Origin of the sequence: Haloterrigena turkmenica DSM 5511 (assembly GCF_000025325.1) — an archaeon.
GTDB classification, from domain to species: domain Archaea; phylum Halobacteriota; class Halobacteria; order Halobacteriales; family Natrialbaceae; genus Haloterrigena; species Haloterrigena turkmenica.
The window spans coordinates 1-230686 of record NC_013744.1; the positions used below are offsets into that span (position 1 = coordinate 1).

Below are 230686 nucleotides of genomic sequence, written 5' to 3' on the forward strand. Positions count from 1 at the left end.
ACCGGTTCGTCGGTCCCCCTCGTCCGTCGGTTTTCTCGTTGCCGCTCCTCTACGAGCGCGGTTGCCGTCTCACGGGAGCCCGCTCGTTCGATTACTCCTCGTGGTGGCGCGTGCGAGCGATCCGCGGCACGCCTTCGACCGTCACGGTCTCGCCGAGGATGTACTTCGACGCGGGACTCGCGAGGAACTGCGCGACGGAGGCGATCTCGTCCGGAACGCCGATCTGTCGATCGACCTCCTCGAGGTCGATCTCGTCGGCGCTGATACCCATCTGACTCTCGAGGCCCTCGGTGACGATCAGTCCGGGCATGATCCCGTTGACACGGACCCCGTACTCCGCCCACTCGTAGGCGAGCGTCCGCGTCAGGTTGTTCATCCCGGCTTTCGACGCGGCGTAGTGGGACATCTGCGGCGCGCCGTCGCGGCCGGCCACGGAGGAGATGTTGATGACCGTCCCGCTGCCGGACTCGCGCATGTACTCGCCGACGACCTGTGTGCAGTTGAAGGTGCCGTTGAGGTTGATGTCGACGATCGTTCGCCAGGCGTTCTGGCTGAACTCCTCGAACGGAGCCTGGAAACTCGCGCCCGCGTTGTTGACCAGAATGTCGATTCCGCCGAACTCGTCGACGGTCGCCTCGGCGAGCGCTTCCACCGCGTCCCAGTCGGTGATATCGCACTCGACGGCGAGCGCGGTCCCCGGCCGGTCGCTGTCGTTGATCGCTCCCGCGACCTCCTCGAGGTCCTCGAGCGAGCGGGAGCAGACGACGACGTCGACACCGTCGGCCGCGAACCGTTCCGCGATCGCTCGACCGATGCCGGTCGACGCCCCGGTGACGATCGCCGTCTCTCCCGATACCTCGTAGTCAGTAGTCGTCATGGTGTGACAACACATACGAAGAAAACACTTGTAAATCCGATTGTTTCTCCACTGATAGGTCGGGCGCGGTGCTACGGTTCGGTGGACAAGATCGAGTATGGAGAATTCGGGTGGATATCCGCTGTCGGAGGAGGCGCTACTGCGGCGTGAAGACGACGAATCGATGGTCGTCCGTTTCGCGGACGTCGACCGCTACCGGAAGGCCGACTTCGACGTCTCCGCCGTCGGGATCGACGTTCTCGAGGCGACCGGTCAACCGAACCGGCCCGAACGAGGCGATCGCGAGCGGGTACGGCGCGTCGGCCTCGAACTGCGGCGCCGGAACGCGGATGATCGTGTGCGATTCGACTTCGCCGCGCTCGGGAAGCGACCGTCGCTCGAGGCTCGCGTCGCCGCAGTCCGGACACACGTGTCGCGGCGGCAGCGACGCGTGTCCGTTCGAGCACTCGAGGAAGTACCCTTCTCCGGCGGCCAGCGCGTCGACAAAGGAATCGAAGGCAGTACGAGGTTCGCTCATGCAACCACCTCCGGACGGTCGTCCGGCGTAGCTGCACTCACGTCGTTCATGCAACCACCTCCAGTACGTGCACGGTCACACTGGCGACGGTTCCGCCGGCGTTGTGCGTGATCGCCGTCTCGGCATCACTAACGGCGTCGCTGTTGACGTGGTCGCCGCGGAGCAACTTCGTTAACTCCACGATCTGTGCCGTCCCCGTCGCGCCGACCGGGTGTCCCTTCGCCTTCAACCCGCCCGATAGGTTGACGGGCAGGTCGCCGTCGCGGGTCGTCTCGCCGTCGCGCGCCGCTTGATACCCCGTCCCCCGGTCGTAGAAGCCGAGCGACTCGAGCGCCAACACCTCAGCGATGGTGAAGCAGTCGTGGACCTCCGCGAGGTCGACGTCGTCAGGTCCGATCGACGCGTCGGCGTACGCCTCTTCGGCCGCTCGCTCGGCGGCCGGAGTCCGCGTGAGCGAGGCCCGGTCCTGCAGCGCGAGCTGATCCGTCCCCTGTCCGGTCCCCGTGATCGAGACCGGCGCGTCGAGGTCGCGCTCGCGAGCGTACTCGTCGCTGACCAGCACCGCCGCGCTCGCACCGTCCGTAATCGGACTCGCGTCGTAGACCCCGATCGGGTCGGCGACCAGCGGCGCCTCGAGGACGTCGTCGACGCTGATCTCCCGCTGGTACTGCGCGAGTTCGTTCTCGAGCGCGTGGGCGTGGTTCTTCACCGCGATTTCGGCGAGGTCGGCTCTGGTCGCGCCGTGCTCGGCGAAGTACGCGTTCGCCATGAGCGCGTAGGCGCCGGGGAAGGTCATCCCGGCTCGCCCCTCGTACAGCTCGTCGCCGGCCGTCGCGAGCGCCTCGGTGACGAACGACGTCGGCTCGTTCGTCATTCGCTCCATGCCGCCGACGAGCAGGACGTCGGCTTCGCCGCCGCGGATCTTCGACACCGCCTCGCGGACGGCGACGCCGCTCGACGTGCACGCGCTTTCGAATCTCGTTGCCGGTACCGATAGCCCGGCGGCGTCGGCCATTAACGGCCCCTGGTGGTTCTGCCCCTCGGCGAACGCGCCCATGAAGTTCCCGTAGAACAGCGCGTCGATGTCGCCTCGAGGAACGTTCGAATCATCGATCGCCTCGTTGCTCGCCGAACCGAACAGTTCGCGTCCGGTCCGTTCGGGATGGCTGTCGAACGGAGTCATCCCTACGCCCGCAATTCTTACGCTTGTCATAGCCACACACGGTTAGTGACCGCGGGACGTCTTGAGCGTTCCGACTACGGGACCGATCGAGGACGTCGAATGTCGCCCTCAACGGCCGGAGACGGCTCCGAACGGGTACGTGCCGCCGCCCGGCGGACGAGTCACGAAGATGATCGGTACCCCACGAATTTTTGTCGCTTGAGCGCGCTAGCAAGCATATGTCTGATCGAAACGAGCAGCGCGTCGTCCACGAGTCCGGCTGGGATCCGGACTCGGAGACGGATCCGACCGTCGCGGTCGTCTCGACGGTCGCGGCCGCCGAAGAATGCGACCCCCTGGAGTTACCGCCGCTGTACGAAACGATCGATACGAACGCACTGAATCGGCTTGTATCACCGACCGCCAATGGCGGTGCGGATCGGATCATGTTCCGCTACTGCGGATACGAGGTACTCGTTCGCAGATCGGGAGTGCAGCTTCGGACGTTAGCGGCCCAGTCGTAATCGAAACCGTGAGGCGCTGCCACGAGCACCGGCCGGTTCTCGGAGCGTCGTCCCGCCGGCGGAGCGGCGTCGTCCGCACAGCGCCGTCTTTCGTCGCTCGCGATCGAGTCCGCGACCGTCGCAACGCCGTACTGTAACCGACAGCACAGGAAAGTTTAACTTCGGACGGGAAAACAGTAGACTCATGCTTGCGCTATCGGACGAACAGCAGATGGTAGTCTCTTCACTCGAGCAACTCGCCGAACAGGAGTTCGCGGACAAGGCGTTTACCTGGGAGGGCGAACCACCGATGGAGAACGTCGAATTACTCGCCGAACAGGGATTTCTCGGAATCAACATCGCCGAAGAGTACGGCGGCGGCGGCATGAGTGAGTTCGAAGCCATGCTGACGATCGAGGCCGTCGGACGAGTCTGTCCCGACACGGCCGAGTACCTCTACAACCAGCAGATGGTGGCCCCCCGCGCCATCGAGATGTTCGGCAGCGAAGCGGTGAAGGAACGGTACCTCCCCGGCGTGACGGCCGGCGAAACGAGCGTCGCGGTGGCGATTTCGGAACCGGAAGCCGGCTCCGACGTCGGATCGATGTCGACGACGGTCGAAGAACGCGACGGCGAACTCGTCCTCAACGGGGAGAAAATCTGGGTCAGTCACGTCGAACAGGCCGACGCGGCGGTCGTTTGGGCGAAGTTCCCCGAGGGACTGGGCTCGCTCGTCCTCGATCTCGACGACGACGGCGTCGAGATCGCCCAACACTACACCAACATGGCGGATCACGTCCAGACGCAGTTCTACATGGAGGACATCGTCGTCCCCGAGGAGAACGTCCTCACGCGCGGCAAGGAGGGATTCAAGGACCAGCTCAAGGCGCTCAACTGGGAGCGACTCGGCAGCGCGACCCTCTCGAACGCGATCGCCGGCTGCGCGATCGACCACGCGCTCGAGTACGCCCAGCAGCGCGAGCAGTTCGGGCAGCCGATCGGCGACTTCCAGGGCATCGAGTGGAAGCTCGCGGACATGGTCAAGCAACTCGAGGGGTCGCGCGCGCTGACCTACCGCGCGGCGGTCAACGCCCACGAGCAGGGACGGATCCCGGATCGCCTCGACGCCTCGATCGCGAAGCTCACCTCCGGAGAGATGGTCGAAGACGTCGTCAGCGAGGCGCTGCAGATCCACGGCGCGAACGGCTACCAGCGCGAGCACCCGCTCGAGTACCTGTACAGGGTGGCTCGCGGTCGCCGTCTCGCCGCCGGAACCGACGAAATCCAGAAGAACACGATCGCCAGCGTGCTGAAAAGCGACGGGCTGCCGTCGCTGACGTAGGCGAACCGATACCGACCGACGCCTCACCGGCGTCGTGCGTCGAACCCGCCTTTTCCGGTCGCATCGCGGACTACGGAGACGGCACCGCCGCACACGTGCGTCGTGGAGACGGAATCAGACTCGAGAGAATGACGTCCGAAAAATCAGGAGTCGTCGCTGGTCGTCCTCGGGCGCTCGGCGTTCGCTGAACGCCGCGACGGCTTTCTCGTGTCCGTCGTTGACGCACTGCCACTGATACTCGATCGCCCGCTCGCAGTACTCCTCGACCGTCGAGTTGTGGTAACCACGCCGACCGAAAGCGGTCGGCTACCGGCGCTCGATATCCCGGCGATAGTCGGTCGTTCACGCCTCTCGGCTCCGTCGCCGTGACTGTAGGCACGCTGTCCAGAATGTCGTTTGAGGGAAGATTTTTATATGTCGACTCCGAGGTACCATCCGTAGCATGCCCGACGAATTAGACCCATCAGTTCAGACAGACGAGGTAAACGCGGAGTTCAAGTATCCGTTCCACTGGGATCTCGACTTCTCCCTCAACATCGGCGAGGACAACCGGAAGTTCTTCGAAGCGATCGAGGACAAGAAGATTCTCGGGAAGAAGTGCCCCGAGTGCGGTGCGACATTCGTCCCGCCGCAGGAGGTCTGCGTCGAGTGCTACGTCGAGACCGAGGAATGGGTCGAGGTCGAACAGCACGGCGTCGTCGAGAGTTACACGGCGTGTTTCTTCGAGTTCGGTGACCTGCCCGAGCCGCCGTACATCACCGCGGCCATTCGGGTGGCCGACTCGGACATCTGCATGCTGCACTTCATCGACGACATCGAGTACGAGGGCCACGACGAGCTAGTCGAGAAACTCCACAAGGGCACCGAAGTGGAGCCGGTCTGGGCCGATGAGCGCGAGGGCCACATCAAGGACATCACGCACTGGCGACCGGTGGAGTGAGATGTTCGAGGACACGCGAGTGAATACGGTCAACCCACCGGGATACATGAACGAGAATTACCAAGCGGAGGAACGAACGGATGTCTAGAGTAGCGATCGCCGGGCACGGCACGGTCGGCTTCGCGGAAGACACGAAGGGACGGTCCGACTCCGAGATGGTGCTCGAAGCGTCCATGGCCGCCCTCGAGTCGGCGGACGTGAGCCACGAGGAGGTCGACGCCATCATCTACACCGGTCAGGACGCCTACGACGGGTCCGCGATCAGTGACGGGCAGCGGGTGTCCGCCGCGGGCGGGTACCGGAAACCGTTCATGCGGATCCAGAACGGTGGCGGCACCGCGATCCACCAGGCGGCGGCGAAGATCCGCTCCGGGAAGGCGGACGTCGTCTCGATCGTCGCAGCCGATTCGGTACGGGCCGATCCGAGCGCGCTCAGTTGGACGTCTCACGAGGCGCTGTACCACCGCCCGTTCGGGCAAAACCACAACCAATCGCTCGGCCTGCTCGCGACCGCCCACCAGGAGGAACGCGGTGTCACCGCCGAACAGTTCGCCCAGGTCGCGGCGAAGAACTACGAGGCCGCGGCGGACAACGACGTCGCCCACAGGCAAGAGGCCTACTCGGTCGACGACGTGCTCGATGCCGAGCCGGCGGCCAGCCCGCTCACTGAATTGATGCTCCGGCCGAACTCCTTCGGGGCCGCCGTCTGCGTCCTCGTCAGCGAGGAAGTCGCCGAGGAGAAGGGGAACGCCCGCTCTTGGATCACCGGGACGGGCCTCGCCACGGGTAAGTACTGGTACCGAGACATGAGCGACCGGCTCGGCCAGCCAACGCTCGCCCAGGCGGCCGACGCCGCGTTCGACGAATCGGGCGTCACCATCGACGACGTCGACGCGGCGGAGCTCGCCGCGTACTCGCCGACGCTCGAGCTTACGGCGTACGAGGCGATGGGCCTCTGTGATGAAGGCGAAGGCATCGAACTCGTCGAAGACGGCGTCACCGCGCCGGACGGCTCGTTCCCGGTGAACCTCTCCGGCGGACCGCTAGCGACGAGTCCACCGAATTCAGGTGGCATCTACCGGGCGATTGCCGCCTCGCAGGTCGTCGAAGGCGACCTGGGTGACGACTCTGCCGAACGCGTCCTCCTCGCAGACAACGACATGCATCTGGGCGAACCGGGTCGCACCGACGCCGTCGTGATCCTGGAAGGTGGTGCCGCATGAGCCGGGACGTCGCCGTGGTCGGCGTCGGCTACTCCGAGCCCGAGAGCTTCACGGACTACCGGCTCTCGACCCAGACGAAAGAGGAACAGGCGTTCACGGCAGTGAGCAACGCCCTGGAGCACGCCTCGGTCGAGGCCGACGACGTCGACGCGACGATGTTCTGCACCGTCGACGGCTTCGAGGGCACGTTCCGCGTCGAGCGGACCCTCGAGGTACTCGGCCTGGGCAACGACGTCCCGGTCCTGAGCGTCAACACCGGCGGCACCGCCGGCGGGAGCGGCGTCAAGGTCGCCCACGAGTACATCGCATCGGGCAAGTACGACGTCGCCGTCGTCTACGGCTCGCCGTCGTTCGACTCGGTCGTCGAGGCCCAGCCCGTGATGAACACGAACGCTGATCCGCAGTTCGAGCGCAACTTCGTCACGGCGATCCAGATGGGCGCCCTGCCCAGTTCGGGCTACATGGAGATCTCGGGTGCGACCGAGGAGGACCTCGCGGAGGTCGCCGCGAAGAACTACCGGGCGGCTGCCCGCAACCCCTACGCGCACCGCAACGAGGAGCGGTCGGTCGAGGAGATCCTCGACTCGCCGATGGTCTGCTGGCCGCTCCGCCGGGCGATGACCTGCCCGGTCTCCTCGGGCTCGGCGGCGATGGTCGTCGCGAGCGAGGACGTCGCCACCGAGGTTCGGGACAACCCCGTCTGGATCGATGAGATCGACAGCACGAGCAACACGTTCTGGACCGGCTACCGGACCTACGACTGGTTCCCGAAGCTGAAGGAACTGTCCGACCAGGTCTACGAGAACGCCGACATCGACGATCCGCTCGAGGAGTTCGACGTCGCCGAGACGTTCAACCCGTACATCCCGTTCGAGATGATGGAGTACGAGGCGCTGGGCCTCTGCGAGAAGGGCGAGGCCAAACACCTCGTGCGCGACGGCGTCACCGACGCCGACGGCGACCTCCCGGTCAATATGTCCGGGGGCACCCTCTGTACGAACTCCGGGATCTGCGCGTCGCTCTCGCGACACTCCGAAGTCGTCTTACAGCTGATGGGCGAGGCCGGCGACCGCCAGGTGGAGGGCGCCGAGAAGGGGCTCTCTCACTCCTGGGGAGCCAATCTCGGCCAGTTCCACCAGATGGCGATCTTCTCGACCGAGCGGTAGTCGACGAGCGATCGTCGACCGGTCGGGTTCGTTCTCGACGTGTTCGTTCTATCGCTCTTCCGTAGGAGATCATTGATACTGGAGAGCTATCGCTGGAGAGTCGAAGAGGACGAGGACACCACGTCAGCGGTATCCGATACGAACGATTCCGCTCGATGTGTTTGGGCCGGAATCGGTCACAGCGGACCTGCTCTACCGAGTTTGCTGGCGTGAAGCCGAGCGGCGTCGAAACTCCCCGGACACCGGGCAGAACCCGAAGGCCGATAGCACGATCCGCCCGCCGGTTTCGGTCACGAGACCGCCACCGAACCGGGTTCGTCAGGAGTAGTCGCGGTCGTACTCGGGTTCGCGCCGCTCGCCGAACGCGGCGACGGCCTCCTCGTGTTCCTCGTCGTTCACGCACTCCCACTGGTACTCGATCGCCCGCTCGCAGTACTCTTCGAACGAGAGCGAGGGGTCGATCAGCGCCTTCGTCCTCCGGACGGCGTGGGCGGGGTTGTCGAGCAGTTCGTCGACCAGTTCGTACGCGCCGTCGAGCGGCTCCTCGTCGACGTCGACGGCGAGGCCGAGGTCTACGGCATCGTCGGCCGTAATGTCTCGGCCGGTGAGCAGGTACTCGCGGGCCTTCGACTCGCCGATGAGTTTGGGCAGGAGCCAGGCCCCGCCATCGCCGGGAACCAGGCCGACCTTCACGAACCCCTGTCGCAGTTTCACGTCGGGGTCGACCACCCGAAGGTCACAGCCCAGCGCGAAGTCACAGCCGGCGCCGATCGCGGGGCCGGCGACGGCCGCAACCGCGGGTATCTCGATCGAGCGGAGCTGGCGAACCACGTTCTGGGCTTTCCAGAGAAACCCGGCGTAGGCTTCCTTCGAGCCGTCGCTCCAGTCGGGCATCGATCGCACGTCGGCGCCGGCACAGAACGCGTCGCCGGCGCCGGTCAGGACGAGCGCGTAGACGCCCTCGTCCTCGTCGGCCCGACGGACGGCGTCGTTCAGTTCGTCGAGCGTCGCCTCCCGGAACGCGTTCTTGACGTCCGGGCGGTCGATCGTCAGCGTCGCGACGCCATCCTCGACGTCGTAGCCGATGTCCTCGTACATCCTCAGGCCTCCCGCCGACTGTCATCGGTGTTCCGGCCCGAGCGACTCGACGGATCCTCGCTGGAAACGTTCCTCACGGGGCACGTGCGTTTGATCATACCGTTCGCGTATGTGGATGACACGCAGCAAAAGTGTTATGATCAGTAGTGTCGAGCCACGTTTCAGAAGTCCTCGAAGGAGCATTCAAGAAGACGTCTGCGGCTCCTAGAGCCGCCGAGGCCCGGACGCTCAGTCGATGTCGAAGAGCCGGGCTGCGTTCTCGCCGAGGAGTGCATCGATTTCGTCGCGGGTGAACCGCTGCCCGCTCGTCCGTTCGCCGAGCGCACGGACGTTCTCGATCCACTCTTCTTTGGGGTGAACCGGATCGAACGCCGGGTCGTCGGTTCCCCACAGCATCCGATCCGAGCCGACGGCGTCCGTGAGTCGGCGGACGGCGGTGGCGAACTCCTTGGGGCGTTCTTTCGCGCGCTCTTGCCACGCGCTAATGTCGACGTGCAGCCCGCAGTTCGGTTTGCTGTCGGCGATGGCGTAGAGGTCGCGCCACCACCCGAAGGACATGTGGGCGGCGATGATGTCGAGGTCCGGGAAGTCCGCGAGCGCTCGGTCGAGGTGGTTGGGGTGGGAACACTCGCTGTACAGCGGCGCGAAGATCGGTCCGGTGTCGGTGAGGACGCGCTTGTCGTGATCCTGGACGACCTCGAGGAGTTCGTAGGTCTCCTCGTCGTGGATGTAAAAGCCCGCCGTCGGGTGGAGTTTCAGCCCGTCCATGTCCCACTCGCCGAGGGCGGTGTCGATGTGCTCGACCGCGTTCTCGCGCCGGGGGTCGATCGTCGCGAGGACGGAGATCCGGTCCGGATTATCGTCCCGGAAGTCGGCGATCGCCCGGTTGACCTCCTCGATCGGCGTCTCCGGTTCGCCGAGCGCCAAGCCGAAGTCCACGCCGAACACGACCTGGTGGTCGATGTTCGCCTCGTCCATTCGCTCGAGGAGTTTCTCTCCGGTCGGATCCCAGTACGTCGGGATGTACTTCGATCGGATCGTCTCGGGATCGACCGTCTTCCCCCGTTTCTCGTTTTGTCGAACGGCGATGTCTACGAACGCGTCCCAGAAGGCCGGCGGCAGCCAGTCCTCCGCCCAGAGGTGGGAGTGTACGTCGATGATCGGTGCCATGCGTATGCAACCCATTCGATAGCGGGGGCCGAATAACTTCCGATGCGACCCGAAACTCCCGCTCGATCGGAACGGTCGCTCGAGTGTGGTGTCGCTTCTCGGTCGGTGTCGTCGGTCCCGTACTCTCGGCTGCATATTGGTCCGTCGGCTGCGCAAACGCGAGCGGCGTAGTTATTTACCCCGGCGCGAACAACCTTCTCGTGTCATGCCATCAAATGCTACTCTCGCGCGGCTCGCCGATCGAATCGCTATCCAGGACCTCCGATCGAACTACTGTTACGCGATCGACGATCGGGACTTCGAATCGCTCCCGCACCTGTTCACCGAGGACGTTTCCCTCGACTACGGCGCGCTGGGAACGTATCAGGGTCGCGACGGCGTCCGGGAGTTCGCGGACTTCGTCGCCGAGTCCCTCGAGCGGACGACGCACCTCCTCGCGAATCCGACGGTTTCGGTCGGCGTCGACGGCGACCGCGACCGCGCGACGGGTCGTCTGTACGTCATCGCGTCGATCACGTATGCGGACGGAACCGGCGGGTGGCGAATCGGCGAGTACCGCGACGAGTACCGGCGCGTCGACGACGAGTGGCGCATCGCCGACGCAACGATGCGCTTTACCCACTCGATGGATTACGACGCTGAAAACGGTTGGCCCGACTTCACCGCTCACGAATAACCGTGCGAGGACGAGTAGCCGTGCACGGAAGATGAGTCTCGGAAACGACGATACGCGATCAGACGGACGGATTCAGGCGAGTCGCGGCGCTCAGTCGTCGTCCCACTCGTAGAACCCTTGACCCGTCTTCACGCCGTAGTCGCCCGCGCGGACCATTTTCTTGACGTTCTGGGGCGGACGGTACACCTCGCGGCCGAACTCCTCGGCGAGGTACTCGCCGACTTCGACCCGGACGTCCCAGCCGTTGTGATCCCCGAGTTTCAGCGGTCCGATCGGGAAGTTGTACCCCATCTCCATCGCCGTATCGATGTCCTCGGCGGACGCGACCCCCTCCTGGACCATTCGCGCGGCCTCCATGCCGAGCACGAGACCGAGACGCGACGTCGCGAATCCCGGGTAGTCGTCGACGAGGATCGACTCGCGATCGACTGCGTCGGCGAACGCTTCGATGCGGTCGATCGTCTCCTCGCTCGTGTGGTGGCCAGTGACTACCTCGAGCAGCTTCATCTTCACTGGCGGATTGAAGAAGTGCGTTCCGATGACCCGCTCGGGGTTGTCGGTGACGCTGGCGATCTCGGTGACCGAGAGCGACGAGGTGTTCGTTCCGAGTACGACGTCCGGATCGGCGTGTTCGTCGAGTTCCTCGAACACCGCCTTCTTGATCTCCATTTCTTCGGGCGCCGCCTCGACGATGAACGTCGCCTCGTCGGTCACGTCCGCGATCTCGGTCGTCCCCTCGACCCGCTCGAACGCGGCGTCGGCGTCGTCGATGATGTCCCGTTCTTCGGCCTCCTCGAGACCGGTCCGGACGTCGTCGAGCCCCTGCTCGACGAGATCGCTCTCGATGTCGCGGATGACGACGTCGAACCCGTACTGGACGGCCAACTGTGCGATACCGCTTCCCATGGTGCCGGCGCCGATCACACCGATGGCTTGCTCTGCCATACGCTACCAGTGTCCGAGCATCCTAATAAGAGTACGGTCCCCGAACGCCGCTCGCGGCCGCGGCGGCGGTCGCGCCTCGATCAAACCTCTCGAACGCGCTCCTCGCTCGAGACGTCCCAGTCCTCGATCTCCTCGCGAACGATCTTCCCGGTCGTGCTCCGCGGGAAGTCCTCGGGACGGACGATATCCACGTAGTGGGGGAGCTTGTAGCTCGCGATCTCGTCCCGAAGCAGCGTCATGAGTTCGTCCTCGGAGACGGCCGAGGGGTCCTCCGTTCCGACGACCGCTCGCGGCACCTCTCCCCACTTCTCGTCCGGAACGCGTACGACTACCGCGTCGTCGATCTTCTCGTGAGTGAGCAGCGTGGTCTCGATCTCCGCCGGATAGATGTTCTCGCCACCGCTCTTGATGAGGTATTTGCGCCGGTTGACGAAGCTGTAGGTCCCGTCCTCGTTTTTGATGAAAATATCACCCGTCCTGAACCAGCCGTCGTCGAACTCGTCCTCGTTCGCCTCGGGGTTCTCGATGTAGCCGCTACAGAGCGACGGGCCTCGCGTCGCGAGTTCGCCCTTCTCGCCGACCCCCACCTCGTTCCAGTCCTCGTCGATCAGCTTGCAGTCGGTGTACGCCGACTCCTCCTTGGCCAGTTCGTCGTCGGTCGGGCGGACACCGATGGGGATGTCGTTGCCGCCGCTGAGCACGTTCCCGTTCTCGGTCGCGCCGTAGGAGTTCTTGTACGGCTGGTCGAACCGCTCGGTCACCCGCTCTACTTTCTTCGGATCGATCAGGTCGACGAGCGCGCCGACGTTGCGACACTCCCGGAACTCGTCGACGCTGACGTCGTTCTCGTCCATGTACTCGAGGAACCGCTGGATGACGCCCGGCAGCAGGACGAGCCAGCCGATTGGCGAGCCGTTTTCGCGGAGCACGTCGACGACGGCCTCGTTGTCGAAGCCGTCGACCGGGTAATACGTCCCCCCGAGGATCGTCACCGTCGGGATCCAGTCTGCCGAGACGATATGGAACATGGGCGGCCACGCCAGCTGCGAGTCCCCCTTCTCGAGCCCGAAGTCCGTGATCGTCTTGAACGCGCGAGCGATCCACGTGCGGTGGCTGATGACGACGCCCTTCGGGAGGCCGGTCGTGCCCGACGTGTAGAGGACGACCAGCCCCTGTTCGGGATCGATGCGCTGGTCCGGAAGCGGTTCCGACGCGTCCCGTTCCTCGAGGACCGACTCGTAGCCCGCGTCGTCGGTCCCGTCGAAGAAGACGAACTCCGGATCCGACTCGGCGCCGTCCTCGACCCACGAACGGCGATCGGCGAACCGCTCCGAGACGAACAGCACGTCCGGCTCCACGAGGTCGATACAGTGCAGCAGTTCCTCCCGCTCGAGACGCCAGTTGAGCGCCGGGACGAGACAGCCGAGCTTCGCCCCCGCGTACATCACCTCGACGACCTCCGACCGGTTCTCCGAGATGATTCCGATCGTCGTCTCGTTCGGTCGGTAGCCTCGCTCGAGGAGCGCGTTCGAGAGTCGATTCACCCTGTCGTCGAGTTCGGCGTACGTCCGCGTCACGCTGGGTTCGCTGACCGCGACGCGGTCGCTGTTCGTCCGAGCCGCCTTGCGGAGGAGGTCGCCGACGTTGAACGCTCGCGACCGATCGACAAACGAGCCCTGATCCTCGATACCGAGATCGAAGTTGTACTCCATCGACGTGAGGGTTGTTGGCATATCACCTTAAACGTTGCCGGCACCGGCCGCTGATTCGATCCCGTCTCGAGACTACCGTTTAACTAGGAGGACCTCGTACGCGGAGACGACGGCTCATGGAAGTACAACAGCTGAACGGTCAGGAACTACCGACCGGAGAGATTTCGGTCGAACGGTGGAAGGCGTTCCTCTGGGCGGACGCGACGAGGAACGACGAGGACGCGTACCGATACGAGGAACGAGCGGCCGAACTCGGGGAAGACGGACAGCTCGTCCCGCCGACGCTCTGCCAACACGTCGCCTTCGAGGCGACGGGCGGGATCGAAGCGACGCTCGGACAGGTCAGCGACGACTGGAAGTCCGGCGCCGCGCTCGGCCAACTGCGCGTCGAGTTCCACGCGCCGATGCATGTCGACGAACCCTACAGGGTGACCGGCGAGATCGCGAACATCGAGCAGAAGGACGGCTCACAGGGAAAGTTGACGATCATCACGTACGCCTACGAGGTGACGACGACCGACGACGAACCGGTGTACGACCTCGAAGCGGACCTCATCCTCATGGACACATGAACTACGACGACCTCTCGGAGGGGGACTCCCTCCCGACGCGGACGATCGAGAACATCCGACGGGAAGACACGAAACTGATGGCCGCGATCCTGCAGGATCCGTACCCACCGCACTTCGATCACGAGCGCTGCGACGAACTCGACTTCCCCGGCCTGCTCCATCAGGGGCCGGCAAACCTCTCGTACGTGCTTCAGGCGGTCTCCGAGACCCTCGAGTCGCCGGCCGACGTCCGGTCAATCGACGTCCGCTACCAGGAGATGGTGTTCGCGGATCAGACAGTGCACGCGGAGGCGGTCGTCGAGGAGAAGCGGATCGACGGCGACGACGGGGTCGTCACCTTCTCGGTCGAACTGAAAACTGCGGCCGACGATATCGTGATGGCCGGTACCGTCGACGCGACCGTCCCGCGAACCGACGAGGCGTCGATCGAATGACCGGCGAGCGGTTCGGATCGATTGAGTAGGCACGCACTCCCAGTCGAACGGATGATGCTTATTCCGCTTCCGCGGGAATAAATACGACTTCTGTGGAGTAAAATAATACGTCTGTGGCGCTGTCCTCGAGCGTTGACTATATGTGCGCCAGCCGTATTGTGTGAGTTGATGGCAACCTACGAGGATTACGATAGCTTCGAGCTCACGTGGGAGGACCAGGAAGACTGGCTCCTCCCGAAAGTGCTGGAGCACCAGGCCGAGCAGCGGGGCGACGAAACGTTCCTTCAGTGGGAGACGACGGACCGAACGGTGAGCTTCGCCGAGACGAACCGCATCGTCAACCGACTCGCACACGGGCTCAGAGACCACGGGATCGAGAAGGGGGATCACGTCCTCCTCATGTTGCCGAACTCGCCGGAGTACCTCTTCCTCTGGTTCGCCCTCAGCAAGATCGGCGCGGTGGAGGTTCCGGTGAACACGAGTTACAAGCGCGACACGCTCACGCACGTCGCGAACCTGACCGAGGCCGAGTTCGGCGTCTTCCACGAGGACTTCGTCTCCCGAATCGACGAGGTGGAATCGGAGCTGACCCACCTCGAGTCCGTCGCCGTCCTGGGCGACGATTCCGCGAGCGCGCCGTCCGATTCCGGCCTCGAGTTCATGCCCTACGAGGAACTCGAATCCGAAGATGAGGCGAACCCCGACACGGACCTCGCGTACCACGACGTCGCGTCGATCATCATGACGTCGGGGACCACGGGGCCGTCGAAGGCGATCCAGAAGACCTACGCCCACCAGTATTTCTTCTCGGAGCAGTGCGTGAACCTCGTCCAGCTCACCGAGGACGACGTCTACATGACAGGGAACCCGCTGTTTCACAGTAACGCGCAGGTGTTGGTGGTGTTCCCGGCGCTGATCGCGGGGGCGAAGGTGTGCCTGTTCGAGAAGTTCAGCGCGTCGAACTGGGTCGATCGCCTGCACGAAACCGGAGCGACGGTCTGTAACTTCCTCGGGTCGATGATGGACTTCGTCTACCAGCAGCCCGAGCGGGAGATCGACGATCGGAACGAGTTGCGGTGTCTGTTCGCCGCGCCCACCGCGTACGGCATTCAGGAGGAGTTCGAAGAGCGCTACGGGATCGAGTACACCGCGGAGGTGATCGGGACGACGGAGACCTGCATGCCCGTGATGTCGCCGTACGGCGTCGACCGCCCCGAAGGCGCCGCCGGGTTGTTGCTGTCTGAGTACTTCGACGTCCAGTTGGTCGATCCCGAGACGGATCAGCCGGTCGAAGACGGACAGATGGGCGAGTACGCCATCCGGCCGAAAATTCCGTGGATCATGACGCCCGGCTACTACGGCATGCCGGAGAAGACCGAGGAGGCGATGCGGAACTGCTGGTTCCACACGGGCGACGGGCTGCGCCGGGACGAGGACGGGTGGTTCTCCTTCGTCGATCGCATCGGCGACACCCTCCGCCGGCGCGGCGAGAACATCTCCACGTACGAAGTCGAGCAACCGATCCTCGAGCACCCGGCCGTCGAGGAGTGCGCCGTCGTCGGCGAATCCGCGGCCGAAGAGGGCGGCGAGGACGAGGTCAAAGCGTTCGTCGTCTTCAAGGAGGGACGCTCCGCGACGCCGAAGGAACTCACCGAGTGGTGCAACGATCGGATGCCGTACTTCATGATCCCGCGATTCCTCGAGTTCGTCGACGAACTCCCGAAGACGTCCAACGAGAAGATCCAGAAGGAGAAGCTCCGCGACCGCGGCAACTCCGAGGCGACGTGGGACCGGACCGAGTCCGAGGTCATGATCTCCAAGGACTGAGCCGCTCGCCGAGCCACTCGTCGGTCGGAACGAGAGCGCCCACCGCCGTTCGAGGCGGACGGAACGACGGTGGCTTTATGTACCACCTCGACGAACGAATCCTATACGTCCCGTGTCAACAACTGACAGAGGCGGGGCGCGACGGATCCCACTACCCGAACAGCCATGACGCTATACGATCACTACCCCGACGGAACCCTCGAGCGGGTCCGGTCGCAGCTCGCCCACCTCGAGGAGACCGATCTGTACGGACCGATCTTCGAGGAGGCCGGGCTCGATCCGGACGAGATCGACTCCTGGAAAGAGTTCCGACGGCTTCCGTACACGACGACCGAAGAACTGCTCGCCGACGTCGACGAGAACCCGCCGCTCGGCTCGTTACACGAGCCGGGATCGATGATCTCGTTCACGCCCGCGAAGGATCGCCAACTGCCGGTGTTCGAATCCGCCGACGATCACGTCCGGTCCGCCGAAATCCACGAGACGATCTTCGAGCGGTTGGGAATCGAACCCGGAGACAGAGCGGTCATCACGCTCGCGTACCACGGGTTCGGAACCGGCTACCTGCTCCACCGCGCGCTCGAGCACTACGGCTGCGAAGTGATTCCGGCCGGACCGGGCGACTCCGAGGAGACCGCTCGAATCATCGACAAGTACGACGCCGACGTCCTCTGGGGGAATCCGAGCTTCGCGCTCGAGATCGCCGAACACGGCGGCGACGCGCTCGACGTCTTCATCGGCGGCGGGGAGCCGTTCACCAGCATCCCCGGTCGCCGCGAGTCGGTCCACGACGCGTTCGGCGGGCTCGACTGCGCGATCGACTACTTCGGCCTCCGACAGGCGTGGCCGGTCTCGGTCGAGTGCGCCGGCGAATCGGGCCTCCACGTCGTCGACGACTACATGCTCGCGGAAATCATCGACCCGGAAACCGGCGAGGTGCTCCCGCCTGGCGAGCGCGGCGAGGTCGTGCTGACGCATCTCGACCGCGAGGCCGGCGCGCTCCTCCGGTACCGAACCGGCGATCTCAGCGTGATCGAAGTCGAGGAGTGCGACCACTGTGACGCGACGATCACGATGCCCCGCGGCGTCTTCGGCCGGACCGACGAGCGCCACAAGGTGAAAGGGGTGAAGATGTACCCCGAAGGCGTCGCGCTCGTTCTCGCCGGATTCCCCGACCTGACGATGAACCACCGAATCCGGGTGAGTCGATCGGGCAACACCGACGAACTGACCGTCATTTGCGAGGGAGACGCCGACAGAGACGCCCTGGAAGAGGAGCTGACGAAACAACTGCAGATCCGGCCGGACGCCGTCGAACTCGTCGACGAACTCGAGGACGGACCGACCGTCGTCGACGATCGATACTAAGCCGGATCGCTACACACCACCCGCGACTACGATAATGCCACTCAAACCCGAACCGACCGCGAACCGAATCGATCCGCAAACGATCCCGCCGGAGACGACCGTTTGTCACTTCGACGAACTCGACGACGGAGCGAAAGACTGCCTGTTAACGTTGCTCGACGAACGGGACTCGGACACGCCCGAATTCATCGATATCGAGGGGCTCACCGCGTGCGACGTCGTCAAGTACGTCGACTACTACGACCTCGACCTGCCGGAGATTCGCGTCGCCGACTGATCGAGTCGAGACGTTACTTCCCCGTGAATTCGGGATCGCGATCGTTTCTGAACGCCGCAATTCCCTCCGTGAGATCGTCGGTCGTCATGAGGTGTCCGAACGCCTGCGCTTCGATCTCGAGCCCGGCGTCGATGTCGCGACGGCCGGCGGCCATTGCCCGCTTGGTGAACCGCTGGGCGATCGACGGCCCCCCCGCCAGCGATTCCGCGCGCTCGATCGCCCGGTCATCGAGCTCGTCGCTGCCGACGAGTTCGTTGACGAAGCCGTACCGCTCCATGGTTTCGGCGTCGTAGTTGTCGGCGGTGAAGATGATCTCCTTCGCTCGGCTCTCCCCGAGCAGGTGGGAGAGCCGCTGGGTTCCGCCCCAGCCGGGGAGTAGCCCGAGGTCGTGCTCCGGTTGGCCGAACGTCGAGCGCTCGCTCGCGATCCGGAGATCGGCGCATGTCGCCAGCTCCATGCCGCCGCCAAGGCAGAAGCCGTCGATCGCGGCGACGACCGGTACGTCGCAGGACTCGAGTTTACCGAAGACGCGTTGCCCTCGCTTCGAGACCTCGATCGACGCGACCGGATCGCTCTCATCGACGACGGACTGGACCTCCGCCCCAGCCGAGAACGCGCGGTCGCCCTCGCCGTCGATCAGCAGCGATCTCGCGCCCTCCTCGACGAGCGAGTCGACGGCGGTCTCGAGTTCCGCGAGGACGGTCGGCGTGATCGTGTTCATCCGATTCGGTCGATCGATGCTGATCCGACCGACGTCTTCGGCGGGGTGGTCGACGCGAATCGTCTCGAATCCGTCGTCGTCATCGAGAAAACCGCCTTCGACGGCCCGCTCGCGGAGGTACGACGTCGGCTCGTACCGCGGGTGACCGGCGCCCTCGCGCGCGGACTCAAGGGTCGACTCGAGTTCGGCGAGGTCGTACTCGTCCGCGAGCCGACACGGGCCAGTCGGGAAGCCGCCGCCCAGCGTGACCGCTTCGTCGATCGTTTCCGCGTCGGCGACGTCGTTTTCGATCAGTTTCGCCGCCTCGTTCGCCATCACGGCGACCAGCCGCCGTTCGACCGCCTCGTCGCCGCTGTCCGGCGGGATCTCTGCCCCGCCGTCCTCGTACTCGTAGAATCCCTCGCCGGTTTTCTTCCCGAACGCGCCGGAGTCGACCTGCTCGACGAGCAGCGGACTCGGTTCGTACGGGTCGCCGAGCGTCGCGTGGAGGTGCTCGACGACGTCGAGGATGACGTCGACCCCGATCTGGTCGGCGAGTTCGAACGCGCCCATCGGGAGCCCGAGATCGAACTTCGCGCTCGAGTCGACCGTTTCGATCGTCGCGGTCCCGTCGTCGACGAGCCAGGCGGCCTCGTTCAGCAGCGGGACGAGGATCCGGTTAACGATGAACCCCGGCGAGTCCTTCGAGACTAAGATCGGCGTCTTCTCAATCGAGCGAACGAACTCGACCGCCGCGTCGAGGGTCTCCTCGTCCGTCTCCGCCCCCGAGACGACCTCCACGAGTTCCATCCTGACCGGCGGGTTGAAGAAGTGTAACCCGCAAAATTTCGCGGGCCGGGTCGTGTTCGACGCCAGGTCCGTAATCGAGAGGCTGGACGTGTTCGACGCGAAGATCGCGTCGTCCGGCGCGTGTTCCTCGAGTTCGCCGTACACCGCCTCCTTAATCTCCATTCGTTCCGGGACGGCCTCGATGACCAGGTCGGTGTCCTCGACCGCGCGATCCATCTCGACGACCGGGACGACCCGCTCGAGAACCCTCTCGACGGTCTGGTCCCCGAGGTGACCGCCCTCGGCCAACTTCTCGAGGCTCCACTCGATCTGGTCGTAGCCGTCCCGAACGAGGTCCTCCTCGATGTCGCGAAGCCGGACGTCGTACCCTGCGATCGCCGCGACCTCCGCGATACCGTGACCCATGCTACCTGCGCCTAACACGGTCACCGTATCGATGGTTCTAGGTGCCATATGACATCCTCGTTCCAGAACACCGTTAATCTTCATCTTTCGGTGATCGGCGAGACCATCGTCCCGGGCGGAGTTCGCACTCGGTTCAGATTTATGTCGATCGACGACGACGTTCCGGTATGAACGAAACCGCGTTCGAACGGATCGAGATCCCGACGCCGTTTCACATCGGGTCGATGAACTGCTACGCCTTCCTCGGAGCGGACATCACGCTCGTCGATCCCGGACCCGCGACCGACGAGGCGTACGACACGCTCCGTTCCCGCCTCGAGGCGGAGGGGTACGGACTCGACGACATCGACCGCATACTCGTCACGCATCCGCACATGGATCACTTCGGTCTCGCGAGCCGACTCAAGGCCGTTTCGGACGCGGAACTCCTCGCACACGAGGACGCGGTCGACCAGCTCGCGGATCCGGACGGCTACCTCGCTCGGGAGCAGGCGTTCTTCGAGCCGTTCCTCGCGTCAATGGGAATGCCGGAGCAGGTCGCCGGGACGACGGTCGAGCTCCCCGAACCGTACGCCACGTTTCGCGAGCCGGTGACGGTCGACGAGACCTTCACCGAAGGCGAGCGCGTCGACGTCGGCGACGAGCTGGAGATCGTTCACACGCCCGGCCACTCGCCCGGATCGGCGTGTTTCGTCGACCCGGTCGACGGAACCGCGTTCACGGGCGATCACGTCCTCGCCGAAATATCGCCGAACCCGCTGCTCACTCTCGAGCCCGGAACATCGGAGCAACGGACGCGGAGCCTGCCCACGTACCTCGAATCGCTGCGGAGACTCCGCAAGCTCGATATCGACGTCGGCGTCGGGTACGCCGGCCACCGCGGGACGATTCCGGACGTCGTCGAACGCGCCGTCGAGATCGTCGACCACCACCACGACCGAAAGGAGGCGTTCGCCGACGTGCTCGAGGCCGACGGCCCGATGACGGCCTACCAGTTGATGCGAGATCGGTTCCCCGATCTCCCAGCGACGGAGATGTTCCCGGGCATGTGCGAAGTGATCGGTCACCTCGACCTGCTGGAGGACGAAGGGAGAGTCGAAATCACCGAGACCGACGGCGTCCGCCGCTACGAACTGGCCTGAGTTGCGTATTACTTATTGCACTTGTTCTACAATGTCACGCATGGTCAGTCAGCCAGGGCGGAGACCCGTGTCCGATCCGACGGACGGCCGGTCGAGCGAGTCAACCGTTCGCGGCAACGAGGTGACGACGCCGTGATGGACGAAGACTCGAGCGGCGGCGAAGAGACGTCCGTCGGCTTCACGCCGCGCGGCTCGGAGTCCGAGATCGTCGACCAGTTGAACGCGCACGTGCGGGAGCACGAGTTCCTCGCCGAACTGGGGTTCGCGGTCGAAACCATCGAAGACGGCCGCTTGCGGGCGTCGGTACCGCACGACGAGAAGTACGCCAACCCCGGTATGGGAGGGCGACTCCACGGCGGAATCGTCGTGTCCGCGCTCGACAGCGTGATGGGGTTTACGCTGATGGCGGCGCTCGGCCGCACCGAAACGCGGAAGGTCGGTCCGACGGTCAACCTGACCACTAACTTCGTCTCCTCGGCCGACGAGGCGCTCGACGCCACCGGTGAAATCGTTCGAATCGGCTCCTCGACGGCGGTCGTCGACGGGGAACTGCGCGGTCGGGACTCCGACCGAGTCATCGCGACCGGACAGGGCGTGTGGCGAGTCTACGACGACTCGGAGCGCTAGTGCGCCGGCCGCTCTCTTCTCGGTCGATTGCGCCCGGACGGTCGGCGGTGTCGCACGCTTAACGTCGAACGGACTGACTCGAGTCCGACCCGTAGCCAATGATGTGTGGTAGCGATACACCTATGGGAGAGGACGCGGATGGATACAATGTCGACTATGGAGTACGAGCTATCCGAAGAGCACGAACTGATGAAGAACGCGGTGACGGACATCGCCTCGCAGTACGGGAACGACTACTGGCAGGACGTCCACGCGAAACACCGCGTTCCCGAGGAGATCTTCGAAGACCTCGCCGATGGCGGCTGGTTCGGCATTCCGCTTCCCGAAGAGTACGGCGGCCACGACCTCGGACTCCTCGATACGGTCATCGTCATGGAAGCGCTCTGTGAAGAACACTGCTGGGAGACGACCTTCCGGTTCACGATGAGCACCGTGTTCGGCGGCATTTCGCTGGTCGAGCACGGGAACGAGGAACAGAAGGAGCGGTATCTCCCCTCGATCGCCGACGGCGGGGACGTCTGGGCGCTCGGCATGACCGAACCCGACGCGGGGCTGAACTCCGCGCGCATCTCGACTGCCGCCGAGAAGGACGGCGACGAGTACGTTATCAACGGCCGGAAGCAGTGGATCTCGGGCATGGAGTTCGCCGACCACCTCCTGTTGATGACCCGGACGACGCCCTACGAGGAGGCCGAGTCCCGATTCGAAGGACTGACGATGTTCATCGTCGATCCGGAGGCCGACGGAATCGAGTACAGCGAGATCCCGCTCGACATGTACTACACGGAGCCGACGTACGACCTCTTCATCGACGATCTGCGCGTCCACGAGGATCAAGTCCTCGGCGAGGTCGGCGCCGGAATGTACCAGGTGTTCAGCATGCTGAACGTCGAGCGGATCACCGCGGCGCTCTCCGCGTGGGGAGCGGGCAAAGAAGCGCTGGATAAGGGCGTGCAGTACGCGAAGGACCGCGCCGTCTGGTCGGAGCCGATCGGCGCCCATCAGGCGATACAGCACCCGCTGGCGGAAGCGCACATGAAAATGGAGTCGGCGCGAACGCAGCTTCGGAAAGCCGCCTGGCAGTATGACAATCAGGTCGGTGACGTCGGCGAGGTGTCGAACATCGCTAACTACCTCGCGTGTCAGGCCGCGTGGGAGGCCTGCGAGGCGTCGATGACGACCCACGGCGGGATGTCGGCCAGCCAGGAGATGGGGATCGCCGCCTGCTGGGGCGTCGCCCGCCACCAGCGGACCGGTCCGGTCTCGGAGGAGATGATCCTGAACCACATCGGGCAGAACGTGCTCGGCCTCCCCCGATCGTACAGTTCCTGAATCAAGTCGATCGGTCTTCGGTCGCTCGAGGAGGTTTCGAATCGCGGTCGCCCCGTTACCGTGAACCGTCGCCGCTGAGCACCCGTTGATGGTCCCACTAGCTCGGCGGTAGTACCGCGGTAGAAAAACGACAACGCCGCAGAGCGACGGTCGAACCGCCTGCAGAAGGCTCGTCCGTTCTCGCCGAGGAACCCGTTCGTACGACTAGCGACTGAGATAGCCACCCTCGACGCCGAACGCCTCTCCGGTGACGAACGACGCTTCGTCGCTACACAGCCACACTACGGCGTTCGCGACCTCTTCGGGCGTCCCGAGTCGATTCATCGCGTGCATACCCGCGATCTGGTCGCGCTCCTCCTCGGTCATGTTCTCCTCGAGCAGTGGCGTCTCGATGAAGCCGGGGCAGACGCTGTTGATCCGAACGCCGGTTTCGCCGTTCTCGAGGGCGGCGCTTTTCGTGAGCCCCAATACGCCGTGCTTGGCCGCGGCGTACGCCGAGGAGGTTTCGAACCCGACCTTTCCGAGGACCGAGGAGTTGTTCACGATCGCACCGCCCGACTCCTGTTCCCGCATGCGGCTGATTTCGGCTTTCATGCAGTTGAAGACGCCCGCTAGATTTACGTCAATGACGCGTTGCCAGCTCTCCGCCGGGTACTCGTCTACCGGAACCTGTTCGCCGCCGATACCGGCGTTGTTGAACGCGCAGTCGAGACGTCCGTACTCCTCGACGGCGGTGTCGACCATCGCTTGCGCCGATTCCAGATCGGTCACATCCGCCTCGACGAAGATCGCGTCGCCGCCGTCGTCCTCGATCGTCGCGACCGTTTCCTCGCCGCCCTCGACGTCCAGATCCGCGATGACGACGCTCGTTCCGCGGTCAGCGAACTCGATCGCGGTCGTTCGGCCGATTCCCGAACCGGCGCCCGTTATCAGTGCGACTGATTGGTCGGTTGAGACCATAGTCGTGTATAACTACACAACCGGATAAAATACTGTGGGACGGTACCACACCGTTTACCGGTTTCGCTCTTCGGTCGTCTCCGGCGGGAACTGATCGCCGTCTGGAAGCCGATCGTGTCGCACCGCGATCGCAGCGACCGCGCCCCGGACGCGACGGCGCAGTCGGTGGCCCTCGTCTCGCGTCCGGTTCAGGGGCTCGTCGACGAGAGCCGCGTCACTCCCGCCGGAACTCGTCGGCGGGAACGAGATTCGACCTGGCGCGGCGGAGGGGCTGTACGAAGTCCTCGGGGGGAAGCCACGGAATTTCGATATCGTCGTCATCGTATACGGTTTCGACCGCGTTCAAGAGGGCGTCGTCGTCGCCGATGTCGCGGCCGGCCACCGCCTCGTTGAGCCGCTCGACGGCGTCGAACCCGGGCCGGTGGAACATGTCGCCGGTGTACTGCACGGCGACGATCTCGTCGGACGGGTCGACGCGAACGCTGGCTTTGATCAGTTTCCGGCCTTTGTACGCGACCTCGGCGACCCGATCGTCGGGGTCGGCCTCGTCGATGAGGCGCTGCGTCGAGTACCGTTCGAACCACTCCTCGGAACCGTAGAACTCGCGGTGGTCCTCGATTGTCTGCCGCTCTTCGTCGGTGAGCGATCCCGGTTCGGGGTCGCCGCCCGCCAGCAACGCGAGATTCTCCGTCGCCGCGTCGATCACCGCCTCGAGGTCGAGGTCGGGAGCGACCTCCTCGATCGACGTCATCCGCCCCTCCGCGCTGTCGGTGTCCTTGTCCTCGAACTTCTCCTTCGGAAGCCGGAGGACGTCGTCGATGATCTCGAACTCGTCGGGGCCGTAACTCCGGTAGATGACGTTGGCGAAGACGCCCCAGACGCCGTCCTGGTAGCCCGCTCCGGAAACACCGATCTTGAGCAGCTGTCCGTCGTCTTCCGGGACTAGCTCGACGTCGCCCCCGTCCCGATACGTGGCGTTCTCGATGCCGGCGTCGCGAAGCGCGCCGGCCATCGCCTCGCCGGCGAGGTCGATGTATTCGGACATCGTCCGTTCGCCTCGGTCCGGGAAGAACGCGTACAACACGGGCGTGTGATCGTCGCGGAAGAATCCCGTCCCGCCGCTGACGTTAAATCTGCGGCCGTAATCGACGCCGTACTCCGCGGCGCGCTCGCGGTCGATGAGCGCCGCGTCTTCGACGGGACCGATCTCGAGGAACAGATCGGAGTCGAACGTCCACTGCATGATCGTCGGCGGCGATTCGCCGTCGGCGACGGCGTCGAGGACCGTTCGTTCGATCGCGGGATACGTGTCGGGTCCGATCTGAACGTCGAGTGTGCGTACTGTGGTCATGACTCGTGAGAATCAATCGCACATTCCCGGGACAGCGCCATATAGCTCACGGTTCACCTAGCCGACACTCGATGGCGCAGGCGACCTCAGCGGCCGTTCCACTCCGGCTCTCGGTCCTCGAGGAACGCGCTGATCCCTTCGCTGCTGTCCTCTGAGGCGAGCACCTGCGCGAACAGTTCGGCCTCGTAGTCGATCCCGTCCTCGAGGCCGAGCTGCGAGCTGGCTTTCACCGCGCGCTTCGCGAACTCGAGGGCGACCGGGCTGCGATCGGCGATCGACGAGGCGAGATCGGCGACTTCGTCGTCGAGTTCGTCCGGTTCGCAGACGATATCGACGAGTCCGAGCTCCCGCGCTTCGGTCGCGTCGATCGGGTCGCCCGAGAGGATCATTCGCATCGCTTGCCCCTCGCCGATCAGACGGGGGAGTCGCTGCGTGCCGCCGCCGCCGGGAATGAGCCCGAGCGAGACCTCCGGCAGGCCGAACTTCACGTCCGCGCGGGCGATGCGGACGTCACACGCCATCGCGAGCTCGCAGCCACCGCCGAACGCGTACCCGTTGACGCGAGCGATGACCGGCTGCCTGAGGTTCTTGACCCGTTCGTAGATCCGAGGGCGCTTGCTCCGTTCGCGCTGTTCGAGCGCCGTCCGCTCTTGCAGATCGCCGACGTCGGCGCCGGAGACGAACGAGTGAGACTCGTCCGAGCCGGTGAGCACGACGACGCGAGCGTCCGACTCCTCGATCCGATCGACGAGGAGGGCGAACTCGTCGCGGAGTCGCTGGTTCATCGCGTTCCGAGCGTCCGGCCGGTCGAACGTCACGGTGACGCAGTTTTCGACGTCGTCGCCGACGGAGACGTCGATCGTCTCGAGTTCCGCGCCGACCGCTTCCAGATCGGCCATCAGCGATCCCTCCGCGGCGGCGCGCTCGAGAACCGAACGCCGCTCGCGGCGATCGGTAACGGTTGTCCGCTGTGGCTACGCGACCGACTGTACAACGTCTCTTCGTGCGCCAATTGGTACCGAGACTGCATAGTCATCGATGTCGCTCGTCAGGGGATTAAACGTTACGCTCGGACGCAGAATCTCGAGGAATCCGGCAGAACGAGGAAACACGCCCGTACGGGGCGTCGGTCGGACCGACTGCGCTCGATCGTTACCCGCCGAGGTACGTCTCGCGGATGTAGTCGTCGCCTTTCATCTCGTCGGCCGCCCCTGATTTGACGACCCGGCCGTTTTCGAGGAGGTGGATCGTGTCCGCGTGGTTGAGCGCGAAGGTCGCGTTCTGTTCGGTCAGGAGGACGGTGACGCCGCGGTCCAGAATCGGTTCGAAGGCGTCGCTGATGTCGTCGATGATGACGGGCGCGAGCCCGATCGTCGGTTCGTCGAGGATCAGCAGTTCCGGATCGCCCATCAAGCCCCGGCCGAGGGCGAGCATCTGCTGTTCGCCGCCGGACATCGTCCGCGCTTCCTGGTCCCTGCGCTCCTCAAGTTTCGGGAAGACGTCGTAGACGAACTCGAGGTTCTCCTCCAGGGAATCTCGACTCCGGTACGCTCCTAACCGGAGGTTCTCTTCGACGTCCATGAAGGGGAACAGATCCCGCTTCTCGGTGCAGTAGATCATTCCCCGTTCGACCAGCGTCGATCGTTTCACGTCGGCCACTTCCCGCCCGTCGTACGTGATCGACCCGTCGTACGGGAGGTGGCCCGCGACGGTGTCCGCGAAGGTGGTCTTCCCGGCGCCGTTCGGGCCGATGATCGAGGCGATCTCTCCCTCGCGGACCGTCAGATTGACGTCGCGAAGCGCCGACACCTGTCCGTAGGAAACCGACAGCGAACTCGCCTCGAGAATCCGACCGTCTGTCTCGCGGTCACGGTCGGGGAGCGCCTGTTCGCTCATATCTCTTCACCCCCCAGGTAGGCCTCCTGGACGGTCTCGTCGGCGATGATCTCCTCCGGACTCCCCTCGGCGATCTTCGAGCCGAAGTTGATGACGACAGCCCGGTCGATGAGTTCCAACAGCCCTCGCATGTTGTGATCCACGATGATCAGCGTCGTTCCGTCGTCGCGAAGTTCCCTGAACAGCCTCGAGAGGCTCTCGATCTCGCCGCTGGAGAGGCCGGCGAACGGCTCGTCGATGAGGAGGAAGCTCGGTTCGGTCGCGAGCGCTCTGGCGACCTCCAGCCGAATCATTCCTTCGTGGGGCAACTCGCTCGGCATCTTGTGCAGGTCGTCCTCGAGACCGACGCGTCGACACACCGCTTCGGCGTTCGAGGAGGACTGGCCGAACAGCCCGGAGAGCGTGAACAGGCTGTCCGACACGCCGGCGAGTTCCACATTCGCGAGCACGTCGCGGTCGGGGAGCGGCCGAAACGTCTGGAACGTTCTCGCCATTCCCCGTTTCACCATTTTGTACGGCGGCAGCCCAGTGACGTCGTCGCCGTTGAACGTGACCGTTCCGCTAGTCGGCGAATACGTCCCGAAAATGCAGTTGAACGTCGTCGATTTGCCGGCCCCGTTCGGGCCGATAAATCCGAGTATCTCCTCGTTCCGGACGGCGAACGAGAGGTCGTCGACGGCGACCAGACCGCCGAACTTCTTGGTCAGGTGCTCTACCTGCAGTACCGTCTCCTCTGACTGTGCGGATCGTTCGTCCATCTGCTGTGTGGTCTCTGTAGTCATCGGTCGTCGTTTGTGAACTGATCGAGTAGTTCGACGCAACTCTCGTAGCACCGGTGTAGCGTCCGATTCTCCGACGTTCGACCGCCGTCCGCCACGGCATTCGGTTCATCGTCCCGGTTGCGCGTGCGTAACTGCGTCCCCTTCTCCGTCAGCCACGGGACCAGCCCCTCCGAGAGGTACAGGAGCATCAGCAACAACAGGGTGAAGAATAGCAGGTTGTGTATCGAACCGACGGTCACGTCGATCACGGGAATCGTCCAATCGAGTCTGCTGAACCACTCGAGCCCCCAGTAGATGAGGAAGCCGCCGACGACGGCACCGGTGATCGTCCCGAATCCGCCGATGATACCGGCCAGCAGGATCTCGATCATAACGCTCAGTTCCAGCAGCTGGGACGGAGACGCGCTTCCGGCGGGCGTGTGGACGAAGAGGGCCCCGGCGAACCCGCCGATCGCGGCGCTCACGACGAACGCGTAGACCTTGAACTTGTTCGGATTGATCCCGACGCTAGTGACGGCGTCTTCGCTCTCTTTGACCGCCGTGAAGATCGCCCCGGTATCGGACCGCGTAATGACCCACGTGACGCCGAAGACGAGGACGAACGCGGCGAGCGTGAGGTAATAGCTCGCGTTCGCCGTCGCGACGAAGTCACCCGCGTCGATCAGCGGCTCGGCGTTTCGAAGCCCCTGCGAACCGCCGAACGTGTCGCGATACATCTGGAAGACCTGCAACAGGATCAGCGGCGGCAGAAGGGTGAACAGAGCGAGGTAGTGCCCCTCGATCCGGAGCGCCGGGAGCGATAGCAGGAGTCCCGCGATCGCCGCCAGAGCGACGCCGACGACGACGCCGACGGCCGGAGCGACGCCGTACTCGAGGTTGAGGAGCGTCGTCGCGTACCCCCCGATGGCGAAGAACAGCGTGTGACCGAAACTGACCTGCCCCGTGTATCCGGAGACGAAGTCCCAACTGATCACGAACATCACAAAGTAGAGCGCGGCGACCATTTGCAGAACGGTCAACACCGGGAACACGGACGGGAACAGTGCAAGGGAGATGAACGCCAGTACCGCGATGTAGTATCGGATCGGCAGCCCGGTGAGGGTAGCTATCGACAATCGCTCCGTCACTCGTTCCGCGAGACTGGATTCGTTGGACATGATCACTCCTCCCCCGGCCGACCCATGAGGCCGTGCGGGCGGACGATGAGGATCAGGAACAGTACTACCAGCGCCGTCATACCCGTCATGCGTGGACTGATCATCGTTATCGTAACTGTCTCGAGCGTTCCGACGATGTACGCGCCGATAACGCTTCCCTTGATCGACCCCATCCCGCCGAGAATGACGATGGCGAACGCGGTCAAGAGAGGCTCGAGGCCCATATTGTACTGAACCCCTTGCGTGATCCCGAAAAACAGCCCGCCCAATCCGGCGAGCGCTCCCGCGATCGCGTATGTGTAGATCGTCGTGCGCTCGTGGTCGACACCGACCAGCGACGCGCCGCGCTCGGACATGCTGAGCCCCTCGATTCCCCTGCCGATCCACGTCCGGTTTATCAGCAGGAACAGCGCGATGATCGCGATCCACGAGATCACGAAGAGGAGGATCGAATTGTTCTGAGCAGTGATCGGCCCGACCGTAGTCCGCCCCGAGAGGAGCAGCGGGAGGGATCGAGACGTCGTGCCTTCTACGAAACGGAAGAAGTACTCGACGATCAGGAGCACGACCAGCGTGACGATCACGACGAAGATTTCGTCGTCCTCGACCGGCTTGACGAGGAGTTTGTACACGGCGACGCTGAAGAGCGCCGGAAGCACCAACGCTGCGAGGACCCCGACCCAGATACTGAGGCCGAGCGAGTTGTAGACGTAGTACGCCGAGAATCCGCCGATGATTATCGCCGCTCCGTGCGCGATATTCAGTATGTCCGCGACACCGAATATCATCGTGAACCCGATCGCTATCAGCGCATATAGCGCACTTAGCGTAAGCGCGTTTATGGCTAACAGTCCTACATCGACCATGTGTTACAATGCCAACGCAGAATACATAGTAGTATCGGTCAGGATAACGCCTCCCGTCGCCTGCGGCGAGTATTCGGTTAAATCGAATGATAGTACAGACGTGGATCACTGACCACTCCTGTGCCACGGCTAGATGAATACGATCAGGACGGAAATCGAGAACCACTTGACAGAAACGACGATACCTCACCGAGTGAGTCCGAGCCTGGGAAACGCTGACGGTCACGGACCGATTCGAAGTCCTCTCGAGCGGCCCGAAGCGCTTCCGAAAGCGATAGCGATGACTCGCCGCGGAACGTCGCTCCGTGGCTATCCGATGTCAGTGGTCGCTACCAGCGAGCGACCCATGATTTATATATGCCCTCGCCTATGTTACAGACCGTCATGGTAGATAGTGGCAAAAGAGGCTCGAGAACCGCTGGGAGACGGCCCGATATCGACCGACGATCGTTCCTCACGGCGTCCGGCGCGAGTGCATTGGCAGCAACGGCGGGTTGCCTCGGTGGCGGCGGCGGAAGTAGCGACGGTATCACGATCGGCGGCCTCTTCGGACTGCCCGGCGATCACCCGGCCGGGACCGGGATGAAGCAGACGACCGAAGTGCTAGTCGAGAATCTCAACGCAGACGGTGGACTCCTCGGTGAAGAAGTCGAACTGGTCACTCGGGACACCGAGTTCGATCCGGCGACCGCTCGCGACGGCTACCGGGAACTGATTCTCGACGAGAGCGTCGACGTAACGACGGGAATCTACTCGACCGAGGTCGGAACGGCGATCTTCGACGAGGTACCCGAGTTCGAAACCATCCACCTAACCGGTGGCTCCGCGCCGGATCGTCCGATGGAGAACTACGACGACTACAAGTACTGGTTCCGCGGCATTCACGGGGGGTACCTGGGTCGGGCGACGGCGAACTACGCCGCGTCACATTTCGAGGATCTGGGTATTACGGAGGTCGGCATCGCGGCCGAGGACGTCGACGGATTCGATCCGGTCCTCGAGGAATTCGCTGCCGGCCTTCCGAGTTCCGTCAACGTCCACTTCGAAGAGCGGTTCTCGTCGGACACGAGCGATTTCAGTCCGATCCTCGACCAGGGCGAACAGAACGACATCCAGATGATGGTCGGGTTCGTCTCCCAGGGCGGCTCCGCCCTCATGAGTCAGTGGGCCCAGCGCCAGCCGAACTACATGTTCGGCGGCGGGGACGTCTTCTCCTCGAATCCGGACCGGTGGGAGAACACGAGCGGCGAGGTCGAATACGTCTGGTCGTACATCGGCGGTGCCGCTCCGGGGCTCGAGGTCACTGAGACGACCAGCCAGCTCATCGAAGACCACAGATCGATGTTCGACGGGGCGGCCCCGCCTCACGCCCAGTCGTACACGCAGTACGACGCGATTCTGACGTGGGCCGAAGCGGTGAAGGAGGCGGAGACGACGGACATTGACGAGGTCGTTTCGACCATCGAAGAGATGACGCTCGAGGGATCGACCGGCACGCTCGACTGGTACGGCGAGGACGGTGAACTCCCGCACACGCCTCAGTTCGGCGAGGAATACGTCCATCCGCCAGTCATGCAGTGGCAGGAAGTCGATGGCGAGGGTCGGCAGATCGGGCTCTACCCCGATACCGTTCGGAGCGGCGAGTTGCAGATCCCGCCGTGGGTAAGTCTGTAGACCGTCACTGGCCGAAACGAACCGACGTCGGCCAGTATCCTCAGTGGCGTCGTACCTTCGTTGACTCGATATGCACCTCGAATTCGGTCGGCCGTTAACGATTGGGGTCAGATCGCCATCGGTTCCTCGGCCCAACCGTCGTCGTAGGGGCTGAAATACTTCGCATCGTACGTGAGTTCGGTTATGAGCCAATCGTCTCCCTCGCGGCCGAACTCTACCGTATAAAATCCGACGAGCCAGACGGCACCCATATCCTCGAGCGTGTCCAGGCCGAGATAGTGCCATCGCCCCGTCGCTGTATCGCCATCGACCTCGATGTGCGGATTAGCAGTCAGATGAATAGAGTCAACGATTCCCGTTTCGCCTTCGATGTATCCCTCGAGGAACTCGGTTACCTCCTCCTTCCCGTCGTAGTAGCCGAAGTCTCCGTAGTCGATTGCACAGTCCTCATGGAGTAACTCGAGGAGTCCATCGAGGTCGTGTTTATCCATTCGGCGCGCGTACGCGGACATGACGTTCGATACCGACAATACGGCGGTGGGGTTGTCGATTTCCTTCATAATGCAAGTACGGTAACGTATGCCACGGATAAATAGCTTTACGATATTATAAATATTCTTTATTTTTAGAGAAGGAATGAACAGAGCGGACGGTTCAGTACGTGGTTCCGGCCACGTGGCTTCGACCGTGCACCCGCAAAGCGAGTTCCGATGTTACCGCTGCTCTACTCCCATTCGTGCCGCCACGACCGCCCCGAGTTGATTTCTGCCCACATTTATCACAATTAACGGAGACATTTAATATGTCTTCGGGTTAAAGATCGGGCTGCGACATGAAACTAGCTGAAGACAAATCGACGGTTATCACTGGCGCAGCATCCGGAATCGGGCGAGCAACTGCCAAGGTATTCGCCGAGCACGGAGCGAACGTCGTGGTTGCCGACGTGGACGTCGACGGTGGCAACGAGACGGTCGAAGCGATCGAAGACGACGGTGGCACGGCGACGTTCGTCGAGACCAACGTCGCCGACCAAGACGACGTACAGAACATGATCGATACTGCCGTCGAGGAATACGGTGGCCTCGACGTGCTTTACAATAACGCCGGCATCGACGGCCCGCACACGGAAATCGCCGAATACGACGTAGACGGCTTCGACCAGGTCGTCGACGTCAATCTCAAAGGGGTCTTTCTCGGCATGAAATACGGTATCAGCGCGATGCTCGAGGACGGCGGTGGATCAATCGTCAGTACGTCGTCGATCGGCGGTGTGAACGCTGTCGAAGGGTACAGCGGCTACGGGGCTACGAAGGCTGGCGTAAGTCTCATGACCAAAACGGCAGCCGTCGAATACGCTGACCAAGGGATCCGGGCAAATGCCGTCGCACCGGGCCTCGTCAACACGCAGATGGTTCAGAACATTATCGAAGAGGAGCCAGAGATGGAAGAGGAGTTCCTCGCGTACGAACCGATGGACGGCTTTTCCGACCCTCGAGAGATCGCGAACGCGGTCCTCTTTCTCACGTCAGATCTCGCGTCCCGCGTTACTGGCGTAACGTTGCCGGTAGAGGGCGGGTTTTTGGCTAGCAATTCGTAGCGGGACTGATCTCATCTTTTCCGCTCTCGAGTGCGTTCAGCCGTCCGTAATCGACCACTCGTCGGGGTGAGTATAGAGAGACGCTCAGCGGACCAGATCTCGAAGGCGTCCGCTTCGGAACGAGGGCTGACACCGAATGGTACAGCGTTCATCGTACAGACGACAGCATCGCCGGACAGAGGCGTCGAGTGAGGAAGACAGCGGAGGAGCGGTGAGCGCAGCGAGTAGCAATGAGAACGGTGAGGTGATCGGTTACACTTCCCGAACTCGATTCTCCTCGTCGGGCTCCCAGTCTTCGACCTCTTCGCGAACGATTTTCCCGGTCGCTGAACGAGGGAGGTCGTCGGGATGGACGATTTCGACGTAGTGCGGTAGCTTGTAATTCGCGATTTCGTTCCGAAGCATTTCCATCAGTTCGTCAGTAGTGACTTGCTCCGGATTATACGTGCTGACGACTGCTCGCGGCACCTCACCCCATTTCTCGTCAGAGACCCGGACGACAGTTGCGTTTTCGATTTCCTGGTGTTGCAGGAGGACTTTTTCGATTTCAGCGGGATAGATATTCTCCCCGCCGCTCTTGATCAGATACTTTCGTCGGTTGACGAAGCTGTAAGTGCCGTCCTCTTCGTTGTAGACGAATATATCGCCCGTTCGGAACCACCCGTCGTTGAAATCCTCTCGGTTCGCTTCGGGATTGTTGATGTAACCGCTGGACAGCGTCGGGCCGCGCGCTGCGAGCTCACCGCGACCTTCGACCTCGTTCCACTCCTCATCGATCAGCTTCAGATCGACGAAGGACGATTCGGCTTTCGCGAGGTCGTCGTCATCGGGAAGGACGCCGACCGGGATATCATTTCCAGCACTGAGGACGTTCGCGTCTTCAGTCGCTCCGTAGGAGTTCTTGAAGGGCATATCGAACATTTCAGTGACGCGCTTTACTTTCTTCGGGTCGACTAAATCGACGAGAGCACCGATCGCTCGGATATCGCGCATCTCGTCCACGTCGACATCGTTTTCCTCGATGTAGTCGAGGAAGTCGTTGATCACGCCAGGAAGCAGATAGAGCCAGCCGATACCGCCACCGTCTTCGAGCAGAATGTCGACGATACGTTCGGTATCGAAGCCGTCCGTCGGATAGTAGGTTCCGCCCAGCGTCAGCACCCCGGGCATCGCGTCGACCGCGATGATGTGGAACATCGGCCCCCATCCGAGCCACCCGTCACCCTCCTGCATCTCCCAGTCGATAACGTACGTGTAGCCGCGAGCGAGCCACGCCCGATGACTGATAACCACACCTTTCGGGAGACCGGTCGTCCCGGACGTGTAGAGCACTACCAGCCCCTGTTCGGGGTCGACGTCATAGTCGGGTGCGGGTTCGTCCGTCGATCCGTCGTCGATGAGCGTCTCGTACTCCAAATCACCGTCACCACCGTCGAGGTGAATGATCTCCGGCGGCTCGTCCATCTCCTCTTCGATCCAACCGGCCTTCTCCCGATATCTGTCAGAGACGATGAGCGCGTCGGGGTCAACGAGTTCGGCGCAGTGAATGAGTTCCTCTCGCTCGAGACGCCAATTGAGTGCAGGGACGAGGTAGCCGAGCTTTGCACCTGCGAAGATGGGTTCGAGGAACTCGCCGCGGTTTTCAGAGAGGACGGCCACTTTTGCCTCTCCCTTTTCGTATCCCCGCTCGAGAAGGGCATTTGCGAGCGAGTTTACCCGCTCGTTGAACTCTTCGTAGGTCACATCTCGCCCGGGCTCGCTAACGAGAACTCGATCGGAATACATCCGAGTGGCCTTCCGGAGGAGATCTCCGACATTCAACTGCTTCGTTTGTTGTATGAACGACTCCTGGTCAGGCACCCCAAGGTCAAAGTTGAACTCCATGCATCGTTCGCTATAACCCCCATGGTAATAAATATCACATCCTCACTTAAATATGCCGGGCGGTAGCATTCATCAGTTGGGCCAGTCGGTCCTTGATATACTCCTGTGGCCGTTCTCGCAGCGAGTCGGACGCGAGGAGAACGAACGCCTTCGGAACCTTCCCGCGAGTCTCGTCGGGGACGCCGATGAGGTCGGCGTCGGCAACCGCCTCGTGAGTCGATAATTTCTCTTTCAGCTCCTCCGGACTGACCCGATAGCCCGAACAGATAATGACGTCGTACTTGCAGCTGTGGAACGCGAAGGAGTCGTCCCCGTCTTCAATCCCGAGGTCCTCGGTCAGCGACCAGCCGTTCGCGAACTTCGAGTCGATCCGCTCCGGCATGTTCTAGTAGCCATTGGAAATCGCCGGATAGTTCACGTCGTACCGGTCCGCGTCCTCGACCTGCATCATCATCCGAATGACCGTCGGCGGTGCGGACATCGTCGAGTGATCGAGATCCGTCGACAGTTCCCGTCTGTGACGAACCCTACGGTTCGTCGTCTCGGATTCCCGGGCTGATTCTGACCGCGTCAAGCGGTAGAGTCACATCGCGTTTTCCGCCCCTTTCGTCCCGTACGAACCGGAACACCGATTCGTCTCGACGGTGTAGACGGTGACCGATGCCGAAGTACTACGAAGACCTCGAGCCCGGCGCGACGCGGACGTGCGGCAGCCGAACGCTGACCAGAGACGAGATCGTCGAGTTCGCCGAACGATTCGATCCGCAGCCGTTTCACGTGGACGAAGCCGCGGCGCAGCGGTCGATATTCGGCGGGATCGTCGCGAGCGGGTTGCACACGATGTGCGCTTCGATGCGACTGTACACCGACGACTTTCTGGACGACATCGCCCTTGTCGCCGGACGCGGACTGGACGAGGTCCGCTTTCCGAACGCGGTCTACCCCGGCGATACGCTGTCGGTTCGAATCGAGGGACTCGAGAAATCGCCGTCGCCGTCCGATCCGTCGTGGGGCGAGGCCGACGTGTCCCTGACGACGGTCACCCGGGACGGCGAGACAGTCCTCTCCCTGTCCAACGTCTTCGTCGTAGAACGACGCCCCGCTGACGACTCCGAGTAGCGGCAGGGACGCCCGGCCGTTTCTCGAGAACGGACTCGAGCGATGGGAGTCCGTCAGTCAACAACGTCGATCACGGCGCCAATACGGCTGACCGTTGGACGACATGTGATCGTCGAGCGGGTTCACCTCGTCGACGTACGAGACGTCGTGATTCGTCTCCGCTAAAATACCGGATTCGAACCCTCGCTCGCTATCTCGAACCGCCTGCTCGAGATCGATCCTCCCGACGGCACGATCCTTGGAAGCGTTCAAGGACAAGTGGTTCAGACGAGGTATGAACACTCTAGGTTACCTGTGCCGCTCGTGAGGAGACAGCCCGGATCCCTTGCTAACGGGGCGCGTTCCTCTTCATAGTCGCCGTACTCACCCTGAAGTTAGAACGACAGCACGGTCTGCGCATCGAGTACGGATCACGGGAATCCTGCCGTCCAGTGCATTTATGCCGCACTCAGTAGATGTCCACCTATGTGCTCAGCCGAGCAGGCGGTTCGAGACAGACTCGAGATTCACGAGCTCCGTGGTGCGTACGCTCGAGCGATCGATTACGGGAACTACGAAGAGGCGACCGAGATCTTCACCGACGATGCGGTCGTGAACTACCGCGGCGGGACGTGTCACGGCGGCGAGGAGGTGGCGGCATATTGGTGCGAGAACGTCGCCTACGAGTTCAGCATGCACACAGTGCAGATGCCCGAACTATCGATCAACGGAGACGAGGCGACCGGACGATGGTACATGATCGTGTTTTACGTGACGCCGGACGGCGACGACGGCCACGTTCTGGGCTGGTACGAAGACAAGTATCGACGCGTCAACGGAAAGTGGATGATCGAGAAACTGGACATGGACGTGACGTACGATACGACCAACTATCACGTCTAGTTCGATCCGAAGATTCGGGTACGTGGAGATTGGATGCGTACAGTGGGTGCGACGCGTCGTGAAGTACAGCATCGAGTCCGGCGACGATGGCAGAATCGGTTTCACCTCCACTCTTCGGGAAGACCCGTACTGAGGACCCGGACGAGATGCACCCGAAGGCGCTGGCTCGAACGCGCTAACGAAGCGATACGCTGAAATCGATACTGTGCCATGTGATATCGAGACGTGGTTTTATGCGAGGGCAACACGTCATATAGAGCGCATGTCGTACAACATCGACGGGAAGACAGCGATAGTGACCGGAGCGGCGTCCGGTATCGGCCGAGCGACGGCCGAGCGACTGGCGGCGGAGGGCGCGAACGTTGCCGTCGTCGACATCGATATCGAGGGCGGTGAGGAAACAGTCGCACGCATCGAAGACGACGAAGGCGTCGCACGCTTCATCGAAACGGACGTCTCGGACGAAGCGGACGTTGAGCGAATGGTCAAGGCGACCGTCGACGAGTTCGGCTCGCTCGAGTTGGCGCACAACAACGCCGGCATCGAGGGCGAGAGCGCGACGACCGCCGAGCACACCAAAGCGAACTGGGATCGGGTCGTCGACACGAACATGAAGGGCGTCTGGCTCTGTATGAAACACGAGATTCCGGCAATGCTGGAGGGCGACGGCGAAGGCGCGATCGTCAACACCTCGTCGATCTCCGGCCAAACGGGAGCCGGAGATGCCCCGTACGTCGCGACCAAACACGGAATTCTCGGACTCACCCGCACCGCTGCCGTGGAGTACGCTCAGGAAGGAATCCGAGTCAATGCTGTCGCACCCGGTGTCATCGACACGCCAGTGTCCAATCGATTCCGCGAGGAGAACCCCGAGGAGTTCGAGCAGTTCGTCCAGATGGCACCCGTGGGTCGCATGGGAGAACCGATGGAGATCGGGAACGCGGTCGCGTGGCTCCTGTCTGAGGAAGCGTCGTTTGCGACGGGAGGACTGTTCCAGATCGACGGCGGGTTCATGGCTCTGTAGTGGGCGATACTGCGATCGGGACCCGGAATCTCAGCGACCAGATAGCAGTCGAGCGACGGTGCAAACGAGTACTACGGCCCGGCGAGGAACCCACCGTCGACGGGTAACTCGACGCCGGTCACTCGAGCTGACAGGTCGGAGCCGAGGAAGAGCACCGCGTCGGCGAGGTGTCGCGGTTGACCTCGTCCCTCCATCGCATCGCTCGTGTTCAGTTGGAGTCGGTCGGTGTCGCGTTCCTGGTCGGACCGACGGATCATCGGCGTGTCGGTCGTCCCGGGAAGGACCGAGTTCACCCTGATGTCGTCTTCGGCGTACTCGACGGCGGCGGTCCGCGTCAGTCCGTTCACTCCCGCTTTCGTCGCACAGTACATCGACCGACCGTTGATTCCGGTCGCGGCCCCGACCGAAGAGGTGTTGATGATCGACCCGCCGCCGGTGGCTAGCATCGCCTCGATACCGTACTTCAACCCGTAAAAGACGCCTTTGAGGTTGACGTCGATGACCGGCTCGATCGCCTCGTCGTCCCACTCGGCCAGTTCGTTCAGGGATCCCTCGATACCGGCGTTGTTGAAGAGGACGTCGAGATCACCGTACTCGTCGACGGCGGTTTCGATCGCGGTACGGACCTCGGTGGGGTCCGTGACGTCCGTCTCGACGAACGTCGCTTCGCCACCGTCGTCCGAGATGCGCTCGACTGTCTCCGCTCCCCCCTCGGCGTCGACGTCCGCGACGACGACCGACGCGCCGTGCTCTGCGTAGCGACACGCTGTCTTGCGGCCGATTCCAGACGCTGCGCCGGTAATGACTGCCACTTTGTCTTGGACTACCATTGTTCGACAGACGTCCCCGACTGCGTGTCGTGCAGTGATAAAGTTAATTTAGAGTACGTGAGAATTTGTCCGAGCAGGGTCGAACGAGAGATCGCAGTGGGCGCGTACAATCGACGTGTTTCGGCCTGATCCGGCAGCGAGACGGTTCGGAGGACAAATTTATGCCAGTGGTACACATTATCGAACATCATGGTAGCGAATAGCCCAGAGGAGTGGGATCGAGAAGCCGACGTCGTGATCGTCGGTTCCGGCGGTGCGGGTCTCGTCGCCGCACTCGCAGCCGAGTCGGAAGACATACTGGTTCTGGAAAAAGCGGCATCCATCGGCGGCACGACCGCCGTCTCCGGTGGGGGCCTCTGGTTGCCGAACAGCAGACCGGTCCTCGAAGAAGCCGGCGAACAACCGGCCGAGCAGATTCACGCCTACATCCGACGGTGCGCCGGCGAGCGAGTCGACGACGAACTGATCGAGACGTTCGTGGAACTCGCCCCCGACGTCGTCGACTTCGTCGAGTCCGAGACGGCCCTCGAGTTCCAGTTCGCCGGCTATCCCGATTACCACACGGACTGGGAGGAAGCGAGCGACGAGGGGAACATGATCGAGCCGACGCTGTACGACGGGACGCGCCTCGGTGAGAACCTCGACGACATCCGGGACGATCCCCACCACACGTTCCCCGTCCCCGCCAGCGAGATCTACGAGGCCGGAGGCCACGCGAAGTTCGCCACCGTCGCCGACTTCGACGAACTCGAGCGGCGAAACGAGGCGGACCTGCTCGCCACCGGCGAGGCGCTGGTCGCCGGCCTCTACGAGGCCTGTCTGGACGCGGGCGTGGCGTTCGAAACGGAGGCCCCGGCCCGCGAACTCGTCGTCGACGACGGCGAGGTCGTCGGCGTGGTCGCGGCGGTCGACGAGGAGGAGACGTTCGTCCGCGCCGGAGCCGTCGTCATCGCCGCCGGCGGGATGGACTGGGACGAGGACATGCGCGAGAACTTCCTCCGTGGGCCGGTCACCGGACCGGCCACGCCGCCGCAGGTCGAAGGCGACGGCATCAAACTGGGGATGGACGTCGGCGCCGACCTCGGCAACACCAACGAGGCGTGGTGGTTCCCGACGGCGCACGTGCCCGGCCAGCGCTGGGAGGACGGCTCGCCGCTGTACAGCATGGTCTGGGGTCGAACACTTCCCGGGTCGATCATGGTCAACGAGGACGGCGAGCGCTTCTGTAACGAGGCCGGCAACTACCACGATCTCGGAAAGCGATTCCACACGTTCGATCCGGAGACGTACGAGTACGAGAATCTGCCCGCCTATCTCGTGGTCGACAGCGGCTATCGGGAACAGTACAGCCTCCTCACGGTAGCGCCGGGCGAAGAAGCTCCTGACTGGGTCGCCGAGGGCGAGACGCTGCGGGACCTAGCCGTGGAACTCGATGTCGATCCCGACGGCCTCGAGGCGACCGTCGAGGCGTTCAACGAGCACGCCCGCGAGGGCGTCGATCCGGCATTCGGTCGCGGCGAGACCGCGTACGACAATTTCGTCGGCGACCCCGACACCGACCATCCGAACCTGGCGCCCCTGAACGAACCGCCCTTCTACGCCGTCGAGGTCCACAGCGGCATCATCGGGACGAAAGGCGGACTGATCACGCGGTCGGACGGAACGGTTCTCGACGTCGACGCCGATCCGATCGACGGATTGTACGCCGCGTCGAACAGCACGGCCCACGTGATGGGAATGGGATACGCCGGTGCGGGCGCCACGCTCGGGCCGAACGTTGTTTTCGGCTATCAGGCCGGGAAACACGCGAGCGAGTTCGCGGACTGAAGATAACCCCGCGGTTCTCGGCGTCCGACCCTGCGGGAATTGCCATCTGGACGGTTCGGTGAGAGGAAATAAATAGCCGGCCGTGGAGTGAGTTATCATGGTACGGAGAATCGACGTTCGCGGGGAGACCGTCGGGTACTGGGATGCCATTGACGAACTGATGGCGAAACAGATGCACGAAGGGACGTTCGAGCCCACGCTCGTGGTCATGCACTGGGATGTGGAGACGCCGTGTCTCGATCTCGGTACGTACGAGGACGCCGATCGGGTCGACGTCGACCTGGCGCGCGAGCGCGGCTTCACCGTCGGCAGGCGGTACGCGTTCGCGGGAGGAACCGCAGTCCACACGCCGGACTTCCCCAATTACATGCTGTACTACCGGAAGGAGGACACGAGTATCCTCGAGGAGGCCGATGCCAGCGGTCTCGCGGACGTCGCCGGCCTCGAGTCGATCGGGTTCGAAGCCGAGTACGACTCCATCGGCGACGTCGAGATCGTCAAGGACGACGCGAAGGTGAAGGTGATGGCCGGAGCGGCCGCGACGATTCACGTCCCCGACTACTGGGTCGCGACGCTGTCGGTCATCTGGGACTTCCCGGAGGAGGGAGCGATACTCGACGACGCGGTGAGCATTCCGCGGGAGAAGTTCGAGGACAAGGACACCGACTCGCTCACCGGTCGCATGCAGCCACTCTCCGAGGTTCTCGAGGAGGTAGAGATCGACGCGACGAAAGAGGAGGTGATCGACGCGATCGCCCGGGCGAACGTCGATCGGCTGATCGGTCCGGACGCCGAACTCGTCGACGACGAGTGGACCGACGAGGAGCGGGCGTTCCTCGATCGGATGGCCCCCTTCTTCGAGAGCGACCCGTGGATCAATCGAGTATCGACGGCGCGGATGTGCCGGCGAGCGCCCGCGGACTACGCGCTCGGCCAGGCCGCCTACAAGTCGCGGAAACTGATCAACGTCAGTGCGATTATCGACGACGACGAGAAAATCCACGATATCATCATCGGCGGTGACCTCTACATCCGACCCCAGCCGACGATCACCTCGGGCGGCGTCCTCGAGGAGCTGGCGTCGGAGTTAGAGGGGGTTCCGATAACCGACGAGGACGCGCTTCTCGAAACCGTAGAACGCGTGTTCGATCGGCCGGAAACCGAAGCGCCGGGAATCGAACCGAGAGATATCGTCGAACCGATCCACCGAGCGAACAGCAATACGATGCAGGTCTCCGAGTACCTGGCCGACCGCTGATCGCCCATGGCCACAAAAGATACTCCCTCGAACGCGAGCGAGACGGTCCACGTCGACGTCGTCGTCGTGGGTTCGGGCGTCGGCGGCCTCGCCGCGGCGGTGACCGCCGCGGACGCCGATCTCTCAGTCGTCGTCCTCGAGAAGGGATCGGTCTTCGGCGGCTCGAGCGGACTCTCGGGTGCGCAGCTGTGGATGCCGACGAACCGTCATATGGACGACGTCGGCGTCGACGACTCCGTCGAGGAAGGCATCGACTACATGGCCGCACTCGCCGGCGATTTCTACGCGAACCGCGGCGCAGCGCGGCGCTACATCGAGTCCGCCACAGAGGCCGTCGCGTACTTCGAGGACGAGATCGGTCTCGAACTGCAGGTGATCGGCGGGATGCCTGACTATCACACGTCGTATCCCGGAGCGAAAGCAGAGGGACGGTACCTCGAGCCGCGACCGCTTCCGCGAGACGAGATCCCGGCGACACTGCCGAACTCGCCGCACCTGCCGGGCGGCGCGACCAACGACGAACTCCTGACGTGGGGCGGCGCGTTCACGGTCGGAGCGTGGGACTGGGACGTGATCGACCGTCGTCGCGAGGAGAACGTCGCGACGATGGGGACCGCCCTCATTGGGTACTTCCTCCGCGCGGCGGACGAACGGGGCGTCGACTACCATACGAACGCGACCGTGACCGACCTCGTAGACGACGGCGACGACGTCGTCGGCGTCGAAGTAGCGCACCGATCGCTCCCGTCGGAAATCCGGGCGCGCGAGGGCGTCGTCCTCGCGACCGGCGCCTACGACTGGAACCCGGATATGGTCGAGTCGTTCGAGGACACGCCGTCCGAACACGTGGTCTCCGCGGCCGTGCCGACCGCGACCGGCGACGGCCACCGACTGGCCGCGAACCGCGGCGCGAAGCTCGGGACCTATCCGCCGATCGGCGGGGCGAAGGGGTTCTTCATCGCCGTTCCCGACCGGGAGTTCCTCGGCGAGCCGCTGTACCGCTACTGTTACAACGTCGGCCTCCCGCACGCCATCGCGATCAATGCCGACGGGGAGCGGTTCTGCGACGAGTCGTTCTACCCCGATCAGGCCGCCGAACTGTACGATCCGACCGGAGAGTACCCGCAGTTTCCCTCGTACATGGTGTTCGACGAATCGTATCGCCGGCGGTATCCGCTCGGGAACACGAAGCCGGGCGACTCGTATCCGGACGAGTTTCTCGCGGCGAAAGCGACCGATCTCGAGGGACTCGCCGAACAGCTGAACATCGACGGCGCGACGCTGCAGTCGACGGTCGAGCGATTCAACGAGGGCGCTCGCCGCGGCGAGGACCCCGAGTTCGGATGCGGCGAAAACGAGTGGGCTAACCTGTGGTGTGGTGATCCAACCCACGACCCGAACCCGAACCTCGGTCCGATCGACGAGCCGCCGTTCTACGCCGTTCGCCTCTACGTCGGACTCTCGAGCATGAGCAACACCGGTCTGGTGACCGACGATCACGGGCGAGTCGTCGACTGGAACGAGCGACCGATCGACGGCCTCTACGCCACCGGTTCAGTTTGCGCGCCGGTCGAATGGGGAATCGGATACCAGAGCGGCCTTCAAAACGGACGGTCGCTCACGTACGGGTTCCTCGCCGGTACCCATCTCAGTTCACGGGCTGACGGCTAACCGGGTCGCGCTCTCCGGTGATCCGAACGAACCTGCCCATCGTCGCGGCAACTTCCTCGCCGCTGCGTTCGAAACTTCTTCAATTCTGTCTAAATACAAACGGAATATTTTCTACTTGGATTTATCATTAAAGTTTTCCCCTTCGCGCGATAATCACCGATTGAGAAGTCGTTTTACCAACACCCGTGATGAGACGTAGCACAGTATCATATGAAAGGCCGTAGATTAGCGACGATAGACGAAATTATCGCCATCGAAAGTCCGAACAGTGACGAAACGCTCGCCCGACTGGAGACTTGGGCCACGGATCGAGGTATCGGGCTCTCGACGGTCGACGTCGGAGACGATATCAGCGACGTTTACGACGAGACCAGCGCCACGCTCGGCGTTACGCTCGGCGGTGACGGAACCTTCCTCGAAGGTATCAAAACGTTCGCGCCACGGAATATCCCCCTAATAGGGGTTAACACGGGAACGCTCGCGTTCCTCGCTCGCGTCGAACCCGACGATCTCGAAGCGGCCCTAGACGAGACGATCCGCGGACGAGCGTCGGTTGACAGTCGCCAACAGGTGCGCGTTGATGCACCAGACGTCGAGGCGACGGGGATCAACGACGTGATGCTCCAACAGGTTCCCCCGGAGAATCCGATCGACCGCAAGATCACCCGACTGGACGTCTACGCCGACGACGAGTACGTCGGCGAGTTCGACGGGACCGGCCTGGCCGTTTCGACGCCGACGGGATCGACGGGCGTCTCGCTGTCGGCCAACGGTCCGGTTCACTACCCCGTCAACAACCACACGCTACAGATCGTCCCGCTGCACACCCACAAACTCGGCGTCCGTCCGATCGTCGTCTCACCGTCGACGGAGATTCGGATCGAGACTCAGGGTCAGGCGAGTATGCTCGTCGACGGCGGACGCGCCCACACCGTTCTGAGCCAGGGAGACGAGATCGTCGTTACCGGTGCGGAGCAACTCGCTCACGTCGTCCGGACCAGCTACGACGATCATTTCTTCACAGCGATCTCGAAAAAACTCGGCTGGGGTATTCGCGACGCAGGTGTTCCGGAGGCGAAAGCCCGCGACGGAACTGACGGCGCGGCGAGCGCGACCGATCCAACGGCCGAAGAGGGCGTAGATACCATCGAGCGCGCGCTGACGATCGCCACCGAGGCGGCCGAGGCCGCCGGCGAACCGTTACGCGAACTCCACGGGCAGGTCGAGTCGATCGACGTCAAGAGCGACAAGTCCGACATCGTCACCGAAGCCGACCATCAGGCCGACCGCGTCATCACTACCGTCATTCGGAACGAGTTCCCCGATCACGCGATTTTCTCGGAGGAAAGCGTTCGACAGACGAACGCGGACGGCGACTACACCTGGGTCGTCGACCCGCTCGACGGAACCGGCAACTTCGCTCACGGCAACCCGAACTACTCGATCTCGATCGGGCTCCTCGAGGACGGCGTTCCGGTGATGGGAGTCGTCTACATCCCCGAAACCGACGAGCTGTTCTCCGCGATCGCAGGCGGGGACGTTCGGAAAGACAGCGAACCGATCGTGACGACCGACCGGGACTCCTTAGACGAGAGCATGCTCATCTCCGGGTACGATCCGGACGGAACATTCCTCACACATTTCTACCAGGAGTCTCGCGGCGTCCGCCGGCTCGGTTCGGCCGCGCTCAATCTGTGTTACCTCGCGAGCGGCAGCGCCGATGCCGTCTGGGAGCGCGACACCTACCCCTGGGACATCGCTGCCGGACTCGTTATCGCGCGCGCTGCCGGCGCCGAGTTCACCGACGAAACGGGCGAACCGTTCGAGTTTAGCCTCGACACCGATGAACAGCGGACGTTACTGGGATCCAACGGGTCGCTGCACCCCGAAATTCTCGACCACCTCGAGTCGGGACTCGCCGTTCCAAATCGTTCCAAATCAGTAGACTTCGCTCAAGACGGTCCGACGGAAGCGGTAGCAGACGATCAGTAGGATCGGTTCTCCGACGACCTTCCGTCACGGCTCGATCGGTCCCTCGCTTGATTAGCGGAAAGTCTGTCGGTCCGGTTCAATTACTCGATAGTGAGTGCGGAAGCGTAAATGAGAAACGAGGACCAATCCCGACAGGCTCGCTCACATGCGCGGCCAAGTATCGGAGAGGTTGATGTTGACCGTCTTCGTCTGGCGGTACTCGTGGTATGCCTGTCGGTTCATCTCGCGGCCGGCGCCGCTCTGTTTGTAGCCGCCGTGGGGAACGCCCGTCTGGAACGCGTTGTAGCAGTTGACCCAGACGACGCCGGCTTCCAGTTCGTCGCTCACGGTGTGGGCGGTCTGTAGGTCCTGGGTCCAGATTCCGGAGGCGAGCCCGTACTCGGTGTCGTTAGCCAACTCGAGCATCTCCTCGCGGTCGCTCCACTTCAGAACGGTCAGGACGGGGCCGAACACCTCTTCGCAGGCCACCGTATCGTCGTTGTCGACGTCCGTGAGGATGGTCGGCTCGAAGAACGGCGCGCCGCCGAGCCCCTCGATATCCTGACTCTCGCCGCCCATGTACAACGTCGCTCCGTCCTCGACGGCCTCGTCGACGTACGACTGCACCCGGTCGAGGTGCTTGTGATCGATCAGGGGACCGAGCATCGTCCCGTCGTCGAGCGGATCGCCCATCTGGAACATCTGTTCGGCCGTCGCCGACAGGGTCTCGAGGAACTCGTCGTAGATGTCCTCGTGGAGGAACAGTCTCGACCCGGCCGTACAGACCTGCCCGTTGAAGCCGTAGATACCCATGGCGACGCCCTGCGCGGTCGTCTCGAGGTCCGCGTCGGGGAAGACGATGCTCGGGGATTTCCCGCCGAGTTCCAGCGAGATGGCCTTGATGTTCGACGCCGCGCTCTTCATCACCGACTGGCCGGCGGCCGTCGACCCGGTGAGCGATACCTTCCGAATCCGCGAGTGGGAAGAGATCGCTTCCCCGACCTCGGGCCCGGTGCCCGGAACCATGTTCACCGTGCCGTCGGGCAGGACGTCGTCGATGATGTCCATCGCCTCGAACGACGAGACCACCCCGCGCGGCGAGGGCTTGTAGACGACGGTGTTCCCGGCCGCGAGCGCGGGCGCCAGCTTCACGCCGAGGTTCCCTAGCGGGCCGTTCCACGGCGTGATGAGGCCGACGACGCCGTAGGGTTCCTCCTGCGTGTAGATGTGGTGGTGTTTCTCCATCTCGCCGGTCGACGGGACGGCGCCCTTGTCCGTCGACCGCGCTACCGACGCGAAGTACCGCAACTGGCCGGCGGTCTGCTGAGCGAGCGCCGGCGTCGTCAGTATCGGAAATCCGGTCTCCAGCGTATCGATAGTCGACAGCAGTTCGGCTTTCTCTTCGATCGCGTCCGCGAGCTCCTCGAGGTACTCCGCGCGCTCCGAACTCGAGAGTTCGCCCCACTCGCTCCGATACGCTTCTTCGGCCGCGTCGACGGCCCTGTCGACGTCCGCCGCGGTGCCCTGCTGGTACTCCGCGAGCGTCTCACCGGTGATGGCGTCTAACGACTCCACGACGTCTCCACCGTCGCTCTCACTCCACTCGCCGCCGATGTAGAGGTCGTAGCGCTCTTGAATCGGCGCCGCCGCCTCGCGGTGGCGCTCGAGTACGTCTTCGCTCACGGCGTCCGGTTCTCCTCGGTAGTTCTCGGATTGCATCGATGACATAGTGCGACCCGTGCGAACGATCATCACGATTAGAAATAAATACCCACTATAAGATATCTTATACGAGGCGACGAGCGCAGGCGGTCACGCCTCGAACGGGAGGTCGCCGAGGAAGTCGTCGCTCTGGTAGTCGAGGTGATCCAGCCGCGAACCCAGTAGCTCGCGGGTCAGGACCACCAGGGGATTCGCTTCTCCCTCACCGATCATCGCCACCTCCGTTTTCGTTCCGTCGTCCGACTCCTCCCAAAGGCCCACGACGACCGTCTCGCGGTCCGCGAAAATCAGTCGACTGACCTTCGGATACCTGCCCCCGTCGTTCATCCAGTCCACCTGCGGCTCCCAGACCGTCGCCTCGGGGAGCGCGTCCCGAAAAAACGTTCGGGCGCCCCGGCTTTTCGCTCCGGCGTAGAGTTCGACGCCGCGCTCGAGCGCGTTTCTCGCGTGTGGGAGACACGCCTCGTCGAGCAGGTCGTCGGACGCGTAGATGAGAAAGAGTTCGTTCTCAGCCGCATCGGCTAGCTCTCGGCCGTATTCGTACACGGCCTCGCATCCCTCGAGTACGCCGATGGCGCTCCCGTCGGCCCGCTCCCTCGATCCGAACCGCGTGAGCAGTTTGTCGATCGCCCCGACGTCCTTCCACTCGGCGTCGCACGAGGGAATATACGCGGACGTGACGACGCTTTGCTCGGAGTCGTAATCGACTAAACCCGCCTCGTCGAGTCGCGGAAGCGTTGCGTGGTGAAGCGAGAGTACAGTCCGCGTGACGTCGTCCTCGCCGGTCGACGAGACCGGAGCGACGTCCTGCGAAACGAGGTGGTCGGCTATCTCGGTAGTGGTGACCTCGCCGTCGGTTTCGAGAAGGTGGGTAACGACAGCTCGATTGGTCTCGTCCGCCAGCAGTCGAAGTAGATCATCATCGGATGGTACCATACGGAGGTTATTGTCAGAGTAGTTATTAAAAGTGATCCATACTAGCACCCTGAAGAACAGGTGAAAAGCCAGCGCGACGGATACCTGGTACCGTCCACTGAGATCGATTCGAAACGCGCCACCGCAATGTGGCCGAGATTCCCGTCGGGGATCGGCTAGTCAGCGGCGGCTTCGACCCTCGCTTCGTCTTCTTTCCCGATCGCTTCGACGATGAGTTCGGCGACGTCGACGATCTCGATCTCGTCCTCGTAGCCACCGGTCTTGCGCCCGTCCTCGTACATCGTCATGCACATCGGACAGGCGACGACGAACTTCTCGACCCCGCTCCCGGCGTCCGTGTCCTCGAGGGCTTCGCGGATGCGTTCCTCGCTGGGTTTGGGCTCTTCCTCGAAATCCATCCAGAGGCCGCCGCCACCCCCGCCACAGCAGAAGGAATTGCTGCGGTTGCGGGGCATCTCGTCGAGTTCGCAGCCCGTCGCCTCGATGAGTGCGCGCGGGGCTTCGTACTCGTCGTTGTACCGGCCGAGATGACACGGGTCGTGGTAGGTGACCGTGTAGTCGAGTTCGGAGCCGTTCAGCTCGAGTTTGCCCTCGTTGACCAGTTCTTCGACGGCTTGGGTCCAGTGGTAGACCTCGATTTCGCTGTCTTCGTTCCACCGTTCGTCGTACTCGAAGGGCATCATCGGGTCGTCGGCGAACTCGTCGAAGTCGACCTCCGGATACTCGTTCTTGAACGTGTTGTAGGAGTGCGGATCTGTACAGACGATCGTGTCGAACTCACAATCCTCCCAGGTCTCGACGTGGTGGCCGGCGAGTTCGATGTAGAGGAACTCCTCGCCGACCCGGCGGATGTCGTTGCCGTCGTACTTCTCGTCGTCGAAGAGGATGCCGAAGCTGACGTCCGCCTCTTCGAGGATCGTCGCTAGCGAGCGCGCGACCTGCTTGTTGCGCTCGTCGTAGCTCGGGAAGTCCCCGACGTACCAGAGGTAGTCGACTTCCTCCTCGCGAGCGTCGGGCACGTCGAACGCGAGATCCTCGCTCCAGTCGCCCCGATTGCGCGGCGAGTCGCCGAACGTGTTACCGTTCTGCATGACGTTCTGGAAGACGTCCTGCATGCTCGAGTCGATGTCACCCTGATCGGTCAGCTGGCGGTTGAGTCGGGTGAAGCTCTTGAGATGTTCGATCTCGACGGGACAGGCGTCCATACAGGCCATACAGGCCATGCAAGACTCCATCGTCTCGGCATCGATCACCGAGGTGCCGCCATCGGCGATAATCGGTTGTTCTTCACTACCGGACTCGAGGCCCTCCCGATAGGACTTCAGATCGAGGATGACGTCTCGCGGATCGAGCGGACGGTCGGAGGCCTTCGCGGGGCAGACCGACGAGCAGCGACCGCACTTGGTGCAGGCGTCCTGATCGAGCAGTTCCTTCCAGGTGAAGTCGTCGATGGACTCGGCGTTGGTCGCGTCCAGATCCGAGGGGACGTTCGGAAGCCGCCGACCGGCCTTCTCGTCGCGCGTGACGACGTTCGCGAACGACGAGAGCATGTGAAACGGCTTCGCGTAAGGGATCCACGCGATGAAGAAGAACGCGAGCAGCGAGTGCGACCACCACGCGAGCCAGTGGAGGTTCTCGACGTTCAGCCCAGACGCGTTGAGGCCGGCCTGCTCGGGCCCGAGCGTCGGGAGTCCGACGGCTTCGAAGCCGAGCGCCATCCCGTAGGCGACAAAGCTGACGACCTCGTGGTCCGGGATCCCGGCGCTGTAGACGCGCAACCCCTCGAGGAGGAAGCCGCCGACGCCGAGGCCGAACAGCGTCCAGACGAAGAGGTCGTCCTCGCTTGAGGTGTGACGACCCCAGAGGCGGTGATTCCGGACCCAGTAGCGCCGGTAGATCGCCATTCCGAGGCCGACGACGAAGAGTAGCCCCATTGCGTCGACCGCGAACTGGTAGGCGAGGTAGAAGTCGCCCTCCCAGAACGTCGTGTGCAACACCGCCTGAGCGGCGTACTCGTCGATCATCAGGATCGTCGTCGCGATGAACAGCGTCAGGAATCCCCAGAGGATAAACGCGTGCATCAGACCGCCGTAGAGGTCCCGGTTGAACTGCTTCTCGTTCGAGAGGGCGATCTTGGACGCGCTGACGATGCGCTTCGACAGATCGTCGACCCGCGGGGACGACTCATCGTCCCCGCGGGAGTAGCGCGCGAACCGCCGGTAGACACCGTACGCGAAGACGGCGACCGCCGTGAACGCGAGGAAGTAGAACACGGCGTACTCGACGCTCGTGATTCCCCAGTACGTCTCCCTCGCCACGGTAGATTGGGCTACAGCATCCATATCAAACGGGCACCTGTCTCATTGGAACTCCTCGGTGAGTGCGGGAACGACGTCGAACAGGTCGTCGACGATCGCGTAGTCGGCGATGTCCATGATCGGCGCGTTGGGGTCGGTGTTGATCGCGACGATCGTATCGGAGCCCTTCATGCCGGCGACGTGCTGGACCGCTCCGGAGATGCCGATCGCGATGTAGACGTCCGGCGTCACCACTTTGCCGGACTGACCAACCTGTCGGTTCTTGGGCAGCCAGCCGTTGTCGACGATCGGTCGCGAGGACGAGACCGTCGCGCCGAGGGCGTCCGCGAGCTCCTCGATGAGCGGGAGGTTGTCCTCCTCTTCGATCCCGCGGCCGACGCTCACGAGGACGTCCGCTTCGCTGATGTCGACGTCGCCGCCGCCGATCTCCTCGAAGCCGTTGACGGTCGAACCGATCGCGTCCTCGTCGATCGCCGCGTCGAAGGCCTCGATCGCGGCGTCGCCGGTCCCCTCGGCCTGGGGCCACTCGGCGCTGCGGATCGTCGCGACCGCGCTCCCCTCGAGTTCGGTGGTGGTTTCGACCTTCCCGCCGTACATCTCGCGGGTGGCGATCAGGGTCTCGCCGTCGGTCGCTAAGTCGATCGTGTCGGTGACGATCGGTAGCTCGAGTCGGGTGGCGACGGCGGGGGCGTAGTCGAGGCCGTTGACGCTGTTGGGCGCGAGGACGTACTGCGGAGCGAGCTCGTCGTAGAGCTGGGTGATCGCCTGTGCGTAGACGTCGTGGTTAAACTCCTCGCCGTGGTCGACGGTGTGGATGGCATCAACGCCCTCGCGGTTCAGTTTCTCTGCGAACTCGTCGACGGTGCCGCTGATGACCGCCAGATGCAGGTCGCCGCCGGTCTCATTGGCTAGCTGACGGCCCGCGGTGATGATCTCGTAGCTGACGTCGCGCAGTTCGCCACGGCGGTGGTCGGTGATTGCGAGGATATCCGTCATTGTGCCACCCCCTTATCGCGGAGCATCTCGGCTAACTGCCCGGCCGTTTCGTCGGAACTACCCTCCCAGGTCGTCACGTCGCTCTCGCTTTCGGGCTCGTACATGTCTGTCAGCTCGAGTTCGGACTCGATCGCACCTTCGTCGATGCCGAGTTCGGCAAGGTTCTGGACGTCGAGCGGTTTCTGCTGGGCCTGTCGGATTCCACGCAGGCTGGCGTACCGGGGCTCGTTTATGCCGGTCTGGATCGTCAACACGGCCGGCAGTTCGATGTCGGTCAGCTCCTCGACCCCGCCCTCGAGTTCGCGGTGCACCGAAGCGATACCGCCCTCGAAGTCGTGCTCGAGGTGGTTGACGACGGCGCCCCACTGGTAGCTGAGGTTCTCGGCGACGGAGACGCCCGTCGCGCCGAAGCTGTCATCACCGGCCTGGACGCCGGTCAACACAAGGTCGGGATCCTCCTCCTCGACGACGGCGCTCAGAATCTCCGTTTTGGCGCCGACGTCCAGTAGGTCAACGCCCTCGAGGGCGTCGTCCCAGATCCGGACGGCGCGGTCGGCACCCTTCGCGAGCGCCTGCCGGATGGTCTGTTCGCACTCTTCCGGCCCGATCGTGACCGTCACGACTTCGTCGGCAACGCCATCCTCCCGGAGCTGGACGGCCTCCTCGATGGCGTAATCGTCCCACTCGTTGAGGTCGGCACCGAGGTACTGTTCAGCGATCTCGGTGCCGTCGATTTCGAACTCGTCTTCGACGGTCGCCACTTCTTTGACCGGTACTAGGATTCGCATCGTCTAACTACGTGTGCTGTTACCACATAAAATTTCTACATTGAGGAAGGGGTATCCGGCAGTTTCGCGGCGATGGCGTCCGCTCGCCAGTCTCGGCGTCTCGTGTCGGCTACCGTGGCGGCGCTCCCCGAACGGGTTTCTACCGTCGTTCGCCGTTGAGACCGAGAGCGACGCTTACACGTTTCGGACGCGGTCCTCGTCCGAGAGCGGCCACTCTTCGACCGTCTCGCGGACGATCTTCCCGGTCGTACTCCGCGGGAACTCCGACGGCTCGACGACCTGAATGTAGTGAGGGAGTTTGTAGTTCGCCAGTTCCTCGCGAACCAACTCGAGGAGTTCCGTTTTCGAAACGGCGTCCGGATCGTCGGCGCCGACGACCGCTCGAGGGACCTCCCCCCACTTTTCGTCCGGCGTTCGAACGACGATCGCATCGTCGACCAGTTCGTGCTCGAGCAGCGCCGTTTCGATCTCGGCGGGATAGATGTTCTCTCCGCCGCTCTTGATCAGATACTTTCGCCGGTTGACGTAACTGTAGGTTCCGTCCTGGTTCCACGTCACGAGATCCCCGGTGTGGAACCAGCCGTCCTCGAACTCGTCTCGGTTCGCGTCTCGGTTATCGAGATAGCCGCTGCATAGCGTCGGTCCGCGTACTACCAGCTCTCCCGATTCACCCCGTTCGACGCGGCTCCCGTCCTCGTCGACGAGTTTTACCTGAATGAACGGTGATTCGGCCTTGTCCAGTCGAGAGCCGGTCGGCTCTACGCCCGGCGGGACCTTGTTCCCCGACGTGGCGTGCCCGACCTCGGTCGATCCGTATGTGTTCTGGGCGGGCGCGTCGAGGATCTCGGTGATGTGCGCAAGCCGCTCGGCGTTCATCAGATCCAAGAGCGCGCCGACGGACCGAATGTCCTGATAGTCCGCTGGATCGGTCGAGGCTGACTCCAGCCGATCGAGCAGCCGTTCTAACATTCCGGGGAAGAGAATCAGCCAGCTGAGCGGAGACTCCGCCGTCTGGAGGACCTCGACGATCCGCTCCCCGTCGAAGCCATCGATCGGATAGTACGTGCCGCCGAGGACGGCGGTCGTGACGATCCAGTCGATTCCGCCCATGTGGAACATCGGCGCCCAGCTCGGGTACGAATCGCCCTTCTCGAGGTCGTAGTCGAGGATGACTTGGTGTGCTCGGGCGAACTCGGCCCGATGGCTGAGCACGGCGCCTTTCGGGAGCCCGGTCGTCCCGGAAGTGTACATGACGACGTACCCCTGCTCCGGGTCGATCCGTCGCGACGGAAGCGGCGTCGACGAGGCGCCCGACTCGAGAAGTCGCTCGTAGGCGACCGTCGATTCCGGTTCGTCGGGCGCGTCGTCGAAGACGACGTACTCCGGATCGGTTTCGTCGCCGTCTTCCATCCACTCGATCTTGTCGGCGTGCTGGCTCGAGACGAACACGACGTCGGGATCGATCGTCTCGACGCAGTGGACGAGTTCCGTCCGTTCGAGGCGCCAGTTCTGGGCGCCGATGAGGCAGCCGAGCTTCGCGCTCGCATACATCACTTCGACGAACTCGGAGCGGTTCTCCGAGAGGATCGCGAACGTCGACTCTTCGGGTTCGTAGCCCCGGTTCAGCAGCGCGTTGGCGAGTCGATTGACTCGAGCGTCGAGTTCGGCGTACGTGAGCTCGCGGTCCGATTCGCGGACCGCGACCGCATCGGAATCGGTTCGAGCCCGTTTCTCGAGTAGATCGCCGACCGTAAACCGGCTGGTCGAATCGACGAACGTCGCCTGGTCGCTGATCCCGAGATCGAAATTATACTGCATTATGCTAGCGATCAGCACCTCTTTCCTTATAAATTATCGTTCCACTGAGCGTCGTCGCGATATCGTACCTAAACTCGACGCTCCGCTATCCGAGGTGCTCGATAACAGTCTGCCCTTCCAAGTACGCGAAGTCGTGCTCGTCGGCATACGCGCGGGCGTCGGCCGGGGTGAGGGCTTCGCCGGTCTCGGCGTCTAACATCTCGCAGACGACGACGGCGGGAGGGAGGTCGGCGGCCTCGGCCAGTACGAGGCCGAGTTCGGTGTGGCCCTCCCGCTGTGCGAGCAGATCGGGAGCCCCCTTCAGGAGATGAACGTGACCCGGAACGCGGAACTCCTCTGAGAACGCCGTCTCTTCGGGCGTCTCGGCCGCCTCGCCGAGCGCACGGATCGTCGTCGACCGATCGGTATCGGTGATCCCGGTGTACGTATCGCGGTGGTTGACCGTCAGCGAGAACGACGAGCGCTCGTCGTAACCGAGATCGTGGTCGGCCGTCGCGGGATGATCGACCGCTTCCGAGTAAAACGGCAGATCGAACGCCTCGGCGACTTCGTGACCGAGCGCAACGCAGATCAATCCGCCCGCATCGCGACGCAATCGAACGACGGCGTCGGCCGTGACGGAGCGAGCGGGATAGATCAGATCGGTTTCCCCCTCGCGATCCGCCGCGTCGTGAACGAGGACCGGGTCGCCGCGGCCGAACGCCTCCAGTGCGCGATCGAGCGTGCTGTTCGCCACCGATTGACCGAGGTGTTCAGTTCTCTTCGACATGGATTATGAGTGGATCGTCGTCGGCGATCTCGAGGTCGGTGCGTAGTTTCGTCGGTGCGATGATCTCGAGTTGATCCTCTTCGTGATGCGTTCGTTTCGGGACAATCGCGTAGGCGGCATCACAGGTCGCACCGTCGTCGGTTTCGATCGTTACGGGATAACAGAACGCGGAACCGTACGTTCGATCGTCGCCCTCCCAGCCGTCGATCGGAATCGGATCGAGCCCGGAGAGGGCGCTGCGGCGACGGATACTATCGTCGTCAAGAGCCACGTTCAGCGTCCCGGGATGGGGCTCGTAGTCGAGCCGGTCCCGGAACTGCCGTGCGTATCCCGTTAACGAAACGTAGTGCTGTCCTTCGCCTATCCCGCTCGTGAGCGTTCCTCGTAGTTCGACGTCGGCCTCACTGTCGAAGATGCGTTGGTAATCACCGTACTCCGACCGGAGGGATTGCTCGCCCGCCTCGGTGATCGCGACCCACTGGCCGTCGCTGACTGTCTCGCGTTCAACGAGACCCGCAGCGTCGAGGTCCGCGCCGAGGTCGGGACACGTCGTTTTCACGTCGCGATCGAGCCCGCCCTCGAGCGCGAGCAGTTTGAGAACGGTGAGTTCACCTCGGTGAGCAATTTCTACGCGTGTCATTCCCACACTCGAAGTTCCAGATGGCAGTATAAAACTGTAACGCACACGTGATGCGTAACGTTATTCAGAGAGTGAGCGGGAGCCGTTCGGGCAATCGAAACGCGTACAGCGGGGACAGTCGATCGAGAACGAGGGCCGGCGCGTGAACCGCACCGGAACTCTCACTCGGCCGAGAGGTCAGCAGCGACGTCGTCAATCATCTCCTCGCCACGCGTCACTCGCATCGGATCGACGATGAGTTGAATGGCGCCGTGGATGCAGTCGTCGTACTGAAGGTGATTCACGTCGACACCGTCGTTTCGGAGTTCCTCGGCGTAGGCGGCGCCCTCGTCCCGCAGCGGGTCGAATCCGCACGTCACGACGGTTGCGGGTGGTAAGTCGCTGAAATCGTTCGCTTGCAGCGGGGCCGCGTAGGGGTTCTTCCCGTCAATTTCGTCGCGAAGGTACTGGTCCCAGAACCACTCCATGTCCGACTTCGAGAGGAGGTATCCCTCTGCGTTCTCCTCGTAGGAGTCGGTGTCGAACGAGTAGTCGGTGACGGGATAGATCAAGACCTGTCGCGCGATCGAAGGACCGTCCCGATCGCGGGCCAACTGCGCGACCGCCGCCGCCAGATTGCCGCCGGAACTGTCGCCGCCGACGGCGATGTCGTCGGCGTTGATCTGCATCGCCTCGGCGTTTGCCGCGGCCCACTCGACCGCGGCGTAGGAATCCTCGAGCGCCGCGGGGAACTCGTGTTCCGGCGCGAGGCGGTAATCGACCGAGATCACCATGCGGTCGGCTTCGTTCGTGATCGCGCGGCACGTCGGATCGAACATGTCGATATCGCCGAGGACCCAGCCGCCGCCGTGGAGGTAGACCAACGCCGGATGCGGTCCCTCGCTGTCGGGAACGTAGACGCGAACCGGGACGTCCCCGTTGGGGCCCTGAATTTGGAGATTCATGACGTCCCCGACCGGCTCGGGTTCCTCCGGCATCGGGAACATGCCGGCAGCGGCCTCCCGCGCCCCCGTCGGTGAGAGCGACCCGAGCGGCGGCGCCGGCATCGACCCCATCATGTCGAGCAGCCCTTTGATTTCCGGATGCGGTTCGTCCATCGTCGAAGTGTCAGCTTCTTCTGTCGCCATCACAGCAGGTTTCATCACCACCGCTCTTAAGCCTATGGGAGATATACCCACGCCACCATCTATTAATGAAGCAGTTGCGCATCTCATGGCAGTCGAACTACCGAGATCGACGGGACGAAAGAGACCGGCGAAGACGGCGGTTACCGTACCGTCGGAGACTGTCTACACCGGCGTGATGTTCTCCTGATAGGCACCGTAGTGGTCCTCGAACACCTGCATGATCTCGCCCATAGTCGCGTATGCTTTCACCGCGTCGATGATCGAGGGCATCACGTTCTCGTCGCTTTCGATCGCGTCCGACAGCGCCGCGAGCGTCGCGTCAACGGCCTCGTCGTCGCGCTCATCTTTCACCTCTTCGAGTCGCGCAAGCTGGCGCTCGCGGGTCGTCTCGTCGACCTCGAGGATGTCCGGTGCAGTGTCTTCCTCGATCGTGTACTCGTTGACCCCGACGACGACCTCTTCGCCGCGTTCGACCCGCTGTTGGTACTCGTAGCTGGCCTCCCCGATCTCGCTGTGGAAGTAGCCCTGGTCGATCCCCTCGAGGACGCCGTCGCGGACGGAGCCGTCGCCCATCTCGCGGATCTCCTCGAGGTAGCCCGTGATTTCGGCTTCCATCTCGTTCGTGAGTTTCTCGATGGCGAAGCTACCGCCCATCGGATCGACGATATCGGCCGCGCCCGACTCCTCGGCGATGATCTGCTGGGTACGCAGGGCGACCCGGACTGCCTTCTCCGAGGGGAGCGCCAGCGCCTCGTCGAAGCTGTTGGTGTGCAGCGACTGCGTGCCCCCCAGTACTCCCGCGAGCGCCTGGATCGTCACCCGAACGATGTTGTTCAGCGGCTGCTGGGCGGTCAGCGACTGACCCGCCGTCTGGGTGTGGAACTTCAGCCGCCTGGCTTCGTCCGCTTCCGCGCCGTACCACTCCCCCATCACGCGGGCGTAGACGCGACGCGACGCGCGGAACTTGGCGATCTCCTCGAAGATGGAGTTGTGCGAGTTAAAGAAGAAGGAGAGCAGCGGCCCGAACTCGTCGACCTCGAGGCCGCGATCGAGGCAATCCTCGACGTAGGCGAAGCCGTCGGCGAGGGTAAACGCGGCCTCCTGGGCGGCGGTCGAGCCGGCTTCGCGGATGTGATAGCCCGAAATGGAAACGGGGTGGAACCTCGGCGTCTCCTCGACGGCGAACTCGATAGTGTCGGTGACGACGTCCAGTGAGGGCTCCGGCGGGACGACCCACTCGCGCTGGGCGATGAACTCCTTGAGCATGTCGTTCTGCAGGGTGCCCCTGATCTGATCCCGGTCGATACCCTGTTGGTCGGCCAGGGCGATATACATCGCGTAGATGACCGCCGCCGACGGATTGATCGTAAACGAGGTCGAGACCTCGCCGATATCGATCCCGTCGAAGAGAATCTCCATGTCTCGGAGCGTGTCGACCGCCACGCCTTCCTTGCCGACCTCGCCCACGCTCATCGGATCGTCCGAATCGAGACCCATCAACGACGGCATGTCGAACGCCGTCGAGAGACCGGTTTGCCCCTCGTCGATCAAGTAGTGAAAGCGTTCGTTGGTCTCCTCGGCCGTTCCGAACCCCGCGAACTGGCGCATCGTCCACGTCCGACCGCGGTACATCGTCGGGTACGGTCCCCGAGTGTAGGGGGGCTCGCCCGGAAAGCCGATGTCGTCGTCGAAATCGAGGTCGGCGATATCCTCGGGCGTGTATAGACGGTCGACTTCGTGGTTCGAGACGGTCGCGAACCGCTGCTTCCGCTCGCCATGGGCCTCGAGAACCGGGTCAAGGGTCTCTGTTTTCCAACTATTCTTCTGCTCGCGAATCCCGTCGAGATCCTCCTGATCGAACATCAACGGTAGATAACCAGCGAGATTCTAAAGTCTTGTTATCAGAACGGGGGTAAGTCGACCGGCTTTTCGAACGCCGGGCGGAGGTGATACACGAACAACCGGTAGCGGATCGCACGAACCGACGGAGGGCAGTACGTTCGTCACAGGAGGGGTCGAGCGACGCCGTAACGATCGATCGCATGAGTACGTGGTGCCGGTATGTGCAAGCACCGACTCCGCTATCGCTGAACGACTATACTAGCTATATCTCCTTAAATTGTCTTACCACCACCCACATCGGTCGTTACGCAGCTATGCTGGTAGATCCGGGATATCCGGAAATCGAAGTTCCGAAGGATAGACGCAGTGATGTTCAGTTCTTCGCTCGATCGTCGAGTATTGCCGCATGATATCGGTCCGGAATACCCGTCGAGAGCGAGAATCGTCGTGTAACACATTAGACTAACAGCAGTACTATTGTTACACGATGTGTGCCAACATATGGCACTAGTGGTTTCGCAGTTCTAGATAACAGTAGTACTATCGTTATATCATAGGGGAGAGACGATCAAATCACATCAGATGGTAGCACAGTGCCAGCCCGGAGATGCTACACTGATACGAGAATATCGAACGGATTACGAGCACTGGCCGAACAGAAGATCCAGCTCACACGGTAACTACCGCGTTATCGCTGCTATTCCGCCAGTTCAGCGATACCGGAGTGAATATCATAGTTGATTATCACCTATACTGTTGTTTGTCAATTAACGTTTCCAGCACCAGTCGCTGAACTTCGAACCCTGTTACGTAGTTCATACCAATAATATCCAAATCCATCCGGGAAAGTTAGAAGAGTTAGAGATGGAGGTCGGCAACCGATAACTCGTATAGTTGTCGTGTGACAGCGGGTATGGTCCGTACTTTCGCTCCGGAACGGAGTAGACCGCTCGAGGGACGGAAACGGTCGACGAGTGCATTGTCGAACGAGAACGCCGATCGAAACGATCGACAAGGCCGACGTCGGAGAGCGCCCTCGGCAGCTATTTCTACGGGAATTCGACAAATAAATGTTACCTAATCAGCATATCGAGAAAACGGCAGCAGTTATATCGCTTCGCGAAGACGGACAATTATGCTTCACGCATCAGGGCCATTGCTATCAATTGACGTCGGGCGACGAGAGTACGAGGTCGAGGAGATAGACGACGTCCTCGAGGCGTACGTCGGCGGCCGCGGCCTCGGGACGAAACTCGCACACGACCGGACGCCGTTCGACGCCGATCCGCTCGGCCCGGAAAACCGGCTTTACCTGACCTCGGGGCCGATGCAACACTCGCAGATGAGCTTCACCGGCCGGATGAACATCACGAGCGTGTCGCCGTTGACGGACGGCCTCGCGTCGACTAACGCCGGCGGCTTTCTCTCGCGAAACTTCACGTCGACGGGATACAGCGCCGTCGAAATCACCGGACAGAGCGACGAGTTGATCGCGGTCCACGTCACCGACGACGGCGTCGAGTTCGAAGCGGTTCCGGAACTCGAGGAAGCCCGCGTCTCGGCGGTAACCGAGGAGTTGAACGACCGTCGCGGCCTCGAGAGCGAACACCTCGCCACGGTCGGGCCGGCCGGCGAGAACCGCGTCCGATTCGCCTCGGTGATGACGAGCGATTCGCGGGCGTTCGGCCGCGGCGGGATGGGCGCCGTCCTCGGAGCGAAGAACGTGAAGTGTCTCTCGTTCCGCGGGGAGTCGACGCCCGACGTCGAAATTCCGGAGGACGTCCAATCCGAGGTCCACGAGGGCGCGGCGACGTCGGACAGCATGCTGAAACAACAGGGAACGGCCTTCGCGACCGACGTCATTCACGACAACTTCTCGCTCCCGACGCGGTACTTCAGCGAACAGTCCTTCGAAGGTGTCGAGGCGATCAGCGGGAACGCCGTCACGGAGAAAAAGTACAAGAAAGGGACCTGTTCGTCCTGCGCGTTCGCCTGCAAGTTGCCGACGCGCGACGAAGAGACGGGGCTCGAGACGGAGGGACCGGAGTTCGAAACGATATTCTCGTTCGGCTCGAGCGCCGGGGTCGGCGACATCGTCGACGTGATGAAATCGAACGAGCTCTGCGACGAGTTGGGGATGGACACCATCTCCTGTGGCGTCGCCGTGTCGGCGTACCTCGCCGCGGAAGACGAGTTCGGGAACGCCGACCTCGTCCACGACCTCGTCGAGAAGGTTGCGCGGCGAGAGGGGATCGGAGACACGCTCGCGGAGGGCGTCGACCGCTTCCACGACGAACTCGGCGTCGAGAACTGGACCGTGAAGGGGCTCGAGTTCGCCGGCCACGACGGCCGCGTGATCCACGGGCAGGGACTCTCCTACGCGGTCGCCAACCGCGGTGCGGACCACATGTACTCGACGCTGCTCGAGCAGGAGTACTTCGGCGAACTCGAGCAGGAGGGACTGGACGGGAAACCGCCCGCGCTCGTCCGAGCGGAGAACTGGCGGGCGTTCCAGGACAGCGCGATTATCTGTTCGCACTCCGCGTCGTCCGGAGAGATGATGGAGACGCACGCCGAGCGGTTGTTCCAGTCCGATGTCGACGAACTGCTAGCGGTCGGCGAGCGAGTGGTCGAACACGAACGTCACTTCAACAACGAACGCGGGATGGATCGCGAGGACGATACGCTACCGTACGAGATCCCGGATTTCGAAGCGGGACTCGACGAGTACTACGACCTGCGGGGCTGGACCCAGAACGGGACGATCTCCGACGAACAACTCGGCGACTGATCGCGGCCCCTATCCGCCGTGAATGGGCGGCGTGATCAGGAGTTCGTCGCCCTCTTCGACCGGCGTGGCGAGCCCCTCGCGCTGAGAGATATTCGTCCGGTTCGTGAGCACGCCGATCGATTCGCGAAGCGTCCCGTCGTCGGCGTACAGCGACTCCTCAAGGGCCGGATGCGTTTCGATCGCCGTCTCTAAGACGTCCTCGACAGTCGCACCGGTTTCGACGTCGTAGCGCACCCGTTTCTCCCCGACGGCTTCTCGCGGCGGACCGTACAGCTTGCAGACGACTTCCATACGCGAGTATGGTCGCTGAAGGGTGTTAAAACTGCGCTCTCGAGAACCAGTCGGCCGAACCTGCAGCGGGAAGTGCATCGACTCGTATCGCAGTCAAACGGCAGTATGTGTACCGATTATTGCACGGAACACTTTTATAGCGGTCCATGATTGTCCAAGACGTCATGTTCGTGGTAAATGCTACCGTGCCAGTTAACCCAGAGGACCGTGACGAAGCGAAGGAACTGTTCGCCGACGTCGCCGAGAAATCTCGGACCGAAGACGGGATTATCGACTATCGCGTCTCGACGGACGTCGACGATCCCAATCTCTTCCGGATCTTCGAACAATACGAAGACGACGAGGCGTTCGAGACGCACATGCAAACCGACCATATCGACGAGTTCATGGCTCAGCTACCGGACCTGCTCGGCGGTGAGGTCGACGCGACTCGCTTCGACGTCGAGTCGTCGTCCGAACTCGAGTTCTAAACGCGAGTAAGCGACGGAGGGCCGGCCCTCCGCACCGCTCCGAAATCCTGCCCGAATGGGCCGATATTTTCGGGGAGTATCGCTCGTCTATCGGTCGATCCGTTCACCGTTCGATAAGTGGTAGCTCGGACCGCGTACCCGGACACACCGGTCGCGGTGGTCACGGAGCGGGGGCCGGATCCAAAGCCGACGGTGACCCGGTCCTCCGATAGAATCATACTCCTTCCGATAAACCGTTAGAGCGTGAGTACTGAGAGCGATCAACGGACGATTCGGTGTATGGTTGCGAAAGTCGGTCTCGACGGGCACGACCGCGGCGCTCACGTCATCGCACGGGCGTTCCGAGACGCTGGCTTCGAGGTCGTCTACTCCGGACTACACAAAGCACCCGAAGAGATCGTTCAGGCGGCGGTCCAAGAGGACGTCGACGTGCTCGGCATCTCCATCCTCTCGGGTGCGCACAATACCCTCGTCCCGAAGATTACGAACGGTCTCGAGGGGTACGGTGCCGCGGACGACACGCTCGTGCTCGTCGGCGGCGTGATACCGGACGGGGATCGCGAACAGTTGCGGGCGGAGAGCGTCGACGCGATTTTCGGTCCCGGGACGTCCATCGAGGAGACGATCGAGTTCGTTCGAGAAAACGTTCCCGAACGGTGAGACGGGCGGAGAGTCGACGAATCTACCGCTACCTCGAAAACGGTTGCCGTCGACGACGGGAACGACTGCCTCGTCAACAAACGCTGAGACCATCTCGGTGACCCGGCGCTGTCCATCAGTGGGACGAAGCCCGTCAGACCTCATTTGTCCGTCGCTACTGTCGAGTTCGCTCTGACCCCCGCAGGCTCCGAGAGTACCGCGCGTCGCGACGCCTGCCGAAGCCGATCGACCGCGCCGTCCGTAATCGGTGGCTCGAAGAAGGCGTCAGCGAGCGGATCGCTTCGGATTAGTCGGCCGGAATCTGCGTGGCGAGGAGAACCATGAGACCCGCGAGGCCGGCCAACAGCAGGAACACTTCGTCGAAGAACCCACGGTCGGCCGCTGCACCGAAGAGGACGGGACTCGCCGCGCCGAGTCCGAAGCTGATCGTCCGGAGCAGCCCGAACCCAGTGCCCGCGACGTCGTCGGGAAGCGCGTCAACGAGGTACGACTCCGTCGCCGTCCCGAACGCGAGGAGGGCGCTCAGCGGAACGGTGAGCGCGACCAGTGACCACAGCCCCTCGACGACGGGCAAGAGCGCGAGGGCGACGACGGAGACCCCGACCAGCAGGAACGTGTACCGAAGCCCCCAGCGGTCGTAAATCGTCCCCGAGATCGGGTGAACGAACGCCGCCAGTGCGAAGTAGAGGCCGAAGACGCCGCCGGCGGCCGTCGAGGAGAGCCCCTTCACCTCGACCAGATACGTCGGGTAGAAGCCGGTGAAGGCCTGCCAGATGGAGATTCCGAGGACGAATATCGCCGTTCCGCGGACGATCGACGGTTGGGACAGCTGCGAGCAGAGATACCTGCCGGTCTCGAGGGAGAGCGCATCGTCGGCGTTCGTCTCGGTCGGGGAACGCTGTGGAACGTAGATCCAGAGCGCACACGCGACGAGGACGAACAGCGGAACCGTAAATCCGAACCCGTACTGCCAACCGAGCGCGACGGCGAGAAAGCCGGCGACCGGCGGCAACGCCGCCTGTCCGATCTCCGACGCGGAGTTCGTGACGCCGATCGCCGTACCGAAGTGCTCCGAGTAGACGTTGTCGAGCGCGGTGAACCTGGCGATCGCGTACAGTCCGATCCCGAATCCGTACACGGCCGTCGAGGCGTACAGAAACAGCGTCGAACCGGCGGTAACGATCAGTACGATCGCCGCTGCCGAGACGCCCATACTCACGACGAGCGTCGCGACCTCGCCGATGCGGTCGGTGAGCACCCCGCTCGGTAGTTGACCGATCGCGTACGCAGCGAACAGGACGGTCAACAGGACGCCAGCGGACGAGAGGCTAAGGCCGTAGGCGCTTCGAAGGTGAGGTAATAGTACGGGATAGACCATTCGACCGCCGATCGTCAGGCCCCAGCCCGTCGCGACGGTGAGGAGGATCCTCCCGCGGCCGTCCTGCCTGAGGCCTCGCAGTTTCTCTTTCGCCTGTGGAAGGTAGGACACGCTATCTCCTCGACACCGACTGTCGACTCAACTGCCAGCTCCTTCAATATTCTTCAACGGAACGCCGTTGCCGATAAACGGGGTATCGGACCGCAACACCGGCGTCGCTTTTCGCCTCCCGGGTCGCTACGAGCGTCGGCGAAGCGGTAACGACCGTTTCCGCTCGTTCGTGCCGTCCAGATAGACCAGCCGATCGTGTCGGAGGCCCGACCCAAAAGGATATATGATACAGTGTGGCATGATATGTTGAGGCAAGACCATGAGCTCAGATAAACGAGCCGCTGATGCTGCGCAAACGGGAGACACTGACGTCGACGCGGTCGTCGTCGGCGCAGGTTTCTCGGGACTGTACATGCTCCACCGGCTGCGCGACGAGTTAGGACTCTCAGTGAAAGTCATCGAGAAGGCCGACGACGTCGGCGGGACCTGGTACTGGAACAAATACCCCGGCGCCCGGTGTGACAGCCGGAGTTGGTTCTACTGTTTCTCCTTCGACGAGGAGATTCGAGACGAGTGGCAATATAGCGAAAAGTTCCCCGAACAACCCGAGATCCTGGAATACCAGCGGTTCGTCGCGGATCGCCTGGATCTGCGGCGCGACATCGAATTCAACACGGAGGTCACGTCGGCCGCCTTCGACGAGAACGCGGGCGTCTGGAACGTCGAGACCGACGACGGATCGACGATCTCGAGCCAGTTCTTCGTTCCCGCCGTCGGAAACCTCTCGAAGCCGTATCTCCCCGATTTCGACGGGCTGGAGTCCTTCGGTGGCGAGTGGTACCACACGGCGAAATGGCCCGAAGAAGGCGTCGATCTCAGCGGCAAGCGCGTCGGGCTGGTCGGGACCGGCTCGACCGGGATCCAGATCATGCCGCGACTCGCCGAACGGTCCGAGCACCTGACGGTCTTCCAGCGGACGCCGAACTACGGCGTCCCCGCCCGAAACGAGCCGCTCACCGACGAGGAGTGGGAGGAGATCCGCGAAAACTACGAGGAGATGTGGGAGGAAGCCCACGCGTCCGATGCCGGGTTGGGCTTCGACACCGAGTTCGACTCGATAGACGAGGCCTCGGAGGAGGAGATCGATCGGGCGCTCGAGGAGGGCTGGGAGAACGGTGCGCAGGGCCTCCTGAACGTCTTCACGGACGTCATGGTAAACGAGGAGTCCAACGAGCGAGTCGCCGAGTTCATTCGCTCCAAGATCCGCGAGATCGTCGACGATCCCGAGGTCGCCGAGAAACTCGTTCCCACGGATCATCCGTACGGAGCCAAACGGCCACCGTTGACCTACGACGGCTACTACGAGAAATACAACCGAGACGACGTCGAACTCGTCGACGTCGGGGAGTCACCGATCGAACGAATCGAGACGGACGGGATCCGGACCGGCGACTCCGTTCACGACCTCGACATTATCGTCTTCGCCACCGGCTTCGATGCGGTGACGGGGACCTTCGAACAGCTGAATATCCAGGGACGGAACGGGATCGACCTCGAGGAGAAATGGGATGCGGGCCCGCGAACGCACCTCGGGCTCGCCGTACACGGGTTCCCGAATATGTTCATGGTGACCGGTCCGCAGAGTCCGTCCGTGCTGACGAACATGACGGTCGCTATCGAACAGCACGTCGAGTGGATCTCCGACTGTATCGAATATATGTTGGACAACGACTACTCGTTTATCGAGCCGACTGAGGAGGCGGAAAACGAGTGGAACGAACACAACGACGAGGTCGTCGATCAAACGCTCTTCGATCAGGCGAACTCCTGGTACAGAGGGGACAACATCCCCGGAAAGGAAAGCACTTTCCTGATCTACCCCGGCGGACTCATCGCGTACAACGAAAAGTGCGATGAGGTCGTCGAGAATGACTACGAAGGGTTCGAGCTGAAGCGTTCGATCGAATCGGCGATAGCGGATTGAGCCGATATCGAGAAGGCGTTGTGAAGACTCGAGTCGCGGCTGCTATCGCGGTCTCTATTCAGTCCGCTGCTGTTTGAGATAGAGAGGAACGAAAATATGTCCAGAGCCGATCGTCAACGGGCGGTAATCGGGTCAGTGAGGTCGCGTCGTGCGGGAGACGGAATCCAGTTGCAGTTCTCGTGAACGTCTCAGCGCAGGATAACCATGCGAAGTTCTTTGAGAATCGGTAGCGTTGCACGAGTATGGGTCAGCAGGATTCGATCCGAGAGGTACGAGACTATCAGGAGATTCAGGGGCTACGCGCCGGATACAGTCACACCATCGATCGCGCGATCGAGACCGGGGACTGGGACGAGTTCGTATCGCTGTACACGGAAGACGCAGTCGTCGACTATCCGCAGGCGACGCTCAACGGCCACGACGAGATCGAGGAGTTCGGTCGCGATCTGGAGGAGCTCTACGAGTACAGCATGCACACCGTCCAGATGCCGCGGCTGGAGATCGACGGCGACGAAGCGACCGGCCGGTGGTACATGCTCGTCTTCTACGTCGCGTCCGACGGGAGCGAAGGCCACGCGCTCGGCTACTACGAGGACGAGTACCGTCGCGTTGACGGCGAGTGGCTGTTCAGCCGCGTGAAGGCCCGCGTTCAGGAGGATTCCGACGGCTACCACGTGTGATCGACGCTGCTCCGGGGGAGCGACGTTCGGGTCAGTGTGAAGACGACGCGATCCGTTGGTCCGTCGACCGGTCGGTGGAGCGACGCTGTCGTCTCGCACCGTTTGAATGCCACGAGTAGCGCGCAGCCGGTCGCGAACGTACCGCGGAACTCAATTCTTGATAATTAACCCCTAGATATATACGCCCATAGGTGCCTGGTAACTATGACCACAGAGGGCGGCGGGGAGTGTGGTCACGAATATCCGATCGAACGGAGTGAGAATACGAAATGAAAACCGAAGTAGCATACCTCGAGGAGAGCGGTATCGACGACCGGTACGAATCGCACGACAGCATCGAAGTGGGCGAGGTGGAACTCGCTGAGCCGGGCGTAAACGAGGTCCACGTCGACGTCAAAGCGTGCGGGATCTGTCACAGCGACTGGCACGTCGCGTCGGGCGACAACGAGGTCGAACACTACCCGTGCGCCCTCGGTCACGAGGGAGCGGGCGTCGTCCAGGAGACCGGCGACGCCGTCGAACACGTCGAACCGGGCGACCACGTCGCACTGGCGTGGATGCCGGCCTGCGGAAAGTGCGAGTTCTGCGCGAGCGGCCGACAGGAGCTGTGTCACCGCGGCGAAGGGATGCTCCAGGGGCCGCAGATGCACGGCGACTACAACATGCATATGGACGACGGAACCGAGGTGAGTCAGTACGCGTACCTCGGCTGTTTCGCCGAGGACGTCGTCGTCCACAAGGACTCGGTAGTCCCGGTACCGAAGGAGGTCGACCTCTCGATCGCGGCGCTGACGGGCTGCGGAGCGGCGACCGGGTTCGGATCGGCACAGAACAGGGCAGACATCGAACCGGGCGATACGGTCGTTCAGTTCGGGCTCGGCGGCCTCGGCGCGAGCGCGGTGATGTCGGCGGACTATCAAGGCGCCGATCGGATCGTCGTCGTCGATCCCCTCGAGAGCAAGCGGGAGATGGCTGCGGAGTTCGGCGCGACTCACACGGTGAATCCCGACGAGGAGTCGCCGGCGGAGTTCGTCGAGTCGCTCACCGACGGCCGGATGGCCGACAGCGCGATCTTTACCGGCAGCGTCGCGCTTCCGGAGGAGATCGGCGAGGCCTACGCGACGGTCCGGAAGGGCGGCGAACTCGTCACCGTCTCGTCCAGCCCGCTCGACGCCGACCGAATCGATCTGCCGGTCGAGACGGGGGGACTGTTCAACTTCACGATGAGCGAGATGGAGGTGAAAGGCTCGCTGTACGGCGGCTGGGCGCCGAACTACGCCATTCCGCGGCTCCTCGAGATGTACCAGCAGGAGAACCTCCCGCTGGACAAACTCGTGACCCAGACCTACAGTCTGAACGAGATCAACGAGGGGTACAGCGACATGCTCGAGGGGAAGAACATCAGGGGCGTAGTCGAATTCGACTGACGCGACGGCTCGAGTATCGACCACTTCTGACCTTCTTCGAAGCAGATCCGAGTATCATCGACGACGGGAGTAGCCGTTCGTGGTCGCGGCAGGTTCGTTTCGGGAATCGATCTGGGACGCCGACGACGCCGCTGAATTCCGACGGGGGATCGGGGACGCTCTCAAAGCAAGACGGGCGGAATGAACGGCAGTATCTCGGCTACCGCAGCAAGCGAGACCACCGCCTTGACTGACTACGGAACGTCGGTAAAGCCACTGAGAAATGCGAGCTACGCTGTCAAACGCGTCCGATCCGATCGGATGCTGGACGTTCGCTACCGACAGCTGGTAGTAACTCTAGTCCAGAGAAACGACGGTTAGTCCTCTATTTCGAAGGGAGTCGGTCGGAGGGTCTGATCACAGAGTGACCCCTACGGACCGAGATGTTCGTCGAACCATTCGATGGCAGCGGTACTCGCCTCCTCGAACCCCTCAGTGTAGGCGTCGAAGTGCCCCCCATCGAGGGTGACGATGCTTTTCGGTTCGCGGGCTCGTTCGTACGTCTCGAAAGCAGCGTCCTTCACTGCGAGATGGTCCTCCTCGGCGATGACCATCCGGAGCGGCGTGGGACTGATCTCCTCGACGTGGTCTTTAGGCGCGTACTCGCTCATCAATTCGATCGTTTTGAGGGTCACTTCGTTCTCCCAGTTGGGCGCGCGCTTCTCTTTCGTCTCGGTGAACCACTCGTACGAATCCTGCGTCGGGAGCGCTGCGTCGCCGAGCAAATCCTCGGAGACGACCGGAAGGTACGACGGATCTTCGCCCCGGAACCGGGCGCGGCGGTCCTCGTTTATCTGTTCCCGCAAATCGCCGATGATGTCCGCACGGACGAGTCTTCGAAGGTTGTACAGGCCGTCGGTTAGCGGAACTTGTGAGACGACACAGTCGACGCGGGTATCCCACGCGCCGACGGTCAGCGCGTGACCGCCGCTGTAACTCGTCCCCCAAACGCCGATCCGATCGGCGTCGACTTCCTCGCGCGTTTCCGCGTACGTGATGGCGTGTCGATAGTCTCGTACCTGTTGGTACGGATCGATCTCGTAGCGGGGTTCGCCGTCGCTCTCACCGAAGTTCCGATTGTCGAAGACGACCGATCCGAGGCCGGCCTCGGCGAACGCTTCGGCGAACTTGTCAAGGTACATTTCCTTGACCGCTGAGAAGCCGTGTGCCAGCACGATCGTCGGGACCGGTTCCTCCGCGTCGTCGGGGGTATACAACCAACCGCGTAACGTAGCGCCGTCCGCTTCGAATTCGATGTCTTCGCGCATCGGTAGTGTCAAACGTTAGCATACGAGATAATAGTTTGGTGGATCTTCGATGAGAGTCACGTCGAGTAACGCGTCTCGTCTACGAGAGACGCTACTGTGGAGATGGAGTCATCAGACACGGACGTGCTTGGCTGCGATAGCGAACGAAAACGGTGAGAACTCGATCGCTCTTCAAAGCTCACTTCGGGCCGTTTAAATGCCCAACTAGACGTTTCTGTCGCCGATTTCCACACGATAACTCCACCGGCTCCACCAGATCACGGCTCTCGGCCTTCGTCACGCTCCACAATTCCACACGCTACGTTTGATACCCTGGTGGTAACTATACCCACAATTTTATACCGAATGTGACCGTAATGGTTATTCGCCATGTATGATCCAGTAGCTGATTCCGAAAAGGGAGAACAGGAATCTCTCGCCCCTCGGATAAAGAGTTTAGAAGGAAAGCGAATCGGACTGTTCAATAACGGGAAACTAGCAGCAACGCCGCTATTGGAAGTGGTTCAAGAACGGCTAAAAGACGAATATCCGGACGCGACGATCGAACACTACGAGGTGGAGCATCTGAATCGGATCAAAAACGAAGATGAGCTATCCAGCATCAGGCAGTGGGCCGATGAAGAGGTTGATGCCTGTTTCGGGGCCATCGGCGACTGCGGATCGTGTACGAAGTTCCTCGTGTACGGCGTCAACGCCATCGAAGAGGGCGGCACGCCAGCGGTCGGGCTTATCGACGAAGGGTTCGAACTGGACTGGAAGACGAACGCCCGTGACTTCGGGCGAAAACTGCGGTTCCACCCGCTGTCGAGGGTCGCGGAAGTCACTGACAAAGAGCGTCTTCGGGAGCAACTCACCGCCGATGCGCTCGAGGAGATCGTCGCCGAACTGACCCGTCCCCGAACCGACGAAGAGCGGAATGGAGAAGAGATCGTTGCCAATGGGGAGAAGTAGGTCATGAGCCAGTCTGAAGCGTCCTTCGAAGACATCTATAGCTCCTACTACAAGGACGGAAAGACCGACGGTCTCCCGATCGTTCCTCCGACCGAAGAGCGCGTCGAACGAATGCTCGACGGAACGGACCTCGATTGGGGAACGAAGCTCGGGACGCTCGGGAGTCGAGAGGGTATCCTCACGATCGAAAAGTTGGCGGTAAATGCCGTGATGGCCGGGTGTCTACCGATTCATATGCCCGTTCTCGTCGCCGGAGCAGAGGCTCTCGCGGATCCGAAGTCGAACGCGATCCAAGCATCAGTGAGTACGGGTTCGTGGGCGTACCTCTTCCTCGTAAACGGGCCGATCCAGGAGGCGCTAGATATTAACTCCGGTACTGGAGCCTTCGGCCAAGGATTCCGATCAAACCAGACGATCGGGCGCGCACTGGGACTAACGTATAAAAACTGTGCGCAGATTCACCCCGGTGAGAAGGAGATGTCCACGTTAGGAAATCCGTTCAAGTTTGGCCTTCTCGCTGGCGAGAACGAAACGCGAAGTCCGTGGGAACCTCTCCACGTCGAGCGCGGGTACGACGAAGGCGAAAGCACGATAACGTTCGCAGCACCCCAAAGTTACCTCCAGTATCTGCCCGATAACATGAGCGCTCAAGGCGTGGTCGAAAGTATGGTCAAATACACGACACCCAACATGATCGGAACCAAGACCGAAACTGCCAATGAGCGGTACGAAGGTGCACAGATGGAGGTGTTCTACGCGTTAAGTCCGTACAATGCCCGGGAACTGGAGGACTTCACAAAGGCGGAAATCAAAGCGTACCTCTTCGAGAATGCACAGCGGCCGACTCACGAGTTCGACTCGAGCATGTCCATATTTTTGGATTCCGCCGAGGCGGATGGTGCTCCCGCGGAGCTTTCACCGCTCTGGGGGCACCAGTTCGACGATCCCGATCGCATTAACCTGTTCGTCACGGGTGGCAGCGGGCGATTTAACGCCGTGATCGGACCCACGCTGGGCGGTCCGACGACAAAACGGATTACGCTGCCTGAGAATTGGGAAGAGCTGCTCGATCGATACGGTTCCGAACTAGCCCACGACTGGGGCGCACCGAACGAATAACCGACGTAGAGATGGTGTATGATATTCTCGTCGTCGGTTCGGGTTCAGCGGGACTGGCAACAGGGCTGGCCGCTGGACGACGCGGGTTAGACGTAATGCTGTTCGAAAAGGAGTCGATCGGCGGAGAACTGGTAAACCGCCATACCATCGAGAATTTTCCCGGCATTCCCGGGACGACCGGACCTGTTCTCCGCTCCACTATTATCGAGCAACTCGAGGAGGACACCGTACCGATAACGCTTGCAACAGTCGAGGAAATACACGACGAGGAACCGTTCAGACTGGTAACGGATAGCGGCGAGTATCACGGACGGACTGTCGTGATCGCAGGTGGCGGTCGGCCGAGGAAACTGGACGTTCCCGGAGCAGAAGAGTACGATGGTCGCGGTATCTTCTACTGTGCGAAGTGCGACGGGCCGCTGTATGCCGAGGAAATCGTTGCTGTCTCGGGTAGCGACGAGTGGGCATTGGCGGACGCTCTTTATCTCACTAAGTACGCGTCGAAGGTCATCGTGATCGAGGAGGGAGACCGATTGATTGCCGGCGGGTCGCTTCGGGAACGCGTTGACGCGCACCCGGACATCGGGACGAAAACCGGAACCGAAATTCGAGCCGTGGAGGGTGACGATCTCCTGCAACGACTTACGCTGGTCGACGCCGACGGAAACGAGCGGAGCGAACGCGTCGGCGGGTTGTACGTTCAACAAGGTATCGAACCTCGCGGAACGTCGCTTGCCGGGAAGATGGTGACAACGACCGATTGTGGTGCAATCGTCGTTGACCAGGCGCTCGAAACGGACAGAGACGGACTCTTCGCAGCGGGTGACATTCGCCAGCATTCCTCTCGAACCATCCCCGCGGCGATCGGCGACGGTATCACAGCGTGCCAGTCGGCGGTACGACGGTTAGAAGCAAATGAGTAGCCGTCTATCCTCCAGCAGCGCTTATTTCGATGCTCAGACGAAGTGTATATCCAGTACCGGTAGTTGATCGCCTAGGTTTTTATATATAGCCGATGCATGAGTGTGCGAGACGATAACGTGGAACAAAACAAGTCACTGCCGGTACTTGTTGCTGCGTGGTCGGGGGACCACTGGAGAGAGCGACGATGGATATCGATTCCGCGATTTTCCACGTGCGTCTCAAGAGCCGATCCATAACCCATGCCAGAATACGATTTCAGCGGTCAGGTGGCGTTCGTCACCGGGGCCGCACGCGGACAGGGGCGATCACACGCGAAACTATACGCCGAACACGGCGCTGATGTAGTTATCGTCGACGTCTGTGACAGTATGGATTCGATTCCGTACAATCTCGGCACCCGTGACGAACTCGATTCAGTCGTCGAAGCGGTCGAAGACCGCGGTCAAGATGCGCTCGCTCTCGAGTGCGATGTCTCCAACGAAGCAGACGTCGAGGAGGCGGTCGATCAGGCGATCGAGGAGTTCGGCCGAATCGATTTCCTCGCGAACAACGCCGGCATCTTCACGCTCTCCGAGGCAGTGGAGATGAGCGAAGCGGAGTGGGACAGGGTTCTCGACACGAATCTCAAAGGCGTCTGGTTGTGTGCGAAACACGTCGGCAAACACATGATCGAGCGCGGCGACGGCGGGAAGATTATCAACACGTCCTCCGGATACGGGCTCGTCGGCGGCCTCCTGGAGGGACACTACACTGCATCTAAACACGGCGTAAACGGATTGACGAAGACGTTAGCGCTGGAACTCGCCGAATACGATATCAACGTTAACGCCGTCGCACCGACCGGCGTCGACACGCCGATGATGGAGGAGTTCGTCGAGGTGTACGGCGACGAGATTCTCGACGAGGTCGTGGAACTCACCGGCCCGTGGAACATCTTCGGGGGCGGCATGATCGAGTCACGAGATATCAGCGAAGCGTATATGTGGCTCTCGAGCGACGCGTCCCGGTACGTGACTGGGATCACACTGCCGGTCGACGCGGGGCTCAGTGCGAAGTAACCGTCCCGCTCGGTCCCTCCGCGGCTTCCGTTTTAGCCGTTCTGAGAACGCTTCGGTGAGACGCCGAAACCGATCTGGGTGCGTGAACACTCCTGTCCGTCGTGTGGCTTTAAAACGGATAGGGACGCGAATGCGGCGATGAACGTCCTACAACGTGGCTTTTCTGAACTAGGGCTGGGATGGCCCGAAGAAACGCCTGTGGAGACTGTGACCGCTACGGATACTGCTGACTTTCAGCGTCTGTCTGCAAGTCACGGCATCGAAACAGGAAGCCTAACCTCGTGAGAGCAGGATTCCCCGCGCACGGTGGCGCGGGGTAACATTCAAACTCGTCCCCGTGGATAATGGACGGACGAATGAACGCCGCGATCCTCACCGTGGGCGACGAACTGCTGGCCGGCGACGTCGAGAACACCAACGCCACGTGGCTCGCATCGCGACTCGCCGACCGCGGCGTCGTCGTGGGGGAGATACGCGTCGTCCCCGACGACGCGGCGCTCATCGCGACCGCAGTACGAGAGTTCACCGACCGGTTCGACGCGACGATCGTCACCGGCGGCCTCGGATCGACCCCCGACGACGTGACGCTCGAGGGGGTGGCGAGAGCGTTCGACGTTTCGCTCGAGCGCGACGACGAGGTGCGATCGGCCGTCGAGGCGACTGTCAGCGACATCCGCGATGAGTATCCCCAGTTCGAGTTCGATCTCGAGGAAGCGGCGCGGTATCCCTCCGAGGGACGGATCGTGCCGAACGAAGAGGGAATCGCTCCAGGCTGGGTGATAGCGAACGTCTACATCGTGCCCGGACTCCCGGCCGAAATGAAGGCCACCTTCGGAGCGATCGTCGACGAGTTCGACGGAGAACGACGGACGGAGACGGTGTATTCGAGCGAGCCCGAAAGTCACCTGAACGAACTGCTCGAGACGGTTCGGGACCGATTCGACGTGACGGTCGGCTGTTATCCGGGGGCCGATCGGAAGCGGATTACCCTTTCCAGCGACGACGCCGATCGACTCGAGCAAGCGACCGATTGGATGACCAGTCGATCGGAAATCGATGCGACCGAGTAGCCCGACCGAAGCGGACCATCCGCGCCGTCAGCAGTGGTGCTCTAGCGCTTTCACGGGAGTACCGAATGGCCTCGCCAGTCGGCATTTTCAAGGGACGGCGTGTGATACCACCCACCATGGAACTGCACGAATCGGGAAGGATCGGCGACCTCGAGATACCCAACCGCGGCGTTTTCAGGCCGGTGCGAACGCGCTTCGTCGACGACGGCGCCCCGACGACGGAGCTCGCGGCCCACCTCGGCGCTCGAGCGGCCGGCGGCGCCGGGCTCGTCGCCGGCCCCGCGCAGATGCTCGTCCACCCGTCGGCGAGCGGGCCGTCCTACATCGACGCCTACGACGAGGACGCGATCGAGGGGCTCGCGGCGGTCGCTGACGCCGTCCACGAGGCCGGGTCCGCGATCGTCGGTCAGCTTACTCACACCGGCGGCGAGGAGGGCGGAGATTGGGAGATGCAGGCGCAGCTGGCACCGTCGGCGTCCCCGTCGGACGCGGCCTACGAGATGCCTAAGGCGATGGACCGCGACGAAATCCGGGCCGTTCAGGATGGATTCGCGGCCGCGGCGAGAAACCTCGAGGAGGCGGGATTCGACGGCGTCGAGCTGAACGCGGGTGCGTTCTCGGTGTTGCGCCAGTTCCTCTCGCCCCGGTACAACGTCCGCGCCGACGAGTACGGCGGCGACTGGGAGAGCCGCGTCCGGTTCGTCAACGAGGCGATCGCGCGAGTGAGCGACGCGACGAGCGGTCCCGTCGGGCTTCACCTCTCCCTTGCGGAACTGGAGTACGGCGGGTACGAATTCGAGGACGTCCCCGAGTTCCTGCCCCTGCTCGAGCGGCTCGATTACCTCTCCTGTACGGTCGGGACGCGAGCGACGTACGACCGAACCCACGCAGGGCTGTCCGTTCAGGCCCCGGACCTGCTCGAGCCGATCCGAACTGCCGCGGACCTCGTTGACGTCCCAGTCATTGGTCGCCAGCCGCGTACGGGAGCCGCAGACGCGGCGTCGCTGTTCGACGCCGGAGCCGATTTCGTCTCGTTCACCCGGCAGCTGCTCGCCGATGAGCGAACCGTGCAGAAGCTCATCGACGGCGAGCGACACGACCGGTGCATCGAGTGTAATCAGAAGTGCCTCGAGGGAGTCTACGGGCACGCCCACGGCGGGCACGTTCAGTGCGTCGTGGACCCACGAACAGGACGGGAGACTGATCTGCCGCCGCTCGACGAGGTCGAACCGGCGGCGCTGAACCAACGCGTGCTGGTCGTCGGTGGCGGCCCCGCGGGGATGCGTTTCGCGGCGATTGCCGCCCGACGGGGCCACGACGTGACGCTTCGGGAGGCCGACGCAGAGCTGGGCGGTCAACTCCAAACGGCCGCTCAAGGCCCGCTCAATCTGCTGGAACGGGCCGAGGAGGACCTCGTGGCAGCGGTTCGGGAGGCCGGCGTGACCGTCGAGCGCGAGTCGCGGGTGACCGCCGACGCGCTCGAACCGGAGTGGGACGCCGTCGTCGTCGCCACCGGCGGGACTCGTCCCGGCCTCGACGAGTACGATTTCGACAGCGAGGTGGTCGACGCGTTCGACGTTCTCGAGGGTGCGAGCGTCGGCGACGACGTCCTCCTGTTCGACGACAACCGGTGGGTGATCGCGTTCCAGACTGGGCTGAAACTGCTCGAAGACGCGGCGGAGCTCGAGATCGTCGCGACCGATCACTACCCCGGGTTTACGACCGAACAGCCGAACCTCCCCGGGTTCGTCTCTGCGTTGCAGGCTCAGGGAGCGACGTTCACCGGCAACCACACCCTCGAGGCGGTCGGTACCGACGGGACGGCGACTCTGCGGAACACGCTGACGGGCGATCGAACGACCAGAACGCCCGACACCGTCGTCGTCGCTGGTCGCCGACGGGCCGAGGAAGGGCTCTACCTCGAGTTGAAGGAGCGCCGGGACTCGGTCTACCGCATCGGCGACGCCGTTTCGCCGCGGAAGCTCGATCGCGCGTACTACGACGGCGAACGGCTCGCACGGCGGCTGTAACGTCCGTCTCGCAGCGGTCACGACCTGACGACCGTCCCGCGATGATCAGCCGATTCGGGAGACCAACCGTCGGGTCAACCAGTCCGTGAGTCGCGTCGGCAGGTGCCGCGAAAGGAGGACGAGTCGGGCGTCGAGCCCGACGACGTACCGGTGGTCGGGATCGGTCGCCGTCGCAGCGGTTGCGATGACGTCGGCGACGTCCGCCGGGTCGGTCGCGAACCGACCGGCCCGACGCTGCGCCCGATCGATCGCCGCGTAGGCGCGCTCGTACGCCGCCGTACGGTCGATCGATTCGTCGGTCCGCCGGAGGCGGTCGTCGAATCCGGTATCGACGGCTCCCGGCTCGACGAGGACGACGTCGACGCCGAATCCGGCGACCTCGTTTCTGAGCGCGTCGGTGATCCCCTCGAGCGCGTGTTTCGACCCCGCGTAGACGCCACGCGTCGGGTACGAGACGCGACCCATGATGCTCGAGACGTTCACGATCGTCCCGGACCGCTGAGCGCGCATGTGCGGGAGGACGGCGCGGACGAGTCGGAGCGGACCGTAGACGTTGACGTCGAACTGAGCGCGGACGCGCTCGTCGGGGACGTCTTCGACGGCTCCGGCCTGCCCGAACCCGGCGTTGTTGACCAGACAGTCGATCCGTCCGTCCGCGGCGAGCAGGCGGTCGACGACCGTCCGGATTTGATCGCCGTCGGTCACGTCCAGCGCGGCGGTTCGACAGCCGCGGGCCTCGAGGTCGGCCACGTCGGCCGGATCCCGAGACGTCGCCCAGACGCGCCAGCCTCGAGCGCGGAACGCGCGGGCCGTCGCGTGGCCGATGCCGGACAAACTTCCAGTGATCAGCACGACCGAATCGTCGATGGGCGAGGAGCGCTCGGCGGCCTCACTCGCGGCGTCCGTCAGGTTCGAGTCGCGATCATTCCCGGCGGATGGACGCCCGTCCTCCGTCGCGTCAGAACGCGAGCGGGAATCGTCGCCTGTCATGGTCCGACGTAGTGCTCAGTCACCTCGTTATTTCGCGGTCATTCCTGCGTCGACCGGTAGGACGGCTCCCGTCACGCACCGGGCGGCGTCGCTCGAGAGCCACAGGAACGCCTCGCTGACGTCTCGAGGGTCGACAAATTGCTCGTCGAGGACGTTCATCGACCCGCTGGCGTCGGAGACGCGCGACAGCGCCGCCTCGCCGATCGACTCGAGGATGCCGTCGATCAGCGGCGTGGCGACGCCCGTGGGCGCGACGGCATTGACCGTAACGTCGTACTCCGCGAGTTCGAGTGCCAGCGACTTCGTCAGTCCGACGAGACCGTGTTTCGCGGCGGCGTAGTGGCCGGACCCCCGCGTGCCGACGAGGGCCGCGGTCGACGCCGTCGAGACGATCCGGCCACCGTCGCCGCGGTCGGCGAAGTGGGTGCCGACGTGTTTGGCACAGAGCCACGCGCCCTTCAGGTCGGTCGCGAGGGTCTTCTCCCAGTGCTCGGCCTCCAGTTCGACGAGGTCGGCCACGTGCCAGATCCCCGCGTTGTTCGCGAGGATGTCGATCTTGCCGTACTCGGTGAGGGCCTCGTCGACGGCCGCCTCGACGTCGCGCTCGTCGCGGACATCCATCCGAACCGGGAGGGCGCGCTGACCGGTCGCCTCGACGCGGCTGACAGTCTCCGCGAGATCAGCCTCGGTCGCGAGCGGGTACTGGGCCGCGCCCGATTGCCCGGCCAGATCCGCGACGACGACGTCCGCGCCGTGCTCGGCGTACGCGACCGCGTGCGAGCGGCCCTGTCCGCGAGCGGCCCCGGTGACGAACGCCACCTCGCCGTCGAAGTCGTAGGTCGGCACAGTTAGGGACCAACGCGCTCGATAGTGAATATTGGGGATCGTATCAACACCCCACAGTGAATTCTTGACCGGGTCCGTGCAAGAAGATGGTATGGCAACGCTCGCGGAGTTCGCCGTGTACGCCCTCATCGGACTGTTCGCCACGAACGCGATCCCGCACGTCGTCCGCGGGATCACCGGACGGCGTCACATGACGCCGTTCGGATCGGACTCGAGCGCCGCGCTCAACGTGCTCTGGGGGAGCGCGAACGCGGCCGTCGCCGGCACGCTCGCCTGGACGTTCCGGGACGCGGCCGAGGAAGTCTACCTTGGCCGTCGCGTTCGTCGCCGGCGTGGCGCTAGCCACCGGACTGGCGTCGTACTGGAGCGCTGAGGATCCGCGTCTGCCCTGGGAGTGAGAGCGAAATCCTCGTTCTCGACCCAAATTACTTCGTACACGGAGGAGTATACTCGTGCGGAATGATCGTACTCCACGCGAGCTTTCCGGTCGACCCCGCCAAGCGGGACGAGGCGCTCGAGTTAGTTGAAACGCTCGTCGAGCAGTCGAATCAGGAGGACGGAATGATCGACTACCGCGCGGCGGTCGACGTCAAAGACGAGAACACGATTCGATTCTTCGAGCGATACGAAGACGAAGAGGCACTCGCGGCGCACAACCAGACGGAACACTTCCGGGAACTGGAAGAGAAACTTCCCGAGTTGCTGGCCGGCGAGCCCGAAGTCATGCAGTTCGAAGTCAGCGACGCGACGGAACTCGAACTGTAAGTTCGGGACGGACTCGAGGACGCGAACGACGCACGGCTACGGCGTCCGCTGCGTCTGCGGATGGCATCGACGCGCCGTGACTTCAGTCCCCCGTCCTGACTCGGCGTAACAAAAAAAGCGTGCGGGCCGCTATTTCGACGTCATTCCCGCGTCGACGGGGAGCGCGATGCCCGTCACGTAGCGAGCGGCGTCGCTCGAGAGCCACATGTACGCTTCCGAGATGTCCCGCGATTCGATCGCCGGATCCTCGTCCTCGAACACGTTGAACTGGCCGGCCAGCTCTCCAATTTCCTCGAGCACTTCCTCGCCGTAGGCCTCGGTCATGCCGGTGATCATCGGCGTGCCGACGACGGTCGGACAGACGGCGTTGACGTTGACGTCGTACTCCGCAAGTTCGAGCACCAGCGTCTTCGTCAGTCCGATCACGCCGTGTTTGGCCGCGGAATAGTGTCCGGCGCCGGGATTGCCGACGAGACCGGCCGTCGAGGACGTCGAGACGATCTTCCCGCCGTCGCCGCGATCGACGAAGTGTTTGCCGACGTGTTTCGCGCAGAGCCAGACGCCCTTGAGGTTGGTGTCGATCATCTCGTCCCACAGCAGCTCGTCCATCTCGACCATGTCCGATATCGTCACGATCCCCGCGTTGTTCGCGAGAACGTCGATGTGACCGAAGTGATCGACCGCCTCCTCCACGGCCGACTGGACGTCGTCCTCGTCGCGGACGTCTACCCCAAGTGCCAGCGCCTCTTGGCCCTCATCTTCGACGAGACCGGCCGTCTCGTCGAGTTCGTCCTCCGTGCCGAGGTCGTAGGGGACCGAATCCATTCCGCCGGCGATATCGGTGACGACGACGTCGGCGCCGTGTTTCGCGTAATACTGTGCGTGCGATCGTCCCTGTCCGTGCGCGGCGCCGGTGACGAACGCCACCGTGTCGCTGAAGTCGTATTCTGGCATGGTTACTTTGCGAGCATTCCCGCGTCGACCGGCAGCGCGATGCCGGTGACGTAGCGGGCCGCGTCGCTCGAGAGCCACATATAGGCCTCGCTGATGTCCCGTGACTCGATCATTCCCTCCTCGAAGAGGTTCCACGGGCCAGTGACACTGATCACGTCGTCGAGGACGTCTTCGCCGTAGGCCTCGAGCACGCCGCTGATCATCGGCGTGTCGACGCCGGTCGGACAGACGGCGTTGACGTTGACGTCGTACTCCGCGAGTTCGAGCGCTAACGTCTTCGTCAGCCCGAGGACGCCGTGCTTAGCGGCGATGTAGTGGCCGGATCCGGGACCGGCTACCTTCCCGTAGATCGACGATGTCGAGACGATTTTGCCGCCGTCGCCGCGGTCGACGAAGTGTTTTCCGACGTGCTTCGAGCACAACCAGACGCCTTTGAGGTTGGTATCGATCATCTCGTCCCACATCGTCTCGTCCATCTCGACCAGATCGCCGAAGGTTCCGATCCCCGCGTTGTTCGCGAGGACGTCGATCTTCCCGAACTCGTCGAGGGCCTCGTCGACCGCCGCTTCGACTTCGTCTTCGTCGCGAACGTCCATTTCGACCGCGAGCGCGTCCTGGCCTTCGTCCTCGACGAGACTCGCCGTCTCCTCGAGTTCGTCCTCCGTGCCGAGCTCGTACGGCACCGAGTCCATCCCGTCGTCGATGTCGGTAACGACCACGTCCGCACCGTGTTTGGCGTAGTGTTGGGCGTGCGATCGACCCTGCCCGTGTGCAGCGCCGGTGACGAATGCGACCTGATCGTCGAAATCGTACTGAACCATTGTGTTCTCCTGATCGCCCGTGTGAGCGTTATTTCGCCGTGTACCCGGCATCTACGGGGAGCGCAACGCCGGTGACGTACCGGGCCGCATCGCTGGACAGCCACAGGTACGCCTCGCTTATTTCTTGGGACTCGATCATGCCGCCGTCGCCGAAGAGGTTGAACGGACCGGTCATCTCCCCCATCTCCTCGAGCATCTCTTCGCCGTAAGCCTCCGTGTACCCCGAGATCATCCGCGTGTCGACGCCGGTCGGACAGACGGCGTTGACGTTAACGTCGTACTCCGCGAGTTCCAGCGCCAGCGTCTTGGTCAGCCCGATGACGCCGTGTTTGGTCGCCGCGTAGTGACCCGAGGACAGCGCGCCCGTCAGCCCGGCCGTCGAGGACGTCGAGACGATCTTGCCGCCGTCGCCGCGGTCGACGAAGTGTTTCCCGACGTGTTTCGAGCACAACCAGACGCCCTTGAGATTGGTGTCGATCATGTCGTCCCACATCGCCTCGTCCATCTCCACTAGGTCCGAGGCGTTGAAAATCCCCGCGTTGTTCGCGAGGACGTCGATCTTCCCGAACTCGTCGAGCGCCTCGTCGACGGCCGACTCGACCTCGTCTTCCTCGCGGACGTCCATCTCGAGGACGAGTGCGTTCCCGCCCTCGTCTTCGATCCGACTCGCCGTGTCCTCGAGTTCGTCCCGCGTTCCGAGCTCGTACGGGTTCGTATCGATGTTTTCGCAGATGTCCGTGATGACGACATCTGCGCCGTGTTTGGCGTAGTTTACTGCGTGCGATTCTCCCTGACCGCGGGCGGCGCCGGTGACGAACGCCACCGTGTCATCGAAGTCGTACGTTGGCATTGAGTTCCTCCGTGGAACGAATGACAGGGGTAGAGTGTCGCCGATAGCCTCCCGCTCGACGGTCGATCGTCCACGAGTCGCCGAGCGTTGGATACCCACTCACGTACCATGTCATTTGTTCCCACAATACACCGACATTACCGAGTGATATAAACATGATGTTGATATTAGAACGACATATTTCAAGATCAAATAATACCCGAAACGACCGTCGTCCACTCCGGAGCGAACGGAGGTGCAATTCGGAGTCAGTACCGACCCCACGACGGCAACCGAGCGTCGGAAAACGTCGAATCGGTCCTCGAGCGAATCAGTAACGACAATCAGTCCTCGAGTCCCAGTTCCGCACGAACGTCGTGAAAGGCCGCCATCGCGTCCGTTTCCTCCTCTTCGAACGGGAGCCGCTTGAGTCGGTGGTCGAGCGCCGTTCGCGTGACTCGCCTGACGAGGCGGGGAGTGACCGTCGACTCGCCCTCCAGCGCCGCGAGCGTCCGCGCCGCCCGGCGGAGCGTGATATCGCCGCGGTGGCCGTCGATGTCCAGTTCCACGTTCACGCCGGCGATGAGTCTGGCGACGTCCTCGGGCACCTCGACGGTGTCGAGTCGGTCACGAGCGGCCGCAATGCGCTCCCGGAGGTCGCGTTGCTCGTCGGCGAACCGCTCGCGGAAGCCCTCGGGGTCGGCCTCGAAGGCCGCGCGTCGCTGGCTGATCTCGACGCGGTCGTCTGCCTCGCTGACTCCCTCGATATCGACGACGAGACCGAATCGATCGAGCAGCTGGGGTCGAAGGTCGCCCTCCTCGGGGTTCATCGTCCCCACGAGGATGAACTCCGCCGGATGACGGTACGACACGCCTTCGCGCTCGACGACGTTTTCGCCCATGGCGGCCGCGTCGAGTAACACGTCGACGAGGTGGTCGTCGAGCAGGTTCACCTCGTCGACGTACAGTACGTTTCTGTTAGCCTCGGCCAGAATGCCGGGCTCGAACTCGCGCTCGCCGGCCTGGACCGCCCGCTCGAGGTCGATCGAACCGACGACGCGGTCCTCGGAGGCGTTCAGCGGGAGGTCCACCACCTGCATCGACCGCGTCTCGACAGGGAGTTCCGCGCCGGCGTCGGCGCGTTCGCGACACGAGCCGCACATCTCTGCCGGAACGTCGGGCGGACAGCCGTACGGACAGTCCGCGACGACCTCGAGGTCCGGCAGTACCTCGGCGAGCGCGCGGACGGCGGTCGACTTCGCCGTCCCGCGCTCCCCCCGGAGGAGAACGCCGCCGATGGCAGGGTTGATCGCGTTGAGTACGAGCGCCCGCTTCATCTCCTCCTGGTCGACGATGGCGGTAAACGGGAACGTTCGCGATGCGCTCGCGTCGCGGGCGGTCGTCGGTGCGGTCGAGACGTCGGCGTGGTCGTGATCGGTCATGGAGTTACTGGGTCACTGCTGGCGCTTCGGTGTTCGGTCGTTCGGTGCGACTCTCGATACCGCGGCGTCTCGAGGGGGGTCACGCCGACGGCACCTCGACGTCGTCCGGTAACACGGTGTCACGCGGGAGGTCGACCAGCGGAAGGTAGTCCGCATCCATGGCCGCCGCGTAGTCGAGGTTCCGCTCGACGCGCTTTCGCTTGATGCGCTCGGCCTTGCGCTCGGTCCAGATCTCGTCCGGCGTGGTGTCGATCTGGTAGCCGGTATCGACGAAGACCGACGGAACGTCCGCGTCCGCGAACATGGCCGCGGCCTCGAACGCGTCGCGCTTCGCGTCGCCGTCCTCCCGGAATTCGACGTTCGTCTGGCCGTCCGAAAACAGCACGACTAGCGGATACAGGTCCTCGTCCCGGCGGCGTTCGCGCTCGACGAGTTCGTACGCCTCGACGAGGCCGTGCGCCAGCGGCGTGTTGCCGCCGACAGTCAACTTCGAGACCGCCCGTCGCGCCGCCGAGAGGTTCCGGGTGGGTTCGACGAGCGTGAACGCGCCCTCCTCGCGGAAGACGACGACCGCGACGCGATCGCGGGCGCGGTAGGCGTCCTCGACGAGCGAGAGGATCCCCCGCTTCGTCTCGAACATCTGCCGCCCGCTCATCACGCTGCCGCTGGCGTCGACGACGAACACGACGAGGGCCTCGGCCCGGCGCTCGCGGATCTTCTGGCGCAGATCCTTGGGTTCGATGGCGATTCCCGAAGACGAGTCGTCGGTCTCCCGGCGGGCGGGCTGGTGCGGGGCGGCGGCCCGGAGCGTCGCGTCGATCGCCACGTCGTCGACGGACTCGCTGTCCCGAGCGCGGACGTATCGCCCGCTCCGAACGTCGACCTTCGACGGCGTCCGCCGCGCGAGTGCCTCGCGCATGGTACGATCCCGCGGCGGCTGGATCGCCGTCCGATCGACCGGATACGATGCTTCGTCGCCGCGGATCGGGATCCCACCGGCCGCGGCGGCGGCGTCCCGATCCTCGTCCGACTCTCGGTCGGTCTCATTATCGCTGCCCTCCGCCTCGTCGTCGCCCTGCTCGCCGAGGACGCCCTCGCCGAAGTTCATCTCCGGGACGCCCTCGACCCGGTGGGGGAACGCGAAGTACTGGGCCTCGGTCACGTGCGCCTCGGTCACAGCCTCGTCGCCCTCGAGCGCGGCGATGGCGCGGGCGGTGCGGTTGACCGCCACGTCGGCCCGAAGACCGTGTGCGCGCCGTCGGACCGCCTCGTAGGCGGCGCTCGAGAGCACCTCGTCGTCGATAGTCATGGCTGGGAGTCGGTCTCGAGCGGCCGCGATGCGCTCGCGAAGGTCGCACTGCTCGTCGGCGAACCGCTCGCGGAAGCCCTCGGGGTCGGCCTCGAAGGCCTCGCGCCGCCGGGCGATTTCGACGCGGTCGTCCGGGTCGTCGCTCGCGGTCACGGCGACGACGAGATCGAACCGGTCGAGGAGTTGTGGCCGGAGATCGCCCTCCTCGGGATTCATCGTCCCCACGAGGATGAACTCCGCCGGGTGTCGGTGAGAGACGCCGTCGCGTTCGACGACGTTTTCTCCCATGGCGGCCGCGTCGAGCAACACGTCGACGATGTGGTCGTCGAGCAGGTTCACCTCGTCGACGTACAGCACGTTCCGATTCGCTTCGGCCAGAATGCCCGGTTCGAACTCGCGCTCGCCGGCCTGAACCGCTCGCTCGAGATCGATCGAGCCGACGACGCGGTCCTCGGAGGCGTTCAGCGGGAGATCCACCACCCGCATCGGCCGCGTCTCCGTCGGGAGATTCTCGCCGGCGTCGACGCGCTCGCGACACGAGTCGCACAGCCCTGCCGGCGCGCCGGACGGACAGCCGTACGGGCAGTCCGCGACGACGGCTCGCTCGGGGAGGAGATCGGCGAGCGCGCGGACGGCGGTCGATTTCGCCGTCCCGCGCTCGCCCCGAAGGAGAACACCGCGGATCTCCGGACTCACGGCGGCGAGAGCGAGCGCTCGCTTCATCGGTCGCTGATCGACGAGCGCGGCGAACGGATACGATCCGGCCATGATAGTATCTGTCGCACTTCGGCGCATAAATCGCTGTCGCCGAATTGCGGGCGGGGAGAGCGAATCCGGCGTTAGAACTTTATCCGTGCTGCTATTCAGTGGCGGTAGTTAACGGCCACCATGAGTGAACTGCTCTTCACACCGAAGTCGATCGGCCCCGTAACCGTCCCGAATCGGACGGTCTTTCTCGCCCACGAGACGGGGTTCGCCGAGGACGGGCTCCCGACGGAGCGCGACGCGGCGTACTATGAGGCCCGGGCTCGAGGGGGCGTCGGGCTCATCGTCGGCCCCTCGAGCATGCTCGTCCACCCAAGCTCCTCGAACCCGATGTACGCGACAGGGTACGATCCCGAGGTTATCCCGCGCCTCGAGATGATCGCCGACGCCTGTCACGAACACGGAACGAAGGTGTTCGCTCAGCTCCAGCACACGGGCGGCGAGGACTCGGGCGAGTACGCGATGCGCGAGACGTGGGCGCCCTCGGCGGTGCCCACCCAGTACGGCTACGAGATGCCGAAACGGATGGAGATCGAGGACATCGAGGAGATCAAACTCGGGTTCGCGAAGACCGCCGAGCACGTGAAACGCGGCGGGCTCGACGGCGTCGAACTGAAGGCCGGGCACGACGGCATCCTCCGGCAGTTCATCTCGCCGAAGTACAACCGCCGCGAGGACAAGTACGGCGGCTCGGTCGAGAATCGGGTCCGCCTCGTCAACGAGGTCGTCGAGGCCATCCGCGACCGCGTCGGCGACGAGTTCCCGATCGGCGTCCGGCTTACGCTCGACGAGATGGAAGACGGCGGCTACGACTACGAGTACGCGGTCGAGGTCATGCGTCATCTCAACCCGGACATCGACTTCGTCGACTCCGACATCGCCACCATCTCGAAGCTCTACATCACCGACGCCCCGATGCACGCGCCCCTGGGATACACTCAGGAGTACTACGGCGGAGCCCGGGAGATACTCGACGTCCCGATCATCGCCTCGGGCCGGATCAACGACCTGACGAAGGGAAACGACATCCTCGAGGAGGGGCGGGCCGATTTCGTCGGGATGTGTCGCCAGCTCATCTGCGACGCCGACACCGTCCGCAAGGTTCGTCGGGGTGCCGACGACGAAGTGACCCACTGCATCGCCTGCAACCAGAACTGCCTCGGGGGGATCCACACGAATGGCCACGTCGGCTGCATCCAGACGCCGCGCTCCGGACGGGAGACGAACATTCCGCACATCGAGGACGTCGACGAAGCGCCGTCGGAGCGGCGGATCCTCGTCGTCGGCGGCGGGCCGGCCGGCCTCTCGTTCGCGGTGACCGCCGCGGACCTCGGCCATCGGGTGACCCTCCGGGAGAAAGAGGACACCCTCGGCGGGCAGTCGAACATCGCCACGGAGATCGACTCCCGCCGCGAGTTCGGCGACGCCGTCCGCAACCTGCTGAACCAGCTCGAGAACCGCGACGTCACCGTCGAGCGGGGCGTCGAAGTCTCCCCCAGCGACGTCGACGACGAGCGGTGGGACGATGTCGTCGTCGCGACCGGCGCTCGCGAGCAGTCGCCGCAGTTCGAGGGGCGAAACGTCCACCGATCGTGGGACGTGCTTCGGGGCGAGACCGTCGGCGAGTCGGTCATCGTCTTCGACACCAACAAGCACGCCGCCGGCGTCGGCCTCGCCGAACAGTTGGCGGTCGACGGCCACGACGTGACGCTGGTGACGACCTCCTACCACCCCGGCGATCGCCTCGAGGGGACGAACGTGCCACCGTTCCTCGAGACGCTGTACGAGCACGACGCGGAGCTGATCGAGCACACGACCATCATCGGCTTCCAGGACGGAGAGGCCCAGCTGTTGAACGTCTATTCGGAGGAGATGACGACGATGACGGCCGACTCGCTGGTCGTCGCGGCGCGCCGGGAGGCCCGGACCGGGCTCGCAGACGCGTTGCGCGAACGGGTCGACGATCCCGACTCGGTTCACCGGATCGGCGACTGCGTCGCGCCGCGGCTCATCGACAAGGCGATCTTCGACGGCGAGATGCTCGCACGGAGGGTGGGCGAATGACGGGGCCGATCTGGGCAGTCCCGGGATCGAGCGACGACCCGACGGTCGCCGAGGCGAACCGGCTTGCCGATCGCCTCGAGGCGGAGGGGGCGACCGAGGAGCGCCCGCGCGTGGTCGGCATCGCCTTCGACGGACTCGTCGAGACGGACGCGCCGGCGATCGGTCGGGCCGACGAAGTGGTTCGCCTCGTCCGCGAGGGGGGCGCGTTCCGGTCGGGATCGGCGGGCGTCGATGCGCGAGCGGACGCGCTCCGGTCGCTCTCCCGTGCCGCGGGGAATGGAGACGGTGACGCGTCTGGCGACGGAGAGCAAAGCGACGTCTCTACCGGCGGGCGAGAACGACCGACGGCCGTCCTGTTCCCGAGCACGCCCGACGGCGACGAACTCGCGGCCGTGACGGCGCGCAGGCTCCGCGGCGGCTGCGTCACCGACTGCCTGCTCCGCGTTCGGGAGGGCGAGCTCCGCGCCGGACGGACCGCCTACGAGGGGCGGGCCTACGCGGAAATATCGTTCGAGCGGGGGCCGCCGGTCGTCTCGCTGAACGCGGACGTCCTCGAGTCGCCGCCCGACTCCGGCCCCGACGAGGCGCCGCCGGAACGGACCCACCGGGTCGACCTCGAGGGTGACGAGGCGATCAGGCGCGTCGACACGCTCGAGGTGCCCGAACGGGATCTCACTCGCGCGCCGCGGATCGTCGCGGGCGGCTACGGTCTCGGCGGTCCCGAGGGGTTCGACGCGATCGAGAAGTTGGCGGACTCGCTCGGCGCGTCCGTCGGCGCCTCCCGGCCGCCGGCCGACGAGGGGTGGGTCCCCTACGACCGCCAGATCGGCGTGACGGGGAAAGAGATCGACGTCGATCTCTACGTCCCGTGTGCGATCTCTGGGGACTCCTACCACATGCGCTCGGTCAACGCCGACCACCTCGTACCGATCAACGTCGATCCGGACGCCCCCATCTTCAACGTCGCCGACCTCGGCATCGTCGGCGACGTCTTCGAGTACGGACCGGTCATCGCCGAAGCGATCAGGGCGGCGAGCGACGACGCGGGAACCGACACCGACGTCGCCGGTCCCGAGGAGGTGACGCGATGAGTGCCGATATCGCGTTCGACGTCGTCGTCGTCGGCTCCGGGCGCGCCGGGACGGCCGCGGCGTACAAGCTCGCCAAGGAAGGCGTCGACGTCGCGCTCGTCGAGCGAGCGAAGCAACCGGGAATGAAGAACGTGACCGGCGGCGTCCTCTACGGGGAGATCATGGACGACCTCGTCCCAGAGTATCCCGAGGAGGCACCGCTCGAGCGCCATGTCGTCGAGCACAACATCAAGCTGCTCCACGGGGACGCCGAGGTCGGGATCAGCTATCGGGATCAGGAGCTCCGCGAGGAGCCGAACTACACCCTTATGCTCGGCAAGTTCGATCGCTGGTTCGTCGAGAAAGCCGAGGAGCGAGGGGCCGTCTTCGTCCCCGAGACGACGGTCATCGACGTCACGCAGACGGACGACGGGGCCGTCGTCCACACGGACCGCGAGGGCGGCGACATCGCGTGTCAGGCGGTGATTGGCGCCGACGGCGTCAACACCACCGTCGGTCGGAAGACGGGCATCCAGCGCACGATGCACAACCGGGACATGGCCCTGTCGGTTAAGAAGGTGATCCAGCTCGACCGCGAGACGATCAACGAGCGGTTCAGCTTGGACGGCGACGAGGGCGCCGCCTACGTTTACACCGGCTTCCCGGAAGGCGCGCCGACCATCGGCTACTTCATCTACACGTTCGAGGACCGGATCTCCGTCGGCGCGGTCGGCAGCCTCGAGGTGCTGCGGCACCTCGGCGATGAAGGGTACGGCAAGACCGGGACGCCGTTGTACTCACTGCTCGAGCAGTTCATGGAACTGGACGCAGTCCGTCCCTACGTGGCGGGCGACGTCCTCGACGAGTACCAGGGCATTCTCGTCCCCGAATTCTCGTACGATACGCTCCCTGACCGATACGATCGGCGGGTCGCCCTCGTCGGGGACGCCGCCGGCCTCGTCCTCAACAAAGGGTACACCTTCCGCGGGCTCGACTACGGCATTACCAGCGGGCTCGCGGCGGCGGCGTCGGCGCTGGAGTGTCGCGGCGACGGCGACTGGACCGCCTTCGGCGAGCGCTACGATCGCCGCCTCGAGAACTCCTACGTCCTCAGGGACATGAAACAGCACCGCCACCTCCCGGAGTTCCTCGAGAACGAGCGCATGTACGGCGCGTACCCCGGCATGGCCGCCGAAACGCTCCGGGGGATGTACTCCTCGAGCACCGACGCCGAGGGACTGACGTGGCGACAGGCCTGGAACGCGTTCCGCCGGAGCGACGCCACCGTTCGCGGGCTCCTATACGACGGCTACCGGGCGTTCCGGTCGCTGTGAGGCCGACTCGAGAGCGGGACGGCGACTTCGGCGACCGCAAAACGGATTACGCTGGGCGTGGAGCGTCGAGACGCGAGTGGATTGGTTTCACATGACACAACTAATTGCCGAACGGACGTCGATCGATCGCTCATGAGTGTCCAAGACAGCCTCGAGACGGTGAACTGGGACGTCAGCGACGAGGCCCACATCACCGTCGACAACGACGAGTGCGTAACGTGCGACGACAAGCCCTGCCTCCACCTCTGTCCCGCGCAGTGTTTCGATTACCAAGAGGAACGGAAGGGCGGCATTTACTTCGCCTACGAGCCCTGCATCGAGTGCGGCGCGTGCATGGTCTTCTGTGCCAACGACTCCGAAAAAGGGGCGGTCTCGTGGTCGAAGGCCGAGGGCGGAAAGGGCGTCGAGTTCGACTTCGGGTGATTCCCGTGTCGCTCGAGAACGGCGTCACGGTCGCCGAACCGACGATACCGGTCGGCGGGAGGGAGACGAGACGATGAAGGCAGTCGTCGGAGTGCGACCGTCGCCACACCGGCTGATCGACGAGGGCGGGACGGCGCGGCCGTACCGCTGGCACGCGAGCATCGTCGACCGCGTCGCGCTCGAGGCCGCCCTCCGGACTGCAGAAACCGTCGTGGCGGTCGGGATCGGCGGGAAGCCGGCGAAGGAGTGCGTCAGGACCGCGCTCACGACGGGCGCGGATCGAGGGATCCACGTCTCCTTCGACCCGATCGAGGAGACCGTCGCCGAGAAGTACGCCGCAGTGCTCGCCCGCGTGGCCGCCCGCGAGGACCCCGACGTGCTGTACGTCGGCGAATTTTCGCCGCTGATGGACGTCGAAGTGGCCGGCCTCGCGGCGGAGACTCTCGACTGGCCGAGCACGACCCGAATCACCGCCATCGGCGCCGACGAGGTGCTGGCCGACGATGAGTTCGGGGCCAACGAGGTCGCCGTCCAGCGCAAACTCGACGTCGGTCGACAGGAGGTCCTCGGCGTCGAATTGCCCGCCGTGCTGGGCATCGATAGCGGGTTCGCGAACCCCCGCCGAGCCTCCCTTGAGACGGCCGTCTCCGGCCGTCGGGCCGAGATAGAGACGATCCCGCTCGAGGACGTCGTGCCCGGCGAGAGCCGGTTCTCGATGAGCGTCGGGGCGGCGACGATCGAACGCGTCGTCCCCAACGAGCGGTGGGGCCGCGGGGAGCCGCCCCGGGGCGGAACGGTCGAGGAGCGCATCTACCGGATGCTCGGGCGCGGCACCGCCGAGGGACAGACGACCGGCGAAGTGGTCGACGCCCCGCCGGAAGAGGCGGCTGAACGCGTCGTCGAATACCTTCGAGAGAACAACTTACTTTGAGCGCGGCCGCGCCGGCTAGCTGGCACCCGTCCAGGCCGAAGGCGTCCAGTTGCAGAGTCGGTACCCGTCAGCTCAGTTCGGTTCGCCGTCGTCGGACCGGCGGATCGCCCGGACGAGGTACCGGTCATCCCATTCCTGTACTCGCTCGAGGGCGAAGCCCCGCTCGCGAAGGAATCCCTCGACGTCGTCCGCGGTCGCATCGAACGCGCCGATCGCAGCCGGGTGTATCTCGCAGTAGACGAGTCGGCAGTCCGACGCGGAGAGCGTCTCGTCGAGTCCGCGGAGCACCTCGATTTCGGCCCCTTCGACGTCGATCTTCACGACCGTCGGCGACGGGACATCGGTGCGCTCGAGCAGGGAGTCCCCCGCCGCGACGTCGACCGGAACGCGATCAGCGTCGGTCGACTGCGCGCTCGAATCCGCGCTGTCCGCGGCGAGGACGCTCGTTCCCGCTCCGACTCGATCCGCCGGAACGTCGAGTCGCCCGCTCCCGTCCGTCGCCCCGAGCGCCGCCCGCGTGACGCTCGCGTCGACGCCGTTCAGTCCGAGGTTCTCCGCGAGGCGATCAGCGTTCCCGGGATGGGGTTCGACGGCGACGACGCGTCCGTCCGAGAGGATCCGCCCGGCGAAACACGCGTAGAGGCCGACGTTAGCGCCGACGTCGAGCACGGCGTCGTCGGGACCGAGCCGCTTGAGGAGGTCCGCGAGTACCGGCCGCTCCCCCCGAAGCGTCTCGTCCTCGAGCCACCAGGATTCAGTCGACGTGTCGAGGCGGAATCGAGCCGCGACGCCGTCGATACTGACCGTTCGAACGCTCGCCTCCCCGTTCGTCCGAGCGCGAATCGGTGCGGCGACCGCGTCTGCCGCCGTCGTCAACACTCCGGCGCCGGGACCGGCAAGCCGAAACCGCCTCGCGGGCGAGAGGTGGGCGAGCGTCCGGTGTGCGACGGCGCCGCGGTAGACCCCGCGCTGGTAGCCGAAGTGATCCGCGGCGTAGAAGCGCGCGTACGCCGTCGGGGAGAGCGGCGGCCGTTCGACGGCGTACTCAACCGCTGCGGGGAAGGCGACCGCGAGAGCGACGCCCGCGGCGATCGTCACCGCGAGGGTCGACCGACCGACCAGTAGCGCCGCGAAGGCGACCGTTCCCAGCGGAAGGGCGTAATACCGCGTCACCTCCGTCGCGACCGCGTAGGTCCCCGAGAGGAGTCCGCGAGCGCGACTCCGGAGCACGGTTCCGGGGTCGACGATGCGCCGGAGACGGCGGTAGCGTCGGAGCGGGCCGACCGCGACGCCGACCGCCAGCAGCGCGCCGATCGCCCTGAGCGCGAGCGGAGCGGTCGGGAGCGTCACCAACCCGACCGCGAGCGCGAGGAGGACGATCCCGACGACGAGCGGGCCGATCCCGATCGGGACGCTGTCGCCGCGGCGGTACGTCCGGGCCAGCAACGCCTCCGAGGCGCCGTAGTCGCTCCGCCGCGCGGCGAACGAGCGCAGGTCCGCGCGGTAGTCGTGTTCGACGACGCCGTCCGGCGAGTAGACGACGTCGTAGCCGCGGTCGACGGCGCGCCAGCAGACGTCGACGTCCTCGGCGACGCTTCGCTCGGGAAACGGAACCCGCTCGAGCACTTCCCGGCGGGCGAGGAGGTTCGCCGTCGGAAGGTACGGCGTCGCGCCGTCGGGATCGACGCGGGCCGCGTACGCGCCCATGTCGAGAGATGAGTTCTGCCCCTCGTAGGCGTCGACGGGGCCGTCGCCGCGGGGGCGAACGCGCCCGCCGACGACGTCGTGGGCCGCGAGCGCGGGGACGAGGGCGGACAGCCAGTCGGGCCGCGGACGGCAGTCCGCGTCGGTGAACGCGATGATATCGTGGCTCGCTGCGTCGACCCCACGATTGCGCGACGCGCCGATACCGAGGGGGTTCGCGGCCGATCCGACGGGGACGACCCGGAGCCGCCCCCGGTCGGCGAGTTCGTGTGCACGGGCCTCCTCGACGGTCCCGTCCGTTGAGCCGTCGTCGACGACGACGACCTCGTACTCGGGATATTCGAGGGCTTCGAGTGCGTCGAGGCAGCCGACCAGGTGGTCGCGAGCGTCCCTGACCGTGACGACGACCGAGACCGGCGGCGCGTACGACTCGTCTCGGGACGGCGCCCACTCGAGGAAGCCGCGGCGGTGCAACCGCTCGAACAGCCGGGCGACCGCGTCGGGGTCGGTGTCAATTTCGGCGGCGACGGCGGCCGGCGACCGAAACGCGTCGATGTCGAGGGCGGCGACGGCGGTAGCGCCGGTATCGTTGAGTCGCGTCACCGTGAGGGGACGCCTCGAGAACAGCACCGACCCCCGACAAGAGACACCGTCCCACAGCCGATATCGGCCGGTCGCGTCGTTCGAATCGTCGAGTGACGAGTCTATCGTGACCTGCATGAAATTCACATCCGTATCCGGGAGCATCGTGGTGTCTTGACTGTAAACCGTCCTGTCCCCGCCGGGAGTCGCGACCCGCGCGGTGAATCGGCGTCGTCGGACATGCGCGGGTGCGATCAGTCGCCGGAGAGGATGGCTCGCAGTTGCGGATCCTCGCCGTTCGGATCGTCGCTGCCCATCGCGACCGCGGGACACCCCTCGTTGTCGTCGATCCGATTGCGGAGCGAGGCGATGTCGTCCCACGCCGCCTGGAATCCGTCCTCGGTGACGTTGCCGGACGCGAGGCCGTCCCACTGCGTGAACGCGCAGGGATAGACGTCGCCGACGGGATCGACGAGACACGTCATCGAGCCGGCGCCGCACTCCTTCAGCGTATTGTTCCGGACCTCACCGAGGGCGTTGAGGTAGAAGAAGGAGTCGCCCGTGCGGACGTCGGGGCGCTCCTCGAGCCAGCCGTGGAGGTACTCGATCTGTTCCTGCTCGAGGCGGAATCGGTCCCACGTGTCCTCGCCGCGACCGCTCGGACGGAACCGATTGAGCCGCAGCCCCGCCCCGTGGTCCTCCGCGAGGTCGTAGACGTCGGGCAGGTCGTAGACGTTCTGACGTGTCACGACCGTGTTCACGGTCGTTCCGATGTCCCGGGACTCGAGGCGCTCGAGCGTCTCGACGATCTGGTCGTAGACGCCCTCTCCGCGGATCGCGTCGTTCGCCTCCCGGAGGCCGTCCATGCTCACCTGCAGGAAGAGCGGATCCATCGCTTCGATCCGATCGAGAGTCTCCTCGTCCAGTTGAGTGCCGTTCGTGCTCACGCACGTCGAAATATCCCGGTCCGTCAGCTCCTCGAGCAGCTCGAGCATATCGGGCCGAATAAACGGCTCTCCGCCGCCGATGTTGACCTGAAAGACGTCCATCTCGTCGAGTTCGTCGATGAACGCCATCGCTTCCTCGGTCGAGAGTTCGTCCGGCTGCTGGTGGCCCGGACCGCTACCGGAGAGGCAGTGGTCGCAGTGGAGATTGCACCCGAGCGTCACTTCCCACGTGATCGTTACGGGAGCCGAGAGTGGTCCACTCGGCATGATCACTGCGTCTCCAGGAAGTTTCGGTCGACGAGTCGCTCGACGAGAGAGGGGGAGTACTCCCGTTCGATCTCGTCGCGCCGTCGCCCGTCGCCGACGAACTCGAGGACGTCGACGACCGTCTCGGAGACCTCGTAGAGCGACGCGTCCTCGTAGCCGTAGTTCTCGTGATCGTACACCAGTCCGGACTCCGCCTCGCGGCGATACTTGACGTGGTCGGGGATGCGGATCGTGGCGCTCATGATCAGTAGACGCCGCAGATCCCGTCGATCCGGAGCTCTTCCGAGACGAGATCCTCCTCGATCTCGGGAGTCTCCTCGGCGTTCCCGTCGTTCTCGGCGTCGTGTTCGTCCGAGTCATTCCGGGACCGATCCGACGGAGTCCGAGACTCGTCTGACGCAGTCTGTGACATACACTCGCACAGATGACGGCCCCGTATATATAATGTGGGGCGGATGCGCGTCCCGTGCAACGATTAGCGGGTTCGCGACGTGAGTGAGTCGGGTATCGGCGGATTCCGTGCACGTCGACGGCGGATTGACTGCCCGCGAAGCGTGCGAAAACCTACTTGGCGACGGCGGCGAAACGAGTGCGTATGACTCATCTGGAAGTCGAGGCGCTAACCGAGTGTACGTGGCGCGACGTCGAGACGGCTATCGACGATGGGCGCACGACGGTCATCGTCCCGATCGGAGCGACGGAACAACACGGTCCCCACCTCCCGTTGCGGACCGACACGACGATCGGCGACGCCATCGCGGAGCGACTCGCGAACCGGCTGGGCGACGCGCTCGTCGGCCCGGCGATCCCGTTCGGCCCCTCCCGCGAGCACGAGGCGTTCCCGGGGACCGTCTCGATCTCGCCCCGAACGCTCCGGACGCTGCTCGGCGACTACGTCGCCTCCCTCGAGCGAAGCGGCTTCGAACGGGTCGTCCTCCTGCCGAGCCACGGCGGAAGCTTCGCGAGCGTCGCCGCGGCTCACCCGGAACTCGCCTGCTCGCACGACGTCGACGTCGTCGCCATCGACGACCTCGGGAGGTACCTCGAGCTGCTCAACGAGGGGCTCGATCGAGCCGGAATCGACCACCGAGAGCCGGTCGTCCACGCCGGAGCCGTCGAGACGGCCGTGATGCTCGCCGTCGATCCCGACGCCGTTCGCGCTGACCGCGCACCCGACGGATACGACGGTCCCGTGTCGGCGGCGAAACTGTACCGGGACGGCATCGACGCCTACTCGCCGAACGGTGTTCTAGGCGACGCGCGTCCCGCGACCGCCGACGTCGGAGAAACGATCCTCGAGCACGTCGTCGATGCGTACGCCGCGGAGGTGCGCGACGAGTTCGAGGCGCTTCGCCGAGACTCGAGGGAGGTCGAATGAGGACGGTCAGTTCGGCTCAGTTTTGCGGGAATACGAAATATAGTGAAAATTTATTTATATAGATGTGGCTTTGCGTATTCAGCTCTCGCTTTCGAATACTGTTCGATATTTCGAGAGATGTGGTACGCAGTGTGCATAACCGACCACACAGAATGGAGTCATCGGCTCGACCGACGATTCGCCACTAACCAGGTCCGGATCGGAGCGCAACTGGCGAGTCTGCGACCCGGTCGAGGAACAGCGGTGGTAGGCCACCATCGGTGATCCGGACGAATTTCGACAGCCGAAAGCCGAATCGAGCGGCAAACGGGTGTGTATCGAGTGCGTTTATTCGGCCCCTCCAAAGAACGTTCGACAGCGCTACTACCGTAGTTTTCAGTAGCGAGCCGTGACTCATCACTGTCGCTAACCGCCCTCGTTCTCGGAGCCGGAGCAAGACGAAAAAGGGAGAGACAAATGTGGCGGATTACCGTTATTTAGGGGGAGCAGTATCGACTTCAACTATCGGTACACTACTCGAGTAACAATGTTTACTCAGTTGTCAGTATTGAATGCCGAACAGAGAGGAGCTATCGGTGTGAGAGGTTCACCGGCGGGACCGTTCTCCGTGAAAGAGTTGTCTCATACTCTTATCTAAGAATATGAGCTGTGGATCATAGATTTTGATCTTAGAAAAGATTGGTGGGGTATCGGCGTCGTCGCAATGAGCAGGTATCGGCTTCTTGGCGCCCTGCATCGACGGTTAGCGGGGCTTCCGCCGTCGTAGACGCGAAGTGCGTTCGTGAAAGTACATCGACGTGAACTGTCAAGCGTAGTCTGACAACGTCGTCGAAATGAGAACCGTCCCCTCAACGAACGAGCGCGAGCGAGTCGAGGTGATATCGACGTGAGCGGGCCCCGTAGTGCCCGAATCCCGTTTTCAAGCGAGCGGCGTCGACGGTTACGGTGACTGCATGACTTACTCTCTGCTCTCGGGTTCGATCCGTAGCTGTAGCGACGTCGCGCGGCTACTGACGGTCCGTTCGATGCGAGCGCGCCAGACGTCGCGCGTCCCGTCGGCCGTCTCGATCGCGTCCGTAAGCCGTTCGACGCTGCGTTCGGCGTCCGAATCGTCCGGCGTCACCCGCGTACGACCGCGTTCGCCGTCGACGACGAGTCCTCGCTCGTCGCTTCGAATCGGGAACGCGGAGACGAGCGTGGACTCGAACGTATTGTCCGCGTTCGCGAACACCGCGTCGTCGCCGACCGTGACGACGCCGTCGGTTCGGTCGAGCGTTACGGTCCGGCGGAGCGACTCGAGACCGGCGTCCTCGGGGTAGCAGTCGGCGAGTTCCATCTCGAACGCGTCGACCGTCGGCGAGGAGCGTCGGTCGAGTACCGACGCGGCGAACGCCTCCCCGGCGGTCTGCTCGACGCCGTTCACGTACGGAACGGAGTGGCCGAGCGAGCGCGCGGTGATGTACTCGTAGCGGGCCGGACCGAAGTAGTCCCGGTCGTACTCGGGACGCCCCGGATCGGTGAGGAGCGACTCGCCGTTCGCGTGAACGACGAACGAGCCGCAGTCGTTGTGGTTGTGCGACTCGCCGTTGTGGCCGGCTTTCGCGGCGACGACGAGACCGTCCGGATCGGCCGGGCTCGCCCGCGTAATCCACCACTCACAGCCCCCGAAGTATCGACGGGTCGGCGGGGTGGAACGCGTCCACGACGCGGGTACCGTCCGCGTCCAGTGGAGGTCGCGGACGATCTCGGGCAGCGACGCGACGTTCGGGCCGGCGAACGCGTCCGTGCGGCGCGCCATCTCCCACCGGCCGCGAGCCGCCAGTCCCGGCTTCTCTAGGCGGCGTCCGAGCCACGCGGCCGCGCGCGGCGCGACGACGCTCTCCTCGTCCGAGTCCGAGAACGGAACGAAGCGTCCGGGGCTGAGTTCGACGGCGAGTGGGTACGCGGCGAGACGCTCGAGTTTCGGGGGCGAGCACAGCGAGTGCGAGCCGTCGGTCGCGCTCTCGAGGGCGTCCGCGAGCGCGACGTAGTTGCCCACGCCGTAATTCCAGTAGCCGACTCCTTCCGTCGTCCCGCCGTCGGCGCCGAAGCCGTCGAGGTAGTGGCCGAGACCGTCGGCGACGCGTTCGACGATGCGCGCCTGCCGGCCGGCGTCGTCGAGGAGGTGTAGCGCGGCGAGCGCGACGCCCGCGCTACAGACCGCGTTCCAGTTGTTCGTTGCCGTCGTCCACCAAATGTCGTCGCGGTCCTCGTAAGGAGTGAAAACGCGACAATCGACTTCGGCGCGGATGCGCTCACGGAGCGCGGGATGGAGACGGTCGCCGAGAATCGCGTCGACCTCCGCGAGGAGGAGCGCCGCGCCGACGGTGAAGAGCGCGACCGTCCGCTCTTCGCTCGGGACGGCGCCCGGGAGCCCCTCCCGAGATTCGTCTCCGAGGTGTGCGGGCCACGTCCACGTCGCCTGCTCGCAGAGCGCCCACGCGTGGTCCAAAATCGGATCGAAGTCGTCGTCGCGTTCGACGCACGCGGCGACGACGAGCGCGGAGAGACGACGCCGGCGTTCGCGTGCGGCGGCTTCGTAGCGCGACCGATCTCCCGTGCGCTCGTAGTCGAGGTACTGACTGGCCGTGAGCGACGGGATCTCGCCGTCGCGAGCCGATTCGGCGTCGTCGAGCAGCGCCTCGACCGGCTCGCAGGTCAGTTCGTCCGTGCGGAGGGCCGTCCACGCCGCTTCGTCGTCGTACGTCGGGAGCGTGAACGCCTCCCCGGGGCCGTCGAGGGCGTCTCGGAGGCCGCCGACCGTCCATTCGCGCGGCGGATAGTCGTGGTCGTGCGCCGTCGGCATACGCGATAGGAACGACGGTGTGCCAATAAACCTCGTGGTGATAGCTGCTCCTTCGCGCACGAACCGTTGGGAGCCACCGAACGTGTGAGCCCGTACCGTTTCACAAAAGTCTAGTGCGATCGGCAAGTTGTGTCGGCCATGCAACTCGCACTGTCGACGCTCGGCTGCCCCGACTGGGACCTCGAGCGAATACTGTCCGTCGGCCGGGAGGCCGGCTACGACGGCGTGGACTTCCGAGGGTACCGGGACGAGATCGACGTCACGCGCCATCCCCTGTTTACCGATCGAGCCGACGAAACGCGGTCGAGACTCGAGGCCGCCGGGCTGAGCGTCAGCGCCCTCAGCTCGAGCATCAGCCTCTGTGAACCCGGCGACCGATCGGCCCGCGTGGCGGAGGCGCGCAGGCTGATCGAGGTCGCCGACGCGTTCGACGTCGACCGAATCCGCGTGTTCGGCGGCGGCGACCTCGACGCCCACTCGAGAGCCGACCTCGCGCGTTTCGGGGGCGAAACCATGCGGGAGATCCTCGCGATCGACGGCGCGGAGAACGTCCGGTGGATCCTCGAGACGCACGACGCCTGGACCGCCTCGGACGACTGTCAGCGACTCCTCGACGAGCTTCCCGCGGACGACGTCGGCGTCCTGTGGGACGCCGCGCACACCGTCCGTCTCGCCGGCGAATCCCCGCGCGAGACCCTCGACGCGCTCGGCGACCGGATCGAGTACGTGCACGTGAAAGACGCCGTCTACGACCCGGATCATCACGACGCGACCGACGACGGTTACGTGTACGCGGTCCCCGGCGAGGGCGACCTACCGATGGCCGACGTCGTCGAGGCGCTCCGCGAGCGGGGCTACGACGGCTGGCTCGTCTTCGAACACGAGAAGCGATGGCACCCCTCGCTCGCCGATCCCGACGTCGCCCTTCCGGCGTTCGTGGAGTGGTTCCGCGACCAGCGGTGAGCGGACGAATCCCTGCGTTTATAGTATCGAAGGAGTTACGAGAGATATGAAAATTTTCGTCACGCTACCGGACGGGGAACTTCGGGACGACTTCTTCCCGAACGAGGTCCGCCACCGACTCGAGTCGCTTGGTTCGGTCGCCTGGAATCCGTCGACCGACGACCTCTCCGAGGACGCCCTCCGTGACCGCATCGACGGCGTCGACGTACTGGTCACGGGGTGGGGCAGTCCGCGGGTCACCGCCGACGTCCTCGAGGCGGCCGACGATCTGCGACTGATCGCCCACACCGGCGGGAGCGTCGGGACGCTGGTCTCCGAAGCGGTCTACGACGCGGGGATTCCCGTCGTGAGTGCCAACGACGTGATGGCCGACCACACGGCGGAACACACGCTCGGCTCGATCCTCGCGAAACTGCGCGCCGTTCCGGAACTCGAGGCGTCGATGAAAGCGGGCGAGTTCGGTGCCGACGACGTCGATATTCGGACCCTCCACGGGAAGGACGTCGGACTCGTCGGGCTGGGGACCATCGGTCGGAAACTGCTCGACCACCTGGCCCCCTTCGACGTGTCCGCCAGTATCTACGATCCCTACGTGAACGCGGAAGCGCTGGCGGAGTATCCGTTCGCGACGCTGACGGATCTCGAGACGGCGCTGGACTCAGCGGTCGTTTCCGTCCACGCGGCGCGGACCGACGAGACGATCGGCATGCTGGACGCGGATCGACTGGCGCAGATCCCCGACGGGGCGCTGTTCGTCAACACCGCGCGCGCCGAGATCGTCGAGGAAGCGGCGCTCGTGGAGGAACTGCGGTCGGGTCGGCTCTCCGGCGTCTTCGACGTCTACCATCAGGAGCCGCTCCCCGCCGATCACGAGTTCCGAGAGTTCGACAACGTCTTGCTCACCCCCCACGTCGGCGGATCCCAGATCCACAGCCCGCTAACCGAGACCGTCATCGACGACATCGAGCGGTTTCAACGAGACCAACCGCTCGAACACGAGATCCCGAGACGACAGTGGCAGACGATGACTCGGTAAGTAACCCACGACTGAAGTCGTGGGCTTTTCAGCGTGGACTCCCGATTCAGCCTCAACCGAGGCGGGCGATGTACTCGCCACTCTCGTTCAACATCCCGCTGTTTAGGCGCACACCTACGGGTGCGCCTCCATCGGAGCCGGTTTGGTTCCGACGGAGATACCGCAGACCGATGTTCTTCGCCACATTGTAATCCGCGTGAGTCTCGTAGCCGCACTTCTGGCACGCAAAGTCTTCGCCATCGCGGTTGTCCGGGTGCGTAAACCCATACGTCGAACATCGTTTCGACGTGTTCTCGGGTTCGACCATCTCCACGTCGATATCGTAGCGGGCGGCCTTGTACTCGACAAAGTCATACAGGCGGTTGTATGCCCATTTGTGCCCCCACGACGCGTTGAGGCGGTCGCGGATGCCCGTGAGCTGCTCGAACGCGATCACCGTACAACCGTGCTCGACGGCCTCGTCGATGATCTCGTTGGAAATTTCGTGGAGCATCTGTTTGAATCGTCCGGTCTCGCCGACCGATTGGATGTTCTCGTGTGCCCAGCGCGTGCCACACTGTGCAAGGCTGGCGCGGCGCTTCTCGTATTCGCGCCGCCAGTGATCGAACTCGCCGCCGTCCCAGAAGCGTCCCGTCGAGGCGACGGCGAACTTGTTCACGCCGAGGTCGACGCCGAGGACCGTTGGGTGCTCGGTCGTCGCCTTGACCGACGTGTCGGGCTCCACCTCCGCTTTCGTATGGACGTGAAGCATCCACTCGCCGTGTTTGTAATGCAGTTCCGCCCCGGTGGTCTCGAACGCATCGGAGAAGAGGTACTTCAAGTGGGGCGTGTTGCGGGAGTCGTCCGGGAGGACGTAGTCGAGTTCGATGCGGCCATCGACCGTCGAGAGCGAGACCTAATCGTCGTGGAACGTGGCCGAGCGCTTGTCAGAGACGAGATGCGGGCTGGTGAAGTGGGGTTTGCCCGCGGTCTCGCCCTGTTTCCAGCGTGCGACGACGCCCTTGACGGCTTCGGCGGCTTTGTTCCGCGCCGCCTGTACCATGTTCGCCGTCAGATCCGTCTCGTCGCGAACATCGCTGTATGTCTCGTCGTGGAGTGTCGTCTTGCTCGTCGTTTTGTACTCGCCCTGCCACGCGTGATCAACCACGTAGTTGGCGGCAAACAGGAACTCATCGACGGTCTCTTTGAGAGATGTAGCGGCGTCGCTATCCACGTCGAGTTTGACGAGGACGGTCCGCTGCACTTCTCCCATATTTCATATGTATGGGTGGAGATTTAAAGGCGTTGGGGAGTCAATTTGGTATATGCATGTGGATAGACTCACAAGTGACGCGCTTCCTCCCACGACTAAAGTCGTGGGTTTCCGCGCTGTTTCTGTATGAGACGGACGTGACGACCGGCCCCGCTCGGTCGGCGTCGTCAAGCCGATCTCTCTCATGAGTTCGATCAGAGACGAGTCTGTCTCAAGTGACCCCTCTCAGCGTCCGTCATCGGCGGAAAACGATCGCGAACGGGGATATTCAGCCGGTATCCGGCGCTTCGAGACCGTTTTCGGCGCGCTCAGACGGACAACCGCGAGCGGGCGTCCGGTGACACCGGAACAGTCGCTGCGATCTCTAAACGTTCTCCGGAAAGTTATTACGGTTGTACTACTGTAAACACCGTCCGACTTATAGCCAGAATCTCGTTCCAACGGCCGAATCATAGCGGAAGAAGAGCTCGTACCCCGAGGTTGCTTCCGTCCGGCGAGACCGGACGGCCTGTGCTAAATAATATCAAGGAGAAGGCAGGAGAGCGAGTCGACCGATCGCGCAACCGTGTCGGAGGTAATCATCGAGACCTCGATAAGAAGGATCGGTGCAGTCGGCTATTCGGAAACGACGGGTTCGTGCAACGAACGATCCGCTGTGCCCGTCAGATCATTCGATACACTTCGTCCATCCACTGATCGGAGTCGTCGTCGACGAGGATTCCGTCCATCTCCTCGGCCCAGCGAGCCTGTTCGTCGCTCGTCTCCATCACGTCGCGAATCGCGTCCGGGTCGTCGAGTTCCATGAACCCGAAGACGTGCCCGTCCGACTCGAAGACGCTGTAGGTCTCGAGTCCGGCGTCGGACTCGAGATACGCCTCCTCGAGCCACGCGGGAACGTCCTCGTGGGCCTCGCGGTACGCCTCGCGCTGTCCGTCGGCGATTTTCAGGTGGAAGGCAATGCGTGCCATACGGGAAACGAATCGAACGGGAGCGCCATAGCGATTTCCCCGTCTTTCGACCGATCGAGGATACTCGAGTCGGCACCGGCCGACCGGCATCGTCGGACGCGTCCGAGATGTGAGTACGTCGATCCGAAGGAGAAAAAAGGCGAGAAACTGAAGCGAAAGCGAAACCGTGATCGCCGACCGGCGGCGGAACCCGTCGCTACCGAAACTGCGGTATCACTTCGTCGGCGAACAGTTCCATGCCGCCGGTATCGGGGAAGTCGACGAACCAGCACTGGAACTTCGTGACGCCGACGTCGATTCGCCGCTCGATCGCCTCGGCGCACTCCTCGGGCGTCCCCATGATGAAGTAGTCCCTGGCGATCTCCTCGGTCGTGATGTCGGCCTGATCGACGTACTCCTCCTCGAACTGGATCGGAATCATCAGGTCGAGCAGGCGCTCGTACTTCTCGGGATCGCGCGTACAGATGACGTGCCCGTCCCAGGAGTACTCGATCTCGTCGGGATCGCGGCCGACCGTCTCGCAGTGGTCCTCGATGACGCCGATCTTGTGTTCCAAGGTCTCCGGCGTCCCTTTGAACACGTCCGTGTTCCAGACGTCGGCGTGTTTCGCGACGAGTTTCAACGTCACCTCCTCGCCCTGGCCGCCGACGAGGATCGGTGGATGCGGGTCCTGTACCGGACCGGGCTCACAGTAGGCGCCGTCGATCTCGTAGTGATCACCCGCGAAGGAGGCGCCGTCGCCCGACTCGTCGGTCCACATCTCCTTCATCAGGCGGATGCTCTCGTCTAAGCGCATCAGTCGCTCGAAGCCGTCGCGGTACTCCCAGCCGTAGGCTTCGTACTCGGGTTCGTGCCAGCCGGCGCCGAGCCCGAGCTCGAGGCGACCGCCGGAGACGATATCGAGCGTCGCGGCCATCTTCGCGACGAGCGCGGGGTTGCGGTAGTCGTTACAGAGGACGAGCGAGCCGAGGTTGATGTCGTCGGTGAGCCCCGCCAGCGCGGACAGCAGCGTCCAGCACTCGTACTCGGCGTTGTCGCGACCCAGCATGAGGTGGTCGGGCGCCCAGGCGGCGTCGAAGCCGAGCTCCTCGGCTTTCAGGACGCCCTGCTTCGTGGTCTCCCAGTCGAGTTCCTCGTAGCACGGCGTGTCGCGGTGGGAGGGATCCGTTCCCGACTCCGGCGCGCCCGCGAACACCGGCACGTTATACTCGAAGGTGACGTCGCTCATGGATCACTCCACGCTGTAGTGCTCGAGGGCCTCGGGGTTGGTCGCCGAGCTCAGTCCGACGGTCTCGGGCAGCGGAATGGTGCCACCTTCGGCCTGGGGCGGATTCGCATAGATGGCGTCGGCGTAGGTCGACTCCTGCTCGCCCTGGCGCTCCTTGTACCACTCCGGGATCGGGAAGTACTCCGCCATCGGCGCGTTGGTCGAGGCGGCGATGAAGTGCAGCGTCGGGTTCGTTCCGGAGTGAGGGATCACCGGCACGTCGCGGGCGCTGGCCATCGAGTCGATCTTCAACAACTCGGTCAGCCCGCCACAGCGGTGGATGTCGGGCTGGAGGATGTCGACGGCCTCGCGCTCGAGCAGCTCCTTGTGGCCCCAGCGGGTGAACTCGTGTTCGCCGCCGGAGATGGGGACGTTCGAGGCCTCTCTGACCTCGGCGTAGCCGTCGATGTCGTCCGGGATGACCGGCTCTTCGACCCACTCCATGTCGTAGCGCTCGAGGCGCTTGAGCATCTTCTTGGCGTAGCGGACGTCCCAGCCCATGTAGGCGTCGCCGGCGATCGCGATCTCGTCGCCGACGGCGTCCCGGACCGTCTCGACGATCTTCTCGTTCTCCTTCATACCCTTGCGGCCCGCTTCCGGTCCGTACCGGAACCGCAGTTTCATCGCGTCGAAGCCCTGCTCGGCGTAGTTCTGGGCTTCCCGGGCGAGTTTCTCGTGGTCGACCGGGTGGAGGTTGCTGGCGTAACAGGGAATCTCGTCGGTGACCGGGCCGCCCAGCAGTTCGTATACCGGCTTCTCCGCTTCCTTGCCGGCGATATCCCAGAGCGCGAGGTCGACCGCGCTGATGGCCTCGATGGCCGCCCCCTTCCGACCGAAGGGGATCGTCGCTCGGTACATCATGTCCCACAGGCGTTCGCGCTCGCGGGGATCCTCGCCGACGACGAGCTTCGAGAGCGTCTCGTCGACGATCGTCTCGATCGAGCCCGTCGCCCAGTTGCCGACGCCGACGCCGGTGATGCCCGCGTCCGTCTCGACCTCCACGACGACGTCGCCGACCGGCCCCATCCACTTCCGGCGGGCCTGCGGGTTGTCGCCGTCGGCGTTGTTGTACTCCTCGAACTTGCTCATGACGGTGACGAGCGGGAACTCGACGAACTCGCCCCAGGAATCGGTACTGACCTTCGTGACGGTGATGTTCGTTATCTCCATGAATTGACGTTCACTTCCGGAGGACTCACCCTGACGTGTGTTGATTAGCCACATAAGTGTTTGTGGTGTCACGCCGCCCTCCCTGCGATACGCCCACCTCGTCCCCCTTTCGACGGGCTGATCTGAACACGGCGGTCACCGATACCAGGTGCGAAGACGGCGACCGCCGGCCGACCTCGAGTGTCTCGCCGGCGAGACAGGCCGTCGCCCCGAGCGGAAGTGTTTCTACCTAAAGTTATATATGTGAGAGTCCCCCACGTATTGATAGCTCGACCAGAGCGAGGTAACCCTAGATGAAGGCCATAGTACATACCGGTCCCAGAGCCATCGAGATTCGCGAGCGCGAGAAGGCAGTGCCCGACGACGACGAAGTCCTCGTTCGCGTTCACTCGGCGGGTCTCTGTGGCAGCGACGCGCACGCGTACAAGTACGAAGACGGCTACGAGTGGATTCCGATTCCCCGAACCATGGGCCACGAGTACTCCGGCGAGGTCGTCGAGGTCGGCGACGACGTCACCGACTTCGCGGTCGGCGACCACGTCGTCGAGGAGCCCATCCACGACTGCGGCTCGTGTTTCCAGTGCAAGAACGGGCAGCCGAACGTCTGCCAGAACTTCGAGATCACGGGCATGCACAACGACGGCGCGTACACCGAGTACACGACGGTCCGACCGCGCGATCTGCACCTGATCCCCGACGGCGTCCCGCTCGGCCACGCGAGCATCACCGAGCCGCTCAGCATCGCGACGCGGGCGGTGTTCGATCAGTCCGCCGTGACGCCGGGAGATACCGTTCTCGTCGAAGGCCCTGGCCCGATCGGCGTGCTCGTCGCGGCCGTCGCGGATTCGATGGGCGCCAACGTCTTCGTCTCGGGCCTGGGCAAGGACACGGCGTATCGACTGCCGCTGGTCGAAGAGCTCGGAATCGAGACGATCGATATCGAGACGAACGACCTCTCCAAGGTCGTCGACGAGCGCACCGACGGCGTCGGCTTCGACGCGGTCTTCGATACGACCGGCCACTCGAGCGGTATCGAGATGGCCATCGATCACGTCCGAAAGGGCGGGCAGGTCGTCGTCGTCGGCCTCCCCGGCTCCCCCAGTGAAGTGTTCATGACGCCGGTCGTCCGCGGCGAGGTCGACGTGAACACGTCCTACGGATCGACCTGGCGGAACTTCGAACAGGCCATTCGACTGCTCTCGGCCGGCGCGATCGACGCCGACGCGATCATCGACCGCTCGTTCAGCGTCGACGAGCCGACCGCCGCGTTCGAGGCGTTCCTCGAGTCCGAAACCTGCAAGCCGGTCTTCTCGTTTGCGGACAGCTGAGCGATCGCCTCTCCTTCAAGTGCGCCCGCTCATCGGTCGCATCAACCGTCATCGACGGCGTCCGACCGGCGCAACAGCACCGTCTCCCCGTTGACGGACTACAAGTCGAATCTTTGATACGGGTGACTCGCGGACGGTGCGTATGGTTCAGCTCACGGATCCCGACGGTACCATCACGATCGACGTGGACCCGAACGGGACGTTGCGCGTCGACCGATCCGGAGAGACGGTTTTCGAACCGTCGCCCTACGGGCTTCCGACGCCGTACGGCTCGTTCCCCGAGGAATTCGAACTCGACGACGTGCGAACCCGAAGGATCGACGAATCGTACGAACTCGTTCACGGGAAACGGTCGAGCCCGCGCCACCGAGCGGTCGAGAAGACGCTCTCGTTCGAGGGCGACGGCGGCTCGGTGGACCTCCAGGTCCGCGCCGCAGACGACGGCATCGCGTACCGATACCGGTTGCGAGGCGAGCGAGACGAGTATCTCCACCCGGGCGACGAGTCCGGCTTTCGGTTCCCGCCGGGCGCCGTCGCGTGGCTCTCCGACTATCAGGCCAACCACGAGGGACACAGCCGGCAGGTCCCGGTAACAGCCGTCGACGGAGAGTACAATCTCCCCGGCCTCTTTCACGTTGACGACACCTGGGCGCTCGTCTGCGAGGCCGGCGTCGACGGCGACTGGATGGCCGGCCGACTCGTCGGGACGCGCGACGACGCGCCGGGCGTCGACATCGGATTTCCCGAGTCCCACCCGACGTCGCACGTGTGGGCCGACGATCCCGCGACGACACCGTGGCGCGTCGCGATCGTCGGCGACCTCGCGACCGTGGTCGAGTCGACGCTCCCGACCGACCTCGTCGACGGGCCGCGGATCGACGGCGACTGGGTCGAACCCGGTCGCGTCGCGTGGTCGTGGTGGGCGAGCGGCTCGAGCGTCCGGTCGCTCGAGGAGGAGCGCGAGTACGTCGACTACGCCGCGGAGCGAGGGTGGGAGTACGTGTTGGTCGACGCCGGCTGGGACGACGAGTGGCTCCCCGACCTCGTCGCGTACGCGAACGACGCCGGCGTCGACGTCGAGCTCTGGTCCCACTTCATCGACCTGAACACGGAGTCCAAGCGCGAAGAGCGCCTCTCGAGGTGGGCCGAGTGGGGCGTCGCCGGCATCAAGGTCGACTTCATGGACAGCGACGATCAGGGACGGATGCAGTTCTACGACGACCTCGCTCGCGCCGCCGCCGAACACGAACTGACCGTGAACTACCACGGGTCGGCCGTCCCGACGGGGCTCCGTCGGCGCTGGCCCCACGTCATGACGTACGAAGGCGTTCGCGGCGCCGAGTACTACAAGTGGACGACGAACACGCCCGAGCACAACGCGACGCTCCCCTTCACCCGCAACGTCGTCGGCCCGATGGACTACACGCCCGTGACGTTCTCCGCCGAGCGACGCGCGACGTCGGCGGGTCACGAACTCGCGCTGTCGGTCGTCTACGAGTCCGGACTGCAGCACTACGCCGACGGGATCGAGAGCTACGAGACGTATCCGATCGCAGAGCGCGTCCTCGAGTCCGTTCCGGCGGCCTGGGACGAGACGAGGTTCCTCCGCGGACGACCCGGGTCGGAGGCCACGTTCGCGCGACGGAAAGGCGACGGCTGGTTCGTCGGCTCGATCACCGCCGGTCCGGCGGAATCGATCGAGGTTCCGCTCTCGTTTCTCGACGGGGAGACGACGGCCGTCGTCGCGACCGACGCCGACGAGGGAGACGGTCTCGAGGAGTACGAACGCGCGGTATCGCCGGACGAATCGCTTCGCGTGTCGGTCGCGGAGAACGGCGGCTTCGTCGTCCGGCTCTGAGGCCGACCGTCGGGTACCGCTCTCCTCGTCGCGATGCGACTGTTTTTTCTCATAAACTTTAGTAGCGTTGGAGACGGTATCGTTTGTAAACGATGGTACTTGACACGCATACCCACGCCTGGGCGCGACCGAATCGGGACCACCCCTGGGTCAACGGCCCGCTCGTCGAGACCGTCGACGAGTTCGACGTCGACGCGGTCTACACCGCGGAGAAACTCCTCGCGGACATGGACGCCGTCGGGATCGACGAGGCGGTGGTCGTCGGCTACCCGATCTGCGAGTGGACCGACAACTGGTACACCGTCCAGTGCGTCGAGGAGCACGACGACCTCACCGGAATCGTGATGCTCGACCCGTTCGCCGACGACGCGGCCGACCGGCTGCGCGAGGCGATGGCCGTCGACAGCGTGCTCGGCGTCCGCCTCGGAGCGATCTGCCCGTACGATCGCATGTGGGAGACGTTCGATCCGACGGTGAGCTGGCTGCGCGACGCGATCGACGAGACCGCGTTCTGGGAGGCCGCCCGCGAGACCGACGCGCTGATCCAGATTCTGGCCCACGTCGACCAGCTCGAACAGGTAGTCGACCTCGTCGAGAGCTACCCCGATCTCTCCTACGCGCTCGATCACTTCTGTCACGCCGGCCCCGAGGTCCCGCCCGAAGCGGCGCTCGGCGCGCTCGAACCCCTCGCCGGCGACGAGTACGACGTCGCCACGAAGATCTCCGAGGTCGTCCACCGCTCCGAGGAGGGATTCCCCTACGCCGACATGCACGACCACGTCCGCTGGCTGCTCGAGACCTTCGGCCGCGAGCGGGTCGTCTGGGGCTCGGACTTTCCGAACGTCAGCGACGAGGCGAGCTACGAGGAGAGCCTGCGGTGGCTCGAGCACGTCGACTGTCTCTCGAAGAACGACCGAGGGTGGCTCACCGATCGGGCGATGCGGGAGTTGTGCGGGATCTGAGCGCTACTCTTCGACGACGTGGTTCTCGAGCGTGCCGATCCCCTCGACCTCGGCTTCGACCGTGTCTCCGGGCGAGAGCAGTTCCGGCGGATCGCGGAAGATGCCGACGCCGCCCGGAGTGCCGGTCGAGATGACGGTACCCGGCTGCAGCGTCATTCGGTGGCTGAGGAACTCGATGGTGTCGCCGACGTCGAAGATGAACTCCGCCGTCGAGGACTCCTGTTTCACCTCGCCGTTGACCCGGAGTTCGACGTCGACGTCGTTGGCGTCGATCGCGTCGGGCGCGGTCAGGGCCGGCCCCATCGGCGCGAACGTGTCGTAGCTCTTGCCCCGGAAGAACTGGCCGTCCTCGAACTGGGCGTCGCGCGCGCTGACGTCGTTGACGACCGTGTAGCCGGCGACGTACTCCTCGGCCTCGTCGGCCGAGACGTCGCAGGCGGTCCGACCGATGACGACGCCGAGTTCGACCTCGTAGTCGACCTGCTCGACGTCCGCGGGGTGGACGATCGGCGCGTCGGGCCCGGTGACGCTCGAGGGCGATTTCGCGAACAGCATCGGGGTGTCGGGGATCTCCTCGTCTTGCTCTTCGGCGTGGTCGTAGTAGTTCAGGCCGACGCAGACGATCTGCTCGACGGACGGAATCGGTACCAGATACGTCTCCGGCTCGTCGATTTCCGGGAGTTCCCCGGTCTCGACGGCGCGACGGACGCGGCGACGGTAGCCGGGCGTCGCAAGGTCCTCGAGTGACGGTGCTCCGAAGCGGTCCAGCGCGTACGTCCGGTCATCGACGGAAACGCCCCAGCGGACGCCGCCGTCGGTCGCGAATCGAACGAATTGCATCGTCTCGAAATTTCGGTCCTGGATCTTGAATCTTTCTCTCGACGGAGCGCGAGCGAAACCATCCGCCCGATCGCGCGGACTCGCCGAGCGGACGCGGTCTCGTCAAACGGAAGCGGAACCGTCCGGAGATCACTCGGACCCGTCCGGTTCGACGAGCGAGATCGGATGCCGCGGCTGCCGAGCGAGGAGGCCGTCCAACTGCTCGAGACACGACGTCCCGCTCGCCACGACCGTTCGATCGGCGGTGTCGGGCGCCTCGAACTGTTCGCCCAGTCGCTCGCCGACATCCACGCTCAGGTCGTAGTACTCGCGCTTGTAGCCGAAACTCCCCGCCATGCCACAACACTCGACGTCGCTCTCGAGGACGTCGTACCCCAGTCGTTCGAGGACGTTCGTCGTGTACGCCTCGAGTTCGAGCGTCCGCTGCTGGCAGTGGGAGTGGTACGCGAGGGCGGAGCCAGCGCCGTCCCCGTCGCTGGCGTGTCCCAACGGCGCGGGATCGACCCCGTTCTCGAGCAGGCCGTAAATATACTCGAAGACCTCGTAGCTGCGCTCGGCGAGGGCCCGGTAGCGCCGCTCGTCGAGGAGGCGCTCGTACTCGCCGCGGAACATCGCGAGGTCGCTGGGCTCGACGGCGACGACGTCGTACCCCGCCTCGAGGTAGGGCTCGAGATCCGCGGAAACCTCGCGAGCGTGGTCTTCCGCGGTGGCGATCATCCCCTGCGAGAGCGGCGCGCGGCCGGAGGAGGCGACGTCGGGGACGTCGACCGCGACGCCCAGCGCCTCGAGCGTTCGCACCGTCGCCTTCCCGCGGTCGGTCCGGATGTAGTTCGTGTAGAGGTCGGGATAGACGACGGCGTGGTAGTCGGCGTCGACGGGCCGTGGAACGTCGCGGTTCCGGAACCACTCGACGAACGTCTCGCGATCGAACTCGGGCAGGTCGCGGCGGCGATCGATCCCGAGGACGCGTTCCATCGCCAGCCGCGAAGGAAGCGTGTCCGCGACCCAGTTCGACACGGGCGCGGTCGCGGAGCCGAGTTTCGATAGCGTCGCGAAGTTGCCGAAGAAGCGCTTTTGCAGGTCCATTCCGGCCGGCTCTTCGTCCGGCGTGAGCCCCTCGACCAGGAAGTCGAGTCGACCGTCCTCGGCCCCGCGATTGCGCCGATCGCGGACGACCGTGTTGATCCACGGGATGTCGATCTTCACCGGACACTGGTTGACACACCGCGAGCAGCCGGTACAGAGGTCGTTGAACTCGTCGGCCGACTCCTGACCGTGGACGCCGGCCTCCCAGCCCGTCGCGATGCCCCCGGAGTAGGTCTCGCCGCCGAAGGCGTGGCCGCCGACCGACTGGAAGTTCGCACACGAGTTCGAGCAGGCACCGCAGCGGATGCAGTACAGGGTCTCCCGGAGCTGGTCGTCCTCGCGCATGTCCATTCGGCCGTTGTCCAGCAAGACGAGGTGGAACTCCCGGTCGGCCGAGTCGTCGGCGATCGGCCCGTCGTCGTCGAAGTCGACCGGCGGCGTCGAGACCGGCGGCGAGAACAGCGAGACGTAGGACGTGATGTCCTGTCCCGTCCCCGAGCGCGCGATCAGTTCGACGAACGGCTGGAGGTCCTCGAACGTCGGAATGATCTTCTCGACGCCCGCCACGGCGACGTGGGTGTCGGGCACGGCGACGGTCTTGCGGGCGTTGCCCTCGCTGGTGACCAGCGCCATCGTCCCCGTGTCCGCGGTTACGAAGTTCGCACCGGTGACACCGATGTCCGCGTCCTCGATCCGCTCGCCGAGGTACTCCCGCGCGAACGCGGTCAGCTCCTCGGCCGTCTCGAGTTCCGTATCCGGGTCGAAGTACTCGTTGAACAGGGCGGCGATCTCCGCCCGGGACTGGTGGATCGCCGGCGCGACGAGATGGCTGGGTGCCTCGTCGGCCACCTGCAGAACGAACTCGCCGAGGTCGGTTTCCCAGACGTCACAACCCTCGGCCGCGAGGGCCTCGTTCAAATCGATCTCCTCGGTCGTCATCGACTTGGACTTGACGACGGTCTCGGCCGCCCGTTCACGGGCGAGTTCGCGGACGTACCGGTTCGCGTCGGCGGCGTCCTCGGCGACGTAGACGGTCCCGCCGTTTTCCTCGACCGTCTCGCGCACCCGCTCGATCAGTTCGGGGAGGCGCTCGATCGCGTCCGCCTTGATCGCCCGCGCCCGGTCCTTGTACGCGTCGTAGTCCTCGAGTCGGGCGACGGACTCGTATCGGCCCTCGTTGAACCCGCGGGCGTTGCGTTCGACGCTGTCGCCCTCCGTTGCCATGATCTGACGAATCCGCTCGGCCTTTCGGGATCGCTCGCTCGACATTATTCCGCGTCGTCCTCCACGATGACCGCGTGGGTCTCTCGCGGGCCGTGCACGCCGTAGACGAGTTCGCCCATGTCGGCGGTCGCGCTCGGACCGGTCGCGAGCACGGCGTCGCCGTCACCGGTGCGGAACCGCTCGCCCAGGCGTTCGAACGCCGCGGCCATGTCGTCGACGAGGTCCCGCTCGCGGACGACGATCACGTGCCGGTCGGGGAAGAGCCCGGCGAGTTCGGTGCCGTCCGGCGTCGACTCGAGGACGACCGTCCCGTAGTCGGCGACGCCGAGCGCCGCGGCCGTGACACCGCATGCTGCCTCGCGGAGCTGGTCGGGCGTCGGCTCGAGGACGATATCCAGCCCCTCGAGCGAGACCTCCTCGAAGGGGAGCGGCGCACCGATCGCGGGCTCGTCGACGACGTCGGCGAGCGTCTCCTGAAACGCCGCCGGCGAGGTCCGAGTGACGGCGGTCCGGACGCTCCCGAGGTTCGTTTCGAACATCTCTAGCTGTGTCTGCATTGCGTAGTCGTGAGTAACCGAGGCCAGGGATTTGGATCTTGTCATCGACCACCACATCGCGCGGCGAGCGCGTTCCCTCGCTGGTATCTGCCGACACGCGTCCGATCCGTCGGTCCCGAGTCGAGTTCGATCGCACTCGAACCCGGTGTACGGGTTCGTCCGGTGACATCGGAGAGTTTCCACGTACCGACCCGACAGCTGCTTCGATAGCGTCGCTACCAGAGACGGTCTCGCCATCGTTCTCGAAGGGAAGAGTGGTTTCACGGCCGGGTCGGCGTAGCGGCCGCCGCTACTCGAGACCGAGGCGACTGTTGCGGATACGTCCGGCGTGGCCGGATAACTATTAAATATATCCTAGTTGTATGCGAGTGTATGTCGAGCAAACCACGCCGACCGGTCCAGGCCGCCGCGACGACGTTTCGGGTCATCGAGACCCTCCACGAACTCAACGGCGCCGGCGTCTCCGAACTCGCGGACGAACTCGAGATGCCCAAGAGCACGGTCCACGACCACCTCCAGACGCTGAGCGAAGCCGAATACCTCGTCAAGCGTGACGGGAAGTACCACGTCGGCGCGCGTTTCCTCGAGCTCGGTGGGTTCGCTCGCAGTCAGATGAAACTGTACCAGATCGCCTCCCCCGAAATCGAGAAGTTAGCGGAGGAGACCGGAGAGCACGCGAACCTCATGATCGAAGAGCACGGGAAGGGGATCTTCCTCAACAAGGCGAAAGGCCGGGACGCCGTGAACCTCGATACGCACATCGGCAAGCGGGTTCACCTCCACACCACCGCCATGGGGAAGGCGATCCTCTCGAAGCGCTCCGAAGCGGCCGTCGACGAGATCATCGACCGCCACGGCCTCCCTCGCGTGACCGAGAAGACGATCACGGACGCCGACGAACTGAAGGATGAACTGGCGGAAATCCGCGATCGGGGGTACGCGATCGACGACGAGGAGCGGGTCGCCGGAATGCGGTGTGTCGCGGCGCCGATCTGTGACGGCGACGAGACTCCCCTCGGCGCGATCAGCGTCTCGGGGCCGACGAACCGATTCAACGACGAGACGTTCACGAACGAGATTCCGAAGACCGTGCTGAGCACTGCGAACGTCATCGAAGTGAACATGACCTACTCCTGATCCGGCCGTCGCCACCGAGGTGACCGATACTCGTTCGACTCGGTAAACACCGCGGGAGCAGAGAACGGCGGACGCTACGACCCGTAGTGATACCAGATCCGGTATGCGACGGAGCCGACGACGGTGGCGGCGAGGAGCGAGAGGCCCCACAGACCGAGCACGCCTGCCATCGGTCCGTCGAAGAAGAGTATCCCCGCGAGCATCAGGCCGATCGCGATCACGACCGAAACTTGGGACGCTCGACTGCCGGGAAGGCTCACGGATCGACTCCGTCTGGAGGGTGACTTGCTGGACGGTTCCATCGTGGTGTTGTCGGTCGTATCTGACATTGCTGTGTTGTCGAGAGGGGGTCTCACTGGGGGTCGACCGGCGGCTCGTCGGCTATCTCGGGGCTGTTCCAGTACTCGTGGTGCTCGTCCGCCCGGAAGCACCGGGCGTAGTTCTCCTCGTCGCCGCCCGCGTGGATTCGTCCCGGATGCTGGCGTTTGCACACCTCTCGAGCGTTCGGACAGCGCGGGTGGAAGCTGCAGCCGGAGGGAAGGTTCGTCGGATCGGGGACGTCGATCTTCCGCAGGGGGAACTCCTCGTCGTCCTCGTCCTCATAGAGGTTCGCCGTCGCCCACTGCAGCGCCTTCGTGTAAGGGTGTTGTGGGTTCTCGACGATCTCATCGACGGTACCGATCTCGACGATCTCGCCGAGATACATCACGGCGATCCGCCCGCCGGACTTCTCGGCGATGTAGCGGGCGTTCGAGAGGTCGTGGGAGATGAACAGGTACGACGTCTGGAACAGGTCCTGCAGCTCGAGCATGAGATCCATCATCTCGACGCGCAGGGAGACGTCCAGCGCCGAGATGGCCTCGTCGGCCAGGATCAGATCGGGGTTCAACAACAGCGCGCGAACGAGCACCGCGCGCTGGGTTTCCCCGCCCGAGAGCTGGTGTGGGTACCGGTTCAGGTAATCGCTCGGCGGCGACATCCCGACGCGTTCGAACAGCGTGTGGATGCGCTCCTCTCGCTCCTCGCGGCCCAGATCGGGGTACCACTTCTTCAACGGGAGCATCAGTGAGGTGAGGATCCGCTGGTTCGGATTGAGCGCGCTCCCGGGATCCTGGTGGATGATCTGGAGCGAGTGACGAATCTCGTCGAACGGGATCTCGGCGTTGGCGGAGTCGTTTCGCGCCTCCCAGATGTCCTGGCCGCGATAGCTAACCGTTCCGCTGGTCGGCTTCTGGGCGCCGATCGCCGTCTTCCCGAGCGTCGATTTCCCGCAGCCGCTCTCGCCGATCAGCGTGAGCGTCTCCTGTTCGCCGAGCTCGAGGGAGACGTCGTTGACCGCGCGGACCGTCTCCGAGTCGCCGAAGACGTTGAGCAGACCCCCGTCATCGGTGAATTCGACGGAGACGTTGTCCATCGAGAGCATCGGCTCGGACGGCGCCATCAGTTCTCACCTCCGTCGGTCGCGGCGCTTTGGCTGGTCGTCGGAGGGGTATCGGGCGCGGCGCTGATCGGCACCGCGTCGTCGGCCTCGTCGTAGTAGAAACATGCGGACTCGTGGGAGTCGCTCACTGTCATCATCGGCGGGTCGTCGGACCGACACTGCGCGTCGGCCATCGGACACCGGGGATGGTACGAACAGCCCGGAATGTGATCGACCGGGTCCGGCTTGCTCCCCTCGATGATGTTCATCTCGTCGACCGGCACGTTCAGGTCTGGCGTCGTGTCGAGGAGCGCGCGCGTGTACGGGTGCGACGCGTTGTAGAGCAGATCGTCCGTCGTCCCGATCTCGACGATGTTGAACGCGTACATCACGGCGATGCGGTCGGCGAGCTTGGTCAACAGCGGGAGGTCGTGCGTGATGAACACGAGCGTCAGATCGTACTCCGCCTGGAGCTCGCGCAGGAGCGTGACGATCGAGCGCTGCATCAGCAGGTCCAGCGCGGCCGTCGGCTCGTCGAGGACGAGGAGATCCGGCTCGAGGACCAGGGAGAGCGCGATGAGCGCGCGCTGTTTCATGCCCCCCGAGAGTTCGTGGGCGTACGAGTCGAGGATCCGATCCGGATCGAGGTAGACGCTCTCCAAGAGTTCGCGCGCGCGGTCCATGCCGGCGGGAATGTCGCGGTTGTGGTCCTGCAGGGTCTCCCGGAAGTGCGTTCGAATCGTCGTGACGGGGTTGAACGAACTCATCGCCCCCTGGAACACCATGGCGACTTCCTCCCAGCGGAACCGGTTCAGTTCGGACTCCGAGAGTTCCAGCACGGAGACCGGCTCGCCGTCTTCGGGGTGGTAGGTGACCTCGCCGGTCGAAACGCCGGGTTCGACGACGGCGTTGAGAAACGACGAGGCGAGCATGGACTTCCCGCTCCCGCTCTCGCCGATGATGCCGAGCGTCTCGTTGCGAGCGACGTCGAGGTCGGCGTCGCGGACGACCCGCGACTGCCCGCGATTCATCTGGAACGTGACGTTGAGGTCGCGGACCTCCACGATCGTGTCTGTGTTACTCATGCGTTGTCTTATCGGAGTGAATTGCGGACAGTAGTATAGTACTACCGTTATATCCAGTCGTTGACCGATTCATGGTTCGGGACCTCCGTCGTCGTCGATCGTCGACGAGTGACGCGCCCTGAGTCGGACGTTGAACACGCTGTCCATCCCCTGGGAGAACAACACGAGTCCGAACGACATCAGGAAGATCGTCAGTAACGGGAACGCGAGGAAGTGGTACATGTCCGGCCGACTCAGCGCTTGCCCCTCGTAGGCGATGTTCATCATGACGCCCCAGTTGAACGTCGTGAACGGGAGGATCCCGAGGAAGTACAGCCCGACGGACTCAAAGATGATGCGTCGAGAGGCCAGCGCCGAGTTCACCGTGATGTACGGCATCAGCTGGGCGAGGACGTCCCGGCGGAGGATCGTCCCCGTCGAGACGCCCATGATCTGCGAGGCCTCCACGTACGACTCCTCCCGGATGCTGAGCACCTGTGAGCGTACGGTCCTCGCCAGCCCGGGCCAGTTGTCGAGCCCGAGCAAGACGCCGATGACGTACGGGTCTCTGGGCTGGAAGATCGCGATGAGGACGATGACCAGCGGGAGTCCGGGGATGGTGATGATGATGTCGGTGATCGACATCAGTATCGTGTCGATCTTCGAGCCACGGAGGAACCCCGAAAGGATGCCGACCAGCGCCGCGAACCCGACGCTCACGACCGCTCCGGCGAACACCATTCGGAACATGTCCGGCGTCGCGTGGATGAGTTGCGCCCCGATCGGCTGCCCGAAGGTGTCCGTCCCGAGAATGTAGTTGGGGTTCTGGAACGGCGGTTCGAGAACGGGCGCATCCCCGCTCGTCGGTCTGTCGACGAGCCAGACGCCGACAGTTCCCATCAGGAAGAATATCGTGATGATCGCCGTCCCGACGACGGCTCGCCAGTCGGTCATCGCCACCCGGGCGGGGGCGACGACGTACAGGTCGAACTGTCGCTTGAGCCGCTGGGACCGCGGCGTCGGCTCTCGGTCGATGTCCGCGTCGAACAGCGTCTCGAGTTCGTCGTCGGGTCGTTCGTTACTCATTGTTGCCTCCGGCCGAGATTCGGGGGTCGATGAAGCCGTACGTCAGATCCGCGATCAGGATCGCGACGATCGTCACGAGCGTGAAGACGATGAGCGATCCCATGAGCACGGGATAGTTTCTCACCTGGATGGCGTCGTACACTAGCAGTCCCACGCCCGGGTAGGAGAAGATCTCCTCGACGATGACGGAGCTGCTGAGCACGCCGGCGATGCCGATCATGAACTGCGTGTACATCGGCAGGATGGCGTTCCGTCCCACGTACTGGGTCGCGATGCGGGAGTTACGCAGCCCGCGCAGCTCCGCGACGCGGAGGTAGTCCTCCCCGAGGACGCGGACGGAGTTGCCCCGCATCGTCAGCGCCGTGCCGAGCCCGAGCACGCTCATCGACAGTATCGGTAGCGCGGCGTGGAGCGCGATACTCTGCATGAACGCCAGGTTGAACCCCTCTTCGATACCGAGTCCGACTCGTCCGCCCGTCGGGAAGAACTGGTACCGAATGCTGAAGAAGAAGATGAACAGAATCCCCGCGACGTAGTACGGCGTGGAGTTGAGCCCGATAACGACGACGGACGACACCGAGTCGAACCTGGATTTCTCCTTGAAGGCCATCACCGCGCCGAGCACGATGCTCACGGTGTAGCCGATGACCATCGCGTAGACGCTGATGAGCATCGACCACGGGAGTCGCTCGGCGAGGAGCGACGTGACGGTGGCATCCTCGTAGAGCGACTCGCCGAGATCGAACTCGAGGAAGACGCTGCTCATGTACTGGAAATACTGTACGTAAATCGGTGCGTCGCTCTCGAGATTCGTATAGTTCTCGACTAGCTGTTCGATCTGCTCCGGACTGATCGTGTTCGACGAGCCCATCTGCTGGGCGAGGATCTGGTTTCGAAGCGCCTGAGCAGGGCCACCTGGCATCATCTGGTACAGAACGAACGTTAGCGTCACTGTCGCGAAAAACGTCAGCAGCGCCTGTCCAACGCGCTTCGCGAAATAATTCCCTTGCATGTCCTATATCCTGTTATTAGGGGTGTTGTGGTCGAGACGAGTCTAATTCGTCGAAATACGTCCTCGCAGCAGCGCGAACGGTCCCGGGTTCGGACGGTCCATTCGGAACTCGTCCTCGCTCGGGAAGTCGAAATTCTCGACGTCGCCGGCGAAGCCGCGGCTCTCCTGTAAGTGGATGATCGCGGGTAGGTCGAAGTTGACCCACTGGACGAGCGTTCGGGTCAGTTCCTTCGTCTCCTCCTCGGACGATGCGCCCTCGAGGTCGACCATGAGCTGGGCCGGGTTGATCTCGACGCCGTTACCCTCGACTTCCGTCGCGCCGACCTCCTCGGGGATCTCGAGCGAGAACGGCACGCCGGTCGGTCCCGTGTCGCTATCACTGTTGACGTCGCCGGCGAGGAGGCCGTAGAAGTTGTTCGAGAAGTACGCCATGGGATGCCAGTACGGCAGTGCGACGTGCCACATCCAGGCGATGTCGAACTCCCACTCCTGGACCCGCGAGTAGTAGTCCTGACCGATGGCCTCCATCTCCGCGTTCAGCCCGAACTCGTTGAGGTGGTCGGTGAAGACTTTCGTCGGCTGGGACTGCGAAACGGCGGACTGCGTGATGATGGTGAAGTCAGTCGCGTTGCCGTCGGGACTGATCCACTCGTCGCCCTCCCGCGAGTAGCCGGCCTCCTCCATGTAGGCGATCGCCGTCTCCTCGTCGGCCTCGACGGGGTAGTCGATGAGCTGGTCGACGAAGTCCTCACCGAGGTATTCCTCTTCGATGGTCTCTCGGATTCCCGTCTGGACCTGCGTCGGGCTCGCGAGCATTCCCGTCTGCGTCGCGGCGTCGATGATCGCGGGAATGTCGATCGCGGAGATGATCGCGCGGCGAACCGGCCGCCGCGCGAGGTGCTCGTTGTTCCAGTTCAGCATGAACTTCTGGCAGTTGTAGTGGCTCAACTCGTAGATATTCTCGATGTTGTCGGGGTAGTCCGGGCGCTGGCTCTCGGTGATGTACTGAGTCATGTCGAGCTTGTCACTCTTCTCGAGCTGCTCGACCTGCGTCCCCGATTCGACGTTCGGAAGGACCCGAATTTGCTCGATATCCGTTTCGTCGGCCCACGGATGGTCCTCCCACTTGGTCGCCAGCGTCTCGGAGGAGTTGAAGTCCTCGATCTTGAACAGCGAGCTTCCGTATCCCTCCTCGACGAACTCCTCGGTATCGATCGTCATCTGAAGGAGATCCTCGGTAACCGCCTGGCGGCCGCTTTCTCCGCCCGCGTCCTCGTAGCGCTCGTAGTACTCTCGGAAGACCGATTTCGGGGCGCTCGTCCCGAGACCCGCGTTCGATTTCGCGATAACCGGCGAGACCTCGTTCTTGTAGATTCGTTTGACGGTGTAGTCGTCGACCAGTTCGTGGCCTTCGAGGGGGGAAGCCTCCGGGTCCTGGTAGCGCCAGAGCTCCGCCTCGATGAAGTAGTCTTCGGCGGTGATGTCGTTGCCGTTCCAGAAGTTCCATTTGTCTGAGAACTTGATCGTGACCTCGCGGCCGTCGACACTGATGTCCTCGAAGAAATCGGTCGAGACGGTCCCGTCAGAATGCGTCGCGAGCGTTTCCTGTGTCCAGTAGATACTGTACGTCTGTGCGTGGTCCGAGGCGTTCCACGGATTGAAGTGGACCTCCGTCGGCGGACGACCCCCTTCGAACGCCGTGACGAACTCCGTACTGTTGTCGCCGCCACCGACACACCCAGCGAGCGTCGCAGCGAGCGTTCCGGCGCTGGCCCCGACAAATTTACGTCTACTCAAATGACTGTGGTCCTTGATCATCTTTCCCACGGGGTATCCGTTACGACCCATCCTTATGTAGATTTTGGTAAGATATCATAGATATCATAGTACATAATATGAGACTATTCAGCAGATGACCGTCTCGGTTACGAGTAGTGACGGTGGTCTCAGGCAGAATATTCACAGTTGGCGTCCTTCTCGGCCTTCAGACGGGGAATTCTGCGCGGTAAAGCGTTCGGGTTTGCGGATCCACCGAATCTCGAGGCGGTGAGAGTCGGTTAGTTAGTCGTAATGTGGCCGTTCAGCAGCGCGTTCGGTCCCGGATTGGAGCGATCCATGCGAAAGTCGTCCTCGCTCGGGAAGTCGAAGTTCTCGACGTCGCCGGCGAAGCCGCGGTTCTCCTGTAAGTGGACGATCACGGGCAGATCGTAGTTGACCCACTGAGCGAGCGTTCGCGTGAGCTCGATCGTTTCCTCCTCGGACGATGCGCCCTCGAGGTCGACCATGAGCTGGGCCGGGTTGATCTCGACGCCGTTGCCCCCGACTTCCGTCGCGCCGACTTCCTCTGGGATCTCGAGCGAGAACGGCACGCCGGTCGGACCCGTGTCGCTGTCGCTGGTGACGTCGCCGGCGAGGAGACCGTAGAAGTCGTTCGAGAAGTACGCCACGGGATGCCAGTACGGCAGTGCGACGTGCCACATCCAGGCGATATCGAACTCCCACTCCTGAACCCGCGAGTAGTAGTCCTGGCCGACGGCCTCCATCTCCACGTTGAAGCCGAACTCGTTGAGGTGGTCGGTGAAGACCTTCATCGGCTGGGACTTCCTGACCCCCGCCTGCGTGATAGCGGTGAAGTCAGTCGCGTTGCCGTCGGGACCGATCCACTCGCCGCCCTCACGTGAGTAGCCGGCCTCCTCCATGTACTCGACGGCCGTCTCTTCGTCGGCCTCGACGGGGTAGTCGATGAGACTGTCGACGAAGTCCTCGCCGAGGTACTTCTCTTCGATGGATGCACGAATCCCCGTCTGGACCTGCGTTGGCGTCGCCATCAACCCGGTCTGGTTCGCGGCGTCGACGATCGAGGGGATGTCGATCGCGGAGATGATCGCCCGCCGGACCGGCCGCCGCGCGAGGTGCTCGTTGTTCCAGTTCAGGATGTACTTCCGGCAGCTGTAGTGGTCAAGTTCGTAGATGTTCTCGATGTTGTCGGGGTAGTCCGACCGCTGGTCCTCGGTGATGTACTGGGTCATGTCGAGCTCGTCGCTCTTCTCGAGTTGCTCGACCTGCGTCCCCTCGGTTGGCTTTACGCGGATCTGTTCGATGTCCGTTCGGTCCGCCCACGGGTGATCGTCCCACTTCGTCGCCAGCGTCTCGGAGGAGTTGAAGTCCTCGATCTTGAACAGCGAGCTCCCGTACCCCTCCTCGACGAACTCCTCGGTGTCGATCGTCAGCTGGAGGAGGTCGTCGGTCACGGCCTCCCGCTCGCTCTCCGTGGTGGCGTCCTCGTAACGCTCGTAGTACTCGCGGAAGACCGACTTCGGCGCGGAGGTGCCGGCGCCCGCGTTCGATTTCGCGATCGTCGGCGAGATATCGTCCTTGTAGATCCGCTTGACGGTGTACTCGTCGACCAGTTCGTGGCCTTCGATCGGCGAGGCCTCCGGATCCTGGTAGCGCCAGATCTCCTGTTCGATGAGGTAGTCCTCGGCGGTGATGTCGTTGCCGTTCCAGTAGCTCCACTCGTCCGAGAACTCGAGCGTGACCTCCCGACCGTCGACGCTGAGGTCCTCGAAGAAATCGGTCGAGACGGTCCCGTCGGCGTGTGTCACGACCGTTCCCTGAAGCCAGTAGATGCTGTATGTCTGTGCGTAGTCCGACGCGTTCCACGGGTTGAAGTGAACCTGTGTCGGCTGACGGCCGCCCGCAAACGCCGTGACGAACTCCGTCGAGTCGCTGTCGCTGCCGAGACAGCCCGCGAACGTGGCGGCGACCGTGCCGGCGCTCGCGCCGATAAACTGCCGTCTATTTACGCGGGTGTGATTGTGTCTCATATGACTACGGTCCCACCATTACTACCTAACTATATGTATTTTTTGACGGAATCAGTCGGCGCGTCGCGCACAGACCACCATCATTCCGAACGAGAGGGTGCCGATCACAGCAAACGTTACGAGTTGGACGATCGTGATGACGTACGTTCCGGTCCCCCGCTCGATGGCCCCCAGCGCGGCGCCGAGGACGATCAGCGACAGCAGCGAGACCATGAACAGCAGCCGGAAGTGATGACGGAACCGACAGAACGCGTCGACGAGGGTTTCCTCTGCCATGTCGGTCCCTGTTTTCGCTCGGCCGACACAAGTGTTACTGTGTAATTTCATCGCACGGTTGTCGCGTTCGATCAACCAACGAGTCCGTCGGGCGGCGCCCTCGAACCGATTAGCGTCCCGCGGGTGTGCGTAATCGAACGGCGATGCGTCCCCGTCCGGCCGCACGTTCGAGCGTTCAGAGACGCCTCGAGCACAGTGCGACTTTCAGACAGCGGTTTTCGCCGTAAACTTCTAATAATAGATGGTAAATTGAGAAATCGGAGTGTAAGCGATAATGACTGATTCAGACGCGAATACGGCACGGTATCGACGGTACCGACGCGAGTTGCTGAGCGGAATAGCAGCCGGAACGACGGCGATCACGGCCAGCGGTGTCGGCGGAGCGACCGCCAGTGGTCGGACGCGCCGGTCTGCTGTCGGAAGCGGTACCGATACGAGCGAGCATACACGTCAGATGGAGGCACTCGACCGGGGCCTCGTGGCCGTTCCGGTTGAAGACGGTGTACTCGTCCGCTGGCGACTGCTCGGAACCGATCCCGCCGACCGGGGGTTCCACGTGTTCCGCGACGGTGAGCGAGTGAACGATAAGCCGATCACCGAGAGCACAAACTTCCTCGATCCCGAGGGGACGAGAGAGTCGACCTACGCGGTTCGACCGGTCGGCGTCGGTCAAGCTGGCGGAGGGAACCACGACGGAAACGGTAGTGATCGCAAACCGGGACTGTCGAAGTCCGTCGAGGTGTGGGACGAGCAGTACACGGAAATCCCGCTGAACAAGCCCGAGCCGATCGAGGGCGAGGACGGCGAGACGGTCACCTACCACGCGAACGACGCGAGCGTGGGCGACCTCACGGGTGATGGAACGCTCGATATCGTCCTCAAATGGACCCCATCGGACGCGAAGAACAACGCCTTCGAGGGTCACACGAGCGACGTCCTGATCGACGGCTACACGATGGAGGGCGAACACCTCTGGCGACTCAACCTCGGGCAGAACATCCGCGCCGGCGCGGCCTACACGTCGTTCGCAGTCTACGACTTCGACGGCGACGGGACGGCGGAAGTAGCGATGCGGACGTCCGACGGCGCCACGGACGGAATCGGGACGGTCATCGGTGATCCGGACGCCGATCACGCGAACGACGAGGGGCGTATCCTCGAGGGACCGGAGTACCTCACCGTCTTCGACGGCGAGACGGGGGAAGCGCTCGCGACTGAAGACTTCGAGCCCGCACGTGGAGACGCTTGCGACTGGGGCGACTGTTACGGCCATCGCGTCGATCATTTCCTCCCCGCGCCCGCCTACCTCGACGGGGAGCGACCGAGCCTCGTTATGGGTCGGGGCTACTACGAAAAGACGATGCTGGCCGCGTGGGACTTCCGTGACGGCGAACTCGAGACCCGCTGGATCTTCGACAGCACCGACGGCAACGAGGAGTACGAGAGCCAGGGCAACCACCAACTCTCCATCGCCGACGTCGACGGCGACGGGAAAGACGAGATCGTTTACGGCGCGATGGTCGTCGACCACGACGGCACCGGACTGTACTCGACCGGCTGGGGCCACGGCGACGCCCTTCACGTGAGCGATTTCGTCCCGAATCGGGAGGGACTCGAGGTCTTTCAGCCCCACGAGTACGGGTCGTACGGAGCGACGCTCCGCGACGCCGGCACGGGCGAGTTACTGTGGAGCGAGGGCGAAGGGGACGCGGACATCGGCCGGGCCATGATCGCGGACATCGATCCCGACTACGAGGGCGCGGAGCTCTGGGCGGTGAAGCCCCTGACCACCGGCGGCCTCGGTACGTGGACCGCGCACGGTGAGCAGATACGCGAGAACGCCATCGAGTCGGTCAACTCCGCGCTCTGGTGGACGGGCGATCTGCACCGGGAACTGCTCGATCACGACTGGGACTCGGAAGAGAACTACGGCGTCGGCAGACTCACGAAGTGGAACCCCGAGACGCAGGAACTCGAGCTGTTGAAGTCGTTCGAGGGAACTCGCTCGAACAACTGGACGAAGGGCAACCCGTGTTTCTCCGGGGACATCCTCGGCGACTGGCGCGAGGAGGTGATCTGGCGGACCGAAGACAGCGAGGCGCTGCGACTGTACGCGACGCCTCACGAGACCGACCACCGGCTGTACACGCTATTGCACGACCCGCAGTACCGGGTTGCACTCTCTTGGCAGAACGTGATCTACAACCAGCCGCCGTGGCCGAGTTACTTCCTCGGACACGGGATGGACGACCCGCCGAAACCCGATATCGAACTCGTCTCCGCCGACGATGGCTGAACGGGACGCGTACCGTAGCGTCGCGATCCACAGTCATCCGATGCCACGCGTCTGAGTGGCCAGTACGGTACACGAAGGGTGGGCCGCCAGCTCGGCCCCATTCAGCTATCGACGATTCGAGTCCGCGATCCCGACTCGCTCGAGTGTAGCGCGGGAGATCCCGACGTTGGCTACCAACAAAATCGGTGTTAGTACCGGTTTTGAAAGTTTCTACAGCAATTATATTCAACTTCAAAAATATTTATATAGTACGATATGGACGAAGAAAGTGCGGTGTGAAAGACAATGACTAATCCAGACACGAATGAGACGCGACTGCGACGGTACCGACGCGAGATTCTGAGCGGAGTGGCGGCCGGGACGGCAGCGTTCGCGGCTAGCGGTGCGGCGACTGCCAGCGGTCGGAACGGCCGATCCACCGTTGGAAACGGAAAAGGCGACGAGAAGAACGAGTCGACGCGTCAGATGGAGGCACTCGGCCGGGGCCTCGTGGCCGTTCCGGCGGAAGATGGAGTGCTCGTCCGCTGGCGGCTGTTGGGAACCGAACCCGCCGATCTGGGATTCCACGTGTATCGCGACGGTGAACGGGTGAACGACGAACCGATCACCGAGAGCACGAACTTCCTCGATCCCGAGGGAACGACGGACTCGACGTACGCGGTTCGAGCGGTCGGAAACGGTCGAGCCAGCGGCAGGAAAGACGGCGGCCGGAAACCCGGCATGTCGGAGTCTGTCGAAGTGTGGGACAACCAGTACACGGAAATCCCGCTGAACAAACCCGATCCGGTCGAAGGCGAGAACGGGGAGACGGTCACGTACCACGCGAACGACGCGAGCGTAGCCGATCTCACGGGCGACGGAACGCTCGACATCGTCCAGAAGTGGTCGCCGTCGAACGCGAAGGACAACGCCTTCGAGGGTCACACAAGCGACGTTCTGATCGACGGCTACACGATCGAGGGCGAGCACCTCTGGCGGATCAACCTCGGGCAGAACATTCGCGCCGGCGCACACTACACGCCGTTTGCCGTCTACGACTTCGACGGCGACGGGAAGGCGGAGCTGGCCGTGCGGACGTCCGACGGCGCGACGGACGGAACCGGGGCGGTCATCGGCGATCCCGACGCCGACTACGCGAACGAAGCGGGACGGATCCTCGAGGGGCCGGAGTACCTCACCGTCTTCGACGGCGAAACGGGCGAGGAACTCGCGACGAAGGACTTCGAGCCCGCGCGCGGAGACGACTGCGACTGGGGAGACTGCTACGGGAATCGCGTCGATCGATTCCTCGCCGGCGTCGCCTACCTCGACGGCGAGCGACCGAGCATCGTCATGACGCGGGGCTACTACGCGAAGTCGATGCTGGCCGCCTGGGACTTCCGCGACGGCGACCTCGAGACCCGCTGGATCTTCGACAGCGACGACGGCAACGAGGAGTACGAGAGCCAGGGAAACCACCAGCTCGCCACTGCCGACGTCGACGGCGACGGGAAAGACGAGATCGTCTACGGCGCGATGGTCGTCGACCACGACGGTACCGGACTCTACTCGACCGGATGGAACCACGGCGACACGCTCCATGTGAGCGACTTCGTCCCGAGCCGGGAGGGACTCGAGGTCTTCCAGCCACACGAGTGGGGACCCCACGGGGCGACGCTCCGTGACGCCGGCACGGGCGAGTTACTGTGGAGCGAGGAGGCGGACGCGGACGTCGGCAGAGGGATGATCGCGGACGTCGATCCCAACTACGAGGGCGCGGAGCTCTGGGCGTCCCACGGGGTCGGCTTCTGGTCTAACGAGGGCGACAGACTCGGACCGGCGCTCGACTCGATCAACTCCGCGCTCTGGTGGACGGGCGATCTGCACCGGGAACTGCTCGACCACGACTGGGACTCGGAAGAGAACTACGGCGTCGGTCGACTCACGAAGTGGAACCCCGAGACGCAGGAACTCGACCTGCTGAAGTCCTTCGACGGCACGCGGTCGAACAACTGGACGAAGGGCAACCCGTGTCTCTCGGGAGACATCCTCGGGGACTGGCGCGAAGAGGTGATCTGGCGTCGAGAAGACGACGAAGCACTGCGACTGTACGCGACGCCCCACGAGACCGACCACCGGCTGTACACGCTGTTGCACGACTCGCAGTACCGGACCGCGCTCGCGTGGCAGAACGCCGGCTACAACCAGCCGCCGTGGCCGAGTTACTTCCTCGGACACGGGATGGACGACCCGCCGAAGCCAAACATCGACCCCGTCTCGGCGGATCGCGACTGATCGGTAGTTCCGCCGTGGGACCGCTACGGCGCCGTTCAACGTAACGCCCGACAGAACGAGGTGGTGGAGTTTGTGGTCCCGACCCCGGGACCCACCGCCTGCAGCGATTCTATCGCGAAGGATTCGAGCGCGGAGACTCGAGTAGCGGTGTGATGCGTAAGACGAGGTCGCAAGCGGTGTCGCGGTTCAGTACTCGCTTCTGAATTGCGGAAACGAGAGCAGACGAACGTACCGGAGACAACGCCCCACCCTGCATGACAACGTTTACAACGGTCGGTGCGAACGTTGACCTATGTCAATCGGAGTCTGTTACTTCCCGGAGCACTGGCCGCGCGAACAGTGGGAGACGGATGTTCGGCAGATGGCCGACGCTGGAATCGAGTACGTCCGGATGGCGGAGTTCTCGTGGCGGGTCCTCGAGCCCGAACGCGGCGCGTTCGACTTCGAGTGGCTCGACGAGATCGTCGAGCTGATTGGCGAGTACGGGATGCAGGCCGTCCTGTGTACGCCGACGGCGGCACCGCCGCGGTGGCTCGTCGAGGAACGCCCCGAGATCCGCCAGCGAGACCGTGACGGAACCGTCAGGGACGTCGGAAGCCGCCGGCACTACTGTTTCAACTCCGCGGCCTATCGCGAGGAGACCGAACGCGTCGTCCGAGCGATGGCGGAGCGCTACGCCGACGATCCGCGCGTCGTCGGCTGGCAGACCGACAACGAGTACGGCTGTCACGGCACGACACGGTGTTACTGCGACGACTGCGCTGACGCGTTCCGGGACTGGGTCCGCGAGGAGTACGAGACCGTCGACGAACTCAACGAAGCGTGGGGAACGACGTTCTGGAGCCAACAGTACGACGACTTCGAACAGGTCGACCTCCCGCGGCCGACGCCCGCGCAGGACCATCCGGCGATGCTGCTCGATTTCGCCCGATTCTCGAGCGACAGCGTCGTCAAGTACAATCGGCTGCAGGCGGACCTGCTTCGCGAGGCGAACGACGAGTGGTTCGTCACGCACAACTTCATGAACCTGTTCGAGTCGGTGGACACCTACGACTTCGACGAGGACCTCGATCTGATTTCCTGGGACTCGTACCCGACAGGCCACGTCCAGCAGGCCGGCGGCGAGACGACGACCGACGAGCTCCGCGCGGGGAACCCCGATCTGCTCTCGTTCAACCACGACCTCTACCGGAGCGTACTCGACCGACCGTTCTGGGTGATGGAACAGCAACCGGGCGACGTTAACTGGCCGCCCCACTCGACCCAGCCCGCGGAGGGGGCGATGCGCCTCTGGGCCCACCACGCGACCGCCCACGGCGCCGACGCCGTCGTCTACTTCCGCTGGCGGCGCTGCCTCGAGGGCCAGGAGCAGTACCACGCCGGCCTCCGCAAGCAGGACGGGTCGGCGGATCGGGGCTACGACGACGCGACGCGGGCCGCCGAGGAACTGTTCGACCTCGACCACGTCGACGCGCCCGTCGCCCTGCTTCACGACTACGAGAACGCGTGGGCGCTCGGCGAACAGCCCCACGCGCCCGACTTCGACTACTGGCAGCTGTTGCAGTCGTTCTACGCGTCGCTGCGAGCGCACGGCGTGCAGGTCGATATCGTCCATCCCGAGAGCGACCTCGAGTCCTACGACGCGGTCGTCGCGCCGACGCTCCACCTGGCGACCGAGTCGCTGGCCGACCACCTGACCGCGTACGTCGAATCCGGCGGCGAACTGCTGCTCGGCCCGCGGACGGGGGTCAAAGACGCGCACAATAAGCTCCGTCCCGATCTCCAGCCCGGTCCGCTGTCGGAGCTCGTCGGCGCGAGCGTCGACCAACACGAGTCGCTCCCGACGCAGTTCGAGCCGACCGTCGCCGGAACCGACGGGACGAACGCCGAGTACGCGTTCCGAACGTGGGCCGAGTGGCTCGAGGCCGACGCGGCCGAGCCGCTACTCGAGTACGCGGGCGACGATATCGAAGGCGGACGGACGGCGGCCGTCCGAAACGCGGTCGGTGAGGGAAGCGTCGTCTACTGCGGTGTCTGGCCCGAGACCGACCTCGCGAACGACCTCGTCGGGTCGCTCCTCGACCGCGCCGGCGTCCGCCGGATGGACGTGCTCCCCGACGGCGTTCGCGTCGCCCGACGCGACGGCCACACCTGGGTGCTGAACTTCGGGAGCGACCCGATCGCGGTGACCCTCGAGGGGGACGCGTCGTGGCGACTCGGCGGTCCGGAAATCGGTCCGTTCGATCTCGCGATCGCCGAGACCAACGCGGTCGACGACCTCTCGGTACGGATCCGAGACTAGGGCATCGAGTGCGCGCGAAGGGCAGTGTCCGCTGCGCTCGTGCAGTTCTGTCCGGTGCTCGAGATTCGGCGATTTGAAGATTCGCGGTTCGACGATGCGAGACTTCCCTCGAGAACTCGAGACCGCGTGACGACCGCCGGGCCGTCGATCGCTGCGGCGGACCCGAACCCGCGATCAGTCCATTTTCAGCGTGACGGTGCCGTCGAAGTTGAGCAGGATGCGCTGGGCGACGTCTCCGAACACCGCTTTGCCGGTCGGCGACCGCCGTCGACCGACGATGAAGACGTGGTCACAGCCCAGGCGCTCCGCGGCCTCGATGATCGCATCGGCGCGCTCGTTCTCTTTGGTGACGATCCCGTCGGCAGTGAACTCGACTGACTCGTCGAACGAGTCGAAGACGCCCTCGGCGAACTGTCGGGCGAACTGTGTCGCGGTGGCGGCCGGGTCGGGCTCGCTGTACGACGTCCCCTCGACCTGCTCGATCGCTTCGATGTTATCCGCCGTTTCGTCGACCTGATCCGGCGTGATCCATCCGAGGACGGTCAGTTTCGCGCCGGTATCGTGTGCGAGGCGGCCGGCTTCCGCGAGTAGTGTGCGGTGCGTCTCGGTGTCGTCGACGACGACGAGTGCGTTTTCCATGCCATCGGTTTGATCAGTCATCGAAATAAGTGTACTGTCTATCGCACCGTTTGCCTGGCGCGGAGCCGGATCGATACGAGACCGTGCTCGGGGGGAGACGAAATGGTGCTCGCGGCCTCGACGGATCGAACGCGATCGAGGTCCCGCAATCACTAAATGAGACGGAGGGAAAGGGGCTACTATGACAGAAATCGTCGACTACGAACTGTTCGAGGTTCCGCCGCGGTGGCTATTCCTGCGTCTCGAAACGAGCGACGGAACGGTCGGCTGGGGCGAACCGGTCGTGGAGGGGCGCGCGAAGACCGTTCGGACCGCAGTCGAGGAGCTTCTCGACAACTACCTACTGGGGGAGGATCCGGACCGAATCGAGGACCACTGGCAGGCGATGTATCGCGGCGGCTTCTATCGCGGCGGCCCGGTGCTGATGAGCGCTATCGCGGGGATCGACCAGGCCCTGTGGGACATCAAGGGTAAGCGACTGGGCGTTCCGGTCCACGAACTGCTCGGCGGTGCGACCCGGGACCGGATCCGGGTCTACCAGTGGATCGGCGGCGACCGCCCCTCCGACGTGGCCGAACAGGCTCGAGCGCAGGTCGAGGCGGGCTTTACGGCCCTCAAGATGAACGCGACGGAGGAGATCGAGCGTGTCGACGATCCCGCGACGATCGAGGCCGCGGTCACGCGGCTCCGCGAGGTCCGCGAGGCCGTCGGCGACGAGGTCGATATCGGCGTCGACTTCCACGGTCGCGTCTCGAAGCCGATGGCGAAACGACTCGTCGAAAAGCTCGAACCCCACGAGCCGATGTTCGTCGAGGAGCCGGTCCTGCCCGAGCACAACGACGCGCTGCCGGAGATCGCGTCCCACACCACGATCCCGATCGCCACCGGCGAGCGGATGTTCTCCCGGTGGGACTTCAAGCAGGTGTTCGAGAACGGGGCCGTCGACGTGATTCAGCCCGATCTCAGCCACGCCGGCGGGATCACGGAGGTCAAGAAGATCGCCGCGATGGCCGAAGCGTACGACGTGGCGATGGCCCCCCACTGCCCGCTCGGGCCGATCGCGCTCGCCTCCTGTCTCCAGGTGGACGCGTGCTCGCACAACGCGTTCATTCAGGAACAGAGCCTGAACATCCACTACAACGAGACCAGCGACGTGCTCGAGTACCTGGCCGATCCGTCCGTCTTCGATTACGACGACGGCTACGTCCAGATCCCGGACGAGCCGGGACTCGGCATCGAGATCGACGAGGACCACGTCCGCGCCCAGGCCGACGTCGGCCACGACTGGCACAACCCCGTCTGGCGACACGACGACGGCAGCGTCGCCGAGTGGTAACGGACGGCGGTAGCGCGGCGGATATTTCTTCAGTGCACTGACGACGTGAGTGCGATCACTCGGTCTCAGCAGCGCCTCTCGGGGGGCGCGTAGACCGCGCTCAGCCGTGAATTCGCGCTTCGAAATCGATCCGAACGCTCGAGCGGTTCTGCCCTCGCGTCCGCTCTCACCGGAAATAGCTGTGAGACTGACACAGATGGATAATAGAGGACTATAGAGAGCGCTGCGCGACTCGTTTCACTGAGTGTTTAGAAAAGGCCGTCCGCCAGGACCGGACAGAATAGTGCGCCGATCGGCTGTCCGCGAGCACTGTGTTACGACCATACAGTTGTAAACTACCGCAGCTAATCGATCCGAATTCGATCAGGGAACTGAATTCGCCCGATACAGGGGAGAAGAGCCGTGTTTTGAAATCGTCCGGCCTCACCGAACGCTCCGTGCGTATCGCTGTCACAGTGAGAGCAAACCCCAAGCGGACGGTGCGATCACGCCGTCGGTAGCGGGCGGCAAACGACGCAACTATTTTATATTTCGATCGTCGTACGCATCGTATGCATCGACTCGAGGAGAGAGTGCCGTCGCGGTCGCGTTCGTCGGTGAAGATCGGCTACGTCGGCGGCGGCAGTCACGGCTGGGCGCACACGCTCATCAACGACCTGCTCCAGTGCGACGATCTCGCGGGGACGGTATCGCTCTACGACGTCGACTACGAAGCGGCCGAGCAGAACGCGAGGCTGGCGAACGGCCTCGCGGAGCGGTCGGACGCCAACGGGGCGTGGACGTTCGAGGCGCGTCGGGAGGTCGACGACGCGCTCGCGGACGCCGACTTCGTCATCTGCTCGATTCAGGATCCGGTCGGGGAGACGTTCGTCCACGACATCGACGTCCCCCAGGAGTACGGCATTTACCAGACCGTCGCGGACACGGTCGGCCCCGGCGGCGTCCTGCGCTCGCTGCGAGCGATCCCGCAGTACCGCGAGATCGCGGCGACGGTCCGCGAACAGTGTCCCGACGCGTGGGTGATCAACTACACGAACCCGATGACGGTCTGTACGCGGGCGCTCTACGAGGAGTTCCCCGACATCAACGCGATCGGGCTCTGCCACGAGGTGTTCGGTACCCAGCGGCTGCTGGCCGACATCGCCGAGCGCTACGTCGACGAGGCCGAAGACGTCGCGGCCGACGAGATCGACGTGAACGTCAAAGGGATCAACCACTTCACGTGGGTCGACGAGGCCTACTGGAACGGACACGACCTCTTCCAGTATCTCGATCGCGAACTCGAGGAGCGGAAACCGATTCCGGGGTTCGAACCCGGCGAACTGAACGACGAGTCCTACTGGACGAACCACCACCAGATCGCCTTCGATCTGTACGACCGGTTCGGGGTGCTCGGCGCGGCGGGCGACCGCCACCTCGCCGAGTTCGTCCCCTGGTATCTCGACATCGACGAGCCCGAGGAGATCCAGCGCTGGGGGATCCGGCTGACCCCCAGTTCCGCCCGGACCGGCGACAGCGAGGGGCCGGCGAAGATGGAACGATACCTGTCCGGCGACGAGGAGTTCGAGTTCACCGAGTCCGGCGAGGAGGTCGTCGATATCATGCGCGCGCTCGAGGGACTCGAGCCGATCAAGACGCACGTCAACCACCCGAATCGGGGCCAGACGCCCGACCTGCCGACGGGCGCCGTCGTCGAGACCAACGCCGTCATCACCGGCGGCGGCGTCGCGCCGATCACCGCCGGCGAACTCCCCCGCGAAGTGCGGTCGATGGTACTGACGGCCGTGCACAACCAGGAGACGCTTATCGAGGCCGGCTTCGCCGGTGATCTGGACCTTGCCTTCCAGGCGTTCCTCAACGAACCGCTGGTCACCATTCAGCGCGACGAGGCCCGCGACCTGTTCGCCGACCTCGTCGCCCTCGAGCGCGACTACCTCCGGGACTACGACCTCGAGAACGCCGACGTCCTCGAGGGCTGACCGCAGAACGGTCGCGGAGGTCCAGGGGCGGGCCCGAACGCCGCTTCGCGTTCGTCGCTCGAGCGGCGTTCACCGTCACAATTCTCGTCGGAGATATCAGCACGTGGGGAACTCGATACTCGCTGAAACAGCGCCGCTACTGGCACTGAGGGGATAGCTCGGGACAGCTGTCAGTTGCGTTCGACCCACGCGCCGGCGTCGTCCCCGTAGTCGCGTTCGTCGTCCCGTCCGGCGTTGAGGAGGCTGTCGAGGACGCCGGTAGAGAGGGCGGAATCCGGATCGAACGCCTCGGACGCGAGGTAGGACTCGAGGCTGTGTCGAAACTGCCGGACGGCGGGAGCGTCCCCGGAGAGATCCAGCGTGCAGACGGCGAGCGCTCCGTCGCCGACGGCGGTTTCGAAGTAGACGCCGAGTTTGTGGTTCCGGTAGATCGTATCGATTATCTGTACAGTGGGTTCGAAGTCGGCGGGCGCGTCGTCGAGAACGATCGGCCGCGAGTGACGCAGGAGGGGCCACCACTGCCAGTCGGCGTAGTCCTCGGTCGGGAAGGCGTCGAACAGCGGATGATCGGGGTCCGTCGTCATTCCGAGGGTCCCCGGCTTTCCGTTTTGCTTGAAGATCTCGTAGTTCCAGAAGTCCGGCTGGAACGAGCCCTCGAGACCGTACCGGAGCGCGCTCGGTTCCGGCAGTAAGAGGACCGTCTCGCCGTCCTCCAGTCGCGTGCGAGTTCGCTCGTCGAAGCGCCAGGAAACGTCGATATCGTCTGTGTTGGCGGCTATTTCGGGTGTCTCGGGATAGACCCAGATCGGGTAGGTCGTCCGGAGATCGACGGCGGAGCCGTCCTCGAGGTCCGCTCCCTCGACCGCGAGCGTTACCTCGAACCGGGCAGGCGCGTCGACGTCCTCGAGCGGGGCGTCGATCGTCCCGAGGGACGTCAGCTCCCCCTGCTCGAGGACGTCTCGCTCGAGGGCTCCGGAAGCGGTTTCCGTGCCGTCGAGTTCGGCGATCGACCAGGTCGCGGTCGCGTCCGCGATCGGGCCGGGGCCGTAATTGGCGAGCAGCGACTCGGCCTCGAACGCGTCGTCGGTCGTGAAGGTGTACCGGTCGAACGAGAGGAGCGGGACGCGTGCGCTACAGAAGCGACGCCACTCGTGGGGCTCGATCAGTCCCTTCGACTCCATGAAGGAGTCGAGGATCCCGACCATCGCGGTCCCCTGGCCCGGAAAGTCGTCGAGGCCGAGCAATTGAAAGCCGCCGAAGCCCGCCGTTCGGAACGCGGCCTCGATCTCTTCGCGGTAACAGGTGACTGCGAGCGCGCCGGACGCGGCCCGAAAATCCGCGTCCGAGCCTTCGAGATAGCGATCGGCGAGCGAGCGCTCGAACCGTTCGAGGTTGCGAGCCCGGAGGACGCCGCGATACTTGCGCGTCTCGTCGTAGTCGGGATGGACCTGGTACTGGCCGATCTCGTGACCGACGACGGGGAGATCGTAGGGCTCGAGTTCGTCCTCGTAGTCGACGGCCGTCGACGGCGGAGAATCGTTGACGTGTCCGGTCCCGCGGATGGGCGTTCGATCGACGTCCCAGTGACTGGCCTCGGCGTCTTCGGGGACGTTGGCGGTAACAAAGAAGTCGTCGGCGTCTCCCGGGTGCGGTGAGGTAAGAAAATTGTTCGCCCCGTAGGCGTACAGCCGTCGGTCGTCGAGCGCTCGACAGTGGCGAACGAGTTCGGTCATTCGCTCCTCGTCGCCCCGATTTTCGTTGCCGAGGGTGAAGCAGACGAACGAGGGGTGGTGTCCATAGGCGTCGAGAATGCGCTCGGCCTCCCGCTCGTAGTACTCGTAGTCGTCGGCGTCGGCGAGCGAGGTGCCGTTGTTCCACTGGGAACACTCCGGTTGCAGGTACATCCCGACGCGGTCGGCCGCCTCGAAGGCCGCCTCCGGCGGGCACCAGCTGTGGAACCGATAGTGGTTGATGCCGTACGCTCTGGCGGTCTCCATGTGATCGACCCATTCGGCGACCGTCGTCGGCGGGTACGCGGTGTCGGGGAAGACACAGCAGTCCGTCCGGCCGCGCAGGAAGATCGTCGTCCCGTTGATCGAGAACTGCGTGCCGTCGGCTTCGAACTCGCGGAGGCCGAACGCGGTCTCGAACTCGTGGCCGGCGGCGTTCTCGTCCCCTGCCGTCTCGAGCGAGACGGTCAACTCGTAGACCGCCGGCGAGAACTCGTCCCAGGTGAGCGCGTCGGATCCGAGATCGTATGTGAACTCGAGAGTCGTTCGACCCGGCGCCGAGCCATCGCCGGCACTGACCGAGACGGGGCGATCGACGGTGTCCGCGACGTGGATCTCATCGGTGGTCGTACTCCGGGCAGCGGCAGAGACGGTTCCCTGAAAATCGGTCTCCGTGGCGTTCCCGAGGGTTATCTCGAGGTCGACGGCGTTCTCGCTCGGTTCCGGGAACGGGTCGACGCTCTCGATCCAGACGTTCGGTGTCGCCTCCAGCCGGAGGTCCCCGATGATGCCGTTCCAGTTGGTCTGCGTGTGTTCAGTGCTCGCGTGCGATCGCCTGACTCCCGGACGATCCATCGAGTCGTCGGCGTTGTCCACTCGAACGGCGATTTCGTGCTCGCCGGGGCCGATCGCCTCGGTGAGATCGTATACGTGCGGGGTGCTCAGGCACACTCGCGAGCCGATACGCTCCCCGTCGACCCAGACCTCGGTCGGTCTGGTTCGCTCGAGCGTTAGTGTCACGCGTTTGCCCGCCCAGGAATCGGGGACGGAGACGGTGCGCTGGTACCACGCCGACCCCTCGTATCGATGCGTCCGTTGGAGGTGGTCCCGCGGTCGATCGTCGACGGTTGTCCCGTAGCCGTATTCGTCGGTGGATCCGGGAAGGTACATCGTCCCGTCGATAACGTCGTCAGGCGGATCAACGACGTGTCGGTCGCGGTCGGGATTGAGCCGCAGAGCCCACGGTCCCGATAACGAGATCGATTGCATGAGCACCCCTTTCTCCGGAGGACACATAGTATTGTTCACCGGTTCCGGCAGTCCACACTCGATCGAACGGAAACGCGTGCTCGCCTGAGAAAGTATATATTCGCTGTTCGAATCGGTTCGGATTTTACTATGGATATAATAATTATATTCTAGAAATAAAGCTTAACAATACTGTCCACGATAGCTATCAGTGCAACCATGTCACAGGACGACACACGAGAGTGTACCAGCGAAGAGACCGAGTCCGCCGACTCGAGCACGCCGATGCCGAGCGTAACGCGCCGCCGGACGTTATCGCTCGCAGCCACGGGACTGGCAGCGGGTGCGGTCGGTACCGCGCAGGCGAGCGACCACGACGCCGAGGTCTGGGAGACCGACGGCACCTGGTACGCCGCGAACGGCGGGACGGTGTACGAGGGGCCGGACCACATGGACGCGATCCAGGCGGCCGTCGATAGCCTCACCACCGGTCGAACCTCGAAGGAGAAGGTGCTCGTCAAGAACTCCGGATCGGTCGGCCCCCACTCGTGGGACGGCGACGTCAAGGCCGTCGATCTGCCCAGTTACACCGTCATCGAACACAACGGGACGATCTCCGTCGAAGATACCGGCGAGGATCTGATCGTGCCGTTTCGCGCACAGAGCGTCGAATCGATCGAGATACAGAACGTCACCATCGAGGGGAATCCCCGCTACGGCATCTGGATCCAGAGCTGTTCCGACGTCCAGCTGGGGACCATCAACATGTCGCTGTGGGACACCGAGACCGTCGGAATCGGGGTTCGCATCGACGACAGCGACGGCGGCCGGAGTCAGAACGTCTCGCTCGAGTACGCCTCCGTCGAGGGATCCCAGCACCACGCGGTGGAGACCTACGGCGTCGACGACGTCACGATCGGCACCGTAGAGACCGTCGACACGGGTGGCTGCGGACTGCTGTTGAACGACACGGCCTACGCGACGGTCGATTACGTCAATGCCACGCGAGCGGATCAGGGCGGCGGCTACGCCGGCTTCCGATGTGCGAACGGCGCCGGACCGGAGATCGTCGTCAATCGAGTCGACGCCGTCGACTGCGGTCGCGGAATCTTCACCGTCTCCGGGAGCGAGGGCATCGAGATCTACGACGTCTATCTCGACGGCAACGGCGGGAACCTCGTCCAGGACACTCGGTATCTGCTCATCGACGGTGGCACCGTCACGAACACCGGGAGCAGCGGCATCCGGATCGACTCGCGGGCCAGCGACGATCATCCGCACTCGAGCGACGTCACGGTCCGAAACCTCGAGATCACGGGCAACGCCGAGTACGGCGTCTACGAGACCGGACCCGACACGGAATCGAACGCGATCGTCGACAACCACTTCTGTGACAACGCCAGCGGAGCGGTCGAGACGTACGCGAACAGTACGGACGTCAGCGGGAACACCTACTGCAGCTAGGACGAATCGATCGCGGCGGGCACGTCCCGGGTCGCGAACGTCGACGGCGGAGACCACCAGCGATCGACGTCCGAGTCGATCCGAGAGCGGTCCGCCTCGCTCGTATCGCACGAGCGCGAGAACGAACACGACCGCGACTCGAGCCACCACGTATTTGATATGGGATCGGGATAACGTGTCCGCCATGCGCCACGACGGGATCCAGTTTCACAACGTCGGCGACGTGCGATCGCTCGAGGGTCGAGACGGGAAACTGCTGCAACGGGTTCCCGAGGCCGTCAGAACGGAACTGAACGACGGCGCGCAGTCGCGGATGCGCCGCCCCGCGGGCGTCGAACTCCGGTTCGTCCCCGACGGCTCCGCGACGGTGACGCTCTCGATGATTCCCGACGAAAACGCCGAGGAAAGCACCGTCCGCGTCTTCTGGGGCCCGATTCAGGGTTCGACGGCCGTCGTCGATTCCGAGCCGACGGAAATCGAGATCTCGATGCCGGAGAAACTCGCCGACCTCGAGCCGTCGGCCGTCGAGGACCTCGCGTTCGATCCCCGCGTCTGTCGGATCCAGTTATCGGGCGAGCACCGCAGCGGGCCGATAGCCTATCACGGCCTCGAGGGCGACGTCCGGTCGCCCCGCGAGGACGAACTGCCCGATCGGCGCTACCTCGCGTACGGCACCTCGATCACCGAGGGCGCGGCGCCGCTGGCCGAGCACCTGACCTACGTCAGCCAGACGGCCCGTCGGCTCGACGCCGATCCGATCAACCTCGGCTCCTGTGGCACCGCCTACTGCGACGCCGCGATGGCCGACCACATCGCCGAGCGCGACGACTGGGATATCGCGACGCTCGCGATCTCGGTGAACATGGTCGGCACGTTCGACCCGGCGGAGTTTCACGCCCGCGCCGAGCGCATGGTCGACCGAGTCGCGAGTGCCAATCCGGAGAAACCCGTCGTCGCCATCACCGTCTTCCCTCATTCTCGGGACGTCTGTCGGAGCAACGGCGAGACCGAACGCTGCGAGCGGTTCCGCGAGGAACTCCGCGAGGTCGTCGCCGAAACGCCCCACGAGAACGTGTCACTGCTCGAGGGGGCAGACCTGCTGCCGACTATCGGCGGGCTCACCACTGATCTGGTCCATCCCGGCGACGACGCGATGATCACGATAGGCGAGAGCCTCGCCGCCGAACTCGAGCCGTTGCTCGAGGACTGACGACGGAAACGGCACCGAGCCGCTGGGTCCGACCCGTCTACTGCGGCGCGTCTACGAGGTCATTCGAGGGCGAACCGGTAGGTACCCGATTCGACGTCGATCTCGAGCCGATCGCCCTCCCGAACGGCCGAGACGCCGTCGGGTAACGTCGCCGCGCCCTCGTCGCCCCGAACCGGTTCGCCGTCGACGATCGCGACGGCATCGCCGGTGCTCGTTGGGAGGACGACCGTCGCCGACGCGTTCCACGGGATCGTCGCCTCGAGTCGGAACGACGCGCCGTCCTCGCGGTCCTCGTCCGCTTCGCGACTCCACGAGACCTCGACGGTGCCCCGCTCAGTCGGGATCCGGCCGGACGCCGACTCGAGTCCCGCATCGGGCGGGCGGATCTCGAGGTGTTCGCCTGCGACGCCGTCGGGACGAACGCCCAGAAGCGTCCGCAGAATGTACACCAGCACCGTCGCGCCCATGGCGTGGGACTCGCTGCGATTGTGCCGCTGATCGTCCGGCAGGGAGGAGTCGCGGCAGTGCCAGGTCTCCCAAGTGAACGTGCCGCCCTGTGCGAGGATGTTCGCCCAGCCGTCGTCCGCGGCGTTCGTCAGCAGGTCGACGACTGCGTCAGGGCGACCGGCGGTCTCGAGGGCCTCGAGCAGCCACGGCACCATCATCGGTCCCATCGCCATTCCCTGCTCGGCCGCGTGCTCGGCGACGGCGTCGACGTGCGCGTCGGGAACGAGACCGAACGCCAGCGGCAGTGCGTTGGCGTGCTGGGAGGCTGAGTCGCTCGCCTCGGTCGCGTCACAGCCGTCGACGTAGTAGTCGCCCCGACGGAGACGGTCGTCGATCGCCGACTCGAGCGCGCGCTGGCGGTCGCGGTAGTGCGCCCGCTCGCGGTCCGGTCGGTCGAGTTCGGCCGCGATATCGGCCGCCCGCCCGAGCGCGCTCGTACAGAGGACGTTGACCGTGGTCCTGACGGGCCAGTCCCGATCGTAGCCGTAGCGCATCTCGGGCGGCCAGTCGACGATCCCCTCCTCGTAAGGGCCGCCCTCGCCGCCCGAGAGGTTCGCGACGAGTCCCGTCTCGCCGTCGACGTGGCGCTCGACGTACGCCGCGATCGCCGTGATGACGGGATAGGCGCGCTCGAGGATCGTCCGGTCGCCGGTCGTGCGGTAGTACCGCCAGACCCACTCGGGGAACGAGACCGTGAAGTCGGGGATGTCGCGCTTGCCGTCGCCGTTCGGATAGACGGCGTTCAGCCGGCCCTCGCCCGCCCAGTACCGGTAGTGCGAGCGGAGGAACTCCTCGATCGCCTGTCGGCTCAGCGCGCGCTCCGCGAACGCTCGCATCGTCGTCCGCGAGACGTTGAAGCCGTCCATCAGGAACTGGCCCTTCTCGCGAGTCGGCGTGTCGACGAACTGCCCCTGACAGCCGTACAGCGCCGAGTGGCGCGCGAGGTCGAAGACCGCGTCGACCGTCTCGTCGTCGGACTCGAACGTCGCCGCCCGCTCGTCGGGGACGGCGTTGCGCGTCGCCAGCAGCCCCACCTGTTCGGGCTCGAGTACCTCGCCCGGATCGTCGATCTGCAGGTAGCGGACGCCGAGGTAGTTGAACGGACGGAACCGACACTCGCCCTCGCGCTGGACGTACTCGTAGCGCATGTCCGTCCACTGGGTCCCCTCCGTCTCGTCGACCGAGCCGTCGTCCGCGAGCCGGTAACCCGCTCTGAGCGCGACCCGGTGTCCGTCGGTTCCGTCGGCAAAGTGCACCTCGGGGAGCCCGGCGTAGACGCGTCCGAAGTCGACCACGTACGAGCCGTCCTCGAGTCGGTCCATCGAGACGGGCTCGATCGGCAACCGAACGACTTCGGATCGCTGGGCGACGAGCCGTTCCCACGGCTCGGTCGGATGGGTGCCGACGACGGTCGCGGGATCCCACGCTCCGGCGTCGAATCCCGGTTCGTCCCACCCGTCCGGAGATCGACGGCCGTCGATTATCTCGATCGGCTCCGCGATCTCGTCGTTTCGAAGCGGCGCGTCCTCTCGCCATTCGGCCTCGCGAACGCGCCACGATTCGTCGGTGACGACAGTGCGCTCGGTCCCGTCGGCGAACGTCACCTCGAGCCGGCAGACGAACCCTGGTTCGGCGGCGGGTCGCCCCTGTCCGGCGCCGTTCCAGTTGCACAGCGCGCCGACCGCGTTCTCGCCCGTCTCGAGGTCGTCCGTGAGGTCGACGGTCCTGTAGTATTGGAAGTCCGGATAGGACGCCGACGGGCCGCAGTCGACCGTACGTCCGTTGACCGAGAGCTCGTACCGGTGGCTCGCGGAGACGTACGCTCTGGCTCGCTCGATTTCCCCCTCGAGGGAGACCTCACGGCGCAGGTAGGTGAATCGACCGCGCTCGAACGCGCCGTCTCCCGGCCGGCGGATCCAGGCGGCCTCCCAATCGGCGGGCTCGAGCAGCCCCGTCTCCCATCGGGCTGGCTCACTCCACTCGCTCGGTTCGTCGGCCTCGTCCCACACGCGAACCGCCCAGTGGTATTCGGTTCCGGACTCGAGCGGCTCGCCGTCGTAGGTCACCGCCGGCCGGTCCGACGGTCGCTTGCCGGTGTCCCAACAGTCGGCCTCGCCGGGCGAGAGCCGGTCGGGAGTCGACGCGACGAGCACTCTGAACGCGGTTTGTCCGGCTCCGCGGCGATCAGTATCGACACGCCAGCGTAGGTCCGGTGTCGGGGTATCGAGCCCGATCGGGTCCGACGCGTACTCGGTTCGCAGGTCTACTGGCTGGTCCCCTGACATCGTCGTGTTCGTGTGCTATCGCTTCGGAGGCCGTAAAAGCGTACCGGCGCGGCCGCGCCGACTCTCGAGATACCCCATTCATCACTGGCCATGATTGTGTATATTATTACAATAAATATTTATGAACGGGTGTCGACCACCGTGTTGTGGTACGAGATACCGAACCGCAAGGTAGTGGCAACGCGAGCGCACACGAGTCCGGCCTGACGTTCGACCGGCGAACGATCCTCGGCCTGTTGGGCGTCGGCGGTCTCGCCGCGGCGTACGGGAGCGGAACGGCGCGAGCCGACGGCGGCCGGGCCGACGGACGACACGGCGAGTCGGGCCCGACACGCAAGTGGAACCAGGACATCGATGCGCAGGGACACGACCTCTCGAATCTGGGGTCGCTCGAGGTCGACCACGTCTACACGGCAGCGCGGAACGCGGACGTGATCGTCTGGAAGGACGACGACGGCGTCTTCCACGCCGACGGGACGGACGGACACGTCGCGAGCGGCGAGGACGTGATCGAGGTCACGCAGGCGGCGGTCGACAGCCTGACCGACGGGCGCGACTGGAAGGAGACGGTCGCGGTGGTCTCGCCGAGCACCGTCGGTCCGGTCGAGGGAAGCGGCGACGTACCGACCTACGAGGGCTCGGACGACATCGAGAGCATCGAACTGCCGAGTTACACCGTGCTGGATATGCCCGCGACGATGCATGTCGAGGACGAGGGCGATCAGGCGCTCGTCGTTCCGGTCGCGGCCTACGACGCCGAACACATCGAGATTCCGAACTTCAGAGTCGTCGGAAATCCTCGGTTCGGAATGTTCCTCCGGAGCGTTCGGAACCTCCGGCTCGGGAACGTGAACGTCGAGATGACCGGCGAGAGCCCCCGCGGCGGCATCGGCGTCCGCATCGACGGCTTCGCCCACGGCCGCGGCGAGGACACCGTCCGCTGTACGGATATCCAGGTCGATTCGGTCTACGTCGAGAACTCGGGCGGCCACGCCTTCGAGACGTACGCGGTCGACCGCCTCCAGGTCGGCCAGGTCATCGCGAACGGCGTCGAGTCTGGCTGTGGCGTCCTGCTCAACGAGACCACCGACGCGACGGTCGGCTCCGTCGTCGGGCGGGAGATCGACCCCGGCGGCGGCTACGCCGGATTCCGCGTGGCCAACGGCACGCACGACGTCACCTGCGATCAGGTGGTCGTCCGCGGCGGCGCCCGCGGGATCTTCGGCGTCTCGGGCTCCCACGACATCACCATCGGAGAGGTGAACATCTCGGAGATGGGCGGCGGCGTCTTCATCGAGGACAACCAGAACTTCACCATCGAGGGCGGCGTCGTCAAGAACTGCGACTGGGAGGCCGTGCGCATCCACTCGCGGTCGGACTACCAGCACGATCCCACGAACGGCGTGACGATACAGAACCTCCGCACCTACGACGACCGGCCGGAGGAAGACCGCGAACAGAGTTACGGCATCTACGTCTCCGGCGGGCAGACCTCGAACGTCCGGATCATCGACTGCGACGTGCGCGGCGGCGGCACCGATCAGAACATCCGGGTCGATGCCGACGAGACGATCCTCCGGGGCAACCACGGCGGCGGACTCGCGAAGGGAACCGTCACCCTCGAGTCCGGCGCCGACCCCGCCGCGACCGTCGGGGGCGTCAGTCCGTTCGGCTACCAACAGCCGTCGCTGCGGGCCGATCCCGTCGAGGCGACGGACGCGACGTTCGCCTTCGATCACTACTTCGTGTGGAACGCCGACGCGGAGGCGTGGGATCTCCACCTCGAGTGGAAGCGCGATCCCGGCCAGGACGTGGACGTCCAGTACGTCGTCGACAATCCGCGGGCGAACCTCGGTGCCCGCGAGTCGATGGGCGGCGGTGGCGAGCTCACGGAACTCGAGGCGGGGACCTACCGGCTCACCTCGGCGCTCAACGGCGACGACATCGTGATGAGCGTCGACGGCGACCTCGCCGACGGCGCGAACGTCTACAACGATACCTGGGGCGAGGCGAGCGGCCAGGTGTGGGACGTGACGGAACTCGAGGACGGCGTCTTCCGCATCAGCCCGGCCGACGCCGGCGGGCTCGCGCTCGAGACGGCCGACGGCGGGACCGACACCGGCACGAACCTCGAACTGGGCGCGTGGGAGGACGCCGACCACCAGAAGTTCGAGGCGAATCCGATCGCGCCCGATCGCTACTCGCTCGAGCCGACCCACGCGGACGACCTCGCGGTCGACGTCTGGGAGGTCGACCCCGAACCGGGCGCCGACCTGCGCCACTGGAACGTGACGAACAGCAGCAACCAGCTCTGGAAGTTCCAGGATCCCGAGGACGGATAGCGGAGTCCGTTTCGGCTCGAAACCGCTCGTCCGTTCGCGTCGATCGGCGACCGACTGCGAGACGGTGATATGTTGTAACGACCCAAATCTTGATATTCGTCCATCGAGTACATCGATTTGCGCACTGAACGTGCGCGGTACACGGAATAGCCTCTGGCAAGCCTATTCTCGTACATCTCCCGCCAGTGGGGAACCCCCACTAAACCCACTGGCGGGGGAGATTTCGCGACGGACGAACCCTACAGCCGCGAGCGAGCAGTACGCACTCGAAAATTGCAGCGTATCCTCGAGCCCGTAGAACGACCGCGGACTGTTGTGGTCGCCGCAGATGGCCTACTCCGCTACGCCCTCGAATGCCGGGAGTTCGTCGAGGTCGTCGGGAACATCGACGAGGTAGACGTCGCTGCCGTCGCCGTCGCGAGCGCGGGAGCTATCGAAGACGATGCTGTCTCCGTCGGGACTCAACCTCGAGTGGGGGTGAACGTCATCGTCGCCGCTCCAGCCGTGGACGGCCAGTTTTCGCGGCGTCCGGTACCCGCCGGTGTCGTCGTCCCACTCCCAAAGAAGATCGAACGGAGCGCCGCGGTACGTACCGTCTCCGACGACCAGGTCGCGAGAGTTGCTGTGGAAATGCGTGTAGATGTCCGGCGCCGGCCACTCGTACCGCTCCGTGCCGTTGTATCGAACGTGCCCGAAGAACGCCGCCGGATCGTCGCGGCGACCCCGCCAGCCGTGGTAGCCGATCGTCTCGCCGTCGGCGAGCCAGTACTCGTGGCCGACGGCCTCGTCCTCTCCGGTCTGTCGGACCGGCCACGTCTCGTCCGTCTCGAGGTTCAACACCCGGATTCGATCGACGTCCTCCCACGTTCCCTCCTCGCAGTACGTGACGAGTTCGGGCCGGGTCGGCGACGCGTTGACGTGGTTGAGCCACCGATCGTCCTCGACGTGGACCGTCGGCTCGCCGCCGGAGAGCGGGATCGAGAGCACCTTCGAGTGGGGACCGGCGTCCATCCGGTCGGCGATCCACTGCTCGCGATCGGCCGACCGTCCCTCGATGTCGAGCTTCTCCGAGAGCGCGACAACGGCTCGTTCCCCATTGGCCGTCCCCGCGGCGATGCTCCCCGCGTAGCCGTCGGGGCGTTCGTACAGCGGCGTCACCTCGAGGGACTCGAGATCGAGCGTGACGAGCCGATCGTCGCACCAGAACAGCGCCGTCGACTCGGTCGCGACGCGGGTGACGCCGCTGATCGCCGCGGGGAGGTCGGTCAGCTGCGTGATCTCGCCGGACTCGAGGGCGATCGAGTAGAGCTGCTGCGTTCCGTCGCGATCCGAGCGGACGAGCAGCTTACGGCCGTCGTCGTACCACCCCGGTTCGGTGAAGTACAGATGTCGGCTGTCGGCGTTCGAATCGCTCGTCAACCGCGTGACCCGCGCGCCGGTCTCCGGATCCGCGTATCGGTCGCACTCCGACGGTAGCGTTCGGCCGGCGTTCGGCCCCTGTCGTAACTCGTCTGCCATCTGGCTCAGGAGACGTAGTCGAAACGCAAAAAGATACTCGACGGTGCGATCGACTCGAGTCCGACTACTCCGTCCCGTCGGCCCCCGAAATATCGCCCGCAGAACACTCGAGGAGTCGGTCGCCGTCGGCCGTCTCGATCGCGACGCGGTCGTCGTCGGCCGCCACGAGTTCCGGCGTCCGGTCGAAATCGACCGGCCCCTCGGCCGTCGCTCGGACGGCAGTGGCCAGCCAGTGTTCACCGGCGTCGTACCGCTTTCGGAGCGTCGGGACGACCGTGCGCGGGTGCATGAGGTTCGTGTTCGGTTCCTCCGGGACGATCTCCGGCCGGCGATCGCCGCACAGGTCGGTGACGAGGGTCGTTCCGTTGGGATACGCGGCGCGGGCGGTCGCTCCCTCGGTCTCGTGGGTGAACCGCGTCGGATCGTCGTCGCCCGTCCGATCGAGCGCGAATCCGCCCTCCTCGCTGTGAAGCGGTCGCGACGTCTCGAGGCGGTGAACTCGGACGTGCCAGGGGAGCGCCGGCGCCAGCCAGGTTTCGACGCGGACGTCGTCCCACGGGATCCAGAGCGATTTGAGGGTCGTCCCGTCGACTTCGGTCGCGGCGACCGACTCGGGGGCGGGGGTTTTGTACCGGTCGCCGTCCGGGCTGAGCGCGAGCGAGCTGTCGTGTCCCGCCTGCCCGAGGCCCACGTTCTGCCCGGCCATGGAGAACCCGAAGGTCGCGGAGTAGGCGAACTTCCCGTACTTCTCCGGCCCGTAGATGCTGTCCTGGGCGAGCGAGAGCGCGAACAGGTGGTCGTCGTCCCGACAGATGACCTTCCGAGGCTCGGACTGGACGACCGTCTCGGGTCGGTCGGGTAGCGGCTCCTCGTCGGCCTGCCAGAACGGGTGCGTCGGCTCGAGCGCGAGCGGCAGGAACGCCTTCGTCGCCCAGTACGGCGAGTTCGGCGAGTTGTACACTTCCGACGTCTTCAGCGTCGGATATCGGTAGCCGACCGACAGCAGGCCGCCGTCCGTGAAGATCGGCTGGTTCAGCCACCAGCGGACGTTCCGCGCCCAGAGCCCTCTGAGGACGCCCCACGGGAGCGGGTTCAGATCGGCGAACGCGAGCGCGCCCCAGAACCCGGCCTGTGCGAAGCGGTAGGTGAGGCTCCGTCCGTAGGGGAGCGCGCGCCCCTCGTCGTCGAACCAGTGGACGTGCTCGGTCGCGAACTCGGCGGCCCGCTCGCGAAACCGGCGAGCCCGCTCTGGGTCCTCGTCGCCGCAGACGGCGGCGTAGACGAGCCCGTAGAAGTGCATCGCCCACGGCAGGTAGTAGTCGATCGGGCTCCCGTCCCCTACCGGCCCGTCGGTGTACCAGCCCTCGCCCTGATAGAACGACTCGAGTCGATCCAGCGACGACTGCGTGCCCTCCCAGTCGTGGTCGGCCCCGACCGACCGGAGCCCCATGTTGACCATGACCCGGAAGAACAGCCAGTTGCAGTCGTGGAGTTCGGCGTCGTTGATCTGGTTTAGCCAGCGGACGAGCCGTTCCCGCTCCGGTTCGGAGAGCGGATCCCAGATTCGGTCGGGCGTCAGCGCGAGTCCGAGCCCGATCGCGGCCATCTCGACGTGTTTCTGGGAGTAGTCGTCCGCCTCGCCCCAGTACTCCTCGTGGTCCGGATCCGTTCCGTTGACGAGGCCGCGTCGAACGAGGTCCCACTGATCGGACGTCCCGTGGACGCTCAGCGGGACGATCCCCCACAGCGGTCTCGCGAATCCCTCGAGTTCGGCGGCGGCGGCGGGGAAGTGAGCGCCGGTCGCCATCGGTCGCACCCGCGCGCCGCCGGGACTGGCGTGCTCGTACAGCGGTTCGACGAGGTCCTCGACGGCCCGTTCGAAATCGGCTCGCGTCCGAAGCGGATTCTCCGCGACTGGGTTCATGGCTGAGATATACTGACACGGGTCCAAAACGATTGCCATACTGAATCCGTTTTGCTTCGAACCCGTGTCACGCTCGAGGCGACGGACTCGACCCGTCCCGACCGAGGATTGATGATGGTTCGTCGAACACTAGCGGCCGATGACTCGAGACTGGGCCGACCCGGAGACGGTCGGTCGAAATCGGATCGATCCGCACGCGTACGGCCTTCCGTACGCCGAGACGGACACCGCGACCGCGGGAAACCGAGCGGCCTCGCCCTGGATCGCGTCGCTGAACGGCGAGTGGCGGTTCCGGTTGGCGGAGACGCCGACCGCCGCGCCCGACGGGTTCCACGAGCCGGACGCCGACGTCGGCGACTGGGACCGTATCGAGGTGCCCCAGCACTGGCAGACCGCCGGCTACGGCGATCCCCACTACACGAACGTGGTCTACCCGTTCCCGCTCGATCCGCCCCACGTCCCGACCGAGAACCCGACCGCGTCGTACCGCCGGACGTTCCACGTCCCCGACGACTGGGACGAGCGCCAGATCCGACTCCGATTCGGCGGCGTCGACTCCGCGTTCCACCTCTGGATCAACGGCGAGGAAGTCGGGTACAGCGAGGGGAGCCGGCTCCCGTCGGCGTTCGACGTCACCGACTACGTCTCGCCGGGCGAGAACACGGTCGCCGTCCGCGTCTACAAGTGGTCGACCGGGAGCTACCTCGAGGACCAGGACATGTGGTGGCTCAGCGGGATCTTCCGGGACGTCGCCCTCTCGGCTCACCCGACGGTACAGGTCGCGGACGTGGACGTCCGGACCGACCTCGACGAGCGATATGAGGACGCCGTCCTGCAGGCGTCCGTCGACGTACGCAACGTCGGCGACGACGCCGGGACGGCCCGAATCGAACCGACGCTGCGCGATGCGGACGGAACGCCGGTCTCGACGACGCTCGAGGCGCGGTCCGTCGCGCTCGAGGCCGGCGAGGCGACGACCCTCGAGTTCGAGACGACCGTCGAGGAGCCCCGCAAGTGGACCGCGGAGACGCCCAACTGCTACGATTTCGCGCTCGGTATCTCCGACGGACGGGGCGACGACGAGACGGTCCTCGCGCAGACGGTCGGCTTCCGTGAAATCGAGATCGTCGACGGACAGTTGCTGGTCAACGGCCGACCGGTGACGATCCGCGGCGTCAACCGCCACGACTTCCACCCCGACCGCGGCCGCGCCGTCCCGCTCGAGGCGATGCGGGAGGACGTCGAGCTGATGAAGCGGCACAACATCAACGCGGTTCGTACCGCCCACTACCCGAACGATCCGCGGTTCTACGAGCTCTGTAACGAGTACGGGCTCTACGTGCTCGACGAGACCGACCTCGAGTGCCACGGGATGGTCCACGCGGAGACGACCGAGCACGTAAGCGACGATCCCGACTGGGAAGCCGCGTACGTCGACCGGATGGTTCGGATGGTCGAGCGCGACAAGAACCACCCCAGCGTCATCTGCTGGTCGCTGGGCAACGAGTCGGACCTCGGGGCCCACCACGAACGGATGGCCGCGGCGACGCGCGAGCGCGATCCGACGCGGCCGATCCACTACGAACCCGACACGGAGCAGACGGTCTCCGATATCATCGGGCCGATGTACCCGCCCTTCGAGCAACTCGAGGAATGGGCCGAGGCGGACCTCGAGCATCCGGTCGTGCTCTGCGAGTACGCCCACGCGATGGGGAACGGACCGGGGAACCTCCGGGAGTTCTGGGACCTCTTTTACGAGCACGAGGGGATGCAGGGCGGCTTCGTCTGGGACTGGATCGATCAGGGACTCCGGCGGACGGCCGACGACGGGACGGAGTGGTTCGCCTACGGCGGCGACTTCGGCGACGAACCGAACGACGCGAACTTCAACATCAACGGGCTCGTCTTCCCCGATCGGAAGCCCTCGCCCGGACTCACCGAGTACAAGAAGGTCATCGAGCCGGTCGTCCTGCGCGAGGACGATCTCGAGCGCGGGGAGCTCACCGTCGAGAACCGGTACGATTTCCGGTCGCTCGAGCACCTCCGCGCCTCCTGGCGCCTGCTATCCGACGGCCGCGTCGTCGAGAGCGGACGGCTGCCGCTGCCCTCGATCGCCGCCGGCGAGTCCGCGACGGTCACGGTTCCCGTCGACGTGGACGGACTCGAGACAGACGGACTCGATGCGGACGCCGAACACGTCCTCACTGTCGACGTCTCGCTTGCCCGCGAGACGGCGTGGGCGCCGCAGGGACACACGGTCGCGACCGGGCAGTTCGAGCTTCCGGAAAGCGGATCCGGGACCGGCTCCGCTTCGCAGCCGTCGACCGGCGTCGCCGCGCCGCTGACGTGTGCGGGAGACGGGGAGGAGATCCGCGTTTCGAACGAGCAGTTCGAACTGGTCTTCGATCGCACGTTCGGCGTCATCGACTCGCTCGCGTACCGGAATCGGTCGCTGTTGGAGGACGGTCCGTCGGTCGGAATCTGGCGCGCGCCGACGGACAACGACGGGGGGCTCCCGCTCTCGCGGACGCTCCTCTCGCAATTCACCGAACGCTACGAGAACGAGGAACTCGTTCAGGCGGGGGACCTCGCGACCGTCGGGTTCGAACAGCTCTGGCGGGAGCACGGGCTCGATCGGCTGCAGTTCCGCGTCGACGACGTCACGTGTGTTCGGGGCGAGCGAGACGCCGATCCCGTTACGATCACCGTCGACGGCCGCCTCGCGCCGCCGATATACGACCACGGGTTCGCAGTCGAGCAGACGTACATGATCGAGCGCACCGGTGCGATAACCGTCGACACCGCGATCAAGCCCGAAGGAGACCTGTCGCTGCTGCCCTCGCTCCCTCGAGTCGGGCTCGATCTCACGCTCGAAGACGACCTCGATCGGGTCACGTGGTACGGACGCGGGCCAGGCGAGTCGTACGTCGACAGCAAGGAGGCCGCCCTGCTCGGCCGGTACAGTCGCTCGGTCGCCGATCTGCAGACGCCCTACGTCGCCCCCCAGGAGAGCGGGAACCGAACGGACACCCGCTGGGTGACGTTCACCGACCAGCGCGGGACCGGCCTCTTCGTCACCGGCGAAACGCCGTTCGATTTCAGCGCACACCCCTTCAGTACCGCCGATCTCGACGCTGCCGGGCACACGCACGAGCTTCCGGATCGAGACGGCGTCTGGGTTTCGCTCGACGACGGCCACTGTGGGCTCGGGACCGGAAGCTGCGGACCGCCGACGCTCGAGGAGTACCGACTCGAGCCAGAGCCGATCTCGTTCCGTATGGAACTACACCCGTTCGCTGCAGACGAGCTTCCGGCGACCGATCGGTACTGAGAGCTGCCAAGCCGTGCGGTCCAGTGCCGGTCGGTTCCGATATGGCGAACGACGCATGATTACGGTTCACCTGACGGAACGGTGGTTTTATGCCTCGATGCGACACACTGTGCGTCAACATGTCACGCACTCGGGACACGCTGGCGGCAACGACTGCGAATCGGGGAGTGCCCGATCGCGACACCGAACCGACGGCGGTCGACCGGATCGACGACGCGCTCGAGAAGTGTCGTATCTGGAGTGAGTACGTCTCCGTCGAGGGGCTCGTTCGGACGACTGAGCGCTGGTCCCGGTACTGGTGATGAACGTGGACACGATGATAACCGACAGCCCCGCAGACGGCGACGTCCCGATCGTCTCCAGGGACGCGATCGCCGATCTGTACGTCGACGGGGACGATCACGAGGTCGCGACCGTCGCGGCGACCGATCTCGGTGACGATATCGAACGCGTCACCGGACACCGACCCGCGGTCACCGGTTCGCTCGCCGAACTCTCCGGGACCGCCGTGATCGTCGGAACGATCGGTCGCTCCGAGGGCGTTGACCGATGCCTGGAGTCGAGCGACGTCGACGTCGCGACGCTGGCGGACGAGCGGGAGAGTTTCGCCGTCGGAACGGTCGACGAACCGCTACCGGGCCTCGAGTCGTGCGTGCTGATCGCCGGGAGCGATCGCCGCGGGACGGCTTACGGAGCGTACGAGCTGTCGAAGCGGATCGGCGTCTCGCCGTGGTACTGGTGGGCCGACGTGCCGACGCCCGACCGCGACGCCCTTTACGTGACCGAGGGCCTCGAGCGGATGGGACCGCCGTCGGTTCGGTACCGCGGCGTGTTCATCAACGACGAGGACTTCGGGTTCCGCGAGTGGGCACAGGAGACGCACGATCCGGCCACGCCGGACGGCATCGGGCCGAAGACCTACGAACGGCTGTTCGAACTCCTCCTGCGACTCAGGGCGAACACGATCTGGCCCGCGATGCACGAGGGAACGACGGCGTTCTACCGGTGTGAGGGCAATCGCGAGGTCGCCGAGCGGTACGCCATCGTCGTCGGCACCTCCCACTGCGAGCCGATGCATCGCAACAACGTCGACGAGTGGGACCCGGAGACGGACGGCGAGTGGAACTACGCGACCAACGCAGAGCGGATCCGCGAGTACTGGACCGACCGCGTCGACGAGGTCGCCGACAGCGAGAATATCTTCACGGTTGGCATGCGCGGGATCCACGACTCGGGGATGCCCGGCGGCGACACCCTCGAGGAACGCGTCGACCTGCTCCAACGAGTGATCGACGTCCAGCGCGAGATCCTCGAGGAACATCACGAGTCGCCGGTCGAGGCCGTCCCGCAGATTTTCTGCCCGTACAAGGAGACGCTCGAGCTCTACCGGAACGGCCTCGAGGTGCCCGAAGACGTCTGCGTCGTCTGGCCCGACGACAACTTCGGCTACCTCCGGCGACTGCCGACCGGCGAGGAGCGCGCGCGGTCCGGCGGCCACGGCGTCTACTACCACCTCTCGTACTGGGGACGTCCGCACGACCACCAGTGGCTGTGTTCGATCCCGCCGGCGCTGATTCGCGAGGAACTGCACCGCGCCTATCGCCACGGCGTCGACACGCTCTGGATGGCGAACGTCGGCGATCTCAAGCCGGCGGAGAAAGAGGCGGAGTACTTCTTCAAGTTGGCCTGGGACGTCGAGGGCGTCGCGGAGCGATCGACGAGCGACTGGCTCGCCGAGTGGGCCGCCCGCAAATTTGGCCCTGCCCACGCGGACGATATCGCCGACGTCCTCGCCGAATACTACCGACTCGCGCTCGCCCGCAAGCCGGAACACGTGGGCTGGAACGCGGTGTACCCGAACACCGAGAAGAACGAACCGACGTTCAGCGCAGTCCGCGACGGCGACGAGGCCCGGCGACGCCTCGAGGCCTACGAGCGGATCGACGAGGCGGCCAGCGAGATCGGCGAGGCGCTGCCCGAGGAATCGCGAACGGCGTACTTCCACCTCGTCGAGTACCCGATCCGCTGTGCGCGGGCGATGAACGAGGGGGCCCTCGAGGCGATGCGGAGCCGGCTCTACGCGGGTCAGGGCCGGACGAGCGCGGCGACGTACGCCGAACGATCACGGGCGGCGCTCGAGCGCATCGACGCGGCGACGACGCGGTACAACAACTCGTCGGACGGCAAGTGGCGCGGGATGATGTCCGCGAGCCCGCGGGAGTTGCCGGTGTTCGACCAGCCCGCGACCGGGCGCGTGACCGACGAGCAGGGTCCGACCCTCGAGATTGCCGTCGAAGGAACGCCGAGCGTCGCCGGAACCGGTCCGCGAATCCGTCGGGTGCCGACGATCGTGCAGGGCGTCGATCGGCGGCGGTTCGTCGACTGCTACAACCGCGGGACGGGCACGATCGAGTGGACGGCGACGACCGACGACTGGATCGACCTCGAGCGAACGTCGGGAACGTTCGAGGAAGACGAACGGCTGTGGGTCGGCGTCGACTGGGACGTTGCGCCGGACTCGCGGACGACCGGCCGTATTCGGATCGCGGGCGCCGGCCGGGAACTCGAGGTCGCGGTGCCGATCCGGCCGCGAGAGCGGCCGACGACGGACGAGGATCACGACGAGTTCGAGCCGGGAGTCGAGCGAGCGCCGGTCTTCGTCGAATCGAACGGACGCGTCGCGATCGAGGCCGACCACCCGACAGCCGTTCAACAGGCGAAGACGCGCTGGGAACCGGTCGACGGCCTCAGTCGAACGACCGGGACCGCGATGGCCAGTCGACCGGTCAACGGCTTACGCATCGACGCCGATGCAGTGTGCGAGCGAGCGGCGCGCCTCGAGTACGATTTCGAGGCCGACGCCGACGAGGTTCGCGTCGAGGTCCAGTTGCTGCCGACGCACGCGCCGACCGAGTCGACGCCCCACCGGTACGCGGTCGCGATCGACAGCGCCGCGCCGACGGTCGTCGACTTCGACGCGAACGGCGGCGAACACGACCCGCAATGGCAGCGGAACGTGCTCCGCTCGAGCGTTCATTCGACGACCGACCACGAACTCGATCGGTCCGGCCGTCACACGCTGTCGCTGTACGCGGTGGATCCGAGCGTTGTCGTCGATCGAGCGGTCGTCTACACCGATGGCGACGACCGCCGATCGTATCTTGGACCGCGAGAGACGCGGGATCGACGGCTCGAGTGACACCCGCGTCCGGTTCCGTCGAGAGACTCGAGATCCCAAGCCGGCGGAACGAGCGAGGATTACAGATAGCAGGGCCGTCGCGGACGTGGCCGGTCAGTAGCGATCGCAGATGGAACGCCTAATTCGGCCATAGCGGACGGATTTAGTCACAGGTAGCACGGTGTCGGTTCTATTTTTACAGCCATACGTTCGTATACGAGGGGGCGGACGCTGTCGACATCGATCCGGATCACGGGCGGGAAACCGGTATGTGGGCCCGCTATATCGCGAACGGTGACGGCCGTCTCGGACCGCTGATCGTCGGCCTCGAGATATCGAGCGACGATCCGGTGGGAGCGAACGAGAGTTCGAAAAGCGATGTCGCCGTCCCGGGCCCGACCGTCGTAGTACGGTCGGCTGTTACGTTCTACCTGATTTATCGATATTCACCTCGAGACGAGCATCCGGCTTCACCGAACGAATTCCGTCCGAAGGGTATAGCGAATTCCGTTCGGGGGAAAAACATGTCGGGATAGTCCGTCGATTACTGTGGCTGCTAATCGAACGGATTACCGTATCGAGCGGAGTGTCGAGACCTATATCAGTGTGCAGTCCGATACTTCTATATAAATATTAATTCACGTACAAAAGTATTATATAATGATGTATAGTGGAGTATGCTGTCGCGGGATTGCGACAGATAATATCATGAAAAACGATAGCAAGGAGATCAAGTCGATGGAACGCGATCACACAGACGAGGATCGAATCGCGAATACGAACACGTCCGACGCCACAGCGCTCTCGACGGGGCGACGCGGTGCGCTGGCGATGCTCGGCGCGACCGGACTCGCCGGGCTACTCTCGGGGACCGCGGGCGGCAGGCAGGGGTCCGGCGATGAGCCGACGACAGGCAACCAACCGTGGTACGAGTGGGACGCCGACGTCGACGCCGGCGACAACGGACTGTACGACCTCGAGCGGCTACAGACCGAACACGTCCACACGGCGGCGCGAGACCCAGAAGTCGTCGTCTGGGAGGACGACGAGGGCGTCTATCACGCCGATGCGGACGAGACGACCGTCTACAGCGGCGAGGACTACCTCGAGGCGATCCAGACGGCCGTCGATAGCCTGAGCGAGGGTCGAACGGAGAAAGAGCGCGTGCTGGTCGCCGCATCGGGAACGATCGGCCCGGCGGACGAACTCACGCAACTCGAAGTCCCGAGTTACACGGTCCTCGACGTCGCGGGCACGATTTACGTCGAGGACGACGGCGAACAACCGATGGTCATTCCGGTACGGGCCTTCGACGAGGAGGAGATCGAGATTCCGCGCCTCTCCATCGTCGGGAACCCGCGGTTCGGCATCTGGATTCAGGACACCGACTCCGTCAAATTGGGCGATATCGACATCCGGTTCGAGAACACCGAGGGGTTCGCCAACTACTGGGAGGTCGACGCCCCGGGCTGGCCGCCGACGTCGTTCGATCCCGACGCCAGTCGAGAGGAGATTCTGGCCGACCCGGGCTGGGTCGGCAAGTTCTGCGAGGGCGTCCGGGTCGACGCCCGCGCTCGAGACGAGTCAGCGTCGGACGTCTTCATCAGTTCGGTCTACGTCGAGGGCGGTCGCCACCACGCCGTCGAAACGTACGATACCGAGCGCGTCGTGATCGATCAGGTGATCGGCGTCGGCATGGGCGGCTCCGCGGTCATCCTGAACGAGACCGAGAACGCGGCGGTCAACAACGTCGTCGGGGAGAACCCCGAGTCCGAGACCTGGTACGCGACCTTCCGCTGTGCGAACGGCTGCGAGAACGTCTCAGTCGGTCAGGTCGTCAGTCGCGACGCCCCGCGCGGCATACACCTCACGACCGAATCGAACGAGATCACGGTCGGCGAGGTCAACATCATCGGCGCTCGGTACCACGGCATCAAGGTCGACAACGTCGAGAACATCACGATTCAGGGCGGCCTCGTCAAGAACGTCGTCCGATCGGGCGTGCTCTCGACGGCGAACGGGTTCTCTTGCTCGAACCTGCACGTCGTCGACGACCTCACCGACGAGGAACGCGAGGAAATCAATTTGCCTGCCGGCGACGGTGCCCCGGACGATCCCACCCAGACCCACGGCATTCAGTTCTTCGGGCGGAACGGCCGGATCGTCAACAACGACGTCCGCGACGCCGGAACGGAGGCGAACGTCGAGGTCGAGGCGCTGAACACCATCGTCCGAGACAACCTCGGCGGCGGGTTCCGATCGGGCACGGTCACGCTCGAGAGCGGCGCGGACGAAGCCGCCCGCGTGACCGGGATCGCCGGCCGCTTCGATGCCGCGTTCGACCTGCGCGCCGGACTCGAGGAGGCGCCCGCCGGCCCGACGGCCTGGTCGCACCGCTTCGAGTGGACCGGCGACGGCTGGGACCTCGTCTTCGAGTGGGAGACGGACCCCGGCGAAGACGTCGCGCTGTCCTACATCGTCGACCAGACCCAGGCCAGCGAGAGTGGCGTCGAACTCGACCCCCTCGAGCCCGGGACCTACCGGATCGACGCCGGTCACACCGGAATGCCGCTGACGGATGCTGACGGCAACCTCGAGATGGACGCGTGGGACGGCGACGACGATCAGCGCTGGATCGTCGAGGAAGACGGCGACGCCTACCGGATCGAACTCGCGGCGACCGGCGAGGTGCTCGAGGTCGAGGGCGGCGAGATCGAAGACGGCGCGAACGTGGGCGTCGGTACCGACAGCGGCGCCGACCACCAGCGCTGGGATATCAAGCCGATCTTCACCCCCTCCGGCGAGTTCCGCTACTCCGTCCACCCGGTCGGTGCCGATCAGGGGTTAGACGTCTCGGGCGCCGGCGAAGACCCCGGGACGAACGTGCTCCTGTGGGAGCACAGCGGCGTCGCCCACCAGCAGTTCACGTTCGAAGAACTGTAACGGTCGCCGCCTCGAGTCGACGATCGCGTACTGGCTGATCCGCAACAGGCTGGGCGACCAACCGGTCTGAACGATCGGTTCCGCGACTCGCTACGAGGAATCCGACTGAACGGTCTCGATGACGCCGCGGAGATAGCCGACGGTGTATCCTCGAGAGCGATGTCGCCAGTCGGTGTCGCCCGTCATCTCGGGGACGTGATCCGGGATCACGACGCCGTCGTAGCCGATCTCGTCTAACGTTTCGACGACCTCGGTCGTGTCGAAGTTCCCCTCGTCGACGAACGTCTCATGGAACCGCGGAACGGTCCCGACGACGTCGCGGAAGTGGATGAAGCCGATCTGATCGCGCTCGCCGAACGTCCGAAGGACGTCGGTGACGTCCTCGCCCATCTGCGAGAAGCACCCGAGACAGAGCTTCAGGCTGTGATTCTTGCTCGGAACGAGCCCCATCGCCTTCTCGAAGTTCTCCACGCTCCGGCAAAGGCGCGGAATCCCGCACATCGACTCGATGACCGGCGGATCGACCGGATGCAACGCCAACTCGACGCCGGCCTCTTCGGCGACCGGGAGCACCGTCTCGAGGAAGGCCTCGTAGTTGTCCCAGAACTTCGCTTCCGTGTACTCGCGCTCGAGGCCCGGCGCGAGTTCGTCGGGATCGTCGACCTCCTCGTAGTCGAACGCCGTCCCCTGCGCGCCGCCGCGGAGGTCGGCCGTGCCGGTCCGCATCGGTACGACGCCGCGCGGATTCCACTGGTACCCGAGGATCGGGATGTCCGCTTCGCCGAGGTTCCGAACGAGCGTCGTGATCTGCTCGAGGGCCGCGTCCGCTCCCTCGCGGTCGAACATGATGTCGCCGTACAGCGAGTACGGCAGCGACTGGATCCCGGTCAGCGTGAGACCGGCCGCCTCGACGCGGTCTCTCGCCGCCTCGAGGGCCGCGACCGAGGGGATCTCGTCGCGTCCGACCGCGAGCGTCGCGCCCGCGTCGCGGTCGTTAAACTCGTCGGGCTCCTCGTCGACGTCGGCGTGGTCGACGAAGATGTCCGTCGCGCCGAGCTGGCGGATATACTGGAGTCGCGGTCTCGAAAGGGAGCGCGTGCGGACGCCGGCCCTGATCGTCGTGTCGGTAGTCATATGGTACGTGTTGACGTAGCTCTATCTCCACGGCGACGGAGTATCGTTCTTACGGAATATTACTCAATGCTCGCCATTCTCGGGCTCTCACTGGCCACTCATGGCATAAATCCCAGAGTGACGCTGTTCGGATAAGATTTGAAAAACGAGGTGGAAGAGTTCTATATGTCCATACCGAAATTCGGCCGTCTCATCGACGCTATTAGCGGGATTGGATCAGATATTGGAGATCGAGAGGCGCTAGCGCGAGTTGAGACAGTTGAGTATCCGGCTCTATCTGCCCAGAGTGTCACTTTCGGATACTATTTTTGTTGCAGAGAGATTCGGTATCGATCGGGCGTGATCGACCATCCATCAGTAGGACCACTAAGCCGATTTGCAGCCGATAGTTGGGAACCGGCCGGATCACGTTGCGCTCGACGAGACGGTGATACCTGTTATCCGTGTTTTTCGTCGCTTCAGCACCGTGGCTCGAAACTGCGCTTCACGACCGTGGACTCCGATTTCGATACGAAAACATGGAACTCAGGACACTGCCGAACGTCTCTTTCAGGAGACAAAACGACGTACCTCTCAGTGTCAGAGATAACCAATTGGCGTTCGAGGAAGCGTCAACAAATCAGTGAAATCCTGGTATCGAGGGGTCCTCCGTCCGTCATGCACCCGCATCTACTCCATCCATTTATCATCATAAGTAAATGAGTCATGAGAGAACCCAAAGATTCGGCAGCAGACACCAATAGTCGGTAGCGATCATCAACGTTCACACGTGATGAAAGTCTGGTAAAATATTAATATAGTAAAGATAGTCACGATAGGATGAGTGCGGTTCCACGATTGTGCGTTCAGCGAGATCAGCGAACACCGGCCGTGGGCTGCCCTAGCGATCATACTATCATCATGAGCGACTCACAGCAACGGGAGACAGAGACCGAACAGACACCTCGCGGTCGGCTCTCACCGACGCGACGGAAGTTCCTGCAGGCGACCGGGATGGCCGCGCTGGCGACCGGGGTCAGCGCCCAGTCCGACGCCGCGGCACCGTCCGAGGGACCGGGCGGCCCCGGTCGCATCTCGAACCTCGCGGCGTACCTGGAAGACCCCCAGACGGTCGCGGAGAACGTCGAGCCGACTCACGTCACCACCGCGGTTCCCTACGGGTCGGTGCGAGCGGCTTGCCAGGCGGACGAACCGTTCACGGAACTCGAGTCGCGGTTCGCCGAGTCCGAGTACGTCCGGCTGCTCAACGGCGAGTGGCGGTTCGCGTTCCACGAGAGCCCCTCCGAACTCCCCGACTCGTACGATGACCTCGCGGCCGACGACTGGGGATCGATCGACGTCCCCGGCGTCTGGCAGACCCAGGGGCACGGCCAGCGGATCTACGCGAACAACTCGATCACGTGGCAACACTATGATCCGGGACAGGAGGGCGACCTCACGCCGGGCGAGGACGGCACGGTCGACGTCCCCGGCGTCGATGACGACGGGATCGACCCCGTCGGGACCTATCGGCGGACGTTCTCGGTACCGAGAGACTGGGATGGCCGGCAGACGTTCCTGCACTTCGAGGCCGTCAAGCAGGCCTTCTTCGTCTGGATCGACGACGAGTACGTCGGCTTCCGAACGGGGTCGATGACGGCCGCCGAGTTCGACGTCACCGACCACGTCGAAGCCGGCGGCGACTACGAGGTCACGGTGCAGGTGTACCGCTGGAGCGACAGCGAAGCCCTGGAGACGATCGACATGTTCCGGTACGCCGGCATCTTCAGGAACGTCTACCTGTTCGCGACGCCGACGGTCCACCTCAGGGACTTCTACGCGCGGACCGACCTCGACGACGACTACGAGGACGGCCGCCTCCGGATCGACGCCGAGATCGCGAACTACGGCGACGCTCCGGCGGGGAAGTACACCGTCCGCGCGCACCTCTACGAGACCGATCGGACGAAGCCGGGTCGCGGTCCACCCCGTGGGAAGGGGAAAGAGAACGCGGAGGCGAAGGGCAATAGGAAAAAGAACGGCCGCGGCCCGGGCGACAACCCGCCGCGCGGTCGCAAGGTGACGACAGTCGAGGCGACCGCGACCGTCGACGAGGACGGCGCCGTCGTCACTCTCGAGGCCGACGTCGACGACCCCGCGAAGTGGTCGGCCGAGCACCCGAACCTCTACCAGCTCGCGCTGGAACTCGTCGACGCTCGTGGCGAGACGGCCGAGGCGATGCTCGAGAAGGTCGGCTTCCGCACGTACGAGACGACTCGCGGGCAGCAGGGCGCCGAGGTCCTGGTCAACGGCGAGGCGGTCGACATCCAGGGCGTGAACCGCCACGAGACCGACCCCGACTTCGGACGGACGGTACCGATCGATAGGGTCCGGGAGGACCTCGAGACGATGCAGCGGTTCAACGTCAACGCGATCCGGACCTCCCACTACCCGAACGACCCGTCGTTCTACCGGCTGGCCGACGAGTACGGGATCTACGTGCAAGACGAGGTCGGCGTCGAGACCCACTGGTGGGAGGGGCTGCTCGCGCACACCGACGCGTACCACGACCAGGCCGTCGAGCAGTTCCGGCGCATGGTGCTCCGGGACCGCAACCACGCGTCGATCTTCAGCTGGTCGACCGGTAACGAGGCCGGCACCGGCGCCGAGCACCTGGAGATGGCGTCGCTGGCGGCCGACTCCGACGAGTACATCCCCGACGACACCTCCGAGGTCAGCGGCGTCGAGAACGTCGAGTCCTTCGACGGCGAGGCCGAAGGGTTCGCGCCCGACCGCATCCTGTACCACCAACCCAACGGCGGCGGCTGGAACGTCGAGTACAGCGACATGCTCGGGCCGCGGTACCCCGACGTCGGGACCCTGCTGTCGGTCGCCGACGGCTCCTACATCGGCGACGGGCTCCGGCCCGTCGCGATGGGCGAGTACAATCACGCCATGGGCAACAGCCTGGGGCTGGTCCACGAGATGTGGAACGAGCACATCAAGCCGCCCGCGCGGGAGGCCACGGACCGCAGCGACGCAGACAATCCGGGCGTGCTCGTCGGCACGCCAGAGGTCGTCCCCGGACCGGACGTCGAACCGGGCGCCCCCGACGGCGCGGTCGTCCTCGGCGAGAGCGACGCGATCGAGATCCGGCGCGACGAGAGCCTCGACGTCGACCCCGGATTCAGCGTCGGCGCCACCGTCTCGAACGTCGACGCGGACGCCGACGCGTCGCTGGTCGACGAGGGGCGCTACGCGCTCGAACTGTCCGACGGCGAACTCGTACTCTCGATCGGATCGGACTCGGTCTCGGCGTCGCTCCCCGCGGGCGGGGTCGACGACTGGACGACCGTCGTCGGCGTCGCGGACGCCGACGAACTCCGGCTCTACGTCGACGGCGAGCGGGTCGCCGCGACGAGCCACTCGGTCTCTGACCTCCCGTCGAGCGACGGGCCCGTCCGGATCGGTATCGACGGCGACGCCGAAATCACCGTCGACGGTATCGGTATCTACGACCGCGCCGTGAGCGACGACGAGGCGAGCGGCGCCGACGGCACGCTCTCCGACGGCGCCGTCGTCGCCTACGACTTCGCGGATCTGATCCGCGACCAGAGCCTCGTCGGCGGGTTCGTCTGGGACTGGGTCAACCAGGACCTCAACGACGTCACCGAGGACGGCCAGGAGTTCCAGTTCTACCACAGCGACGGCCCCGACGGGGCGTTCTGCCTCAACGGCCTGGTCTGGTCCGACCGCGATCCCCAGCCCGAGATGTGGCAGCTCAAGCACAGCCACCAGCCGGTCGGCGTCGCCGACGCCGCCGTCGAGGACGGCGAGGTCTACGTCTCGAACCGCTACAACTTCACCGGCCTCGACGCGCTGGAGGGGTCGTGGGAGCTGACCGCCGACGACGAGACCGTCAAATCCGGCGAGCTCGACCTCGACATCGAACCCGGCGAGACGCGCCGCGTCGACGTCCCGGTCGGGGCGCCGTCCGATCCCGAACCGGGCGTCGAGTATCGGCTGAGCGTCTCGTTCGCGCTCGCAGAGGCGACCGACTACGCCGACGCCGGCCACGAGGTCGCCTTCGAGCAGCTCGAGATCCCGGTCGACGCGCCAGAACCGGAGCCGGAGAGCCTCGACGCCATGGCACCGCTCTCGGTCGAGGAGGGCGACGACATCGTCATCTCCGGCGACGGCTTCGAGTACGTCGTCTCCGGCGACGCGGGGACGCTCTCTTCGATGCGGTACGGCGGGAGCGAACTCGTAGAGGACGGCCCGCTCTTTAACGCGTGGCGCGCGCCGATCATGAACGAACACCAGCAGTGGGGCTCGGCGCCCGCGTTCTCGTGGTACGAGGCCGGCCTCAACGACCTGACCCACTCCGTCGACTCCGTCGAGACGAACGCGGTCGATGATTCGCTGGTGCAGCTCACGGTCGACGGCTTCGCGGCGGGAACCGAAGTACCGCCGCCGCTGCTGACACCGGATGCCTCTGGTGAAGGGAACGACGGCGAGGTCGTCGGCGATCCGGACGTCGTCTCGGGCCAGAGCGGTCAGGCCGTCGCGCTCGACGGCGAGTCTCAGCACGTCAACGCGGGCAACGACGCCAGCGTCGACTTCGGTGAGCCGGGATTCACGATCCAGGTGCGGTTCAAGGGCGTGCCCGCGAACGGCGAACACAACCCGTTCGTCAGCAAGGGCGACCACCAGTACGCGCTGAAGATCTCCAGCAGCGACGAGTTCCAGTTCTTCATCTATCAGGACACCTGGATCACGCACAACGCGCCGATACCGTCGGGTCTGGCGGAAGACGAGTGGCACACCCTGACGGGGGTAGCGACCGACGACGAACTGCAGCTGTACCTAGACGGGGAGACGCTGGGGAGTAGCGGCCACAGCGCGACCAGCGTCAATCAGTCGGCGTTCCCGGTTCATGTCGGTCACAACGCGGAGAACACGAACCGGTACACGGAGACGGCGATCGACGAGGTGCGGATGTACGACCGGGCGCTGTCGCCGAGTGAAATCTCGTCCGGCTTCGACGAACCGCCGGAGAGCGCGGTGTTGTGGTACGAACTGGACACGTTCGAGGAGGGCGAGTCGACGGTGATGGGCTTCGAGACGCAGTATCGCTACCGGATCTACGGTAGCGGAGACGTGCGGATGAACGTCGAAGCCGTTCCGAACGAGCCACTGCGCAACACGGTGAGCGGCTGGCTCCCGAAGGTCGGCGTCCAGCTGGACCTGCCCGAGCGCTTCGACGCGTTCGAGTGGTACGGCCGCGGCGAGTTAGAGACCTACCCCGACCGCAAGTGGAGCGTCCCGGTCGGGCGCTACGCCGGGTCGGTCGACGAGCAGTACGTGCCGTACCTGCCGCCGACCGACAACGGCAACAAGGCCCAGACGCGCTGGGCGACGCTCTCTGACGGCGAAGTCTCGCTGCTCGGGATGCCCGGCGACGAGGACGCCAACGTGAGTCTCGAGCAGTGGTCGAACCTCGACGAGGCCGAGCACCAGTACGAACTGGAGGAGCGCGGCTCGATCGGGTTCAATCTCGACCACCGCGTGACCGGCGTCGGCGGGACGCCGACCGATCCGATCGACCGCTACCAGGTCGAGGTCGAGCCGACCGCATTCAGCGTGGTGCTCCGGCCGTTCGATCCCGACGACGCGGATCCGATGGAACTGGCGAACCGACGACTGCCAGACGCCGACGAGTAGGCTCTGACGCCGACTCCGCGCTGCCGTATTTTCTTTTCCCCGCCGGCCGAACGGTACGCCGCGGTCCCACGACGCACAGAGCGTGCATCGGGTTATCGACGAGCGAGATCTCGACGTGTCCGCGGACGCCGCGCTCGCGATCTACCGCGAGATGGTCCGAGCCCAGCGCTTCGACGAGCGCGCGCTCGCGCTCCAACAGCACGGCTAGGCAGTTCTCGTCTTCCTAGACGAAGGCACCACCGGCGAGGTCAGCTTCCACGAGACCGCCAACTTCGCGGGCGCGTTCGACGCGCCGGAGCGGTCTATTTGCGCCAGTTCGAGAATGGCAAGGTATTTTATGAATATCCCTAGATGCTCGTAGATCTACTCAGCGAGGGTTATGTGATGGATTTAAGAGAGTCTCAAGCGAACGGGTGGAGGTGCCGTTCAGATCTGATCTGAACAACCAGTGAGCAGAATTCTCGGTGTCCATACCAGAATGCAGCCGTCTCACTGATGCTAGTACACGGTTGCAAAGCTATGCATACTACTGGAACCAGCTAATCCGAACAATTCCCCAGAGTTATGTTCGTCGCCGGAAACTGCAAACTGTCCAGTATGACGGATTCCACCGATAAGACGACGACCGAGATTACGACGTTTGGCGAGACGATGCTCCGTCTGGCACCGGAACGCGGAGAGCGACTGGAAACGGCGGAGTCGCTCGACTTTCGGACTGCGGGTGCCGAGAGCAACGTCGCGATCGCGGCGAGTCGGCTCGGCGCCGACGCGGTCTGGATATCGAAGCTCCCCGAGACGTCGCTCGGCCGACGCGTGACGACCGAAGTACGGTCGCACGGAGTGACGCCGGCGGTCGCCTGGAGCGACGAGGGGAGACAGGGAGCCTACTATATCGAGGAGGGCGGAGAACCGCGGGGAACGAACGTCATTTACGACCGGCACGACGCGGCGATAACGACGACGGAACCCGACGATGTGCCGCTCGACACGATTCGTTCGTCGGACGTCTTCTTTACCACGGGTATTACGCCGGCGCTGTCCGAAACGCTGTACGAGACGACCACCGAGCTCTTAGACGTCGACACCACGACCGCCTTCGATCTCAACTACCGGAGTAAACTCTGGTCGCAATCGACGGCACAGTCGGCGTACGAGGAGCTACTTCCGAAGGTCGATCTACTGTTCGCCCCCGAACGCGACGCGCGGTCGATCCTCGACGTCGACGGGACGGGCGAAGCGATCGCCGACGAACTCCGTACGACGTTCGACTGCGAGACGGTCGTCGTAACGCAGGGAGCGGACGGCGCCGTCGCGAGTACCGCCGAGGGAAGCGTGAGCCAGTCCGCGTTCGAAACCGAGACGCTCGATCCCATCGGAACCGGCGACGCGTTCGTCGGCGCGTTCCTCTCGCGGTACGTCCGCGATGCGTCCGTTTCGGAGGCGTTGACGTGGGCGGCGGCGACGGCGGCGTTGAAACGAACGATCACGGGCGATCTGGCGGTGATCACCGAAGAGGAAGTCGAAGCGGTCATCGCCGACGGAGGGTCCGCGATCGATCGTTGACATCCTCCCCGCCCTAAAGAGCGAGGATTCCCGAGCGTTGGGATATTACGGTTTGCAATCCACCTGTTCGCTCGGTACGAAATGCCCCGAGGTTTGGTTGAACAGGTAGGCTACTGGCCGTGCCAAACGACCGTTACTCATATCCCCTGTTGGAGGATTCTGAGTTATCTTTCTGCGAATATTCACTGCACCATTCACGTCTGCATTCATCACTACGCCACACGATTCACAGACGTACAGGCCACGCTCCACCCTGTTCGCGTCTCGCTTCCGACCGCAACACGAACACGTCTTCGACGTATCTCGCTCGCTCGTGCGGTCAACGAGAATACCGTGTTCCTCCGCCTTGTATTCGAGCAACGTGGTGAAACGGTCAAACTCCCACCCGTGGAGTTTCTTGTTCCCACGTTTGCCCCAGTTTCGAGACTCACCGTTCTCGTCCTCACGAATCTCGCTTAAATCACCGATAGCGATGCGTCCGACCTTGTGGTCGATACATCGCTCAACGATGTGCTTAGCGAGCGCGTGCAGGAAGTGGTCTTTGCGCCGAGACAACTTCTGCCGAGCGCGAAGCGCGCGTTGTGACGGGCCGTTCTCGCCTTCAGTGTCGTACTCGTCTCGCGTGAAGTAGTGCTTGTCCTGTTTCAGCACGTTCCCCGGATACAACTCGGCGTTTCCATCGTCGTAGGCGATGGCGAGGTAGTTCTTGATTCCGAGGTCGATACCAGCGGTGTTGTCACCGGGGGCGTCCTCAACGGGGATTTCGACTTTGCAGACGAGGTGGAGTTCCCACTGGTCGCCGTTCCACACGACCCTGACCTGCTGGATGTTCTCCACGGTTACGTCTGGTCGGGTTTCGTATTCGACGAGGATGAAGTCCGACCGGTGCTGTTTGAGGTTGAAGCCTTTGCTCAGGCGGAGTTTGTTGTGCTTGGAATCGTGTTTGATGCCGTTTTGTTTCCACGTCACGGTGGAGCGTGGGTGGTTGTCGCCTCGTTTTCGGTAGCCGGGTGGATTCGCGTCTGTATCGCCGTTCTTGCGCTTTTTGAACCAGCCGTTGAACGACTCAGCAAGCTCTTCTAGAACTCGCTGACTTGACTGAGAATGTAAGTCATTGTATCGTTCGTGGTCTTTTAGCTCACGCTTGAGGTCGGCTTCAGACGGTATCTCGCCGGTATCATCCCATTCTTGTTGGGCGTGGTAGCGGGCGACGTTCCACAGTTTCGATGCTGAGTGCCCGCAGTTATCGAGGTCGTCACTCACTTGGGAGTGGTTACCGATTTTCGCTCGATAGGTGCGGGTTGTCTCCAGCATCGAACTGTGTTCATAAGGACTTATAGAATCCTACATATTAAAGATAATGATTAGGAATAGAACATCCAGCACTGCTGTTGTCGGTGGGTTGCGTCATCAAGTGACGGCGCGTATCCCCGCGCTAAAGCGCGAGGTTTTGCGCCTGATCATCACATAAGTGTCCGTATCGGGGACTGCTCAACATCAGTGTGATTTAGTAGTTCCCGTCCGTGGACACTCAGTATGAGTACACGAGAGATAGAGCAGATCGTCGATAGTGGTGTAATCGGAATCCTTCGAGGCGTTGAACCGGACGCGGCAGTCGACGTCGCTTCCGCCGTCGTCGACGGCGGCGTCACGGCGCTCGAGGTGACCGCGGACACGGAGAACGTCGTGGAAACGATCGACACGCTCTCGAGTCAGTTCGACGACGTACTCGTCGGTGCAGGGACCGTCCTGGACGCGGAAACGGCGCGGGCCGTGCAGTTAGCCGGTGCGGAGTTTCTGGTGACGCCGACCGTCGACACCGACGTCATCGAGGTGAGCAATCGCTACGGAACGCCCATCGCGTCGGGCGCGTTCACGCCGACCGAAGCGCTGAGAGCCTACGAAGCGGGCGCTGACTTCGTGAAGGTCTTCCCGGCGAAAACCGGCGGCCCGGAGCACGTCGCCGCGATCGGCGGCCCGCTCTCGCAGATCCCGCTCGTCCCGACCGGCGGCGTCGGTCCGTCGAATACAGAAGCGTACATCGAGGCGGGAGCCGTCGCCGTCGGCGCCGGCAGCGCGATCGTCGAGGACGAGACCGTCGCTAGCGAGGACTACGCGACGATCACCGAGAACGCGCGCCGAATGGTCGACGCCGTCGAATCGGCACGAAACTAGCGTCGTACGCCGCGAGTACGGTACTGGTTCGGTATGATCCTCTTCTTCGTCAAGCGAGTTATCTATGGTTCAGGTCTAAGAATCAAAGATATGTATCGTAGATTTCTATCATAGACCCAGTCTTTATTCAGAATTAGCCGTGAAATTCATATCCGGTATCAATACGATACACGGGCACTGTCTAGTTTAGCACCTCCGCTGGCGTTTGTCCGTTAAGTGACTGATGCGGGCGTTGCGTGTTATAGTAATGTACAAAATGTTCAAGCCATTCACTGACGCTCGTCCGACTGCCCACCCACGAGTTATGGAAGCGGTCAACTCTCATCTTCAAGGTGTGAAACCACTTTTCGACCAGGTTTCGCTCAACGTAGTCGAGCTGACCGCTCAGCCCTAACCGAGAGAGGGCAGTCAGATAGCCGTAGCCATCAACGAGAAACACTGTTTCGGAGAGATCGTGTTTCTCGGTCAATCGATGCAGGAACGCAGCGGCTGGATCGGTGCCTCGTCGTCCGAACACTGCGACATCAAGAATGAGCCTCGAGCCTAGGTCTATTGCAGCATACACCCAAGACCAGTCACCGTTTATCTTGACAGCGGTTTCATCAATGGCGACCCGCGACGGCTGCGCCGTCGGCGGGTCTGACACGCTGTTAGCCAGCCGATGTACCCAGTGCCAGATTGCTTGATGAGAGCGGTCTACGCCTATCAAGCGAAGAATCGATTGTGTCTCTCGGAGCGAACAACCGGTCGCGTGAAGGTGGACGGCGAACACCCTGACGGGCGTCGCCGTCCGCTCGCGCTCCCAAGATTCATCAAATTCCGCCGCGTAGCACTCGCTGAACAGGTCTGCGAGCGTCATGGCCAAATTAGCTCTACGACCTGTTCGCTTCTCAAACTGGCCTAACTAGACACTGCCGATACACGCCATCTATCACATACACCTAGTGTAAATGTATCTTAATATAATATGACAGCTAACTGGTGATTGTTACGGACGTCCCTCGTCGTCATATTCTTGGTGGTCTTGGGATAGCACCCCTGGGAGGGGTATAGAGCGATTTGTATCCGATTCAGGAATCCAACTTGGGAGTCTTCGAGTCGTAAACAAGCGAGAGGAGACCCATACCGTAGACGTGGTAGTAGAAAGAGAGATGAGTCACGTGTCTATCAGTGGATGGTAGAAGTTGACGTAGATGATCATGTATGGATAGATCCGGATTGGTCCTCTGAGGCAGTAGAATACGAGTTGTACTACACTGTCTCGGGGTCGGATGAGGTGTCTATTGCGCAACTCACCTCCAGTACTGTACCCAGCAAGAGTGAGGGAGAGTGCGTATTTACAGATCTACTACTGGTCGAAGGGCCCCATGGACCCACGGTATCACTCTCGAGCGTTGATGAGGTTGAGGAGGCAGACTGTAACTCCTGAGTGGTCAGTACGCATATGTCCTCAGAACGCAGAGCGTTCTGATGGGCTGCACAAGACCTACGGTGTTGTGAACGTGAGATGAAGCCGACGACTGAGAAACAACCATGGCCGCGATGACCGGCGTGGATTTCCCACCTTAGCTCGCGTCGTCGACTCCCATCTGCCGCACCCCCTGCAACAGCATTCCCTTCCACGTCAGACCGTGCTTCCTCTCGGTTCGATTCAACTCTTCGTACTGCTAGAGGAAGAACAAAACTACCGACAGAGTGACAACCGAGAGTACACTACATTAACAATAGAACGATACATGCTGTTGGAACAGTTCAGGAACGACTCGGCAAGAATCGAAACCGAATGAAGAGGTTTCCATCGATACCACCAGTTGTAGACGCTGCCGACAGCTGCTTCGAGGAGGGACATCTCTGGCTCATCGAGAAAGTCGATGGCGCGCAGTTCCGCTTCCAACTCCAGGAGTCGGGATTGATTCGATTCGGCGATCGGAATCGCGTCTACGACGATCCGGACGCCGTCCCGGAGCCGTACCAGCACGCCGTCCGTCACGTACGAACGAACCTCGAGCGAGAAGCGCTTCGAGATGCCGTCGACGACGTCGAAGCCCTCGTCTTCTTCGGCGAAGCGATGCACCGACACACGATCGACTACGACTGGGAACGAACACCGTCGTTCCTCGGCTTCGACGTCTGGTCCGCCACGAAGGATCGGTTCCATCCAGTGGATACCGTCGAGCGAATCTTCGACCGACTCGGTCTCCAGTCGGTGAACGTCTTCGAGCGAGAACGGCGCGCTCGAGACTTCGATCCCGACTCGTATTCCGTTCCTCGGTCCGCGTGGTACGACGGACCCGCCGAGGGAGTGATCATTCGGAACAAACGAGGCCAGCGAGCGAAGCTCCTGCATCCGTCGTTTCACGAGGTCGAAGAAACGGCGCCAGTCGACGTATCCGCGGCAGAGCTAGCCGAAACGTATGCGACGCAACAACGGTTCGAAACTCTCTCGAGCGAACTCGAAGCGCAGGGTCGTCCCGTGACGTTCGAGACGCTATACGAGCGCGTCCTCGAGGATATCGGTCGCGAAGAACACAACCGATTGTATCACGATAGCGGTCCAATTGACATGAAGGCGTTTCGCTCCGAGGTCAGTGCGCTAACATGCCGGTTTCTCGATGAGTGATGAGAGAAATTGTAATCATCACTCACGTACGGTCCGTATAGTATTTACTCAAGGGAGGCTCCAGCGTGTGCATCGAGAAGAGGGGCCACTCTGTTGACGGTTCTCACAACTGTTCCCACCCCGTGTTTCCGTCGTACATTTCGACCCCCCTCGTTTCCGTCGTTTCCGTACACCCCACCCCTGACTTCCGTCGTTTCCGATGTAGTCTGCACTGCTGAACGAATCTCAGCACACCCCGTGTTTCCGTCGTCCGTTTCGACCCCCCTCGTTTCCGTCGTTTCCGGACGCCCCACCCCGGATTTCCGTCGTAGATTCGTGTTCAGGACTCTGAAACTTATTCGCTGTCCCAGTTTTGCAGTCGGCTATCCTCGAGGATGGTCTCGCGGACGACTTGCGGATCCTCGATGAGCCGATTTTGCAGATGGATCCCGCCCGCACTCCCCTTATTGATCTTCTCGATCTCGACGACGCCGAGGAACGCCTGCTCCTTCAGGATGTCTCGGAATCGACGAACCGAGAGAATGTCCATATCGAGGTGTTCACAGATGCGCTCGTACTGGTCGTATACGCGACTCGTGAGGAACGCGTCCTCGTCGGAATTGACGCTGAGTTCGGTCAACGCGAGCAGCGCGGCCTTCGCCTGGGTGGGCGCACCGTTGACGAGCTCTCGGAAGCGGTCCTTTTCGGCGTGCTGTTGGGCCTGTCGAACGTGTTTCTCCTGGACTATCTCGGCGCCGTCCTCGTAGGCGACCTCGCCGGCGTGGCGCAGAATATCGATCGCTTTCCGAGCGTCGCCGTGTTCTTGGGCGGCGAATGCGGCGGACAGCGGAATCACGTCGTCAGACAGAACCCCGTCCTGGAACGCGTCCGCACGGTTGAGCATGATCTCGCGAAGCTGGTTCGCGTCGTAGGGTTTGAAGAACAGTTCCTTGTGCTGGAAGCTGCTCTTGACGCGTTCGTTCGTGTTATCGACGTACTGAATCTTGTTGCTGATCGCGATGATGCCGATACTACAGTCGATCTTCCCCGCCTCCTCGGCTCTCGAGAGTTTCATGAGGAGGCTATCGTCGTTCATCAAATCGATCTCGTCGAGGATGATGATCGCAGACTCGAACTGCGCGTCGAGCGTTTTCCAGAGCAGTTTGTAGTATTTCGACGTGCTGAGACCGGTATGCGGGACGGTGATATCAGTGACGGATTCGTCGTTTAACTTCGCGGCGAGAGAAGAGATCGCCTGCGTTTCCGTATTATCTTCGGCACAGTCGATATACGCCGTTCCGATCGTCACCCCTTCCTGGGCCGCACTTTGTGCGCGTTGGCAGACGTGTCTCGAGACCAACGACTTCCCGGTTCCCGTCTTCCCGTAGATCATCACGTTTTCCGGAGAGTACCCGTGAACCGCGCCGTTCAGACGTTTCGCTAGCTTCGAGATTTCCTCATCGCGGCCGACGATCCGATCGGCTTCAGGAACGTGACCGATTTTCAGGAGATCCTTGTTCGAGAAGATTCGATGCCCCGACTCGAAGAGTGGGTCGTCGACGGGACCGGACGAGGAGTCAGGCGTCATTTGCTAAGAGATCATGTGAGCGGTGGGAGTATAAAACTAGTGGGAAGACCCACCCCATGTTTCCGTCGTAATTCCGGAGTATGTGTAGAATATAGGGATTGAAACGCCGGAATAAGACAATTGATAGTATAACCGGATTTCCGACGTAGACCGGAATACCGCCGTTAACGGAACGTGAGAGACAAAAAAGAGTGAGAAGTATTCACCCCCACACCCCACGTTTCCGTCGTAATTCAGTGAGAGAGGGTGGGTGGAATTGAAGAGTTCGTTAGAGGAAGAGAGATCTCCATAGAGAGGTCACGTACCCAACTAGAACAGGTAGGGGAGAGACTATAGATAGACCTCTGTTTCAGCCGACGAAACGAAGTGAAATTGTTTCGTCAACAAACGAAGTTAGCTTAGTGGACTCTACTCAATCTAACTCCTTTAATCTAGGTATTGGAACCAGCCATTTTCATCTTAGAAGCGGTAAAATAGGCCGTTATTTGGTACCCCTCCCCACCTTTCCTAGAGAAACGACGGAAACGTGGGGGGTGTGGGTTCAGCGAGTTCATCTACATCCTTCTGTTCATTCCTTGTCTCGATACGTCGGAAACGTGGGGTGAGTGTGTTCTCTCTTCTTTCGGTCTCCTATCCTATCTTATCTTCCCGCATCACGTAGCATCCTTCCGAAAGACCAATCGGTAACTGTGTGCACCTCCCGAGCAGCGTTCGATTGATCGTTCCAGCAATGGTTCTCTCACATATCTCCGTCTCGTCGTAATCGAATCGATCGAGGACTGTGGGAACGTCGACTGACGATAAAAAGAGTATCTTAAGGCGAAAGCCCGCTTCGGGCAGGGAGAATATCAACGCGAGCTGCGGTCTTTTTGCTTTCTGGTTATGTATCCAGCTATGCGGTTTCTCACTCGTTTCGCTTCCACGCTAGTTAATTGTTCTACACGAACCTTATTCTCCTCGAAATCCTCTGTGAAAGAGTCTGGATATTGTTCGATGAGCGAATCGCCGATAGATATAATCTCATTCGCGTTCGAGGACATACCGATAACACGGTTACGTTGACAATAGTTCTTCGGGAACACCTGGTTCTTGACACTAATTGGTCCGTTAGTTTAATAGCTTAGACCATAGGAAACATATAAAATAACATTACTTATCGATACTACCGAGAAGAATCCGTTAATTGTGACGGAAATCAAACAGCGTCATTGAACAGCGGTAGATCACAGAGACACGTTGACGACCATCTTTGCGATCGATCAGCAATTCAGTGGATTTCCATGTGTCGCCGGTATATTGATAATCCTCGGTCCAGAAATCTTGTGTGAGGTGCTATCGTGACACAAAGAATCGCCGTAAATAGCAGCGAAGTTCCCAGCGAGCGGACGCATCTTTGTCACTTTGATGAGCTATCGGAACAGGCGAAAGACTGTCTACTACGGGTAGTCGACAACGGGATCGTCGCCGGAGTTGATCCCGATATCGCCACAGAACTCGTCCAGTACGACTTGATCAAGTTCGTGGAATATTACGACGTCCACTTCACTGATCACCGGGCCAGTGGCTCAGTCTCCGCTTAACGTCTCCCCCGTTTGCCGACCATCCCAACGCTATCACCGTCTTCCGTTAGCAAATCTATCGACCTGTAGTAATTGAACTGCAGTCGTTGATCAGTTCCTACAGTACTACAAGGAGTTTCCCATCGTTTCCTCTCAGTTATTGTCTGTTCATTCCCAAACAGAATGTGTGTTGGCCGATCTCTCCTCGGTAATTGACTATGTGGTATTGTAATTTGTGGACGAACACGCCTTCCACGACTGACTTTCGTCACTATACATACCGGTAGGAATCCTCATTGCGAAAATGCAAAAGCGGAAGACTAACTTCGAATTTTCACAGATCAATACGATGTATACCGGACGATGGATCCAACGATCAAAGCACTTAAGAATATAATGATCGTATAACATAGTCGATGACGGCAGAACCAGAAGACATCATTAGCCTCGGAGATAGCTTACTGAAGCAGCATCCGGAGTCTTTCTCAAAGAATTTCAATAAGAATAAAGAACTGGTGAAGAAGATGACCAATGTCGGATCGACACGAATCCGAAACCGGATCGCGGGATATATAACTCGAAAGCGTCGCAAAACTTGATTGGCTATCGATCGACCGTGAGAGTTCTTCTGCGATCGCGTACTCAGTGAGTCTATCGCCAGCGCTAATTTCGTACACGGATACGCACGTCCTACTCGATCCACTCCATATTTCGAGTGATATATTGTCACTAGAGGTCCTCTTGCAACCTTCGTCAGGTTAACGAACTAAGGGTGTTAATAACGTCCTGACATTGCGGTCTCTCGAGCTGCATGGTGTCCACTCACAAACCTTCGAAACGCGATGTTCTCTCTCCGTACACATTCGATATAGGGACGCTCTCTCCCTAACTCGGTACTATCCCGTATCACTAAAAAGCGAAAGAAAGATTTTTGACGATTTAGGTGGTTCTCGTTAACGAATGTTACTCGCTGGCACCGTAATCGTCGACTCGAGCACCGTTATCAACGACGGTGCCGTCGTCGTGACCGATTCGATCATCGAAGCCGTCGGAGAATACGCGGTCCTCGCGGATCGATATCCGGATCACGATCAGCGGGAGTACGACGTCCTCCTACCTGGCCTCGTCGGTGGTCATATTCACTCCGTACAGAGTCTAGGCCGCGGTATCGCCGACGATACGGAGCTCCTCGACTGGTTGTTCGACTATATTCTACCGATGGAAGCGTCGCTTTCGGCAGAAGAGATGGAAGTGGCCGCGAAACTCGGATATCTAGAGATGATAGAGAGCGGGACGACGACGTGCGTGGACCATCTCTCCGTCGACCACGCGGATCGAGCGTTCCAGGCCGCGGGAGAAATCGGCATTCGCGGCGTCCTCGGAAAAGTGCTGATGGATCGCCGGTCACCGACGAATCTTCTGGAAGACACGTCGGATGCGCTGGCGGAAACGGAACGCCTGATCGAGGAGTACCACGGTTCGTTCGACGACCGAATCCGATACGCTGTTACTCCTCGGTTCGCCGTTTCTTGTACCGAGGAGTGTCTGCGCGGCGCTCGCGAACTCGCCGACGAGTACGAAGGCGTCAGAATCCACACGCACGCGAGCGAGAATCAGAGCGAAATCGAGACCGTCAAAGAAGACACCGGGATGCGAAATATCCACTGGCTCGACGAGGTCGGTCTCACTGGCGAGGATGTCGTCCTCGCTCACTGCGTTTGGACGGACGAGAGCGAACGGCAGGTCCTCGAAGAAACGGGGACACACGTCACCCACTGTCCGTCTTCGAATATGAAACTCGCGAGCGGTATCGCCCCCGTCTGGGACTACCTCGAGCGAGGTATCAACGTCGCGCTCGGCAACGACGGGCCACCCTGTAACAACACGCTCGACCCGTTCACCGAAATGCGACAGGCGAGCCTCCTGCAGAAAGTGGATCGACTCGATCCGACCGCGACCCCCGCGAGTGAGATATTCGAAATGGCCACGATAAACGGCGCGAAAGCGGCCGGGTTCGACCGTCTGGGAGCAATCCGCGAAGGATGGCGCGCCGACATCGTGGGCATTCGAACGGATATCACGCGTGCGACTCCGCTTCACGACGTCCTCTCTCACCTCGTGTTCGGCGCTCACGGAGAGGACGTGGTGTTCTCGATGGTCGACGGGAACGTGCTCATGGAAGACGGCGAAGTAACGACGGTGGACGCGGAAACGGTTCGACGGAGGGCCGACGAGATCGGTCTCTCACTCGAGTCTCACCGCGAGGCGGCGAAGGAAGTGAAACCGTGACTCCGCCCGGCCGTTGTCGTCCCTCTGTGGATACGCTATCGGGTTTCGCGGAGACGATTCCATCGCACATTCACTTTTGATGACCGGGCGTGTCGTACCAGAACCCCGTAACCCGTTCCGAAGCGTGGGTGCGTTCGAGCGATCGGTTCTCGGCAGCAGTGCGCGTTGCCGACGACTTCGCATAGACCCGGTCAAACGTTCCCTCCAGCTCGGCGACCGTCGTGCGTTCTGCGGGGCGATCGAACTGAACTGCGCCGTTGGCGATTCCGACGATGCGGTCGTAGTGGGTGACCGCGAGGTCCATATCGTGGAGGACGGCGATCACCAGCCGGTCACCCGCAGCGTCATCGAGCACTTCGTGGACGGTCGTGCTCGTCGACGGATCGAGATTGGCCGTCGGCTCGTCCGCGACGATGACGGGCGCGTCCTGCAATAACGCGCGAGCGAACGCGACCCGTTGTCGTTCTCCCGCACTGAGCGTGTCAGCCCGCGCATCGGCCTTGTCGACTATCCCCACGCGGTCGAGCAGTTCGAGCGCCCTGTCCGGATTCCGTGGAACGAGCGGTTCGATCAGCCCGCGCCACCAGGAGCGAGATGAACTGCCGCCGATCAGCACGTTGGACAACGCGGTACGCCGATCGACGAGCGTGGAACCGGGGTACGCGTGGGAGACGGCTGCGGACGTGAGTCGGGTCCCGTTGAGCAGAACGGTACCACTGTCCGGAGTCACTGCACCGCTTACGAGACGAAGGAGCGTCGTCTTTCCGGCGCCCGAGGGACCGACGATGGCGACCCGCTCGTCGGAAGCAATCCGGAGCGTCACGTCGTCTACCACGATGTCGCCGTCGAGCGTTTTGGTCAGACCCTCGAGTTGCAACTCGTGGCGTCGCTCACTCATCGCCATCACTCCTGAGTCCCATCATCTCGACGGCGTCGTCCAGTTCCTCGAAATCCTCGTGCCGAATCGAGACGTACTCGTTGACGTTCTGCTGTGCTAATATGTCTTCTCTTCCCTCCTCAGCTAAACTCGTGAAGGCATCTCTGAGCGATGAGACGGTTTCCTCGTCGAGCGCGGTACTGACGGCCCAGGGGTAGTCTGCGAACCCGGGCGTCCGCCAGATTTCGGAGATACTTCCTTCGACGGACTGATCCTCGACGATCCGCTCGTAAATACGAGCGTTCAGTGCACCGACATCGCTGTTCCTGCCGGCGACCGTTTCCATGACCGCGTCGTGCGCTCCGACGTGGGTGTGCGATTGGAACGCACGCTCCGGATACAGATCGTGACGCTGTCGCAGATAGTAGGTCGGCATCACCGTGCCGCTGGTACTGAGAGGGTCGCCGAAAACGATGTCTAACTCTCCGGCGTTGCGCTTCAGGTCGTCCACTGAGGATATCCCCGTCGACTCGTGCGCGATGAATACGGAGTGCCAGTCAGTGGACCCGTCTTTGCTGCCCACGACGATCGGTTTCGCGTTTGCTCGATGGTGGGCGAGAATATACGAGACGCCACCGTAGTAGGCGAGATCGACCTGACCGGCCGTCATCGCTTGTATAAGTCCGGCGTAGTCCGTCGTCGTACGCAGGTCGACGGACGCGTTCAGTTCGGATTCGATGTATTCGGCTAATTCGGTGTTTTGTTCGATGGCCGTGTCGGGGTCGACGTCGGGAATCACGCCCATGGTCAGTGACGTAGAGCGTCGCCCGTTCTGGAGGCAACCGCCGGCGAGGCCGATTCCGGCCACTCCGAGAAACGCACGTCTCGTCCTATTCACGGTCATTGTTACCGTGTATCTCGAGAGCGTATGAATAGCTTTCCGTGAAGGGGGTCCTTCGGTACAGACCTTGACGGGCGTGTGCCATCCCTCTTTGCGATATTTTGCCGCTGGATCAACGTTATGGTCGTGGGTGCGTTGTTGTGACACATGGAGATCGACGTGAGTGACACGGTCTGTCCCCAGACGGTGCTGATCGTGAAACGGTGTCTGGAGGAACTCGAGTCCGGCGACGAACTCACGGTCGTCGGAGATTATCCGCCCGCAGAGCGGAGTATTCGGCGGTCGTGTTACAAACACGGTTACGACATCTCGACGGCGTCGACGGACTCCGAGACGGAGTTCGCACTGCGGATCCGCGTGAACGAAGGAACGGAACCGTGACGATCCGCCGCAGAAGCGTCGCGAAGCCTCGGGCAGAAGACGTTGCTCGCTGAGCGATCTCGGTCCGGTCGTCAGTCACTCGCCGCGATCGCTTCGATCTCGACGCCGACTCCCTTCGGAAGATTCGCAACCTCCACGGCGCTACGGGCGGGCGGCTCGTCGTCGAAGAATTCGCTGTAGGTGTCGTTCATCTCCTCGAAATCATCGATATCGTCCAAGAACACGGTCACTTTCAGGACGTCGCTCATATCCAGCCCTTCCGCCGACAGAACGCCCTCGATGTTCGAGAGCGACTGTTCGGCCTGCGCGGCGATCGATTCGTCGGAGAGCAGTTCTCCGTCGGGCGTCATCGGTATCTGACCGGCGGTGAACACGAGGTCGCCGTTCGACGTCGCCTGGCTGTACGCACCGACCGCTTCCGGAGCATCGGTCGAGTTGATAACTCGCTTCATAGGGATGTACTCCGAATCTTGTCTCTTAATCGTTCTCCCGACAAGAGCGGCGATCGATGGGTTGTCTCGCGTGCGACGCTTGTGAGTCGAACGGAACTGCGGACGGGTCCCGCTGCGAGTCGAACGCTCCGTCTGCGTGACCACGCGCTCGCAGTATCGCTCGCGAAAACGCTCTCAATTCGCCGTAATTTGGGTGATCCAATAGCCTCGTCTTCGGGTTCTGACCGGTAGGGAACGTCAACTCTCGTGAGATCCGTTCTCTCTCTCGCTGTGCGATCACGTCGCGTTCTCTGCACTTCGACGCTACTTATACGACACACTCCGCAATGGGACTCGAGCTCGCCCCACAGATTTGGCAAATTATGGCGTTGATGGCACTGGTCGATCTTTCTGACCACTACGTATACTATCCGTAACTACTATCTAACCGTGTCACACCACACCGTGTGTGATAGACTCTCCCGATAATCAGTCGAAGGTGGCGTCCTTCTTCGGCTACGAAGAGCACGGTACTGACACGAAAACGGAGGTAATCGCCGGGATAACGACGTTTCTGACGATGTCGTACATTATCGTCATCAACCCGGCGATCCTCTCGGAAGCCATCACTATCGACGGGTACTCCGACGGGCAGGTCTTTCAGATGATCGCGATCACGACGATCCTCGCGGCAGTCGTCGGTACCGTCGTCATGGCCCTCTACGCCAATCGACCGTTCGGACTCGCACCCGGAATGGGACTGAACGCGTACTTCGCGTTCACCGTCGTCATCACGCTCGGCGTCCCGTGGCAAACCGCCCTCGCAGCGGTATTCGTCGAGGGTGTCATCTTCATGGCGATGTCATCGGTCGGCGCGCGCCGGTACATCATCGAGTTCTTCCCGAAACCGGTTAAGTTCGCCGTGGGTGCCGGTATCGGTCTCTTCCTTCTCCTCTTAGGACTCATAGAGATGAACGTAGCGACCGCGCACGATTCCACGTTGGTTACCTTGGGGAACGTCGCCTCCGACCCGGTCGCACTCCTGTCTCTTCTGGGTCTGGCGTTTACCCTCGTACTCTACTCGCGTGACGTGACCGGGTCGATTATCATCGGCATCCTCACCACGGCTCTGGCCGGATGGGGTCTGACGCTCGCCGGTGTAGTGAACGACGGGCTCCTCACCCCGGGTTCGGTTCCCGATCCGCACTTCGATATTACGCCGCTCGTCGGCGCGTTCATTCAAGGATTCCAGAACATCGAACCGGTGACGTTCGCGATCGTCGTGTTCACGTTCTTTTTCGTGGACTTCTTCGACACCGCCGGAACGCTCATCGGCGTCTCTCAGTTCGGCGGGTTTCTGGACGACGACGGGAACCTTCCCGAGATGGAGAAACCGCTGATGGCGGACGCGGTCGCGACGACGTTCGGTGCGATAATCGGAACGACGACTGTCACGACCTACGTCGAGAGCTCCACGGGGATCGAAGAAGGAGGTCGGACCGGGATGACCGCCCTCGTCGTCAGCCTCCTGTTTCTACTATCACTCGCCGTTATTCCGATCGTCGCTGCCATTCCGACGTACGCGTCCTACCTGGCGTTGGTCGTCGTCGGCCTGATCATGCTCGAGGGAATCACCGAGGTCAATTGGGAAGAGACCGATTGGCTCATTCCGGGCGGCCTGACGATGGTGATGATGCCGCTGACGGCGTCGATCGCGACCGGTATCGCTGCCGGGATTATCAGTTACCCGATCGTCAAGACGGCACAGGGGGAGTACGGAGACATCCATCTCGCACAGTGGATCCTCGCGGGAGCGTTCGTCCTCTACTTCTACGTGACCTCCGGTGGCGTGATATGATAACCACTGCGCCTCCACTCTCGGCGGTTGAAAGCGATGCTGCCGTCCGAGAACACGACGCGCGAGCGACGACAGTTCGCTAGTGCGGATATCTCGCGTTCAACTATGCCCGCACGACGTGTACGAGGAGACGTTCCCTGGTCCTCCGCTCTCTTTCAGACGGTGCTGGCGTGTTCGCTCATCGGTGTGATGGGGGTGCCGCTGATCAGCCCTATTCTCCCGTCCCTCCGTTCGGTATTCGGAATTAGCGATGCGCAGATAGGACTCGTAATCACAGCGTATACGCTCCCAGGCGTGTTTCTGACGCCGTTTATCGGCCTGATATCCGATCGTCTGGGACGCCGAGCGGTCGTTCTTCCCCTCCTGACACTTTTCGGTCTGGCCGGAGGAGGTATCGCCCTCGGCCCGCCGTTTCGCGGCGTTCTGGCTCTTCGGTTCGTCCAAGGGATCGGCGGAAGCGGACTGATGGTACTGGCGATAACGCTCATCGGCGATTTCTACGCGGGAGAACGACGGAATACGGTGATGGGAATCAACGGAAGCGCAATCGGTATCGGTGCCGCCGCGTATCCTCTGCTCGGTGGCGTCTTAGCTGCCGTCCGCTGGAACGTTCCGTTCGCGTTCTTCGGTCTCAGTCTCGTCGTCGGTGCGATCGCTCTCTTCACGCTCGAGGAACCCGCGGTAGACGATCCGCCTGCGATTGGACCGTACGTATCACGGGTGATTTCCGTCGTTCTCGTCCCGCGAGCGCTCGGTCTCTGGGCCGCAGCGTTTCTGACGTTTTTCCTGTTTTACGGGTGTATTCTAACCGTACTATCGCTGCTTCTGAGCGACGTTTACGGCCTTTCTTCCGGGCAGATCGGCTTGTTATTCGGCGCGGTCTCTATCGCTAACGCGTCCATCGCGTCCCAGTACGGACGTGTCTCCCGTTACTTCGAGGCAGAGGAGCTGATCGCCCTCGGTTTCGTGGGATTCGGCATCAGCCTCCTCGGCGTCTGGGCGGCTTCCACGCCGGTACTGATCGGCGTGATGTTGCTCTGTTTCGGTCTGGGATTCGGACTCGTGATGCCCTCGCTCGACACGACCGTCGTCGGCCTCGTCTCGGGTCAACTCCGCGCGAGCATGATGGGCGTCCTGACGAGTATGCTCTGGCTCGGGCAGACCGTCGGTCCGATCGCGTTCACCGGTTTCGCGGGCGTCGCTTTCGACGAACCGGTGACCGGATATCGGTTTCTACTGTTGTTCTGGGGGGTGGCCACGCTCGTCAGCGGCGGACTCGCGTTCCTGGCTCTCGATCGTCGATCCTGACGACGAAATCGAACGCTTACCTCCGTTCGGTCACAGTACCGTTTACTCGAGGACCGGATACGGTATCACGCGAACCGACTCTCCGGCCGAGAGGTCCGACTCCGTGATGACGATCCCGTCGGCCCGAGTCGCACGCGTGCTCGACGAGAGGACGCTCGGATCGAACGTCTCCTCGTACACTTCGAGCGGAGAATCGACGTGACCCAGGGGGACCGCGTTCCCGTCGTCTACCGTTACCGGTACTGCGTATTCGAACCCGGCCGTTCCGATACCGACGTCGCTCGTGATGGTCGCATCGATCGTCGGTACCGGTCCCGTATCGCCGACGAAAAACGAGCGCATGACGAGCGTCGCCACCGTGTGCGCGCCGACCGGTTTCCCCGGGATCGCGAAGGCTACCGCATCGTGATCGGGGAGCCGTGCGACCGCGATCGGTTTGCCGGGACGAATCCGGACGCGATGGAACCGGACCGTGCCCAACGCCTCGAGGGCCCGAATAACGTAATCCTTCTCGCCGACGCTCGTTCCGCCGGTCGTGATGACCACGTCGTGCTCGCGGGCCACCCGTTCGATCCGGTCTCTCGTCCTCTCGTACTCGTCGGGAACCGTTCCCTCGATCGTGGCGCTGTGTCCCCACGAGCGTACGAGCGCGGCCAGCATCGGCGAGTCGAGATCGGCGGTCGTCCCCTCGTGAATCTCGGACCCGGTCGCCAGTAACCCCGCGGAGAAGGGCTCGTACACGCTGACGCGTTCGATACCGAGGTCTCTGAGCAAGACTAGATCCTTCGCGGAGATCCGCTCACCGGCGCGGAACAGCGTTTCGCCGGCTGACACGTTACTGCCTCGCTCGTAGGTGTACGTTCCCGGCTCGAGGTCGCTCCCCCTGAGTTCATCCGATTCGACGGTCGCTTCCTCGATCTTGAGCACGGCGTTTGCGCGCTCCGGGAGCGGCGCCCCCGTTGCGATGTGGACGGCCTCCCCGTCTGCTAGCGACGGCGGCTCGTCCTCCGGGAAGATCTCCGCGTCGCTGACCGTCAACGGATACGACTCGGTCGCGTCGATGGCGAATCCGTCCATGGTCGCGTGGTCGTGAGCCGGAACATCTCGCGGAGCAGTTATCGATTCCGCGAGGAACCGTCCGGCTACGCCGTCTCCGACGCTCAACTCTCTCGTTCCGCGGTTCGACAGCACTCGGTCGAGGACGTCGAGAACCTCCCCCACGGCCTCGGAACGAGACAGCATCGATTCGTGGTCGTGGCCCATGATACCGGGTTATACATATTATCACAAACCCTTTTCGTCCGTTTTTCGGTCGAACAGAACTTCCGTCGGACGGGGAGTTTCCCATCGGAACGAGCTGAGAGACCGCTGATTTATCTGAATTGAGGTGCTAAGACCCCTTCCTCAGCGAGCGCCGAAGGCGCGAGCAGGGAGGGGATACAGCGCCGCACAAGTTTCTTGCACTGTTCTGTTGCAGGCCAACAGTACCGGTAGTGTTTTACGCATAGCGTGCATTGTGTGCATTACGGTGAAACGGAAGACCATAACCATTCGGGAAGACCAAGACGAGTGGATTGAGGAGCAGCACCTCAGCCTCTCGTCGTTCGTCCAAGAGAAACTTGACGAACTCATCGAAGAACGTTCGTAGATGAACTACAATTACCGGTACAGACTCGATCCGTCCGACGCCCTCCAAGAGACGTTGGACCAACATCGTGATCTGTGTCGGCAAGTGTACAACCACTTCCTCCACCGCCTCAATCACAGTGACGGGGGAACGAAGTACGACGAGATCAACCTACTCCCGTCGATCAAGGAGTGGTGGACCGACCTCACCGACCTGTACTCTCGAACACTTCAGAACGTCGTTGAGCGGTTGTACGACAACCTCTCACGACTCAAAGACGCGGAGGATAATGGTCGTTCGGTTGGCCTGCTCAAGTGGAAAGCACCGAACGAGTACCGATCATTCACGTACCGACAGTCTGGCTTCGAGCTCAAGAACACGAGCGGTCAGACTGTCCTACGGCTTTCAAAGATCGGAGAAATACCCGTTCACTTCCACCGAGAGCTACCCGAAGACGCCACGATCAAGCAGGTGACGGTGAAAAAGGAGCCGACGGGCGAGTGGTTCGCTACGTTCGGTGTCGAAACGCCAGACGATCCGCCAAAGAAACCGGAGAACCCGGAGGGCGTTGTCGGCATCGACGTGGGTATCCTGAAGTACGCCCACGATACTGACGGAACAGCCGTCGAATCGGTTGACCTCTCGGACGAACGCAACCGACTTGAGCGCGAGCAACGGAAACTCTCACGCAAAGAGCACGGTTCGAACAACTACGAGAATCAACGCCGTCGCGTGGCCGAATGCCACGCCGACCTGAAGCGAAAGCGCCGGGACTTCTTGCACAAGCTCTCGAACTACTACGCCCGAGAGTACGACCTCGTGGCCGTCGAAGACCTTGACGCGAAAGGTCTGGTCGAACTCGACGGGAACTCTCGGAACCGTGCCGGAGCGGCGTGGGGGACGTTCCTCCGAATGCTCGAGTACAAGTGCGAACGCGAAGGCACGCACTTCGTTGCTGTTAATCCGGCCGGAACGACCAAAGAGTGCGCGGCGTGCGGTGTCTCGACCGACAAACCGCTGTGGGTCCGCGAACACTCGTGTCCGTCGTGCGGCTTCACCGCCGACCGAGACTGGAACGCGGCCTGGAACATTCTTTCTCGCGGTATCAAGCAGTTAGGAGCGGGACGCTCCGAATCAACGCCTGTGGAGACTGCGCTCCCTACGGGGACCCATTCGGTTCCTGCAAAGCGCGTCGTGGAAACAGGAAGCCCCACCCTCAAGGAGCGAACGGCGTCAGCCGTGAGCGAGTAGGGTGGGGTAGTTCACCGACTGCTTGCCGTCGCGACCTCCTTGACCGTCACTCGACCCGGCGTACCGTTTTCGACCATCCGAACAATTCCGTCGTGCTCCCGAAGATATACGGGCGGGATAATATATAGGAAAGAATACACTCGACAAGCTATTTATAGTGAACCCATGTTTGTGTGACGTGACAGCATATGTCAGAGAGGGATGGATCCATCGAATTGGCGTACGGACTGGAAGACAAACCACCGGCAGTCGAGGCGCTCTTCCTGGGTGTCCAGCACGTAGCGGCCATGATCGTTCCGGCGACGGCGGTGGCACTCATCGTCGGAGGTAGCGTCGGGGTCGGTTCGGCCGACACGGCGTTCCTGGTTCAGATGGTGCTCGTGTTCTCGGGGCTCGCGACGCTCGTGCAGGTCTTCCCCATCGGTCCCGTCGGGTCCCGCTTACCCGTCGTGATGGGGACGAGCTTCGCGTTCGTCGGCGCGGCGATAGCCATCGGAAGCCAATACGGTCTCGACGCCGTCTTCGGCGCTATCGTCGTCGCGGCGCTGGTCGAGGTGCTGATCGGATGGCAGTTCAAACGAGTCAAACGGTTCTTCCCACCGCTAGTGTCCGGTCTCATCGTTATGATCATCGGTCTCTACCTGATTCCGGTGGGAATGGATTACCTCGCGGGTGGCGCCGGAGCCGCCGACTACGGCGCGTACCACAACCTCGGACTGGGACTGCTCGTAATAGCCGTAACCGTCGGACTGAACCTCTTCTCGGACGGCACCTTACGGATACTGAGTATCTTGATCGGCCTCATGGTCGGGTACGTAGCTGCGATCGCGATCGGTATCGTCGACTTCTCCCCGGTCGCGGACGCGGGTTGGTTCGCCGTTCCCGTCCCGGGTCGATTCGGGTTCTCCTTCGAACCGGTGGCCATCCTGACGTTCACCGCCATTCACATCACGGCGGCGATCGAATCCGTCGGGGACATCTCCGGCATCACGGCCGCCGAAGGGCGAACCCCGACCGAAGACGAGATGACGGGCGGTCTCTTCGTCGACGGGATCGGCAGTTCGATCGGGGCCCTGTTCGGCGCGTTCCCGCTAACGACGTTCTCTCAGAACGTCGGCCTCATCAACTTCACCGGCGTTATGAGTCGCTACGTCGTCGCCGTCAGCGGTGGCGTACTGCTGGTTCTCGGGTTCGTTCCGAAAATCAGCGCCGTCGTGACGACCATCCCCAGTGCGGTACTCGGCGGCGCCGTGCTGGTCATGTTCGGCATGGTGATGGCGAGCGGTCTCCGCCTCATCTTCCTGAACGAACGGATGAACCGACGGAACATGGTAATCATGGCGACCTCGATCGGGGCCGGACTGGGCGTCGAGGTCCGCCCCGACGCGCTCAGCGCGTTGCCGGACCAGGCGACGATCTTCTTCGGAAACGCGATCATCATGACCGCCATTACGGCGGTCCTGCTCAACACGCTGGCACCGCGCGAGACGGAGACCGATATCGAGGACGCAGTCGTGTCGGACGATCTCGACGACGGTCTGGGTGCCGATGCCGTTGGGCCGTCCGAAGATTGAGACGGCAACTTCGATTTTTGGAGCGGAGGATCTGCCCTCTATCACCGTCTGGGTCCGGTCGCTCGCGTTCTCGACCGCCCGCCGTACGCGGACGTAGCGTTCGTCTCCAGAACCATGCCACGCCACACCATAACAATCTATTTGATGGTCGAACTGGACGGTACACTATGCAGTTCGATCGCGTCGCAATCAGCGAACGGTCCTATCGCCGGTGCTGCGAAGATGCGGTGGGCGAGACGCTCTACGGCCGGGTGATGTATCGTGACTGAACGCGTCGACACCCTCGTTCGCGGAACGTTGGTCAACGTGAACACCGGGAACTTAGAGGATCGCGCCGTGGCGATCGATGACGGGACCATCGTCGCGCTGGACGAACGTCCTGCCGAACGCGAACTGCGCGCGAACTACGTCGCACCCGGCCTCATCGACGCGCACATGCACGTCGAGTCGAGCATGGTGACGCTTCCACAGTACGCGGAAGCGGTCGTCCCGAACGGCGTAACGAGCGTCGTTCACGATCCACACGAGATCGCGAACGTTGTCGGAGCGGAGGGCGTCCGCGCCGTCATTCGGGACGCGGAACGGACGCCGTTGAAGGCCCGATTCACCGCCCCGTCCAGCGTCCCGGCGTCGGACCTGCAGGACTGCGGTGCGACGCTCTCCGCCGAAATGGTGACCGATCTACTTGACGAGTCGACCGTCGTCGCACTCGGCGAAGTAATGGACGTTCCCGGGTTAGTCGCGGGAGACGGAGAAGTCCACGCCAAGGTTCGCGCCGCACGGGAGCGAGGACTGACCGTCGACGGCCACATGCCGCGGGTCACGGGCGACGACCTACAGGTAGCGGCGCGGTATCTGGACAACGATCACGAGAGTATCTCGCTCGCCGAGGCCCGAGAGAAAGTCGATGTCGGTCTTCGGGTGTACCTGCGCGAGGGCTCTTCCAGCAAGAACCTCGCCGAACTCCTCCCACTCGCGGAAGACGTCGATACGCGGCGCCTCTCGCTCTGTACGGACGACCGCGAGGTCACGGACATCGTCGACGAGGGTGGTGTCGACTTCGCCGTTCGGAAAGCGATCCGCGAGGGGATCGATCCGGTCGACGCCGTACAGATGGCGACGATAAACACGGCGGAGAGTTACGGTCTCCCGTTTGGCAGCGTACGACCGGGTGCGCCGGCCGATCTCGTGCTCCTCGAGGATCTGAAGACGTGGAGCGTCGACCGTGTGCTGATCGACGGCGAGCTGGACCCCACGGACGACGGTACCGCCCCCGCCTCGACCGACCTCCCGACGGATACGGTCGAGTTCCCGTCGGTTTCGGTATCGGATCTCGCTATTACGGTCGCGGACGACCACGGGAGCGCCGAGCGCGTCCGCGTCATCGATGCCGTCGGCGGCCTCCAGACTGAACCCATGATCGCCGAGGTTCCCGTACAGGAAGGCGTCTTGACTCCGAAACCGAGTGACGATCTGCTCTCGCTCGCCGTCATCGAGCGTCACGGCAAGAACGGGGGTATCGGCCGCGGTTTCGTTCACGGATTGGAACTGGATCGCGGTGCCGTCGGGTCAACGGTCGCTCACGACGCCCATAACTGCGTCGTTGCCGGCGCCGATCACGCTTCCATGGCATCGGTCGCGAACGAACTCGAGGAGATCGACGGCGGCGTCGTCGCGTACGATCCTGTCGACGACGAGTTCGCGACGCTCGCGCTCCCGGTCGCCGGGCTGATGTCGAACGAACCGATAGAAACCGTCTACGATCGGTTCGAGGCCGTAGAGAGCCGCGCCGCCGAGCTCGGAATGGCGGATACCGGACTGATGGAACTCTCCTTTCTCGCGTTGGAGGTAATTCCGTCGTACCGGCTCACGAACAACGGTCTCGTGGACGTCGAGGACGGTCGGTACGTGGACGTGACGGTGACGTAGTTCGAGATACTGTGTCACTGTCAGAACTCCTGTTCGGGGTCCTCGGCCGCTTCAGTGGAATCCGACGCGTCGAATTTCAGCTGTCGACCGCACGGGACAGAATGATGTCGTCCACGTAGGACTCTCCCAGCAGATAGTGATCGTCGCGAGTCGCTTCGACGACCCAACCGCGGTCGGTGAGAAAATCGATACCGGTTTGATTCGTGGCGGGAAGGTGCTGATAGAGTTTCTCGTAGCCGCAGCGGTCGACCCACTTCTGCGTGTACTCCAACAGTCCGGTCCCGATTCCCGCTCCGCGTCGCTCTTCCGCGACGCCGCCGGTGATCGTCGCCGTGTGATGAGTTCGCGTCTGCGCCGTCGTCTCGACCTGCGCCCACCCACAGATCTCGTTCTCGACGGTCGCCACGTAGAACGCACACACGCCCTCCGAATCGCAGCGGTGTAGCGTTCCGTCGTCCGCCACCGTCGCCGTCGTCGCTCCGTCGCGCGTCCGTTTTCCAGCCACGGATCGCACGACGTCGATCAACTCCGCGTACTCGCTCTCGTTCGCCGGCCGAAACTCGACGGGCGACTCGAGGGCCGAACGCTCGACCGTTTCCGTCTCCGCCAATCGGGACAAGTCGCCGGTAACGTGAAGCCGGTCCCCTTCGTCGACCAGGTATCCGTCGCGCTCGAGCAACGTACGGTGGTGACGGAACGCACGCCTATCGTTGGGAAACAGCTCCTCCTGGAGACGACGAGGCCGGACGGGGCCGTGTTCGGCCACGTACTCGAACACGGACCGTCGCTCCTCGTGGGGGATTTCGGTTACCGCTACTGTACTCGACCGTGACGCGCCGCTATCCGCGCTCGCATTTTCTGACATAGTTTCTCCTGCGCTCACGATTCTCGGTCCGGTAATTGCACGGTACCTCGCGACCGACGATAGTACCGTCGTAAGCGAAGTATATAGTCCCTCTAACCGCCACACCGACGCACACCCGTGACAATATTTGGCACGCGGGTTCGATTGTCGTCGTACCCGCCGGTATTCCAGTCGGCGGCGCCGTGCCCGGCGTGGAATCGGTTTCTCGGTCGACGGAACGTCATCCGGTGGTCTCCTCCAGATCCGCTCGGTAATCGACGTCTCTCCTCACTCCCGAATCGTCGACGTCGATGCGGACGGCGTTCGCGTGGTCCTCGATGAGGCGGCGACCGCCTCGGTCGCCGGACACGGTCGCCAGAGCGTCGTAGTGCCGTCGACCGAACAGCACGGGGTTTCCGCGCTGTTCCTCGTACGTGGGGACGACGATCGTCCCGTCCCCGTTCGCGTACGCGGCGCGCAACGTATCGACGGTCGTCGGAGACACGAACGGCATATCACCGAGCATGAAAACGACGGCGTCCCAGTCCGCGTTCTCCGCGGCGTCGACGCCGACCCGGACCGACGTACTCTGTCCCGCCGCGAAATTTTCGTTGGGCCGGACCGTGAGGTCCAGATCGGTGAGCGCCTCGTTCACTCGGTCCGCTTCGTGCCCGACGACGGCGACGATATCGTCGACGGACGACCGACACAGCGTCTTTGCCGCCCGTCTGACGATTGGTGTTCCCTCGACCTCCGCCAGGAGCTTATTCCCGCCCTCGAAGCGGGTTCCCTCGCCCGCTGCGAGGAGCACTCCGCCAACTTCTGCCGATTCACTGTCGCCGTCCCGGCCGCCGGAAATGGGATTCGGCTCCGAACGATCTGGCATACGATCACGTTCGTGACGTGCCGTAGTGATTCTTTTCCCGTCGCTGTTTCGTTCGACGAAGAGCGCTCCGAGCGACGGTGAGACGGCGCCTTTCCTCGGCGTTCGCTCGGGTTCGATAATCTGCGGTTCGACGGCCGGAGACGTGCATCCGGACCGCCGCCTCGGACGCTCCCCGATCCGCCGTCACGGGGCGTCGCTCTCGACGGCGAGACAAACGTCTCGTTCGAACGACGTCACGAACCCTCGAGCGAATCGAGTCGTGCTCTCGAGTGCGTGTTCGAGTATCCGTCGCGCCGTCTCCTGACGGACCGGCGTATCGGCCTTGTTGACGACGGGTGTAACGTCCGCACCGTCCGGAACGCGTTTCAGCCCACCGCGAGGACTGGCGAGTACGGTACCGATCGCTTCGGGCGTGATCGCGTCGCCGACGGAGAGCCCCGTTATCGCTGCGACGCGTTCCGGACGGTGAACGACGGCGTCCGACAGCGGTTCGCCGACGGCGAGAACCGAGGCCACCGGAACGACGCGGGTCGTCGCGTCGGGGACGACCGGTTCACCGGAGCCGGGAGCCTTGAACTCTCGAGTTCGAGCCCCGTCAGCTTTGACGAGGAGCCAGTCGAAGATCCCGCGGTCGAAAATCGAGGCGAGCGGTTCCGGATCGAAGCCGCGAACTTTCCGGGCGACTCGTTCCGGATCGGGAACCCAGTCTCTCGCGAACGCGACCGGCGGCTCGGTCTCGGTGAGCTTAGACGGCAGCGCCTCGACGTTCGCGACCGTCAGCGGGAGGTCGGGCGGCGGCATCTTCGTCGTCGTCGTGTACCCGACGTCATACCCGCGTTCGGTACCCTCCGTCGCGAGTCGGTGCATCGCGGTCTTCTTCCCGCCGGCGCCGACGAACGAAACGAGCTCCCGGTCGCCGAGGCCCAGCGCATCGGACAGTCGCATACCGTCACTGTGTCCCGGGAGCGAAAATAGGTTTGTGCCGCGCGGGTCGCCCGCGGCGCGGCACATTGAGCCGACACTGTTTTGCGAGTCACTCGCATACATCGACGCATGACGCGCGTGGATGTCAGCGGAGAAGTCTGTCCGCGGCCGGCGCTGATCGTACGCAAGCGGCTCTCCGAACTGGAGGTCGGCGACAGATTGCTGGTCCGTGGCGATTATCCCCCGGCGGAACGGAACCTCTGTCGAATGTGTCGGAAACGCGGATTCACCGTCGCGAAGACCGAAGACGGGACCGACGGGGACGCGTTCGAACTGCGGATCGAGGTGACCGAAGGCGCCGAGATACCGGAGGCCTAGCCGATGACCGATCGTTCCGACGTCGCGGACGTCCGTCTGACCGAGTACGCCGACCTTCACGGGTGTTCCTGCAAGGTCGGCCGGAGCGACCTCGACGACCTCCTTCGAGAGGCGGGCCTGACCGAATCCCGGGACGAACTCCTGTTCGGCGTCGGTGAAGACGCTGCCGCACGGCAACTGACCGACGATCTGGCGCTCGTTTCGACGGTCGATTTCTTCACGCCGATCATCGATGACCCGTACGACTTCGGCCGCGTCGCGGCGTGTAACGCCGCGAGCGACGCCTTCGCCACGGGGGCCGTCGACAACCTCGACTGTCTCGCCGTCCTCGGTCTCCCGCAGGAACTGACGACCGCTGCGCCGATGATCCTGGCCGGCATCGCCGACGCTATCGACGGCATGGGCGGCGTAGTCGCGGGCGGCCACACGATCATCAGTCCGTGGCCGTTCGCCGGAGGCGCCGTCTCCGCGACCGCGCCGCCCGAGGAGCTACTGACCTCACAGCGGGCGACGACGGGTGACCGTCTCTACCTCACGAAACCGCTCGGAACGCAGTCGGCGATGGGAGCGCTGCGCGTCTCGGACGACGAGTTCGTCGATGTCGTCGCGGAGGCCGCGGGACGTTCCGTCCGGACGATCGGCGACGAAGCGGTAGCCTGGATGACGACCCCGAACCGTGCCGCCGCAGTGGCCGCTCGCGACGTCGCGTCCGCGGCGACCGATATAACCGGGTTCGGCCTCGTCGGACAGGCGGAGGTGCTCGCCGACAACGCCGACGTCGGGATCGAGGTGACCCGTCTGCCCGTCATCGAGGGAACCGAGGGACTCTCCGCGCTGTTCGGCTACGGCCTCGAGGACGGCGAAAGTGCGGAGACGAGCGGCGGTTTGCTCCTGTCGGTTCCCCCGTCGCACACTGCGACTCTCGAATCGCGCCTCGATGACGCCGGCGTCTTCTACCGTCAGATCGGACGCGTCACCGATGGCGACGGCGTTTCGCTCCGCGATCCGACCGTAGAGCCGATCGCTCGAGCGGAACGGTAGGGACGCCGGTAGTCAGCGGAGTTTGAGAACGGCCTCGAGGACGCCGCCGCCGAGACACAGCGCTTTATCCGAAATTTTCGTCGGGTCGACGTCGTCGCCGCGCGGATCGATGTCCCCGAGCTTCGTCCCGTCGCCGACCTCGAGTCCGCCGTGGACGAGACCGCGCACGAGGCCGTCGATTTCCGCGTTCACGGCGCTGCCACCGACGTGACCTACGCTCTCGCCCGCCGAAACGAGGTCGCCGATCTCGACGGCGGGCTCCCACAGGCCCTCGTTCGGTGCGCGGAGGACCCGTTCGTGCGTGAAGCCGCGTCGTTCGCCCGGTTCGCCGTCGTACGGTCTCGCCCGTCCGTAGTAGAGGACGCGACCCAGTTCGTGCCCCCGATCCGTCTCGACGACGGCGTCGACGTCTTCGCCGGCTTCGAATCCGGGGCCGAGCCCGACGACCACGTCCGCGTCGTCGCGGCGGGTACCCGTATCGAGCCGCCCTTTCGCCAGTATCGCGTCGACGACGACGGCCGCGTCGAGCTCCGACGCGACCGACGCCTCGGGGTCCTCGAGGACCGGAACCGCGTCGTCCTCGAGGATTCCGATCGCCTCGTCCACGTCGGCCGCTCGCCGTCCGTCGACGCCGTCGATCGATACGTCGTCTTCGTACATCGCCGTCGCGAACGCCACCTCCCGCCGAACGACGGTCGGTCGCTCGACCTCGGTCACCACGACCGGATAGCCGGCCCGGTGCAGTCGGTAGACGACTCCGCTCCCGAGGTCGCCCCCGCCCCGAACCACGACGAGGTCGTCGAGATTCAGCCGCGTCGCGCGCCGTCCGGTGACCCCGTATCGGTCCATGTTCACCTCCGAGAGTATCGCCAGCGCGACGTCTTCCGGACCGCTCCCACCGAGATCGAGTCCAACGGGTGCTCTGACCCGTGCGAGTTCGCGGCGGCTGTACCCCTTTTCGGCGAGCGACTCGACGACGTGTTCCGTCTTCGTGTCGCTGGCGACGAGGCCGACGTACCCGGCGTTTCCGTCGAGCGCAGCGGCGACGGCGCGTTGATCGTACGTGCCACTCCGCGTCGCGACGGCGACCGACGTTTCTTCGGTCATCGGTAGCTCGGAGAGCACTTCTCCGTACTTCCCGTGGACGACATCCGTGTCGTCGGGAAACGCGTCCGGGTCCGCGTACTCCTCGCGGTCGTCGACTACCGTGACGTCGTAGCCCAACCGCTCCGCCAGCGGCGCGAGTTCGACGCTGATGTGGCCGGCGCCGGCGATGTACAGGCGCGCCCGTCCGCGAATACGTTCGATGAAGACGTCCATCGACCCGCCACAGACCATGCCGGTGTTACCGCCGGGTTCGAGTTCGTACGTCCGGACGCCGTCGTCGGACTTCCCCGCCAATACCGCTCGAGCGTCCTCCGTGGCGAGGTGCTCGACCGTTCCACCGCCGATCGTACCGTAGTCGCCGTCTGTGGTGACGAGCATCCGATCCCCGATGTCCCGGGGCGCGCTCCCGTCCTTGTTCACGATCGTCAGCATCGCGGCGGGCTCGCCGCTCTCGATCAGTTCGTTGACTCGCTCGAACACGCTCATACGAAGTTTTTCACCTCGTTTTCCACGATCATCTCTATCAAATCGCCGTACGTGATCCGCTCGATCTCGTCCGGAAGATCGACGCCCCGTACGTCGACGTCCTTCTCGACGGCGTAGAGTTCCGAACCGAGGTCGGGAGAGAGGAACACGCCGTCCTGGATGAGGACGACGGCGGCGTCCGGATCGTCCGCCGCGGTTCGAAGTCCGATATCGGCCATGGGTTCGTCTATCAGGTACAGCATGGTCAGAAGTCAAGCGTGCAATCGGCTTCCCGAATGAGCGTCGTCACGTCACCGCCGGAACGAACGCTCACGTCGTGGGCGATCTCGTCGTGGGCGATCTCTCTCTCCGCCATCGCTGCGGCGTCGACGATCATCTCTCCGTCCTGGTCCCGCAGATCGGCGACGTGTCCCGGTAAGTTCAGCGCGTCTCGATCCACGTCCGATCGGGCGGCGTACGCGCCGTCTTCCGTGAAGACCACGGTGACGTCGTGGTGGTCGAATCCCGCGGCGACGCCCCGCGCCGCCCGCATCCCTTCCGGGACGTGAACGCGTCCGTACGGCGCTCGAGTCAGTAACACGACGACGTCGCGTTTCATAGCGATATCACTCGGTCGGCTTCACCGATCATGTCCGCCAGATCCGGGAGGAGTCCGACCTCGACGCCGTCCGGGTAGTCGTTCGGCGCGTCGATACCGCGAGCGTCGACGCAGAGGCCGCAACAGATCACCTCCGCACCGTCGGCGACGAGTTCCTGAAACTTCTCCGTCGGCATCTCGTCGTACAGCCCGCTGTCCGAACAGTCCGGGAACGTCTGATCCTCGACCGGAACGAGCGCCCCGTCGAGGTAGTGAAAGAAGGTGACCTCGTGGCCCTTATTCAGCGCCGCTCTCCCGAGTTCGTACGCCGTTCGCCAGCGTTCGCTGTCGAACGGACCACCGGTCAGGAGGAACCCAATGGAAGCCATGCTCTAGCATAGCGGTGTCTCTATAATAATAGTTCGGTCGGCAACAGTACGGATCACGATACCCGCGCCGAGAGCTGGTGTTTCGGACGTCCGCTTCGCGTCGACCGGCTCCTACCCGTCCCGTTCCTCGAGGGCCCGTTTGATATCGTCGGCCGTGATGGGTAGGGAGTTGACCCGGACGCCGACGGCGTCTCGGACGGCGTTGCTGAGAGCCGGTGGAACGCCGTTCGTCGGGAGTTCGGCGATCGATTTCGCACCGAACGGTCCGGTCGGTTCGTGCGTTTCGACGATGATCGTCTCCATCGGCGGGTGGTCCGTCGTCCGCGGCATGCCGTACTGGCGGAAACCGAGTACTTCGGGGTTCCCCTCCTCGTCGAACGTCAGTCCGCCGCTGGTCGCGAATTCGAGGCTCATGTGCTCTCCCCCCTCGATCTGCCCCTCGACGAGCGCGGGGTTGATCGCGACGCCGCAGTCGGCGGCGAACACCATCTTATTAATGTCGTATTCGCCGGTTTCCTCGTTCACGGTCACGTCGACGAACTGGGCGCCGTACGGCGGCGGACTCTCGTCCGTCGAGTGATTTCCCTTCCCGAGAATGTGTTCGCGGTCGTCGTGGCCGTAGGTCGCCTCGTACCCGATCTCCTCCAGCGAAACGCTCTCGTCGGTTACCTCGCTGTACACCTCGCCGTCGCCCGTCCGCAGGTTCTCGACGGGTTCGTCGAGCATCTTCGATCCCCAGTGTACCAGCCGTTCCCTGGCGTCTTCGGCGGCCTCCTTGACGGCCTGGCCGCTGATGTAGGTCGTCGAGGAGGCGTACGCGCCGTAGTCGAACGGCGTCAGATCGGTGTCCGATGAGATCACGACGATATCCGTCGGCTCGCACCCGAGAACCTCCGCGGCGACCTGGCTGAACATCGTGTCGGAGCCGGTGCCGGTGTCGACGCCGCCGACCTGGAGGTGAAACGAACCGTCCTCGTTCATCTTGATCTGGGCCGCACCGAGCTCCCTCCCGGCGACGCCGCTTCCCTGCGCGATGAGCGCCACGCCGACGCCGCGGGAGCGGTGCGCCTCCTCGGGTCGGTCGAGGTCGTCGTAACCGATGGCCTCCTTCCCGCGTTCGATGCACTCGCGGAGCCCGCAAGAACGTATCTCTCGGGTGAACTTCTCGTCGTCTTTCAGGATGGCGACGTTCCGGTCGACGTCGCCCTCGCGAACGGCATTGCGTTCGCGGAATTCGATCGGGTCGAGGTCGAGCCGGCGAGCGACCTCGTCCATGTGCGCCTCAACCGCGAAGTGGCCCTGCGGCGCGCCGTAGCCGCGCATCGCCGCGCCCATCGGAAGGTTCGTGTGGACGACGTCCCCCTCGAACCGGACGTTCGGAACGCGCGGATACAGCGGCAGCGGCTTCGTTCCAACGTTGTTCGCGACGGTCATCCCATGGGTGCCGTACGCCCCCGAGTTCGATAGCGCGTACAGATCCATCGCCTCGATCGTTCCGTCGTCGTCCACCGCCGTCCGCATGCGCATCCGCATCGGGTGGCGGAACCGGAGCGCGTAGAACTCCTCGCGGCGGGTCATCTCCAGTTTGACCGGCTTGTCCGCCGCCAGGTGGAGCGCGAACGCGATCGGTTCGATCGCCATCTCCTGTTTCGCGCCGAACCCCGCGCCGATGCGCGGTTTCGTGACCCGGACGTCGCGGATGGGTACGTCGAACAGGTGTGCGATCTGGCGTCGGGTGTGGAACGGGACCTGCGTCGCGGTGATAAACGAGTAGCGGTCATCCTCGTCCGTGTGGACGATCGTGGTGTGCGGTTCGGGGACGCAGTGTGACTGGTACGGCGTCTCCCACTCCGTCTCGATCACCCGGTCGTCGTCCGCTCGTTCGAACGCCCGCTCGACATCGCCCCGCTCGCCCTCGAAATGAGACTCGAGGTTTCGCTCGTAGTCGGCGCCGCGCTGTTTGTTCTCGACCTCCGCGGGGTCGAACAACTGTGGAGCGTCCGGCTCCATCGCCTCCTCGGGGTCGAGGACGGGCTCTCGCTCCTCGTATTCGACGTCGATCGTCCGGGCGGCGCGGTCGGCCGTCTCCGCGTCTTTCGCGGCGATCGCCGCGACGGGGTCGCCGACATACCGAACGTGTTCGCGGAGTACGCGCAGATCCCAGGGACTCGGTTCGGGATAGGACTGGCCCGAACTCGAGTACGCCTTATCGGGGACGACGTCGTCCCACGGGGTGATCACGGCGTAGACGCCGTCCATCGCTTCGGCCTCGCTCACGTCGATGTCGCGGACGTAGCCGTGCGCGATGTCGCTTCGGATCACTTTCCCTTCGGCGAGTTCGGGGAAGCGATCGCGGTAATCGGCCGTGTAGCGGGCCTCTCCGGTGACGATTTTCCGCGCGTCGTCCTTCTCAACGTTCTCGGTCAGATGTTCGCGTTCCTCCCGGGGTTTCCGGTCGTCCTCGGCCACCTCGTCCTCCCCCGGAGACGCGTCCGTTTCCGAGGCCACCTCCTCCGCCCGAACGCCGTCGGGTCTATCGTTCCGTCCCTGCGTCTCTTCCAGGTTGCTCATCGCGATCGCCCCTCCTCACGCGGACACGTCGATGGGGTCCGGGACGGGATGCGTTCCCCGCCGTCAGTCGCCGCGGGAGACTCACCGTCCATCCGGTCCGCGGCGTCGAGGACCGCTTCGACGATCTTTTTGTAGCCGGTACACCGGCAGAGGTTGTCTTCCAGCGCCTCTCGCACCTCCGTTTCGGTCGGATCGGGATTCTCCTCCAGTAACGCCTTCGACCGCATGATCATCCCGGGGATACAGAAGCCACACTGGAGCGCCGAGTTGTCCACGAACGCCCGCTGAATCGGGTGGAGGTCGTCCTGCGTTCCCAGTCCCTCTATCGTTTCCACCGTCGCTCCGGCGACGTTCGCGACCGGCGTGACGCAGGACATCGCCGGTTCGCCGTCGATCTGGACCGTACACATCCCGCACGCGCCAGTGTCGCAGCCGCGTTTCGGGCCGGTGTATCCGTTCCGCCGTAGTACATCGAGCAGGATGTCCGATTTCGCCGCTTCGAACGTCCGCTGTCGACCGTTCAGTTCCAGTTCCAATTGCATGGGGCTCACCGTGGGAGAGATACTCTCCCTTCGTCCGATCATCACTCCCACGTACCTAAATAGCTGCTGAGGTTTTTCGATGAATAGGCGTGAAAATAACTGTGGTCGCCGCGTCGAACGGACGATAGCGGCGAAGACGGCCCTCTACGGTCGGATTCGTTCGAGCGGCTCTCGTTGCGTGCGCTACGGCAACACGAACGAAGCGTGACTGCACCCACGACTTCAGTCGCGGGCTTCTCTCACTGAAGATAACGCCGTGCCGCTCGGATCGGGATCACCCACAGCGGACACATTGGACAAACGTCGACACAGGTTCCACGCGGACGGAACACACCGATACAGCGGTAGCGAGGCGAAAGCCCACGGCTTTCGTCGGAGGCGGACGTCAGCGCTCCTCGAGCGCCGCCTTGATCTTCTCGGCGGTGATGGGCATCTCGTTGATACGCACGCCGACGGCCTCGCGGATCGCGTTGCTCAGCGCGGGCGGCACCGTGTTGGTCGGCACTTCCGCGACCGATTTCGCGCCGAAGGGTCCCGTCGGTTCGTGCGTCTCGACGAGAATGCTCTCGATAGGCGGCGTCTCCGTCGCCGACGGAAGTCCGTACTGGTCGAAGTCCGAGACTTCTGCGCGGCCCCGCTCGTCGACGGTGATTCCCTCGCTAACGGCCATCTCGAAGCTCATGTGATTGGCGCCCTCGACCTGCCCCTCCGCCATTCCGGGGTTGATCGCGACGCCGCAGTCGACGGCGACGACGAGTTCGTTGACCTCGAACTCGCCGGTCTCCTCGTCGACGGTCACGTCGACGAACTGTGCGGCGAACGGCGGCGGACTCTCCTCCGTGGAGTGGGTCCCCTTGCCGAGGATGTGTTCACGATCGTCGTGGCCGTACACCGACTCGTAGCCGATGTCCTCGAGCGTGACCGCGTCGCCGGTCTCCTCACTGTAGACCTCGCCGTCGCGCGTCTCCAGATTCTCCGCGGGTTCGTCGAGCATCCGCGACGCCCAGTCGAGGATGCGCTCCTTGGCGTCCTCGGCCGCCTTCTTCACCGCCATCCCGCTGATGTAGGTCGTCGAGGAGGCGTACGCGCCGTAGTCGAACGGCGTGTTGTCCGTGTCGGAGGATTTGACGATGATGTCGTCCTCGTCGCACCCGAGGACTTCGGCGGCGATCTGGATGAACGCGGTGTCCGCGCCCGTGCCGATGTCGACGCCGCCGACTTGCAGGTGGAACGACCCGTCCTCGTTCATCATGAGCTGCGCGGCGCCGAGTTCGTCGCCGGCGACGCCGGTCCCCTGTGCCGACAGGGCCATGCCGATACCGCGGTGGAGATGGTCCTCCGCCGGCTGCTCGAGTTCGTCCCACCCGATGGCCGCCTTCCCGCGCTCGACGCACTCGTCGAGGCCGCAGGAGCGGATCCGACGCTCCGCGCCCTCGCCGCCCATCATCCCGGCGATTTCGTCCAGGTCGCCGACCTCCATGTAGTGATCGCGTCGGAATTCGATGGGATCGAGGTCGAGATCGCGAGCGACCTCGTCCAGGTGGCCCTCGAGCGCGAGCGTCCCCTGTGGCGCGCCGTACCCGCGCATCGCGCCGGTTTGCGGCGTGTTCGTGTGGACGATATCCGCCTCGAAGCGGGCGTTGGGTACCTTCGAGTACAGCGGCATCGGTTTGCTGCCCACGTTACCGGCGACCGTCATGCCGTGGCTCCCGTACGCGCCGGTGTTCGAGAGCGCGTACAGGTCGATGGCTTCGATTTCACCGTCGTCGGTGACCGCCGTACGCGCACGGACCGTCATCGGGTGGCGCGAGCGCATCGCGTAGAACTCCTCGTCGCGAGAGGCCTCGTACATGACGGGACGATCGGCCGCGAGCGACAGCGCGAGCGGGAGCGGTTCGACGACCATCGCCTGCTTGCCGCCGAAGCCGCCGCCGACGCGCGGTTTCTTGACGCGAATGTCCCGGATCGGAATATCGAACAGGTGCGCCAGCTGGCGGCGGGTGTGGTTCGGTACCTGCGTGCTCGTGACGAGCACTTTCCGGTCGTCCTCGTCGGTGTACGCGAGCGACGTGTGTTTCTCGATTTGCGCGTGGGACTGGCGGATCGTCTCCCACTCGGTCTCGTGGACGTGTACGTCGTCGCGGTCGATCGCGGCGTCGACGTCGCCGATCTCGCCCTCGATGTTGGACATCCGGTTACGATCGTAGTCGTGTCCGACGATCTTGTTCTCGACCTCGTCGTCGTCGAACAGTTGCGGCGCGTCCTCGTCGAACGCTTCCTCGGGGTCGACGACGTGATCGTACTCCTCGTACTCGACCTCGATGGATTCGACCGCGGACGCCGCAGCGGCCGCGTCCTCGGCCGCGACCGCCGCGATCGGATCGCCGACGTAGCGGACGTGCTCGTTGAGCACGTTCATGTCCCACGGACTCGGTTCCGGGTAGGACTGACCGGCGCTCGTGTACTTCGCGTCCGGAGCGGCGTCGGACCACGGCGTGAGGACGGCGTACACGCCGTCCATTTCCTCGGCCTCGTCCGTCTCGATGGCCGTAACACGGCCGTGCGGAACCGTGCTGCGAACGACCGCAGCGTGAGCGAGGTCCGGAAACCGCTGTTCGTAATCCGCCGTGTACTTGGCTTGACCGGTGACGAGCTTTCGGTCGTCGAACTTTTCCGCCGGTCGGGAGACGCTCTTTCGATCCTCCGGGGCTTTGTCGTTGTTCTCCGGTTCGTCCCACTCGAGGGGGTGTTCCTCGAACTCCTTCGGTTCTTTCGAGGCCGGCTCCGACGCGGTACCGCCGTCCGTCTGTGGGTCGTTCGGTTCGTCACTCATCGGGATCACCGCCGTGAGCGGTGCAGTCGGTCTGGTCCGGTTCGATCCGCGAGCCGCCGTCGGCCGCGACCGACCGCTCGCCGCGCATTCGGTCGGCCGCGTCGAGGATCGCTTCGACGGGTTTCTGATAGCCGGTACATCGGCAGAGGTTATCGTCGATGGCTTCGCGCACCTCGGCTTCGGTCGGGTCAGGATTGTCCGCGAGCAGCGACTTGGCCGCTATTATCATCCCGGGAATGCAGAAGCCGCACTGAACGGCGAAGTGGTCGACGAACGCCTCTTGAATCGGATGGAGGTCGTCCTGCGTGCCGAGATTCTCGATCGTCTCGATCTCCGCTCCCTCCGCGCTCCGGGCGTCCACGCCGCAGGCCATCTTCACTTCGTCGTCGACGAACACTTTCGACGCCCCGCACGCGCCGCCGTCGCAGCCACACTTCACGCCCGTGTAGCCGTTCCGTCGCAGTACCGTCGCCAGATCCTCGTCCGATTCGACCTCCACGGTCGTCGGTTCGTCGTTGATCGTTAGTTGGATTTCCACGGAAATTCCTCCATTGGTGCACGTGTGCCTCTAGCACACGCACGTCGTGGTGTAGGATGGGAGACAGCAACACATATATCTATGGGTGGGACTCACACGGCTGGTCGAAAACGGCCCTGTACCGGAAATCGGTCGAGCGGACGCTTGCTACGGCCGTGGCCTCTCGTGTCCGCAATCCGTGGGTATCGACAACGGTGGATTGTCCGTTGGCACAGCAATGTGGCAGTACCAGTCGTTTTCCAGGGAACCCGATTCGTTTGCGACGGATAAGATTTTGAAGGGGACTCCGCGTTGTCCCGGTATGGAGATCGCACTCCTCGGAGGCACCGGCGACATCGGCGAAGGACTCGCGCTGCGCTGGGCTCGAGACACCGACCACTCGATTATCATCGGATCGCGGGATTCCGACAGGGCCGAGCGGAAGGCGAACGAATACCGCTCCGTACTGAAAGAGACTGGCGCCACACCGAACGTCGCCGGCTACGGTAACGAGACGGCTGCGGAGTTCGCCGAAGTTGTCGTCGTCAGCGTACCACCGGAGTACGCGTCGAGTACGGTCGAGTCGGTCGCCCCCGTGCTCGGTGAGGGGGATATCCTCGTCAGTCCGGCGGTCCGGATGACCCGCGACGCGGCCGGCTTTCACTACGATCCGCCCGAAGCGGGAACCGTCGCGGAAGCTATCGACGACGTCGCTCCCGTCGATGTCCCGGTCGTCAGCGCGTTCCAGAACCTCGCGGCGGGCGCACTCAGCGACCTCGACAACGACCTTGAGGCCGACGTCATCGTCACCGGCGACGACGGCGAGGCGAAGCGGACGGTCGAGGCGCTGGCCGAAGACATCGACGGCCTCCGCGCGCTGGACGGCGGTCCGCTCGCGAACACCGGCGTCGTCGAGAGTCTGACGCCGCTTCTGATCAACCTCGCGATGAACAACGACGGTATGCACGACGTCGGCGTTCGCTTCGAGTAGCTACCGACCGCTCTCGTCCCGGTCGACATTGCTCGGCGAACCGGTCGCCGTCGCGCCGCTGACGGACTCCCGACTTCCGTTCGTCACGGCTGGTATCGGCGCTCCCGTCAGCCGGCGCCGGTCCGAGAGTCCGTTCAGCGCGGCGCCGGTACCAGGGTAACATTGATACGTTTTCACGTGGGATCGACGTGAGAACGAGCGCATGCGATCCCGCCGAGGGGGCATCTGCTGATCGTTCCGCCCCGGCCCTACCCGGATCGCCGCTCGTCAGCGCTGATATCCATGACTGAAGACGCTCAACGGTACGCCGAGGTCGATCCGAGTGGCACTCGCACGCTGCTCTCGAAGCGGTCGTTGTCGAGCGTCCTCGCGGTAACGGTCGTCCTGGCGGTCGCCAGCTGGATCGTCGGCGTCGATCCGTTACTACTGCTATCGTCGGCGGCGCGAGACCAGATGGTCGCGTTCGTGGCCGACGGGTTCCCGCCCGAGGTCGGCCGCGACTTTCTGTTCGGTCGAACGCTCCGAGACGGATTGCTGTGGGCGGTCGTCGAAACCCTGGCCATCAGTATCGTCGGCACCTCGCTCGCCGTGGTCTTCGCGATACCGCTCGCCCTGGCGAGCGCGTCGACCGTGACGCACGAGGGACCGCTGTACGCCGGCGCGTCCTCTTCGCGAGTCGCATTCGGGTACGTCCTGCACCGAAGCGCTCGGGTGGTCTTGAGTTTCCTCCGGTCGGTTCCCGGCCTCGTCTGGGGGTTTCTCTTCGTCACCGCGGTGGGACTGGGACCGTTCGCCGGCGCGCTCGCACTCGGCGTTCACAACGCGGGCGTACTCGGTAAACTGTACGCGGACTTCCTCGAGGACACAGATCCGATGACGACGGAAGCGGTCGCGTCGAGCGGGGCGACGCGGTTCCAGGCCGTGTGTCACGGCATGGTGCCACAGATCTCAGCGACGGTGGCGTCGTACACGCTCTACAGGTGGGAATGCACGATCCGCTCGGCGACGATCCTCGGCTTCGTCGGCGCCGGCGGTATCGGCTACTATCTCGTCATCTCGATCCAACGCCTACAGTATCAGAAGCTCGTCACGGCGATCGCTGCGGTGTTCGCGCTCGTGGTGATGAGCGACGCGCTGGCGTCGAGGCTTCGGGCGAGGATGGTGTGACCGATAGACTAGAAGTGCCGGCTGGAACGACGGAAGCACGATCCGAAGTGGATCCGGGGCCGCCGTGAGCTGCCGCACTGAAACGCCGCCTACACCGTCGCCTTCGACCGGACGGCCTCGAGGAGCACTTCGGTCCCCGTCACGACGTCTTCCCACTCCGTGTACTCGCTCTCCCGATGGCTGATACCGTCGACGCTCGGGACGAAGATCATGCTCGTCGGCGCGATTTTGTTGAGGTAGTTGGCGTCGTGGCCGGCGCCGCTAACGAGACGCGTGTACTCGCAACCGACCGTTTCGGCGGCATCGACGACCGTATCGATACAGCTCTGATCGAAGGGATCGGCGTCGATGCGCATGATCTCTTCGAACTCGTACTCGAGTCCCTCTCGTTCGGCGGCGTGGGCGATTTCGTTTCGGATCCGTTCGACCGCCGCGTCGACGACCTCGTCGTCGTACGACCGGAAGTCGACGGTGAACTCGACTCTCTCAGGGATCACGTTGATCGCGTTCGGCCAGACGTCGACGCTACCGACGGTGCCGACGAGGTCGGTGCCTTCGGTCGCCGTGATCCGCCGAACGCTGTCGGTCACGTCGGCCGTCGCGACGAAGGCGTCGTGGCGCATGTTCATCGGCGTCGGGCCGGCGTGATTCGCCTGCCCCTCGAACGTGACGTTCATCCAGGAGAACCCGAACACGCCCTCGACGGCCGCGACGGGGAGGTCCTCCCGTTCGAGGAACGGTCCCTGCTCGACGTGCATCTCGAAGTAACAGTGGATATCGTGGGCTTCGCAGGGTTCGTCGCCCTTGTATCCGATGCGTTCGAGTTCCTCGCCGAACGTGTCGCCGTCCTTGTCTTCGCGCTCGTACGCGTAGTCGAGGTCGAAGATATCGCAGAAAACGCCGCTCCCGAGCATATCCGGTTGAAACCGGACGCCCTCCTCGTTGCTCCACGCGACGACCTCGAGCGGTCGCTCCGTCGTTTCGTCGGCGTCGTTGAGCGCTTCGACGACCTCGAGACCGCCGAGGACGCCGATCACGCCGTCGTACCGTCCGCCGTTGTACTGGCTGTCGATGTGGGAGCCGAACACGACCGGGTCGGCGTCCGAATCCATTCCGGACCGCCGCCCGAAGATGTTCCCCATCTCGTCGATCCGAACCGTCAGGCCGGCGTCCCGAAACCATTCGATGAGGGTGTCTCGAGCCTCTTTGTTCTCGTCGGATAAGCTCGGGCGGTTCACACCGCCGTTTTCGGTCGCACCGATCTCGCTGAATTCGTCGAATCGGCGGCGGAATCGCCGCTCGTCGATACTCGCGGTAACCATGGCGAAACCCACCAGCGGAGCGAACTTTAACATTCCGGCGAGGGACGAGACGGATATCGAGCCAGCCGCGCCAGATGCGGGCCAAATCACCGAAAGAATCAAACGGCCCATCCACGAGGTTCGAGACATGTCGTCTGTTAGCACGGGGTCCGTAGAGTTTCGAAACGCGCGCGTTCTCGACGGCACCGGCGGGCCGGTCTTTACCGCACACGTTCTGGTCGATGGCGATCGGATCGAACGCGTCGGTGACGAACCGGCCGGCGCCGACAGGGTTATCGATCTCGACGGCGCGTATCTCGCTCCGGGGTTCGTGGATATGCACGCCCATTCGGAATTGCGACTGATGACCAAGCCGGCCGCCGAGGAGAAACTCACGCAGGGAATCACCACCGAAGTCCTCGGACAGGACGGTGTTAGCGTCGCTCCCGTGCCGGATGAACTGAAGACGGAGTGGGAGAAGCGCATCCAGTCGCTGGACGGAACGATCGATCGGCACTGGCCCTGGAACTCCGTCTCCGAGTATCTCGACGAACTCGACGAGGCAGCGCCGGCCGTCAACGCCGCCCACTACGCCCCTCACGGGAACCTTCGGTCTCACATCTCCGGCTTCGAGGACCGAGAACTCGCGACGGCGGAGATCGCTGAGCTGCAAGAGCGGCTCGATCAGGCTATCGATGGCGGCGCGTTCGGGATGTCCACGGGGATGATCTATCCACCGAGTTCCTACGGGCGCGACCCGGAGCTCGAGGCGCTCGCCGAGACGCTCGCGACTCGAGACTCGTTTATGATCTCTCACGTGTGGAACGAGACCGATCACGTCGTCGAATCCATCGACCGTTATCTCGGAATCTGTCGTCGCGGCGGCTGTCACGCGCACGTTTCACACCTGAAAGTCGGCGGCCGACGGAACTGGGGGCGTTCCGCGGACGTCCTCGATCTGTTCGACGACGCGGTCGACGCGGGACAGCGGGTCTCGTTCGATCAGTACCCGTACACGGCGGGATCGACGATGCTCACCGCGTTGTTGCCGCCGTGGGCCCGTCGGAGAGAGACGTCGGACATCCTCGAACGGCTGCGGCGAGCGGACGTCAGAGAGCGCCTCGCCGAGGATATCTCGTCCCCCGGCGATTGGGAGAACTTGGCCCGCGCGGCGGGCACGTGGGACAACATCCTCATCACCCGGACCGCGAGCGGCGACTATCAGGGGAACACGATCGAAGAGATCGCGACCGAACGAAACCTCGACCCGATCGATACGCTGTGTGAACTCCTCGTCGAGGAGAACCTGGACGTGACGATGGCGGACTTCGTCATGGCGGAGGAGGACATCGAACGGTTCCTCGCGGACGACCGGGGAACGTTCTGCACGGACGGCATCTTCGGCGGGAAACCCCATCCGCGAGCCGTCGGGACCTTCGGCCGCATCCTCGAGCGGTACGTCCGCGAGCGCGACGTGCTATCGCCGTCGCTGATGGCGCGCAAGGCCGCCGGTCACCCCGCCGATATCCTCGGATTAGCCGATCGAGGCTACGTGAAGGAGGGGTACGTCGCCGATCTCGTCGCGTTCGACCTCGACGCCGTGTCCGAGAACGCCACCTACGAGGACCCGATCCAGTACACCGACGGCTTCGACTACGTACTCGTCGGCGGAGCGATCGCCGTCGAGGACGGGGCGACGACGGACGTCCGTAACGGCGAGATCCTGCGCTCGACCGACGAGTGGGACGGCCGCTCGCGCCCGTCGCTCGACCGGTCGTCCGACGAGTAGCGACGCGCGGTCTTCGCCGGGCGACGCTACCGGTACAGTACCGTCCCGGGCGGTCCCATCGACGACTCGGTCCGGACCGATCCGCGGTCGCGTGGCCACCATTGCCTGTGTTTCTCACCCATACTTATTTATCAAGTGTCGGTTTACTTGCTACCGGACTTCCAATGAGCGATAGCAAACAGGTGTTCGACAGAGGCGACCGTGTTGGCATCTACCTGCAGGACAAACATTCGTTACAGGAGAACCTCGAGCTCGTCCAGTACGCGGAGGAACAGGGAATCGACGAAATCTGGCAGGCGGAGTCTCGACTCGCACGCGACGGCGTCACGCCGCTCGGAGCGTACGCCGCCGTTACGGACAGGATCAAGCTCGGGACCGGCGTGATCAACAACTGGACGCGAAACACCGCGCTCATCGCACAGACGATGAGCACGCTGGAGGAACTCGCCGGCCCGGACCGCATCCAGTGCGGGATCGGCGCCTGGTGGGACCCGCTGGCGGAGAAGGTCGGAATCGACCGGAGCGGCGCCCTCCGCGCGATGCGAGAGTGCGTCGAGGTGACGCAGGACCTGCTGGCCATGGAGAACGTGACCTACGACGGGGAGTTCGTCCAGATGCGCGACGTGGAACTCGACGTCGTCCACGGCGATTCCGGACCTCGGACGGTTCCGGTGTACGTCGGCGGTACCGGGTTCAAAATGCTTGAACTCACGGGACACTTCGCCGACGGCGCTCTGATGAACTATCTCGTCAGTCCCGAGTACAACGAGAAGGCGCTCGACGCGCTCGAGACCGGAGCGGAGCGCGGCGGCCGTTCGCTCGAGGACATCGATCGACCGCAGCTGATCGTCTGTTCGATGGACCGCGACGTCGACCAGGCGCTCGACAACGCGCGCGAACTCATCACGCAGTACCTGGGCCAACAGCCCCACATCATGAAGGCGAGCGGCGTCAGTCAGGACCTCATCGACGACGTCGGCGAGGCGATCGGCGGCTGGCCGGCGGACAAGGACGACATTCAGGAGGGAATGGAACTCATTCCGGACGACGTCGTCCACAAGCTCACGGCCAGCGGAACGCCCGAGCAGTGTCGAGAGAAGGTCCGCGAGTACGCTGACAGCGGCTGTCAGTGCCCGATCCTCTACCCCCTGGGTGACGACCGCGAACTGATGATCGACGAGTTCGCCGACGGCTACCTGTAACATCGCGGCGTTACCCCCTCACGCTTCCGGCGACGCCCCGGGACGACTGTTCGCGGTTGTCGGTTCTGGAGCGGATCTTCGAGGGGTAACGGAGCAAAACGAAGAGAACGATCGGTACGAGGTTCGGCGGCGCGACGATCAGTCGTCGGCTGCGGCGGCCTCGGCGCCGCCGAACAGCGCTTCGACTTCGGAGATGTCCGGTTCGATCCGGTTGACGTCGCCGGTCGCCTTCTTCGCGCTCTCGGTGTCTTTCAGGCCGAAGCCGGTCGAAACGACGACGACGGTTTCGTCTCGCTCGATGATGCCCCGTTTCAGGGCCTCTCGAACGCCGGCGACCGGCGTCGCACCCGCGGGCTCGGCGTAAATTCCTTCCGTGCTGCCCAGGAGCTTCTCCGCCTCGAGAATATCCTCGTCGGAGACCAACACGGTGTCCCCGCCGCTCTGTTCGGGGGCGCGGCAGGCCTTGATCGTGTTTCGCGGTCGGCCGACGGCGATGCTGTCGGCGATCGTCTCCGCGATGTCGTCGATGTCCTCGTGGCCCTGGAACGCGTCGTGGATTGCCGAGGCGCCCTCCGCCTGCACGCCGAGCATCTTCGGATAATCGTCGACGTAGTCGAGGTCGTAGAACTCCTTGAAGCCCTTCCAGGCGCCGGCGATTGTACAGCCGTCCCCCATCGAAAAGACGACCCAGTCGGGAACGTCGCCGCGGACCTTCGACTGCTCCGCGAGCTCGTGGCCGACGGTCCGTTTCCCTTCCACTTGGAAGGGATTGATCGCCGCGTTACGGTTGTACCAGCCGTACTCGTCCGTGACCTCGACGCTCAGATCGTACGCTTCGTCGTACGATCCGTTGACCGCGAGCACGTCCGCGCCGTACACGAGCGGTTGGGCGAGTTTGCCCGCCGGCGCGGCACCGGGCACGAAGATTCGGCAGTCGAGACCGCCGCGTGCCGCGTACCCGGAGAGCGAGGCCGCTGCGTTTCCCGTGGACGCGCACGTGATGATGTCGCGGCCGGCGTGTTTGGCTTTCGTCACCGCGATGGAACTGGCGCGGTCCTTGAAACAGCCGGTCGGATTGCGCCCGTCGTCTTTGACGAGCGTCTCGACGCCGAGAGCCTCGCTCAGGTTCGGCGCGTCGAATAGGTCTGTTCCGCCCTCGTTGAGGGTCACGACCTCCGCGTCGTCGTCGACCGGGAGGAAGGCCTCGTACTTCCACTGACTCCGGATATTCCCGTCGAGGTCGGCGTCGAAGTTGTCGTGGATGACGTCGTAGTCGTACTTGACCTCGAGGATGCCTTTCACGCCCTCGTGTTCGGGGCAGGTGTAAATGATCTGGTCCGGGTCGTACTCCCGCTCACAGATGGTACACTCTAACGTAGTGACATGGTCCATTGCCATACGGTATCACAAGCAAGACTACTACTAAAAAACACCGCACGGTACCCGTAACGGCCTCACTGACGGCGAGCCCCGCTTTCTGAGCCGTACGCGGAGCGATTTCCCTCTCCAAGACGCCACATCGTCTCCAAACTCGTCACACACGTTCTGTCGCGCCTGTGGAATCGGCGGTCGGGGGCGCGCTGATCGTCGCGGCCGACCGCCCTCGTCTCACGTCCGATGTATTTCGATCGGCGGTCGCCACCCCTGCCGGTCGAACAGAGTACGGCTCCCGTCCCGATACGACGCAATCCCGGGACGTACCGCGAGCAGCTCGAGGCGATGAGCGTCGATGGTGTGCACGTCCACCCGCTGACGCCAAACCGCCGGCAAACCCCGCCACAACTGACGTGGCGACAGTGCTTTTATACGGGACTCCCTCGATGGTTCGCTGGACGCTAGCACGTCCCACGTTCGTCGGCGCGATCGCCGGCGCTAGCGCTCGGATAGCTAGCGGTGAATTACAATCATGTACGGAAGACGCTTGGCTACGATAGAGGAGATCATCGCGCTCGTCAGTCCGGATAGCGACGAGGAACTGTCGACGCTCGAGGCTTGGGCGGACAACCACGGGATACCCGTTCACGCGGTCGAGGTCGGCGACGACATCGATTCGGTGTACGCTCCGGAACGCGAGTACCTGGGCGTCACCCTCGGCGGTGACGGGACGTACCTCGAAGGCGTCCGCCAGTTCAGCCCGAAGCAGATCCCGATTCTCGGCATCAACGCGGGGACCCTCGCGTTCCTCGCGAGTATCTCGCCGTGCGATCTGACGGACGCCCTCGACGAAGCCCTCCGGGGGGGTGCGACGGTCGACCGGCGCCAGCAGTTGCACGTGGCCGCCGACAGAGTCAACTGCACCGGCATCAACGACGTCATGATCGAACACGAGCCGCCGGAGGATCCCGTGGACAGGAAGATCACTCGGCTGCAAGTGTTCGCGGACGGCGAGTTCGTCGGCGAGTACGAAGGGAGCGGTCTCGCGGTATCGACGCCGACCGGATCGACCGGCGTCTCGCTGTCCGCCGGCGGCCCCGTTCACTATCCGATGAACAACTCGTCGCTTCAGATCGTCCCGCTGCACACGCATCAGATGGGCGTTCGCCCGCTCATCGTCGACGCCGACACCACCATCAAAGTGGTCGCCGAGGGGCCCGCGAACCTCCTCGTGGACGGCGGACGCGTACAGTCGCGTCTCGAGGAAGACGACGTCGTAACCATCGGCGGAGCCGATACGTCGGCGCTCGTCGTCAACACGAGTTACGACGACGACTTCTTCACGTCCATCTCCGAAAAGCTCGGTTGGAGCGTCCGCGAGGACAGACACGATCGGGGCGATGCTGACCGTCTGGTCGAGACCGAAGACGACGGGGAGGTTGTCCGCCAGGCAAAGCAGGTAGCGGAGGAAGCCGCGAAGGCGGCCGGCGAGGCGCTCAGAGAACTCCACGGACAGACGGAGTCCGTGGAGTACAAGTCCGACAAGTCGGACATCGTCACCGAGGCGGACTACAAAGCGGACAACATCATCACGACCGTCATCGAGAACGAGTTCCCCGACCACGGGATCCGTTCCGAAGAGAGCGACGAGCGAGTCGGGTCGAGCGAGTACACGTGGCTGATCGATCCGCTCGACGGAACGGGGAACTTCGCCCACGGGAACCCGAACTACTCGATCTCCATCGCGCTCGTGGAGGACGAGGAACCCGTGATGGGAGTCGTCTACGCGCCCGAAACGGACGAAATGTTCGCGGCGATCGACGGGGAAGGGGCGACACTCGACGGCCTTCCGATCTCGACGACCGATCGGGCGACTCTCGACGAGTGTATGCTCCTCTCCGGATACGATCCGAACGGGGCATTCCTCTCGCACTGCTACCAGGAGACTCGCGGCGTTCGAAGTCTCGGTTCGGCCGCGCTGAACCTCTGTTTCCTGGCAGCCGGTAGCGCCGACGCGCTGTGGGAGTTCGATACGTATCCATGGGACGTCGCTGCGGGGGTCGTTATCGCCCGCGAGGCCGGCGCCACGCTCACGACCGCGAACGGAGACCGATACGATCCGATCGCCGCCCACGAGGCGCGGAACGAACTCGTCGGGTCGAACGGAGCGGTCCACGAGACGTTGCTCCGTCATCTCGACGAAAAACAGGACTTGCAAGCACCGAAACAGACCAGCGCAGACTGACGTCCCGCCTCACGCTTCCTCGGCTGCGCTACTGACCGATTCCGGATCGTCGGAGTCTACTACCCCACTCTCGGCCGAGCTACGGCCGCGCGAGAAACGTTCCTCGACCGGGCGAGGAGTCGATTTCGTGATCGCGGGCGATAATATCACCGTCCGCGATAACCGTGTCGACGCGCGCGCTCCACTCCCGACCTTCGTATGGCGTCCAGCCGCCGACGTACTGAAGGTCGTCGGCCGAAACCGTGAACTTCTCTTCGCGGACGAGCACGACGTCCGCGTCGGTCCCTTCCCGAAGCGAGCCCTTGCACGGGTAGATGCCGGCCTCGCGCGCCGGCCGCGAGCAGACGAGTTCGCGAAGCCGCGTCCAGGAGAGCCGGTCCTCGTGAACGCCGGCGCTGACAAGGAATTCGAGCATCGTTTCGATGCTCGGCAGCCCGGCGTACGGCTCCCAGATGTTCTCCCAGCCGCGCTCCCGGTCGTCCCGATAGGTAGGGAAGTGCTCGCTGGCGACGAGATCGATCGTCCCGTCCCGGACCGCGTCCCAGAGGCGGTCGACCTCAGCGGGTGATTTGAGACTCGGATTGACTTTCAGGAACGGCCCCTTCTCCTCGACGTCGTCCTTCGAAAACGCGAGGTAATGCGGACAGGTCTCGAGCGTCACCGGAACGTTCGCCCGGGATTTGAAGCGCCCGCCCTCGCGGGCCCCGCTCCCGCTGGAAACGTGGACGACGTGCAGGGGACAGTCGGCGTACTCGGCGAACCATCCCATGCGGTTGATAGCGTCGAGCTCCGCCTCGAGGGGGCGGGAATCCATGTACACGTCGGGCGTGTTCCCGTCGATCGACTCTCGGGCGTGGTCGAGAATACCCTGCGTCTCGCAGTGAACGCGGACTTTCCCGCCGGTGTTTCCGACGTCCTCCATCAGGGACACGATCGCGCCGTCGGAAGCGCGGTACGGCTCGGCCGTGAACGTCTTGAAGTCGCGCGTTCCCTCCGCCATGATTCTCTCGACGTCAACGTCCGGCGCTTCGACGTTCCCCGCGACCAGTCCGAAGTCGACGTGAGCGAGGTCGGCACACGCCTCTCGTTTCTTTCGGAACGCTTCCGGCGTGGTGATCGGGGTCTGCGTCGGGAGTTCGACGACCGTCGTCACCCCGCCGGCCGCGGCGCTCGCCGTCTGTGACGCGAAGTCGATGCCCTCTGGAAACAGTTCCGGATCGTGCAGGTGATTGTGGACGTCTACGACGCCCGGAAGGGCGACCATCCCCGCGGCGTCGATCACGTCGGTTGCGTCCCCGTGTTCGCTCGCAACGTCCGGGCCGACCGCCCGTATCTGGCCGTCGGCGATCGCGATAGCTCCTTCCCGAACGCCGGTCGCGCTGACGATACGCGCGCCCTCGATGAGACGATCCGTCATGAACGAAATCGTGTCACGGACGACCAAAACAGTTGGCGATACCGTATTGTATCTGACATATGGCGTCAGAGTGTCGCCGGTAGCCAACGCGGAGACCGCTTGTGGCACCGATGTGCCGCCGAATGTGGGATCGCGGCGAAGTCACCGGGAGGTACCTTTTTGTGGTACGACAGTATCTCCCATGGTGTGATACTGAACGCAGGTACGCTCATCACGATGAACGATGAGCGAGAGGTCAGAGAGGAGGTTCACGTCGTCGTCGAGGACGGAGAAATCGTCGACATCGCCGACGGCTACGAGTCCGCCGAGGAGACGATCGACGCACGCGACGAGGTCGTTATTCCGGGACTCGTGAACTGTCACACGCACATGTACGCGCTTCCGATCCGCGGAGCACCGCTGACCGCGTCCCCGGAGAGCTTCTACGAAGCGCTGGTCGATATCTGGTGGGAAGTCGACGAAGCGTTCACGACGCGTGACGCTCGGCTGTCCTCGCTCGGCTCGTGTGCCGAAATGGTTCGGGGCGGGGTCACGACGTTCTGTGATAACTATTCCGGGCCGAACACGCTGCCCGGGGCGCTCGACGCCGTCGCCGACGGCGTCTCGCAGACGCCGATCCGCGGTATGATAACGTTCGAAACGACCGCACGGAACTCCGAAGAAGAGGCCATCGAGGGGATCAGCGAGAACCAGCGGTACATTCGGGAGTCGGAAGACGAGTACGACGGCGTCACCGGCCACTACTGTCTCCACACCCTGTTTACGAACACGGAGAGCGTCGTCGACGAGTGCGTCCGGCGCGCAGTCAGCGACGACCGGCCTATCCAGATCCATCTCGAGGAAGGTCTGGTCGACGTCCACGAATCGATCAAGGAGTACGGAGTACGACCCGTCCCCGCGCTCGACTCGATGGGATTCTTCGAGGCGGACGTCATCGCCGCCCACTGCGTCCACTCCACGGAACGCGAACTCGAGATTCTCGCCGAAAACGATGTGAGGGTCGCGCACAACCCGTACTCGAATATCAACAACGCGGTCGGAATCGCCGACGTCGAAACGATGGAAGCGCACGACATGACGATCGGCATCGGGGACGATGGCTGGGACCCCGATATGTTCGAAACGATGCGATCGGCCGTCGGCATTCACAAGTTGAAGGAGAACGATCCGAGCGGCTTCGACGGAGCGAAAGCGCTCGAGTGGGCGACCATCGGAAGCGCGGGCGTCCTCGGAATGGACGATCGGATCGGCAGCATCGAAGTCGGCAAGCGCGGCGACTTCGTCTCGCTCGACCTCGGGCCGAACCCCGTGCTTCCCGAGAGCGCACCGTACTACGTCGTCAGTGCCGCGAGCGGGGCCGACGTGACGCGGACGGTCATCGACGGTGAGATCGCGTATAGCCCGGACCGGGGTGTACGCGGCGTAGACGAAGCGGACATGGAGACCGTCGGCGAAGCGAGCGCCGAACTCTGGGAGCGCCTTTGACTCGAGTTCGACGGCGGATACGCCCTCTCCCGCACTGCCGACGGAACGTTGTGATACGGGTATCGGTTAACGGACTAAGGTTGTTACTCTAATCGGCCGCATCCGTCCTCCCGACTCGCCGTCCTTAACGGGCTAAGTCTGTTAAACACTCTTCCGTATCGCTCCGGACGATCGAACGCGGGATCGGTACGACCCGTGTACGCTTCGTCAAGATTTATTAGCGGTGGATAGGTAAGAACGGATAATGCCAACTGATCCGGGTTGCAAAGTAGATACGGCGGTGGAGCGGTACGGGTTGGGGTCCGCTGATCCGGCGTACGAGTCGATCGACGACGGGCTCCTCGCTCGGTGGACGGGTGCTGATGGTCGGACGCCGATGGGCTATCGATCGCTCGCGGAGTGGTTCAACAAGCGCCTCCTTAAGCAAGTGTACGACGATCACGGTCGCGATTCGCTGGGGGCTCGCGTCGACAGCGATTACGAGGCGCTACGCGGCGACGACGACCTCCTCCGCGAGGAGATGGTCGAGAGCCTGCAGTCGGACGGGATTGACGCCGAACGGGTTCGTGAGAGCATGGTATCGTACGGGACGATGAGAACCCACCTTCGGGACTGTCTCGATGGGGACAAGGACCCGCAAACGGCCGACACTGAGTGGGAACGCGAGAGCATCGAGATGGCTCGCGAGGTCGCCAGGGAGAAGACCCAACGAGCGCTGTCATCCCTGGAAACGAAAGGGCAGATCGACGGGATCGAGTCATCGAACGTCGAGGTACAGATCCAACTCAGCTGTGAATCCTGTCCGACTCGTGTCCCGTTCGAAGTAGCGGTCGAGCGAGGCTACGTCTGCGAACAGCACGATCAAACGCACGCCACTTCCGACTGAGCATGACCTGGAATATCGAAATCGAAAACATCGCTGGGATACTGGACGGGGAGACGACTATCGAGCCCGGATTGAACGCCGTGAGAGGATCGAACTGGCAGGGGAAGTCGAGTTTCATCGAAGCCATCAAGACGGCGCTCGGAACGTCGACGGAACTCACCGAAAACGAGGACAGCGGTCGGGTGCAGCTACGGACGCCCGACCGCGAGATCGCGGTGGAGCTCGTCCGCGAGAACGGATCCGTGCGTCGGAGCGGCACCCCGTATCTCGAAAACGAGTACGACGTCATCAGAGCCGAACTGTTCGCCTGTCTCGACGAACGGAACGTGGTTCGTAGCGCGGTTCGACGGGGAAAGAACCTGGAGGACGTCCTCCTGCGCCCACTCGACTTTCAGAACATAGACGAGCAAATCGCTGATCTGAAACGCGAGCGCGAGCAGATACAGTCGGAGCTTTCACAGGCGAGAGAGGCGAAAAAACGCCTACCCGGCGTACAGGAGCAGGTCACGCAACTCGAGAAGGAGATCAAAGAGTTACGCGAAAAGCGCGATGAAATCGCCGTTAGCGACGCTGACGACGGGACGAGCGACGACGAGGATGACGAGTCGCCACAGCAACAGTTGAGCGAAGTACAGACGGAACGGAGCCAGGCCAAAAATCGGATCGAGCGATTAGAACGGACCATCGAACGAACCGAAGAGCGCCTCGAACAGCGGAGATCCGAGCTGGAGTCGATCGAAATCCCGGCGGACGACGACGTCGAGAGCGAACTCGCGTCCGCCCGGGAGCAACTCCAACAGCTCAAACGAGACTCCGAGGTATTGCAATCGGTGTATTCGGCGAACGAGATGGTCCTGAAGGAGGGCCGACTGGATCTCCTGACGGAAGTCGAACGCGAGTTAACTGCGGACACCGTGGTCTGTTGGACCTGCGGGAACGAGGCACAGCGTGAGGAAATGGAGGAACGGCTCAATCATCTGGGCGACAAGATCACCGAGCTGCGGGCCCGGACCGAGCAGTACCACGAGAAGGTCAAGGAACTCGAAACGCGGCGCGAAGAGATCGATCAGACGAAGCGTCGAAAACGGGATCTGGAACGCGAAATAACGGAACTGGAGGAGACGCTCGCCGATCGCCGTCAGAGCCTCGAAGAGGCGGAGAAACGATATCGAAACGCGCAGGAACATGCCGAAGAACTCTCCGATGCCGTCGACGAGACCGTCGAAGCGATCTCCGACGTCGAGAGCAAGATCAAGTACCGGGAAGCCGAACTCAAGGACACCAGAGACGAGTTGTCGCAACTCGAGACGCGGGCCGATCAGGTCGAGATGCTCGAATCCGAGAGCGAGGAGATCCGAACCGAGATCGAAGAACTCCGAAACCGGAAGGATCGGATCAAACGACGCGCTCGAGAGGCGTTTGACGAGGCGATGGACGAGATTCTCTCTCGGTTCGGGACGGGGTTCGAGACCGCCCGTCTCACCGCCGACTTCGATCTCGTCGTCGCCCGTGACGGTCGAGAAGCCAGCTTAGACGCGCTCAGTGAGGGGGAACTCGAACTGATCGGGTTCGTGGCGGCGCTCGCGGGCTACGAATCGTTCGACGTCGACGAGACGGTGCCGCTCCTGCTCGTCGACGGTGTCGGCGGACTAGCGGACGATAACCTGCACACCCTCATCGACTACCTCCACGAGCGGACGAATTATCTCGTGTTCACTGCCTATCCGGAGTACACGTCGTTCGAGGGTCGCGAGATCGACCCCAGTAACTGGTCCGTTGCGACGAACAGACAGGTTCGCACCGACTGAGTGCGTGTTCGTTCTCCGCTTGATTCCCCCTATTGCCTCTCAACGTACCCGATACTGTGATATCGCGGATAATTAGGAAATTATTGCCGGTAGGTGAACGCAATAGTGGTGGTGTGTTGAGGATTACCGTATGGTAGTTAGTGACGCATTTGGGGAGCTAACTGAGCTACTCGAACATCTAGAGACGGACGAAGCCGAGGTCAAGAACATCGAAATCGACGAGGAGACGATCGGCGAACGGGACGAAATAACCGCGAGACTGACCGTTGGGGTACCGGTCCTCGCCGGCGTCGAGTTACGCGACGGCGTTTCGATTCGGGCGGAGAATTTCGACCTCGAGGACCAGTACATGGATATCGAGCTCGTGGTGTCAGTATCCGTCGAGGAAGCACGGAATGGCTACGGCTCCTCACCGACCGACGTCGGCACGTCCTCGGAGTTAACCGGATCGAGTACCGTTCCGGCGTACAAAGACCCGGACGCACTACGCGCCGTTTACGAGGAGTACGACACCTTCCCGGAGATGACCGAAGCACTAGGCGCCGACGTCACCTCGGAGACGGTCCGTCGATACATGGTCGAATACGATATCCACGACCCGAACGACACCAGACAAATACACAAACATACTTCCCCCGATCAGAACGAACGCGATCTATCGGGTGGAGACTCGGCCGGGGAAGAGGAATCAAGTGAATCGAACGGGACTCCGTTAGAGACAGTCGGGGACGAGAGCACCGTTACATTCGATGCTGATCCGTCGAAAGACTCGACTGAGGCCGGAATTTCGGTAACGGCGACGAGCGAACGATCACCGACGATCGAAACTGACGAGTCGGATACTCCACCCGTCACCGGCGAGGACGATTATGTCGAAAACGGTCACGGAGATGCTTCCGAAAACGGCGACGGCGAGGCGGCCACAACCGACATTGGCGATACGTCCGTTGCCGAACTCCTCACCGAGTCGACCAGCGAAGACGGTGACAACTCGCTCATCGCAGACGGATTCGGGATTCCCAAGGATTTGACCGTCGATGAACTCACGACGATCGTCAATGAGTCGACCACTATCTACGAGGTCAAAACCCGACTAGACGTCAACCAGAATCACGCCCGTCGACTCCTCAAAGAAACTGCCCTGATCGATCTCGTTACGCAGCGTATCGGCGCCGAGCAGATCAGCGTCACTCCGAGGGAGGTACGGAGACGAATCGACTCCAGTAGCTCGGCAACTCCGAACTGAGCGTCGTAGTGCCCGACGGACGCGGCCGAGAGCCGAATAGTCGCTTCTGTCCCGCTTTGATTGTTCTCCGTCTCACTTCTAATTGATCTGATACCGATTTTGATCGCCTCAGCGGATCGGTTTACGTTCTTCGTACATCTCCCCGTTGCTTTCTCTATATGGGGAACGAAATTATGGGAAACGTTATTGAGATGCGTGAAGAATCCTCACACAATGGCGACAATCAGAGTGCGAGATTGGACGAAAAAACGGATCGAGGAAATTCTCGAAGAGGAGTCACACTCGTCACACGATTCGGTAATCAAAGCTCTGTTGAAGGATCGACAGCTAGCGAAATTCGCGGGACAAAACATCGAGGACGAAGCGGACACGGTAGAAGAGGAGCGACAGTTGCCCGAAGACAAGGCCTTCGACGAACTGACCGTCCTTAACGAGATGTACCGCGCGGACAACGACGTTCTCTTTCTCTGGTGTCCGAACTGTGGGAAGGAACTCGCTCATCTCACTCTCGAAAACCCGGTAGATCTCTCTATCTTCGAGATGGAGTGCCAACGGTGTCTCAATCATCTCGACCAGCACGCGATCATCGCGATCGAAATCGGCTATCCGATCGAAGAGAAACTCGTCGAAGATACTCTCCAGACCGATTTGAAAGAGTGCACCATCGACTACTGGGACCGCAATCTCGAGCACGCGACCGAGAATACCGTCAACGAAGAGAACGACGTCGAGCAATTGGTCTGGCAGTTCGACCAGTACGTTCGAAACTTTCAGTGGGACTGGCCAACCGATATCCCCGTGGTCGGTTTCGAACCCGGAGACACTCTCCGTAACGAGGTCGACGACGAACTGATCGAGGTAATCGAACCGGTTACGGAGAACCGAAACGCTCTAGATTCGTTCGAAGTGAAGCGGTATTCGAAGGGCGGGGATCCGAGTGAGGCCAGCACTGAAATCATGGACAGCAATACGATCGCCAATCTCATCATCAATCGGTGTCTGTATCTCGTAGAAGAAGAGCCGTAAGACCCGCGAGACTGCATTATTCTCCTACCGTCGCTGCCGGTTATAACGGGAGTCCACGCTGGACCCACCGCTTTAGCGGTGGATAGCTCGATGCCGCGTTTTATCCACGAATGAAAAACGGTCCTGAGCGAACCGACTGTCCTTCGACGGATACTGGCACTACACGAGTGCACTGCGTGCGGATCGCGTCGATGCCGGCACACTCTGCCAAACGCCGAAATATCGCACAGCTCTGCGATCGGACTTGGACTCTCCTTCGGAAGACAATACCAGCGACGAAGGCCTCTCGAGTACGCTTCTATCTCACGTTCGTCGGAGTCTCGATGGACTCCGTTCGGACCAACTACGCACAGCAATCCCGAGGTGAACTCCGCTCGAAACCGCTTCTGGTTATGTATGGGCAAGTATGTTACCTTCTTCGATTACTTATTGGGTTCCTCTCCGAAGACTCGGTATGGTACAGAATACCGTTTCACGATCTGCGATTCAGGCGCGGAAGCGGGCGCTCGTCAAAACGCTCTGCTATCGGTTATTTATGCTCTCAATCACGATAACCGTCGCCTGGTTGATCGTCGGTGACGTAGGGGCCGCGTTGAATATCGGACTCGTAACTAACCTCCTGAAAACGGGAACGTACTACATCTACGAACGGACGTGGGATCGCATCACGTGGGGAGTGACAGCTTGAGTTTCGATACTTCGTCTGCCTGCTCGCGGCTATCCCTTTAGACTCCCCGTTCAGTTGACCCTCGCGGGCGCTACCGATTGTGCGATAAACGGTATCGGTTGAAACCGCGATTTGAACTGCATTTGTGCCTTCGCCAACTCCGTGAGCGTTCTTTGCCAAACAAACCAAGTCGAATTTGTATTAGGTCTGCTCCATCCCCTATTATACTAAATGTTATATGCACCTTCGTCCCAGTAAACGGTGATGTTCGACGTTCAAGAGGACGCTGAAACCGAATCGACATACGAATGCTTGCAGTGCGGTGAAATCGCAAAAGCAGCGTCACATCCCGTTAACTGTCCAAATTGCGGTAAGGTAATGCAGAACCAGACGAATTCGCTCGAGTGACGTATGTCGCCGTCCCGCTCGCTCTACCAGGACAGACATAGCTGTCGGTACAGAACAACGACCATTCTGCCGTTTTGAGGGCCGTTCAGCGAGCGTCGATCGAGTTCACTGACCAAACATACGCGTACTCTGTAGCTACGTTTGGCGGGCGCCGGATCGGTGATTCTAAACTAGAAGGTCCGGATACCTATCTCTTCCCAGTTATATTTGGCAGGTTCGATTTCCGTATCGAGGTCGAGGCCATGACGGTGAAGTAGTGCCTCCGAGTCACGGCGCCGTCTCGACGAGAGACACGACGCCGAAGACGTCGTGTGTCTCTGTGCACGCTCGCTCAGAAATACCCAGGGTAGTGCCGTATTTTGCGTCGAATAGCGTTATAGGTGCGGAAATCGCTCTTTCGGGTCGACAGCAGCGATAGTCAATAGCGCTGTTCGTTAGGTCGGACCACGGTCTCGTCGATCGCAATGCGATCCGATCGGTGTTCGTTTATCGACCGCAGATCGTCCCTCTCAATCCAATTACGAACTGTTGATGGCTCCCAACTGATATCGTTCTTCTATAGAATATTTACAACATCTCAAAGTGACACTTCTCCCTCAAATTGTCCGAGAATACAAGCGACTGGCTCCCTATCATCACGTCGATACTGATGAGGTTGTCGACCTGAAACGTTACTAGAAGGCGACGAGTACCTCGCGCCGATTCTTCTCACGTCGATCTCGATCGTTAGCAGTCGCTCGCCGCTGCTCACTGCGTCGGAGCACTGATTTCTCCGCCGCTCTTCCCTGATCAGAGAACGAAGGACGACCAGACGACGGCGGAGCGTGAAACCGACCTGCAGCGCTACTGTAGTCGAGAGTACTGCCTACAGCGACCGAGTGGTTGTGAGTAGTTGATCGACGAACTCGTCAATGAGTTCCATCGCGGTATCGTACTCGCTTCCGGACGTACTACCGCTATTGATTGGGAGATCGCAGATGGTTATCTCCGCCCGCTCGAGGGCAGTCGGTTCGCCCTCCCGGCACTCGAGGTCGAGAATCGCGCCAGCGAAGAAACAGTAACATCGGTTCGGATCGCGCTCCTCACTGGTCCGGGCCACACCTCACAGTTCGGGATACACGTCTGTGCTGATGGAGAGTGATTGGCGCGTGTGTACACCTACGGAGAGTGATCGGCGGAGACGAGTTGTTCGTGGAAGTCGTCGAGGAGTTTCCGCGCGGTATCGCCGTCGCTGTCGGAATTGCGGTGACTGTCGACGGGGAGGTCGTAGACCGTTATCTCCGCGCTGGTGAGTTCCGTTAGCGTCCCCGTCCGACACTCGAGGTTGAGAATCGCACCGGCGAAGATGACGATCGCCCGACGGTCGTCGACGTCGAGAAACTGGATCTCGAGTCGCTCGAGGATCGTCGTAACGTCGATCGCCGACGCGAACGTACACTGTTTCGAGACGTCGAGGGCCGTACTCATCGTAGTCGTCTACGAGACGCAGTCTAATAGTACCTCGCCTCGTTTCGGAATCTGTTCGGTGGGATCGCAGAACGCGGTAGCTTCGAGGCATCTCGTCACTCGTCGCAGCAGGGCTTCGTTCCTTCTCGTTCTCCGACCGGTGTTATCCACCCGCATTCCGCCGCTCGATCATGCCGGTGACGGCGTAGTCGAGGACGACTTCGTCGCGTTGGTTCACCACGTTGACTCTCTACGTAACGTAGCCGCGGCGCGGATCGTTCTCCGAGGGCCACGTATCGAGCACTTCGGTGCGAAGCGAGAGCGTATCGTCCGGTCTGACGGGTCGTTCCCAGCGCAGGTTGTCCGCGCTGCAACCGCCCATTCCCGCACACTCCTGCAGGTAGTTGTCGACGAACAGTCGCATGGACATCGCGGCGGTGTGCCACCCCGACGCGACCAGTTCGCCGAACGCGGACTCCTCAGCGGCCGCCTCATCGATATGGAACGGCTGTGGGTCGTACCGCTCGGCGAACTCGACGATTTCCTCTTTCGTGACGTGATACTCGCCGAACGACTCGACCGTACCGACTTCGATGTCCTCGAAATAACGCATCGGTCGTCAACACGCCGGAACCCGGAAAAAGAACGCCGATTCCGACGCGGTATTAAGACGCTGGCGGTGGTCGTTCGGCGCGGTTCCATGCGACTGCTCGTACTCGGCGATCTCCACCTCGGCGAGGACGGATTCGACGCCGAGCCACACCCCTCGTGGGATCGGTTCGACGCGGCCCTCACCGTCGGCGACGTTGCTCACTCCAGCGTGACCGTAACGGACGGGAAACCGCAGCAGGAGGAACTGGTCGGTATCGAGGAAGCGCAAGCGTTCTTTCGGCGGCTGGACGATCTCGACGTTCTGGTCCTGACCGTTCCGGGCAACCACGACTATCGACGGCACGCTGACTTGATCCGCGAGACGACGCGAGTGCGGAACCTCCATCGCGAGACGTATCCACTCGAGGGATACTGCGCGTTCGGACTCGGAAGCGAGACGTTCGACGCCGGCCCGGAGGTTCGCTACGATCCCGACGCGGTGACCGAACCGGACGATCCGGACGCGTGGCTTGAGCGGGCGCTCAAGCGTGCCGGCCGCGACGAGGCGGACGCGACCCTCGCCGAGTTACGCGAGCGAATCGACGCGTTCGACGACCAGTTCGCTACCTACACCGATCGGTACGAGACGCTCCGGTCGCTCGCGACCGGGCGCGAAAGCGAGACGAACGCCGGGCGGATCGCGCTGACCCACGTCCCGCCGTTCGACACGTCCCTGGACCGCGTCGCGGAGTCGGTCCCGCGTATCGGCGGCCGCCACTGGGGATCGATCGCGCTCAAGAACGTGCTCAACGAGTGCGATATCTCGTTCGTCGCGTGCGGCCACGTTCACGAACGGGAGGGCGTCGCGACCGTGGCCGATACGCCCTGTCTCAACGCGGGCTTCCGGAGCGCCTACGACGTGACGCTCGAGGGAGACGACGTTTCGATTGTCAATACCGATCCGCTGGTCGAGTGATGACGGTCGATCGAGACCAGCTGCGAGAAGATGCTAGCGTCGAACTACGATAGTCTAATCTACGTATCTTAGATATGTTTCTTAGGAAAGTCCTGTGGCTGATGGTGTGGGATAACTCCGAAGCGAGGCGAGAATACCGACTGTACAGTGCACATCTTAGTTCGATGGATGAGCCAGAGACGTTCTCTCCCTCGGAGTTGCGACTAGTGCTGTCTACTGGTTGTAGATGAGATAGTGGTGTGTATACCCCATCTAAGATTCTTAGACACGTTTCTTAGACATCTTAGTTTGATGAGCAAGTCCGATATTTTCCTTTTTTGGCGTTGCGACTAGTACTGCCTATCATACGTCGATGAGATGGGGGTATGTGTAATAGGTCTAAGTTTCTTAGATAAGTCTCTTAGACAGGGCTCGTAGGGGTCTTACTTAGACATCATATACGTATGGCTTATTTGGAGAACATTCATATCAACGTAGACCATCAGGGTTTCTTATGCTCTCGTACACGGTTTACAGTGAGGCTGGAGGCGTCGGGAAATCGTCGCTCACAGCGAACCTCGCTGCCGCGCACGCTCGAGCGGGACTCGACGTTCTCGTCGTCCCGCTGGATCCGCAGGACGGCGACCTCAGCCGACTGCTCGGCGTCGACGACGACCGCGCCGATCACGAGGCCGACAACCTCGTCCGTCACATGGTCGGCAGTCCTCGCGGCTCGTTCGACGATTTGATTCAGTCCGCCGAAGGGATCGACGTCATTCCGGAACACAACCTGCTCTCGGATCTCTCCGATTTCCTCACGCGCGAAAAACAGCAAGCCGAGAAGCTCGGTGATGCGTACAATATCTACGCCCAACTCCAGCGCGTTCTTCAGGAGGGCGACATCGCCAAGCAGTACGACGTCCTGATCTGTGACCCGCCGGCGACCGAGTCGGATCACCTCTACAACGCGATCTACGCCACGCGGAACCTCGTGATCCCGGTCGAGCCCTCTGCGAAGGGCGAAGCGTCGGTCGACGGCCTCCAGCAACTCGCGACGAACTTCGCCGATCAGATGGGTATCGAGGTCGGCGTCCTCGCCGCAGTGCCGAACGGATTCAAGGGAACGAACGACCAGACGGAACTGCTCGAGGAAATCTCGTTCCCGACTCCCGAAGTGATCGGCGACCGAACATCGCTGATGGAAGGCTGCTGGAAGCAGCAGTGCTCGGCGTTCGAGTACCAGCGCGAGCACCGCGACTATCCGCGGGATCACGAACTCGAGACGCTCGCCCAGTTCGATCGCCTCGCCCGCTATCTCGAGGAGCAACGCGGAATCGAAGCGCCGCATCCGCCCGAACCCGGTGCGCTCGAGGACGAGGTGACAGTATGACTGGGTTCAAGAGCGGCGCGAGCGCTGACGATCCGTTCAGCGATACTGGCGATGCGGATGACGACCTCGAGACCGAGTCGGCGTCGGCGAGTGAGTCGACCGACTCGGAGTCTCGAGACGAGTCCGAGTCTGCTGAGACTGCCGATCGCGAGCAGGGCCAAGAGACGGCCAGCGAGACGACGACTGCTAGCGAAGCGACGACGGACGGCGAGACGGCGACGGACAGCCGTGGCCTGCCGTGGATCTACGAGCGCAATAGTATCACGGACGGGCGGAAGAAGACTGTCCAACTGCACCTCCAGAAGTCCTCTCTCGACCGCGAACGCGACACGCGGTTAGAGATCGAAGACGTGCTCGGTGAATCGGTCAAAAAGGCCGATCTCCGCGAAGCCGCGTTGCTCGTCGGCCTCGAGCGTATCGACGATGTCGCCGATCAGCTTCGCGAGTGGGGATACGATTTCGACTAGTCTCGCTGTTCTCCTCAACGAGTGAGTTGGTTGTCCGCCTCTGCGCTAGTTCGCTGAATTGAGACGCTACTCTCCCTTCCTCACCGAGCGTCGTCAGAACACGCTGCCTTCTGCTTGGCAGTCAGAAATCTGTGATTTCTGACGACGCCCAAAGGTGCGAGTACGGAGGGAAGACAGCGTTCACGAGAGCGTCGCTCTCGTGCGCGAACGAGAACGCGGAGCGTCTCGTCAACGTCACTCGCTTTTCAACAGGCACACTCAATACACAGCACAGTCGACTATTATTTATGCCCGATCTCGTCGTTACGTTATTGATCAGTGCACTCGCTATTCAATTTCCTATCGGTATTTTCATGTACCTCGATGCGAAACGGCTCGATCTCAAAAACCCGGAGCTGTACTGGCTGGGTGTGATCGTCCCTGCGGGGGGATTTGCAGTGGTACTGTACTACCTCTCAGAACGAAAGACACTCCCGAAGAACGAGCCTGAGACGACATAGACGCCTTCGCTCGTGTGTGAGATGACCGATCCGAGCGGCTTGCTGGTAGTCGCTCACGCGGCCGGGAGCGTAAACGAAAACGTGGTCCCCTCTCCGGGTTCGGAGTCGACACTGATCTCACCGTCGTGGCGCTCGACGATCCGTTGGCAAAGCGAGAGCCCGATACCGGTCCCGGGATGCTCCTCGCGGCCATGAAGTCGTTGAAACACCTCGAAGATCTGGTCTTGGTCCTCGGGCTCGATTCCGATCCCCTCGTCGCGGACCGAAATCTTCCACCTCGAGCCCCGTCGGTCGGCCGAGATTCGGACCCGCGGCGGCTCGTCGCCGCTGTACTCGAGGGCGTTCGACAGCAGGTTCTGGAACACCTGCTGGAGCTGGCTCTCGTCGCCACGGACCTGCGGGAGCGAATCCAACGTGATGTCGGCGCCGGTCTCCTCGATTTTCACCTGCAGATTGCCGATCGCATCGTCGACTATCTCGCCGAGATCGATCGGTTCGAGCGGTTCGCCCTGCGTTTCGACCCGGGAGTACTCGAGCAGGCCGTCGATCATCTTGCGCATGCGCTCGGCGCCGTCGACGGCGAACTCGATGAACTCCGCGGCGTCCCCGTCGAGCTCGTCGGCGTAGCGACTCTCGAGCAGTTGCAGGTAGCTGGTGACCATCCGCAGCGGCTCCTGGAGGTCGTGGCTGGCCGCGTAGGCGAACTGCTCTAACCGCTCGTTGGATTCCTCGAGTTTGCGCTGGTACTCCTTGCGCTCGCTCACGTCGCGGAAGTAGACCGAGAGCCCCGTTTCGGAGGGGTAGGCGTTGAACTCAAACCAGGCGTCGTCGTCTTCCACGTAGATTTCGAAGGTGACGGGCTCTTGTGTCTCCAGTGCTCGTTCGAACGCCTCCCGATGGCGGTCTTCCGTTCCGTCGGGAACGACGTCCCAGACCTTCTGATCGAGGATCTGCGCTTTCGGTCGCCCGACGAGTTCGGCGGCGTGATCGTTGAGGTGGGTAAATCGGAACTCGTCGTCGAGGGCGTAGAACGCATCGGAGATCCGGTCGAGGATCTCGCTCAGTTCGGTCTCGAGTTCGCTCTTTCGTTGCTCGAGCTGTCGCTCGCGCTCTTTCAGTTCGGTGATGTCCTTGCTGCCCGTGATGATGCGCTCGATCTCCCCGTCCGGTCCGAAGACCGGCGCCGTATTGACGCGGAAGTGCAGCCGTTCGCCGTCTGGCGGTTCGAATATCAGCTCTTCGTCGAAGATCGGCTCACCCGTCTGCAAGACGCGGCCCGACGTCGTCTCCTCAGGCCCGAGGAGTTCGCCGTCGGCGTCGTAGATCTTCCACTCGCCGGTATCCACCGGGTTGTCGGTGAACTCCGACTCCGTGAGTCCGAACGTCTCTTGGGCCCGTCGGTTGGCCAGTATCGTCTCGCGATCGGCGTTCTGGACCGCGATCCCCACCGGCGCCGTTCGAAGGAGTTTTTCGGTCTGTTCGTACTCGCGGCGGAGGTCCCGTTCTTGCTCTTTTTGCTCGGTGATGTCGTCTACCGCGAGGACGATCCTCAACTCGTCGTCTTCGGCGTGTTCGAGCGGCACGGCGGTGATCGAGAGCCACCGGCGTCCGACCTCCGGAACGTCGACCTGACACTGGTAATCGTCGATCGGGTGCCCGGTCTCGAAGACCCGTCTCCAGGGCCGCTCGTCGGCCGGAATCGGCTCCCCGTCGACGTCGTAGAGGTCCCACGCATCGATCGATGACGGCTCGGACGCCGCCGGCTCGATACCGAACTGATCGGCCAGCCGCTGGTTCGCCCGAACGACGTCGCCCGACGGCGTGAGCAGGCCGATACCGACCGGAACCGTCTCGAGGATCTGCTCGGTGAAGTCGCGCTCTCGCTGCAGTTGCTGTTCGTACGCCCGCCGCTCGGTCATATCGCGAGTGACCGTCGTAAAGCCCTGTAGCGTTCCGTCCTCGTCGCGGACGGCCGTGATGGTGACGTTCGCCCAGAACCGGGAGCCGTCGGCGCGGACGCGCCACCCCTCGTCCTCGACTCGACCGTCCTCCCGCGCGATGTCGAGGTTCCGCTCGGGCGCTCCGTCGGCGATAGCCGCGTCGGTGTAGAACGCCGAGACGTGCTCGCCGACGATCTCGTCCGTCTCGTAGCCAGTGATGCGGTTCGCTCCCTCGTTCCAACTGGCGACGGTACCGTCGGGATCGAGCGTGATGATCGCGTAGTCCGTGACGGCGCTCACGAAGGCCTCGAACTCCGTCCCGTCCTCTCGCTCGTCGGTCGAGCGCTCGGGTCGCCACCACACTCGAGTCCCCGGCCCGAGTTGCCTCGTCTGCAGTTCGTCGCGTTCCGCGAGCTCCTCGAGGACTCGGCGTGCGGCCTGGGGAGTACACGCCACTCGATCGGCGACTCCGGGTGCCGTGATCGGCGCGGACGGCTGGTCCAACCCCGCAAATACGTTCCGGACGTCCTCGCGAGTCACGTCCTGAGCGGAATCGGGACCTCCCATGAATGTGTACCGCGTACGGGTCGGATCCGTAAATCCTTGACGTGAGAGACGAGTGCGGGATGAGTCGTGTTCCTTTGTCCGAGGTACCGTCCGTTCAGTACTACAGCAAACTCGAATACATCGGATCGGAATTTCCACCACAACCATTTGGAAGTAGAGAATGAATGGTCGACTAACCGGCGATCGAGTGAGTCTCTTCAACTCGTCGTAATCGTACCGCTTCCAGCCTATTCGTGGTGACCTCTCTATCCGATCCTTGTGTTCTAGCATTTCTCTCGTCGATCTCGTGGGGAATTACACATCGATAACGGGAGGAGGATGGTTGGGTAGTTCCGCAGATTGAAATTCTCGTACCGACTTGTCAACAGTTACACTTCGATGATGGGGGGTGTGGGTCGTGAGTCGAAAATAGAGACCAATTCTGATTCCGATTTCGGCCGTCCGGCGCCTAATCGTTATGAAAGTCTCGGAGTTGGCTGTTAACGATCGTCTGCAGTGGCTCGTCGTGTTCGGCTATCTACACGATCTGATTATCGTCACAGAGCCGGTCCATCATCGTCGTCGGATCCCCAGTGAAGGTAAATTCCATGTACATCCCACCGCCCCGTCCACGACTCTTTCACGATGTCGCAATGAGTCCGTACGTCGAGAGTTCTTTACCGCACTTCACATACGTCTCTCGAGTCATCTGATCGGCATCGAGTTCGTCGGTAATCCACTGGTAAATTTTGTAGCCGACCGGACTCGGAACTGAACTTCTTCCGCGAGCAGAACGACAATGGTTCGGTCTCGATAGGCACGTTCAACCGGGACGTCGATCGTCTCCTCGCGAGCCATGCGGACCCGTTCGTCGACGTACTCGAGGAGTCGTTTCCGTTGTTTGGGCGTCCAGAACTGTGTCTCGCCGGTCGGTTTGTCTTCGGGAAGGAACTCCTCGGCGCGTTCGGTCTCTGCCGGGTTCGTGTCGAGCAGTTCAGCCCGAACACAAAACGAGAGGAACGCACGCACGTAGGCGAAGTACGTGTTCGCCGTCGATCCAGCGATCTCTCCATCGATATACTTCTCTCGCAGCTCGAGGCCGTACTCACGACAGTCACCCGAGTCCAACTTAGCAACTGAGTCGATCCCCTGATCCTTACAGAACATTACAAGGAGTATGGTATCATCGGGCCGCTGGCAGTGTTCCTACAGAGATTCTTGTCGAATTTTCTGCCTGCTTCCGATCCTCTGCCCGTCCGAGAGTGAAAACGTCTATGATCGTGTTCCGATCAGACCAATCACCCCCTGTCCGTTCCTGTGCTGATAGAGCCGCTGCTCGTAGTTAATAGTGATACCGACATACCATTTTGCGTGTGGATCTTCGTCGGGTTCGAGCTTCAGTACGTAGAGCGTATGTAGGTCGTGCGTCTCATCGGAATTAGCCCATCCGCTGCCGTTTCTCTTTGAGGCGTTCGGGGAACTCCTCGAGATTGTCGAGTGCAACCTCTAAGACGATATCATGTATCTCTCGGAGTTCTTCGTCGCGGACCCCTTCTTTTCGAAGTACGGGGGTGAGTTTGACATCGAGCTGGTCCTCGAACTCTGTCCACGTCTCTTCGCGAGCACCCTCAAAGACGTCGTCGGCGACATGCTCGACAAAGGCGTCCTCACGCCGCCGACGGGAACACGCTCGTCGTCCACGACCGGGCGACGGGAGCGAGGTGCAGTAAGACCACCGTCTTTGAGGACTACGAGAGAAGCGGCGAAACGACAGTCGCCGCGGACGGTGGGACCGCGTTCGTCGCGTACAACCAGGGCGGCCTCCTCGCGGTCGATATCGAGGCCGGCACGACTCGGCGGTTGCACGACGGCTGGGTCTACGGAGCCGGGGTCGCCGTCGGGACCGAAATGGTGGTTGCCACGGCCGACAGCTCCCAGTACCGCGACTCCGGATACGGCGAGACGATTACCGCGTTCGACCGCGAAACGGGTGACGTGCGTCGGAACTACGCTATATATAATTTCCACCCGATAACAATTCCACCCATACTCGTCGAGGGTGCCATCTTTTTCGCCACGAGTCCCATCGACGGCCTCGCCGTTCTCGGGGACGTTCCTGCGGAGGGGTAGTCATACCGTTAGTGCAGCGCTACTTGTTCGGTTTCCGCTCT

The 230686-nt window shown here is 63.3% G+C and carries 183 protein-coding genes and 5 pseudogenes (1 of these 188 cut by a window edge); 94 read left to right on the forward strand and 94 right to left on the reverse strand.

All coding sequences use genetic code 11. The features are described 5' to 3' along the window. Nucleotides 1-91 precede the first annotated feature (91 nt). The 3 genes from HTUR_RS18635 to HTUR_RS18645 form a co-directional block, all read right to left on the reverse strand. Nucleotides 92-877, reverse strand: coding sequence for an SDR family NAD(P)-dependent oxidoreductase (locus tag HTUR_RS18635; protein WP_049941935.1), 786 nt, complete (start codon nt 875-877; stop codon nt 92-94). 136 nt (nt 878-1013) lie between these two features. Beyond that, a complete protein-coding gene (locus HTUR_RS18640) occupies nt 1014-1394 on the reverse strand; it encodes a Zn-ribbon domain-containing OB-fold protein (RefSeq protein WP_012944886.1) in 381 nt (126 codons plus the stop codon). Between the two features lie 46 nt (nt 1395-1440). After that, a complete protein-coding gene (locus HTUR_RS18645) occupies nt 1441-2607 on the reverse strand; it encodes a thiolase domain-containing protein (RefSeq protein WP_012944887.1) in 1167 nt (388 codons plus the stop codon). Nucleotides 2608-2795: 188 nt separating this feature from the next. Between HTUR_RS18645 and HTUR_RS18650 the strand changes: the two genes are divergently transcribed. The 5 genes from HTUR_RS18650 (at nt 2796) to HTUR_RS18670 (ending at nt 7730) form a co-directional block, all read left to right on the forward strand. Further along, the gene (locus tag HTUR_RS18650) at nt 2796-3080 is read left to right on the forward strand and encodes a HalOD1 output domain-containing protein (protein WP_012944888.1); all 285 of its coding nucleotides are present in this window, start codon (nt 2796-2798) and stop codon (nt 3078-3080) included. Nucleotides 3081-3264: 184 nt separating this feature from the next. Further along, on the forward strand, nt 3265-4401 hold the full coding sequence (locus HTUR_RS18655) for an acyl-CoA dehydrogenase family protein (RefSeq protein WP_012944889.1): 1137 nt from the start codon (nt 3265-3267) through the stop codon (nt 4399-4401). 442 nt (nt 4402-4843) lie between these two features. Further along, a complete protein-coding gene (locus HTUR_RS18660) occupies nt 4844-5341 on the forward strand; it encodes a Zn-ribbon domain-containing OB-fold protein (RefSeq protein WP_012944890.1) in 498 nt (165 codons plus the stop codon). Between the two features lie 80 nt (nt 5342-5421). Then, nucleotides 5422-6564: a thiolase family protein gene (locus HTUR_RS18665; protein ID WP_012944891.1), complete on the forward strand. Its 1143-nt coding sequence runs from the start codon at nt 5422-5424 to the stop codon at nt 6562-6564. Continuing rightward, nucleotides 6561-7730 carry a thiolase family protein gene (locus tag HTUR_RS18670; RefSeq protein WP_012944892.1) on the forward strand — a complete coding sequence of 390 codons (1170 nt, stop codon included), beginning with the start codon at nt 6561-6563 and terminating at the stop codon, nt 7728-7730. Before HTUR_RS18665 ends, HTUR_RS18670 begins: the two co-directional genes overlap by 4 nt. Before the next feature lie 318 nt (nt 7731-8048). Here the strand turns inward: HTUR_RS18670 and HTUR_RS18675 are convergent, their stop codons facing one another. Further along, nucleotides 8049-8828, reverse strand: a complete 780-nt coding sequence (locus HTUR_RS18675) for an enoyl-CoA hydratase/isomerase family protein (RefSeq protein WP_012944893.1) — start codon at nt 8826-8828, stop codon at nt 8049-8051. Between the two features lie 228 nt (nt 8829-9056). Then, entirely contained in the window at nt 9057-9998 is a 942-nt protein-coding gene (locus tag HTUR_RS18680; RefSeq protein WP_012944894.1) for an amidohydrolase family protein, read from the reverse strand. Between the two features lie 205 nt (nt 9999-10203). On the opposite strand from HTUR_RS18680, the gene HTUR_RS18685 reads away from it, so the two are divergent. Then, the gene (locus tag HTUR_RS18685; protein ID WP_012944895.1) at nt 10204-10674 is read left to right on the forward strand and encodes a nuclear transport factor 2 family protein; all 471 of its coding nucleotides are present in this window, start codon (nt 10204-10206) and stop codon (nt 10672-10674) included. A gap of 90 nt (nt 10675-10764) precedes the next feature. On the opposite strand, the gene HTUR_RS18690 is transcribed toward HTUR_RS18685, so the two are convergent. Then, nucleotides 10765-11619: a 3-hydroxyacyl-CoA dehydrogenase family protein gene (locus HTUR_RS18690; protein ID WP_012944896.1), complete on the reverse strand. Its 855-nt coding sequence runs from the start codon at nt 11617-11619 to the stop codon at nt 10765-10767. 80 nt (nt 11620-11699) lie between these two features. After that, on the reverse strand, nt 11700-13352 hold the full coding sequence (locus HTUR_RS18695) for a class I adenylate-forming enzyme family protein (protein WP_012944897.1): 1653 nt from the start codon (nt 13350-13352) through the stop codon (nt 11700-11702). 95 nt (nt 13353-13447) lie between these two features. Between HTUR_RS18695 and HTUR_RS18700 the strand changes: the two genes are divergently transcribed. From HTUR_RS18700 to HTUR_RS18720, 5 genes are all read left to right on the forward strand, one after another. After that, nucleotides 13448-13903 carry a MaoC family dehydratase gene (locus HTUR_RS18700; protein WP_012944898.1) on the forward strand — a complete coding sequence of 152 codons (456 nt, stop codon included), beginning with the start codon at nt 13448-13450 and terminating at the stop codon, nt 13901-13903. Then, nucleotides 13900-14337 (forward strand): MaoC family dehydratase, encoded by a 438-nt coding sequence (locus tag HTUR_RS18705; RefSeq protein ID WP_012944899.1) that lies wholly within the window; start codon nt 13900-13902, stop codon nt 14335-14337. Before HTUR_RS18700 ends, HTUR_RS18705 begins: the two co-directional genes overlap by 4 nt. Nucleotides 14338-14505: 168 nt before the next feature. Then, complete coding sequence (locus HTUR_RS18710; protein ID WP_012944900.1) at nt 14506-16164, forward strand: AMP-binding protein; 1659 nt, start codon at nt 14506-14508, stop codon at nt 16162-16164. Between the two features lie 165 nt (nt 16165-16329). Then, nucleotides 16330-17532 (forward strand): phenylacetate--CoA ligase family protein, encoded by a 1203-nt coding sequence (locus HTUR_RS18715; protein ID WP_012944901.1) that lies wholly within the window; start codon nt 16330-16332, stop codon nt 17530-17532. Nucleotides 17533-17566: 34 nt separating this feature from the next. Further along, nucleotides 17567-17809: a hypothetical protein gene (locus tag HTUR_RS18720; protein ID WP_012944902.1), complete on the forward strand. Its 243-nt coding sequence runs from the start codon at nt 17567-17569 to the stop codon at nt 17807-17809. A 13-nt stretch (nt 17810-17822) separates the two neighbouring features. Here the strand turns inward: HTUR_RS18720 and HTUR_RS18725 are convergent, their stop codons facing one another. After that, nucleotides 17823-19772: a 3-hydroxyacyl-CoA dehydrogenase/enoyl-CoA hydratase family protein gene (locus tag HTUR_RS18725; RefSeq protein ID WP_012944903.1), complete on the reverse strand. Its 1950-nt coding sequence runs from the start codon at nt 19770-19772 to the stop codon at nt 17823-17825. A gap of 119 nt (nt 19773-19891) precedes the next feature. Here HTUR_RS18725 and HTUR_RS18730 point away from each other — a divergent pair, with 119 nt between their 5' ends. The 3 genes from HTUR_RS18730 (at nt 19892) to HTUR_RS18740 (ending at nt 22825) form a co-directional block, all read left to right on the forward strand. Then, nucleotides 19892-20866: an MBL fold metallo-hydrolase gene (locus tag HTUR_RS18730; protein ID WP_012944904.1), complete on the forward strand. Its 975-nt coding sequence runs from the start codon at nt 19892-19894 to the stop codon at nt 20864-20866. A gap of 135 nt (nt 20867-21001) precedes the next feature. Continuing rightward, a complete protein-coding gene (locus tag HTUR_RS18735) occupies nt 21002-21493 on the forward strand; it encodes a PaaI family thioesterase (RefSeq protein WP_012944905.1) in 492 nt (163 codons plus the stop codon). Nucleotides 21494-21649: 156 nt separating this feature from the next. Continuing rightward, complete coding sequence (locus HTUR_RS18740; RefSeq protein WP_049941937.1) at nt 21650-22825, forward strand: acyl-CoA dehydrogenase family protein; 1176 nt, start codon at nt 21650-21652, stop codon at nt 22823-22825. A gap of 204 nt (nt 22826-23029) precedes the next feature. Here the strand turns inward: HTUR_RS18740 and HTUR_RS18745 are convergent, their stop codons facing one another. The 7 genes from HTUR_RS18745 to HTUR_RS18775 form a co-directional block, all read right to left on the reverse strand. Beyond that, nucleotides 23030-23785 carry an SDR family NAD(P)-dependent oxidoreductase gene (locus HTUR_RS18745; protein WP_012944907.1) on the reverse strand — a complete coding sequence of 252 codons (756 nt, stop codon included), beginning with the start codon at nt 23783-23785 and terminating at the stop codon, nt 23030-23032. Between the two features lie 214 nt (nt 23786-23999). Beyond that, the gene (locus HTUR_RS18750; RefSeq protein WP_012944908.1) at nt 24000-25136 is read right to left on the reverse strand and encodes a lipoate--protein ligase family protein; all 1137 of its coding nucleotides are present in this window, start codon (nt 25134-25136) and stop codon (nt 24000-24002) included. 86 nt (nt 25137-25222) lie between these two features. Next, entirely contained in the window at nt 25223-26035 is an 813-nt protein-coding gene (locus HTUR_RS18755) for an enoyl-CoA hydratase/isomerase family protein (RefSeq protein ID WP_012944909.1), read from the reverse strand. A 253-nt stretch (nt 26036-26288) separates the two neighbouring features. Beyond that, nucleotides 26289-27032, reverse strand: coding sequence for an ABC transporter ATP-binding protein (locus HTUR_RS18760; protein WP_012944910.1), 744 nt, complete (start codon nt 27030-27032; stop codon nt 26289-26291). Beyond that, entirely contained in the window at nt 27029-27814 is a 786-nt protein-coding gene (locus HTUR_RS18765) for an ABC transporter ATP-binding protein (RefSeq protein ID WP_012944911.1), read from the reverse strand. Before HTUR_RS18765 ends, HTUR_RS18760 begins: the two co-directional genes overlap by 4 nt. Continuing rightward, nucleotides 27811-28971, reverse strand: a complete 1161-nt coding sequence (locus HTUR_RS18770) for a branched-chain amino acid ABC transporter permease (RefSeq protein WP_012944912.1) — start codon at nt 28969-28971, stop codon at nt 27811-27813. The genes HTUR_RS18765 and HTUR_RS18770 overlap by 4 nt, the downstream gene beginning before the upstream one ends. 2 nt (nt 28972-28973) lie before the next feature. Next, on the reverse strand, nt 28974-29837 hold the full coding sequence (locus tag HTUR_RS18775) for a branched-chain amino acid ABC transporter permease (RefSeq protein ID WP_012944913.1): 864 nt from the start codon (nt 29835-29837) through the stop codon (nt 28974-28976). 477 nt (nt 29838-30314) lie between these two features. Between HTUR_RS18775 and HTUR_RS18780 the strand changes: the two genes are divergently transcribed. Further along, nucleotides 30315-31511 (forward strand): ABC transporter substrate-binding protein, encoded by a 1197-nt coding sequence (locus HTUR_RS18780; protein ID WP_049941938.1) that lies wholly within the window; start codon nt 30315-30317, stop codon nt 31509-31511. 107 nt (nt 31512-31618) lie between these two features. Here the strand turns inward: HTUR_RS18780 and HTUR_RS18785 are convergent, their stop codons facing one another. Next, entirely contained in the window at nt 31619-32071 is a 453-nt protein-coding gene (locus tag HTUR_RS18785) for a nuclear transport factor 2 family protein (RefSeq protein ID WP_012944915.1), read from the reverse strand. A 272-nt stretch (nt 32072-32343) separates the two neighbouring features. On the opposite strand from HTUR_RS18785, the gene HTUR_RS18790 reads away from it, so the two are divergent. Further along, nucleotides 32344-33108: an SDR family NAD(P)-dependent oxidoreductase gene (locus HTUR_RS18790; protein WP_012944916.1), complete on the forward strand. Its 765-nt coding sequence runs from the start codon at nt 32344-32346 to the stop codon at nt 33106-33108. Between the two features lie 252 nt (nt 33109-33360). On the opposite strand, the gene HTUR_RS18795 is transcribed toward HTUR_RS18790, so the two are convergent. Beyond that, entirely contained in the window at nt 33361-34992 is a 1632-nt protein-coding gene (locus HTUR_RS18795; protein ID WP_012944917.1) for a class I adenylate-forming enzyme family protein, read from the reverse strand. Nucleotides 34993-35038: 46 nt separating this feature from the next. Beyond that, nucleotides 35039-35374, reverse strand: coding sequence for an AMP-binding enzyme (locus HTUR_RS18800; protein ID WP_049941940.1), 336 nt, complete (start codon nt 35372-35374; stop codon nt 35039-35041). 278 nt (nt 35375-35652) lie between these two features. Between HTUR_RS18800 and HTUR_RS18805 the strand changes: the two genes are divergently transcribed. From HTUR_RS18805 to HTUR_RS18820, 3 genes are all read left to right on the forward strand, one after another. After that, nucleotides 35653-36111 carry a MaoC family dehydratase gene (locus HTUR_RS18805; RefSeq protein ID WP_012944918.1) on the forward strand — a complete coding sequence of 153 codons (459 nt, stop codon included), beginning with the start codon at nt 35653-35655 and terminating at the stop codon, nt 36109-36111. A gap of 465 nt (nt 36112-36576) precedes the next feature. Next, nucleotides 36577-36993 (forward strand): nuclear transport factor 2 family protein, encoded by a 417-nt coding sequence (locus tag HTUR_RS18815; protein ID WP_012944919.1) that lies wholly within the window; start codon nt 36577-36579, stop codon nt 36991-36993. A 262-nt stretch (nt 36994-37255) separates the two neighbouring features. Then, nucleotides 37256-38017 (forward strand): glucose 1-dehydrogenase, encoded by a 762-nt coding sequence (locus HTUR_RS18820; protein ID WP_012944920.1) that lies wholly within the window; start codon nt 37256-37258, stop codon nt 38015-38017. Between the two features lie 71 nt (nt 38018-38088). On the opposite strand, the gene HTUR_RS18825 is transcribed toward HTUR_RS18820, so the two are convergent. Then, a complete protein-coding gene (locus tag HTUR_RS18825) occupies nt 38089-38847 on the reverse strand; it encodes an SDR family NAD(P)-dependent oxidoreductase (RefSeq protein WP_012944921.1) in 759 nt (252 codons plus the stop codon). A 189-nt stretch (nt 38848-39036) separates the two neighbouring features. Between HTUR_RS18825 and HTUR_RS18830 the strand changes: the two genes are divergently transcribed. From HTUR_RS18830 to HTUR_RS18845, 4 genes are all read left to right on the forward strand, one after another. Next, nucleotides 39037-40674, forward strand: coding sequence for an FAD-binding protein (locus tag HTUR_RS18830; protein WP_012944922.1), 1638 nt, complete (start codon nt 39037-39039; stop codon nt 40672-40674). A 97-nt stretch (nt 40675-40771) separates the two neighbouring features. Then, complete coding sequence (locus HTUR_RS18835; protein WP_012944923.1) at nt 40772-41932, forward strand: lipoate--protein ligase family protein; 1161 nt, start codon at nt 40772-40774, stop codon at nt 41930-41932. Nucleotides 41933-41938: 6 nt separating this feature from the next. Next, on the forward strand, nt 41939-43603 hold the full coding sequence (locus tag HTUR_RS18840) for an FAD-dependent oxidoreductase (protein WP_012944924.1): 1665 nt from the start codon (nt 41939-41941) through the stop codon (nt 43601-43603). Between the two features lie 210 nt (nt 43604-43813). After that, nucleotides 43814-45595 (forward strand): NAD(+)/NADH kinase, encoded by a 1782-nt coding sequence (locus tag HTUR_RS18845; RefSeq protein ID WP_012944925.1) that lies wholly within the window; start codon nt 43814-43816, stop codon nt 45593-45595. Between the two features lie 141 nt (nt 45596-45736). On the opposite strand, the gene HTUR_RS18850 is transcribed toward HTUR_RS18845, so the two are convergent. From HTUR_RS18850 to HTUR_RS18895, 10 genes are all read right to left on the reverse strand, one after another. Then, nucleotides 45737-47257 (reverse strand): aldehyde dehydrogenase family protein, encoded by a 1521-nt coding sequence (locus HTUR_RS18850; RefSeq protein ID WP_226377531.1) that lies wholly within the window; start codon nt 47255-47257, stop codon nt 45737-45739. A 129-nt stretch (nt 47258-47386) separates the two neighbouring features. After that, nucleotides 47387-48232 (reverse strand): DUF7344 domain-containing protein, encoded by an 846-nt coding sequence (locus tag HTUR_RS18855; protein ID WP_012944927.1) that lies wholly within the window; start codon nt 48230-48232, stop codon nt 47387-47389. A 155-nt stretch (nt 48233-48387) separates the two neighbouring features. Continuing rightward, nucleotides 48388-50574 carry a heterodisulfide reductase-related iron-sulfur binding cluster gene (locus HTUR_RS18860; RefSeq protein ID WP_012944928.1) on the reverse strand — a complete coding sequence of 729 codons (2187 nt, stop codon included), beginning with the start codon at nt 50572-50574 and terminating at the stop codon, nt 48388-48390. A gap of 18 nt (nt 50575-50592) precedes the next feature. Next, nucleotides 50593-51546: an electron transfer flavoprotein subunit alpha/FixB family protein gene (locus tag HTUR_RS18865; RefSeq protein ID WP_012944929.1), complete on the reverse strand. Its 954-nt coding sequence runs from the start codon at nt 51544-51546 to the stop codon at nt 50593-50595. Continuing rightward, nucleotides 51543-52334: an electron transfer flavoprotein subunit beta/FixA family protein gene (locus HTUR_RS18870; protein WP_012944930.1), complete on the reverse strand. Its 792-nt coding sequence runs from the start codon at nt 52332-52334 to the stop codon at nt 51543-51545. The genes HTUR_RS18865 and HTUR_RS18870 overlap by 4 nt, the downstream gene beginning before the upstream one ends. Nucleotides 52335-52508: 174 nt before the next feature. After that, entirely contained in the window at nt 52509-54152 is a 1644-nt protein-coding gene (locus HTUR_RS18875; RefSeq protein ID WP_012944931.1) for a class I adenylate-forming enzyme family protein, read from the reverse strand. A gap of 85 nt (nt 54153-54237) precedes the next feature. After that, nucleotides 54238-54921: a 3,4-dihydroxy-2-butanone-4-phosphate synthase gene (gene ribB / locus HTUR_RS18880; RefSeq protein WP_012944932.1), complete on the reverse strand. Its 684-nt coding sequence runs from the start codon at nt 54919-54921 to the stop codon at nt 54238-54240. Next, the gene (locus tag HTUR_RS18885; protein WP_012944933.1) at nt 54905-55561 is read right to left on the reverse strand and encodes a DUF120 domain-containing protein; all 657 of its coding nucleotides are present in this window, start codon (nt 55559-55561) and stop codon (nt 54905-54907) included. Before HTUR_RS18885 ends, ribB begins: the two co-directional genes overlap by 17 nt. Before the next feature lie 161 nt (nt 55562-55722). Continuing rightward, nucleotides 55723-56688 carry an alpha/beta hydrolase gene (locus tag HTUR_RS18890; protein WP_148225403.1) on the reverse strand — a complete coding sequence of 322 codons (966 nt, stop codon included), beginning with the start codon at nt 56686-56688 and terminating at the stop codon, nt 55723-55725. 162 nt (nt 56689-56850) lie between these two features. Then, a complete protein-coding gene (locus HTUR_RS18895) occupies nt 56851-58551 on the reverse strand; it encodes an acyl-CoA mutase large subunit family protein (protein WP_012944935.1) in 1701 nt (566 codons plus the stop codon). 1114 nt (nt 58552-59665) lie between these two features. On the opposite strand from HTUR_RS18895, the gene HTUR_RS18900 reads away from it, so the two are divergent. After that, a complete protein-coding gene (locus tag HTUR_RS18900; RefSeq protein WP_012944937.1) occupies nt 59666-61321 on the forward strand; it encodes an aldehyde ferredoxin oxidoreductase family protein in 1656 nt (551 codons plus the stop codon). A gap of 9 nt (nt 61322-61330) precedes the next feature. Here HTUR_RS18900 and HTUR_RS18905 read toward each other — a convergent pair whose 3' ends face one another. Beyond that, nucleotides 61331-61612: a ubiquitin-like small modifier protein 1 gene (locus HTUR_RS18905; RefSeq protein WP_012944938.1), complete on the reverse strand. Its 282-nt coding sequence runs from the start codon at nt 61610-61612 to the stop codon at nt 61331-61333. Between the two features lie 146 nt (nt 61613-61758). Between HTUR_RS18905 and HTUR_RS18910 the strand changes: the two genes are divergently transcribed. Together HTUR_RS18910 and HTUR_RS18915 are read left to right on the forward strand one after the other, a co-directional pair. Beyond that, nucleotides 61759-62082: a putative quinol monooxygenase gene (locus HTUR_RS18910; RefSeq protein WP_318842639.1), complete on the forward strand. Its 324-nt coding sequence runs from the start codon at nt 61759-61761 to the stop codon at nt 62080-62082. A 243-nt stretch (nt 62083-62325) separates the two neighbouring features. Further along, complete coding sequence (locus tag HTUR_RS18915) at nt 62326-62742, forward strand: cobalamin B12-binding domain-containing protein (protein WP_012944940.1); 417 nt, start codon at nt 62326-62328, stop codon at nt 62740-62742. Between the two features lie 286 nt (nt 62743-63028). Here HTUR_RS18915 and HTUR_RS18920 read toward each other — a convergent pair whose 3' ends face one another. Beyond that, the gene (locus HTUR_RS18920; protein ID WP_012944941.1) at nt 63029-64231 is read right to left on the reverse strand and encodes an MFS transporter; all 1203 of its coding nucleotides are present in this window, start codon (nt 64229-64231) and stop codon (nt 63029-63031) included. Nucleotides 64232-64490: 259 nt separating this feature from the next. Between HTUR_RS18920 and HTUR_RS18925 the strand changes: the two genes are divergently transcribed. The 3 genes from HTUR_RS18925 to HTUR_RS18935 all read left to right on the forward strand — a co-directional run bounded on the left by HTUR_RS18925 (nt 64491) and on the right by HTUR_RS18935 (nt 68262). Further along, nucleotides 64491-66155: a flavin-containing monooxygenase gene (locus HTUR_RS18925; RefSeq protein ID WP_012944942.1), complete on the forward strand. Its 1665-nt coding sequence runs from the start codon at nt 64491-64493 to the stop codon at nt 66153-66155. Nucleotides 66156-66397: 242 nt separating this feature from the next. After that, nucleotides 66398-66835 carry a nuclear transport factor 2 family protein gene (locus HTUR_RS18930; RefSeq protein WP_012944943.1) on the forward strand — a complete coding sequence of 146 codons (438 nt, stop codon included), beginning with the start codon at nt 66398-66400 and terminating at the stop codon, nt 66833-66835. Between the two features lie 269 nt (nt 66836-67104). Then, nucleotides 67105-68262, forward strand: a complete 1158-nt coding sequence (locus HTUR_RS18935; RefSeq protein WP_012944944.1) for an alcohol dehydrogenase catalytic domain-containing protein — start codon at nt 67105-67107, stop codon at nt 68260-68262. Between the two features lie 410 nt (nt 68263-68672). Here HTUR_RS18935 and HTUR_RS18940 read toward each other — a convergent pair whose 3' ends face one another. Continuing rightward, nucleotides 68673-69569: an alpha/beta hydrolase gene (locus HTUR_RS18940; protein ID WP_012944945.1), complete on the reverse strand. Its 897-nt coding sequence runs from the start codon at nt 69567-69569 to the stop codon at nt 68673-68675. A gap of 369 nt (nt 69570-69938) precedes the next feature. On the opposite strand from HTUR_RS18940, the gene HTUR_RS18945 reads away from it, so the two are divergent. The 7 genes and pseudogenes from HTUR_RS18945 (at nt 69939) to HTUR_RS18970 (ending at nt 76721) form a co-directional block, all read left to right on the forward strand. Beyond that, nucleotides 69939-70520 (forward strand): UGSC family (seleno)protein, encoded by a 582-nt coding sequence (locus tag HTUR_RS18945; protein ID WP_012944946.1) that lies wholly within the window; start codon nt 69939-69941, stop codon nt 70518-70520. Between the two features lie 3 nt (nt 70521-70523). Next, a complete protein-coding gene (locus HTUR_RS18950) occupies nt 70524-71639 on the forward strand; it encodes a hypothetical protein (protein WP_012944947.1) in 1116 nt (371 codons plus the stop codon). 11 nt (nt 71640-71650) lie between these two features. Then, a complete protein-coding gene (locus HTUR_RS18955; RefSeq protein WP_012944948.1) occupies nt 71651-72562 on the forward strand; it encodes an NAD(P)/FAD-dependent oxidoreductase in 912 nt (303 codons plus the stop codon). Nucleotides 72563-72802: 240 nt separating this feature from the next. Continuing rightward, nucleotides 72803-73621, forward strand: a complete 819-nt coding sequence (locus HTUR_RS18960; RefSeq protein ID WP_012944949.1) for a mycofactocin-coupled SDR family oxidoreductase — start codon at nt 72803-72805, stop codon at nt 73619-73621. Nucleotides 73622-73678: 57 nt separating this feature from the next. After that, a pseudogene (locus tag HTUR_RS25670) lies at nt 73679-73906 on the forward strand (zinc ribbon domain-containing protein); the annotation flags it as partial. A gap of 71 nt (nt 73907-73977) precedes the next feature. Next, nucleotides 73978-74691, forward strand: coding sequence for a competence/damage-inducible protein A (locus HTUR_RS18965; RefSeq protein ID WP_049942000.1), 714 nt, complete (start codon nt 73978-73980; stop codon nt 74689-74691). 116 nt (nt 74692-74807) lie between these two features. Continuing rightward, nucleotides 74808-76721, forward strand: a complete 1914-nt coding sequence (locus HTUR_RS18970; protein WP_012944951.1) for an oxidoreductase — start codon at nt 74808-74810, stop codon at nt 76719-76721. Between the two features lie 45 nt (nt 76722-76766). Here HTUR_RS18970 and HTUR_RS18975 read toward each other — a convergent pair whose 3' ends face one another. Beyond that, on the reverse strand, nt 76767-77711 hold the full coding sequence (locus HTUR_RS18975; protein ID WP_012944952.1) for an SDR family oxidoreductase: 945 nt from the start codon (nt 77709-77711) through the stop codon (nt 76767-76769). A 27-nt stretch (nt 77712-77738) separates the two neighbouring features. After that, on the reverse strand, nt 77739-78557 hold the full coding sequence (locus HTUR_RS18980; RefSeq protein ID WP_012944953.1) for a mycofactocin-coupled SDR family oxidoreductase: 819 nt from the start codon (nt 78555-78557) through the stop codon (nt 77739-77741). A 91-nt stretch (nt 78558-78648) separates the two neighbouring features. Here HTUR_RS18980 and HTUR_RS18985 point away from each other — a divergent pair, with 91 nt between their 5' ends. Both HTUR_RS18985 and HTUR_RS18990 read left to right on the forward strand, forming a co-directional pair. Continuing rightward, nucleotides 78649-78930: a hypothetical protein gene (locus HTUR_RS18985; protein WP_012944954.1), complete on the forward strand. Its 282-nt coding sequence runs from the start codon at nt 78649-78651 to the stop codon at nt 78928-78930. Nucleotides 78931-79016: 86 nt separating this feature from the next. Then, nucleotides 79017-79322, forward strand: coding sequence for a putative quinol monooxygenase (locus HTUR_RS18990; protein WP_012944955.1), 306 nt, complete (start codon nt 79017-79019; stop codon nt 79320-79322). Between the two features lie 129 nt (nt 79323-79451). Here the strand turns inward: HTUR_RS18990 and HTUR_RS18995 are convergent, their stop codons facing one another. The 5 genes from HTUR_RS18995 to HTUR_RS19015 all read right to left on the reverse strand — a co-directional run bounded on the left by HTUR_RS18995 (nt 79452) and on the right by HTUR_RS19015 (nt 85445). Further along, a complete protein-coding gene (locus HTUR_RS18995) occupies nt 79452-80276 on the reverse strand; it encodes a mycofactocin-coupled SDR family oxidoreductase (protein WP_012944956.1) in 825 nt (274 codons plus the stop codon). A gap of 2 nt (nt 80277-80278) precedes the next feature. Next, entirely contained in the window at nt 80279-81097 is an 819-nt protein-coding gene (locus HTUR_RS19000; RefSeq protein WP_012944957.1) for a mycofactocin-coupled SDR family oxidoreductase, read from the reverse strand. A gap of 28 nt (nt 81098-81125) precedes the next feature. Beyond that, a complete protein-coding gene (locus HTUR_RS19005; protein WP_012944958.1) occupies nt 81126-81947 on the reverse strand; it encodes a mycofactocin-coupled SDR family oxidoreductase in 822 nt (273 codons plus the stop codon). Nucleotides 81948-82270: 323 nt separating this feature from the next. After that, nucleotides 82271-83368, reverse strand: a complete 1098-nt coding sequence (locus HTUR_RS19010) for an ATP-binding protein (protein ID WP_012944959.1) — start codon at nt 83366-83368, stop codon at nt 82271-82273. Between the two features lie 79 nt (nt 83369-83447). Continuing rightward, nucleotides 83448-85445: a VWA domain-containing protein gene (locus HTUR_RS19015; protein WP_012944960.1), complete on the reverse strand. Its 1998-nt coding sequence runs from the start codon at nt 85443-85445 to the stop codon at nt 83448-83450. 120 nt (nt 85446-85565) lie between these two features. Between HTUR_RS19015 and HTUR_RS19020 the strand changes: the two genes are divergently transcribed. The 5 genes from HTUR_RS19020 to HTUR_RS19040 all read left to right on the forward strand — a co-directional run bounded on the left by HTUR_RS19020 (nt 85566) and on the right by HTUR_RS19040 (nt 91264). After that, nucleotides 85566-87506, forward strand: a complete 1941-nt coding sequence (locus HTUR_RS19020; protein WP_012944961.1) for an oxidoreductase — start codon at nt 85566-85568, stop codon at nt 87504-87506. Continuing rightward, nucleotides 87503-88597: an electron transfer flavoprotein subunit alpha/FixB family protein gene (locus HTUR_RS19025; RefSeq protein WP_012944962.1), complete on the forward strand. Its 1095-nt coding sequence runs from the start codon at nt 87503-87505 to the stop codon at nt 88595-88597. The genes HTUR_RS19020 and HTUR_RS19025 overlap by 4 nt, the downstream gene beginning before the upstream one ends. Then, entirely contained in the window at nt 88594-89910 is a 1317-nt protein-coding gene (locus HTUR_RS19030; RefSeq protein WP_012944963.1) for an FAD-dependent oxidoreductase, read from the forward strand. The genes HTUR_RS19025 and HTUR_RS19030 overlap by 4 nt, the downstream gene beginning before the upstream one ends. Nucleotides 89911-90042: 132 nt before the next feature. Further along, nucleotides 90043-90333, forward strand: coding sequence for a ferredoxin family protein (locus HTUR_RS19035; RefSeq protein ID WP_012944964.1), 291 nt, complete (start codon nt 90043-90045; stop codon nt 90331-90333). A 73-nt stretch (nt 90334-90406) separates the two neighbouring features. Then, the gene (locus tag HTUR_RS19040) at nt 90407-91264 is read left to right on the forward strand and encodes an electron transfer flavoprotein subunit beta/FixA family protein (RefSeq protein WP_012944965.1); all 858 of its coding nucleotides are present in this window, start codon (nt 90407-90409) and stop codon (nt 91262-91264) included. Between the two features lie 72 nt (nt 91265-91336). On the opposite strand, the gene mftF is transcribed toward HTUR_RS19040, so the two are convergent. From mftF to mftA, 4 genes are all read right to left on the reverse strand, one after another. Continuing rightward, complete coding sequence (gene mftF, locus HTUR_RS19045; protein ID WP_049941942.1) at nt 91337-93688, reverse strand: mycofactocin biosynthesis glycosyltransferase MftF; 2352 nt, start codon at nt 93686-93688, stop codon at nt 91337-91339. Nucleotides 93689-93804: 116 nt separating this feature from the next. Beyond that, the gene (mftC, locus tag HTUR_RS19050; protein ID WP_012944967.1) at nt 93805-94764 is read right to left on the reverse strand and encodes a mycofactocin radical SAM maturase; all 960 of its coding nucleotides are present in this window, start codon (nt 94762-94764) and stop codon (nt 93805-93807) included. A 2-nt stretch (nt 94765-94766) separates the two neighbouring features. After that, on the reverse strand, nt 94767-95006 hold the full coding sequence (mftB2, locus tag HTUR_RS19055; RefSeq protein WP_012944968.1) for a mycofactocin biosynthesis chaperone MftB2: 240 nt from the start codon (nt 95004-95006) through the stop codon (nt 94767-94769). A 2-nt stretch (nt 95007-95008) separates the two neighbouring features. Beyond that, nucleotides 95009-95176, reverse strand: coding sequence for a mycofactocin precursor MftA (gene mftA / locus HTUR_RS25675; protein WP_012944969.1), 168 nt, complete (start codon nt 95174-95176; stop codon nt 95009-95011). Nucleotides 95177-95359: 183 nt separating this feature from the next. Here mftA and mftE point away from each other — a divergent pair, with 183 nt between their 5' ends. Continuing rightward, entirely contained in the window at nt 95360-96142 is a 783-nt protein-coding gene (mftE, locus tag HTUR_RS19060) for a mycofactocin biosynthesis peptidyl-dipeptidase MftE (protein ID WP_012944970.1), read from the forward strand. Nucleotides 96143-97100: 958 nt separating this feature from the next. Here the strand turns inward: mftE and HTUR_RS19065 are convergent. Then, nucleotides 97101-98987, reverse strand: coding sequence for a heparinase II/III domain-containing protein (locus HTUR_RS19065; protein ID WP_012944971.1), 1887 nt, complete (start codon nt 98985-98987; stop codon nt 97101-97103). A gap of 138 nt (nt 98988-99125) precedes the next feature. Between HTUR_RS19065 and HTUR_RS19070 the strand changes: the two genes are divergently transcribed. Both HTUR_RS19070 and HTUR_RS19075 read left to right on the forward strand, forming a co-directional pair. Next, a complete protein-coding gene (locus HTUR_RS19070; RefSeq protein WP_012944972.1) occupies nt 99126-99950 on the forward strand; it encodes a sugar phosphate isomerase/epimerase family protein in 825 nt (274 codons plus the stop codon). 46 nt (nt 99951-99996) lie between these two features. Then, nucleotides 99997-100986: a hydroxyacid dehydrogenase gene (locus HTUR_RS19075; RefSeq protein WP_012944973.1), complete on the forward strand. Its 990-nt coding sequence runs from the start codon at nt 99997-99999 to the stop codon at nt 100984-100986. Here HTUR_RS19075 and HTUR_RS19080 read toward each other — a convergent pair. From HTUR_RS19080 to HTUR_RS19095, 4 genes and pseudogenes are all read right to left on the reverse strand, one after another. Continuing rightward, nucleotides 100901-102238: pseudogene (locus HTUR_RS19080) on the reverse strand (RNA-guided endonuclease InsQ/TnpB family protein). The gene HTUR_RS19075 and the pseudogene HTUR_RS19080 sit on opposite strands and share 86 nt — an antisense overlap. 662 nt (nt 102239-102900) lie before the next feature. Next, nucleotides 102901-103206 carry an L-rhamnose mutarotase gene (locus HTUR_RS19085; protein WP_012944974.1) on the reverse strand — a complete coding sequence of 102 codons (306 nt, stop codon included), beginning with the start codon at nt 103204-103206 and terminating at the stop codon, nt 102901-102903. 196 nt (nt 103207-103402) lie between these two features. Beyond that, a complete protein-coding gene (locus HTUR_RS19090) occupies nt 103403-104434 on the reverse strand; it encodes an LLM class flavin-dependent oxidoreductase (protein ID WP_012944975.1) in 1032 nt (343 codons plus the stop codon). 3 nt (nt 104435-104437) lie between these two features. After that, entirely contained in the window at nt 104438-105643 is a 1206-nt protein-coding gene (locus tag HTUR_RS19095) for an enolase C-terminal domain-like protein (RefSeq protein ID WP_012944976.1), read from the reverse strand. A gap of 293 nt (nt 105644-105936) precedes the next feature. On the opposite strand from HTUR_RS19095, the gene HTUR_RS19100 reads away from it, so the two are divergent. From HTUR_RS19100 to HTUR_RS19110, 3 genes are all read left to right on the forward strand, one after another. Further along, nucleotides 105937-106971 (forward strand): zinc-dependent alcohol dehydrogenase, encoded by a 1035-nt coding sequence (locus HTUR_RS19100; RefSeq protein WP_012944977.1) that lies wholly within the window; start codon nt 105937-105939, stop codon nt 106969-106971. A 142-nt stretch (nt 106972-107113) separates the two neighbouring features. Then, nucleotides 107114-108829 (forward strand): glycoside hydrolase family 97 protein, encoded by a 1716-nt coding sequence (locus tag HTUR_RS19105; protein ID WP_012944978.1) that lies wholly within the window; start codon nt 107114-107116, stop codon nt 108827-108829. 92 nt (nt 108830-108921) lie between these two features. Continuing rightward, on the forward strand, nt 108922-109791 hold the full coding sequence (locus HTUR_RS19110) for an amidohydrolase family protein (RefSeq protein ID WP_012944979.1): 870 nt from the start codon (nt 108922-108924) through the stop codon (nt 109789-109791). 3 nt (nt 109792-109794) lie between these two features. On the opposite strand, the gene HTUR_RS19115 is transcribed toward HTUR_RS19110, so the two are convergent. From HTUR_RS19115 to HTUR_RS19125, 3 genes are all read right to left on the reverse strand, one after another. Further along, nucleotides 109795-110631, reverse strand: a complete 837-nt coding sequence (locus HTUR_RS19115; RefSeq protein ID WP_012944980.1) for a fumarylacetoacetate hydrolase family protein — start codon at nt 110629-110631, stop codon at nt 109795-109797. A 129-nt stretch (nt 110632-110760) separates the two neighbouring features. Further along, a complete protein-coding gene (locus HTUR_RS19120) occupies nt 110761-112986 on the reverse strand; it encodes an LUD domain-containing protein (protein WP_012944981.1) in 2226 nt (741 codons plus the stop codon). Next, nucleotides 112986-113498 (reverse strand): LutC/YkgG family protein, encoded by a 513-nt coding sequence (locus HTUR_RS19125; RefSeq protein WP_049941943.1) that lies wholly within the window; start codon nt 113496-113498, stop codon nt 112986-112988. The genes HTUR_RS19120 and HTUR_RS19125 overlap by 1 nt, the downstream gene beginning before the upstream one ends. A gap of 372 nt (nt 113499-113870) precedes the next feature. Between HTUR_RS19125 and HTUR_RS19130 the strand changes: the two genes are divergently transcribed. Beyond that, nucleotides 113871-114635 carry an IclR family transcriptional regulator gene (locus HTUR_RS19130; protein WP_012944983.1) on the forward strand — a complete coding sequence of 255 codons (765 nt, stop codon included), beginning with the start codon at nt 113871-113873 and terminating at the stop codon, nt 114633-114635. A gap of 74 nt (nt 114636-114709) precedes the next feature. On the opposite strand, the gene HTUR_RS19135 is transcribed toward HTUR_RS19130, so the two are convergent. The 8 genes from HTUR_RS19135 to HTUR_RS19170 all read right to left on the reverse strand — a co-directional run bounded on the left by HTUR_RS19135 (nt 114710) and on the right by HTUR_RS19170 (nt 123320). Then, the gene (locus HTUR_RS19135; RefSeq protein WP_226377532.1) at nt 114710-114895 is read right to left on the reverse strand and encodes a hypothetical protein; all 186 of its coding nucleotides are present in this window, start codon (nt 114893-114895) and stop codon (nt 114710-114712) included. A gap of 92 nt (nt 114896-114987) precedes the next feature. Beyond that, nucleotides 114988-116076, reverse strand: a complete 1089-nt coding sequence (locus HTUR_RS19140) for an ABC transporter ATP-binding protein (protein WP_012944985.1) — start codon at nt 116074-116076, stop codon at nt 114988-114990. Continuing rightward, a complete protein-coding gene (locus tag HTUR_RS19145; RefSeq protein ID WP_012944986.1) occupies nt 116076-117140 on the reverse strand; it encodes an ABC transporter ATP-binding protein in 1065 nt (354 codons plus the stop codon). Before HTUR_RS19145 ends, HTUR_RS19140 begins: the two co-directional genes overlap by 1 nt. Before the next feature lie 69 nt (nt 117141-117209). Continuing rightward, nucleotides 117210-118205 (reverse strand): ABC transporter permease, encoded by a 996-nt coding sequence (locus HTUR_RS19150; protein WP_012944987.1) that lies wholly within the window; start codon nt 118203-118205, stop codon nt 117210-117212. Further along, entirely contained in the window at nt 118198-119217 is a 1020-nt protein-coding gene (locus HTUR_RS19155) for an ABC transporter permease (protein WP_012944988.1), read from the reverse strand. The genes HTUR_RS19150 and HTUR_RS19155 overlap by 8 nt, the downstream gene beginning before the upstream one ends. Nucleotides 119218-119259: 42 nt before the next feature. Continuing rightward, nucleotides 119260-121014 carry an ABC transporter substrate-binding protein gene (locus tag HTUR_RS19160; RefSeq protein ID WP_226377533.1) on the reverse strand — a complete coding sequence of 585 codons (1755 nt, stop codon included), beginning with the start codon at nt 121012-121014 and terminating at the stop codon, nt 119260-119262. A gap of 260 nt (nt 121015-121274) precedes the next feature. Continuing rightward, a complete protein-coding gene (locus HTUR_RS19165) occupies nt 121275-123044 on the reverse strand; it encodes an ABC transporter substrate-binding protein (protein ID WP_012944990.1) in 1770 nt (589 codons plus the stop codon). A gap of 51 nt (nt 123045-123095) precedes the next feature. Beyond that, nucleotides 123096-123320 carry a hypothetical protein gene (locus HTUR_RS19170; RefSeq protein ID WP_148225407.1) on the reverse strand — a complete coding sequence of 75 codons (225 nt, stop codon included), beginning with the start codon at nt 123318-123320 and terminating at the stop codon, nt 123096-123098. A gap of 454 nt (nt 123321-123774) precedes the next feature. Between HTUR_RS19170 and HTUR_RS19175 the strand changes: the two genes are divergently transcribed. The 3 genes from HTUR_RS19175 to HTUR_RS19185 all read left to right on the forward strand — a co-directional run bounded on the left by HTUR_RS19175 (nt 123775) and on the right by HTUR_RS19185 (nt 130192). After that, on the forward strand, nt 123775-125616 hold the full coding sequence (locus HTUR_RS19175) for a rhamnogalacturonan lyase (RefSeq protein WP_012944992.1): 1842 nt from the start codon (nt 123775-123777) through the stop codon (nt 125614-125616). A gap of 465 nt (nt 125617-126081) precedes the next feature. After that, entirely contained in the window at nt 126082-127890 is a 1809-nt protein-coding gene (locus tag HTUR_RS19180) for a rhamnogalacturonan lyase (RefSeq protein WP_049942003.1), read from the forward strand. 292 nt (nt 127891-128182) lie between these two features. Then, the gene (locus HTUR_RS19185) at nt 128183-130192 is read left to right on the forward strand and encodes a beta-galactosidase (protein WP_012944994.1); all 2010 of its coding nucleotides are present in this window, start codon (nt 128183-128185) and stop codon (nt 130190-130192) included. A 174-nt stretch (nt 130193-130366) separates the two neighbouring features. Here the strand turns inward: HTUR_RS19185 and HTUR_RS19190 are convergent, their stop codons facing one another. Continuing rightward, a complete protein-coding gene (locus HTUR_RS19190) occupies nt 130367-130831 on the reverse strand; it encodes a universal stress protein (protein WP_049941945.1) in 465 nt (154 codons plus the stop codon). Nucleotides 130832-131012: 181 nt separating this feature from the next. Here HTUR_RS19190 and dgoD point away from each other — a divergent pair, with 181 nt between their 5' ends. Both dgoD and HTUR_RS19200 read left to right on the forward strand, forming a co-directional pair. Continuing rightward, a complete protein-coding gene (gene dgoD, locus HTUR_RS19195) occupies nt 131013-132167 on the forward strand; it encodes a galactonate dehydratase (RefSeq protein ID WP_012944996.1) in 1155 nt (384 codons plus the stop codon). 551 nt (nt 132168-132718) lie between these two features. Beyond that, nucleotides 132719-134146, forward strand: a complete 1428-nt coding sequence (locus HTUR_RS19200) for a family 4 glycosyl hydrolase (protein WP_012944997.1) — start codon at nt 132719-132721, stop codon at nt 134144-134146. A 170-nt stretch (nt 134147-134316) separates the two neighbouring features. On the opposite strand, the gene HTUR_RS19205 is transcribed toward HTUR_RS19200, so the two are convergent. Beyond that, nucleotides 134317-137145, reverse strand: coding sequence for a sugar-binding domain-containing protein (locus HTUR_RS19205; protein WP_148225408.1), 2829 nt, complete (start codon nt 137143-137145; stop codon nt 134317-134319). A 198-nt stretch (nt 137146-137343) separates the two neighbouring features. Between HTUR_RS19205 and HTUR_RS19210 the strand changes: the two genes are divergently transcribed. Further along, a complete protein-coding gene (locus HTUR_RS19210; RefSeq protein WP_012944999.1) occupies nt 137344-138588 on the forward strand; it encodes a right-handed parallel beta-helix repeat-containing protein in 1245 nt (414 codons plus the stop codon). Nucleotides 138589-138772: 184 nt separating this feature from the next. Continuing rightward, on the forward strand, nt 138773-139798 hold the full coding sequence (locus HTUR_RS19215) for a GDSL-type esterase/lipase family protein (protein ID WP_012945000.1): 1026 nt from the start codon (nt 138773-138775) through the stop codon (nt 139796-139798). A 59-nt stretch (nt 139799-139857) separates the two neighbouring features. Here the strand turns inward: HTUR_RS19215 and HTUR_RS19220 are convergent, their stop codons facing one another. Beyond that, nucleotides 139858-142590, reverse strand: coding sequence for a family 78 glycoside hydrolase catalytic domain (locus HTUR_RS19220; protein WP_012945001.1), 2733 nt, complete (start codon nt 142588-142590; stop codon nt 139858-139860). 146 nt (nt 142591-142736) lie between these two features. Between HTUR_RS19220 and HTUR_RS19225 the strand changes: the two genes are divergently transcribed. Next, nucleotides 142737-144932, forward strand: a complete 2196-nt coding sequence (locus tag HTUR_RS19225) for an RICIN domain-containing protein (RefSeq protein ID WP_012945002.1) — start codon at nt 142737-142739, stop codon at nt 144930-144932. 333 nt (nt 144933-145265) lie between these two features. Here HTUR_RS19225 and HTUR_RS19230 read toward each other — a convergent pair whose 3' ends face one another. After that, on the reverse strand, nt 145266-146450 hold the full coding sequence (locus HTUR_RS19230) for an oligogalacturonate lyase family protein (protein WP_012945003.1): 1185 nt from the start codon (nt 146448-146450) through the stop codon (nt 145266-145268). 64 nt (nt 146451-146514) lie between these two features. Next, nucleotides 146515-148374, reverse strand: a complete 1860-nt coding sequence (locus HTUR_RS19235) for a DUF2264 domain-containing protein (RefSeq protein ID WP_049941946.1) — start codon at nt 148372-148374, stop codon at nt 146515-146517. 139 nt (nt 148375-148513) lie between these two features. Here HTUR_RS19235 and HTUR_RS19240 point away from each other — a divergent pair, with 139 nt between their 5' ends. From HTUR_RS19240 to HTUR_RS19255, 4 genes are all read left to right on the forward strand, one after another. Then, entirely contained in the window at nt 148514-151705 is a 3192-nt protein-coding gene (locus tag HTUR_RS19240) for a glycoside hydrolase family 2 TIM barrel-domain containing protein (protein WP_012945005.1), read from the forward strand. 119 nt (nt 151706-151824) lie between these two features. Then, complete coding sequence (locus HTUR_RS26800) at nt 151825-152007, forward strand: hypothetical protein (protein WP_148225409.1); 183 nt, start codon at nt 151825-151827, stop codon at nt 152005-152007. A gap of 14 nt (nt 152008-152021) precedes the next feature. Beyond that, nucleotides 152022-154904, forward strand: coding sequence for a glycosyl hydrolase 115 family protein (locus HTUR_RS19245; protein ID WP_049942004.1), 2883 nt, complete (start codon nt 152022-152024; stop codon nt 154902-154904). Nucleotides 154905-155591: 687 nt separating this feature from the next. Then, nucleotides 155592-157826 carry an RICIN domain-containing protein gene (locus tag HTUR_RS19255; protein ID WP_012945007.1) on the forward strand — a complete coding sequence of 745 codons (2235 nt, stop codon included), beginning with the start codon at nt 155592-155594 and terminating at the stop codon, nt 157824-157826. A 90-nt stretch (nt 157827-157916) separates the two neighbouring features. Here HTUR_RS19255 and HTUR_RS19260 read toward each other — a convergent pair whose 3' ends face one another. Further along, on the reverse strand, nt 157917-158960 hold the full coding sequence (locus HTUR_RS19260; RefSeq protein ID WP_012945008.1) for a mannonate dehydratase: 1044 nt from the start codon (nt 158958-158960) through the stop codon (nt 157917-157919). A 900-nt stretch (nt 158961-159860) separates the two neighbouring features. On the opposite strand from HTUR_RS19260, the gene HTUR_RS19265 reads away from it, so the two are divergent. After that, nucleotides 159861-164663, forward strand: coding sequence for a glycoside hydrolase family 2 TIM barrel-domain containing protein (locus tag HTUR_RS19265; protein ID WP_012945009.1), 4803 nt, complete (start codon nt 159861-159863; stop codon nt 164661-164663). A 597-nt stretch (nt 164664-165260) separates the two neighbouring features. Next, nucleotides 165261-166226 carry a bifunctional 2-dehydro-3-deoxygluconokinase/2-dehydro-3-deoxygalactonokinase gene (gene kdgK1, locus HTUR_RS19270; RefSeq protein ID WP_012945010.1) on the forward strand — a complete coding sequence of 322 codons (966 nt, stop codon included), beginning with the start codon at nt 165261-165263 and terminating at the stop codon, nt 166224-166226. A 45-nt stretch (nt 166227-166271) separates the two neighbouring features. On the opposite strand, the gene HTUR_RS19275 is transcribed toward kdgK1, so the two are convergent. Then, nucleotides 166272-167540, reverse strand: coding sequence for an RNA-guided endonuclease InsQ/TnpB family protein (locus HTUR_RS19275; RefSeq protein WP_012945011.1), 1269 nt, complete (start codon nt 167538-167540; stop codon nt 166272-166274). Between the two features lie 222 nt (nt 167541-167762). Between HTUR_RS19275 and HTUR_RS19280 the strand changes: the two genes are divergently transcribed. Continuing rightward, entirely contained in the window at nt 167763-168401 is a 639-nt protein-coding gene (locus tag HTUR_RS19280) for a bifunctional 4-hydroxy-2-oxoglutarate aldolase/2-dehydro-3-deoxy-phosphogluconate aldolase (protein WP_012945012.1), read from the forward strand. A gap of 181 nt (nt 168402-168582) precedes the next feature. Here the strand turns inward: HTUR_RS19280 and HTUR_RS19285 are convergent, their stop codons facing one another. Beyond that, a complete protein-coding gene (locus HTUR_RS19285; protein ID WP_012945013.1) occupies nt 168583-169260 on the reverse strand; it encodes an IS6 family transposase in 678 nt (225 codons plus the stop codon). Nucleotides 169261-169575: 315 nt separating this feature from the next. Between HTUR_RS19285 and HTUR_RS26810 the strand changes: the two genes are divergently transcribed. Next, on the forward strand, nt 169576-169830 hold the full coding sequence (locus HTUR_RS26810; RefSeq protein WP_148225412.1) for a hypothetical protein: 255 nt from the start codon (nt 169576-169578) through the stop codon (nt 169828-169830). Between the two features lie 354 nt (nt 169831-170184). Then, nucleotides 170185-171021, forward strand: a complete 837-nt coding sequence (locus HTUR_RS19290) for an RNA ligase family protein (protein ID WP_012945014.1) — start codon at nt 170185-170187, stop codon at nt 171019-171021. A gap of 334 nt (nt 171022-171355) precedes the next feature. On the opposite strand, the gene HTUR_RS19295 is transcribed toward HTUR_RS19290, so the two are convergent. Together HTUR_RS19295 and HTUR_RS25680 are read right to left on the reverse strand one after the other, a co-directional pair. Then, nucleotides 171356-172588, reverse strand: a complete 1233-nt coding sequence (locus tag HTUR_RS19295; protein ID WP_012945015.1) for an orc1/cdc6 family replication initiation protein — start codon at nt 172586-172588, stop codon at nt 171356-171358. Between the two features lie 848 nt (nt 172589-173436). Continuing rightward, nucleotides 173437-173628: a 30S ribosomal protein S17e gene (locus HTUR_RS25680; RefSeq protein ID WP_012945016.1), complete on the reverse strand. Its 192-nt coding sequence runs from the start codon at nt 173626-173628 to the stop codon at nt 173437-173439. 935 nt (nt 173629-174563) lie between these two features. Here HTUR_RS25680 and HTUR_RS25685 point away from each other — a divergent pair. Together HTUR_RS25685 and HTUR_RS19300 are read left to right on the forward strand one after the other, a co-directional pair. Next, nucleotides 174564-174746: a 30S ribosomal protein S17e gene (locus HTUR_RS25685; RefSeq protein ID WP_081443502.1), complete on the forward strand. Its 183-nt coding sequence runs from the start codon at nt 174564-174566 to the stop codon at nt 174744-174746. 361 nt (nt 174747-175107) lie between these two features. After that, nucleotides 175108-176436, forward strand: coding sequence for a 5'-deoxyadenosine deaminase (locus HTUR_RS19300; protein ID WP_012945017.1), 1329 nt, complete (start codon nt 175108-175110; stop codon nt 176434-176436). Nucleotides 176437-176506: 70 nt separating this feature from the next. Here HTUR_RS19300 and HTUR_RS19305 read toward each other — a convergent pair whose 3' ends face one another. After that, nucleotides 176507-177334 (reverse strand): phosphonate ABC transporter ATP-binding protein, encoded by an 828-nt coding sequence (locus HTUR_RS19305; protein WP_012945018.1) that lies wholly within the window; start codon nt 177332-177334, stop codon nt 176507-176509. Continuing rightward, the gene (phnD, locus tag HTUR_RS19310) at nt 177327-178361 is read right to left on the reverse strand and encodes a phosphate/phosphite/phosphonate ABC transporter substrate-binding protein (RefSeq protein ID WP_226377535.1); all 1035 of its coding nucleotides are present in this window, start codon (nt 178359-178361) and stop codon (nt 177327-177329) included. Before phnD ends, HTUR_RS19305 begins: the two co-directional genes overlap by 8 nt. Here phnD and HTUR_RS19315 point away from each other — a divergent pair, their 5' ends adjacent. Then, complete coding sequence (locus tag HTUR_RS19315) at nt 178362-178595, forward strand: sulfurtransferase TusA family protein (RefSeq protein WP_012945020.1); 234 nt, start codon at nt 178362-178364, stop codon at nt 178593-178595. It begins immediately after the preceding gene. A 71-nt stretch (nt 178596-178666) separates the two neighbouring features. Here HTUR_RS19315 and HTUR_RS19320 read toward each other — a convergent pair whose 3' ends face one another. Continuing rightward, the gene (locus HTUR_RS19320; RefSeq protein ID WP_012945021.1) at nt 178667-179047 is read right to left on the reverse strand and encodes a Rid family detoxifying hydrolase; all 381 of its coding nucleotides are present in this window, start codon (nt 179045-179047) and stop codon (nt 178667-178669) included. Between the two features lie 448 nt (nt 179048-179495). Here HTUR_RS19320 and HTUR_RS19325 point away from each other — a divergent pair, with 448 nt between their 5' ends. Further along, the gene (locus HTUR_RS19325; protein ID WP_012945022.1) at nt 179496-180884 is read left to right on the forward strand and encodes an NCS2 family permease; all 1389 of its coding nucleotides are present in this window, start codon (nt 179496-179498) and stop codon (nt 180882-180884) included. A 105-nt stretch (nt 180885-180989) separates the two neighbouring features. After that, entirely contained in the window at nt 180990-182192 is a 1203-nt protein-coding gene (locus HTUR_RS19330) for an MFS transporter (RefSeq protein WP_012945023.1), read from the forward strand. A 42-nt stretch (nt 182193-182234) separates the two neighbouring features. On the opposite strand, the gene HTUR_RS19335 is transcribed toward HTUR_RS19330, so the two are convergent. After that, entirely contained in the window at nt 182235-183455 is a 1221-nt protein-coding gene (locus HTUR_RS19335; RefSeq protein ID WP_012945024.1) for a molybdopterin molybdotransferase MoeA, read from the reverse strand. A 385-nt stretch (nt 183456-183840) separates the two neighbouring features. Here HTUR_RS19335 and HTUR_RS19340 point away from each other — a divergent pair, with 385 nt between their 5' ends. The 3 genes from HTUR_RS19340 (at nt 183841) to ade (ending at nt 188573) form a co-directional block, all read left to right on the forward strand. After that, nucleotides 183841-185070, forward strand: coding sequence for an RNA-guided endonuclease InsQ/TnpB family protein (locus HTUR_RS19340; protein ID WP_012945026.1), 1230 nt, complete (start codon nt 183841-183843; stop codon nt 185068-185070). Between the two features lie 188 nt (nt 185071-185258). Continuing rightward, entirely contained in the window at nt 185259-186644 is a 1386-nt protein-coding gene (locus HTUR_RS19345; RefSeq protein WP_012945027.1) for a uracil-xanthine permease family protein, read from the forward strand. Nucleotides 186645-186905: 261 nt separating this feature from the next. Continuing rightward, nucleotides 186906-188573, forward strand: a complete 1668-nt coding sequence (gene ade / locus HTUR_RS19350; protein WP_012945029.1) for an adenine deaminase — start codon at nt 186906-186908, stop codon at nt 188571-188573. 76 nt (nt 188574-188649) lie between these two features. On the opposite strand, the gene HTUR_RS19355 is transcribed toward ade, so the two are convergent. The 3 genes from HTUR_RS19355 to yqeC form a co-directional block, all read right to left on the reverse strand. After that, the gene (locus HTUR_RS19355) at nt 188650-189438 is read right to left on the reverse strand and encodes a GNAT family N-acetyltransferase (RefSeq protein WP_012945030.1); all 789 of its coding nucleotides are present in this window, start codon (nt 189436-189438) and stop codon (nt 188650-188652) included. A 220-nt stretch (nt 189439-189658) separates the two neighbouring features. Beyond that, a complete protein-coding gene (locus HTUR_RS19360; protein ID WP_012945031.1) occupies nt 189659-190303 on the reverse strand; it encodes a nucleotidyltransferase family protein in 645 nt (214 codons plus the stop codon). A gap of 183 nt (nt 190304-190486) precedes the next feature. Then, entirely contained in the window at nt 190487-191248 is a 762-nt protein-coding gene (yqeC, locus tag HTUR_RS19365) for a selenium cofactor biosynthesis protein YqeC (protein ID WP_012945032.1), read from the reverse strand. Between the two features lie 108 nt (nt 191249-191356). Here yqeC and HTUR_RS19370 point away from each other — a divergent pair, with 108 nt between their 5' ends. Beyond that, nucleotides 191357-191605: a sulfurtransferase TusA family protein gene (locus HTUR_RS19370; protein ID WP_012945033.1), complete on the forward strand. Its 249-nt coding sequence runs from the start codon at nt 191357-191359 to the stop codon at nt 191603-191605. A 3-nt stretch (nt 191606-191608) separates the two neighbouring features. Then, nucleotides 191609-192646, forward strand: a complete 1038-nt coding sequence (gene selD, locus HTUR_RS19375; RefSeq protein WP_012945034.1) for a selenide, water dikinase SelD — start codon at nt 191609-191611, stop codon at nt 192644-192646. 12 nt (nt 192647-192658) lie between these two features. Here selD and yqeB read toward each other — a convergent pair whose 3' ends face one another. The 8 genes from yqeB to HTUR_RS19415 all read right to left on the reverse strand — a co-directional run bounded on the left by yqeB (nt 192659) and on the right by HTUR_RS19415 (nt 201689). Beyond that, nucleotides 192659-194239, reverse strand: coding sequence for a selenium-dependent molybdenum cofactor biosynthesis protein YqeB (yqeB, locus tag HTUR_RS19380; protein WP_012945035.1), 1581 nt, complete (start codon nt 194237-194239; stop codon nt 192659-192661). Next, nucleotides 194236-194481: a hypothetical protein gene (locus HTUR_RS19385; RefSeq protein ID WP_012945036.1), complete on the reverse strand. Its 246-nt coding sequence runs from the start codon at nt 194479-194481 to the stop codon at nt 194236-194238. The genes yqeB and HTUR_RS19385 overlap by 4 nt, the downstream gene beginning before the upstream one ends. Nucleotides 194482-194483: 2 nt before the next feature. After that, entirely contained in the window at nt 194484-194837 is a 354-nt protein-coding gene (locus HTUR_RS19390) for a DsrE family protein (RefSeq protein WP_012945037.1), read from the reverse strand. Continuing rightward, a complete protein-coding gene (locus HTUR_RS19395; protein WP_012945038.1) occupies nt 194834-195205 on the reverse strand; it encodes a DsrE/DsrF/TusD sulfur relay family protein in 372 nt (123 codons plus the stop codon). The genes HTUR_RS19390 and HTUR_RS19395 overlap by 4 nt, the downstream gene beginning before the upstream one ends. A 111-nt stretch (nt 195206-195316) precedes the next feature. Further along, nucleotides 195317-197776 (reverse strand): xanthine dehydrogenase family protein molybdopterin-binding subunit, encoded by a 2460-nt coding sequence (locus HTUR_RS19400; RefSeq protein ID WP_012945039.1) that lies wholly within the window; start codon nt 197774-197776, stop codon nt 195317-195319. After that, nucleotides 197773-198318 carry a (2Fe-2S)-binding protein gene (locus tag HTUR_RS19405; RefSeq protein WP_012945040.1) on the reverse strand — a complete coding sequence of 182 codons (546 nt, stop codon included), beginning with the start codon at nt 198316-198318 and terminating at the stop codon, nt 197773-197775. Before HTUR_RS19405 ends, HTUR_RS19400 begins: the two co-directional genes overlap by 4 nt. Before the next feature lie 385 nt (nt 198319-198703). Beyond that, nucleotides 198704-201151 (reverse strand): xanthine dehydrogenase family protein molybdopterin-binding subunit, encoded by a 2448-nt coding sequence (locus HTUR_RS19410; protein WP_012945041.1) that lies wholly within the window; start codon nt 201149-201151, stop codon nt 198704-198706. Beyond that, nucleotides 201144-201689, reverse strand: a complete 546-nt coding sequence (locus tag HTUR_RS19415; RefSeq protein ID WP_012945042.1) for a (2Fe-2S)-binding protein — start codon at nt 201687-201689, stop codon at nt 201144-201146. Before HTUR_RS19415 ends, HTUR_RS19410 begins: the two co-directional genes overlap by 8 nt. Before the next feature lie 301 nt (nt 201690-201990). On the opposite strand from HTUR_RS19415, the gene npdG reads away from it, so the two are divergent. Both npdG and phnE read left to right on the forward strand, forming a co-directional pair. Beyond that, a complete protein-coding gene (gene npdG / locus HTUR_RS19420; RefSeq protein WP_012945043.1) occupies nt 201991-202659 on the forward strand; it encodes an NADPH-dependent F420 reductase in 669 nt (222 codons plus the stop codon). A 282-nt stretch (nt 202660-202941) separates the two neighbouring features. Next, on the forward strand, nt 202942-203826 hold the full coding sequence (gene phnE / locus HTUR_RS19430) for a phosphonate ABC transporter, permease protein PhnE (protein WP_012945044.1): 885 nt from the start codon (nt 202942-202944) through the stop codon (nt 203824-203826). 89 nt (nt 203827-203915) lie between these two features. Here the strand turns inward: phnE and HTUR_RS19435 are convergent, their stop codons facing one another. Continuing rightward, nucleotides 203916-205148 carry a Zn-dependent hydrolase gene (locus tag HTUR_RS19435; RefSeq protein WP_049941951.1) on the reverse strand — a complete coding sequence of 411 codons (1233 nt, stop codon included), beginning with the start codon at nt 205146-205148 and terminating at the stop codon, nt 203916-203918. Nucleotides 205149-205275: 127 nt separating this feature from the next. On the opposite strand from HTUR_RS19435, the gene HTUR_RS19440 reads away from it, so the two are divergent. Together HTUR_RS19440 and HTUR_RS19445 are read left to right on the forward strand one after the other, a co-directional pair. Next, a complete protein-coding gene (locus HTUR_RS19440) occupies nt 205276-206916 on the forward strand; it encodes an N-acyl-D-amino-acid deacylase family protein (protein WP_012945046.1) in 1641 nt (546 codons plus the stop codon). 164 nt (nt 206917-207080) lie between these two features. Beyond that, on the forward strand, nt 207081-208118 hold the full coding sequence (locus tag HTUR_RS19445) for an LLM class flavin-dependent oxidoreductase (RefSeq protein ID WP_012945047.1): 1038 nt from the start codon (nt 207081-207083) through the stop codon (nt 208116-208118). A gap of 138 nt (nt 208119-208256) precedes the next feature. Here HTUR_RS19445 and thrC read toward each other — a convergent pair whose 3' ends face one another. Then, nucleotides 208257-209516, reverse strand: coding sequence for a threonine synthase (thrC, locus tag HTUR_RS19450; RefSeq protein ID WP_012945048.1), 1260 nt, complete (start codon nt 209514-209516; stop codon nt 208257-208259). A gap of 508 nt (nt 209517-210024) precedes the next feature. On the opposite strand from thrC, the gene HTUR_RS19455 reads away from it, so the two are divergent. Further along, nucleotides 210025-211737: an NAD(+)/NADH kinase gene (locus tag HTUR_RS19455; RefSeq protein WP_012945049.1), complete on the forward strand. Its 1713-nt coding sequence runs from the start codon at nt 210025-210027 to the stop codon at nt 211735-211737. A gap of 79 nt (nt 211738-211816) precedes the next feature. Here the strand turns inward: HTUR_RS19455 and HTUR_RS19460 are convergent, their stop codons facing one another. After that, nucleotides 211817-213154 (reverse strand): dihydroorotase, encoded by a 1338-nt coding sequence (locus HTUR_RS19460; RefSeq protein ID WP_012945050.1) that lies wholly within the window; start codon nt 213152-213154, stop codon nt 211817-211819. 186 nt (nt 213155-213340) lie between these two features. Between HTUR_RS19460 and HTUR_RS19465 the strand changes: the two genes are divergently transcribed. The 7 genes from HTUR_RS19465 to HTUR_RS26815 all read left to right on the forward strand — a co-directional run bounded on the left by HTUR_RS19465 (nt 213341) and on the right by HTUR_RS26815 (nt 220680). Further along, nucleotides 213341-214639 (forward strand): amidohydrolase family protein, encoded by a 1299-nt coding sequence (locus tag HTUR_RS19465; protein ID WP_049941952.1) that lies wholly within the window; start codon nt 213341-213343, stop codon nt 214637-214639. 244 nt (nt 214640-214883) lie between these two features. Next, complete coding sequence (rdfA, locus tag HTUR_RS19470) at nt 214884-215525, forward strand: rod-determining factor RdfA (RefSeq protein ID WP_012945052.1); 642 nt, start codon at nt 214884-214886, stop codon at nt 215523-215525. A 2-nt stretch (nt 215526-215527) separates the two neighbouring features. Beyond that, on the forward strand, nt 215528-217333 hold the full coding sequence (locus HTUR_RS19475; protein ID WP_012945053.1) for an archaea-specific SMC-related protein: 1806 nt from the start codon (nt 215528-215530) through the stop codon (nt 217331-217333). Nucleotides 217334-217463: 130 nt separating this feature from the next. Beyond that, on the forward strand, nt 217464-218579 hold the full coding sequence (locus HTUR_RS19480) for a hypothetical protein (RefSeq protein WP_012945054.1): 1116 nt from the start codon (nt 217464-217466) through the stop codon (nt 218577-218579). 213 nt (nt 218580-218792) lie between these two features. Next, the gene (locus HTUR_RS19485; protein WP_012945055.1) at nt 218793-219605 is read left to right on the forward strand and encodes a hypothetical protein; all 813 of its coding nucleotides are present in this window, start codon (nt 218793-218795) and stop codon (nt 219603-219605) included. A 454-nt stretch (nt 219606-220059) separates the two neighbouring features. Further along, the gene (locus HTUR_RS19490) at nt 220060-220293 is read left to right on the forward strand and encodes a DUF2061 domain-containing protein (RefSeq protein WP_012945056.1); all 234 of its coding nucleotides are present in this window, start codon (nt 220060-220062) and stop codon (nt 220291-220293) included. A gap of 243 nt (nt 220294-220536) precedes the next feature. Beyond that, on the forward strand, nt 220537-220680 hold the full coding sequence (locus tag HTUR_RS26815; RefSeq protein ID WP_148225414.1) for a rubrerythrin-like domain-containing protein: 144 nt from the start codon (nt 220537-220539) through the stop codon (nt 220678-220680). 865 nt (nt 220681-221545) lie between these two features. Here HTUR_RS26815 and HTUR_RS19500 read toward each other — a convergent pair. The 3 genes and pseudogenes from HTUR_RS19500 to HTUR_RS19510 all read right to left on the reverse strand — a co-directional run bounded on the left by HTUR_RS19500 (nt 221546) and on the right by HTUR_RS19510 (nt 222739). Continuing rightward, nucleotides 221546-221779, reverse strand: coding sequence for a hypothetical protein (locus HTUR_RS19500; protein WP_012945057.1), 234 nt, complete (start codon nt 221777-221779; stop codon nt 221546-221548). Nucleotides 221780-221838: 59 nt separating this feature from the next. Continuing rightward, the gene (locus HTUR_RS19505) at nt 221839-222147 is read right to left on the reverse strand and encodes a hypothetical protein (protein ID WP_012945058.1); all 309 of its coding nucleotides are present in this window, start codon (nt 222145-222147) and stop codon (nt 221839-221841) included. Between the two features lie 142 nt (nt 222148-222289). After that, nucleotides 222290-222739 (reverse strand): annotated as a pseudogene (locus HTUR_RS19510) (MaoC family dehydratase). Nucleotides 222740-222826: 87 nt separating this feature from the next. On the opposite strand from HTUR_RS19510, the gene HTUR_RS19515 reads away from it, so the two are divergent. From HTUR_RS19515 to HTUR_RS19530, 4 genes are all read left to right on the forward strand, one after another. Beyond that, the gene (locus tag HTUR_RS19515) at nt 222827-223693 is read left to right on the forward strand and encodes a metallophosphoesterase family protein (RefSeq protein ID WP_012945060.1); all 867 of its coding nucleotides are present in this window, start codon (nt 222827-222829) and stop codon (nt 223691-223693) included. Between the two features lie 493 nt (nt 223694-224186). Then, entirely contained in the window at nt 224187-225062 is an 876-nt protein-coding gene (locus HTUR_RS19520; protein WP_012945061.1) for a ParA family protein, read from the forward strand. After that, nucleotides 225059-225529, forward strand: coding sequence for a hypothetical protein (locus HTUR_RS19525; protein ID WP_012945062.1), 471 nt, complete (start codon nt 225059-225061; stop codon nt 225527-225529). The genes HTUR_RS19520 and HTUR_RS19525 overlap by 4 nt, the downstream gene beginning before the upstream one ends. Nucleotides 225530-225816: 287 nt before the next feature. Beyond that, nucleotides 225817-226029, forward strand: coding sequence for a hypothetical protein (locus tag HTUR_RS19530; protein ID WP_012945063.1), 213 nt, complete (start codon nt 225817-225819; stop codon nt 226027-226029). Between the two features lie 53 nt (nt 226030-226082). Here HTUR_RS19530 and HTUR_RS19535 read toward each other — a convergent pair whose 3' ends face one another. From HTUR_RS19535 to HTUR_RS19540, 3 genes and pseudogenes are all read right to left on the reverse strand, one after another. Beyond that, nucleotides 226083-228536: a PAS domain-containing sensor histidine kinase gene (locus HTUR_RS19535; protein WP_012945064.1), complete on the reverse strand. Its 2454-nt coding sequence runs from the start codon at nt 228534-228536 to the stop codon at nt 226083-226085. A 448-nt stretch (nt 228537-228984) separates the two neighbouring features. Further along, a pseudogene (locus tag HTUR_RS28060) lies at nt 228985-229308 on the reverse strand (cell division control protein Cdc6); the annotation flags it as partial. Then, nucleotides 229296-229682, reverse strand: a pseudogene (locus HTUR_RS19540) (tyrosine-type recombinase/integrase); the annotation flags it as partial. The pseudogenes HTUR_RS28060 and HTUR_RS19540, both read right to left, overlap by 13 nt. A gap of 693 nt (nt 229683-230375) precedes the next feature. Between HTUR_RS19540 and HTUR_RS19545 the strand changes: the two are divergent. Further along, nucleotides 230376-230645 (forward strand): hypothetical protein, encoded by a 270-nt coding sequence (locus HTUR_RS19545; RefSeq protein ID WP_049941954.1) that lies wholly within the window; start codon nt 230376-230378, stop codon nt 230643-230645. A 19-nt stretch (nt 230646-230664) separates the two neighbouring features. Here the strand turns inward: HTUR_RS19545 and epsC are convergent, their stop codons facing one another. After that, nucleotides 230665-230686: the end of a serine O-acetyltransferase EpsC gene (gene epsC, locus HTUR_RS19550; protein WP_012945066.1), read on the reverse strand. Its footprint extends 851 nt past the window's final position; only the last 22 of its 873 coding nucleotides appear in the window; the start codon falls outside the window, past its right edge — the gene reads right to left on this strand; it ends in the stop codon at nt 230665-230667.

Excerpts from the sequence above, each read along its gene's own strand:
- HTUR_RS18635 (WP_049941935.1), bottom strand. The coding sequence starts at position 877 with ATGACGACTACTGACTACGAGGTATCGGGAGAGACGGCGATCGTCACC.
- HTUR_RS18640 (WP_012944886.1), bottom strand. The coding sequence starts at position 1,394 with ATGAGCGAACCTCGTACTGCCTTCGATTCCTTTGTCGACGCGCTGGCC.
- HTUR_RS18645 (WP_012944887.1), bottom strand. The coding sequence starts at position 2,607 with ATGACAAGCGTAAGAATTGCGGGCGTAGGGATGACTCCGTTCGACAGC.
- HTUR_RS18650 (WP_012944888.1), top strand. The coding sequence starts at position 2,796 with ATGTCTGATCGAAACGAGCAGCGCGTCGTCCACGAGTCCGGCTGGGAT.
- HTUR_RS18655 (WP_012944889.1), top strand. The coding sequence starts at position 3,265 with ATGCTTGCGCTATCGGACGAACAGCAGATGGTAGTCTCTTCACTCGAG.
- HTUR_RS18660 (WP_012944890.1), top strand. The coding sequence starts at position 4,844 with ATGCCCGACGAATTAGACCCATCAGTTCAGACAGACGAGGTAAACGCG.
- HTUR_RS18665 (WP_012944891.1), top strand. The coding sequence starts at position 5,422 with ATGTCTAGAGTAGCGATCGCCGGGCACGGCACGGTCGGCTTCGCGGAA.
- HTUR_RS18670 (WP_012944892.1), top strand. The coding sequence starts at position 6,561 with ATGAGCCGGGACGTCGCCGTGGTCGGCGTCGGCTACTCCGAGCCCGAG.
- HTUR_RS18675 (WP_012944893.1), bottom strand. The coding sequence starts at position 8,828 with ATGTACGAGGACATCGGCTACGACGTCGAGGATGGCGTCGCGACGCTG.
- HTUR_RS18680 (WP_012944894.1), bottom strand. The coding sequence starts at position 9,998 with ATGGCACCGATCATCGACGTACACTCCCACCTCTGGGCGGAGGACTGG.
- HTUR_RS18685 (WP_012944895.1), top strand. The coding sequence starts at position 10,204 with ATGCCATCAAATGCTACTCTCGCGCGGCTCGCCGATCGAATCGCTATC.
- HTUR_RS18690 (WP_012944896.1), bottom strand. The coding sequence starts at position 11,619 with ATGGCAGAGCAAGCCATCGGTGTGATCGGCGCCGGCACCATGGGAAGC.
- HTUR_RS18695 (WP_012944897.1), bottom strand. The coding sequence starts at position 13,352 with ATGCCAACAACCCTCACGTCGATGGAGTACAACTTCGATCTCGGTATC.
- HTUR_RS18700 (WP_012944898.1), top strand. The coding sequence starts at position 13,448 with ATGGAAGTACAACAGCTGAACGGTCAGGAACTACCGACCGGAGAGATT.
- HTUR_RS18705 (WP_012944899.1), top strand. The coding sequence starts at position 13,900 with ATGAACTACGACGACCTCTCGGAGGGGGACTCCCTCCCGACGCGGACG.
- HTUR_RS18710 (WP_012944900.1), top strand. The coding sequence starts at position 14,506 with ATGGCAACCTACGAGGATTACGATAGCTTCGAGCTCACGTGGGAGGAC.
- HTUR_RS18715 (WP_012944901.1), top strand. The coding sequence starts at position 16,330 with ATGACGCTATACGATCACTACCCCGACGGAACCCTCGAGCGGGTCCGG.
- HTUR_RS18720 (WP_012944902.1), top strand. The coding sequence starts at position 17,567 with ATGCCACTCAAACCCGAACCGACCGCGAACCGAATCGATCCGCAAACG.
- HTUR_RS18725 (WP_012944903.1), bottom strand. The coding sequence starts at position 19,772 with ATGGCACCTAGAACCATCGATACGGTGACCGTGTTAGGCGCAGGTAGC.
- HTUR_RS18730 (WP_012944904.1), top strand. The coding sequence starts at position 19,892 with ATGAACGAAACCGCGTTCGAACGGATCGAGATCCCGACGCCGTTTCAC.
- HTUR_RS18735 (WP_012944905.1), top strand. The coding sequence starts at position 21,002 with ATGGACGAAGACTCGAGCGGCGGCGAAGAGACGTCCGTCGGCTTCACG.
- HTUR_RS18740 (WP_049941937.1), top strand. The coding sequence starts at position 21,650 with ATGGAGTACGAGCTATCCGAAGAGCACGAACTGATGAAGAACGCGGTG.
- HTUR_RS18745 (WP_012944907.1), bottom strand. The coding sequence starts at position 23,785 with ATGGTCTCAACCGACCAATCAGTCGCACTGATAACGGGCGCCGGTTCG.
- HTUR_RS18750 (WP_012944908.1), bottom strand. The coding sequence starts at position 25,136 with ATGACCACAGTACGCACACTCGACGTTCAGATCGGACCCGACACGTAT.
- HTUR_RS18755 (WP_012944909.1), bottom strand. The coding sequence starts at position 26,035 with ATGGCCGATCTGGAAGCGGTCGGCGCGGAACTCGAGACGATCGACGTC.
- HTUR_RS18760 (WP_012944910.1), bottom strand. The coding sequence starts at position 27,032 with ATGAGCGAACAGGCGCTCCCCGACCGTGACCGCGAGACAGACGGTCGG.
- HTUR_RS18765 (WP_012944911.1), bottom strand. The coding sequence starts at position 27,814 with ATGACTACAGAGACCACACAGCAGATGGACGAACGATCCGCACAGTCA.
- HTUR_RS18770 (WP_012944912.1), bottom strand. The coding sequence starts at position 28,971 with ATGTCCAACGAATCCAGTCTCGCGGAACGAGTGACGGAGCGATTGTCG.
- HTUR_RS18775 (WP_012944913.1), bottom strand. The coding sequence starts at position 29,837 with ATGGTCGATGTAGGACTGTTAGCCATAAACGCGCTTACGCTAAGTGCG.
- HTUR_RS18785 (WP_012944915.1), bottom strand. The coding sequence starts at position 32,071 with ATGAAGGAAATCGACAACCCCACCGCCGTATTGTCGGTATCGAACGTC.
- HTUR_RS18790 (WP_012944916.1), top strand. The coding sequence starts at position 32,344 with ATGAAACTAGCTGAAGACAAATCGACGGTTATCACTGGCGCAGCATCC.
- HTUR_RS18795 (WP_012944917.1), bottom strand. The coding sequence starts at position 34,992 with ATGGAGTTCAACTTTGACCTTGGGGTGCCTGACCAGGAGTCGTTCATA.
- HTUR_RS18800 (WP_049941940.1), bottom strand. The coding sequence starts at position 35,374 with ATGCCGGAGCGGATCGACTCGAAGTTCGCGAACGGCTGGTCGCTGACC.
- HTUR_RS18805 (WP_012944918.1), top strand. The coding sequence starts at position 35,653 with ATGCCGAAGTACTACGAAGACCTCGAGCCCGGCGCGACGCGGACGTGC.
- HTUR_RS18815 (WP_012944919.1), top strand. The coding sequence starts at position 36,577 with ATGTGCTCAGCCGAGCAGGCGGTTCGAGACAGACTCGAGATTCACGAG.
- HTUR_RS18820 (WP_012944920.1), top strand. The coding sequence starts at position 37,256 with ATGTCGTACAACATCGACGGGAAGACAGCGATAGTGACCGGAGCGGCG.
- HTUR_RS18825 (WP_012944921.1), bottom strand. The coding sequence starts at position 38,847 with ATGGTAGTCCAAGACAAAGTGGCAGTCATTACCGGCGCAGCGTCTGGA.
- HTUR_RS18830 (WP_012944922.1), top strand. The coding sequence starts at position 39,037 with ATGGTAGCGAATAGCCCAGAGGAGTGGGATCGAGAAGCCGACGTCGTG.
- HTUR_RS18835 (WP_012944923.1), top strand. The coding sequence starts at position 40,772 with ATGGTACGGAGAATCGACGTTCGCGGGGAGACCGTCGGGTACTGGGAT.
- HTUR_RS18840 (WP_012944924.1), top strand. The coding sequence starts at position 41,939 with ATGGCCACAAAAGATACTCCCTCGAACGCGAGCGAGACGGTCCACGTC.
- HTUR_RS18845 (WP_012944925.1), top strand. The coding sequence starts at position 43,814 with ATGAAAGGCCGTAGATTAGCGACGATAGACGAAATTATCGCCATCGAA.
- HTUR_RS18855 (WP_012944927.1), bottom strand. The coding sequence starts at position 48,232 with ATGGTACCATCCGATGATGATCTACTTCGACTGCTGGCGGACGAGACC.
- HTUR_RS18860 (WP_012944928.1), bottom strand. The coding sequence starts at position 50,574 with ATGGATGCTGTAGCCCAATCTACCGTGGCGAGGGAGACGTACTGGGGA.
- HTUR_RS18865 (WP_012944929.1), bottom strand. The coding sequence starts at position 51,546 with ATGACGGATATCCTCGCAATCACCGACCACCGCCGTGGCGAACTGCGC.
- HTUR_RS18870 (WP_012944930.1), bottom strand. The coding sequence starts at position 52,334 with ATGCGAATCCTAGTACCGGTCAAAGAAGTGGCGACCGTCGAAGACGAG.
- HTUR_RS18875 (WP_012944931.1), bottom strand. The coding sequence starts at position 54,152 with ATGCAGTATAATTTCGATCTCGGGATCAGCGACCAGGCGACGTTCGTC.
- ribB (WP_012944932.1), bottom strand. The coding sequence starts at position 54,921 with ATGTCGAAGAGAACTGAACACCTCGGTCAATCGGTGGCGAACAGCACG.
- HTUR_RS18885 (WP_012944933.1), bottom strand. The coding sequence starts at position 55,561 with ATGACACGCGTAGAAATTGCTCACCGAGGTGAACTCACCGTTCTCAAA.
- HTUR_RS18890 (WP_148225403.1), bottom strand. The coding sequence starts at position 56,688 with ATGGCGACAGAAGAAGCTGACACTTCGACGATGGACGAACCGCATCCG.
- HTUR_RS18895 (WP_012944935.1), bottom strand. The coding sequence starts at position 58,551 with ATGTTCGATCAGGAGGATCTCGACGGGATTCGCGAGCAGAAGAATAGT.
- HTUR_RS18900 (WP_012944937.1), top strand. The coding sequence starts at position 59,666 with ATGCTTCACGCATCAGGGCCATTGCTATCAATTGACGTCGGGCGACGA.
- HTUR_RS18905 (WP_012944938.1), bottom strand. The coding sequence starts at position 61,612 with ATGGAAGTCGTCTGCAAGCTGTACGGTCCGCCGCGAGAAGCCGTCGGG.
- HTUR_RS18910 (WP_318842639.1), top strand. The coding sequence starts at position 61,759 with ATGATTGTCCAAGACGTCATGTTCGTGGTAAATGCTACCGTGCCAGTT.
- HTUR_RS18925 (WP_012944942.1), top strand. The coding sequence starts at position 64,491 with ATGAGCTCAGATAAACGAGCCGCTGATGCTGCGCAAACGGGAGACACT.
- HTUR_RS18930 (WP_012944943.1), top strand. The coding sequence starts at position 66,398 with ATGGGTCAGCAGGATTCGATCCGAGAGGTACGAGACTATCAGGAGATT.
- HTUR_RS18935 (WP_012944944.1), top strand. The coding sequence starts at position 67,105 with ATGAAAACCGAAGTAGCATACCTCGAGGAGAGCGGTATCGACGACCGG.
- HTUR_RS18940 (WP_012944945.1), bottom strand. The coding sequence starts at position 69,569 with ATGCGCGAAGACATCGAATTCGAAGCGGACGGCGCTACGTTACGCGGT.
- HTUR_RS18945 (WP_012944946.1), top strand. The coding sequence starts at position 69,939 with ATGTATGATCCAGTAGCTGATTCCGAAAAGGGAGAACAGGAATCTCTC.
- HTUR_RS18950 (WP_012944947.1), top strand. The coding sequence starts at position 70,524 with ATGAGCCAGTCTGAAGCGTCCTTCGAAGACATCTATAGCTCCTACTAC.
- HTUR_RS18955 (WP_012944948.1), top strand. The coding sequence starts at position 71,651 with ATGGTGTATGATATTCTCGTCGTCGGTTCGGGTTCAGCGGGACTGGCA.
- HTUR_RS18960 (WP_012944949.1), top strand. The coding sequence starts at position 72,803 with ATGCCAGAATACGATTTCAGCGGTCAGGTGGCGTTCGTCACCGGGGCC.
- HTUR_RS18965 (WP_049942000.1), top strand. The coding sequence starts at position 73,978 with ATGAACGCCGCGATCCTCACCGTGGGCGACGAACTGCTGGCCGGCGAC.
- HTUR_RS18970 (WP_012944951.1), top strand. The coding sequence starts at position 74,808 with ATGGAACTGCACGAATCGGGAAGGATCGGCGACCTCGAGATACCCAAC.
- HTUR_RS18975 (WP_012944952.1), bottom strand. The coding sequence starts at position 77,711 with ATGACAGGCGACGATTCCCGCTCGCGTTCTGACGCGACGGAGGACGGG.
- HTUR_RS18985 (WP_012944954.1), top strand. The coding sequence starts at position 78,649 with ATGGCAACGCTCGCGGAGTTCGCCGTGTACGCCCTCATCGGACTGTTC.
- HTUR_RS18990 (WP_012944955.1), top strand. The coding sequence starts at position 79,017 with ATGATCGTACTCCACGCGAGCTTTCCGGTCGACCCCGCCAAGCGGGAC.
- HTUR_RS18995 (WP_012944956.1), bottom strand. The coding sequence starts at position 80,276 with ATGCCAGAATACGACTTCAGCGACACGGTGGCGTTCGTCACCGGCGCC.
- HTUR_RS19000 (WP_012944957.1), bottom strand. The coding sequence starts at position 81,097 with ATGGTTCAGTACGATTTCGACGATCAGGTCGCATTCGTCACCGGCGCT.
- HTUR_RS19005 (WP_012944958.1), bottom strand. The coding sequence starts at position 81,947 with ATGCCAACGTACGACTTCGATGACACGGTGGCGTTCGTCACCGGCGCC.
- HTUR_RS19010 (WP_012944959.1), bottom strand. The coding sequence starts at position 83,368 with ATGACCGATCACGACCACGCCGACGTCTCGACCGCACCGACGACCGCC.
- HTUR_RS19015 (WP_012944960.1), bottom strand. The coding sequence starts at position 85,445 with ATGGCCGGATCGTATCCGTTCGCCGCGCTCGTCGATCAGCGACCGATG.
- HTUR_RS19020 (WP_012944961.1), top strand. The coding sequence starts at position 85,566 with ATGAGTGAACTGCTCTTCACACCGAAGTCGATCGGCCCCGTAACCGTC.
- HTUR_RS19025 (WP_012944962.1), top strand. The coding sequence starts at position 87,503 with ATGACGGGGCCGATCTGGGCAGTCCCGGGATCGAGCGACGACCCGACG.
- HTUR_RS19030 (WP_012944963.1), top strand. The coding sequence starts at position 88,594 with ATGAGTGCCGATATCGCGTTCGACGTCGTCGTCGTCGGCTCCGGGCGC.
- HTUR_RS19035 (WP_012944964.1), top strand. The coding sequence starts at position 90,043 with ATGAGTGTCCAAGACAGCCTCGAGACGGTGAACTGGGACGTCAGCGAC.
- HTUR_RS19040 (WP_012944965.1), top strand. The coding sequence starts at position 90,407 with ATGAAGGCAGTCGTCGGAGTGCGACCGTCGCCACACCGGCTGATCGAC.
- mftF (WP_049941942.1), bottom strand. The coding sequence starts at position 93,688 with ATGCAGGTCACGATAGACTCGTCACTCGACGATTCGAACGACGCGACC.
- mftC (WP_012944967.1), bottom strand. The coding sequence starts at position 94,764 with ATGCCGAGTGGACCACTCTCGGCTCCCGTAACGATCACGTGGGAAGTG.
- mftB2 (WP_012944968.1), bottom strand. The coding sequence starts at position 95,006 with ATGAGCGCCACGATCCGCATCCCCGACCACGTCAAGTATCGCCGCGAG.
- mftA (WP_012944969.1), bottom strand. The coding sequence starts at position 95,176 with ATGTCACAGACTGCGTCAGACGAGTCTCGGACTCCGTCGGATCGGTCC.
- mftE (WP_012944970.1), top strand. The coding sequence starts at position 95,360 with ATGACTCATCTGGAAGTCGAGGCGCTAACCGAGTGTACGTGGCGCGAC.
- HTUR_RS19065 (WP_012944971.1), bottom strand. The coding sequence starts at position 98,987 with ATGCCGACGGCGCACGACCACGACTATCCGCCGCGCGAATGGACGGTC.
- HTUR_RS19070 (WP_012944972.1), top strand. The coding sequence starts at position 99,126 with ATGCAACTCGCACTGTCGACGCTCGGCTGCCCCGACTGGGACCTCGAG.
- HTUR_RS19075 (WP_012944973.1), top strand. The coding sequence starts at position 99,997 with ATGAAAATTTTCGTCACGCTACCGGACGGGGAACTTCGGGACGACTTC.
- HTUR_RS19085 (WP_012944974.1), bottom strand. The coding sequence starts at position 103,206 with ATGGCACGCATTGCCTTCCACCTGAAAATCGCCGACGGACAGCGCGAG.
- HTUR_RS19090 (WP_012944975.1), bottom strand. The coding sequence starts at position 104,434 with ATGAGCGACGTCACCTTCGAGTATAACGTGCCGGTGTTCGCGGGCGCG.
- HTUR_RS19095 (WP_012944976.1), bottom strand. The coding sequence starts at position 105,643 with ATGGAGATAACGAACATCACCGTCACGAAGGTCAGTACCGATTCCTGG.
- HTUR_RS19100 (WP_012944977.1), top strand. The coding sequence starts at position 105,937 with ATGAAGGCCATAGTACATACCGGTCCCAGAGCCATCGAGATTCGCGAG.
- HTUR_RS19105 (WP_012944978.1), top strand. The coding sequence starts at position 107,114 with ATGGTTCAGCTCACGGATCCCGACGGTACCATCACGATCGACGTGGAC.
- HTUR_RS19110 (WP_012944979.1), top strand. The coding sequence starts at position 108,922 with ATGGTACTTGACACGCATACCCACGCCTGGGCGCGACCGAATCGGGAC.
- HTUR_RS19115 (WP_012944980.1), bottom strand. The coding sequence starts at position 110,631 with ATGCAATTCGTTCGATTCGCGACCGACGGCGGCGTCCGCTGGGGCGTT.
- HTUR_RS19120 (WP_012944981.1), bottom strand. The coding sequence starts at position 112,986 with ATGTCGAGCGAGCGATCCCGAAAGGCCGAGCGGATTCGTCAGATCATG.
- HTUR_RS19125 (WP_049941943.1), bottom strand. The coding sequence starts at position 113,498 with ATGCAGACACAGCTAGAGATGTTCGAAACGAACCTCGGGAGCGTCCGG.
- HTUR_RS19130 (WP_012944983.1), top strand. The coding sequence starts at position 113,871 with ATGTCGAGCAAACCACGCCGACCGGTCCAGGCCGCCGCGACGACGTTT.
- HTUR_RS19140 (WP_012944985.1), bottom strand. The coding sequence starts at position 116,076 with ATGGCGCCGTCCGAGCCGATGCTCTCGATGGACAACGTCTCCGTCGAA.
- HTUR_RS19145 (WP_012944986.1), bottom strand. The coding sequence starts at position 117,140 with ATGAGTAACACAGACACGATCGTGGAGGTCCGCGACCTCAACGTCACG.
- HTUR_RS19150 (WP_012944987.1), bottom strand. The coding sequence starts at position 118,205 with ATGAGTAACGAACGACCCGACGACGAACTCGAGACGCTGTTCGACGCG.
- HTUR_RS19155 (WP_012944988.1), bottom strand. The coding sequence starts at position 119,217 with ATGCAAGGGAATTATTTCGCGAAGCGCGTTGGACAGGCGCTGCTGACG.
- HTUR_RS19165 (WP_012944990.1), bottom strand. The coding sequence starts at position 123,044 with ATGAGACACAATCACACCCGCGTAAATAGACGGCAGTTTATCGGCGCG.
- HTUR_RS19170 (WP_148225407.1), bottom strand. The coding sequence starts at position 123,320 with ATGGCAGAGGAAACCCTCGTCGACGCGTTCTGTCGGTTCCGTCATCAC.
- HTUR_RS19175 (WP_012944992.1), top strand. The coding sequence starts at position 123,775 with ATGGAGGCACTCGACCGGGGCCTCGTGGCCGTTCCGGTTGAAGACGGT.
- HTUR_RS19180 (WP_049942003.1), top strand. The coding sequence starts at position 126,082 with ATGGAGGCACTCGGCCGGGGCCTCGTGGCCGTTCCGGCGGAAGATGGA.
- HTUR_RS19185 (WP_012944994.1), top strand. The coding sequence starts at position 128,183 with ATGTCAATCGGAGTCTGTTACTTCCCGGAGCACTGGCCGCGCGAACAG.
- HTUR_RS19190 (WP_049941945.1), bottom strand. The coding sequence starts at position 130,831 with ATGGAAAACGCACTCGTCGTCGTCGACGACACCGAGACGCACCGCACA.
- dgoD (WP_012944996.1), top strand. The coding sequence starts at position 131,013 with ATGACAGAAATCGTCGACTACGAACTGTTCGAGGTTCCGCCGCGGTGG.
- HTUR_RS19200 (WP_012944997.1), top strand. The coding sequence starts at position 132,719 with ATGCATCGACTCGAGGAGAGAGTGCCGTCGCGGTCGCGTTCGTCGGTG.
- HTUR_RS19205 (WP_148225408.1), bottom strand. The coding sequence starts at position 137,145 with ATGCAATCGATCTCGTTATCGGGACCGTGGGCTCTGCGGCTCAATCCC.
- HTUR_RS19210 (WP_012944999.1), top strand. The coding sequence starts at position 137,344 with ATGTCACAGGACGACACACGAGAGTGTACCAGCGAAGAGACCGAGTCC.
- HTUR_RS19215 (WP_012945000.1), top strand. The coding sequence starts at position 138,773 with ATGCGCCACGACGGGATCCAGTTTCACAACGTCGGCGACGTGCGATCG.
- HTUR_RS19220 (WP_012945001.1), bottom strand. The coding sequence starts at position 142,590 with ATGTCAGGGGACCAGCCAGTAGACCTGCGAACCGAGTACGCGTCGGAC.
- HTUR_RS19230 (WP_012945003.1), bottom strand. The coding sequence starts at position 146,450 with ATGGCAGACGAGTTACGACAGGGGCCGAACGCCGGCCGAACGCTACCG.
- HTUR_RS19235 (WP_049941946.1), bottom strand. The coding sequence starts at position 148,374 with ATGAACCCAGTCGCGGAGAATCCGCTTCGGACGCGAGCCGATTTCGAA.
- HTUR_RS19240 (WP_012945005.1), top strand. The coding sequence starts at position 148,514 with ATGACTCGAGACTGGGCCGACCCGGAGACGGTCGGTCGAAATCGGATC.
- HTUR_RS26800 (WP_148225409.1), top strand. The coding sequence starts at position 151,825 with ATGTCACGCACTCGGGACACGCTGGCGGCAACGACTGCGAATCGGGGA.
- HTUR_RS19245 (WP_049942004.1), top strand. The coding sequence starts at position 152,022 with ATGATAACCGACAGCCCCGCAGACGGCGACGTCCCGATCGTCTCCAGG.
- HTUR_RS19255 (WP_012945007.1), top strand. The coding sequence starts at position 155,592 with ATGAAAAACGATAGCAAGGAGATCAAGTCGATGGAACGCGATCACACA.
- HTUR_RS19260 (WP_012945008.1), bottom strand. The coding sequence starts at position 158,960 with ATGACTACCGACACGACGATCAGGGCCGGCGTCCGCACGCGCTCCCTT.
- HTUR_RS19265 (WP_012945009.1), top strand. The coding sequence starts at position 159,861 with ATGAGCGACTCACAGCAACGGGAGACAGAGACCGAACAGACACCTCGC.
- kdgK1 (WP_012945010.1), top strand. The coding sequence starts at position 165,261 with ATGACGGATTCCACCGATAAGACGACGACCGAGATTACGACGTTTGGC.
- HTUR_RS19275 (WP_012945011.1), bottom strand. The coding sequence starts at position 167,540 with ATGCTGGAGACAACCCGCACCTATCGAGCGAAAATCGGTAACCACTCC.
- HTUR_RS19280 (WP_012945012.1), top strand. The coding sequence starts at position 167,763 with ATGAGTACACGAGAGATAGAGCAGATCGTCGATAGTGGTGTAATCGGA.
- HTUR_RS19285 (WP_012945013.1), bottom strand. The coding sequence starts at position 169,260 with ATGACGCTCGCAGACCTGTTCAGCGAGTGCTACGCGGCGGAATTTGAT.
- HTUR_RS26810 (WP_148225412.1), top strand. The coding sequence starts at position 169,576 with ATGGTAGAAGTTGACGTAGATGATCATGTATGGATAGATCCGGATTGG.
- HTUR_RS19290 (WP_012945014.1), top strand. The coding sequence starts at position 170,185 with ATGAAGAGGTTTCCATCGATACCACCAGTTGTAGACGCTGCCGACAGC.
- HTUR_RS19295 (WP_012945015.1), bottom strand. The coding sequence starts at position 172,588 with ATGACGCCTGACTCCTCGTCCGGTCCCGTCGACGACCCACTCTTCGAG.
- HTUR_RS25680 (WP_012945016.1), bottom strand. The coding sequence starts at position 173,628 with ATGTCCTCGAACGCGAATGAGATTATATCTATCGGCGATTCGCTCATC.
- HTUR_RS25685 (WP_081443502.1), top strand. The coding sequence starts at position 174,564 with ATGACGGCAGAACCAGAAGACATCATTAGCCTCGGAGATAGCTTACTG.
- HTUR_RS19300 (WP_012945017.1), top strand. The coding sequence starts at position 175,108 with ATGTTACTCGCTGGCACCGTAATCGTCGACTCGAGCACCGTTATCAAC.
- HTUR_RS19305 (WP_012945018.1), bottom strand. The coding sequence starts at position 177,334 with ATGAGTGAGCGACGCCACGAGTTGCAACTCGAGGGTCTGACCAAAACG.
- HTUR_RS19315 (WP_012945020.1), top strand. The coding sequence starts at position 178,362 with ATGGAGATCGACGTGAGTGACACGGTCTGTCCCCAGACGGTGCTGATC.
- HTUR_RS19320 (WP_012945021.1), bottom strand. The coding sequence starts at position 179,047 with ATGAAGCGAGTTATCAACTCGACCGATGCTCCGGAAGCGGTCGGTGCG.
- HTUR_RS19330 (WP_012945023.1), top strand. The coding sequence starts at position 180,990 with ATGCCCGCACGACGTGTACGAGGAGACGTTCCCTGGTCCTCCGCTCTC.
- HTUR_RS19335 (WP_012945024.1), bottom strand. The coding sequence starts at position 183,455 with ATGGGCCACGACCACGAATCGATGCTGTCTCGTTCCGAGGCCGTGGGG.
- HTUR_RS19340 (WP_012945026.1), top strand. The coding sequence starts at position 183,841 with ATGAACTACAATTACCGGTACAGACTCGATCCGTCCGACGCCCTCCAA.
- HTUR_RS19345 (WP_012945027.1), top strand. The coding sequence starts at position 185,259 with ATGTCAGAGAGGGATGGATCCATCGAATTGGCGTACGGACTGGAAGAC.
- HTUR_RS19355 (WP_012945030.1), bottom strand. The coding sequence starts at position 189,438 with ATGTCAGAAAATGCGAGCGCGGATAGCGGCGCGTCACGGTCGAGTACA.
- HTUR_RS19360 (WP_012945031.1), bottom strand. The coding sequence starts at position 190,303 with ATGCCAGATCGTTCGGAGCCGAATCCCATTTCCGGCGGCCGGGACGGC.
- yqeC (WP_012945032.1), bottom strand. The coding sequence starts at position 191,248 with ATGCGACTGTCCGATGCGCTGGGCCTCGGCGACCGGGAGCTCGTTTCG.
- HTUR_RS19370 (WP_012945033.1), top strand. The coding sequence starts at position 191,357 with ATGACGCGCGTGGATGTCAGCGGAGAAGTCTGTCCGCGGCCGGCGCTG.
- selD (WP_012945034.1), top strand. The coding sequence starts at position 191,609 with ATGACCGATCGTTCCGACGTCGCGGACGTCCGTCTGACCGAGTACGCC.
- yqeB (WP_012945035.1), bottom strand. The coding sequence starts at position 194,239 with ATGAGCGTGTTCGAGCGAGTCAACGAACTGATCGAGAGCGGCGAGCCC.
- HTUR_RS19385 (WP_012945036.1), bottom strand. The coding sequence starts at position 194,481 with ATGCTGTACCTGATAGACGAACCCATGGCCGATATCGGACTTCGAACC.
- HTUR_RS19390 (WP_012945037.1), bottom strand. The coding sequence starts at position 194,837 with ATGAAACGCGACGTCGTCGTGTTACTGACTCGAGCGCCGTACGGACGC.
- HTUR_RS19395 (WP_012945038.1), bottom strand. The coding sequence starts at position 195,205 with ATGGCTTCCATTGGGTTCCTCCTGACCGGTGGTCCGTTCGACAGCGAA.
- HTUR_RS19400 (WP_012945039.1), bottom strand. The coding sequence starts at position 197,776 with ATGAGCAACCTGGAAGAGACGCAGGGACGGAACGATAGACCCGACGGC.
- HTUR_RS19405 (WP_012945040.1), bottom strand. The coding sequence starts at position 198,318 with ATGCAATTGGAACTGGAACTGAACGGTCGACAGCGGACGTTCGAAGCG.
- HTUR_RS19410 (WP_012945041.1), bottom strand. The coding sequence starts at position 201,151 with ATGAGTGACGAACCGAACGACCCACAGACGGACGGCGGTACCGCGTCG.
- npdG (WP_012945043.1), top strand. The coding sequence starts at position 201,991 with ATGGAGATCGCACTCCTCGGAGGCACCGGCGACATCGGCGAAGGACTC.
- phnE (WP_012945044.1), top strand. The coding sequence starts at position 202,942 with ATGACTGAAGACGCTCAACGGTACGCCGAGGTCGATCCGAGTGGCACT.
- HTUR_RS19435 (WP_049941951.1), bottom strand. The coding sequence starts at position 205,148 with ATGGTTACCGCGAGTATCGACGAGCGGCGATTCCGCCGCCGATTCGAC.
- HTUR_RS19440 (WP_012945046.1), top strand. The coding sequence starts at position 205,276 with ATGTCGTCTGTTAGCACGGGGTCCGTAGAGTTTCGAAACGCGCGCGTT.
- HTUR_RS19445 (WP_012945047.1), top strand. The coding sequence starts at position 207,081 with ATGAGCGATAGCAAACAGGTGTTCGACAGAGGCGACCGTGTTGGCATC.
- thrC (WP_012945048.1), bottom strand. The coding sequence starts at position 209,516 with ATGGCAATGGACCATGTCACTACGTTAGAGTGTACCATCTGTGAGCGG.
- HTUR_RS19455 (WP_012945049.1), top strand. The coding sequence starts at position 210,025 with ATGTACGGAAGACGCTTGGCTACGATAGAGGAGATCATCGCGCTCGTC.
- HTUR_RS19460 (WP_012945050.1), bottom strand. The coding sequence starts at position 213,154 with ATGACGGATCGTCTCATCGAGGGCGCGCGTATCGTCAGCGCGACCGGC.
- rdfA (WP_012945052.1), top strand. The coding sequence starts at position 214,884 with ATGCCAACTGATCCGGGTTGCAAAGTAGATACGGCGGTGGAGCGGTAC.
- HTUR_RS19475 (WP_012945053.1), top strand. The coding sequence starts at position 215,528 with ATGACCTGGAATATCGAAATCGAAAACATCGCTGGGATACTGGACGGG.
- HTUR_RS19480 (WP_012945054.1), top strand. The coding sequence starts at position 217,464 with ATGGTAGTTAGTGACGCATTTGGGGAGCTAACTGAGCTACTCGAACAT.
- HTUR_RS19485 (WP_012945055.1), top strand. The coding sequence starts at position 218,793 with ATGGCGACAATCAGAGTGCGAGATTGGACGAAAAAACGGATCGAGGAA.
- HTUR_RS19490 (WP_012945056.1), top strand. The coding sequence starts at position 220,060 with ATGGTACAGAATACCGTTTCACGATCTGCGATTCAGGCGCGGAAGCGG.
- HTUR_RS26815 (WP_148225414.1), top strand. The coding sequence starts at position 220,537 with ATGTTCGACGTTCAAGAGGACGCTGAAACCGAATCGACATACGAATGC.
- HTUR_RS19505 (WP_012945058.1), bottom strand. The coding sequence starts at position 222,147 with ATGAGTACGGCCCTCGACGTCTCGAAACAGTGTACGTTCGCGTCGGCG.
- HTUR_RS19515 (WP_012945060.1), top strand. The coding sequence starts at position 222,827 with ATGCGACTGCTCGTACTCGGCGATCTCCACCTCGGCGAGGACGGATTC.
- HTUR_RS19520 (WP_012945061.1), top strand. The coding sequence starts at position 224,187 with ATGCTCTCGTACACGGTTTACAGTGAGGCTGGAGGCGTCGGGAAATCG.
- HTUR_RS19525 (WP_012945062.1), top strand. The coding sequence starts at position 225,059 with ATGACTGGGTTCAAGAGCGGCGCGAGCGCTGACGATCCGTTCAGCGAT.
- HTUR_RS19530 (WP_012945063.1), top strand. The coding sequence starts at position 225,817 with ATGCCCGATCTCGTCGTTACGTTATTGATCAGTGCACTCGCTATTCAA.
- HTUR_RS19535 (WP_012945064.1), bottom strand. The coding sequence starts at position 228,536 with ATGGGAGGTCCCGATTCCGCTCAGGACGTGACTCGCGAGGACGTCCGG.